Source organism: Exiguobacterium sp. s35, from assembly GCF_018617535.1.
Taxonomy (GTDB): Bacteria; Bacillota; Bacilli; order Exiguobacteriales; family Exiguobacteriaceae; genus Exiguobacterium; species Exiguobacterium aestuarii.
Map to the genome: position 1 here is coordinate 172,897 of NZ_JACSKI010000001.1, position 230,686 is coordinate 403,582.

232 protein-coding genes, 1 other RNA gene, 3 pseudogenes and 4 other annotated features (2 of these 240 running past the window's edge) are annotated in these 230,686 nt (G+C 48.4%); of the genes and pseudogenes, 189 read left to right on the forward strand and 47 right to left on the reverse strand.

The annotated features are described in order from the left end of the window. From KNO75_RS00895 to mnhG, 12 genes are all read left to right on the forward strand, one after another. A protein-coding gene (locus tag KNO75_RS00895) for an AMP-binding protein (protein WP_214819354.1) crosses the window boundary here: on the forward strand, positions 1–40 show its final stretch. 1,634 nt of this gene lie to the left of the window's left edge; 40 of the gene's 1,674 nt are visible here — the last part of the coding sequence; its start codon lies off the left edge, out of view; it ends in the stop codon at positions 38–40. A 79-nt stretch (positions 41–119) separates the two neighbouring features. After that, positions 120–698 (forward strand): fatty acid metabolism transcriptional regulator FadR, encoded by a 579-nt coding sequence (locus tag KNO75_RS00900; protein WP_214695232.1) that lies wholly within the window; start codon positions 120–122, stop codon positions 696–698. An 80-nt stretch (positions 699–778) separates the two neighbouring features. Further along, positions 779–1,552, forward strand: a complete 774-nt coding sequence (locus KNO75_RS00905; protein WP_031421365.1) for an electron transfer flavoprotein subunit beta/FixA family protein — start codon at positions 779–781, stop codon at positions 1,550–1,552. Positions 1,553–1,566: 14 nt separating this feature from the next. Continuing rightward, positions 1,567–2,532, forward strand: a complete 966-nt coding sequence (locus KNO75_RS00910; RefSeq protein ID WP_214695236.1) for an electron transfer flavoprotein subunit alpha/FixB family protein — start codon at positions 1,567–1,569, stop codon at positions 2,530–2,532. A gap of 107 nt (positions 2,533–2,639) precedes the next feature. Next, the gene (gene trxA, locus KNO75_RS00915; protein WP_015881090.1) at positions 2,640–2,954 is read left to right on the forward strand and encodes a thioredoxin; all 315 of its coding nucleotides are present in this window, start codon (positions 2,640–2,642) and stop codon (positions 2,952–2,954) included. 347 nt (positions 2,955–3,301) lie between these two features. After that, positions 3,302–5,743: a Na+/H+ antiporter subunit A gene (locus KNO75_RS00920; protein ID WP_214819356.1), complete on the forward strand. Its 2,442-nt coding sequence runs from the start codon at positions 3,302–3,304 to the stop codon at positions 5,741–5,743. Continuing rightward, positions 5,715–6,152, forward strand: coding sequence for a Na(+)/H(+) antiporter subunit B (locus tag KNO75_RS00925; RefSeq protein WP_214789438.1), 438 nt, complete (start codon positions 5,715–5,717; stop codon positions 6,150–6,152). The genes KNO75_RS00920 and KNO75_RS00925 overlap by 29 nt, the downstream gene beginning before the upstream one ends. Then, positions 6,152–6,493, forward strand: coding sequence for a Na(+)/H(+) antiporter subunit C (locus KNO75_RS00930; protein ID WP_015881093.1), 342 nt, complete (start codon positions 6,152–6,154; stop codon positions 6,491–6,493). The genes KNO75_RS00925 and KNO75_RS00930 overlap by 1 nt, the downstream gene beginning before the upstream one ends. Continuing rightward, on the forward strand, positions 6,486–7,970 hold the full coding sequence (locus tag KNO75_RS00935) for a Na+/H+ antiporter subunit D (RefSeq protein WP_214819358.1): 1,485 nt from the start codon (positions 6,486–6,488) through the stop codon (positions 7,968–7,970). The genes KNO75_RS00930 and KNO75_RS00935 overlap by 8 nt, the downstream gene beginning before the upstream one ends. Positions 7,971–7,977: 7 nt before the next feature. After that, positions 7,978–8,463, forward strand: coding sequence for a Na+/H+ antiporter subunit E (locus tag KNO75_RS00940; protein WP_214819360.1), 486 nt, complete (start codon positions 7,978–7,980; stop codon positions 8,461–8,463). Continuing rightward, entirely contained in the window at positions 8,463–8,759 is a 297-nt protein-coding gene (locus KNO75_RS00945; protein WP_026826530.1) for a Na(+)/H(+) antiporter subunit F1, read from the forward strand. Before KNO75_RS00940 ends, KNO75_RS00945 begins: the two co-directional genes overlap by 1 nt. After that, a complete protein-coding gene (gene mnhG, locus KNO75_RS00950) occupies positions 8,737–9,096 on the forward strand; it encodes a monovalent cation/H(+) antiporter subunit G (protein WP_015881097.1) in 360 nt (119 codons plus the stop codon). Before KNO75_RS00945 ends, mnhG begins: the two co-directional genes overlap by 23 nt. 42 nt (positions 9,097–9,138) lie before the next feature. Here mnhG and KNO75_RS00955 read toward each other — a convergent pair whose 3' ends face one another. Then, a complete protein-coding gene (locus KNO75_RS00955) occupies positions 9,139–10,452 on the reverse strand; it encodes a dihydrolipoyl dehydrogenase family protein (protein WP_214819362.1) in 1,314 nt (437 codons plus the stop codon). A 70-nt stretch (positions 10,453–10,522) separates the two neighbouring features. On the opposite strand from KNO75_RS00955, the gene uvrC reads away from it, so the two are divergent. Further along, positions 10,523–12,313 carry an excinuclease ABC subunit UvrC gene (gene uvrC / locus KNO75_RS00960; RefSeq protein ID WP_214819364.1) on the forward strand — a complete coding sequence of 597 codons (1,791 nt, stop codon included), beginning with the start codon at positions 10,523–10,525 and terminating at the stop codon, positions 12,311–12,313. 208 nt (positions 12,314–12,521) lie between these two features. Here the strand turns inward: uvrC and KNO75_RS00965 are convergent, their stop codons facing one another. Then, on the reverse strand, positions 12,522–12,914 hold the full coding sequence (locus KNO75_RS00965; protein ID WP_243834707.1) for a YslB family protein: 393 nt from the start codon (positions 12,912–12,914) through the stop codon (positions 12,522–12,524). A gap of 222 nt (positions 12,915–13,136) precedes the next feature. Here KNO75_RS00965 and KNO75_RS00970 point away from each other — a divergent pair, with 222 nt between their 5' ends. From KNO75_RS00970 to KNO75_RS01080, 23 genes are all read left to right on the forward strand, one after another. Beyond that, entirely contained in the window at positions 13,137–13,754 is a 618-nt protein-coding gene (locus tag KNO75_RS00970; RefSeq protein ID WP_015881102.1) for a succinate dehydrogenase cytochrome b558 subunit, read from the forward strand. A 16-nt stretch (positions 13,755–13,770) separates the two neighbouring features. Next, positions 13,771–15,528, forward strand: coding sequence for a succinate dehydrogenase flavoprotein subunit (gene sdhA / locus KNO75_RS00975; protein ID WP_074032768.1), 1,758 nt, complete (start codon positions 13,771–13,773; stop codon positions 15,526–15,528). Positions 15,529–15,536: 8 nt separating this feature from the next. After that, complete coding sequence (gene sdhB, locus KNO75_RS00980; protein ID WP_193343274.1) at positions 15,537–16,325, forward strand: succinate dehydrogenase iron-sulfur subunit; 789 nt, start codon at positions 15,537–15,539, stop codon at positions 16,323–16,325. Between the two features lie 8 nt (positions 16,326–16,333). Further along, the gene (locus tag KNO75_RS00985) at positions 16,334–16,774 is read left to right on the forward strand and encodes an acyl-CoA thioesterase (RefSeq protein WP_074032771.1); all 441 of its coding nucleotides are present in this window, start codon (positions 16,334–16,336) and stop codon (positions 16,772–16,774) included. A gap of 74 nt (positions 16,775–16,848) precedes the next feature. Beyond that, positions 16,849–17,112: a phosphocarrier protein HPr gene (locus KNO75_RS00990; RefSeq protein ID WP_015881106.1), complete on the forward strand. Its 264-nt coding sequence runs from the start codon at positions 16,849–16,851 to the stop codon at positions 17,110–17,112. 113 nt (positions 17,113–17,225) lie between these two features. Next, positions 17,226–18,029, forward strand: a complete 804-nt coding sequence (gene racE, locus KNO75_RS00995) for a glutamate racemase (protein WP_214819366.1) — start codon at positions 17,226–17,228, stop codon at positions 18,027–18,029. Then, positions 18,022–18,771 carry a ribonuclease PH gene (gene rph / locus KNO75_RS01000; RefSeq protein ID WP_214819368.1) on the forward strand — a complete coding sequence of 250 codons (750 nt, stop codon included), beginning with the start codon at positions 18,022–18,024 and terminating at the stop codon, positions 18,769–18,771. The genes racE and rph overlap by 8 nt, the downstream gene beginning before the upstream one ends. Further along, the gene (locus tag KNO75_RS01005) at positions 18,768–19,358 is read left to right on the forward strand and encodes an XTP/dITP diphosphatase (RefSeq protein WP_214695264.1); all 591 of its coding nucleotides are present in this window, start codon (positions 18,768–18,770) and stop codon (positions 19,356–19,358) included. The genes rph and KNO75_RS01005 overlap by 4 nt, the downstream gene beginning before the upstream one ends. 5 nt (positions 19,359–19,363) lie before the next feature. Then, entirely contained in the window at positions 19,364–19,876 is a 513-nt protein-coding gene (locus KNO75_RS01010) for a metallophosphoesterase family protein (RefSeq protein ID WP_214819370.1), read from the forward strand. A gap of 542 nt (positions 19,877–20,418) precedes the next feature. Continuing rightward, complete coding sequence (locus KNO75_RS01015) at positions 20,419–21,330, forward strand: hypothetical protein (RefSeq protein WP_214819372.1); 912 nt, start codon at positions 20,419–20,421, stop codon at positions 21,328–21,330. Between the two features lie 89 nt (positions 21,331–21,419). Continuing rightward, entirely contained in the window at positions 21,420–22,712 is a 1,293-nt protein-coding gene (gene tig, locus KNO75_RS01020) for a trigger factor (protein WP_214819374.1), read from the forward strand. Positions 22,713–22,923: 211 nt separating this feature from the next. Continuing rightward, positions 22,924–24,192, forward strand: a complete 1,269-nt coding sequence (clpX, locus tag KNO75_RS01025; RefSeq protein WP_015881113.1) for an ATP-dependent protease ATP-binding subunit ClpX — start codon at positions 22,924–22,926, stop codon at positions 24,190–24,192. A gap of 73 nt (positions 24,193–24,265) precedes the next feature. Beyond that, on the forward strand, positions 24,266–26,566 hold the full coding sequence (gene lon / locus KNO75_RS01030; protein ID WP_214749745.1) for an endopeptidase La: 2,301 nt from the start codon (positions 24,266–24,268) through the stop codon (positions 26,564–26,566). Further along, positions 26,567–27,160: a ribosome biogenesis GTP-binding protein YihA/YsxC gene (gene yihA / locus KNO75_RS01035; RefSeq protein WP_074032795.1), complete on the forward strand. Its 594-nt coding sequence runs from the start codon at positions 26,567–26,569 to the stop codon at positions 27,158–27,160. Between the two features lie 110 nt (positions 27,161–27,270). Further along, the gene (locus tag KNO75_RS01040; RefSeq protein ID WP_214819376.1) at positions 27,271–28,440 is read left to right on the forward strand and encodes an AI-2E family transporter; all 1,170 of its coding nucleotides are present in this window, start codon (positions 27,271–27,273) and stop codon (positions 28,438–28,440) included. A 184-nt stretch (positions 28,441–28,624) separates the two neighbouring features. Continuing rightward, on the forward strand, positions 28,625–29,971 hold the full coding sequence (hemA, locus tag KNO75_RS01045; RefSeq protein ID WP_214794355.1) for a glutamyl-tRNA reductase: 1,347 nt from the start codon (positions 28,625–28,627) through the stop codon (positions 29,969–29,971). Positions 29,972–30,024: 53 nt separating this feature from the next. After that, positions 30,025–30,942 (forward strand): hydroxymethylbilane synthase, encoded by a 918-nt coding sequence (hemC, locus tag KNO75_RS01050; RefSeq protein ID WP_214819378.1) that lies wholly within the window; start codon positions 30,025–30,027, stop codon positions 30,940–30,942. 25 nt (positions 30,943–30,967) lie between these two features. Continuing rightward, on the forward strand, positions 30,968–31,600 hold the full coding sequence (locus KNO75_RS01055; protein WP_214819380.1) for a uroporphyrinogen-III synthase: 633 nt from the start codon (positions 30,968–30,970) through the stop codon (positions 31,598–31,600). After that, positions 31,597–32,577, forward strand: coding sequence for a porphobilinogen synthase (gene hemB / locus KNO75_RS01060; protein WP_015881120.1), 981 nt, complete (start codon positions 31,597–31,599; stop codon positions 32,575–32,577). The genes KNO75_RS01055 and hemB overlap by 4 nt, the downstream gene beginning before the upstream one ends. After that, positions 32,574–33,878 (forward strand): glutamate-1-semialdehyde 2,1-aminomutase, encoded by a 1,305-nt coding sequence (gene hemL / locus KNO75_RS01065; RefSeq protein ID WP_031421390.1) that lies wholly within the window; start codon positions 32,574–32,576, stop codon positions 33,876–33,878. Before hemB ends, hemL begins: the two co-directional genes overlap by 4 nt. A 47-nt stretch (positions 33,879–33,925) precedes the next feature. Next, positions 33,926–34,148, forward strand: a binding site (T-box leader). Positions 34,149–34,205: 57 nt separating this feature from the next. Then, on the forward strand, positions 34,206–36,857 hold the full coding sequence (locus KNO75_RS01070) for a valine--tRNA ligase (protein WP_214819382.1): 2,652 nt from the start codon (positions 34,206–34,208) through the stop codon (positions 36,855–36,857). 94 nt (positions 36,858–36,951) lie between these two features. Further along, entirely contained in the window at positions 36,952–37,707 is a 756-nt protein-coding gene (locus tag KNO75_RS01075) for a hypothetical protein (RefSeq protein WP_214819384.1), read from the forward strand. Positions 37,708–37,789: 82 nt separating this feature from the next. Then, a complete protein-coding gene (locus tag KNO75_RS01080) occupies positions 37,790–38,545 on the forward strand; it encodes a hypothetical protein (protein WP_214819386.1) in 756 nt (251 codons plus the stop codon). Between the two features lie 16 nt (positions 38,546–38,561). Here the strand turns inward: KNO75_RS01080 and KNO75_RS01085 are convergent, their stop codons facing one another. From KNO75_RS01085 to KNO75_RS01100, 4 genes are all read right to left on the reverse strand, one after another. Next, a complete protein-coding gene (locus KNO75_RS01085; protein WP_214819388.1) occupies positions 38,562–38,738 on the reverse strand; it encodes a hypothetical protein in 177 nt (58 codons plus the stop codon). Then, positions 38,735–38,929, reverse strand: coding sequence for a hypothetical protein (locus KNO75_RS01090; RefSeq protein ID WP_214819390.1), 195 nt, complete (start codon positions 38,927–38,929; stop codon positions 38,735–38,737). Before KNO75_RS01090 ends, KNO75_RS01085 begins: the two co-directional genes overlap by 4 nt. Beyond that, positions 38,926–39,102, reverse strand: coding sequence for a hypothetical protein (locus KNO75_RS01095; RefSeq protein ID WP_158024788.1), 177 nt, complete (start codon positions 39,100–39,102; stop codon positions 38,926–38,928). The genes KNO75_RS01090 and KNO75_RS01095 overlap by 4 nt, the downstream gene beginning before the upstream one ends. A 90-nt stretch (positions 39,103–39,192) precedes the next feature. Beyond that, a complete protein-coding gene (locus KNO75_RS01100; protein ID WP_214819393.1) occupies positions 39,193–40,629 on the reverse strand; it encodes a protein adenylyltransferase SelO in 1,437 nt (478 codons plus the stop codon). Positions 40,630–40,738: 109 nt separating this feature from the next. On the opposite strand from KNO75_RS01100, the gene KNO75_RS01105 reads away from it, so the two are divergent. From KNO75_RS01105 to KNO75_RS01115, 3 genes are all read left to right on the forward strand, one after another. Further along, complete coding sequence (locus KNO75_RS01105; protein ID WP_214819395.1) at positions 40,739–41,941, forward strand: bifunctional folylpolyglutamate synthase/dihydrofolate synthase; 1,203 nt, start codon at positions 40,739–40,741, stop codon at positions 41,939–41,941. 92 nt (positions 41,942–42,033) lie between these two features. Further along, entirely contained in the window at positions 42,034–45,801 is a 3,768-nt protein-coding gene (locus KNO75_RS01110) for a DUF5057 domain-containing protein (protein ID WP_214819397.1), read from the forward strand. Positions 45,802–45,827: 26 nt separating this feature from the next. Continuing rightward, positions 45,828–46,469 (forward strand): ankyrin repeat domain-containing protein, encoded by a 642-nt coding sequence (locus tag KNO75_RS01115; RefSeq protein WP_214819399.1) that lies wholly within the window; start codon positions 45,828–45,830, stop codon positions 46,467–46,469. Positions 46,470–46,510: 41 nt separating this feature from the next. Here the strand turns inward: KNO75_RS01115 and KNO75_RS01120 are convergent, their stop codons facing one another. Genes KNO75_RS01120 through KNO75_RS01130 form a run of 3 tightly spaced genes read right to left on the reverse strand, consistent with a single transcriptional unit; the run spans position 46,511 to position 49,150 of the window. Beyond that, complete coding sequence (locus KNO75_RS01120; RefSeq protein ID WP_214819401.1) at positions 46,511–48,166, reverse strand: hypothetical protein; 1,656 nt, start codon at positions 48,164–48,166, stop codon at positions 46,511–46,513. Between the two features lie 17 nt (positions 48,167–48,183). Then, on the reverse strand, positions 48,184–48,747 hold the full coding sequence (locus KNO75_RS01125) for a prepilin-type N-terminal cleavage/methylation domain-containing protein (RefSeq protein WP_214760533.1): 564 nt from the start codon (positions 48,745–48,747) through the stop codon (positions 48,184–48,186). Continuing rightward, on the reverse strand, positions 48,695–49,150 hold the full coding sequence (locus tag KNO75_RS01130; RefSeq protein ID WP_214760535.1) for a prepilin-type N-terminal cleavage/methylation domain-containing protein: 456 nt from the start codon (positions 49,148–49,150) through the stop codon (positions 48,695–48,697). The genes KNO75_RS01125 and KNO75_RS01130 overlap by 53 nt, the downstream gene beginning before the upstream one ends. Positions 49,151–49,308: 158 nt before the next feature. Here KNO75_RS01130 and KNO75_RS01135 point away from each other — a divergent pair, with 158 nt between their 5' ends. From KNO75_RS01135 to radC (KNO75_RS01185), 11 genes are all read left to right on the forward strand, one after another. After that, positions 49,309–50,520, forward strand: a complete 1,212-nt coding sequence (locus KNO75_RS01135; RefSeq protein WP_214819403.1) for a G5 domain-containing protein — start codon at positions 49,309–49,311, stop codon at positions 50,518–50,520. Beyond that, positions 50,517–50,801: a hypothetical protein gene (locus KNO75_RS01140; RefSeq protein WP_214819405.1), complete on the forward strand. Its 285-nt coding sequence runs from the start codon at positions 50,517–50,519 to the stop codon at positions 50,799–50,801. Before KNO75_RS01135 ends, KNO75_RS01140 begins: the two co-directional genes overlap by 4 nt. 1 nt (position 50,802) lies before the next feature. Next, on the forward strand, positions 50,803–52,473 hold the full coding sequence (locus KNO75_RS01145; protein ID WP_214819407.1) for a GspE/PulE family protein: 1,671 nt from the start codon (positions 50,803–50,805) through the stop codon (positions 52,471–52,473). After that, positions 52,466–53,503, forward strand: a complete 1,038-nt coding sequence (locus KNO75_RS01150; protein ID WP_214819409.1) for a type IV pilus twitching motility protein PilT — start codon at positions 52,466–52,468, stop codon at positions 53,501–53,503. Before KNO75_RS01145 ends, KNO75_RS01150 begins: the two co-directional genes overlap by 8 nt. Before the next feature lie 6 nt (positions 53,504–53,509). Beyond that, positions 53,510–54,727 carry a type II secretion system F family protein gene (locus KNO75_RS01155; protein ID WP_214785280.1) on the forward strand — a complete coding sequence of 406 codons (1,218 nt, stop codon included), beginning with the start codon at positions 53,510–53,512 and terminating at the stop codon, positions 54,725–54,727. A 142-nt stretch (positions 54,728–54,869) separates the two neighbouring features. After that, the gene (locus KNO75_RS01160) at positions 54,870–55,343 is read left to right on the forward strand and encodes a prepilin-type N-terminal cleavage/methylation domain-containing protein (protein ID WP_214819411.1); all 474 of its coding nucleotides are present in this window, start codon (positions 54,870–54,872) and stop codon (positions 55,341–55,343) included. Between the two features lie 84 nt (positions 55,344–55,427). Further along, positions 55,428–56,180: a prepilin peptidase gene (locus tag KNO75_RS01165; protein ID WP_214819413.1), complete on the forward strand. Its 753-nt coding sequence runs from the start codon at positions 55,428–55,430 to the stop codon at positions 56,178–56,180. Between the two features lie 13 nt (positions 56,181–56,193). Further along, the gene (gene pilM, locus KNO75_RS01170; protein WP_214819415.1) at positions 56,194–57,759 is read left to right on the forward strand and encodes a pilus assembly protein PilM; all 1,566 of its coding nucleotides are present in this window, start codon (positions 56,194–56,196) and stop codon (positions 57,757–57,759) included. Next, positions 57,756–58,463 (forward strand): hypothetical protein, encoded by a 708-nt coding sequence (locus KNO75_RS01175; RefSeq protein ID WP_214819417.1) that lies wholly within the window; start codon positions 57,756–57,758, stop codon positions 58,461–58,463. The genes pilM and KNO75_RS01175 overlap by 4 nt, the downstream gene beginning before the upstream one ends. Positions 58,464–58,604: 141 nt before the next feature. Beyond that, entirely contained in the window at positions 58,605–59,189 is a 585-nt protein-coding gene (locus KNO75_RS01180; protein ID WP_214819419.1) for a Maf family protein, read from the forward strand. 23 nt (positions 59,190–59,212) lie between these two features. Further along, a complete protein-coding gene (radC, locus tag KNO75_RS01185) occupies positions 59,213–59,842 on the forward strand; it encodes a RadC family protein (RefSeq protein WP_214785274.1) in 630 nt (209 codons plus the stop codon). A gap of 181 nt (positions 59,843–60,023) precedes the next feature. Here the strand turns inward: radC (KNO75_RS01185) and KNO75_RS01190 are convergent. From KNO75_RS01190 to KNO75_RS01200, 3 genes and pseudogenes are all read right to left on the reverse strand, one after another. Further along, positions 60,024–60,715 (reverse strand): annotated as a pseudogene (locus KNO75_RS01190) (IS3 family transposase); the annotation flags it as partial. Between the two features lie 506 nt (positions 60,716–61,221). Continuing rightward, positions 61,222–61,647, reverse strand: coding sequence for a hypothetical protein (locus KNO75_RS01195; RefSeq protein ID WP_214819421.1), 426 nt, complete (start codon positions 61,645–61,647; stop codon positions 61,222–61,224). Beyond that, a complete protein-coding gene (locus KNO75_RS01200; protein ID WP_214819423.1) occupies positions 61,640–62,365 on the reverse strand; it encodes a hypothetical protein in 726 nt (241 codons plus the stop codon). Before KNO75_RS01200 ends, KNO75_RS01195 begins: the two co-directional genes overlap by 8 nt. A 212-nt stretch (positions 62,366–62,577) precedes the next feature. Between KNO75_RS01200 and radC (KNO75_RS01205) the strand changes: the two are divergent. From radC (KNO75_RS01205) to KNO75_RS01270, 14 genes and pseudogenes are all read left to right on the forward strand, one after another. Continuing rightward, positions 62,578–62,889: pseudogene (radC, locus tag KNO75_RS01205) on the forward strand (RadC family protein); the annotation flags it as partial. A 567-nt stretch (positions 62,890–63,456) separates the two neighbouring features. Beyond that, positions 63,457–63,897: a hypothetical protein gene (locus KNO75_RS01210; RefSeq protein ID WP_214819425.1), complete on the forward strand. Its 441-nt coding sequence runs from the start codon at positions 63,457–63,459 to the stop codon at positions 63,895–63,897. A 197-nt stretch (positions 63,898–64,094) separates the two neighbouring features. Continuing rightward, on the forward strand, positions 64,095–65,132 hold the full coding sequence (locus tag KNO75_RS01215) for a rod shape-determining protein (RefSeq protein WP_214695333.1): 1,038 nt from the start codon (positions 64,095–64,097) through the stop codon (positions 65,130–65,132). Between the two features lie 13 nt (positions 65,133–65,145). Next, entirely contained in the window at positions 65,146–66,036 is an 891-nt protein-coding gene (gene mreC / locus KNO75_RS01220) for a rod shape-determining protein MreC (protein ID WP_214819427.1), read from the forward strand. 1 nt (position 66,037) lies between these two features. Beyond that, positions 66,038–66,532, forward strand: coding sequence for a rod shape-determining protein MreD (gene mreD, locus KNO75_RS01225; RefSeq protein WP_083600174.1), 495 nt, complete (start codon positions 66,038–66,040; stop codon positions 66,530–66,532). Positions 66,533–66,537: 5 nt separating this feature from the next. Then, positions 66,538–67,206, forward strand: a complete 669-nt coding sequence (locus KNO75_RS01230; protein WP_243834777.1) for a septum site-determining protein MinC — start codon at positions 66,538–66,540, stop codon at positions 67,204–67,206. A gap of 5 nt (positions 67,207–67,211) precedes the next feature. After that, complete coding sequence (gene minD / locus KNO75_RS01235) at positions 67,212–68,069, forward strand: septum site-determining protein MinD (protein WP_214695335.1); 858 nt, start codon at positions 67,212–67,214, stop codon at positions 68,067–68,069. A 43-nt stretch (positions 68,070–68,112) separates the two neighbouring features. After that, positions 68,113–69,438 carry a ribonuclease E/G gene (locus KNO75_RS01240; RefSeq protein WP_214819429.1) on the forward strand — a complete coding sequence of 442 codons (1,326 nt, stop codon included), beginning with the start codon at positions 68,113–68,115 and terminating at the stop codon, positions 69,436–69,438. A gap of 55 nt (positions 69,439–69,493) precedes the next feature. After that, positions 69,494–69,566 (forward strand) — a sequence feature (ribosomal protein L21 leader region). Positions 69,567–69,581: 15 nt separating this feature from the next. Continuing rightward, the gene (gene rplU / locus KNO75_RS01245) at positions 69,582–69,890 is read left to right on the forward strand and encodes a 50S ribosomal protein L21 (protein WP_015881153.1); all 309 of its coding nucleotides are present in this window, start codon (positions 69,582–69,584) and stop codon (positions 69,888–69,890) included. Positions 69,891–69,893: 3 nt separating this feature from the next. Continuing rightward, entirely contained in the window at positions 69,894–70,229 is a 336-nt protein-coding gene (locus KNO75_RS01250) for a ribosomal-processing cysteine protease Prp (protein WP_214819431.1), read from the forward strand. A gap of 12 nt (positions 70,230–70,241) precedes the next feature. After that, positions 70,242–70,523 carry a 50S ribosomal protein L27 gene (rpmA, locus tag KNO75_RS01255; protein ID WP_015881155.1) on the forward strand — a complete coding sequence of 94 codons (282 nt, stop codon included), beginning with the start codon at positions 70,242–70,244 and terminating at the stop codon, positions 70,521–70,523. A 66-nt stretch (positions 70,524–70,589) separates the two neighbouring features. Continuing rightward, positions 70,590–71,030, forward strand: coding sequence for a Spo0B domain-containing protein (locus KNO75_RS01260; protein WP_214819433.1), 441 nt, complete (start codon positions 70,590–70,592; stop codon positions 71,028–71,030). Then, positions 71,031–72,320 carry a GTPase ObgE gene (gene obgE, locus KNO75_RS01265; RefSeq protein WP_074035227.1) on the forward strand — a complete coding sequence of 430 codons (1,290 nt, stop codon included), beginning with the start codon at positions 71,031–71,033 and terminating at the stop codon, positions 72,318–72,320. Positions 72,321–72,371: 51 nt separating this feature from the next. After that, positions 72,372–73,640, forward strand: a complete 1,269-nt coding sequence (locus KNO75_RS01270) for a hemolysin family protein (RefSeq protein ID WP_353047561.1) — start codon at positions 72,372–72,374, stop codon at positions 73,638–73,640. A gap of 43 nt (positions 73,641–73,683) precedes the next feature. Here the strand turns inward: KNO75_RS01270 and KNO75_RS01275 are convergent, their stop codons facing one another. From KNO75_RS01275 to KNO75_RS01290, 4 genes are all read right to left on the reverse strand, one after another. Then, on the reverse strand, positions 73,684–74,457 hold the full coding sequence (locus tag KNO75_RS01275) for an NUDIX domain-containing protein (RefSeq protein ID WP_214695345.1): 774 nt from the start codon (positions 74,455–74,457) through the stop codon (positions 73,684–73,686). A gap of 119 nt (positions 74,458–74,576) precedes the next feature. Further along, positions 74,577–75,155 carry a DedA family protein gene (locus tag KNO75_RS01280; protein WP_214819437.1) on the reverse strand — a complete coding sequence of 193 codons (579 nt, stop codon included), beginning with the start codon at positions 75,153–75,155 and terminating at the stop codon, positions 74,577–74,579. 107 nt (positions 75,156–75,262) lie between these two features. Then, positions 75,263–75,802, reverse strand: a complete 540-nt coding sequence (locus tag KNO75_RS01285; protein ID WP_214695354.1) for a transcription repressor NadR — start codon at positions 75,800–75,802, stop codon at positions 75,263–75,265. Further along, positions 75,780–76,910, reverse strand: coding sequence for a cysteine desulfurase family protein (locus KNO75_RS01290; RefSeq protein ID WP_214819439.1), 1,131 nt, complete (start codon positions 76,908–76,910; stop codon positions 75,780–75,782). Before KNO75_RS01290 ends, KNO75_RS01285 begins: the two co-directional genes overlap by 23 nt. Positions 76,911–77,005: 95 nt before the next feature. On the opposite strand from KNO75_RS01290, the gene KNO75_RS01295 reads away from it, so the two are divergent. The 9 genes from KNO75_RS01295 to KNO75_RS01335 all read left to right on the forward strand — a co-directional run bounded on the left by KNO75_RS01295 (position 77,006) and on the right by KNO75_RS01335 (position 86,520). Further along, positions 77,006–78,439, forward strand: coding sequence for an L-aspartate oxidase (locus KNO75_RS01295; protein ID WP_214819441.1), 1,434 nt, complete (start codon positions 77,006–77,008; stop codon positions 78,437–78,439). Further along, the gene (gene nadC / locus KNO75_RS01300; protein WP_214819444.1) at positions 78,393–79,262 is read left to right on the forward strand and encodes a carboxylating nicotinate-nucleotide diphosphorylase; all 870 of its coding nucleotides are present in this window, start codon (positions 78,393–78,395) and stop codon (positions 79,260–79,262) included. The genes KNO75_RS01295 and nadC overlap by 47 nt, the downstream gene beginning before the upstream one ends. Continuing rightward, positions 79,225–80,304, forward strand: coding sequence for a quinolinate synthase NadA (gene nadA / locus KNO75_RS01305; protein WP_214819446.1), 1,080 nt, complete (start codon positions 79,225–79,227; stop codon positions 80,302–80,304). The genes nadC and nadA overlap by 38 nt, the downstream gene beginning before the upstream one ends. Before the next feature lie 93 nt (positions 80,305–80,397). Further along, positions 80,398–80,985 (forward strand): Holliday junction branch migration protein RuvA, encoded by a 588-nt coding sequence (gene ruvA, locus KNO75_RS01310; protein ID WP_015881166.1) that lies wholly within the window; start codon positions 80,398–80,400, stop codon positions 80,983–80,985. A 10-nt stretch (positions 80,986–80,995) separates the two neighbouring features. Then, on the forward strand, positions 80,996–81,997 hold the full coding sequence (gene ruvB, locus KNO75_RS01315) for a Holliday junction branch migration DNA helicase RuvB (protein ID WP_214695364.1): 1,002 nt from the start codon (positions 80,996–80,998) through the stop codon (positions 81,995–81,997). A gap of 3 nt (positions 81,998–82,000) precedes the next feature. Continuing rightward, positions 82,001–83,059 carry a tRNA preQ1(34) S-adenosylmethionine ribosyltransferase-isomerase QueA gene (gene queA, locus KNO75_RS01320; protein ID WP_483297996.1) on the forward strand — a complete coding sequence of 353 codons (1,059 nt, stop codon included), beginning with the start codon at positions 82,001–82,003 and terminating at the stop codon, positions 83,057–83,059. Then, positions 83,056–84,201 carry a tRNA guanosine(34) transglycosylase Tgt gene (gene tgt, locus KNO75_RS01325; protein WP_015881169.1) on the forward strand — a complete coding sequence of 382 codons (1,146 nt, stop codon included), beginning with the start codon at positions 83,056–83,058 and terminating at the stop codon, positions 84,199–84,201. Before queA ends, tgt begins: the two co-directional genes overlap by 4 nt. Before the next feature lie 84 nt (positions 84,202–84,285). Then, positions 84,286–84,564 (forward strand): preprotein translocase subunit YajC, encoded by a 279-nt coding sequence (yajC, locus tag KNO75_RS01330; RefSeq protein WP_031421435.1) that lies wholly within the window; start codon positions 84,286–84,288, stop codon positions 84,562–84,564. 183 nt (positions 84,565–84,747) lie between these two features. Continuing rightward, entirely contained in the window at positions 84,748–86,520 is a 1,773-nt protein-coding gene (locus KNO75_RS01335) for a methyl-accepting chemotaxis protein (protein WP_214819448.1), read from the forward strand. Positions 86,521–86,556: 36 nt separating this feature from the next. Here the strand turns inward: KNO75_RS01335 and zupT are convergent, their stop codons facing one another. After that, positions 86,557–87,417 (reverse strand): zinc transporter ZupT, encoded by an 861-nt coding sequence (zupT, locus tag KNO75_RS01340; RefSeq protein ID WP_214819450.1) that lies wholly within the window; start codon positions 87,415–87,417, stop codon positions 86,557–86,559. 211 nt (positions 87,418–87,628) lie between these two features. Between zupT and secD the strand changes: the two are divergent. The 8 genes and pseudogenes from secD (at position 87,629) to KNO75_RS01385 (ending at position 100,263) form a co-directional block, all read left to right on the forward strand. Beyond that, positions 87,629–89,846: pseudogene (gene secD / locus KNO75_RS15165) on the forward strand (protein translocase subunit SecD). 99 nt (positions 89,847–89,945) lie between these two features. Beyond that, the gene (gene recJ, locus KNO75_RS01355; RefSeq protein WP_214819454.1) at positions 89,946–92,240 is read left to right on the forward strand and encodes a single-stranded-DNA-specific exonuclease RecJ; all 2,295 of its coding nucleotides are present in this window, start codon (positions 89,946–89,948) and stop codon (positions 92,238–92,240) included. A 1-nt stretch (position 92,241) separates the two neighbouring features. Beyond that, positions 92,242–92,760 carry an adenine phosphoribosyltransferase gene (locus KNO75_RS01360; protein ID WP_214819456.1) on the forward strand — a complete coding sequence of 173 codons (519 nt, stop codon included), beginning with the start codon at positions 92,242–92,244 and terminating at the stop codon, positions 92,758–92,760. 189 nt (positions 92,761–92,949) lie between these two features. Then, positions 92,950–95,139, forward strand: coding sequence for a RelA/SpoT family protein (locus KNO75_RS01365; RefSeq protein ID WP_074035181.1), 2,190 nt, complete (start codon positions 92,950–92,952; stop codon positions 95,137–95,139). A gap of 16 nt (positions 95,140–95,155) precedes the next feature. Beyond that, positions 95,156–95,599 carry a D-aminoacyl-tRNA deacylase gene (dtd, locus tag KNO75_RS01370; protein WP_031421442.1) on the forward strand — a complete coding sequence of 148 codons (444 nt, stop codon included), beginning with the start codon at positions 95,156–95,158 and terminating at the stop codon, positions 95,597–95,599. Positions 95,600–95,637: 38 nt separating this feature from the next. After that, positions 95,638–95,872: a binding site (T-box leader), on the forward strand. A 44-nt stretch (positions 95,873–95,916) separates the two neighbouring features. Then, positions 95,917–97,197 carry a histidine--tRNA ligase gene (gene hisS / locus KNO75_RS01375; protein ID WP_251126098.1) on the forward strand — a complete coding sequence of 427 codons (1,281 nt, stop codon included), beginning with the start codon at positions 95,917–95,919 and terminating at the stop codon, positions 97,195–97,197. After that, a complete protein-coding gene (aspS, locus tag KNO75_RS01380; protein WP_214819458.1) occupies positions 97,194–98,966 on the forward strand; it encodes an aspartate--tRNA ligase in 1,773 nt (590 codons plus the stop codon). The genes hisS and aspS overlap by 4 nt, the downstream gene beginning before the upstream one ends. Positions 98,967–99,084: 118 nt before the next feature. Then, a complete protein-coding gene (locus KNO75_RS01385) occupies positions 99,085–100,263 on the forward strand; it encodes a hypothetical protein (protein WP_214819460.1) in 1,179 nt (392 codons plus the stop codon). A 114-nt stretch (positions 100,264–100,377) separates the two neighbouring features. Here the strand turns inward: KNO75_RS01385 and KNO75_RS01390 are convergent, their stop codons facing one another. Both KNO75_RS01390 and KNO75_RS01395 read right to left on the reverse strand, forming a co-directional pair. Beyond that, the gene (locus KNO75_RS01390) at positions 100,378–100,599 is read right to left on the reverse strand and encodes a hypothetical protein (RefSeq protein WP_214819463.1); all 222 of its coding nucleotides are present in this window, start codon (positions 100,597–100,599) and stop codon (positions 100,378–100,380) included. Beyond that, entirely contained in the window at positions 100,572–100,922 is a 351-nt protein-coding gene (locus KNO75_RS01395; protein WP_214748512.1) for an iron-sulfur cluster biosynthesis family protein, read from the reverse strand. Before KNO75_RS01395 ends, KNO75_RS01390 begins: the two co-directional genes overlap by 28 nt. Positions 100,923–101,042: 120 nt before the next feature. Between KNO75_RS01395 and KNO75_RS01400 the strand changes: the two genes are divergently transcribed. Continuing rightward, positions 101,043–102,755 (forward strand): ABC transporter ATP-binding protein, encoded by a 1,713-nt coding sequence (locus KNO75_RS01400; RefSeq protein WP_214819465.1) that lies wholly within the window; start codon positions 101,043–101,045, stop codon positions 102,753–102,755. 101 nt (positions 102,756–102,856) lie between these two features. Next, a complete protein-coding gene (locus KNO75_RS01405; RefSeq protein ID WP_214819466.1) occupies positions 102,857–103,897 on the forward strand; it encodes an alcohol dehydrogenase family protein in 1,041 nt (346 codons plus the stop codon). A 28-nt stretch (positions 103,898–103,925) separates the two neighbouring features. On the opposite strand, the gene KNO75_RS01410 is transcribed toward KNO75_RS01405, so the two are convergent. Then, positions 103,926–104,579, reverse strand: coding sequence for a YczE/YyaS/YitT family protein (locus KNO75_RS01410; RefSeq protein ID WP_214785253.1), 654 nt, complete (start codon positions 104,577–104,579; stop codon positions 103,926–103,928). Positions 104,580–104,915: 336 nt separating this feature from the next. Between KNO75_RS01410 and KNO75_RS01415 the strand changes: the two genes are divergently transcribed. The 3 genes from KNO75_RS01415 to KNO75_RS01425 all read left to right on the forward strand — a co-directional run bounded on the left by KNO75_RS01415 (position 104,916) and on the right by KNO75_RS01425 (position 107,254). Beyond that, positions 104,916–106,130: a DASH family cryptochrome gene (locus KNO75_RS01415; protein WP_214819468.1), complete on the forward strand. Its 1,215-nt coding sequence runs from the start codon at positions 104,916–104,918 to the stop codon at positions 106,128–106,130. Between the two features lie 74 nt (positions 106,131–106,204). Beyond that, positions 106,205–106,391: non-coding RNA, 6S RNA (ssrS, locus tag KNO75_RS01420), on the forward strand. 95 nt (positions 106,392–106,486) lie between these two features. Beyond that, positions 106,487–107,254: a tRNA threonylcarbamoyladenosine dehydratase gene (locus KNO75_RS01425; protein WP_214819470.1), complete on the forward strand. Its 768-nt coding sequence runs from the start codon at positions 106,487–106,489 to the stop codon at positions 107,252–107,254. A 12-nt stretch (positions 107,255–107,266) separates the two neighbouring features. On the opposite strand, the gene KNO75_RS01430 is transcribed toward KNO75_RS01425, so the two are convergent. Beyond that, the gene (locus KNO75_RS01430; protein ID WP_214819472.1) at positions 107,267–108,583 is read right to left on the reverse strand and encodes a replication-associated recombination protein A; all 1,317 of its coding nucleotides are present in this window, start codon (positions 108,581–108,583) and stop codon (positions 107,267–107,269) included. Between the two features lie 60 nt (positions 108,584–108,643). On the opposite strand from KNO75_RS01430, the gene cymR reads away from it, so the two are divergent. The 4 genes from cymR to KNO75_RS01450 are packed head-to-tail and all read left to right on the forward strand — an operon-like array spanning position 108,644 to position 111,998. Further along, positions 108,644–109,051, forward strand: coding sequence for a cysteine metabolism transcriptional regulator CymR (gene cymR, locus KNO75_RS01435; protein WP_026826435.1), 408 nt, complete (start codon positions 108,644–108,646; stop codon positions 109,049–109,051). 18 nt (positions 109,052–109,069) lie between these two features. Then, entirely contained in the window at positions 109,070–110,206 is a 1,137-nt protein-coding gene (locus tag KNO75_RS01440) for a cysteine desulfurase family protein (RefSeq protein WP_214819474.1), read from the forward strand. Then, positions 110,207–111,328 carry a tRNA 2-thiouridine(34) synthase MnmA gene (gene mnmA, locus KNO75_RS01445; RefSeq protein WP_214695422.1) on the forward strand — a complete coding sequence of 374 codons (1,122 nt, stop codon included), beginning with the start codon at positions 110,207–110,209 and terminating at the stop codon, positions 111,326–111,328. 10 nt (positions 111,329–111,338) lie between these two features. Next, positions 111,339–111,998, forward strand: coding sequence for a tetratricopeptide repeat protein (locus KNO75_RS01450; protein WP_214819476.1), 660 nt, complete (start codon positions 111,339–111,341; stop codon positions 111,996–111,998). Positions 111,999–112,055: 57 nt separating this feature from the next. Here the strand turns inward: KNO75_RS01450 and KNO75_RS01455 are convergent, their stop codons facing one another. Continuing rightward, positions 112,056–112,604 carry a VOC family protein gene (locus KNO75_RS01455; protein ID WP_214785247.1) on the reverse strand — a complete coding sequence of 183 codons (549 nt, stop codon included), beginning with the start codon at positions 112,602–112,604 and terminating at the stop codon, positions 112,056–112,058. Between the two features lie 115 nt (positions 112,605–112,719). On the opposite strand from KNO75_RS01455, the gene KNO75_RS01460 reads away from it, so the two are divergent. The 15 genes from KNO75_RS01460 to KNO75_RS01530 all read left to right on the forward strand — a co-directional run bounded on the left by KNO75_RS01460 (position 112,720) and on the right by KNO75_RS01530 (position 129,269). After that, positions 112,720–113,406, forward strand: a complete 687-nt coding sequence (locus KNO75_RS01460) for a hypothetical protein (RefSeq protein WP_214819478.1) — start codon at positions 112,720–112,722, stop codon at positions 113,404–113,406. Between the two features lie 70 nt (positions 113,407–113,476). After that, positions 113,477–115,684, forward strand: coding sequence for an SF1B family DNA helicase RecD2 (gene recD2, locus KNO75_RS01465; protein ID WP_251126015.1), 2,208 nt, complete (start codon positions 113,477–113,479; stop codon positions 115,682–115,684). Between the two features lie 308 nt (positions 115,685–115,992). Further along, on the forward strand, positions 115,993–118,635 hold the full coding sequence (gene alaS / locus KNO75_RS01470; protein ID WP_214819481.1) for an alanine--tRNA ligase: 2,643 nt from the start codon (positions 115,993–115,995) through the stop codon (positions 118,633–118,635). Between the two features lie 37 nt (positions 118,636–118,672). Next, a complete protein-coding gene (locus KNO75_RS01475) occupies positions 118,673–118,939 on the forward strand; it encodes an IreB family regulatory phosphoprotein (protein WP_015881196.1) in 267 nt (88 codons plus the stop codon). Position 118,940: 1 nt separating this feature from the next. After that, a complete protein-coding gene (gene ruvX / locus KNO75_RS01480) occupies positions 118,941–119,363 on the forward strand; it encodes a Holliday junction resolvase RuvX (protein WP_015881197.1) in 423 nt (140 codons plus the stop codon). A 13-nt stretch (positions 119,364–119,376) separates the two neighbouring features. Next, positions 119,377–119,673 carry a DUF1292 domain-containing protein gene (locus KNO75_RS01485; protein WP_078146594.1) on the forward strand — a complete coding sequence of 99 codons (297 nt, stop codon included), beginning with the start codon at positions 119,377–119,379 and terminating at the stop codon, positions 119,671–119,673. Positions 119,674–119,740: 67 nt separating this feature from the next. Beyond that, a complete protein-coding gene (gene mltG, locus KNO75_RS01490; RefSeq protein ID WP_214785243.1) occupies positions 119,741–120,883 on the forward strand; it encodes an endolytic transglycosylase MltG in 1,143 nt (380 codons plus the stop codon). A 62-nt stretch (positions 120,884–120,945) separates the two neighbouring features. Beyond that, the gene (locus KNO75_RS01495) at positions 120,946–121,587 is read left to right on the forward strand and encodes an O-methyltransferase (protein WP_214748553.1); all 642 of its coding nucleotides are present in this window, start codon (positions 120,946–120,948) and stop codon (positions 121,585–121,587) included. Positions 121,588–121,603: 16 nt separating this feature from the next. Continuing rightward, positions 121,604–122,239 (forward strand): uridine kinase, encoded by a 636-nt coding sequence (gene udk / locus KNO75_RS01500; protein ID WP_074035132.1) that lies wholly within the window; start codon positions 121,604–121,606, stop codon positions 122,237–122,239. A 66-nt stretch (positions 122,240–122,305) separates the two neighbouring features. Beyond that, positions 122,306–122,779, forward strand: a complete 474-nt coding sequence (gene greA, locus KNO75_RS01505; protein ID WP_074035127.1) for a transcription elongation factor GreA — start codon at positions 122,306–122,308, stop codon at positions 122,777–122,779. Positions 122,780–122,833: 54 nt separating this feature from the next. Continuing rightward, complete coding sequence (mtnN, locus tag KNO75_RS01510) at positions 122,834–123,535, forward strand: 5'-methylthioadenosine/S-adenosylhomocysteine nucleosidase (RefSeq protein ID WP_214819483.1); 702 nt, start codon at positions 122,834–122,836, stop codon at positions 123,533–123,535. 85 nt (positions 123,536–123,620) lie between these two features. Then, positions 123,621–124,580, forward strand: a complete 960-nt coding sequence (locus KNO75_RS01515) for a beta-ketoacyl-ACP synthase III (protein WP_214819485.1) — start codon at positions 123,621–123,623, stop codon at positions 124,578–124,580. Then, positions 124,577–125,809 carry a beta-ketoacyl-ACP synthase II gene (gene fabF, locus KNO75_RS01520; protein WP_214695452.1) on the forward strand — a complete coding sequence of 411 codons (1,233 nt, stop codon included), beginning with the start codon at positions 124,577–124,579 and terminating at the stop codon, positions 125,807–125,809. The genes KNO75_RS01515 and fabF overlap by 4 nt, the downstream gene beginning before the upstream one ends. A 66-nt stretch (positions 125,810–125,875) precedes the next feature. Further along, entirely contained in the window at positions 125,876–127,408 is a 1,533-nt protein-coding gene (locus KNO75_RS01525) for a peptide ABC transporter substrate-binding protein (protein ID WP_214819487.1), read from the forward strand. 202 nt (positions 127,409–127,610) lie between these two features. Beyond that, entirely contained in the window at positions 127,611–129,269 is a 1,659-nt protein-coding gene (locus KNO75_RS01530; RefSeq protein ID WP_214819489.1) for a peptide ABC transporter substrate-binding protein, read from the forward strand. 107 nt (positions 129,270–129,376) lie between these two features. On the opposite strand, the gene trpS is transcribed toward KNO75_RS01530, so the two are convergent. Both trpS and KNO75_RS01540 read right to left on the reverse strand, forming a co-directional pair. Further along, complete coding sequence (gene trpS, locus KNO75_RS01535) at positions 129,377–130,378, reverse strand: tryptophan--tRNA ligase (RefSeq protein ID WP_214819491.1); 1,002 nt, start codon at positions 130,376–130,378, stop codon at positions 129,377–129,379. Positions 130,379–130,429: 51 nt separating this feature from the next. Beyond that, positions 130,430–130,636, reverse strand: a binding site (T-box leader). Positions 130,637–130,678: 42 nt separating this feature from the next. Continuing rightward, positions 130,679–131,047: a DUF3899 domain-containing protein gene (locus KNO75_RS01540; RefSeq protein WP_214819493.1), complete on the reverse strand. Its 369-nt coding sequence runs from the start codon at positions 131,045–131,047 to the stop codon at positions 130,679–130,681. A 268-nt stretch (positions 131,048–131,315) separates the two neighbouring features. On the opposite strand from KNO75_RS01540, the gene KNO75_RS01545 reads away from it, so the two are divergent. From KNO75_RS01545 to KNO75_RS01565, 5 genes are all read left to right on the forward strand, one after another. Further along, positions 131,316–132,935, forward strand: a complete 1,620-nt coding sequence (locus tag KNO75_RS01545; protein WP_214819495.1) for a peptide ABC transporter substrate-binding protein — start codon at positions 131,316–131,318, stop codon at positions 132,933–132,935. Between the two features lie 306 nt (positions 132,936–133,241). Beyond that, the gene (opp3b, locus tag KNO75_RS01550; protein ID WP_214785236.1) at positions 133,242–134,168 is read left to right on the forward strand and encodes an oligopeptide ABC transporter permease; all 927 of its coding nucleotides are present in this window, start codon (positions 133,242–133,244) and stop codon (positions 134,166–134,168) included. Beyond that, entirely contained in the window at positions 134,168–135,193 is a 1,026-nt protein-coding gene (gene opp3C, locus KNO75_RS01555) for an oligopeptide ABC transporter permease (RefSeq protein ID WP_412093968.1), read from the forward strand. The genes opp3b and opp3C overlap by 1 nt, the downstream gene beginning before the upstream one ends. Before the next feature lie 23 nt (positions 135,194–135,216). Further along, complete coding sequence (locus tag KNO75_RS01560) at positions 135,217–136,290, forward strand: ABC transporter ATP-binding protein (RefSeq protein ID WP_214695470.1); 1,074 nt, start codon at positions 135,217–135,219, stop codon at positions 136,288–136,290. Beyond that, the gene (locus KNO75_RS01565; protein ID WP_074035095.1) at positions 136,290–137,240 is read left to right on the forward strand and encodes an ABC transporter ATP-binding protein; all 951 of its coding nucleotides are present in this window, start codon (positions 136,290–136,292) and stop codon (positions 137,238–137,240) included. Before KNO75_RS01560 ends, KNO75_RS01565 begins: the two co-directional genes overlap by 1 nt. 78 nt (positions 137,241–137,318) lie before the next feature. Here KNO75_RS01565 and KNO75_RS01570 read toward each other — a convergent pair whose 3' ends face one another. Continuing rightward, on the reverse strand, positions 137,319–137,852 hold the full coding sequence (locus KNO75_RS01570; protein ID WP_074035089.1) for an HD domain-containing protein: 534 nt from the start codon (positions 137,850–137,852) through the stop codon (positions 137,319–137,321). Between the two features lie 221 nt (positions 137,853–138,073). Between KNO75_RS01570 and KNO75_RS01575 the strand changes: the two genes are divergently transcribed. From KNO75_RS01575 to KNO75_RS01590, 4 genes are all read left to right on the forward strand, one after another. Continuing rightward, positions 138,074–138,211: a hypothetical protein gene (locus tag KNO75_RS01575; protein ID WP_015881216.1), complete on the forward strand. Its 138-nt coding sequence runs from the start codon at positions 138,074–138,076 to the stop codon at positions 138,209–138,211. 177 nt (positions 138,212–138,388) lie between these two features. Then, a complete protein-coding gene (spxA, locus tag KNO75_RS01580) occupies positions 138,389–138,787 on the forward strand; it encodes a transcriptional regulator SpxA (protein ID WP_015881217.1) in 399 nt (132 codons plus the stop codon). Positions 138,788–138,958: 171 nt separating this feature from the next. Further along, the gene (mecA, locus tag KNO75_RS01585) at positions 138,959–139,615 is read left to right on the forward strand and encodes an adaptor protein MecA (RefSeq protein WP_214695474.1); all 657 of its coding nucleotides are present in this window, start codon (positions 138,959–138,961) and stop codon (positions 139,613–139,615) included. A 65-nt stretch (positions 139,616–139,680) separates the two neighbouring features. After that, positions 139,681–140,913 (forward strand): DUF2254 domain-containing protein, encoded by a 1,233-nt coding sequence (locus KNO75_RS01590; protein ID WP_214819497.1) that lies wholly within the window; start codon positions 139,681–139,683, stop codon positions 140,911–140,913. Between the two features lie 38 nt (positions 140,914–140,951). Here KNO75_RS01590 and KNO75_RS01595 read toward each other — a convergent pair whose 3' ends face one another. Then, positions 140,952–141,677, reverse strand: coding sequence for an SDR family NAD(P)-dependent oxidoreductase (locus KNO75_RS01595; protein WP_214819499.1), 726 nt, complete (start codon positions 141,675–141,677; stop codon positions 140,952–140,954). Positions 141,678–141,760: 83 nt separating this feature from the next. On the opposite strand from KNO75_RS01595, the gene cls reads away from it, so the two are divergent. The 3 genes from cls to pepF are packed head-to-tail and all read left to right on the forward strand — an operon-like array spanning position 141,761 to position 146,166. Continuing rightward, on the forward strand, positions 141,761–143,272 hold the full coding sequence (gene cls / locus KNO75_RS01600) for a cardiolipin synthase (protein WP_214819501.1): 1,512 nt from the start codon (positions 141,761–141,763) through the stop codon (positions 143,270–143,272). Positions 143,273–143,284: 12 nt separating this feature from the next. Further along, entirely contained in the window at positions 143,285–144,379 is a 1,095-nt protein-coding gene (locus KNO75_RS01605; RefSeq protein ID WP_214819503.1) for a competence protein CoiA, read from the forward strand. Next, positions 144,364–146,166 carry an oligoendopeptidase F gene (pepF, locus tag KNO75_RS01610; RefSeq protein WP_214819505.1) on the forward strand — a complete coding sequence of 601 codons (1,803 nt, stop codon included), beginning with the start codon at positions 144,364–144,366 and terminating at the stop codon, positions 146,164–146,166. The genes KNO75_RS01605 and pepF overlap by 16 nt, the downstream gene beginning before the upstream one ends. Before the next feature lie 203 nt (positions 146,167–146,369). Here pepF and KNO75_RS01615 read toward each other — a convergent pair whose 3' ends face one another. Together KNO75_RS01615 and KNO75_RS01620 are read right to left on the reverse strand one after the other, a co-directional pair. Continuing rightward, entirely contained in the window at positions 146,370–147,143 is a 774-nt protein-coding gene (locus KNO75_RS01615; RefSeq protein ID WP_214819507.1) for a DsbA family protein, read from the reverse strand. A gap of 86 nt (positions 147,144–147,229) precedes the next feature. After that, positions 147,230–147,811 (reverse strand): CYTH domain-containing protein, encoded by a 582-nt coding sequence (locus tag KNO75_RS01620; RefSeq protein WP_214819509.1) that lies wholly within the window; start codon positions 147,809–147,811, stop codon positions 147,230–147,232. A 109-nt stretch (positions 147,812–147,920) separates the two neighbouring features. On the opposite strand from KNO75_RS01620, the gene yjbM reads away from it, so the two are divergent. Genes yjbM through KNO75_RS01635 form a run of 3 tightly spaced genes read left to right on the forward strand, consistent with a single transcriptional unit; the run spans position 147,921 to position 150,242 of the window. Beyond that, positions 147,921–148,565, forward strand: a complete 645-nt coding sequence (yjbM, locus tag KNO75_RS01625; RefSeq protein ID WP_015881226.1) for a GTP diphosphokinase — start codon at positions 147,921–147,923, stop codon at positions 148,563–148,565. Positions 148,566–148,577: 12 nt separating this feature from the next. Beyond that, positions 148,578–149,375, forward strand: a complete 798-nt coding sequence (locus tag KNO75_RS01630; protein ID WP_214695497.1) for an NAD kinase — start codon at positions 148,578–148,580, stop codon at positions 149,373–149,375. A gap of 3 nt (positions 149,376–149,378) precedes the next feature. Further along, positions 149,379–150,242, forward strand: a complete 864-nt coding sequence (locus tag KNO75_RS01635; protein ID WP_214819511.1) for an RluA family pseudouridine synthase — start codon at positions 149,379–149,381, stop codon at positions 150,240–150,242. A 40-nt stretch (positions 150,243–150,282) separates the two neighbouring features. On the opposite strand, the gene KNO75_RS01640 is transcribed toward KNO75_RS01635, so the two are convergent. Next, entirely contained in the window at positions 150,283–151,449 is a 1,167-nt protein-coding gene (locus tag KNO75_RS01640; protein WP_214695514.1) for an FtsW/RodA/SpoVE family cell cycle protein, read from the reverse strand. A 149-nt stretch (positions 151,450–151,598) separates the two neighbouring features. Between KNO75_RS01640 and fabI the strand changes: the two genes are divergently transcribed. Further along, positions 151,599–152,372, forward strand: coding sequence for an enoyl-ACP reductase FabI (gene fabI / locus KNO75_RS01645; RefSeq protein WP_214819513.1), 774 nt, complete (start codon positions 151,599–151,601; stop codon positions 152,370–152,372). An 83-nt stretch (positions 152,373–152,455) separates the two neighbouring features. After that, positions 152,456–152,644 carry a hypothetical protein gene (locus KNO75_RS01650; protein WP_074035057.1) on the forward strand — a complete coding sequence of 63 codons (189 nt, stop codon included), beginning with the start codon at positions 152,456–152,458 and terminating at the stop codon, positions 152,642–152,644. 2 nt (positions 152,645–152,646) lie between these two features. Here the strand turns inward: KNO75_RS01650 and KNO75_RS01655 are convergent, their stop codons facing one another. Further along, positions 152,647–153,156, reverse strand: coding sequence for a YjcG family protein (locus KNO75_RS01655; RefSeq protein ID WP_214695523.1), 510 nt, complete (start codon positions 153,154–153,156; stop codon positions 152,647–152,649). 175 nt (positions 153,157–153,331) lie between these two features. Here KNO75_RS01655 and KNO75_RS01660 point away from each other — a divergent pair, with 175 nt between their 5' ends. The 7 genes from KNO75_RS01660 (at position 153,332) to KNO75_RS01690 (ending at position 158,922) form a co-directional block, all read left to right on the forward strand. Beyond that, positions 153,332–153,877 (forward strand): phosphatidylglycerophosphatase A family protein, encoded by a 546-nt coding sequence (locus KNO75_RS01660; protein WP_015881233.1) that lies wholly within the window; start codon positions 153,332–153,334, stop codon positions 153,875–153,877. Next, positions 153,877–154,464, forward strand: coding sequence for a phosphatase PAP2 family protein (locus KNO75_RS01665; protein ID WP_214819515.1), 588 nt, complete (start codon positions 153,877–153,879; stop codon positions 154,462–154,464). Before KNO75_RS01660 ends, KNO75_RS01665 begins: the two co-directional genes overlap by 1 nt. Further along, positions 154,461–154,997 carry a hypothetical protein gene (locus tag KNO75_RS01670; RefSeq protein WP_214819517.1) on the forward strand — a complete coding sequence of 179 codons (537 nt, stop codon included), beginning with the start codon at positions 154,461–154,463 and terminating at the stop codon, positions 154,995–154,997. The genes KNO75_RS01665 and KNO75_RS01670 overlap by 4 nt, the downstream gene beginning before the upstream one ends. Beyond that, positions 154,990–155,181: a hypothetical protein gene (locus tag KNO75_RS01675; protein WP_214819519.1), complete on the forward strand. Its 192-nt coding sequence runs from the start codon at positions 154,990–154,992 to the stop codon at positions 155,179–155,181. The genes KNO75_RS01670 and KNO75_RS01675 overlap by 8 nt, the downstream gene beginning before the upstream one ends. Positions 155,182–155,340: 159 nt before the next feature. Further along, positions 155,341–157,365: a BglG family transcription antiterminator gene (locus KNO75_RS01680; protein WP_214819521.1), complete on the forward strand. Its 2,025-nt coding sequence runs from the start codon at positions 155,341–155,343 to the stop codon at positions 157,363–157,365. Then, a complete protein-coding gene (locus KNO75_RS01685; RefSeq protein ID WP_214739852.1) occupies positions 157,362–157,628 on the forward strand; it encodes a PTS sugar transporter subunit IIB in 267 nt (88 codons plus the stop codon). Before KNO75_RS01680 ends, KNO75_RS01685 begins: the two co-directional genes overlap by 4 nt. Before the next feature lie 31 nt (positions 157,629–157,659). Beyond that, complete coding sequence (locus KNO75_RS01690) at positions 157,660–158,922, forward strand: PTS ascorbate transporter subunit IIC (protein WP_214819524.1); 1,263 nt, start codon at positions 157,660–157,662, stop codon at positions 158,920–158,922. A gap of 48 nt (positions 158,923–158,970) precedes the next feature. On the opposite strand, the gene KNO75_RS01695 is transcribed toward KNO75_RS01690, so the two are convergent. Both KNO75_RS01695 and KNO75_RS01700 read right to left on the reverse strand, forming a co-directional pair. Further along, positions 158,971–159,258 (reverse strand): hypothetical protein, encoded by a 288-nt coding sequence (locus KNO75_RS01695; RefSeq protein ID WP_015881237.1) that lies wholly within the window; start codon positions 159,256–159,258, stop codon positions 158,971–158,973. Between the two features lie 273 nt (positions 159,259–159,531). Beyond that, a complete protein-coding gene (locus tag KNO75_RS01700) occupies positions 159,532–160,263 on the reverse strand; it encodes a hypothetical protein (protein WP_214819525.1) in 732 nt (243 codons plus the stop codon). Between the two features lie 149 nt (positions 160,264–160,412). Between KNO75_RS01700 and KNO75_RS01705 the strand changes: the two genes are divergently transcribed. The 8 genes from KNO75_RS01705 to nadE all read left to right on the forward strand — a co-directional run bounded on the left by KNO75_RS01705 (position 160,413) and on the right by nadE (position 165,996). Further along, positions 160,413–160,988: a GNAT family N-acetyltransferase gene (locus KNO75_RS01705; protein WP_214819527.1), complete on the forward strand. Its 576-nt coding sequence runs from the start codon at positions 160,413–160,415 to the stop codon at positions 160,986–160,988. After that, positions 160,985–161,704, forward strand: coding sequence for an alpha/beta fold hydrolase (locus KNO75_RS01710; RefSeq protein ID WP_214819529.1), 720 nt, complete (start codon positions 160,985–160,987; stop codon positions 161,702–161,704). The genes KNO75_RS01705 and KNO75_RS01710 overlap by 4 nt, the downstream gene beginning before the upstream one ends. After that, entirely contained in the window at positions 161,691–162,251 is a 561-nt protein-coding gene (locus tag KNO75_RS01715; RefSeq protein WP_214819531.1) for an NADPH-dependent FMN reductase, read from the forward strand. The genes KNO75_RS01710 and KNO75_RS01715 overlap by 14 nt, the downstream gene beginning before the upstream one ends. A 68-nt stretch (positions 162,252–162,319) precedes the next feature. Further along, the gene (locus KNO75_RS01720) at positions 162,320–162,559 is read left to right on the forward strand and encodes a hypothetical protein (RefSeq protein WP_074035023.1); all 240 of its coding nucleotides are present in this window, start codon (positions 162,320–162,322) and stop codon (positions 162,557–162,559) included. Positions 162,560–162,643: 84 nt separating this feature from the next. Beyond that, on the forward strand, positions 162,644–163,735 hold the full coding sequence (locus tag KNO75_RS01725; protein ID WP_214819534.1) for a virulence factor: 1,092 nt from the start codon (positions 162,644–162,646) through the stop codon (positions 163,733–163,735). Positions 163,736–163,980: 245 nt separating this feature from the next. Continuing rightward, on the forward strand, positions 163,981–164,175 hold the full coding sequence (locus tag KNO75_RS01730) for a hypothetical protein (RefSeq protein ID WP_214695545.1): 195 nt from the start codon (positions 163,981–163,983) through the stop codon (positions 164,173–164,175). Between the two features lie 99 nt (positions 164,176–164,274). Beyond that, a complete protein-coding gene (locus KNO75_RS01735; protein WP_214819536.1) occupies positions 164,275–165,069 on the forward strand; it encodes a BsuPI-related putative proteinase inhibitor in 795 nt (264 codons plus the stop codon). A gap of 111 nt (positions 165,070–165,180) precedes the next feature. Beyond that, on the forward strand, positions 165,181–165,996 hold the full coding sequence (nadE, locus tag KNO75_RS01740; protein WP_214748371.1) for an ammonia-dependent NAD(+) synthetase: 816 nt from the start codon (positions 165,181–165,183) through the stop codon (positions 165,994–165,996). Positions 165,997–166,041: 45 nt separating this feature from the next. Here the strand turns inward: nadE and KNO75_RS01745 are convergent, their stop codons facing one another. Beyond that, complete coding sequence (locus KNO75_RS01745) at positions 166,042–166,428, reverse strand: disulfide bond formation protein B (protein ID WP_214748368.1); 387 nt, start codon at positions 166,426–166,428, stop codon at positions 166,042–166,044. A gap of 108 nt (positions 166,429–166,536) precedes the next feature. Between KNO75_RS01745 and KNO75_RS01750 the strand changes: the two genes are divergently transcribed. The 5 genes from KNO75_RS01750 to KNO75_RS01770 all read left to right on the forward strand — a co-directional run bounded on the left by KNO75_RS01750 (position 166,537) and on the right by KNO75_RS01770 (position 172,022). After that, a complete protein-coding gene (locus tag KNO75_RS01750; RefSeq protein WP_214785219.1) occupies positions 166,537–167,415 on the forward strand; it encodes a transcriptional regulator CcpC in 879 nt (292 codons plus the stop codon). Next, complete coding sequence (locus KNO75_RS01755; RefSeq protein ID WP_074035009.1) at positions 167,412–168,533, forward strand: N-acetyldiaminopimelate deacetylase; 1,122 nt, start codon at positions 167,412–167,414, stop codon at positions 168,531–168,533. Before KNO75_RS01750 ends, KNO75_RS01755 begins: the two co-directional genes overlap by 4 nt. A 259-nt stretch (positions 168,534–168,792) precedes the next feature. Beyond that, complete coding sequence (locus tag KNO75_RS01760) at positions 168,793–170,181, forward strand: cytochrome ubiquinol oxidase subunit I (protein WP_214695568.1); 1,389 nt, start codon at positions 168,793–168,795, stop codon at positions 170,179–170,181. 14 nt (positions 170,182–170,195) lie between these two features. Then, positions 170,196–171,227, forward strand: coding sequence for a cytochrome d ubiquinol oxidase subunit II (locus KNO75_RS01765; protein WP_214819538.1), 1,032 nt, complete (start codon positions 170,196–170,198; stop codon positions 171,225–171,227). Positions 171,228–171,359: 132 nt separating this feature from the next. Beyond that, a complete protein-coding gene (locus KNO75_RS01770; protein WP_214819541.1) occupies positions 171,360–172,022 on the forward strand; it encodes a potassium channel family protein in 663 nt (220 codons plus the stop codon). 79 nt (positions 172,023–172,101) lie between these two features. On the opposite strand, the gene KNO75_RS01775 is transcribed toward KNO75_RS01770, so the two are convergent. Continuing rightward, positions 172,102–172,890, reverse strand: coding sequence for a Cof-type HAD-IIB family hydrolase (locus tag KNO75_RS01775; RefSeq protein ID WP_214819543.1), 789 nt, complete (start codon positions 172,888–172,890; stop codon positions 172,102–172,104). Between the two features lie 200 nt (positions 172,891–173,090). Between KNO75_RS01775 and rnjA the strand changes: the two genes are divergently transcribed. Together rnjA and KNO75_RS01785 are read left to right on the forward strand one after the other, a co-directional pair. Next, positions 173,091–174,758 carry a ribonuclease J1 gene (gene rnjA, locus KNO75_RS01780; protein ID WP_015881254.1) on the forward strand — a complete coding sequence of 556 codons (1,668 nt, stop codon included), beginning with the start codon at positions 173,091–173,093 and terminating at the stop codon, positions 174,756–174,758. 60 nt (positions 174,759–174,818) lie between these two features. After that, positions 174,819–176,276: a phospholipase D family protein gene (locus tag KNO75_RS01785; protein ID WP_214819545.1), complete on the forward strand. Its 1,458-nt coding sequence runs from the start codon at positions 174,819–174,821 to the stop codon at positions 176,274–176,276. Between the two features lie 39 nt (positions 176,277–176,315). Here the strand turns inward: KNO75_RS01785 and KNO75_RS01790 are convergent, their stop codons facing one another. Together KNO75_RS01790 and def are read right to left on the reverse strand one after the other, a co-directional pair. After that, positions 176,316–177,941: an alpha/beta hydrolase gene (locus KNO75_RS01790; RefSeq protein WP_214695573.1), complete on the reverse strand. Its 1,626-nt coding sequence runs from the start codon at positions 177,939–177,941 to the stop codon at positions 176,316–176,318. 1 nt (position 177,942) lies between these two features. After that, positions 177,943–178,482, reverse strand: coding sequence for a peptide deformylase (def, locus tag KNO75_RS01795; protein ID WP_214819547.1), 540 nt, complete (start codon positions 178,480–178,482; stop codon positions 177,943–177,945). A gap of 331 nt (positions 178,483–178,813) precedes the next feature. Between def and pdhA the strand changes: the two genes are divergently transcribed. From pdhA to lpdA, 4 genes are all read left to right on the forward strand, one after another. Beyond that, positions 178,814–179,899 (forward strand): pyruvate dehydrogenase (acetyl-transferring) E1 component subunit alpha, encoded by a 1,086-nt coding sequence (gene pdhA / locus KNO75_RS01800; protein WP_015881258.1) that lies wholly within the window; start codon positions 178,814–178,816, stop codon positions 179,897–179,899. A 3-nt stretch (positions 179,900–179,902) separates the two neighbouring features. Next, positions 179,903–180,880, forward strand: coding sequence for an alpha-ketoacid dehydrogenase subunit beta (locus KNO75_RS01805; protein ID WP_074034993.1), 978 nt, complete (start codon positions 179,903–179,905; stop codon positions 180,878–180,880). Positions 180,881–180,958: 78 nt separating this feature from the next. Next, positions 180,959–182,251, forward strand: a complete 1,293-nt coding sequence (locus KNO75_RS01810; RefSeq protein ID WP_214819549.1) for a dihydrolipoamide acetyltransferase family protein — start codon at positions 180,959–180,961, stop codon at positions 182,249–182,251. Positions 182,252–182,255: 4 nt separating this feature from the next. Next, a complete protein-coding gene (gene lpdA, locus KNO75_RS01815; RefSeq protein WP_074034989.1) occupies positions 182,256–183,668 on the forward strand; it encodes a dihydrolipoyl dehydrogenase in 1,413 nt (470 codons plus the stop codon). 20 nt (positions 183,669–183,688) lie between these two features. Here lpdA and aac(6') read toward each other — a convergent pair whose 3' ends face one another. Continuing rightward, positions 183,689–184,138: an aminoglycoside 6'-N-acetyltransferase gene (gene aac(6'), locus KNO75_RS01820; RefSeq protein ID WP_214819551.1), complete on the reverse strand. Its 450-nt coding sequence runs from the start codon at positions 184,136–184,138 to the stop codon at positions 183,689–183,691. Positions 184,139–184,213: 75 nt separating this feature from the next. Here aac(6') and KNO75_RS01825 point away from each other — a divergent pair, with 75 nt between their 5' ends. Further along, positions 184,214–184,519, forward strand: a complete 306-nt coding sequence (locus tag KNO75_RS01825; RefSeq protein WP_074034985.1) for a DUF3055 domain-containing protein — start codon at positions 184,214–184,216, stop codon at positions 184,517–184,519. 118 nt (positions 184,520–184,637) lie between these two features. Here the strand turns inward: KNO75_RS01825 and KNO75_RS01830 are convergent, their stop codons facing one another. Further along, complete coding sequence (locus KNO75_RS01830) at positions 184,638–186,119, reverse strand: aminotransferase class I/II-fold pyridoxal phosphate-dependent enzyme (RefSeq protein ID WP_214760628.1); 1,482 nt, start codon at positions 186,117–186,119, stop codon at positions 184,638–184,640. A 157-nt stretch (positions 186,120–186,276) separates the two neighbouring features. Between KNO75_RS01830 and KNO75_RS01835 the strand changes: the two genes are divergently transcribed. The 3 genes from KNO75_RS01835 (at position 186,277) to KNO75_RS01845 (ending at position 188,301) form a co-directional block, all read left to right on the forward strand. Continuing rightward, entirely contained in the window at positions 186,277–186,543 is a 267-nt protein-coding gene (locus KNO75_RS01835) for a UPF0223 family protein (protein ID WP_214819554.1), read from the forward strand. Positions 186,544–186,780: 237 nt separating this feature from the next. After that, on the forward strand, positions 186,781–186,969 hold the full coding sequence (locus KNO75_RS01840) for a hypothetical protein (RefSeq protein ID WP_015881266.1): 189 nt from the start codon (positions 186,781–186,783) through the stop codon (positions 186,967–186,969). A 78-nt stretch (positions 186,970–187,047) separates the two neighbouring features. Beyond that, positions 187,048–188,301, forward strand: coding sequence for an inositol monophosphatase family protein (locus KNO75_RS01845; protein ID WP_214819556.1), 1,254 nt, complete (start codon positions 187,048–187,050; stop codon positions 188,299–188,301). 58 nt (positions 188,302–188,359) lie between these two features. Here KNO75_RS01845 and KNO75_RS01850 read toward each other — a convergent pair whose 3' ends face one another. Then, positions 188,360–188,539, reverse strand: coding sequence for a DUF5325 family protein (locus tag KNO75_RS01850; protein WP_214819558.1), 180 nt, complete (start codon positions 188,537–188,539; stop codon positions 188,360–188,362). Between the two features lie 163 nt (positions 188,540–188,702). On the opposite strand from KNO75_RS01850, the gene typA reads away from it, so the two are divergent. Together typA and KNO75_RS01860 are read left to right on the forward strand one after the other, a co-directional pair. After that, positions 188,703–190,547: a translational GTPase TypA gene (gene typA / locus KNO75_RS01855; protein ID WP_214819560.1), complete on the forward strand. Its 1,845-nt coding sequence runs from the start codon at positions 188,703–188,705 to the stop codon at positions 190,545–190,547. An 87-nt stretch (positions 190,548–190,634) separates the two neighbouring features. Continuing rightward, entirely contained in the window at positions 190,635–190,979 is a 345-nt protein-coding gene (locus KNO75_RS01860; protein WP_074034961.1) for a YlaH-like family protein, read from the forward strand. Between the two features lie 36 nt (positions 190,980–191,015). Here the strand turns inward: KNO75_RS01860 and KNO75_RS01865 are convergent, their stop codons facing one another. Next, complete coding sequence (locus KNO75_RS01865) at positions 191,016–191,216, reverse strand: YlaI family protein (RefSeq protein WP_214819563.1); 201 nt, start codon at positions 191,214–191,216, stop codon at positions 191,016–191,018. A 115-nt stretch (positions 191,217–191,331) separates the two neighbouring features. Here KNO75_RS01865 and KNO75_RS01870 point away from each other — a divergent pair, with 115 nt between their 5' ends. After that, positions 191,332–191,781 (forward strand): PNPOx family protein, encoded by a 450-nt coding sequence (locus KNO75_RS01870; protein ID WP_214695585.1) that lies wholly within the window; start codon positions 191,332–191,334, stop codon positions 191,779–191,781. Between the two features lie 33 nt (positions 191,782–191,814). Continuing rightward, positions 191,815–193,131 carry a PhoH family protein gene (locus KNO75_RS01875; protein ID WP_214750046.1) on the forward strand — a complete coding sequence of 439 codons (1,317 nt, stop codon included), beginning with the start codon at positions 191,815–191,817 and terminating at the stop codon, positions 193,129–193,131. A 38-nt stretch (positions 193,132–193,169) separates the two neighbouring features. Here the strand turns inward: KNO75_RS01875 and KNO75_RS01880 are convergent, their stop codons facing one another. Both KNO75_RS01880 and KNO75_RS01885 read right to left on the reverse strand, forming a co-directional pair. Next, positions 193,170–194,366 carry a multidrug efflux MFS transporter gene (locus KNO75_RS01880; protein WP_214819565.1) on the reverse strand — a complete coding sequence of 399 codons (1,197 nt, stop codon included), beginning with the start codon at positions 194,364–194,366 and terminating at the stop codon, positions 193,170–193,172. A 100-nt stretch (positions 194,367–194,466) separates the two neighbouring features. After that, positions 194,467–194,934 carry a hypothetical protein gene (locus KNO75_RS01885; protein WP_214819567.1) on the reverse strand — a complete coding sequence of 156 codons (468 nt, stop codon included), beginning with the start codon at positions 194,932–194,934 and terminating at the stop codon, positions 194,467–194,469. Positions 194,935–195,106: 172 nt separating this feature from the next. Here KNO75_RS01885 and KNO75_RS01890 point away from each other — a divergent pair, with 172 nt between their 5' ends. The 4 genes from KNO75_RS01890 to KNO75_RS01905 all read left to right on the forward strand — a co-directional run bounded on the left by KNO75_RS01890 (position 195,107) and on the right by KNO75_RS01905 (position 201,584). Next, positions 195,107–195,385 carry an Fpa/YlaN family protein gene (locus KNO75_RS01890; RefSeq protein WP_015881276.1) on the forward strand — a complete coding sequence of 93 codons (279 nt, stop codon included), beginning with the start codon at positions 195,107–195,109 and terminating at the stop codon, positions 195,383–195,385. 86 nt (positions 195,386–195,471) lie between these two features. After that, complete coding sequence (locus KNO75_RS01895; RefSeq protein WP_214819568.1) at positions 195,472–196,707, forward strand: FtsW/RodA/SpoVE family cell cycle protein; 1,236 nt, start codon at positions 195,472–195,474, stop codon at positions 196,705–196,707. A gap of 35 nt (positions 196,708–196,742) precedes the next feature. After that, positions 196,743–200,177, forward strand: a complete 3,435-nt coding sequence (locus tag KNO75_RS01900) for a pyruvate carboxylase (RefSeq protein WP_214783958.1) — start codon at positions 196,743–196,745, stop codon at positions 200,175–200,177. 54 nt (positions 200,178–200,231) lie between these two features. Further along, the gene (locus KNO75_RS01905) at positions 200,232–201,584 is read left to right on the forward strand and encodes a cryptochrome/photolyase family protein (RefSeq protein ID WP_214819570.1); all 1,353 of its coding nucleotides are present in this window, start codon (positions 200,232–200,234) and stop codon (positions 201,582–201,584) included. A gap of 32 nt (positions 201,585–201,616) precedes the next feature. Here KNO75_RS01905 and KNO75_RS01910 read toward each other — a convergent pair whose 3' ends face one another. After that, entirely contained in the window at positions 201,617–202,522 is a 906-nt protein-coding gene (locus tag KNO75_RS01910) for a COX15/CtaA family protein (RefSeq protein WP_214819572.1), read from the reverse strand. A gap of 333 nt (positions 202,523–202,855) precedes the next feature. Here KNO75_RS01910 and cyoE point away from each other — a divergent pair, with 333 nt between their 5' ends. The 9 genes from cyoE to KNO75_RS01955 all read left to right on the forward strand — a co-directional run bounded on the left by cyoE (position 202,856) and on the right by KNO75_RS01955 (position 210,179). Continuing rightward, positions 202,856–203,776 (forward strand): heme o synthase, encoded by a 921-nt coding sequence (gene cyoE, locus KNO75_RS01915; protein ID WP_214691742.1) that lies wholly within the window; start codon positions 202,856–202,858, stop codon positions 203,774–203,776. 100 nt (positions 203,777–203,876) lie between these two features. Beyond that, positions 203,877–204,854, forward strand: a complete 978-nt coding sequence (gene coxB, locus KNO75_RS01920; RefSeq protein ID WP_074035327.1) for a cytochrome c oxidase subunit II — start codon at positions 203,877–203,879, stop codon at positions 204,852–204,854. A 38-nt stretch (positions 204,855–204,892) separates the two neighbouring features. Continuing rightward, positions 204,893–206,761 (forward strand): cytochrome c oxidase subunit I, encoded by a 1,869-nt coding sequence (gene ctaD, locus KNO75_RS01925; protein WP_214821659.1) that lies wholly within the window; start codon positions 204,893–204,895, stop codon positions 206,759–206,761. After that, positions 206,762–207,388 (forward strand): cytochrome (ubi)quinol oxidase subunit III, encoded by a 627-nt coding sequence (locus KNO75_RS01930; protein WP_015881284.1) that lies wholly within the window; start codon positions 206,762–206,764, stop codon positions 207,386–207,388. Between the two features lies 1 nt (position 207,389). Beyond that, the gene (locus KNO75_RS01935; RefSeq protein ID WP_214691743.1) at positions 207,390–207,719 is read left to right on the forward strand and encodes a cytochrome C oxidase subunit IV family protein; all 330 of its coding nucleotides are present in this window, start codon (positions 207,390–207,392) and stop codon (positions 207,717–207,719) included. Positions 207,720–207,853: 134 nt separating this feature from the next. Beyond that, entirely contained in the window at positions 207,854–208,777 is a 924-nt protein-coding gene (locus KNO75_RS01940; protein ID WP_214691744.1) for a cytochrome c oxidase assembly protein, read from the forward strand. A 23-nt stretch (positions 208,778–208,800) separates the two neighbouring features. After that, complete coding sequence (locus tag KNO75_RS01945; protein ID WP_214819573.1) at positions 208,801–209,262, forward strand: DUF420 domain-containing protein; 462 nt, start codon at positions 208,801–208,803, stop codon at positions 209,260–209,262. A 21-nt stretch (positions 209,263–209,283) separates the two neighbouring features. Then, the gene (locus KNO75_RS01950; RefSeq protein ID WP_214819576.1) at positions 209,284–209,898 is read left to right on the forward strand and encodes an SCO family protein; all 615 of its coding nucleotides are present in this window, start codon (positions 209,284–209,286) and stop codon (positions 209,896–209,898) included. 5 nt (positions 209,899–209,903) lie between these two features. Then, entirely contained in the window at positions 209,904–210,179 is a 276-nt protein-coding gene (locus KNO75_RS01955) for a hypothetical protein (RefSeq protein ID WP_074034927.1), read from the forward strand. Positions 210,180–210,235: 56 nt separating this feature from the next. On the opposite strand, the gene KNO75_RS01960 is transcribed toward KNO75_RS01955, so the two are convergent. The 3 genes from KNO75_RS01960 to KNO75_RS01970 all read right to left on the reverse strand — a co-directional run bounded on the left by KNO75_RS01960 (position 210,236) and on the right by KNO75_RS01970 (position 211,833). After that, positions 210,236–210,589, reverse strand: coding sequence for a hypothetical protein (locus KNO75_RS01960; RefSeq protein ID WP_214819577.1), 354 nt, complete (start codon positions 210,587–210,589; stop codon positions 210,236–210,238). 42 nt (positions 210,590–210,631) lie between these two features. Further along, positions 210,632–210,994: a YugN family protein gene (locus KNO75_RS01965; protein WP_015881291.1), complete on the reverse strand. Its 363-nt coding sequence runs from the start codon at positions 210,992–210,994 to the stop codon at positions 210,632–210,634. Between the two features lie 104 nt (positions 210,995–211,098). After that, the gene (locus KNO75_RS01970; RefSeq protein ID WP_251126016.1) at positions 211,099–211,833 is read right to left on the reverse strand and encodes an ATP-grasp domain-containing protein; all 735 of its coding nucleotides are present in this window, start codon (positions 211,831–211,833) and stop codon (positions 211,099–211,101) included. 153 nt (positions 211,834–211,986) lie between these two features. Here KNO75_RS01970 and KNO75_RS01975 point away from each other — a divergent pair, with 153 nt between their 5' ends. The 5 genes from KNO75_RS01975 to KNO75_RS01995 are packed head-to-tail and all read left to right on the forward strand — an operon-like array spanning position 211,987 to position 214,782. After that, positions 211,987–212,436 carry a YlbF/YmcA family competence regulator gene (locus KNO75_RS01975; protein ID WP_015881293.1) on the forward strand — a complete coding sequence of 150 codons (450 nt, stop codon included), beginning with the start codon at positions 211,987–211,989 and terminating at the stop codon, positions 212,434–212,436. Then, complete coding sequence (locus tag KNO75_RS01980) at positions 212,390–212,674, forward strand: YlbG family protein (RefSeq protein ID WP_243834772.1); 285 nt, start codon at positions 212,390–212,392, stop codon at positions 212,672–212,674. The genes KNO75_RS01975 and KNO75_RS01980 overlap by 47 nt, the downstream gene beginning before the upstream one ends. 52 nt (positions 212,675–212,726) lie before the next feature. Continuing rightward, positions 212,727–213,302: a 16S rRNA (guanine(966)-N(2))-methyltransferase RsmD gene (gene rsmD, locus KNO75_RS01985; protein WP_214819582.1), complete on the forward strand. Its 576-nt coding sequence runs from the start codon at positions 212,727–212,729 to the stop codon at positions 213,300–213,302. After that, positions 213,299–213,793: a pantetheine-phosphate adenylyltransferase gene (gene coaD / locus KNO75_RS01990; RefSeq protein ID WP_214745622.1), complete on the forward strand. Its 495-nt coding sequence runs from the start codon at positions 213,299–213,301 to the stop codon at positions 213,791–213,793. Before rsmD ends, coaD begins: the two co-directional genes overlap by 4 nt. Then, complete coding sequence (locus KNO75_RS01995; RefSeq protein WP_214819584.1) at positions 213,790–214,782, forward strand: SepM family pheromone-processing serine protease; 993 nt, start codon at positions 213,790–213,792, stop codon at positions 214,780–214,782. The genes coaD and KNO75_RS01995 overlap by 4 nt, the downstream gene beginning before the upstream one ends. Here KNO75_RS01995 and KNO75_RS02000 read toward each other — a convergent pair. Next, positions 214,761–215,891, reverse strand: a complete 1,131-nt coding sequence (locus KNO75_RS02000) for a tRNA(Met) cytidine acetate ligase (RefSeq protein WP_214819587.1) — start codon at positions 215,889–215,891, stop codon at positions 214,761–214,763. The two genes, KNO75_RS01995 and KNO75_RS02000, sit on opposite strands and share 22 nt — an antisense overlap. A gap of 156 nt (positions 215,892–216,047) precedes the next feature. Here KNO75_RS02000 and KNO75_RS02005 point away from each other — a divergent pair, with 156 nt between their 5' ends. The 15 genes from KNO75_RS02005 to ftsZ all read left to right on the forward strand — a co-directional run. After that, the gene (locus tag KNO75_RS02005; protein WP_074034907.1) at positions 216,048–216,575 is read left to right on the forward strand and encodes a YceD family protein; all 528 of its coding nucleotides are present in this window, start codon (positions 216,048–216,050) and stop codon (positions 216,573–216,575) included. A 22-nt stretch (positions 216,576–216,597) separates the two neighbouring features. Then, on the forward strand, positions 216,598–216,771 hold the full coding sequence (gene rpmF, locus KNO75_RS02010; protein ID WP_015881300.1) for a 50S ribosomal protein L32: 174 nt from the start codon (positions 216,598–216,600) through the stop codon (positions 216,769–216,771). A gap of 121 nt (positions 216,772–216,892) precedes the next feature. Beyond that, positions 216,893–217,732 carry a 2-dehydropantoate 2-reductase gene (locus KNO75_RS02015; RefSeq protein ID WP_214819589.1) on the forward strand — a complete coding sequence of 280 codons (840 nt, stop codon included), beginning with the start codon at positions 216,893–216,895 and terminating at the stop codon, positions 217,730–217,732. Further along, positions 217,726–218,085 carry a DUF3397 domain-containing protein gene (locus tag KNO75_RS02020; RefSeq protein WP_214691755.1) on the forward strand — a complete coding sequence of 120 codons (360 nt, stop codon included), beginning with the start codon at positions 217,726–217,728 and terminating at the stop codon, positions 218,083–218,085. Before KNO75_RS02015 ends, KNO75_RS02020 begins: the two co-directional genes overlap by 7 nt. Positions 218,086–218,109: 24 nt before the next feature. After that, positions 218,110–219,666: a bacillithiol biosynthesis cysteine-adding enzyme BshC gene (gene bshC, locus KNO75_RS02025; protein WP_353047545.1), complete on the forward strand. Its 1,557-nt coding sequence runs from the start codon at positions 218,110–218,112 to the stop codon at positions 219,664–219,666. A 159-nt stretch (positions 219,667–219,825) separates the two neighbouring features. Further along, complete coding sequence (rsmH, locus tag KNO75_RS02030; protein ID WP_214745610.1) at positions 219,826–220,758, forward strand: 16S rRNA (cytosine(1402)-N(4))-methyltransferase RsmH; 933 nt, start codon at positions 219,826–219,828, stop codon at positions 220,756–220,758. 23 nt (positions 220,759–220,781) lie between these two features. Next, positions 220,782–221,144 carry a cell division protein FtsL gene (ftsL, locus tag KNO75_RS02035; protein ID WP_214691757.1) on the forward strand — a complete coding sequence of 121 codons (363 nt, stop codon included), beginning with the start codon at positions 220,782–220,784 and terminating at the stop codon, positions 221,142–221,144. Then, on the forward strand, positions 221,144–223,291 hold the full coding sequence (locus KNO75_RS02040) for a penicillin-binding protein (RefSeq protein ID WP_214819591.1): 2,148 nt from the start codon (positions 221,144–221,146) through the stop codon (positions 223,289–223,291). The genes ftsL and KNO75_RS02040 overlap by 1 nt, the downstream gene beginning before the upstream one ends. Before the next feature lie 57 nt (positions 223,292–223,348). Beyond that, entirely contained in the window at positions 223,349–224,653 is a 1,305-nt protein-coding gene (locus KNO75_RS02045; RefSeq protein WP_214819593.1) for a UDP-N-acetylmuramoyl-tripeptide--D-alanyl-D-alanine ligase, read from the forward strand. Between the two features lie 21 nt (positions 224,654–224,674). Then, positions 224,675–225,634 carry a phospho-N-acetylmuramoyl-pentapeptide-transferase gene (gene mraY / locus KNO75_RS02050; protein WP_214691760.1) on the forward strand — a complete coding sequence of 320 codons (960 nt, stop codon included), beginning with the start codon at positions 224,675–224,677 and terminating at the stop codon, positions 225,632–225,634. A gap of 13 nt (positions 225,635–225,647) precedes the next feature. Continuing rightward, on the forward strand, positions 225,648–226,985 hold the full coding sequence (gene murD, locus KNO75_RS02055; RefSeq protein WP_214819595.1) for a UDP-N-acetylmuramoyl-L-alanine--D-glutamate ligase: 1,338 nt from the start codon (positions 225,648–225,650) through the stop codon (positions 226,983–226,985). Further along, positions 226,982–228,058, forward strand: coding sequence for an undecaprenyldiphospho-muramoylpentapeptide beta-N-acetylglucosaminyltransferase (murG, locus tag KNO75_RS02060; RefSeq protein WP_214691762.1), 1,077 nt, complete (start codon positions 226,982–226,984; stop codon positions 228,056–228,058). Before murD ends, murG begins: the two co-directional genes overlap by 4 nt. A gap of 14 nt (positions 228,059–228,072) precedes the next feature. Then, positions 228,073–228,843, forward strand: coding sequence for a cell division protein FtsQ/DivIB (locus KNO75_RS02065; RefSeq protein WP_214819597.1), 771 nt, complete (start codon positions 228,073–228,075; stop codon positions 228,841–228,843). 228 nt (positions 228,844–229,071) lie between these two features. Further along, positions 229,072–230,358, forward strand: a complete 1,287-nt coding sequence (ftsA, locus tag KNO75_RS02070) for a cell division protein FtsA (protein ID WP_214691764.1) — start codon at positions 229,072–229,074, stop codon at positions 230,356–230,358. Positions 230,359–230,404: 46 nt separating this feature from the next. Beyond that, positions 230,405–230,686 carry the 5' portion of a cell division protein FtsZ gene (gene ftsZ / locus KNO75_RS02075; protein ID WP_214691765.1) on the forward strand. 861 nt of this gene lie beyond the right edge of the window, so 282 of the gene's 1,143 nt are visible here — the first part of the coding sequence; its start codon is at positions 230,405–230,407; its stop codon lies off the right edge, out of view.

Consider the following 230,686-nt stretch of genomic DNA (forward strand, 5'->3'; position numbering starts at 1 on the left):
CGACGAAGAGAAGGCGAAACAAGTGAAACAAAGCAGTTGACACCAAGCGTACGCATGATAGAATAATAAATGAATGAACCATCATTCATTTTTCTGCAGCGGTAAGGAGCTTGGGGTTAATGACAAATCATATTTCGAAAAGTGACCGAATCATTGATGCGGCGGTCAAAGTAATTGCCAATCATGGCTATCACGGTGCAAAGGTGACAGCCATCGCCAAAGAGGCGGGTGTCGCGGACGGCACAATCTATTTGTACTTCAAAAACAAGGAGCATCTCTTGATCGAGTTGTTCCAAGCGAAGATGGGGCTGTTCATCGATTACTCGAAACAACAAATCGGGAACGAGACGACAGCCGGAGATCAGTTGTATCAGTTGATCGAATCACATTTAAAACAACTGTCGGCCGATTACGACCTTGCCGTCGTGACACAAATCGAACTGCGACAGTCGAACTTGGTGCTTCGCCAAAAAATCGGAGAAGTGCTCAAACCATACTTGAATTTAATCGATTCGGTCGTCAAACACGGAATCGAGACAGGAGAGTTCGACAAGGATCTAGATTATCGACTCGCCCGTCAGATGATTTTCGGCACAATCGATGAGGTTGTGACGAGCTGGATGGCGAGCGGCTTCAAATATGACTTGATGTCGACGCTTCCGAATGTGCACCATATGTTAAAGAAGGGGCTTACTTAACAGTGAGCCCTATCACTAGCTCAAAAAATGAATGCTGATTCATGAATGATGGGAAAGAATTGACTAAAGGGGGATCAACCATGAATATTTTTGTTTTGCTGAAACGTACGTTTGATACTGAGGAAGCGATTCAGCTCGAGAATGGGGAAATTCAAGAAGACGGCGCTGAGTTCATCATCAACCCGTATGACGAATATGCGGTCGAAGAAGCGATTCAAAAACGTGACGCACTCGGGGGAGAGGTCACGGTCGTCACGGTAGGACCGGAAGACGCGGACAAAGAGCTTCGTACGGCGCTCGCCATGGGAGCGGACAAAGCTGTTCGTATCTCGATCGAGGACGATGTCGAAGATGCGGACCACGTCACGATTTCAAAAGTGCTCGCCACATACTTGAAAGAACAAGACGCAGACCTCATCTTTGCAGGGAACGTTGCAATCGATGGCGGTAGCGGACAAGTCGCACCACGTGTCGCAGAACTTCTCGACATGAACTACGTGACGACGATCACGGCTCTTGAAATCGATGGCACGACGGCTACGGTCACACGTGACGTCGAAGGGGATACTGAAGTCATCGAAGTCGCACTCCCACTTCTCGTGACGGCGCAACAAGGGTTGAACGAACCACGTTACCCGAGCTTGCCTGGGATCATGAAAGCGAAGAAGAAACCACTCGAAGAACTTGAACTCATGGACATCGACCTCGATGAAGATGAAATCGAAGCGAAAATCGAGACGATTGAACGATTCTTACCAGAGGAGAAGAAAGCCGGCCGTATCCTTGAAGGCGACATGTCGACACAAGTGAGCGAGCTCGTACAACTTCTTCGCACGGAAGCGAAAGTCATTTAAGGGGGAGATCATAGATGAAAGCTTTAGTACTCGCAGAAGCGCGTGAAGGCGCGTTACGTAACGTATCATTCGAAGCCATCGCTGCGGCGAAGCAATTGACAGACGATGTGACGGCAGTCGTGATTGGGGATCACGTGCAATCACTCGCGCAAGAACTTGGGGAGTATGGCGCAAGCCGTGTCCTCGTCGTTGAAGACGATCGCCTCAAACACTATACGCCAGACGGCTACGGGCAAGTGCTCCGTCAGCTGATCGAACAAGAAAGTCCGGACATGATCGTCCTCGGTCACACAGCTCTCGGGAAAGACATCGCACCGAAACTCGCGGCACGTCTCGATGCTGGACTCATCAGTGACGTCGTCTCTATCGAAGGAACAGGTCGTGACGCTGAATTCGTTCGCCCAATCTACTCAGGGAAGGCGTTCGAGAAAGTGAAGTTCAAAGACTCGGTCATGTTCTTCACAATTCGTCCGAACAACATCGACGCACTCGCGCGTCAAGCAGGTGCAAGCGTCTCAGTTGAAACGCCAGCAGTCGAACTGAAAGACCTCGCGATGATCGTCAAAGAAGTCGTTCGTAAGGCGACTGGGAAAGTCGACTTGGCGGAAGCGAAAGTCATCGTCGCAGGCGGACGTGGCGTGAAGAGCGAAGACGGCTTCAAACCACTTGAAGAGTTGGCTGAACTTCTCGGAGGAGCGGTTGGTGCTTCACGTGGAGCATGTGACGCCGACTACTGCGACTACGCGCTTCAAATCGGTCAAACGGGTAAAGTCGTCACACCAGACCTTTACATCGCATGCGGAATCTCTGGAGCAATCCAACACTTGGCAGGGATGAGTAACGCGAAGGTCATCGTCGCGATCAACAAGGATCCGGAAGCGAACATCTTCAGCGTGGCAGACTATGGCATCGTTGGTGACCTGTTCGATGTCGTTCCAATGTTGACAGAAGAGTTCCGCAAGCACCTCGTCAATAGCTAATAAGCAAAACGTTTTGGGGTTGTTACCCTCCGTGGTATACTCTGAACATGAATTGCATGAGAGTTCTATATCAGAGCTCTCTCATCTTATTGGGGAGGTTTTTACAAATGGCTATTAAACACGCAACGACTCAATCGTTTGAACAAGATGTAAAAGAGGGCGTAGTCCTCGTTGATTTCTGGGCAACTTGGTGTGGACCATGTCGCATGATCGCGCCAGTTCTCGAAGAACTCGATCAAGAAATGGGTGACCAAGTCCAAATCGTGAAACTCGACGTCGACGAAAACCCTGAAGTCGCAGGTGCTTTCCAAATCCAAAGTATCCCGACACTCATGATGTTCAAAGATGGCGAGCCTGTTTCGAAAACAATGGGCTTCCAACCAAAAGAAGCATTGAAAGAGTTTATCGCAACAGCACAATAATTGCGTAGCAGCCGATTGAAATCGGCTGCTTTTTTGTTTTGTCGAACGGAAAAGAAGGAAAAGGACAGGCAAGTAGGGAATAGGTTGAGTTATTCCACACACCCTCATTTACGGAAAATTCCGATACATATCGTCTGATTTCAAAATTTTTTTTGAAGAAATTCCGTCGGCTTCCTTCATATTTAAAAGATTCGGAATTTTAGTGAGGGCGTGCGCGGACTGGAAGCTTTTATCATGGAAACAGACTGAAAATTTACGCTATACTCATGAGGAAGACATGATGGAGTCAAGTGACCTTACTTTACGGCTCAATCTATTGTACGACTCTGTTCGAAGGAGGAATTTTCTTGTCGGTGTTACATTTAGCTATTTTGTTGCCGCTTCTCGCGGCACCGTTCATCCCGTTCTTGTTTCGGGGGATGAAGCAAATTCATACAGGCTGGTTCGTCTTGATCGTTCCGGTCGTGCTCGTCACCTACTTCGCCGGATTCATTCCGATCACGAGTGCAGGGGACGTCGTGACAGAGACGATTGCGTGGATGCCGTCCCTCGGGATTAACTTCACGGCATACGTTGACGGACTTAGTCTACTGTTCGCCCTCCTCATCACGGGGATTGGCGCACTTGTTGTCTTATATTCAATTTATTATTTGAATAAGGACAAAGAGTCACTCGGGCATTTCTATGTGTATCTCTTGATGTTCATGAGTGCGATGCTCGGGGTCGTTCTCTCGGACAACATGATTGTCATGTATATGTTCTGGGAGCTCACATCGATTTCATCATTCCTGTTGATTGGTTACTGGTATGAGAAAGAGCGTTCACGTTACGGCGCACAGAAGTCGATGCTTCTCACCGTATTCGGAGGATTGTCGATGCTCGGGGGGATTGTCTTACTCGAGTCGATGATTGGTTCGTACAGCATTCGTGATATGGTCGCGAACTCTGGTGTCATCGCCGAGAGCCCGTTCTTCCTTGCCGCGATGATTCTCATCTTGCTCGGGGCGTTCACGAAATCGGCGCAGTTCCCGTTCCACATCTGGTTACCTGACGCGATGGAAGCACCGACTCCGGTCAGTGCGTACCTCCACTCGGCGACGATGGTCAAGGCGGGTCTCTATCTTGTGGCCCGTATGAGCCCGGTGTTCCAAGAATCATCGGTCTGGCTATGGACGATTGCCGGAGTCGGGATGTTTACGATGTTCTGGGGCTCGTTCAACGCCGTGAAGCAGACCGACTTGAAAGGAATCTTAGCATTCTCGACAGTCAGTCAGCTCGGGTTGATCATGTCACTCCTCGGTCTTGGTGCGGCTGCGCTCCACTATGATGGTATGGATGACAACATCTTTATGGTCGCGACGATCGCAGCAATCTTCCATTTGATCAACCATGCGACATTCAAAGGTTCACTCTTCATGATGGCCGGGATTGTCGACCACGAGACGGGCACACGTGACATTCGTAAGCTTGGCGGTCTGATGACGGTCATGCCGATCACGTTCACGATTGCCGTCATCGGTTCGTTATCGATGGCCGGTCTTCCGCCGTTTAACGGTTTCTTGAGTAAAGAGATGTTCTTAAAAGCGACGACGAAAGTCTTCTCGGCCGACTTCTTCGCGCTCGATACGATTGGGATTTTGCTTCCGATCATCGCGTTCGTCGGAAGTGTGTTCACGTTCATCTATAGCATCATGTTGTTCACACGGACGTTCATGGGCAAGGCGAAGTTCGATCAATTGCCGAAGAAACCGCATGAGGCGCCGATCGGCATGTTGATTTCGCCGGCCATTCTCGCGCTTCTCGTTGTCGGTCTCGGGTTCTTCCCGAACGTCTTGTCGAACTCGCTCATCAAACCGGCCGTCGAGTCGATTTATCCGACACTCGTCGCGCAAGGGCAAGAAGTCGATGTTCACATCTATTTCTGGCATGGTTTGACGCCAGAGTTGTTCATGACGATCGGGGTCGTTCTTCTCGGTTCGTTGCTGTTCTGGCAAATGGGCAAATGGATGGGCATCTACAACCGCATCCCACACCGTTTGACGCTCAACGGGATGTACGATGGTACACTCGTCTGGTCAAATAAGGCGGCGTATCGCTTTAAAGACAACTACATGACTGGCTTCATCCGGTCGTATTTGATCTATATTTTCGTCTTCCTCTCAGGCATGATGCTCTTTAGCATTTGGTGGTTCGACATGTACCGATTCTCGTTCGAGAACTTGGCAGAGATCGCACCGTATGAATACGTGCTCGGAGCTGTCGTCATGCTTGCGGCGCTCGCGATTCTATTTATGCGTTCGCGTCTACCGTCCATCATCTTACTCGGGGTTGTCGGTTACGGCGTGGCACTGTTCTTCGTCTTCTTCGGTGCCCCTGACTTGGCACTCACGCAGCTTGTCATCGAGACGGTCTCGGTTGCCTTGTTCTTGCTCGTGTTCTATCACATGCCGGACATCAGCAAGAAGGAAGTACGGATGCGTTTCAAAGTCGGGAATGCCATCGTGGCCATTCTCGTCGGGACGACCGTGACGCTTCTCAGCTTCATGGCGCTCACGAACAAATCGCTCACTTCGATCTCGGAGTATTACAAAGAGAACGTGTATGAGCTTGCAGCAGGTAAAAACATGGTTAACGTCGTCCTCGTCGACTTCCGTGGATTTGATACTTTGTTTGAAATCGTCGTTCTCGGAATTGCGGCTTTCGGGATCTACACGATGATTAAATTTAGAACAACACGACGTACGAAAGGAGAAGGTGCACATGAAGCAAAACAGCAAACGCGTCAATGACGTCATATTGCAGACGGCCGCGATTATCATTTTCTTCATCATCGTCATCTTCTCGATCGATTTGTTCTTTGCCGGTCACTATTCACCAGGTGGAGGGTTCATCGGTGGATTGATGACATCCGCCGCGCTCGTCTTGTTGCTACTCGCATTTGATTCGAAGACACTTGCGAACGTGCTCCCAATTGACTACCGTCTCATGACTGCGACGGGATTATTGATCGCACTTTTAACAGGTCTTCACTCGGTATTCTTGGGTCGTCCGTTCTTGACGCATGCTTATGGGAAGTTTGACTTACCACTTCTCGGTGAACAGACGCTCCATACGGCGATTGCGTTTGACTTAGGGGTCTATCTCGTAGTCATCGGAATCACCCTAACGATTATACAAACGATTGGAGAGAGTGAATAATGGAAATCTTCGTTAGCATCATCATCGGTGTCCTGACGATGTGTGCCGTCTATCTTGTTCTCTCAAGAAGTTTGTTACGCATCATCATCGGCACAGCCTTGTTCAGTCACGCGGCACACCTTCTCGTCTTGACGACGGCAGGTTTGAAGACAGGGGCAGCCCCTGTCCTCGTCGACGGTGTGACTGAATTCACAGACCCGTTACCGCAAGCGCTCGTCTTGACGGCAATCGTCATCAGTTTCGGGGTGACGGCGTTCTTCCTCGTACTTGCATACCGCACGTATCAGGAGCTCAGCACGGACAATATGGAAGAAATGAAAGGAACAGAATCGTATGATTAACTTACCGGTCTTTCCAATCGTCATTCCTGCGCTTGCGGCCATCATCATGATGTTCATGCCAAAACGGGTCCAGCTGCAGCGTGTGATGGCTCTTGGAGCTTTAGCTATTACGGCGATCGTGTCACTCTTCCTTGTGCACACGGTCTCCACGGAGGGGATTCAAACCCTCAACCTCGGGAACTGGCAAGCGCCGTTCGGGATCACACTCGTATCGGATATGTTGTCAGCCCTACTCGTGACGACGTCGACTCTCCTCACGCTCTTCATCGTGTGGTTCGCCGTCCATTACTTCTCAGACTCATATGAAGGCAACTACTTGTACATCTCGATGCTCTTCTTGCTCGTCGGGGTGAACGGTGCCTTCACGACAGGTGATATTTTCAACTTGTTCGTTTTCTTCGAGGTTTTCTTGATGTCTTCATACGTGTTGATTGTGCTTGGTGGACGTGGCGTCCAGTTACGTGAGTCCATCAAATACTTGCTCGTGAACATCATCGCCTCGGCACTCTTCGTCATGTCGGTCGCCTTGCTCTATGGCGTTACAGGTACGCTCAACTTGGCAGACTTGGCGATGAAGATTCCGCTCGTCGATAACCCGGACGTCATTACCGTCATCGGTGTGATGTTTGTCATCGTCTTCGGGATGAAAGGGGCACTCGTCCCACTTCACTACTGGCTCCCTGGAGCGTATGTTGTAGCACCGACACCGATTCTTGCGATGTTCGGGGCACTCTTGACGAAAGTCGGGGTCTACTCTATTTTACGGACGTACACGCTACTCTTTGATGGGAACGGTGAGTTTTTACAGACGTTCCTCATGGTGCTCGCTGTCCTCACGATCTTCATCGGGATGACAGGTGCCATCGCTTATAACGATGTGAAGCTGATCATCATCTACAACATCATGATTGCGGTCGGGGTCATTTTGTACGGGATCTCCGTCAACACACAGACGTCCCTTGAAGGGTCGCTCTACTACTTGATTCACGATATGATCATCAAGGCAGTTCTCTTCATGCTCGTCGGGATGATGATTGGGATCACCAAATCCGGTCAATTGCGCGATATGGGTGGACTCATCACACGCTTCCCACTGTTCGGATGGACGTTCTTCGTCGCAGCGCTCTCGCTTGCAGGGATTCCGCCACTCAGTGGATTCTTCGGGAAGTTATTGATCGTATCAGGTGGGATGGACGAAGGAGAACTGTTCGGACCACTTCTCGTCCTCTTATCAAGTCTCTTTGTCCTCTACTCGGTCATGAAGATCTTCTTGAACGGATTCTGGGGAGAGGCGAAGCGTGAGTATGACGGACCACTCGTCCCATATACGAAACGTTTGATTGTACCGGTCTTCTTGTTGCTCATCATTGCGGTCGCATACGGATTTGGGGCAGAAGCCATCCATCCGTATATCACGCAAGCGATTGAGCCGCTCGTCAATCCAGAAATCTATATCGATGCCGTGATAAAGGAGTGAAACACAGATGGCTTATCAACTTTTGATTAACTTTTTCTTGGCGTTCATCTGGATGTTCCTCACGGGATCGTTCACAACGAGCGGATTCTTCGTCGGATATCTACTCGGATTGCTCATCTTGTTCATGATGCGCCGATTCTTCAAGTCAGGGGGGGGCAACTTTTACTTCACACGCGTTTGGCGTCTGTTTAAATTGCTCCTCATCTTCATCCGGGAACTGTTCCTCGCGAACTTCGAGGTGTTACGTCTCGTCCTTAGTCCGAAGCTGAAGATTCAACCAGGAATCTTCCGATATGAGACGTCTCTCGACAAAGGCTGGAAAATCAGCTTGCTCTCGATGCTGATCACGCTCACACCAGGGACGCTCGTCGTTCAGGTGTCAAAAGACAATTCCGTGCTCTATATCCACGCGCTCAACATGCCGGATAAGGAAGCCTTACGAAAAGACATTTATGATAACTTTGAATCAAGCATTAAGGAGGCGACAGAGTGATGGATTTACTAGACATTCTCATCTACATCTCGCTCGCCATTCTCTTGCTTGCGATGTTGATGATGTTGTATCGCGTCGTCAAAGGACCGACGACGGCAGACCGAGTCATCGCGCTCGACTCAATCGGGATCGCGCTCATCTCGGTCGTTGCGTTACTGTCGATTCTGCTCGATACGACCCTTTATTTTGAAGTCATCTTGCTACTCAGTATTTTGGCCTTCATCGGAACGGTGGCGTTCTCGAAATTCTTAGAGAGGGGAGAGATTATCCAACATGACCGCGACAATGATCTTTGATCTCATTACCGGCATCTTCACGATCATCGGCGTCTTCTTCACGGTCGTCGCCGCGATCGGTCTCATCCGTCTCCCAGATATTTATTCGAGAACACACGCTGCCTCAAAGAGTGCGACACTCGGTGTCATGTTCGTCCTCTTTGCGGCCGTCCTTCACGTATATGTCGATGAACGGGTATTTGATGCAAGACTCTTGCTCGGTCTCTTCTTCGTCCTCTTGACGGCTCCTGTCGGGGGGCACCTCATCTCACGTGCGGCGCACGCAAAAGGGGTCCCTCTTTGGGAGAAGTCGTTACAAGACGCATTGAAAGAAGACAAGGATAAAGGAATCGAATAAGAGAAAGACGGGATTCGCCATGAGGCGAGTCCCGTCTTTTGTTTAGATCAGATAGGTTAGGTCGGAGGCGGCCGTCGGATAGGCGACTTCTAAGTGCTTCACGTGTTGATGCGACAGTTTGTTCTGTATAATGAAAGAGAACAGGTTGATGAGTTCCGGGGCATGGTGTCCAATCAGATGTGCCCCGATAATATGACCTTCCGCACTCAACAATACTTTCGAATAGGCGGTCGCGTCATTGATGCGTGAATAGGTGAGGAAATGGGACATGTCCGTTTCTTTCACGTCGAAGTCGATGCCCTCGGCTTCTGCTTCCTCCACAGTGAGCCCCACTTTGGCAATCGGCGGCGTCGCATAGACGATTGTCGGCGCCGGACGCTCCGGGAGTGGCCGTGTATTCCCGTGAAGCATGTTCAATGCAGCGAGGCGTCCTTCCTGACCAGCGAACGGTGTGAGCGCAGGGTTTGGACTGCTTGCGACGTCTCCGGCGGCGTATATATTCGGATTACTCGTCTGGAGATGCTCGTTCACCTGAACACCATGATGATCGGTATTGACGCCGGCTGAATCGAGATGAAGTCGCTCGATGCTTGGAATTCGCCCGGTGGCGTTAAGGACAACTCCTTCAAGGGTAGAGTCATCTGATAACGTTAAGACGTTCCCATCGATTCGTGTCGGTTCGATGTCATGTCGGACGGTGATGCCGATTCGCTTCGACTCCTCGACGAGCCGATGGACGACGTTCGGGTCGAATGCCTTCAACGCACGTGAACGAATGAGAAGGGTCACGTCACTTCCGAAGCGCCGGAAAATATGGGCGAATTCAAATGCGATATAGCCTGCCCCCACAATGTGAATCGATTCAGGCAACGCGTCGAGGTCGAACACATCATCGCTCGTGATCGCCAGTTCGCCACCTGGGATATCGAGAGGGCGTGGCGTTTGACCCGTCGCGATTAAAAATTGGTTGGCAGAGAGCTCGTGACCATCGATGACGATGGAGTCCTCATCGATAAAGTGAGGCTCTCCCTGATATAAGTCAATGTTCATCTCGTTCCAATGTTGCGTTTTTGACGTAGGAATCGAGAAGCGATATTCATCAATCCGCTTTTTAAAGGACGACCAATCGAGGGATAGGCTTCCTTCGACGCCGAGATCGCGCATACGTTCCGTGCGGGCGAGTAGTTCGGCACCTTCGGCGAGCATTTTTTTCGGGTCACATCCACGTTGAGGACACGTTCCTCCGAACGTCCAGTTTTCAATGATGGCAATTTCTTTACCGGCGTCACGTAAAATCGTGGCGGCTTGACTCGCGGCTGACCCGCTACCGACAATGATGACATCGTATCGTTTCATAATATAAAATCCTCCTCTGACGAGATATCACACTCTTTTTCCCGTCCAGGAGGAAGCTAAACTGAGGTGAATGGAATTGAGTCATACCGACCACATTAAACATAAATTGGCACTGCTCCCGGACGAACCGGGTTGCTATTTGCATAAAAACGAATATGGTGAGGTCATCTATGTAGGGAAAGCAAAAAACCTCAAGAATCGGGTCCGTTCTTACTTCACGGGCGCACACGACATCAAGACGATGCGCCTCGTCGCAGAGATCCGTGACTTCGAGTACATCGTAACGGCGAGCGAACTCGAGGCGTTGCTCCTTGAAATGACGCTCATCAAAAAGCATGACCCGAAGTACAATATTCGCCTGAAAGATGATAAGACGTATCCGTACATTAAAATCACGAATGAACCGTATCCGCGGTTGTTGACGACTCGTAAGCTGAAGAAAGACGGTGGGCATTATTTCGGACCGTACCCGAACGCTTACGCGGCGAACGAGACGAAACGACTTCTCGACAAACTATACCCACTCCGCAAATGTCAGCCGATGCCGAAGAAACTCTGTCTTTATTATCACATCGGGCAGTGCTTAGGACCTTGTGAGCTCGCGGTCGACACGGATTCGCAAAAAGAGATTGTCAACGAGATTCGTCGTTTCTTGAACGGTGAGACGAGTGAGACGCTCGCCAAGCTGAATGTCGAGATGGGGCGTGCCGCTGAAGACATGCAGTTCGAGCGGGCTGCTGAACTACGCGATCAGATTCGAGCGGTCGAATCGATCATGAATAAACAGAATATGATTACGGCCGACCCGACGGCGCGAGACGTCTTCGGTTATACACTTGACCGGGGCTGGATGTGTGTCCAAGTGTTCTACATGCGAGGTGGCAAGATGATCGAGCGAGACGTCTCTCTCTTCCCGATGCACGGGGAACCTTCGGAAGAGCTCGAAAGTTTTATCGTTCAGTTCTATGAACAAAACGTCGTGCCGAAAGAAATTCTTGTACCCGAAACGGTCCGCCTCGATTTATTAAATGACGCCATCGGTACGAAAGTGATGCAACCGAAACGCGGGGCAAAAAAACAATTGCTTGATTTGGCGACGAAGAACGCGACGATCGCCTTGAATGAGAAATTCGAATTGCTCGCTCGGGATGAAGAGCGGACGTTACTCGCGATGCGTGAACTCGGGGAAGCGATCGGCATTTCGAACTTGTCGCGTGTCGACATCATCGATAATGCGAACATTCAAGGGGCGGACGCCGTATCGGCGCTCGTCGTCTTTGAAGATGGGAAGCCACTCAAGAAAGAGTATCGGAAATATAAGATTCGGACCGTCCAAGGGCCCGATGATTATGAGACGATGCGCGAAGTCGTGCGGCGACGGTTCCGCCGCCTGTTGACGGAAGACAAGCGGCTACCGGATCTCCTATTGATTGATGGAGGAATCGGACAATTGAATGCCGTGCTCGACGTCATCCAAAACGAGTTCGGACTCGACTTACCGGTCGGCTCACTCAAAAAGGATGACCGACATCGGACGAGTCAACTGTTGTTTGGAGAACATGGTGCGGTCGTAGAACTCCATCCACGATCGAGTGCGTTTTATCTATTACAGCGGATGCAAGACGAGGTCCACCGTTTCGCCATCACTTTCCACCGTAGCTTGCGGACGAAGAAGATGACGAAGTCGATTTTAGACGAGATTCCAGGAGTCGGTCCGAAACGTCGTCAACAGCTCATCCGTCATTTCGGGTCGATGAAACAGATTCGTCTGGCTTCGCTTGAACAATTGAAAGAAGCGGGACTACCGGAAAAACTGGCGGAGACTGTCCTTCAATATGTGCATGAGGATACGGATGAATGAAAGAGTTGAACATATAAAGCGCTCGATTGGCTGATAGAGAACGGACATTTTCCGGGAAATGTTGTAGTGGTCGTTCGTAAGGCGACTCAGGGCTATGGAGGGGAAGACGTGACGTTTGATCAATACGAACTTAATGGATTCCGTCTCTACATGCGTCAATAACTTCAGCAGAAACAAAAATAAGAGTCGATGCGAAACGCATCGACTCTTATTCGTAATCGTCTTTCCGGTCTAGTTGGACGGTGATTTGGACAGTTTTTCGGGCGGGATCGGCATATCCTTCCGCGACGCACTGGAAACGACCTGCAATCTGTTCGGCTAAAAATCCAGCTTCGAGCTGATAGTAACCGGTCGCCTTGGCTTGGGTCGTGGGCGGTGGGATGAGTTCGTATGTAAATTTACTCCCACGTTCCTTTTTGAGCGTCAACGCTCCCCAACCTGCCTCATCGAAGAATGCAGTCAGTTCATCGTCAGACATCGTCGGGAATTTGCGGGCGACCCGTTTTCCTGACCAATAGATGACTTGGGCGTAATCTTCACCAAGCAAGTCCGTCAACACATAGTCGCGAAGAAGTTCAATCGCGAAAATTGGTTGGCTCATCGTTTCCATTCTATCCCATCACTCCAATCTCTCTATATCATTATAACGACCAATCGGAATTTGGTCATCCTGTATTTTTGAAAAGAATGTGGCACAAATCGGCTAGGTTATCTTGTCATACAATTTTCACAAGAGTAGAATAGGAGTCAGAAAGCTATATCTGCATTTGAAAACGCTTTTATTGACAAAACGAGCCAATGCTCGTGAAAAGGGGGAACTAGAATGGCAGCGCATCGTGACTACTTCAGTCGTAAAGTCCATTCGCTACTTGGGGTCATTCCAATCGGTTTGTTTTTGATCGTTCACTTATCGGTCAACTACTACATCGTCGATGGGGTGGAGTCATTCAACAAAGCAGCAAAATTCATGGAGAACTTACCGTATTTGTACTTCCTTGAAGTGACGATTATCGCATTGCCGATGATCTTCCACGGAGTGTACGGCGTGTACTATGCGTTTCTTGGATCGATTAACTCGAACCGTTATTCATACGCACGCAACTGGTTGTATCTCTTCCAACGCTTCACAGGGGTCTTCCTCGTGATCTTTATCGCATGGCACGTTTGGGAAACGCGCTTAGCGAAATTACGCGGGGTAGAAGTCAATGCGGAGATGATGCAAAACATCGTCGACAACCCGCTCATGTTGATCTTCTACATAGTCGGAATCCTTTCGGCTACGTTCCACTTTGCGAACGGTCTTTGGTCGTTCTCGATCACGTGGGGAATCACACAGTCACCTCGTTCGCAACGTCTCATGAGCTACGTATCAGGTGTCGTGTTCTTGGCACTATCTTTTGTCGGCATCCGTTCGATTTTGACGTTTGCAGGCATCTTGTAATTAGGGGGAATTTTACATGGCAAATCAAAGTTTGATCGTCATCGGTGGCGGTCTAGCTGGACTCATGGCGACTATCAAGTCGGCAGAGATGGGTGTTCCGGTAAAACTATTCTCGCTTGTACCGGTCAAGCGTTCACATTCAGTTTGTGCCCAAGGTGGTATTAACGGGGCCGTCAACACGAAAGGGGAAGGTGATTCTCCTTGGCAACACTTTGACGACACGGTCTACGGAGGCGACTTCCTCGCCAACCAACCACCTGTTCAAAAAATGGCAGAGAATGCACCAAAAATCATCCACATGTTCGACCGGATGGGTGTCATGTTCAACCGTACGCCAGAAGGTCTCTTAGACTTCCGTCGTTTCGGTGGAACGCTTCACCACCGTACGGCATACGCTGGAGCGACAACAGGTCAACAACTTCTCTATGCACTCGATGAGCAGGTTCGTCGCTATGAAGCACAAGGTCTTGTCGAGAAATATGAAGGATGGGAATTCCTTCGTGCCGTCATCGATGAAGAAGGCATCTGCCGCGGTGCGGTCTGTCAGGATTTGCGCTCGATGGAAATTAAAGCGTTCCCATCGGACGCGGTGATCTTGGCGACAGGTGGCCCAGGGGTCATCTTCGGTAAGTCGACAAACTCGGTCATCAACACAGGACAAGCAGCGGCAGCGGTTTACCGCCAAGGTGCTGTCTACGCGAACGGGGAGTTCATCCAAATTCACCCGACTGCGATTCCTGGGGACGACAAACTTCGTCTCATGAGTGAATCGGCTCGTGGGGAAGGTGGACGTGTCTGGACATACAAAGACGGGAAGCCATGGTACTTCCTCGAAGAGAAATATCCAGCATACGGAAACCTCGTACCGCGTGACATCGCGACACGTGAGATCTTTGATGTATGTGTTAACCAAAAACTCGGCGTCAACGGCGAGAACATGGTCTACCTCGACTTGTCGCACAAAGACTCGAAAGAACTCGACATCAAACTTGGTGGGATCCTCGAAATCTACGAGAAATTCGTAGGGGACGACCCGCGTAAAGTACCGATGAAGATCTTCCCGGCAGTCCACTATTCGATGGGCGGACTATGGGTCGACTACGATCAAATGACAAACATCCCTGGACTCTTCGCAGCCGGTGAATGTGACTACTCGATGCACGGTGCGAACCGTCTCGGTGCGAACTCACTCCTCTCAGCCGTTCACGGCGGAATGGAAGCAGGTCCTGCAGCGGTCAACTATATGCGTGGTCTCGACCAAGCGACAGAAAGCGTCTCTGACGCACTCTTCAACTTCAACGAGCGTGAAGAAATCGAACGTTTCAACGACATCCTTGCGATGGACGGGACAGAGAACGCGTATCAAATCCACCGTGAACTCGGTGAACTCATGACGGACAACGTCACAGTCGTTCGTTATAACGACAAGCTCGAAGCGACGGACAAGAAAATCCAAGAATTGCGTGAACGTTTCCATAACATCTCGGCTACGGATACGGCACGCTGGAGCAACCAAGGGGCATCGTTCATTCGACAGCTCGACCACATGCTCGACCTCGCACGCGTCATCACACTCGGCGCACTCAAGCGGGACGAGAGCCGTGGTGCCCATTACAAACCGGAATTCCCGGAACGTAATGACGAGCAGTTCATGAAGACGACGATGGCACGTTACAAAGATGGGGAAGTCGATATCTCGTATGAAGACATCGATGTTTCGTTAATCCCGCCACGTAAACGGGATTACTCGAAGAAAGGGGCGAAGACGAAATGACGACGCCAATGCAATCTGAACAAAAAGACATCCGCTTCATCATTGAACGCCAAGATGGACCGGATCAAGCGACATATACTGAAGAATTCACGGTGCCGTACCGTCCGAACATGAACGTGATCTCGGCATTGATGGAAATCCGCCGTAACCCGGTCAACGCGAACGGCGACAAGACGACACCGATCAACTGGGACATGAACTGTCTCGAGGAAGTATGTGGTGCCTGCTCGATGATCATCAACGGGAAGCCACGCCAATCGTGTACAGCGCTCGTCGATAAACTCGAGCAACCGATCCGCCTCGCTCCGATGAAGACGTTCCCGGTCATCCGTGACCTTCAAGTCGACCGTCAACGCATGTTCGACGCGTTGAAAAAAGTGAAGGCATGGGTTCCAATCGATGGAACGTATGACCTCGGTCCAGGACCGCGTATGCCAGAAAACAAACGTCAATGGGCATACGAGTTATCGAAATGTATGACATGTGGGGTTTGTCTTGAAGCGTGTCCGAACGTCAACGACAAGTCGGACTTCATCGGTCCAGCTGCGATTTCGCAAGTCCGTCTCTTCAACTCGCATCCAACAGGTGCCTTCCACGCGGAAGACCGCCTTGAAGCCCTTATGGAAGACGGCGGCATCATGCAGTGCGGAAACGCACAAAACTGTGTCGAAGTTTGCCCGAAAGGCATCCCGCTCACGACGTCAATCGCTTCGATGAACCGTCAAACGACGCTTCACTCGTTCAAACAGTTCTTCGGTAGTGACAAAGGTCGCACCGGTTCTGCGGTCGAGGCATAAGCGAGCCGATGACCAAGTACTTTCGAGAGCCAGGTTGGGAAACACGTGTCAAAGCAGGGGTCGCCCTCGATGTGAAAGTCCGCTTTTCGGAGTGCGATCCGTACGGTCACATGAACAACACGATCCCGTTCATCTATTTCGAAGATGCGCGAATCGAGTTGTTAGAAGCGACAGGATTCTCCTTGAAGGACGGGTTTGTCGTCGTCGCCGATGCGCAATGTGACTATGTTCGACAAGTCATGCCACGTCAACAGCTGACCGTGCATGCCAATATCTTGACGGTCGGAAACACTTCATGTGATATTCATTACGGGGCATATGACGGAGAACAACTCCTCTTCGCGGGGCGAACTAGCCTCGTTCATTTGACGAAGGAAGGTCGTCCAACGGAATGGACTCCGGAATATAAAAACCGCTTGCAGAATTTTTGCGAATCCGCTATCATTTGATAATGAGTTCACAAACAAAAAATATTCTGCCGGTTCGCCTGTAGAATTGAATTTTGAAGGGAGACCATCATCTCATGGAAAAAACGTTCACAGTCGTTGCTGATTCAGGAATTCACGCTCGTCCAGCTACTCAGTTGGTTAACACAGCTTCTAAGTTCCAATCAGACATCAACCTCGAGTACAATGGTAAAACAGTTAACTTGAAGTCGATCATGGGTGTACTTTCACTCGGTATCGCAAAAGATTCTACAATCAAGATCACTGCTGAAGGTGAAGATGCAGAAGAAGCGATCAACACGCTTTCTGACATGCTCACTAGCGAAGGTCTTGCTCAGTAATTCGGGTAAGGGACGAGGCGCCACTGGCGACCTCGTCTTTTTTTGTCATGGGAACGTTTCTTTTTCCGTCTGATGTTTTTTGGTAAGATAGGTGAGAATGGAAGTGATGCAAAATGAAACGAGCGATTGGAGTCCTCGATTCAGGAGTCGGCGGGTTGACGGTAGTCAAAGAATTGATGCGCCAACTCCCTAAAGAAGAAATCATCTATATCGGCGATACGGAACGCTGTCCATACGGGCCGCGTCCGCACGATGAGATTGAAGCTTATACATGGGAACTCATTGAGTTTCTATTGAAGAAAGACGTCAAAATGATTGTCATCGCCTGTAACACGGCGACGGCGGTTGTTTTGAAAGAGGCGCGGAAACGCCTCGATATCCCGGTCATCGGTGTCATCGACCCAGGTGCCCGCGCGGCTGTCAAAGGGACACGCAACAAACATATCGGTGTCATCGGTACGAAGATGACGATTGAGAGCGCTTCGTATGAAAAGGCGCTTCGTCACGTGGCTGGTGAGGTCGACGTGTACTCACTCGCTTGCCCGCCTTTTGTCCCGCTCGTCGAAGCGGGGGACGTGTCGGGAGACCGCGTCCGTCAAATTGTGGAAGAGACGCTGCGTCCGCTACAATCTTCTGAGATGGATACACTCATTCTCGGTTGTACGCACTATCCGATTCTTGCGCCTGTCATCCAGGACGTGGTCGGACCGAACGTGCACCTCATCTCGTCGGGTGACGAGACGGCGCTTGAAGTCGCAGCGATGCTTGATTATCAAGAGCTTGAGAACGGATTAGATACTGTCCCATCCCATGCCTTTTATGCGACGGGGGATATTGAACTGTTTGACCGACTAGCGAGCGAATGGCTCGGTCGTCCGGTCCATGCGGAGAAAGTCGAGGTGACCGGCATTGCGTGATACGAGACGATTTGATGAATTACGAACAGTCGAAATCGTACCTCATGTGAATAAGCATGCGGAAGGGTCTGTCCTCATTTCGATTGGTGATACGAAAGTGATTTGTACAGCGACTGTCGAAGAACGTGTTCCGAACTTCCTTCGCGGGAAGAAGCAAGGCTGGATCAATGCCGAGTATGCGATGTTGCCACGTGCGACAGGTGACCGGACTGTCCGAGAAGCGGTACGTGGGAAACAATCGGGTCGGACGATGGAGATTCAGCGTCTCATCGCCCGATCACTCCGCTCGGTCGTGGACTTGGAACGTCTAGGCGAACGAACGATTTGGATTGACTGTGACGTCATCCAAGCGGATGGCGGTACACGTACGGCATCCATCACGGGTGGTTTTTGTGCCCTCGTCCTCGCCGTCGACCGGTTAATTCGTCAAGGGAAGCTCGACGATACGCCAATCAAAGAAGGTGTCGCGGCAATCTCGGTCGGACGTACCGATGAACTCGTTCTCGACTTGGACTATATGGAAGACGCGGCGGCTGAAGTCGACATGAACGTCGTCATGACGGCGAGCGGTCGGTTCGTCGAAGTTCAGGGGACAGGTGAAGAGGCGACGTTCACGCTTCAAGAGATGAACGAGATGCTCGCGCTTGCACAACACGGAATCGCATCATTATTCAAGACGGCACAAGAGGCACTCGGTGCTTCTTGGTGGTACGTCGGAGAACGTTCGGAGGAGACATTATGAAGTTGATCATTGCGACACACAATCCTGGAAAAGTGAAAGAACTAGAAGGGATGTTGACACCGCTCGGATTTGAGGTCGAATCACTACTCGACTATCCGGATGCGCCGGAAACAGATGAGACAGGGACGACATTTGAAGAAAATGCGGCGTTAAAAGCGACGGAAGCAGCTGCCTATTTCGGGCATGCCGTTCTGGCGGATGACTCCGGTCTTGAAGTCGACGCGCTCGACGGGGCACCTGGTGTATATTCAGCTCGCTTCGCCGGTCCTGAAAAGTCGGATGAGGCGAACAATGCGCTTCTTCTTGAAAAATTGAACGGCGAAACGAATCGCGTGGCCCGCTTCGTCTGTGCCCTCTGTCTGGCAAAACCGACAGGAGAGACGTTGACCGTTCGCGGAACGATTGAAGGGACAATCGGCTATTCTCCACGTGGCGAGAACGGTTTTGGATACGACCCGCTCTTTATCGTTCCATCGCTCCACAAGACGGCGGCTGAACTAGAACGTGAAGAAAAAGCGGTCGTCAGTCACCGTGGACAGGCATTACGAAAACTGGAGGCAGAAATCATTCCATTCATGAAAGGATGAAGCTTATGCGTTTTCTAATAGTGAGTGATAGTCATGGTCTGACGGAAGAATTGACAACGATTTTTGAACGACACGAGGCAGAGATTGATGACGCGTTCCATTGCGGTGATTCACAACTTGCGCTTGTTGATGAACATCTATTGCCGTATCGAACGGTCCGTGGGAATTGTGATTTTGGTGGAGACCTTCCGCTCGAACGGATCGAGACGACGGATGCCGGCACAATCCTCATCGTCCACGGGCATCATCACGACGTCAAATTCGACTTGAATCGGCTGCGTTACCGGGCGGAGGAAGTCGGCGCGAACGTCGTCTTGTTCGGTCACTCGCATGTGGCGGGTGCTTTGATCGAGGATGGGGTCGTCTACATCAACCCGGGTTCGATTCGTATGCCACGCGGACGTTCGGACAAAACGTATGCGCTTCTTGACTTAGAAAAAGGGAAAGCAGCGGTACGTTTTTATCGCTCGGAAGACGGTTCTCACGTCGAAGATTTGGACATCGCAGGAAAACTATGAGTTTCGAATGGGAAATCGATTGACAGGAAACCATTTTTCTATTATAGTTTTCATGTCAATGTCCCAATAGCTCAGCAGGATAGAGCAACGGCCTTCAAGACAAATAGGAGCCTTTATAGGGAAACAGAAACCTATAAAGTGGACGACACTATATCGGTGAAGCCTTAACAGATTATGCTGATGGTAATACCGAGGAAACTCATTCCCGCTTGGTCGGGTCGAGTTGATTCGAATGTCTATGGAAATAGAGGTAGAATCAATGGAGGAGCATCGTGCTCGTGAGGTTCCGTAGAGACTACACGTGTCGCACCTGAAATGGTGAAGATATAGTCCAGACTACAAACAACACGATGTTGGTGACGAAAGTCATGGTGGTAAGCTAAGCCGTCGGTCGGGGGTTCGAATCCCTCTTGGGACGCTTCCATTAAAATAGAGACGCTCTCTACGGAGAACGTCTCTTTTTTCATTTTCCGGGAAATCGATTGACAAGGAATCGCGTCCTAAAGGAAGATGAAAGGGAATGGAAGAGAGGGTGAGGGAAGATGGAGAAGGAAAAGGACCAGGACTATCCGTTCCCCGGGAATTGGTCGCGTCTGCATAAGATGATTCAAGAAGCAGATGCTTCTGGGGAACGACAGCGGATTGAACCGATTTTATGGGATTGGTATCAGGCGATTCCGGGTGACCCGTTTATTTTCATGGAAATCTTCCAATGTGCGATGGAAAAACCGGACGACCCGGAAACGCTCGAGAAGTTGCAGGAACTCGTCGCCATCCAGATGGCGGAAGCGGAAGAACCGGCTTCGGGCGGATTACAGATCGCGCAGTATTACATCATGCGGGACCAGCCGTTTGAAGCGGCGCACTGGATCAACCAGTACCTCGAATGGCAAGACAAAAAAGATACGGTCAACACACAGGCGCATCAAGTGCTTCAAGTGTTGAAGATGACGGAGTTTCCGGCGGCAATCGCCAAATTGAAACGGACGTTGACGCGCGGCAGTACAGGGGAACAAATCGAGGCGTTGCAACATGTTCATTTCAATATCGATTCGGTGCTCGACAATGTGCTGCATGAGCTACTCGTATCCAAGCGACCGAAGCTCGTCAAATTAATCGTGTTAGAGAAAGCTTTTGCCGAACTGGCGGTCATCAAGTGGTCGGATGGGGATTCGACGAACGAGATGTCGCAAATGGAGGCAACATCGCACATCGAGACGTGGGAGAAGACCGTCCTCTCGCTTCAGAAATCAGTTGAGGGCGATGAGATCGGGACTCAGTTGTTGATGAACTATATGTATACGCATTATCCGTATGTGCCGGCTGAAATGGCGGACGTGGAGCAGGCGCTCGTACAGGCGAAACAAGCGATTTTGCATGACGAGGCAGTCGACGGTTTGGCAGCTGCGATTTTAGAGGCGGATCTGCGCTTCACACAGGCGTTATTAGACTAAATCCTTGTGTGCATACCGAGGATTTATGCTATAATACGGATTGTTGTACATTTTTGTACGGTATAAACGAATTGTTGGAGGGACTTAGCATGACAGCAAAATGGGAAAAAACATCAGGTAGCCAAGGCGTACTCACGTACGAAGCTCCTGCAGAAGCTTTTGATAAAGCAGTTGACGCCGCATTTAAAACAGTCGTCAAAGACTTGAACGTGCCTGGCTTCCGTAAAGGTAAATTGCCACGCCCAATGTTCAACAAAATGTATGGAGAAGAAGCACTCTATCAAGACGCGCTCGACATTCTCTACCGCGACACAATCCAAGGTGCGGTTGAAGAAGCTGGTTTCGAACCAATCGCGCTCGAAAACATCGATGTAGACGGCACGCTCGAGAAAGGCAAACCAGTCGCTTTCAAAGTGACATTCGTGGTTGAGCCAGAAGCTGAGCTTGGCGAATACAAAGGCCTCGAGTACGAAGCTGTTTCAACTGAAGTAACAGAAGACGAAGTAACAGCAGAACTTGAAGCACTTCAACAGCAAGGCGCAGAACTCGCTGTTAAAGAAGGTGCAATCGAAAACGGCGATACAGCTGTATTTGATTTCGCAGGTTTCGCTGACGGTGAGCAGTTCGAAGGCGGCACAGCTGAGAACTACACACTCGAAATCGGTTCTGGTCAATTCATCCCAGGATTCGAAGAGCAAATGGTCGGCATGACTGCTGGTGAAGAAAAAGACGTTGAAGTAACATTCCCTGAAGAGTACCACGCTGAAAACTTAGCGGGTAAACCAGCGACATTCAAAGTCAAACTTCACGAAGTGAAAACAAAACAAGTTCCTGAACTCGACGACGAGTTCGCAAAAGACATCGACGAGTCTGTTTCGACACTCGACGAGTTGAAAGCGAGCATCCGTGAGCGTTTAGAAGCTGGTAAGAAACAAGAAGCTGAAGGTACAATGCGCGACCAACTCGTTGAGCAGGCAACTGCTAACGCAACAATCGACGTACCACAAGTTCTCGTTGACCAAGAAGTAGACCGCATGGTACAAGAGTTCGGTTCACGTGTATCTTCACAAGGAATCGACCTTAGCATGTACTTCGAACTCACTGGTACTTCTGAAGAAGCAATGCGCGAAGAGATGAAAGAGCAGGCTGAAGAGCGCGTTAAAGCTCGTCTCGTCTTGAAAGCAATCGCTGACAAAGAAGCAATCGAAGTATCTGACGAAGATGCTGAGAAAGAGCTTGAAGAAATGTCTAAACTTTACAACATCGCACCGGACCAACTCCGTACGATGCTCGCTCCACAAGGCGGTCTTGAGACACTTAAAGGTGACCTCAAATTCCGTAAAGCGATCGACATCCTCGTTGAAAACGGTAAAGCGAAGTAAGTTGATTTTTAGTGGGACGACTGCCTAGCGGTCGTCCTTTTTTCTGTCACAACACTTTGGATGTGTAATTCTTTGAAGTCGCAATATGTTCATGCTACAATTATTTCAACGCAGAGATGTAAAATGTCTTTTCACGGTGCATCGCACCAGAAAATACAAATCGCGATTTATCGCACTTACATCCATTTTCACCACAGAAGGGGTGTATCGAATGTTCAAATTTAACGAGGAAAAGGGGCAACTCAAGTGCTCGTTTTGCGGAAAATCGCAAGAACAAGTTCGTAAGTTAGTCGCCGGACCAGGCGTATACATTTGCGATGAGTGTATCGAACTTTGCAATGAAATCGTTGAGGAAGAGCTCGGTGTAGAGGAAGAAGTCGAATTCAAAGACATTCCGAAACCACAAGAGATTCGTAACATTCTAGACGATTATGTCATTGGACAAGACCGCGCGAAACGTGCGCTTTCAGTAGCTGTCTATAACCACTATAAACGAATCAACGCCGGCGGCCGTTCAGATGATGTCGAACTTGCGAAGTCGAACATCGTCATGATCGGACCAACTGGTAGCGGGAAGACGCTTCTCGCCCAGACGATGGCTCGCGTCTTGAACGTCCCATTCGCAATCGCGGATGCGACGAGCTTGACGGAAGCGGGTTACGTCGGTGAAGACGTCGAAAATATCTTACTAAAATTGATCCAATCAGCTGACTACGATGTCGAGAAGGCTGAAAAAGGAATCATCTATATTGATGAGATCGATAAGATTGCTCGTAAGTCTGAAAACCCATCGATTACGCGTGACGTATCCGGTGAAGGCGTTCAGCAGGCACTTCTTAAAATTCTTGAAGGCACGACAGCAAGCGTACCGCCACAAGGTGGACGTAAGCATCCGCATCAAGAATTCATCCAAATCGATACGACAAACATTCTCTTCATCGTCGGCGGAGCATTCGCCGGGATTGAATCGGTCGTCAAACGCCGAATCGGGAAGAAAGTCATCGGTTTCGGAAACGATCAAGAGAATCGCGAGTTGACGCAAGAAGACTTGCTCGCCCGCGCACTTCCTGAAGACCTTCAAAAATTCGGTTTGATTCCTGAGTTCATCGGTCGTTTGCCAGTCATGGCGACGCTCACGACACTCGATGAGGAAGCACTCGTTGAAATCTTGACGAAGCCGAAAAATGCCCTCGTTCGTCAGTACGAGAAAATGCTCGAGCTTGACGATGTCGAATTGACGTTCACAGACGAGGCATTGATCGAAATCGCCAAACTTGCGATCAAACGTAAGACTGGCGCGCGCGGTCTCCGCTCGATTATCGAAGAAATGATGCTCGATGTGATGTTCACCGTCCCATCGCGTGACGATATCGAGAAAGTCATCATCACAGATGAAACGATTACGGGTCTTGCCGGTCCGAAATACGTCCTTCGTGATGGTACTGTCGAACAGACAGGGGACAACAAAGAGACAGCATAATTTGTTAACGAAGAAGGCTCAAACACTCGGCACACTCCGAGTTTTGGGCCTTTTTGCACAGGAGGCGTTGTAGATGGAAAAATTACCAATCCTTCCGTTGCGAGGAGTCGTCGTATATCCGCTCATCGGTGTGACAATCGATGTCGGACGCCCGTTATCACTTCGGGCGCTCCTTGCTGCAAAGGAGCATGAAACGGATTTAATTGTCGTCACTCAAAAAGAGACCGGGAACGAGTCACCAGAACCGGAAGACTTGTACACGATTGGAACACGTGTCCATATCGCCAAGATGAGCGAATTGTCGAACGAGACGATTCGGGTTCGCATTGTTGGGAAAGAGCGTGTCCGCGTCGACTCGGTCGAATCGACGGATGAAGGCTGGTTCGCTAACGTCGAACCACTCGAGCTTGCTGAAGGGGAAGAGGTCGAGCGTACGGCGCTCGTCCGTCTGTTGAAAGAGCAGTTCGGTAAACTTGTCGCGAACATTAAAGGTATGTCCCCGGACGAACGTCGTCGTTTCGAGATGTATGAGCGACTTGAGTCGCTCACGGACTATATCACGTCGAAACTTGATGTCGATGTCGAACTTCGCCAAGCGATGCTCGAAGAAGCAGATGCGGTCAAACGAGGGCTTGAACTGCTTGAAATCATCGCACACGAGGTGGAAGTGATCGAACTCGAGCAAGAGATGCGCGAACGGACGAAGAAGTCGATTGAGCAGTCACAGCGCGAGTACTACTTACGGGAACAGATGAAGACGATTCAACAAGAGCTCGGTGACCAGACACAAGAGTCTGAGCCGAATCGCCTCCGCGAGAAGTTAGAAGCGCTCGACTTGCCAGAGACGACTCGGAAGAACGTCATGCGTGAAGCAGAGCGATTGAACGTCGTCCCACAAACGTCGCCGGAGTATGCGGTCATCCGTAACTATCTCGACTGGGTCGCATCCCTTCCATGGGGCATCGAGACGGAAGACAAGCTCGATGTGAAACATGCGGCAGACGTCCTCGACGATGACCATTACGGTTTAGAGTCAGTAAAAGACCGAATCCTCGAATACTTGGCCGTTCGTCAGTTGACGAACTCGCTTCGTGGACCAATCCTTTGTCTCGCCGGACCTCCAGGGGTCGGGAAGACGTCGCTCGCCCGTTCTATCGCGTCGGCGCTTGAACGTCACTTCGTTCGTGTTTCACTCGGTGGGGTACGCGATGAGGCAGAAATCCGTGGTCACCGCCGGACGTATATCGGCGCGATGCCAGGACGTGTCATCCGCGGATTGAAGCAAGCGGAAAGCAAGAACCCGGTCTTCTTACTCGATGAAATCGACAAGATGGCTTCTGACTTCAGAGGAGACCCGGCGTCGGCGATGCTCGAAGTACTCGACCCAGAGCAAAACGTATCGTTCTCGGACCACTACATCGAAGAACCGTTCGATTTGTCGAACGTCCTCTTCATTGCGACAGCGAACGATGTCTCACAAATTCCGGCACCGCTTCTTGACCGGATGGAACTCATTCAAATCGGCGGGTATACGGAGCTCGAAAAAGTCGAAATCGCGAAGCGCCACTTAGTGCCGAAACAGTTGAAAGAGCACGGATTGAAGAAGAGTCAATTGACAATCAAAGAAGATGCGCTCTATGAAGTCGTACGCCGCTACACACGTGAAGCGGGTGTCCGGAACTTAGAACGCGTCATCGGTTCGCTCTGCCGTAAAGCAGCGAAACAAATCGCGATTGGTGAGAAGAAACGGGTCACGATTTCGAAGAAAGCCATCAGCACGTATCTCGGAAAACCGAAGTATCGTTACGGAAAAGGGGAGACCGAGGATTCAATCGGTGCAGTGACAGGTCTTGCCTACACGGCGTTCGGTGGAGACACGCTCACAATCGAAGTGGCGCTCGCGCCAGGGAAAGGCAAACTTCAGTTGACGGGTAAACTCGGTGACGTGATGCAGGAGTCTGCACAGACGGCATATAGCTATGTCCGCGCGAATGCGGAGCGATTCGGGATTGACCCGACGTTCTATGAGCGACAAGACATCCACATCCACGTTCCGGAAGGGGCCGTACCGAAAGATGGACCATCGGCCGGGATCACGATTGCGACAGCACTCATTTCCGCGTTGACCGGGAAGAAAGTCCATCGCGATGTCGGGATGACGGGGGAAATCACACTTCGTGGACGCGTTTTACCAATCGGTGGATTGAAAGAAAAAGCGCTCGCTGCTCATCGGGCCGGGTTGACGACCATCGTCATTCCGAAAGATAATGAGCGAGACATCGATGACATTCAAGAAACGGTACGTGAGAAACTGACGTTCGTTCCCGTGACGACACTCGATGAAGTACTAGATGTAGCATTTGGAGGAAATTAAATGAAGATCAACAAAGCAGAATTCGTGACGAGTGCCGTCGCGCCAGACCATTATCCGGTCCATGAGTTGCCGGAAGTGGCGCTTGCCGGACGGTCGAACGTCGGGAAGTCGTCGTTCATCAATAAGATTTGCCAACGGAAGGCGCTCGCACGGACGTCTTCGAAACCAGGAAAGACTCAGACCCTCAACTTCTTTAACATCAATGATGAAATCATGTTCGTTGACGTTCCAGGATACGGTTACGCGAAAGTATCGAAGACGGAACGTGAGAAGTGGGGCGTCATGATGGAGCAATATTTGACGAGCCAAGAGGCGCTTCGTGGCGTCGTCTTACTCGTCGATATCCGTCATGAACCGACGGGTGACGATGTGACGATGTACAACTTCTTGAAGCACTATGACATTCCTGTCATCGTCGTAGCGACGAAGCTCGATAAGATCAAGAAGAGCCAGCGTCAAAAGCACGAGGCAGCGGTAAAACGTAAGCTTCAGTTCGATCCATCTGACCGTTTCGTCGCTTTCTCAGCCGAAACAGCAGAAGGAAAAGACGATGCGTGGAAAGCAATTTATGCACTCATCACGGAAGGTGAATGAAGTATGGGCGAAGGGATTCCTTCGCCTTTTTGTTTTTCTCATCCCGCAAGCGGGTAATTATCGTATAATCATAGTTAGTACATAGTCATAATCGTAAACGAGGTGGAGAAATGCAGCGCATGTTTGAAAACAAATGGTACCGCGCCCTCTTTTGGACGCTGACCATCTTTTTAGTCATTTGGGTTGGAACACAGATTTCGTTCGTGTTTGAACCGGTTCAAGTCATTTTGGCACTCGTCACGGTCCCACTCATTGTGGCCGGGCTCTTCTTCTATTTCTTGGTCGGCATCGTCGACTTTTTAGAAAAACGGTTGAAAGGGAAACGTGCACTTGCGGTCGCGATGACATTGATCGGTCTCGTGCTCATCTTTACCATTGTCTTCAGTATTCTCGGACCGGTACTTGCTGAACAAGTCACGTCGCTCATCAATGCGATGCCAAGTATCGCAAAAGAGCTTCAACAACAGGCGTTCGCTGTCCGTGACACGTTGCTCCAAAATGAGTTCTTGTCACGCTTCATGGCGCAAAATGATGAGATGTTCCGCAATTTGACGACGAACATCACGTCGTATTTAGGAGATTTGTTCGGAAACATCGCGTCGTCATTCGGGCAAGTCGTCGGATTCGTGACGTCAGCGGTCATCACAATCGTCGTCATCCCATTCATGCTTCTTTACATGTTGCTTGACGGGAAGCGTCTGCCGGACGCTATCGTCAAACTCTTGCCTTCGAGCTATGAGAAAGAGACACGCCACATCTTGCATGACATGCATGAGACGGTGCGAAGCTATGTCAACGCTCAACTTCTCGTCGCGTTCTTCGTCGGGATCACGTCACTCATCGGTCTTTGGATCGTCGGTGTGGATTATGCTATCTTGCTTGCGCTCTTCATGATGGTGACGAACATCATCCCTTACGTCGGACCGTTCTTAGGTGCCGTACCGGCTGTCATCGTGGCGTTCATTCAAGATCCAATCAAAGTCATCTGGGTCATCGTCGTCATCATTATCGTGCAACAGATCGAATCAAACGTTATCTCACCGCTCATTCAAGGGAAGTCCTTGAAAGTCCACCCGCTTACGATCATCATCGTCTTGCTCGTGGCTGGGAATTTGGCCGGGATCATCGGGATGCTCATCGCCGTACCGTTCTATGCGGTCGCCAAAACGGTTGTCCAAAATATCGTTCGCATCTATAAATTACGTGAGCGCGAACAATATTTAGACAAAGAAGATACAGAAAGTTCGATTATCACGGATCCGAATTCACCAAATTCATAAGAATAAGGGTAGAAATGGGGTTTCGCCATTTCTACTTCTTTTTGTCACAAAAAGTTCTTATTTTATTTCAGGAAAATCAAACAGAAGATTATAGTTACCAGATAAGAACTGTTATAATGTACGGTAGAGATTGAAAAAAAGAAGAGACAACCGTCGGTGGATTTTAGATGAGGGGAAGAGATACATGCATATTGTCGTCGTTGGACTAAATAACAAGACAGCCCCTGTCGCGATTCGGGAGCAGTTCTCGTTTGGGGAGCAAGAAATCGTGGATGCGATGATTGCACTTCGCGAAGAGAAGAGCATTTTCGAGTCGGTTATTTTGTCTACGTGTAACCGGACGGAGCTGTACGTCGTGACAGATCAACTCCATACTGGACGTTATTACACGAAACGTTTCTTGGCGAACTGGTTCAACCTAGAGATGGAGCAGTTCACACCATACTTGTCGATTCGAGAAGGGGAAGAGGCGATTCGTCACTTATTCCGTGTCACATCGGGCCTCGACTCGATGATCATCGGGGAAACACAAATTTTAGGTCAGGTGAAGACGAGTTTTTTCCGTGCCCAAGAGCATGGAACGACAGGAACGGTCTTCAACAAATTATTTAAAGAAGCGGTCACACTCGCCAAGCGCGCCCATACGGACACGCAAATTGGGGAAATGTCTGTATCGGTCAGCTCGGCCGCCGTGACGCTCGCGCAAGAAATGTACCAACAGCTCGAAGATAAGCAAGTCGTCGTCGTCGGGGCCGGAGAGACCGGTGAATTGACGACACTCAACTTGTTCGAGGCTGGTGCCAAACAGATCGCCGTCTTCAACCGGACGGAGAGCAAAGCGAAAGCAGTAGCGGATAAGTTCAAAGGTCGAGCCCATTCGATTCGTGAAATCGCATGTGGTTTACTCGATGCGGATATTTTGATCAGTTCGACCGGAGCGAAAGACGCCGTCATCGGATATGACGATGTAGCAGCTGCACAATTGTTGCGCCGTGAACGTCCACTTCTTCTTATTGACATTGCTGTGCCGCGAGATATCGATCCAGCGGTCGCGACACTTCCAGGTGTTCATTTGTTCGATGTCGATGATTTGAATGGAATCGTCAACAAGAATCTCGAAGCTCGTCTCGTCGAGGCCGAGAAGATTGAGATGAAGATCGATGAAGCGATTCAAGAGTTCCAAACATGGCTCGTCACGCTCGGTGTCGTACCGATTATGAACGAGTTACGTGCCCGTGCCCTTGATATTCAAGAAGACACGATGACGAGTCTAGAGCGCAAGCTCGACCACTTGTCAGCGCGCGACAAGAAAGTCATCGGGAAGCACATGAAGTCGATTATCAATCAAATGCTTCGTGACCCGATTGACTACATTAAAGATGCAGCGGCACAGCCGGACGCGAACGTTCGAATCGCCCAGTTTGTCGAGACGTTCGGACTCGATGTCGAGTTACCAGAACAACCGGTAGACGAAGTGGAAGAAACAGATGCCACTTCTGCGAAAGCACCACTTCGCGCATTGATGCGCTAACAAGATATAAAAGGCGACGTGTGTCGCCTTTTTCTATGAAGGAGAGACTCAACATGCGAAAAATCATCGTCGGCTCACGCCGTTCTCAACTCGCCATGACTCAAACGAAATGGGTCATCGAGCAATTGAAACAAGCCGGAGCACAAAACGAGTTCGAGATTAAAGAAATCGTGACGAAAGGGGATCAAATCGTCGACGTACAATTGTCGAAAGTCGGCGGAAAAGGTCTATTCGTCAAAGAGATTCAACAACAGATGCTCGACGGGGACATCGACCTCGCCGTCCACAGCATGAAGGACGTTCCAGCCGAACTTCCGGAAGAACTTTATATCAGCTGCATGCCGAAACGTGTCGACGCGCGTGACGTCCTTATCTGTGAGAACGGCTACACGTTCGAGACGCTTCCGAAAGGTTCGATCGTCGGAACGAGCTCCCTCCGTCGTGGGGCACAGATTTTAGCGGCACGTCCTGACCTTGAGATTCAATGGATCCGCGGAAACATCGACACGCGTTTGAAGAAGTTGGATTCGGAGAACTACAACGCCATCTTGCTCGCGAAAGCCGGGCTCGAACGGATGGGTTGGACGGACCGTGTCGACTTCGAAGCGCTTGACCCGGACGTCATGGTACCTGCTGTCGGACAAGGCGTACTCGCGATCGAGAGCCGTAAAGACGATGCAGAGGTAACGGCAGTGCTTCAATTGTTACACGATGACGTGACGGCAAAAGCCGCGACAGCGGAACGGACTTTCTTAAAAGCCATCGAAGGCAGCTGTCACGTCCCAGTCGGCGGTTACGCAACGGTCGACGGTGACGAAGTGACGCTCACGGGCCTCATCGCGTCAGTGGACGGGAAAGAAGTGCTCCGCGTGACGAAAACGTCAACGGACGGAGTCGCACTCGGAATGGACGTCGCAGAAGAATTGCTCGGACGTGGCGGGCGTGAAATCCTCGCCTCGGTCAATGAGTGACGTCTGGTACACGGGAACGAAACGAATGACCGCTTCGCAACGGGCGCTGCTCGAGGCGAGCGGTCTTTCCGTTCATCATGTCCCGCTCATTCAGACGAGAGAGACGCACGTCCCACCACCCGTGGAACGATTCGACTGGCTCGTCGTCACGAGCCAGAACGCGGTGCCCGCGCTTCGAAATCTGACGCGTGATGTCAAGGTCGCTGCTGTCGGTGAGAAGACGAAGCGGGCGCTTGAAGCGGAAGGGTTTACCGTCTCGCTCATGCCAGAGACGTATACGGGTGAGGCACTCTTTGAGCAGTTACGCGATGTCGTTTCCGCCGATGAGGTCGTCTTGTTCGCGCGTGGCAATTTAGCGAACACGAAGCACATGACGATGCTCTCTCACGTGCAGGACTGGGTCGTCTATGAGACGATTCCGGTGCCACTGACACCGGCGCAACAGCAACAACTCGAGACCGTGAAGGCACTGCTCGTCTTGAGCCCATCGGCCGTCGAGGCGCTCACACCGCACTTGTCCCGCTTCACCGGGACGTGGTACGCCATCGGCGAAGTGACCGAACGTGCCGTCCGACAAGTGTCGACGTTACCGGTACGAGTGCCAGAATGTTATACTATGGATGCATTAATACAGTGTGTAGGGGAGGATTTTTCATGAACCAGTTTGACCGTCACCGTCGTCTTCGCTCATCGAAGTCGATGCGTGCCCTCGTACGTGAAAATCATGTTCGGAAAGAAGATTTGATTTACCCACTCTTCATCATTGAAGGGACTAACATTAAACGTGAAGTCAGCTCGATGCCTGGCGTCTTTAATTATTCACTTGACCGACTCGAAGAAGAGATCAAAGAAATCGTCGACCTCGGTCTCCAATCTGTGCTCTTGTTCGGAGTGCCGGAACATAAAGACCCGGAAGGCAGTGAAGCGTATCACGACCACGGCATCGTCCAAGAAGCGATCCGTAAAGTAAAAGAGTGGGCGCCACAGCTCACGGTCATCGCCGATACGTGCCTGTGTGAATACACGTCTACAGGTCACTGTGGCCTCGTGAAGGATGGGGACGTCGATAACGACGCATCGCTTCCACTTCACGTCCAGACGGCGATCACGCAAGCACAAGCGGGTGCCGATATCATTGCGCCGAGCTCGATGATGGACGGATTCGTCGCAGCCATCCGTGAAGGTCTCGACCAAAACGGATTCAGCCATATTCCGATCATGAGCTATGGCGTGAAATATGCGTCGGCGTATTACGGACCGTTCCGTGACGCTGCCCAATCGGCTCCTGGTGAAGGCGACCGTAAAGGTTATCAGATGGACCCGGCGAACCGTCGTGAGGCGTTCCGCGAGTCACAATCGGACGTCGAACAAGGTGCCGACTTCATGATTGTCAAACCGGCTCTCGCGTTCATGGACATCATCCGTGATATGCGCGACTCACTCGATATGCCAATCGTGGCGTATAACGTGAGCGGAGAGTACGCGATGATCAAAGCCGCATCACTCAACGACTGGGTCGATGAAGAACGCATCGTCATGGAGACGATGGTCGGATTCAAACGTGCCGGTGCAGATCTCATCGTCACGTATTTCGCAAAAGACGTCTGTCGCTATTTGGAAGGAGACTACGCATGACATACAACCAAACGCGCTCACAAGAAGCGTTCGAACAAGCCCGCCCACTCATGCCAGGCGGTGTCAACAGTCCGGTCCGTGCCTACAAATCGGTCGGTATGACGCCAATCTTCGCCGAACGCGGTGAAGGTTCACGCGTCTATGACATCGATGGCAACGAGTATATCGATTACGTCCTCTCATGGGGACCACTCATCCTCGGTCACCGTGATCCTGTCGTCACGAAAGCGATTCAAGAGCAAGCTGAAAAAGGCTGGACGTTCGGAACGCCGACCGAGCTTGAGACGAAGATGGCAGAACTCGTCATCGACCGCGTCCCATCAATCGAGATGGTTCGTATGGTCAACTCGGGTACGGAAGCGACGATGGCGGCACTTCGCCTCGCACGCGGCTATACAGGGAAGACGAAGATTTTGAAGTTCGAAGGATGCTACCACGGACACGGCGACTCGCTTCTCATTAAAGCCGGTTCGGGTGTCGCAACACTCGGTCTTCCGGACTCACCAGGTGTACCGAAAGAACTCGCAAGCCACACGCTCACCGTTCCTTACAACGACTTGGACGCAGTCCGCGTCGCGTTTGAGAAATACGGCGACGATCTCGCTGGTGTCATCGTCGAACCAGCGGCTGGAAACATGGGCTTCGTACCACCACAACCAGGATTCCTCGAAGGACTCCGTGAAATCACGGAACAAAATGGCGCGCTTCTCATCTTTGATGAGGTCATGACGGGCTTCCGTGTCGGGTACAACTGTGCACAAGGATACTTCGGTGTCACACCGGACCTCACATGTCTCGGTAAGGTCATCGGCGGTGGACTTCCGGTCGGTGCTTACGGCGGGAAACGCGAAATCATGGAACAGATTGCGCCGCAAGGTCCAATCTATCAAGCGGGTACGCTCTCAGGTAACCCACTCGCGATGATTGCTGGTTACACGACACTCTCGCAACTAAAACCGGAGCACTATGCGGAGTTCGAGCGTAAAGCAGACCGTCTCGCGGAAGGTTTCACGCAGGCTGGTGAGAAATACAACATCCCGCACGACACGAACCGTGCCGGCTCGATGTTTGGTTTCTTCTTCACGAACGAGAAAGTGACGAACTTCGAGAAAGCGAAATCGGCGAATCTCGAGATGTTCCGTTCGTACTATCAGAAGATGGCAGCGCGCGGCGTATTCTTGCCACCGTCACAGTTCGAAGGATTGTTCCTCTCGACGGCGCATACGGATGAGGATATCGAGAAGACGATTGCAGCGGTCGAGGCGACGTTTAAAGAGCTTCAAGAAGAGTTTTCACTCTAATCTTGACTGCTGACGTTTCTGTCGCTACAATTATTTAACAGATACGATGAAAAGCATTGATGAGGAGTAGTACGCATCATCCATTCCTTTTTAGAGACGCGACCGCTTGGTGAAAGGTTGCGAGGGATGGACGCGGAAGTCGCCTCGGAGCTGACTTTCTGAATGGAGTAAGAAAGTTCGGTCCATCGACCGTTATTCGATTTTGAGTGCGCCACTTGTTGGCGAACTAAGGTGGTACCGCGGAAGATCACGGCTTCTTTCGTCCTTAGCGTATAGGACGAGAGAAGCCGTTTTTGTGTTCATTAAGATATAGAGGAGGCGCCACATATGGCCCATGAGACAAACGAAATCACCATGCCGACGAAGTACGACCCAAGTGCGACGGAGTCAAAATGGTACGACTACTGGTTAGAAAACGATGTATTTAAAGCAGATGAGGACGATTCGAAACAACCGTACACAATCGTCATCCCGCCACCGAACGTTACGGGGAAACTTCACCTCGGTCACGCTTGGGACACGACGCTCCAAGACTTGTTGACACGCCTCAAGCGCATGCAAGGTTATGACGTGCTCTGGCTCCCAGGGATGGACCATGCCGGCATTGCGACACAAGCGAAAGTTGAACAAAAGCTCCGTGAAGAAGGCGTCATGCGTTACGACCTCGGACGTGAGAAATTCCTCGAGAAGACGTGGGAATGGAAAGACGAGTACGCGAAGACGATTCGCGACCAATGGTCTAAACTCGGTCTTGGCCTCGACTATTCACGTGAACGCTTCACACTCGACGAAGGGCTCTCAAAAGCCGTTCAAGAAGTATTCGTTCGCTTGTATGAAAAAGGCTTGATTTACCGTGGCGAATATATCGTCAACTGGGACCCGGCTCAAAAGACAGCCGTTTCGGATATCGAGGTTATTTACCAAGAAGTCGAGGGTGCGTTCTATCACATGAAGTATCCACTCGCTGACGGCTCAGGTCACATCGAAATCGCGACGACACGTCCTGAGACGATGCTCGGGGATACGGCGGTTGCCGTCAACCCGAAAGATGAGCGTTACACACACCTCATCGGTAAGACGATCATGCTTCCGGTCATGAACCGTGAGATCCCAATCGTTGCGGACGACTACGTCGACATGGAGTTCGGTACAGGTTGCGTGAAAATCACGCCAGCCCACGACCCGAACGACTTTGAAATCGGTAACCGTCACGAACTTCCACGTATCCTCGTCATGGACGAAGGCGGAAAGATGAATGAGAACGCTGGCAAGTACGAAGGGCTTGACCGCTTCGAATGCCGCAAGCAACTCGTCAAAGACTTAGAGGCGGACGGCACACTCGTGAAGATTGAGCCGCACACGCACTCGGTCGGTCACTCAGAGCGTTCAGGCGCAGTCATCGAGCCATACCTTTCGAAACAATGGTTCGTTGATATGGAGCCACTCTCAAAAGCGGCACTCGAAGCACAAGGAAACGACGACACGAAAGTCAACTTCGTCCCAGAACGCTTCGAAGGCACATACCTCCGTTGGATGGAGAACATCCGCGACTGGTGTATCAGCCGTCAACTTTGGTGGGGCCACCGCATCCCAGCTTGGTATCATAACGAGACGGGTGAAGTGTATGTAGGAAAAGAAGCACCAGCGGACAGTGAGAACTGGACACAAGACGAAGACGTCCTCGACACATGGTTCTCGTCAGCGCTTTGGCCGTTCTCAACGATGGGCTGGCCGGATACGGACGCATCGGACTTCAACCGTTACTTCCCGACGAGCGCACTCGTTACGGGATACGACATCATCTTCTTCTGGGTATCGCGCATGATCTTCCAATCACTCGAGTTCACAGGGAAACAACCGTTCAACGATGTTCTCATCCATGGTCTCATCCGTGACTCGGAAGGACGCAAGATGTCGAAATCACTCGGTAACGGCGTTGACCCTATGGAAGTCATCGACCAGTACGGAGCGGATTCACTCCGTTGGTTCCTCCTCACAGGTTCGACACCAGGGAACGACCTTCGTTTCTATTGGGAGAAGATCGAGTCGACATGGAATTTCTCGAACAAGATTTGGAACGCGAGCCGTTTCGCTCTCATGAACATGGATGGACTCAAAGTGGAAGAGATCGACCTCACGGGCGAGAAGACGCTTGCTGACAAGTGGATCTTGACACGCTTGAACGATACGATCGACCAAGTGACACGCCTCGTCGACAAGTACGAGTTCGGTGAAGCTGGCCGTTACCTGTACAACTTCATCTGGGAAGAGTTCTGTAACTGGTACATCGAGATGGCGAAACTCACGCTCTATGGTGAGGACGAAGCAGCGAAGCACACGACACGTTCGGTCCTCGCGCATACGCTTGATTCGATCATGCGTCTCATGCACCCGTTCATGCCGTTCCTTACAGAAGAAATTTGGCAGCACTTGCCGCACGAAGGCGATTCAATCGTTCGTGCAAGCTACCCGACGCGTCGTGACGACCTTCACTTCGCCGATTCGGTTCCAGCGTTTGAAGCTGTGATGAACGTCATCCGCTCGGTTCGTAACATCCGTGCCGAAGTGAACGCACCGATGTCGAAACCAATCCAGCTCTTCATCTCGACGAGCGACGATGCGACACAAGGTTACTTGAGCGCGAACGAAATGACGATCGGCAAGTTCACGAACGCGACAGAGCTTGAAATCGGACGTGGCCTCACGGCTCCGGATAAGTCGATGTCAGCGATCATGACAGGAGCGGAGCTCTTCATCCCGCTCGCAGACCTCATCAACTTCGAAGAAGAAATCGCGCGTCTTGAAAAAGAAGTAGCGAAGTATGAGAAAGAAGTCGAGCGCGTACAGAAGAAACTCGGAAACCAAGGTTTCATCGCCAAGGCACCGGCTCACGTCATCGACGAAGAGAAAGCAAAAGAAAAAGACTACCTCGACAAGCGTGACGCGGTCCGCGCCCGTTTGGAAGAGTTGCGTAAGTAAGACATGGACCTTCTTTGGAGATTAATTCTCTGAAGAAGGTTTTTTTGTGTTTTGGTAGAATTTGGAGAGATAGATGTAGAAAAGGGGATACAAGATGAAACGAATCGGGGTATTAGGTGTTCTATTATTATGTTTGACCGGGTGTTCGCCCCCGGAAAAGGCGGAGTCGGTCGAAACAGATATAGAGAAAATTGAAACGAGTGAAGGGTCCCAAGCACCCACGAGTGAATGGGTGGGCACGCTCATTGAAGACGTACCAAAAGGGACCGAATCGTTGGCAGATGCGGTAGTTCATCAAATCACGCTTCAATATAAAGATGGATCGGAAGATCACCTTTCCACAAAGGATGTCATCTATGAGGCGACAGTTGGAGACATTGGATTGATTGCGATGGCTCATCCAAACCAAACGCCTTCTTTCGGCGTCTATCACTATTCATGGGACGGGGAATGGGTCATGCATGGGATGAAGCATTTTGGGATCACTGATGCTTCCGAAAAAAGAAGCCACGGTTTGGTGCTTCCTCAAGATTTGATGTATACGATTGATAGTGAAATCGATGACGTAGAACGACCGGTAAAACTGTGGTCGTTCTATGATGAGTCGCAACTGGTCACCATTTTGATGACTGATGCATTCAGTGTAGGCGACGGTGAGCGAATCAATCGTCAGGCGGATGGAGTGGAGTATTATCGATTGAATCAGCCGAGCGGCAATGGAATCTACTTCATCAGTCAAGACAAACTAATTCTCGTGACGGGAAACATCTTGGAAGAAGAACTGTTGACACTAGCTGATTCTTTACCGGAACCTTCATCTGTGTCGTTTCCTTTTGATGATGCAGAATAAAGATTCTTCATGTACAAAAGAGATGTTGGATCGATGCTTTGGAGAAAGTAAACATTAGGAATCATTGTAGAGGGGATATGAAATGAAACGAATCGGGGTAATCTGTGTTCTTGTGTTGGGACTAGCGGGATGTATGGCACCAAAAGAGACGAAGTTTGTGGAGACGGTTGAGGTGGAAAAAGTAGAGCAAGTGGAAGGAATCGATGAATCACAATTTCCCAACGCAGAAGTGACAGGGACGATGATTGCCGAAGTACCACCAGGGACAGAAACGGTCTCGGACGCGGTCGTGGCACAAATCACTCTTCAATATGAAGATGGCTCAACAAAACAGTTGTCGAAGGATCACATTTTAACGGAGACGATGGTCGGAGGAATCGGTTTAGTTGCGATGACCGTCCCTGACCGTGCGAACCCGTTTGGCGTATTCATTCATGATGAAAAGAAGGGATGGGCGCAACGCGGGATGCAACGCTTCGGGGTACCCGATACGTCCAGTGCGTCTACTCAGGGATTAAATCTTCCAGTCAAAGAGATGGAAGTCATCAGCTCTGACTATTCAGTTAACGATTGGCCGGTGAAGCTTTGGACGTTATACGATGAGACACACCTCATCAGTATCATTGAGACGGACGATTTCACTGAAATCGAAGGAGAGATGTCGGATCAGCCAAAACCATACATACTGGAGCAAGCATATGGGAACGGCTTATATTACTTATCTCAAGGTAAGCTGATCATCGTAACGGGAAATATCTCGGAAGAAGAGTTGTTGACACTAGCTGATTCTTTACCGGAACCTTCATCAGGATCGTTTCCTTTTCGGGATTCAGAATAATATCAAGGTCCGAGCGTCAAGAGCGACGTTCGGGCCTTGTTTGTACGAGCCACCAGACGATGATTCCAATCACCAATAACATCGGGAGTTGAGTATACAGTGGGGTCGTGAAACCGATTCGAAACAGGTGGACGATATACGTGGAATATAGAGTCACACCAATAACTAAGAATGCGATATAGATATGTCTCATGCCTCTTCTTCTTCACTCCAAAACGGCACACGGCCTGTTGTGATGTAGTATGAAGAAGTGAAAAGAAGACCGATTGCCACACCGGTCAACTCTGGCTGAATCGGTTGACCGACTAAAGTTAAATATAGACTATACACGACATATGATGCTGAAGCGGTGATGAGGATCATCAATGGGATCAGTTTTTTCATTTTGTGTCACTCCATTCCGACTCATTCAGATGTTTCATGTACTGGACGAACGACACGCTCAAGAAAAAGACGGGCATCGCCCAGACGATATTGCTTAAGTATGGGGCTTGCCAAAGTTCGAGTGCGAGTAAACAGGCAAATCCTAATGAGACGAGTGAGGTGAGTAAGCGCATATATAAGTACCTCCATTTTGTAATACCTTATCCTACGTTAGAAGATTGGAAAATGATTCAAAAAAAACCATCTCGCGAATGCGAAATGGTTCATGTGCCACAAAACGTTTGGTACGGATACGTCCGAGTTGGACCTGCCGATACGTACTCGGACGGTTGGTCGTAGTTATAAGGGTCACGCAAAATCGTGAGTAGCGCCTCGGTCGGTCCGAAGTCGCCTCGTTCTGCTGCTTGGATTGCTTTCTCGACGTGATGATTACGTGGAATGACGGCCGGGTTGTATTGGCGCATGATTCGACGCACATCTTCATCAGGGAGGCCTTGTTCGCTCAGGCGTTTTCGCCAAGCATCAATCCATGACTTCCCGTCTTCCCGAGTTGCGAATGGGAGCGAATCGATCTCACCGAGCGTCAACGAGCGGAACGTATTCGTATAATCTGCTTCTGTCTCCATCATTAAGCGGAGCAGTTCATCGGTGAGTGCATCGTCACCGTCTTTTCGGACGTATATGCCGATCTTATGCGCGAGTCCGGTAAAGTAGGCTTCTTTATATAGCTCCGTATAGCGGGTGAGCTGTTTGTTCGCCACATCGACTGCTTCTTCTTTCGTCTCCCCAAGGAGCGGCAGCAATGTCTCCGCGAGTCGGGCAAGGTTCCAAGACCCGATGTACGGTTGATTTCCGTAAGCGTATCGTCCTTCCCGGTCGATCGAACTGAAGACCGTCTCCGGATGATACGTATCCATGAACGCACACGGTCCGTAATCGAGACCTTCTCCACTGATGAACATATTGTCCGTATTCATCACGCCGTGAATGAACCCGACGAGTTGCCAGTTAGCGATGAGTCTCGCCTGTCTTTCGACGACGCGTCCGAGGAACTGTTCGTAGCGATCGGGTGCATCGATGAGGTGTGGGTCGTGACGTTTGATCGCAAATTCCGCGAGCGCGATGACGTCATCGATGGAGCCGGCACCTGCCGCGAATTGGAACGTCCCGACACGCAAGTGACTCGAGGCGACCCGGGTCAGGATGGCTCCGTGCTTTGGACCTTGACGCATGATGGCTTCTCCAGTCTGAATGACAGCGAGTGCACGGTTCGTCGGGATGCCGAGAGCATGCATCGCCTCGCTGATGATGAACTCTCGTACCATGGGACCGAGTGCGGCCCGACCGTCACCACCTCTCGAGTATTCCGTCGGTCCGGAACCTTTGAGCTGTACATCGACACGCTTCCCGTCTTGAGTCACGTGTTCCCCGAGCATGAGGGCCCGTCCGTCTCCGAGCATCGTCAAGTTGCCGAATTGATGTCCGGCGTAGGCTTGCGAGAACGACGTCTCGGTTTGACGATTGCCGGCAAGTAATTCGATGTCTTGTTTAAGTGTTTGTGCATTAAGCCCGAGCGAAGCGGCTAATGTATCGTTAAACAAGACGAGTGTCGGATTGTCGACCGGATGGATGGGTCCACGGTCGTAAAAGATGTCACGTAGTTCGAGGTACGTCGCCTCGAAGTTCCAGTCAGTTGTCATGGCGCATGCCTCCTTCTTCGCTTCGAGTATAGCACAGACTGTTTTCCATAACGGCTGTCGTGAATTTTGATAAGATGAAACAGAAGTGTAAACAGTAGGAGTGTGGAAGATGAAGACGAGACAAGATGTATTCGATTGGTTGAGTGGACAGCTTCGCTTCGGGATCAAACCGGGTCTTGAGCGGATGAACTGGATGATTGAGCAGTTAGGATTAGAAGAACGTCCATCCATTCATGTGGCAGGGACAAACGGAAAAGGGTCGACCGTTGCATTTTTACGGGCGATGGCGATGGAGAATGGATTATCCGTCGGAACGTTCACGTCGCCTTATATCATTCAGTTCGAGGAACGGATTATGTTGAACGGGGAACCGATTCAAGAAGACGCGCTCGTCGACGTGGCAAATCGAGTCAAAACGTGTGCGGACACGGCACCGGAGACATTGACGGAATTTGAGCTCTTGACGATGATGGCCTGGTGCTATTTTGATGACACACGTCCTGATGTGATCATTTGGGAAGTCGGTCTCGGGGGACGACTGGACTCGACGAACGTGTTGACACATCCCCTTGCGACCGTCGTGACGTCGATTGGACATGACCATCAAGGAATTCTCGGCGATACGCTTGAAGAGATTGCGCTTGAGAAATTCGGCATCATGAAGCCCGATGTGCCGATGTTTCATAGTGTCGGTGAGGAAAAGTTGATTGAACTGTTGCTTCAAAAAGGAGAAGACGTAGGCGCTTCGATTCATGATGTACGAACACTTGTGACAGAAATCGAGGACGGGGCTGAGACGATTGTGACGTATGAAGGTATGACACCTGTCGTGCTCGGATTGACGGGCCATCATCAAGCCTATAACGGAGCATGTGCCGTAGCGGTAGCGCGTCATCTCGGCTGGGAAGAAGATGCGATTCGTTCTGGTCTTGAGAGGGCACAACATCCAGGTCGCTATGAACTCGTCTCCAAACGACCACGGGTGATTTTGGACGGGGCGCATAACCAGGAAGGCATCGAGGCGTTGGTTGTGCAAGCTAAACAAGAGACAGATGTGACCGTGCTGACGGCGATTTTAGCAGACAAGGACCGAGACACGATGATTCACGCGCTTCAAGAGATTGGCGACGTGTACGAGACGACGTTCGACTTTCCGCGTGCGAGAACGAGAGAGCAGCTTATAAAAGATGGGGCACGCTTCGTTGAATGGAAAGAATGGCTAAACGATTGGATGGAAGCGCCGACGAGTAAGACGTTGATTGTGACCGGCTCTCTTTATTTCATTAGTGAAGTAAGACGTTTCTTAAGCTAAAACACTTACCTGATGTCAAAGAAATAGATGTATATTTTTTCAAGTGGGTGGGATAATTAGTAGTGAAGACTAAAAATAGGGAGGACCATACATTGCGTAAATTTATGCATGTTGCCATTATCTTCATTTTACTACTTTCGTTCGTCCCTCGAGAACATTCTGTAGAGGCAAAAGATTCACCTAAATATAAAGTACTCTTCTTAAGAGACGCTTATTCAGCAAGCAATATTGTATCTCAAAACGCATTTAATACGGCAGTCGAAAATTACAAAAAAACGTTAGCGACCGGACAAAGTACGCTAGCGAACTTAGAGATTGAATTTATGACGGTCAAACAATTTAATGCAGCGCGTTTTCCGATGGATGGAGCTTATGATGCCATTGTATTGGCCAGTAGTCCTCTCGAAGATCAACAAAAATACCAAGATAATTTGAAGGAAGTAAATAGTCTAAAAGGCAAAGATAAGAATAGTCGTTCAACGGCTCACAATACCACATTGGTTTTTAACGACTTAACTGATTTGAAGCTTAGAGAAATAACTGACTTTTATGTAAAGACCGGGTTACCTGTCTTTCTTCATAATGATGTATCGTTCGGTGGAGAACATGTGAAGCAATTGACCACATTTAAAGAGTACGCGAACGTAAAACAATTCGAAACGGATCAAGCGCTGGTTCAGGAATTATCAAACCAACCGAGTATCCGTCCGTTGTTATCCAATGTCGAAGTGGCCTACAATCAAAAACCGCTTGTGAATCAAACGATTGAGATTAAGAATGAAGTGCGTCAACCGCTTCAATTCAACTATCAATTAGTCGCTCCCCCAACATCAAGTACAATCGTTGAGTTGTATATTGATTTTAATCACAATGATCGCTTTGAAGCTGAAGATAAAGTAAGAGAAGTGGTCGCAAGTTCAACAGGGCAGCTCGAATTTTCGTTATCTCGACCGACGTACACCGGACCGAAAAATTGGATGATTGTCGCTAAAGACACGGTGACGGGGCGTAAAGATTATAAAAAAGGAACGTTCCTTTATATCGACAAAAAGGTCGAAGCTAATATTTTGCAGTTGACCGCAGGAACAGCGACTAAAGGTAAGATTTCTGACTATTTGTCTAGTATGCTGAAGGATAGCAATGGACAGTATCAATTTACATTGAACAATGGAACGACGAGTGATTTTCAAAAAGGCGTATTCAATCAGCAATTGAATGCGAACGAGTATGACATGTTGATTTTTGGCTTCGAGGACTCGTACAACAACAATGGAAGTATGAACGTCGCGGCAACGTCTAAAGTCAAAACGTTTTCTGAAACGGGTCAGGGCGTCATGTTGACGCATGATACCATTTATCGTTCTGGTGGTGGGAATTCGGCCACTTCGGAATGGGAGCGTCAATTTGTGAATTCAGATCCCGCTAAAAATATTTCCGGGCAAAAAATCTATACGAACATAGGCTATCAAGCACCACAACTAACGAGAGTGATTGAAAAGGTACAGGATGGTATTTTTACATCTTATCCATATGCGTTGAACGATGCGCCTAAGAGTATCTCTCAAACGCATAACCAATATTTCACGCTCGATTTAAACGACCCTGAAGTTACGCCTTGGTATAACTTGTCTTCGGATAATTCGAGTAAGGATCGATCTTATGGAGATGCCAACAACCATTACTATACGTACACAAAAAACAACTTCACCTATTCAGGAGCGGGTCACACCAATCAGTTTTCGGTTGAAGATGAGAAAAAAATCTTTATTAACACGATGTATCGTGCCTTTATCGGTGCCAACCATAAACCGTACAACGTCATCGAGTCTGTCAGCGATTCAATCAACTCCTATACCTCTTCCGACATAAAAGGGGGAGCGATGGAAGTGACGGCGGGACAAGACATTAAATTGATGTGGCGCCCGAGTGACTACGATTTCCAGGATTTATTCTTGAAATCGACTATTACGTATAATGGGAAGTCGGTCGCATTTGAAGACTTACGAAACTACGAAGTAAAAGAGTTTACGATTCCTGCGGCAGACGTTGTCGCGGACCGACCGATTGAAGTGAAAATTGAGACATCCGATCAACGGAATGCGAAAGTGATCGATACGTTTACGATTGATGTGAAGCGTGCAGAGAACGTATCAGACTTGATTCAAGTATCCCGTTCGATTGATCCGTCGACAATCAATTTGTATGAGACGGGAACGATTAAATATCAGGTTCAATACCCAGAACAATTTGATCGATCAAAGAATCAAAAAGGCGACAAATTCTTAAGAATTGATTCGACGACCTTCACTGAAAAGTTGCCGAAACAACTGGAAGTCGTGGCGATTCGAGATGCGAATGGGAAGGAATATCCAATCTCGAACTCAAATGAAATCAACCTAGAGTTACATCCGAATTTGTATTACGAACGTAAAGGGAACACCAACATCCTTCTACCAGAGGAGAGTGGTGATCGAACGATTCAGTTTGAAGTGGTCGTTCGAGCCATCGAGTCATCGTCTTCGCTCATTCACCTGAAAAAGGAAGATAATCAGTTGTCGACGCTCATCGAATATTCGAAGAAGCAGGGTCATATTTTAGATAAGCACAACGAATGGGATAAAGAACAAACGATCCAATCCTCGTTCGCGGACTTACTGATCAACATCGGATCCCCTTACGCTTACGGGGCAACGATACCGGACGTTACTCTCCAAATTGGTGCTCAACAAGTAATCAGTCCAACGATCACCGATTCAAATGGAGAGGCTTATTCGAGCCCTAAATGGAAAAGTTTGAAATGGGAAATCGTTGATGCTAATGGGATTGCCAAACTAGCTTCTCAAGGGAATAATGCGACTGTGACCGGTCTGAAAACAGGCAGTGCAACGTTGAGATTGACAATTGACCCAGGAGATGGGAAACCGCTCGTAGTGGCGAAGTCGAACCTGAAGGTCATCAGTCCTCCAGAACAACTCACAATTCAATCGAAGGAGCTATATGTCGGTCAAACGACTACGGTCACGCCAAACGTGATGCCGGTGACGGCACAATACAAATCGATTCGTTATGTCGTCGAGTCAGGTGAAAGTGTACGTTTTGAACAAGAGGGAAATAGTTTAAAAATCGTTGGACTAAAACCAGGTATGACCAAGTTCAAAGCCACTGTCGATGTCGGTGATTTCTTCGGCGGGGTGACGATTTCTCCACCAAGTACCGTCTTTACTGTCAACGTCGTTGCGCCGTCGTTGAGTCAGACGCCAAACCAAATCGACTTATGGGTGTGGGATAGTCTGGACGAAGAAAAACGAGTGAATGAAGTCGGAACGATTCAAGTCACTTCGTCACCGATTGTATCCATTCCATTTAAGCAAGTCAGTACAGTCCCGTCTGCATTGACAGTGACGCAAAGCGCGACAGGGTATCAATTACGCGCCAATCATGGATATGGGAACAATGGGGTCGTTACGGACATCCCGTTACAAACAACGTTTGATGACGATGTGTTGCGTAACATTCGTTCCAATCTTTCAATCGTTCGTGTGAATGAATATCCGAACCAACTCATGTCAAAAGATATGACCATCAATATCGGTGAAGGGAAGGCGCCGCGCTCCCCACTACTTGAGTACTGGCCAACAACTTCGACGTGGCGTGATTATCGAATGGAGATTGTATCTGGTGAAGAGTACGTCCAAGTCAGTGGCTCAGGAAAAGAGCTGATTCCTGTAAAACCAGGAGTGGCCAAAGTAGAGGTGTACACGACGCTTCCGGCAGGAAAAGCGTTCGAAGCAGTCAAAGATACCTTTTATGTACGCATCATCCAAACGGACGCAGAAGGACAGGATGATGACCGTTATTAAGTGAATGACAGAAAGTTGGCGAATGCATGAATCGCAAGCGTATCTTGATTGGAATCATCGGATTGGTTCTCGTTTGTGGGGTGGGGGGGCTCCTATATTGGAGTCAATCCCAGCCGGAGATCTCACAGTTATCTGGTGATTCCTTATTAAAAGAACTCGATCAACGCTCCTCCGTTACGGAAGCGGAGTTGACGGATTTACAAACGAGGGAAGAGTGGGATGCGGTCCGACTCGTCCTACAAGATCAGAAAGTAACGCCTACATCCGAACAGTTTGCAACAGCAGTGACCCTTGCTCCGTTAGACGTGATTGAGGCTTATTTTCAACAAGAACTTGATCCGTTCGAAGAAGTGAATGGAATGCCGATCATCACTCCATTGTTCAGTGAAAATGGAAGTCGTGAGCAATGGGAGTTGGCTATGCGTTATGTCGAGGATGAGCGGATGCTCGGAATCGCCGTCGACTCGTTAAATCTCGAGGCGGTCACACACCTTCTGGACGAAGGCTATACAATCGTCGATCCCGAGACCGTTTTAATGCAGCCGGTACGCCATAACCAAGTCGAGTTGACCAAACTCCTCCTCGACAACGGTGCAAGATGGACAAAGACGATGGAACAAACGGCTAAAGACTACAATTCAGACCTCATTCTGAAAATGGGGAACTAAAAAAATCGGCTTCTTCTCGAAATGAGAGGAAGCCGATTTTTTTAGTTCAATTGAACAGGATGACTGACAAAGAACTGGAGCTGGTTCGTGACCGGTAGCGTTTCGAGCTGATTGAACACGGCATCGTTATACGTCAACTTTAATCTCGACTCTTCAGCACCTTGTGAGGGGAAATGATTCAGATTGTCGAAATATTCTTGAGGACTTAATCCTTCTGCATCTACAAATTTCCCGCGGAAGACGTTCACTTCAAGTGGCCCTTTACTGTAGAGCCCCCCGTTGATTTCTAGAATCGAACCGACTGCGTAGACCTTCGTTTCTTCCACAGAATCACTGTACATGAACGCTTGGAGTGTCGTCGGTGTATCATCAAATTCGTTGATCCGATTCAATAAAATCTTACCCTTCGATAAGAGGATGAGTGAGTTCCCTTTCGCTGCATCAATGGGAAGAATGTTGGCACGGTCGATGAACGTATCGCCGAGTGCATACACCGTCGAGTTAAACGATACGTTCCCTCGAATCGTCAAGTTACCTCTGACAATCAATGGTCGTTCGATTGTCAGTTTGTCAATCGATTCAATCACGACGTTCCCGTCAAACAAGAGAGGCGCATTTGATTCCGTGATGGACTCGGTGACGTACATGGGACGGTCGAGGATGAGATCAGGTCGTGTTAAGATGGTCGGCTCCGATAAACGGTTGAACGCATCTGCATTCAAGTATGGCGTCGGTCGCTCGATAATCGATGCGCCATCTTCCGATAAAATTCGTTCGAGCTCGAACACTTCCTCGGTCGAGGCAATTAAACCTTCTTCAAAGATTTTTGATTGAACGTTAGCTGTATACGCGAGCGGCGTATCGAGACGTCGGTTCAAAAACTCGATGATCGAATAGTCATATTGGAACGGTGAGAAACTACTTGGTGAGACTCCTACATCGGCCATCTCGCCAGCTCGCTCGTCTCCGGCGGTGAAATAGTTCTCCTGTTGGCAACTTGCACAACTTCCTTGATCGGATAAATCAATCCGACCATCTAAATGGAACAAACTAGAGTCCAAGTTTTGAATCGTAAGTCGCTCGGGACCAAGTTGATAATTCGCATCTCTTATGAATGTGAGCGGTCCGTTTGAATACAGATTTCCTTTGACCGTCGGCATCCCGTTCACGTCCAACTGTTCGTCAGACCCGAGTACGTAATACAGGAAGGACGGGAGTGCCGTCAAATAGAGGTCTTGAGTATATTCGACCGAAAGTTCGGGTTGCTCCGGGTTTACTTGTCGGGACGCCGTGACGTTCACTTGCAGGATGGTGGTGAACGGTGCCGTCTGCACGGCGGTATCGGTTGCATCTCGCTTCAGTTCAATCGAGTAGCGGACCGCGCTATCTGTCGTCAACGCCGTGAACGGTTCATCGCTGACAAGAAGCGATTGTACTTTGCTTATAAAAGCTGTTTCGGATTCCATATGAGCCGGGACCTCCATATCGCCATGAAGCGGGAACTGGGTCCGAACCTCATCGGCAATGAGTCGAAGCGCACTTTTCGCGTCTTCATTCAGTTGTGTGTCTTCTGTCCGAATGACCGTCAGTTTGTTCGTCGCAAGGTTGACTTGCATAGCAGCGAGCGACAAAACAGCCAGGGCTGCCATCGTTACGAGCACAAGCACGAGGACGTAACCGTCTTCACGTTTTCGCATCAAGATACCTCCTTTCCTTAAAATGGGATCGAACTTTCGAACGTGGTCACCGAATCTGGGTCATTCGTCTGACTCAAGTCCATCTCGATTTCAATCAACCCTCCAGTCATATATGTCGGGCGTCTTGGGTCAAAGATAGGGTCCTTCAATTCAATGGTCATCCGTTCCACAATGATTTGGGGATTAGACGGAGTGAATGAATCGGGTGACAGCACCAACTCGCTCGGGACGTATCCGGCCTCTCTGTAAATCATTCCGGCATCGGAGATACCAGGTGCGGACAAGCGATGAAACTGGAATGTCCCGTCGACCTCCGTCACCGCATCAAATTCGGTCCGGTTCACGTCAGAGAGGACCGATGCGATCAAATAATCCGCCTCACTCCGAAGTTCACTCGTTTCGTTTGTCATCTGAAAGCCGAGCGTTCCCGTAATGAAGGCCGTGATGATGACCCCGCTTAAAATCGATGCGACGACGACCGTGACGAGCAACTCGACGAGCGTGAAGCCGTCTTCACGTTTTGTTTGATCAGTCAGTTGTCGGTACAGCCGTCTCAGGGAACGGTTCGCGTAATGTCGCATTCGATATGACTCCTTTCAAGGTGACAGGCGTTTGAAGCCGGTCGGTCGTCACCGAGATTTCGACCTCGATTGTGTGCCCGGGTACGGTAGACAACGATTGAATCGCTGCGACGTACGTATCCCCATGAATCCGTGTGTCTTCACAAAAATCGCATGTCGAACTGATCCCGTCCCGATTCAGCAATTGGCGTAATTCGAGCGGTTGCTCGATCGTTGCGGCCCGGCGGTTCAACGTATGTAAGGTGTTTTGAGCCACTTGGTTGGCAATCGTTTGATTGAGACTGTCATGGGTCGTCTTCAGACTTTGAGTGAAAATGGTAAGTAGGGAAAATGAGACAATCGAGAGAACGACGATGGAGACGAGTACTTCGACGAGCGTAAAACCTTTTTCGTTATGCGACAAAACGTTGACCTCCTATTCAAAAAAAGTAAAACAATCGGTAAATAACGTATGGAATAATGAATAAATTGTTATTTTTTGTACAATACATATTATACTAAAGTTACACACTGAACGGATACAAAGAATAGTGGACATATAAGACATAGGGGGATTTTTACATGAAGCGGTATGGGATGCATCTTTTTATTCTGATCGGACTAGTCGCACTCGTGACGTTGCCGACAATCGGACTCGTCAATTACTTAGATGCGTCCGCCGAATCAAGTACTACATATACAGAAACAACCGTCGCAGGCGTCGATGTTTCCGGAATGACGAAGGAAGAGGCTGACGTTCGTCTCGATAACGCCATCAAAGATTTCAACACGATGCCGTTTTCGGTCAATCTGATGGACGGGACCGTCATTGAAATCGGAAAAGAAGTCGTGACGTTCGATGTACCGAACACGCTCGATGCCATCACAGATGAGGGTGAATACCCACTGTTGACCGCAATCGATGAATCTAAAGTTGAACCTTATCTCGATGGTCAACCTGTGACGATGACGATGATTGCCCCGGCATTGATGGAAGCGGCATCGATGCTTGAGTCAACGGTCGCATTGGAACAAGTCGCTGCAGAGAGTGAAGTCGTCGCTTCGTTTACCGTGAGCCCGACTCCGGCGATGCAGTCCACGCTCGATCGAATGAACGGATTCGAGATGGCAGCAGGTGATATCTTTAGTCTCAAATCGTTCGGGGAAGACTTTGAGGCGCTCACGACGCTCGGCTCTTCATTTTATCGCATGTTCGCTGCCACACCGTTCGCCATCCTTGAACGTGTGCCTCATGAGACGCTTCCGTCTGGTGTCGAACTCGGATATGACACGAAAGTAGACGCCCGCTCGAACTTTGCGGTGCAAAACCGTGAGAAGTCATCATACGCCATTCTCGTTTTAAGTGAAGGGAATGCGGTGACCGTCCAATTACTCGGGCAACCGTTTGAATCGGCTTACGAGGCGCGAGTGGAAGAAGTGACTTCGGTTCCTTATCAAAAAGTCGTCCGTTTCTCTTCGTCACTTCCGTCAGGCAGCTCATCGATCACACAATCTGGACAATCTGGCCAGTCAGGTAAGTTGTACCGTGTCAAAGTGACGGAAGAAGGAGAAACGATGGAGTTGCTCGGTTTTGATTTTTATGCCCCGACACCAGAAATCGTTACGAAGAGCTCGGTACCACTTCCGCCACCTGAACCGGTGGAACCGGTCATTCCAACATTCCCGGATGAAGAGGTGGAAGAAGACCCGACTTTTGACGATGAAGTAGATGACAACTTCGAAGAACCACCCGTATTAGAGGAAGACCCTGCAGAACAGGAGGCAGTCGGATGATCGGTTATATGATTTTACTAGGCTTTTGGGTATTGGCTACGCTCACGCTGTTTGCCTTGTCCGTCCCATCGATGAAGAAGCGTGAAACCAAATTACTCATCAGTTTATGGACGGCCGTTCTATCTGCTGGGATTTACTTTATGATCACGGAAGACTTGACCCGTTCATGGTGGGCGTGGTTCATACTCGTTGTCATATTGATTGGTGGAGTGACGGCTAGCACTTTCGTCGAAGAGAGGGAAGTCGAGCAAGAGGAGGCTCCTCAAAGGATGGTGAAGTAACGTGAGACGAACGAAACGAAGACTCGGCGAGATGCTCATCGAGGCCGGACTCATTACGACGAGTCAGCTCGATGAAGCGCTCGAACAAAAACGCCCCGGTGAAAAACTGGGGGATACACTCATTCGGTTGAACCACATTACCGAAACGCAATTGATTCAAATGATTCATGAACAACTGCATGTGCCGATTATCGAGCTGTATGCTCAGGATATCAACGTGACGGTCACGAAGCTCGTGCCGAAAGCATTGGCACAAAAACATGACGTCATGCCATATCAGTTAATCGGAAACACGCTTCATATCGCAACGGCCGACCCGCTCGATTTGATTGCGATCGATGATGTCCGTCTGCAGACCGGGATGAATATTGAGATTGGTATTTCGACACGTGAACAGATTCGGAAGACAATCAGTCGTTATTATGAGATGGATCATTCGCTCGTCGAGATTTTAAAAGAAGATGCACCGGAAATGGATCAACAAGAAACGATGAATCGGGACGATGCCCCGATCATTCGTCTCGTGAACCAAATCTTCCTGAGTGCAATCGATCAACGAGCTTCAGATATCCATTTCGACCCACATGAAAAACAACTTCATGTCCGGTTTCGGATTGACGGAGATTTACGTACGGAAACGATTTATCCGAAGAAAATTCAAAGTGTCATGCTGACACGCCTTAAAGTGATGAGTAACCTCGACATCACGGAAAGTCGTCTTCCGCAAGATGGACGGATCAAGTATACGTTGCGAAATCGTGCCTATGACTTCCGTGTGTCGACGCTCCCGACGATGTACGGGGAGAAGATTGTTATTCGAGTGCTTGACTCGTCACAAGGGCTGACAGATTTGACGAAACTAGGGTTCGGGGAACGAAACGAGCAAGCGTATCGCGAAATGCTCAAACGTCCGAACGGAATTATTCTCATTACCGGTCCGACCGGTTCAGGAAAGTCGTCGACTCTCTATGCCTCACTAGTAGAGTTGAATGACGAGACGAAAAACATCATCACGGTAGAAGACCCGGTCGAGTATCAGCTCGATGGCATCAACCAAGTCCAGGTCAACTCGAAAGTCGGTTTGACGTTCGCTTCCGGTCTACGTTCGATTTTACGACAAGACCCGAACATCGTCATGGTCGGAGAGATTCGAGACACGGAAACAGCCGAGATTGCCATTCGGGCCTCACTTACGGGGCACCTCGTTCTGTCGACATTACATACAAACTCGGCCATCAGTTCTATCACCCGTCTCGTCGATATGGGGGTCGAACCCTTCCTCGTCGCCGCTTCGACGACCGGGCTCGTCGCGCAACGTCTCGTACGACGCGTCTGTCGTGACTGTGGTCAGGCAGAGCCGGTCTCGAAAAGTGAGCAACGCCTATTCGAAGCAGAAGGCATTCACATTGACCGAATTGTTCGTGGAAAGGGATGTTCTTCGTGCAACTCGACAGGATACCGAGGGCGTCTCGCCATCCATGAAGTAATTCCAATCAACGAAGGATTACGACGGATGATCATGAACCAGGCGACCGAGTCCGAGATGGTGGAATATGCGAAGTCACAAGGGGCGACGTTCTTATTGGCTGACGGGCTAGAAAAAGTCGCAGCCGGATTGACGACGACGGAAGAAATATTACGAACGGTCATTACGGAGAGTGCTTATGATTAATCAATCGATTGAAGTCATCTTGACGAATGCGGTCGAGCGACGCGCATCAGACATTCATTTGACGGCGGGTTCTCCACCAATCATCCGGGTGGATGGGAGTCTGATCACGATGGGTGAGGAGAAAGTATTGCCTCAACATCTTGAAGGATACTTAAAAGAAATTATGACGGAAGACATGCGGGAACGCCTCGAACATGAGCGTGATCTCGACTTCTCGTTCGGGGTGCCACGTGTCTCACGCTTCCGTGTCAACGCCTATTATCAGCGGGGAACGATTGCGATCGCATTTCGTTCCATTTCCGGGGAAATCCCGACATTAAATGAACTCAACTTGCCGACAGTGTTGAAGCGATTAATTGAGAAGCCGCATGGTCTTATCCTCGTAACGGGGCCGACCGGTTCTGGGAAATCGACGACACTTGCGGCGATGATCCACGAGATCAACCGAACGCAACGTAAGCGAATCATCACGTTAGAAGATCCAATCGAATATTTACATTCACACGATCAAAGCATCGTCGACCAACGTGAAATCGGATCGGACGTCATGAAGTTTGTGAGCGGTCTACGAGCCGCTTTGCGGCAAGACCCAGACGTCATTTTGCTTGGGGAGATGCGTGACTTAGAAACGATTTCGACGGCGATGACAGCAGCTGAGACGGGGCACCTCGTCATGGCGACGCTCCATACTTCGAGTGCGATGTCGACTGTGAGCCGAATCATCGATGCGTTTCCGGCTGAGCAGCAAGACCAAATCCGGACGCAGCTCGCGAACGTTTTGCTCGGCGTCGTCAGTCAACGATTGTTCCCACGGATTGACGTGCCGAAAGGCCGTGTCGCCGCCATGGAGATCATGCTAGGAAATCCGGCGGTCGCCAACTTGATCCGAAATGAAAAAGAGTTCCAGCTTCCGACCGTCATCCAGACGAGTCGCCAGCATGGCATGCAGCCGATGGATGCCGCGATTGAACAGCTCGTACGGCAAGGGATCATCAATCCAAACGCCGTCCCGACAGAAGAGATGAGGTGATGAGTGATGGCGATATTTCAGTATGAAGGAAAGCTCCTGAACGGGAAGCGCAAGAAAGGTCGCATCACGGCCGTCTCGCTTCGGGAGGCAAAAGATAAGTTACGCCAAGAATCGATTCTCGTGACGGACTTGTCCGAACTCGAGTCGACCGGACTAAACAAAGAGGTCAACATCCTACCGGAACGGGTCAAGATCGAACATCTGATCATGTATGTCAGACAGTTCGCGACGCTCATTCGGGCAGGGGTGCCGATTGTCCGCGCGACATCCATCTTGCGGGTACAGACCGAGTCGAAAGTCTTGAAGAAGACACTCAGTCAAGTCGAGGACGATTTGAAAGAGGGGATTGCCTATTCCGAGGCGATCAAAAAGCATCCACGCGTCTTTTCGAACTTCTTCAGTTCAATGGCACTTGCCGGGGAGACGAGCGGGAACTTGGAGGAGGCGCTGGACCAGATTGGGCTCCAACTTCAGAAACAGTATGATGTGAAGCGGAAAGTCATCTCTGCCCTTACGTATCCGTTGGTCGTCTCGATTGTCGCCATTGGCGTTGTCGCCTTCTTGATGGTGAACGTCGTTCCGACGTTTGCGAGCATCTTCGGTCAACTCGGCGGTGAGCTTCCGCTCATCACGAGAATCGTCGTCGCCGTTTCAGACTTTATCGCTGCGTTCTGGTGGCTCTTACTCGCCATCGCCATACTCGGGGTGTTTGTGTTTACTTGGATGCTGAAGCGGGACCGAGAACGATTCGTCATCGACCGCTTGCTGCTCAAGATGCCGATTTTCGGACCGATTGTGACGAAATCGCAAATCGCGCTACTGACGCGAAGTTTAGCCGTCCTGTTACAAGCAGCAGTACCGATTTTAACGGCCATCGAGATCACGGAACGTATCGTGTCGAACCGCGTCATTCGAAAAGGATTGACGGAAGCACGGGAAATGATGGCGCAAGGGATCCCACTCCACGAGCCGCTCATGCGCAACTCGAACTTCCCGCCGCTCATGACGCAAATGATTGCGGTCGGAGAAGAGAGTGGAGATTTGGACTCGATGTTAAACGAAGTCGCCGAGTTTTATGAGACAGAGGTCGAGACGACGACGGACCGACTCAAGTCGATCATCGAACCGCTGTTGATTGTCGTTTTGGCGAGTGTCGTTGGTGTGATTGTCATCTCCATTGTCGTTCCGATGTTCCAAATCTATGGTGATATTCAAAATCAGTAAACTAAATATGCAGAGTTTTGAAAATATACCTTTTCAATACTTTATTTAGAAGGTATAGTAAAATTGTTCTACTTCTAGTTTAGGTATTTTGTAATAAATCTAGCTTACATGCAGCACAACACACAAAAGGGGAGAATGAATCATGGTAGAGAAGTTGAAAATGATTTGGCAAGATGCCAAACAATTAAAAGATGAGCGTGGACTTACACTCGTCGAGCTACTCGTCGTCGTTGTTATTTTAGGAATTATCGCAGCCATCGCGGTTGTTGCGATTGGTGGTATTATTGAGAACTCGAAGAAAGATGCAATGGTTGCTGATGCCAGACAAATGATTTCAGCGGCAAAACTCTACAGTGCGTCTAATCCAGGAAATCATGATTTGGTATTTCTTAAAGCAGGAGCAACAGCTTCTGATGACCCAACTCAAGAAGAAGGATATAAATATATTTCAAAATTAGAAGATCCTTTCAATGATGCTTCTTATAAATCTGGTTCAGTAGCAATTACTGAGTCTGGAGGTAAGTATACGTATACTGTTACTCTTAAAGGCTCAAAATTTAACATCAATGGTGTAGAAGAAGGATCTCTAAGTAAGTCTTCTTTATCAACACCGTAACATTAACTCCGGCTGGCGCTGGGCACTCGCTCAGCCTAGCCGGTTTTCTTTTTTTGGCATATACTGACAAAAGGAGGATCCTGCATGATCGAATTGATTGGATTCTTATATAGCATCGTCCTCGGGGCGGTCATCACGTCGTTCACGAACGTCGTCGGGCTCCGCGTGCCACGTCAACAATCTATCGTGACACCGCGCTCACATTGTCCGTCTTGCGGTCACGAATTGTCACCGTGGGAACTCATCCCGATTTTCGGCTATCTTGCCCTTCGTGGGAGATGCCGTGGGTGTGGCGAGCGGATCGCGCCGACGTACCCGATCTTTGAATTACTCGGAGCCATCGGATATGGCTATAGCTATACACTTTACGGATTTAGTGTGACGACGCTCCTCGCGTTCGCTTTCTTATCGACGTTGTTGGCGCTCGCAGTATCTGATCTATCAACGATGCTCGTACCGAACGTCATCTTGCGGATCACGGCACCGATCTTACTCGTCCTTACCTATGTGGCAGGAGCTACGTGGTGGTCACCGCTTGCTGGGGCGCTCCTCGGATTTTCTCTTTTAGCGACTGTCTTTTTCGTCTCAAAAGGGGGACTTGGGGCAGGGGACGTCAAATTGTTTACTATGATTGGTCTCGTGCTCGGTCCTCGTGATGTACTCGTCGCTCTGTTCTTGTCGAGTTTGATCGGAGCGGTTGTCGGAGTGGGCTTGATCGCCTCAAAGAAAATTGGACGAAAACAACCGATTCCGTTCGTACCATCGATCGCGCTCGGGACGATGTTGACGTTTTGGTTTAGTGAAAGCTTTTTTGATTGGTATTTTGAGTTGATGTAGGGGGAAAACGATCATGAGTCGTGGGATAGAGAAAGGGACGGTCACCTATTTTTCGTTTGATGCTCTCAGCATCCACGGTGCCGTCATCAAACAAGGTGTGTTCAAACGAAGCGCCTCGGTTCAGTTGGCAAAAGATGCGTATGGCGAAGGAAAGATTCTCGATGAGACGGCGTTCAGTCTCGCCTTCGACGAACTCTGTCGCAAATTGAAAGTTCGTCGCGGAATGACGTGCGCGGTCGCATTGGATGAGACGGAAGTGTTGTCACGGAAAGTCGAGATTCCTTCTACGATTCCGAAGGATGAGATTCGTGGCTACTTGTTCATGGAAATCGGCAGTTCCATCATCTTACCGTTCGATGATGTGTCGTTCGATTATGAAGTGTTAGGCGAAGACGGGGTCAAGACGGACGTCATGCTTCATGCCGTATCGATCGAGCTGACGAAGTCGCTGCGCTCGTACATGAAAAAACGTGGTCTCGCTTTGAAGAAAATCACGCCACGCTCTGTCGCGGTCGCGAACGGTGTCATGCGTTTATCGGAGATCGATTCACTTCAGTCGACACTGATTTGGCATGTGACCCCGTTCTCGCATCAATTGTTGGTGTTAGAAGAAGGACAGATTCGCTTCATTCGTTCGATTGAGTCAGACCTCCCGTACCAAGTCGGGACGAAAGACGGCGTCGTGACGTATACATACAACGGGACGGATGAGATGAAAGCGAACCAGATGGATGACTGGTTGAACGAACTCGCCCGATTCCTTGATTTCTATCGTTACTCGCTACGGACGGATGGTCGTGCCATCGACCACTTATACGTCTCAGGAACGGTACCTGAAGTAGACGATCTTGTTCACATGATTCAATCCGAGTCACTCGTCTCCGTCACACGGGTCGAACAACCGCTCGCGATTGCCCATGGGACACCGCTATCGCATCAGATGCTTCCTTTACTCGGAATGGCGACCCTTCAACGTGACCAGGATACGAACTTTATCAACTCGACCGATGTGACGCTCCGTTGGCCAATCGTGACGGGACTTGTCGCACTTCTCCTCGGAGGAGGCGCTGCCGGTTACCTTTACTATGAGGTAGGGCAATTGGAAGCAGAACAAGCACGTATTGAAGAGGAACTCCAACTTGTTGAAATCTATCAAACGGAACAAGTGAACTCGAAAGCACAACAAGTGCTCTCGCTCGACCAGACCGTGACGGCGTTGACGGACATGGAGAAAGATGCGGTGCCGGCACTTCGGGCGCTGACCGAACAATTGCCTCCGACGGGTTACGTGTTGACGTATAACTACGCGGACGGATCGATTATGAGCGTGCGGACACAATTTGAGACGCTTGAAGATTTGAACGCCTTCCAACGTTCGCTCATGACAGATGAACGCTTCCTTGACGTGAAGCTTCTCGGCGTAACGACCGAATTGAAGTCGGCAGAAGAGGAAGAGGAAAATTCATTCGAAGAAGACCCGCTTCCACGCTACATCGGAGAGTTCACGTTCATGTTCCAAGACGTGGAGGAAGAATTGACTGAAGAAGAGGAAGCAGATGCGGAGGTGGTGAGTCAATGAAACGTTCGACAATTTATGCGTTATTTGCGATTTGCCTCCTCGCAGCCATCGTAGCACCGACTTACTTCGGCTATACGTATTTCATCAAACAAGGAGAAGTCGAAGCGCTCGAGCGAGACCTCTCGCTCGAACGGACGAAGCTTGAACTGTTGCGTCAGGAAGGGAAAGCCGTTGACGTGGCAGACTCACAAACGCTCCAGACGCGCGTTCCGACGGCACCTGCACTCGATACGGTCGTCGAGGCATTGTCACAGGCAAGCTTATTAGCTGGCGTCGATGTGACAAGCATCGCCTTCGCGGACGGCTTGGTGGCCGAGTCAGAGGTACCTGAGACAGTCGAACCGTTCAATCCGGCCGACGTCAGTGAGACGAATGAACCGGCTGAACCGACGGACGTCGCACCGGTCAACGCCTCGACAATTCGTTCGACCGTGACCCTTCAGGCTGAGACGTATGATGCCCTCGTCTCGTTCTTAGAATCGATTGAGTCGATGAACCGCATCCATGTGTTGCGGACGATTCAATTCACGGGACCAGCCGAGACAGGACCAAATACGGTCGAAGAAGTACAGGCGCTTGATTTTACGGTCGAGCTGGATGCCTTCTATCGCCCGGACCTCGATCAACTCGTTCCAGATCGTTACATCCCGGAACCGGCCTTCGAACAGAAGGATATCCCGGTTTACGACTATACGACACCATGAATCGACACGTCCCTTCAGAAATTGAAGGGGCGTTTTTTTCGACCCGAGTGATTGTGTTTACGACCCGTGTTGCCTACAATCAACAGAGAAGTATGAAACGGCAAGGAAGCCCATTTTAGAAGAAGAGAAGGAGTCGATACAATGAATTCAACACAGAAGCGTGTCATTCTCGCCTCGATGTCACCACGACGTACGGAGTTACTGCGTAAAGCGGGAATCGAGCATGAGGTCATCCCATCGAACGTGACGGAAGGAACGGACGGCAAGGAGTCCCCGAGCGATTACGTTGCCCGTCTCGCTCGTGAGAAAGCGATGGATGTGGCGCGGGATCATCGAGATGCTATCGTGATTGGTGCGGATACGGTCGTCGTCTTAGACGGAGTCATCCTGGAGAAGCCAGCGGATCGTGAGGATGCGAAACGGATGCTCGAACGCTTGTCCGGCTCGACCCATGAAGTGCTCACAGGCGTGAGCATCATCGGTGCGACGCAGGACTTGTTTGTCACGACGACGCATGTGACATTCGACGTGATTCCGGAGAGTTGGATGAAAGATTACCTTGATTCCACAGAACCGTACGACAAGGCGGGAGCATATGGCATCCAAGGGTCGGGTGGTCTTTTCGTTGAGAAAATCGAAGGTGATTTTTATAACGTCGTCGGTTTACCGATCCATCCGCTCGTCAAGACGCTCGACCGGCATGGGGTGACGCCTCGCTTCCTGTGAATGCCTTGAAAGTAGGTGAAGGAATGACCATGGTGATTGACCGTAGTGTAGAGACCGCCATCGCGAGATTGCTTCAAATCGGAGGACGGGGACCGGACCCGATGGAGACGGCACGTCGTATCTCGGACGTGTATCCGACGTTACGGGCGCTGTCACAGGCGTCTGTCCATGACTTGTGCAAAATCGAAGGGATGACGAAAAAGAAGGCAGAGCAACTCCTGGCCGCATTCACGATTGGGATTCGGTATGTCGAAGAACCGAAAGCGAGTATGCCGACGATTCGGTCGCCGCAAGATGCGTATGAGTTGTTGCGAGATGAATTGCGGCTTTTGAATCAGGAGCATTTCGTTTGTCTGTACCTCAACACGAAGAATCAACTGATTGCCCGGAAGACGCTTTTTGTCGGTGGGCTCAATTCATCGATCGTGCATCCGCGCGACGTGTTCCGTGAAGCGCTCAAACTGTCTGCTGCGTGCTTTATCGCCGTGCATAATCATCCGAGTGGGGACGCGACGCCGAGTCGGGAAGATATCGAAGTGTCCGAACGGTTGGTCGAAGCAGGGAACATCGTCGGCATCGCCTGTCTCGATCACGTCATCATTGGGGAAGACCATTACGTCAGCATGAAGCAGCGAGGATATATGAATGGGTGAGAAGTGGGGAGCAGGCATTGTGATGTCTGCTTTTTACTCGTTTGGTGTTACAATTTATTTTTCTTCGAAGATGAGATTTTGTAGTTGTGCAAAATCTGCTTTGGTCATAATTCTCTCATAAACGCCTTTATAGAGTGAACTGCTCCCCGTCAAGTAGACAGGGCAAATAATGAAAACCGGACTAGACGGCTTGAGACCTATATTCGACAGAGCTCAAGCTGTTTAGGCGTTTCTGGAGACGATTATGGTTATAGAACGATATGTAGTTCTCGATGGCGGATGTGAGTTCACTATAAGCCTGGAACTCATGCAGGTAGTACATCTCGACTTTCAGGGTACCCCAAAATCCCTCGATCGTGGCGTTGTCGAGACAACGTCCGACCCGGGACATGCTGTGGGTCAGCCCCGCGTCTTCTACCATGCGTTTGAACCCTCTCGATGTGTATTGATATCCTCGGTCACTATGGATCATTGGACCCGCGCTCCTGTGCGGAGCCCCGCGATTGCTGGCATCATCGTCTGGAAGACGAGCCGGTTGTTGTTTGATTTCCCGATGCGATAGGCGACGATCGAGCCGTCATAGAGGTCGATGATCGCGCTCAGATACGCCTCCTTCCCGGCTCCATATTTGAACTCGGTGACGTCGGTGCACCATTTCTCGTTCGGTCGGGACGCGCTGAATTCCCGATTCATCAGGTTCTCGGCCACATGCTGCGGTGACGACTTCTTGTACCGTTTTCGCTTCTGGCGGATGACCGAATGAATCCCATGAATACGCATGAGACGATAGATACGCTTCTCGTTGTATGCCGGCAGGCCATTCTGGCGTCGTATGCGGTTGACCGTCATCGTAATCCGGCGATAGCCGTGAGTCCAGCGCAGGCGGAGCACTTGATGTATTCCTGAAAAGTCTTTTAGCCGCCGTGTCGCGAAACTGTGACGTCGGTGACAAGACTGACCACAGTCTGGACAACATGCACCGCCGGAAACGAGACGGGCGGCAAAGTGCCTCACCCCATCGCGTGAGTGAGCACTCGTGATGCGCAGTCGATCATCCAAGAATTCTAACTCGTTCATGAAAATCAATCCTTTTTGATTTTATTCCCATAATGTCAGCATCACTACCTCACCAACATTGCATAAGAACCACTCCTATTTCGCACTACACAAGTGCACGTTCAATCGAATGTCGACTTCTCGCCATAAAAAACACTCCCCAATAGTATAAACAGATTTGTTATTTCATCTGTCTACTTATTGGGGAGCATATCAAAAAAAATGGGTAGCTTTATTGTTATGATGTTTGTTACAAGATTCAATATTTACTTAAGTTACGCGAAATACTATTACATTCGGTTTTAGATTTGGAAACAAAAATATCATTTAAGGGAATTGTGCTTCTTAACTTCACTATTCACTTGGAATAGCCATTGGGTATTAATTGTAGTGACTGAAGGACCGTGCTTTAAACTCTGTTTTAAACGCGAAAAAATATCTGTACTTAATGTGGCAGGATTACATAGAAGAGTATTAGGGAGAATTGCATTCTCAATTTTAAAATAAGTGTCGCAAGAAATCGTGGTAGGTACCTTAAATGGATGACCATTTTCGCTCGAATCTATTTTAAGGATTACTTTTGGTACTCTTTTTAGTGCGTGTTGTGGTTTGAAGGTTTGACAAGAAAGAAGGAACTTGTTGGTCCCTTCTTTTTTTGCACATACGTACATGTGAGTCTTAGTGGCTAATACTGCAGAAGTGTCCGGATGTGGCATCCGTAATTTAACAACATCTGATGGATTAATCAATTCTAAAGCCCTCCTCTTCATCAAAAGTAATATACACAGGATTTTCGATATTTTGCATAGTAGCTTCATTTATTAATTGATTCAAAACTTGTTCATAGTTCTCGGCTTCTAACCTAGCTAAATCATCTTTAGTTATTAAGAAAATTAATTTTCGTTCGTTACCCAGTTGGTTTTCTTTGGAGAATTCTAATATCTCCAGACTCCTAATGTAACTATCGTTGTATACTTCGCGTAAAGTTTCTATTATAGAAAGGTCATTTTGAGAAATATCATCCTCTGATAGTGGAATCTGTGGACTGGTACGAGCTTGTATCTGATTTTCTTTAACTTTCCAAACATCAAATTCATGAGTGAAAGCCGAAAGATCATGATTATCAAATATTGAAACCATAAAAGAAGAAAATCTCGCAATACTCTCGTCAACCAAAAATAGATCTCTCGTTGCAGAAGCTTTATCACTTTCTCGGTAAAATAATTGCTCACGATATTTAGCGTCTCCATAAACTTCAGAAAAAACTGGACCTCTCAGATAACCTCTCATGTAGTCAAATGAATAATCTTTCCCTTCTGAAAACGAAGTGAGTTCATAGAAAAATAAGTATTTTTGTATGAATAGATTATCAAAGTATTTTGGTCGATTATTTGTTAATAGCCACGAAAGAATGCTTAACCTTCTTTGCGATGTAGACAAACGTTCCGGTTCGTATGTGTTAGTCATGATTATCCCCCTAGTGCTAAATGACTTGAATAGTAACAACACTATGATTATCAATAATACATATTTTGAAACTTTAATGGAAGGTAAATCATGTGACATGAGTCGACAAATTAGCCTGTGATTTCGCACTAAATTATTGAATATTACCTCTAAATATTTACAAAGAAACAGAAACTTACACAAATAACTTATAGTTAATACGTATTTACATTTACTTTATATGTCTGTATTTGAACACGAAAAATCAACTCATCGCTCGGAAGACGCTCTTCGTCGGTGGACTGAATTCATCGATCGTGCATCCGCGCGATGTATTCCGTGAAGCGCTCAAGTTGTCTGCGGCGTGCTTTATTGCCGTGCACAATCATCCGAGTGGGGACGCGACCCCGAGTCGGGAAGACATCGAGGTGTCCGAGCGGTTGGTTGAAGCGGGTAATATCGTCGGCATCGCCTGTCTCGATCACGTCATCATCGGGGAAGACCATTACGTCAGCATGAAGCAGCGAGGATATATGAATGGGTGAGAAGTGGGGAGCAGGCATTGTGATGTCTGCTTTTTTTATTTCTTTTAATCATAATCAATCGCTATCGGAAATGGTGCCGTGTATAAAATTTAAACAGTTTAGGAAACAGGTATAACTAACCTCTTAAAAAGAAATATCAGGTAGAAAATATGGTCAAGACAATGATTGAATAATAGTTATGAATCCTTTAATTGAAGAGGAGGAGCTGGATTGTCAAAAAGACATAAGATTAATCTTGTAGGATGGATATTTTTTATATTCCTGAGTCTAAGTAAAGAATTTTATCCTGAACAGTCGTCAATCATAACAACAGGGCTTGGGGGTCTAATTTGTTTGATTATAGGTCTATCAATGGTTTTTTATGGCGTCAATGACAAGGATCAAAATCGTCAAACGAACGAATGAAAAGCGATGGCTATAAGTCCAGTTAAACGAAGACAATCTCCACGTTTCCTTGCAACAAAATACCTTGCATACATTAAAGAAACTATGACTAAGAAAAAGGAATATACAATTTCCTCCAATTGAATCAGAGACTTTGGTAAGATATTAAGTGAGGTGTTCAACATGGAAAAAATCATCTGGTTGTTAATGCTCGGCGTCTCGCTCCTCGTGAGTTACGTCCATCTAGACACAACCATCTTCTCGCTCGTCCTATTCGTCTTATTTATATTTGTGAGTACAGCGCTATTCCTTCGGTTCGACGAGGACCACTGGCTCGATCGCGTCTCACCGCTCGTCGGCGTCGGAGTGGGCGTCCTATCGCTCATCGCCTACCTTGGTCTGATCGTGCTCGCATTCAACGAACTCGACCAACTCGGCATCTGGACGGTACTTGTCCGCTTGCTACTCATGTACGTTGGGATCTACATATTCGTCATGACGACGACGAGCTTTTTAGCCGGAGCGACGCGCTTGAAGCCGTCCCGCTTCTTTCGACCGGTCCTGATCTTCTCAGTCTTCTTTTACGGCGCGATGTTACTGCTTCCGCTCCAACCTGGTTTGTAACCGTTCTCTCTTAGGCAGACGCCCACTCGCGTCTGCTTTTTTGATTTGCCTTTTTCCTTAAAAGAAGGCAAACTAGTAGACGGTGAGACAGGACTGAGATGCAGTTATTGTAAATAACCTGTAATCGAATGAACGTTTTCAAACATGATTTTTCCGTTATAATAAAAAATAGTGTAACGAAGAGAGGAGCAACACCTATGTTTCGTAGTTTTAACCGAGAAATCGGAATCGACCTTGGAACGGCTAACACGCTCGTTTACGTAAAGGGTCAAGGAATTGTTGTTCGTGAACCGTCCGTTGTGGCGTTCCGCACAGATACAGGTAGAATTGAGGCCGTTGGTAACCAGGCCAAAGATATGATTGGACGTACACCAGGGAACGTCTCTGCTCGTCGTCCGATGAAAGACGGCGTTATCGCTGACTTTGAAACGACAGCAACGATGATCAAATACTTCATGGAGCAAGCTCAAAAATCAAAAGGCGGTTTGTTCTCATCGAAGACGAACGTCATGATTTGTGTGCCAAGTGGCATCACGTCTGTTGAAAAACGCGCTGTTGAAGACGCGGCAAAACAAGCAGGCGCTCGTGAAGCTTATACAATCGAAGAACCGTTCGCGGCAGCAATCGGCGCAGGTCTCCCGGTTTGGGAACCGACTGGCTCGATGGTCGTAGATATCGGTGGCGGTACGACCGAAGTCGCAGTGATCTCACTCGGCGGCATCGTGACAAGCCAATCGATTCGTGTCGGTGGTGACGAAATGGATGACGCCATTATTCGTTACATCAAAAACAAGTACAACCTCATGATTGGGGAACGTACGGCCGAGACGCTCAAGATGGAAGTCGGTTCAGCACGTATCGACGCATCGAACGAGGCAGAGAAGATGGAAATCCGTGGTCGAGACCTCGTGACAGGACTTCCGAAACAAATCGAAGTGTCGTCTACAGAAGTGTGCGAAGCACTCTCAGATACAGTCGAAGCGATCTTGGCAGGTGTCAAGCAGACGCTTGAACAAACACCACCAGAACTCGCGGCTGACGTGATGGACCGTGGAATCGTCTTGACTGGCGGCGGCGCGCTCCTCAAAAACTTGGACGACGTCATCTCAGACGAGACGCACATCCCGACACTCGTTGCGGATGAGCCACTCGACTGTGTAGCAGTCGGTACAGGAAAATCTCTTGAAATGATGGACGTCCTCCGTTCGAAATCAGGCATCTCGTCACGTCGATGAGAGGTGAGACACGATGAGCCGATTCGTACGTAATAAAAAGCTCATCATCACGCTAATTGTACTGATCTTGTTTTTCGTCATTTTAGGGGTTTCGATTCGAGGACGATCGGAATCAGCCTGGTACCAAGACGTCACGCGTGATGTGGTCGGCACGTTCCAGCGAGTGTTCGCGGTACCAATCGGATGGATGGACTCGACCGTCTCATCCATCTCGGACGTCCGCGACATCTACGAAGAGAACCGTCAACTGAAAGAACATTTGGCGAAGTACGCCGAGGTATCGGTTGAGGCGGATGATTTGCGCCGTGAGAATGAGGAGCTTCGGAAAATGGTCGAAGCGAAAGACGAGTCGTTACGTGACTTTGACCTCATTCCGGCGGAGGTCATCGGTCGGACACCGAACGATTGGCAACGCTACGTCACCATCAACGTCGGTTCTGAACGCGGCGTTGAGAAGGGCATGGCCGTGACCGCGGCGAGCGGGATGGTCGGTCGTGTCATTCAAACGAGCGCCTATACGTCACAAGTGCAACTGCTCAGCGACAACAACCGGACGAACAACGTCTCGGCTGTCGTCAAAGATGCGGACGGCAAAGCGACGTATGGGACGATTGACGGCTTCGATACGGAGACGAACGAGTTGTTCTTCACGAAAGTATCGAATAGCGTCAAGCTGAAAGAAGGAGAAATCGTATCGACCTCTGGACTCGGGGGACGTTACCCGGCCGGACTCGTCATCGGTACGATCGAGTCGATCGAGACGGACGAATATGGCGTCTCGCAAGTCGCCCGGATCAAACCGGAGGCCGATTTCAATGAGTTCTCACAAATGTACGTGATTGATCGGACACTAGACGAACCGTTTCTAACGGGTCCCGAGGAAGGAGGAGCAGCGGGTGAGTAACATGAAAGTGTTCATCGCCCTGTTCCTCCTTTTTCTTATTGAAGGAACGTGGGCATCAATTTTCTCGTGGCACTATGCCACGCCTTATCTTTTATTGACGCTAATCGGGCTGATGTTCGTCAGTCTGTACGGTCGATGGGAGACGGCGCTCGGGTTCGGTCTTGTATTCGGGTTGCTGTATGATATCGTCTACACCGACTTGCTCGGAATTTATGTATTTACTTTTTCACTCATTCCTCTCTTAGCCAGCTTCGTGTTAAAATATATAGGTGAGAACTTCTTCTCCGTCACCATCACCTTTACGTTCATGATTGTCGTATTCACAGTTGCGATATACGGGATCATGGCAGCGATTGGTGGGACGTTGATGACGATTCAAACACTATTGATTGAACAGATTCCAGGGACCGTGCTCGTCAATGCCATCGCCATCGTGATTCTTTATTATCCGATGATGCGATATGTGACGATCCGACCTGTTGTGAAAAGAGGGTAGCCATGATGGAGCGTAAACGACACATTACGATTAAAGGACATCGCAACGGAATTGCCATTCACTTCAATCCGAAGAGTGGCATCGACGAGGTGCTTACGGACTTTGAAGCGACATTACAAGAAATGGAGCCGCCGTCCGGTAAGATTGCCCTGAAGTTGCACGCGGGAACTCGTTATCTTGACGAGGAGCTGACACGTCAAATTCGTGAGGTCGTCGCTCGTCATGGCGTTTTTTATATTGAAGACCTGTCGAGCGATGTCATGTTGACGGAAGAAGCGAAAGCGACGTACGGCAGAAAGACGTTCCACTATCATAGCGGGACGATTCGTAGTGGACAGGTCCTCGCGTTTGATGGCTCGGTGCTTGTGATTGGGGACATCAACCCCGGTTCTGAGGTTCGGGCGACAGGAAGTATTTATTGTTTGGGCACGATACGAGGAAATGTGCGTGCGGGTGTCGAAGGATGGGAAGAAGCGGTCATTACCGCGAGCCTCCTCCATCCGAAGTTTTTGGCAATCGGCGAACATGTTCTCACGTCCGACGATGAGGAAGAACTTCCTGAGATTGAGATGGGTTGTGCGTATCAGACGAATGACGGGATCGAGATGACACGTCTCCGCCACGTCATGACCGGTCTGAAAGACGCATATGCAATGGAATTACAGAGAGGGTGAGTGGAATGGAGCAAGTAGTGGAGCCTGTACATACAGAAAAAGAAGTGAAAAACGGCAGAGCCATCGTCGTGACATCAGGAAAAGGGGGCGTCGGGAAAACGACGACGACCGCCAACATCGGGACGGGGCTCGCCTTGTCTGGACACTCGGTCTGTCTCGTCGATACGGATATCGGGTTGCGTAACCTCGATATCATTCTCGGACTCGACAACCGGAGCATTTATAACCTCGTCGATGTCATCACGGGACAATGTAAGTTGAATCAGGCGCTCGTTCGCGACAAACGGTTCGAAGAGATGTACTTACTTCCGGCCGCACAGTCGAAAGACAAGACGTCGGTCAATCCTGAGCAAGTGAAAGAGATTGTCGACCAACTGAAGACGGAATATGATTTCGTCTTGATCGACTGTCCTGCTGGGATCGAGCAAGGGTTCATGAACGCAATCGCCGGAGCGGATGAGGCGATTGTCGTCACGACGCCTGAGAAGGCCGCCGTTCAAGACGCGGACCGCATCATCGGGATGCTCGAGCAAGCGAGTCATATCGAAGCACCGAAGCTCGTCGTCAACCGGGTGAAGAATCACCTCGTCGAATCGGGCGATATGCTCGATATCGATGACATTATGCGGATCTTGTCAATCGACCTCCTTGGGGTCGTCATCGATGACGAGGAAGTCATTGCCGCTGCGAACCGCGGGGTGCCGGTCACGATGAACCCGGACAACAATGCCGGACAAGCGTACCGCAACATCACGCGTCGCATCCTCGGCGAATCGGTCCCGCTCATGTCGATTCAGACAGAGACGGCACCGGTCGGCTTCTGGGCACGACTCATGATGAAATTTGGAATGAAAAAAGCGTAAAGGCAACGAAAGTTGCCTTTTTCTGTCGAAAGGAGAGGTGCACATGAAGTTAATCTACGAACGAACACCTTCCATTGAACGGGCGATGCTCGTGGACGGGGAACGGTTACTCGAGGTCGAAGAACGCTTCGTCGACCAATTGTCGGTCGGTACGATTGTCGAGGCTGCGATTGAACGGATCCACCCGTCACTCGGTGCGGCTTTTTTGACGGACGGGGAGACGACGTTCTTTTTACCGATTGCGGAGACGCTTCGCGCACTGGCCTCGTATCCGGACGTGCCTGCCATCGGACAAGCGGCTGTTGTCGGGGAAAAACGACTCGTGCAAGTGACGAAAGAAGGCATCAACGGCAAGCATCATAAAGTGACCGAAAACATTCGGTTCGGTGGACGTTACCTCGTCTACTTCCCATACGGTCGTCGGAAACTGTTCAGTCGCAAGCTCGACCTCGTCACGCAGGACCGCCTCTCGAAGTCGGTTGCCCTTACAGAAGAGGAAGGGGTCCTGTTTCGGACGGAGGCCGGACAAGTGGCGCCAGACGCCTTACAAGAAGAACTCGACCTGCTCCGAGATCGTGCGAAAGCTGTAATCGAACAGCGATACGGACAAGACGAACTACTTTGTGAACATTTCGTACGGCGTCATGCGGTCGAATCGGTCCTCTTGAACGACAAAGAAGGACAGGCGCGTATCGAACGCTTGGACGTTCCCGTGAAACGCCACATCGGCAAAGGTCGAATTCCAGAGGCGAAGCGACTCGACGAGGCGATTGAAAAGCTCGAGAGTCGTGCCGTCTGGTTAGATGGCGGGGCGTTCGTCTTGATCGAACAAGTCGAGACGATGACCGTCATCGACGTCAACAGCGGGAAGAACGTCGCCGTCAAAGACAAGGGACGCGCGGCCGACACAATCAATGAAGCAGCGCTCTATACGATCATGGAGCAGTTGCGTTTACGTAACATCGGCGGCATGATCGTCATCGACTTCCTACGCGGTTCGAAAGATGGTCAGACCCGTCTCCTGAAAAAGATGAAAGAGCTCGGGGCACGTGACCCACGACGCGTCGAAGTGTACGGCTTCACACGGATGGGGTTATTCGAATTGTCACGGGAGCGGACCGGACGCTCGATCCAAGACCGGATGACGCACGGTGGCAAGCCGTCGAAACTGGCCGTCTTCTCGCAGTTTGAACGCGCGCTCCTTGATTTGAGCGGGCAATACGAGGCGGTCGTGCTCTCACTACCGAAAAAGTGGCATGCCGCTTCCTGGCATGAATTTGACATCGACGTACACCTCGTCGAAGGAGAGCCGGAGTTCGCCTTTTACGGGACGTCCGCAGAATGTCAGAATTTCTTATCTCGCCGTTGACAATGAATAATTGAGAGTGGTATTATCTATAACGTTAGTTCGTTTGGAAGCACCCAAATGGCTACAACCGCACAGAACGGGTTTTAAAGGTATTTGCCCTGCCCAGGATGGCGAGTCTGAGTTTAACAAGGAGGTGCACGTATATGTACGCAATCATCAAAACTGGTGGTAAGCAAATCAAAGTTGAAGCAGGTCAAGAGATCTACATCGAAAAACTCGATGCTGATGTCGAAGGTACTGTAGAATTCGGTGAGGTTCTTTTCGTTGGTGGTGACGATGTTAAAGTCGGCGCTCCACTCGTAGAAGGCGCTAAAGTTGTCGGTACTGTGGTAAAACACGGCCGCGCTAAGAAGATCACTGTCTTCAAAATGAAAGCTAAGAAAAACTACCGTCGTAAGCAAGGTCACCGTCAGCCTTACACGAAAGTTCGCATCGAGAAAATCGAAGCGTAAGCTATGATTCGGGTCAAGGTAAGACGAGACGAGGCGAACTCGATTCGCTCCGTCGAAGTGACTGGTCATGCCAACTTTGCAGAACCTGGTTCTGACTTGGTGTGCGCCGGTGTTTCAGCCATCATATTTGGTGCCTATAACGCCGTCGAAACGCTTGCGGGTCAATCGCTTCTTGTAGAAATGGCAGATCAAACAGAGGGTGGTTACTTTTATGTCGAGACGTATCCTGACTTATCACCGCAGGATATGGAACGCACCCAACTGTTATTAGAAGGGATGCTCGTGCAGTTAGACACGGTCGCCCGAAGCTACGGTGAATATATCCAAATTGAACAATAGGAGGTGGACCTCATGTTACAATTGAACCTTCAGTTCTTCGCTTCGAAAAAGGGAGTTGGTTCGACTAAAAACGGTCGTGACTCAATTTCGAAACGTCTCGGTGCAAAACGCGCTGACGGACAAACAGTTTCAGCTGGATCAATCCTTTACCGCCAACGCGGTACAAAGATTCACCCAGGTGAAAACGTTGGCCGTGGTGGCGACGACACTTTGTTTGCGAAAGTTGACGGCGTAGTACGCTATGAGCGTCTTGGTCGCGACAAGAAACAAGTGAGCGTTTACCCAGTCGCGTAAGTTGAACGACGCAGAAGACTCTAGCCACTTTTTTGGTTAGAGTCTTTTTTTCTAGGAGAGGATCAAATGGATTCAGAACAGACACTCGAGCTTTTATCGACCGTCCGTCACGAATGGATGAATCGGCTTCAATTGATCTCGCTCTATGCGGCACTCGATCCGACTAAGCTCGAGGAACTATACGAACGCTATCGGAAACAGGCCGACGAGGAGAGTGCGCTCGTTCGTTTGAACGTGCCACAGACGAGCCTTGTCGTGATTCAAGCGAATTGGGAAGGACGGATGACGTATACGATTTCGACCGACCAACTCGCCATCGATGATGCGCGAGTGGCAGAGATGCTTGTCCGCTTGTTGAAAGACACGGACGGGCCGATTCATGTGACGTTCACGGACGGACTGATGGTTCGCGTCACGGGAAATGTCCCGGAAGACGTGTTCACGTCAGCCGATGTGTACGAACAGAACGTAGAGATGACTACGTTTCACATAAAGGAGGGGAAATAAATGTTTGTCGATCAGGTTAATATTTTTGTAAAAGCTGGAGACGGCGGAAAAGGGATGGTTGCCTTCCGTCGCGAAAAGTATGTCCCAGATGGTGGACCTGCAGGTGGTGACGGTGGTCACGGTGGAGACGTCGTCTTCGAAGTAGAAGAAGGATTGCGCACACTCGTTGATTTCCGTTATTCGAAGAAGTTTATCGCCCATGATGGCGAAAAAGGAATGTCAAAAGGGATGCACGGACGTAAAGCGAAACCGCTCATCGTCAAAGTCCCACCTGGCACAATCGTATTCGACGCAGAGACGGATACAGTCATCGCCGACTTGACGGAGCACGGACAACAAGCGACGATCGCTAAAGGTGGACGTGGTGGACGTGGGAACTGTCGTTTCGCGACACCAGCCAACCCGGCTCCAGAAATCGCGGAGAACGGTGAACCAGGTCAAGAGCGCGAATTGCGTCTTGAATTGAAACTCCTCGCAGACGTTGGACTCGTCGGTTTCCCGTCTGTCGGGAAATCAACATTGCTGTCGGTCGTTTCTTCGGCACGTCCGAAAATCGGGGCGTACCACTTCACAACGATCACACCGAACCTCGGTGTCGTCAAGACAGCGGACGACCGTAGCTTCGTCATGGCCGACCTTCCAGGTTTGATTGAAGGGGCTAGCCAAGGTGTCGGTCTCGGTCACCAATTCCTTCGTCATATCGAACGGACGAAAGTTATTGTTCACATGATCGATATGAGTGGAATGGAAGGACGCGACCCGTTCGAAGACTACACGACGATCAACCGTGAGCTTGAGTCGTACAACCTACGACTTCTCGAACGTCCACAAGTCGTCGTCGCAAATAAAATGGATATGCCGGACGCAGAGGAACATCTTGAAGAGTTCAAGAAGAAGGTAGGAGACGATGTCAAAGTCTTCCCAATCTCTGCCCTCGCACAAGATGGTCTTCGTAACTTGTTGATTGAAGTGGCGAACTTTGTCGATACGACACCTGAATTCCCACTCGATGAGCTTGAAGAGAAGACAGCGACGCCTCGTGTCGTGTATCGTTATGAGAAGGAAGAGAAAGGCTATCAGATCCACATCGATGAATACGATCGCTTCGTCATCACGGGCCCTCGTATCGAGAAGCTCTTCAAGATGACGAACTTTGACCATGATGAGTCAATCAAACGATTCGCTCGTCAAATGCGTCAGATGGGTGTCGATGATGATCTTCGTAAGCTCGGTGCCGAAGATGGCAGCGTCGTTGCGATTCTCGACTTCGAATTCGAGTTCGTGGAGTAAGAAAAAATTATTTGTTAAGAAGAAACGGAGTGTGAAGCTAACGTGGACCCTGTGCCCTCGTCAAGTTTAATTCTATATGTAGTTCTCATCATGTTGTCAGCGTTTTTCTCATCAGCAGAAACGGCGCTTTCAAGTGTAAACCGTGTTCGGATGATTCGGATGGCAGAAGACGGCGATAAAGCCGCCAAACGCGTCCTCAGTCTCGTCGACCGCTTTGACGATACACTCTCGACGATCCTTGTCGGGAACAACATCGTCAACATCGGTTCGGCAACGGTATCGACCGCCATCGCCACATCGATTTTCAGTGGCGGTACGGGTCTTCTCGTGTCGACGTTCGCGACGACGGTCATCATTTTGATCTTTGGTGAGATTTTACCGAAGTCGCTCGCTAAAGAGTTTGCGGAGAAGTACTCGCTTCTCATCAGCGGGATTCTCGTGTTCCTCGTCAAAGTCCTCAAACCGGTGACGATGATTTTCACTGGGTTGAAGAAGTTGACGCTTCGGATGATCGGGATGAAAGACAAGGAGCCGTCAGTCACGGAAGAAGAGTTGAAAGTGCTCGTCGATATGGGGGAAGAGGAAGGTGTGCTTGGTGAGACAGAAGCTGAGCTCGTCCATAGCGCCTTCGCTTTCAACGATATTACCGTCGATGACGTCTTGACGCCGCGAATCGATATTTTGGCTGTCGACATCGACGATTCGCTCGATGAAATCAAAGACACGATTTTCAGTGGTGGACATTCACGTTTGCCGGTCTACAAAGACTCGATCGACAACGTCATCGGTGTCTTGTCAGAACGTGACTTCTTACGTTCGATGATGAAGGATGAAGTGACGGATGTCCGTTCGCTCATCCGACCGCTCACGTACGTGTCACCACAGACGAAATTGATTGAACTACTTCCGATTCTCCAACAGAAGCAATCTCACATGGCTGTCGTCCTCGATGAATTCGGGGGCACGGCGGGTCTCATCACGTTAGAAGACATGCTTGAAGAACTCGTCGGCGACATCTGGGATGAGCACGACGAATCTGTCGTCTATCTCCGACGTCTCCGTGAAGGGGTCTACGAATGTATGGCTGACATGAACGTCGATGAATTCGCCGAAGAGATGGGGATTGCGGAACCAGACGTCGATTCCAACACGATGGGCGGTTGGTTCGTTGAATTACTCGGCGACATTCCGGAGAAAGGTGCACAAGTCACGTATCAAGACATGACGTTCACCGTTCTCCACGTGGAAAAACGCCGTGTCCGGAAACTGTTAGTGGAGACTGGACAATCACAGCAAGAAGACCTACAAGAAGAAGCATAAAGAAAAGGGATGATTCGCGCGTAGCGGATCATCCCTTTTTGCGTTACACCGATTGGCGCTCGATGCGCTCAATCAATTCGTATGGACGTACTTTATAGATGGCGTATGGCATATATACAGGGTCGATCGCATCGAGGAAGCGCATCTGGAAGTGTTCCCGTTTGATATAGTCACCGACGTTACGGGAGTCGACTTTGTAGAATCCGACTTCCTGTGTTTCCCCGGCTTGTGGTCTGAGGTCACCGGATACATATTTCGCACGGAACGTGACGCAGAGGACGCGGGACGACACGTTTTGATAGATTCCCGTGATGCCTTCCACCTCGATTTTCACGCCGGTCTCTTCATCCACTTCACGGTGAATGGCGTCGACGAGCGACTCGTGTTCTTCCACCTGTCCACCCGGCATCTCGAACGAATCGTTCCGGTGCATGTTTTTGACGAGGAGGACCTCACCCGCTTCATTCGTAATATACGCTGTCACACAGACGATCGCACGCGGCGGCGTGTAGTGACCGGTCGGCATCATGAACTCTTCGCTCGACTTGATATACAAGTCTTTTCCGAGGCGGGCCCGCTGCTTCATGGCATCCCGTCGCAACGTGCTGCCGCGGTAGTCCCGCTCGACCTGTTCATAGTGTTCACGGTCCCGATATTCCCATAATGCCATGACCTCCGACTTGTCCTCGGTCACCCAGCGTCCGACGAGTCGGGCGCCATGGGACGCTTGAATCGGATAGATGTATGTATGGAAGAAGTCGGTGAATTCTTGCAGGCGTTCAGGTCGAATCGTATACGTTTTACGGCGATGGAACATGGTGATTCCTCCTTTTTCGTTGTGCGGTGTCCTGTTTGTGTGACCGCGATTCGCTTACATGGTTCTTATTCGACAGGTGTGAGCGTTTCCCTTTCTGACAAAAAAAGAATCAGCGCAAGTTACGCTGATTCTTTCACGTGTTTCGGATGCTGACGAAGATGACGGACAACGAGAAAAATTCCGATGGCGAGCGCCAGGAAGGGCAGGATGTCGTCCATGAAGTGGCCAATCATCCGCCAGTTGTCGCCGAGCATCATCCCGACATGAATGAAGATGAATGACCAGACGGCAAAAATGAGTGTCGTCACCGACAAGAACTTTCGGAACGACAGGCGCATCACGCCGGCACTGACTGCGAACAGCTGGCGCCAGAACAGGCTGAGACAGACAATCCATGCCCCGTACTTCTCAAACCAGCGCTCGGCCCGCAGTTGCTTGTCTTGCCGAATCCGGAAGTAACGATACAGCTTCAAGGCGACGGGACGCCCACCATATCGACCGATCCAGTAAAGACCGATCTGACTGAGCATGAAGGAAACCCACGCCAGTAGGAACATCAGGAAGAAAGACGCGTCATGCGAATCGACGAGAAAGCCGCCATATGCGAGAACGAGTTCGTTCGGGATGAATTGGATGAAGATGCCGAGAGGAATGCTGAAGACACCACATACGGCGAGCATGTGCTCGAGGACGTTCATGACGAGACCTCCTTTCAAGGTGATTGCAGGAAACTTGTTCCATCCATCAGTATAACGGACATGACTGAAAAGAAAAAGAAGAGATGTCACATATTCGTGACATCTCTTCAATCTAATTCGGATACGAGAATACCGAGCCGGTCAAGCTCTTTCACCGCGGCATCAATCGCTTCCTGATGATCGGCTTCAAGAGTATGGACATGTAACCCTCCGGTCAATTGAGAGAGAGGGGAGGCCCCGTGCGCCTTGACCCGTTCGAGGAAGGCGCGGACGTCACGTCGACTCTTCACCATGAGCTGTCCCGTGATGGATCCGTAAACAGGGTGGTCGATGATGACGTCTTTGATGGTGACCCCTTCATCGACGATGGCGTTCATCTCTGCCTCCATCTCCTCTGCCGTATGGCGGCAAGCTACTTTTTTTGAATAGGTAGACGGGGTGAAGTCGCCGTGCAAATAGACGTAACCGCGCGCGGTGGCGACGATTTGGTGACCTTTCGCTTTTAAGAGCGACAAGTCTTGGACGATGACCTGGCGACTGACGGATACGTGCCTTGCCAGTTCAGATCCAGTGATCGGTTCATTGCTCGATTCGATCAGTTGAAGTAAAGTGCGACGGCGTTCTTCACCGGCTAAACGTTTGTTCATGATGTTCGACTCTCCTTGCTAAAGTGACGATGGCATCGGCGAGGGCCGATGTGTCTTCGACGGTCGTTTGCGCGCCGAAGGAAATGCGGACGAGTCCGTGGCAGGCGCTCGTCTCATATCCGAGTGCTTCGAGCATGCGGTTCGGTCCGTTCTGACCGGCGCGACATGCTGACCCGGCGGATACTTGGAACCCGAGGTCGTCGAGCTCGGTCATCCACCATTGTCCGTCGCGTTGATGGGATACGAAGGAAAAGATAGCGGGACTTTGTTCGTCAAACTCGAGCCAATGGACATACGCTGACGTCTTCTCTTTCAAGATAGCACGAAACGCCATGAAATTTCTCTGAAAACGTGTCAGTTGATCCTGACGTTCCCCGAGCGCTTTGACGAAGGCGCTAATTCCGGGAACATCGATCGTACCTGGACGAATCCCGTATTGGTGATGACCTGGGTAGTAAGGTGGGGGAATCAAGCGTTCCATATAGAGGGCTCCGATCCCTTTTGGTCCACCGACCTTATGGGCGCTGAACGAGTAGGCGTCGATTCCTTCAACGGAGATGGGGATTTTCCCGAGTGCCTGTACCCCGTCCACGTGAAAGAGAATCTTTTTATATTTTAGGAGACATTGGATGTGATGGAGCGGCAACACCCATCCCGTGTCGGAATTGACGTGTTGGAGCGTGACGAGTCCGATGTCACGGTCGAGTAAGTGCGTGAACGTCTCTAGATCAAACTTTCCGTCTTTCAGTTTCAAGCGATGGACGATGATCCCTTCGCGTTCCCATTCTTCAAGTAGGAGGGCGACTGAATCATGTTCGTGCCAGGACGTGATCACTTCTTTCCCTTTCATGCGCTTCCGTAAGCTCGTCAGTGCGATGTAGTTACTTTCAGAACCACTTCCGGTAAACAATAACTTCCCACGTAAGACGTCGAGTCCGAGTGCTTGTTTAAGTAGTCGCCGTGCCTCTGTCAAATAATCTTCAGCCATATATCCGTGCGCGTGGAGTGATGATGGGTTCCCATAAACGTTTTTGGCCATAGCCACGTAATGGTCTAATGCTGCATGTGTCATAGGGTGTGTAGCGGCGTAGTCGAAGTAGCGGTTCATCATGGACTCCCCTTTTCTCATGTTGTCTTCTACACAAAATTATGCGAAACTAGTTTACAAGTCAACATTACATATGAAAAACAGGTGATATACAGGTGTCTTTACAGATAGAGAAAACCGACATTTTGATTATTGGAACAGGACTTGCCGCCGTCGCGACGGCGCTACATGTGCCATCCTCATTGTCTGTCCTCCTCGTCTCCAAAGGGGAGGCGACGTCGACGAACTCCGATTTGGCACAAGGGGGGATTGCGAGCTCGTATCTCGAGGAGACGAGTGAGGCACATAAAGAAGACACGATGCTTGCTTCGAATCAGACATCGTGCTCAGAACGTGTCGACATTCTCGTGGAAGAAGGACGTCGAGCGATTGAAGAGATGGAACGGTTCGGTGTCCGCTTCGATCGTGACGAGAAAGGGTATGCCCTCGGACGGGAAGGGGCTCATCGGTTGCATCGCATCTTTCATGCCGGGGGTGACGAGACCGGGCGACATGTCATGCGGCACTTGCGTCAGTCTTTACCGGACAACGTGAACATACTCGAACACGTCCTCGTCCATGACCTTGTGATGAAGGAAGGACGAGTCGTCGGTGCGATGGCGTTTCAGAAAGAAAAATGGCTGCACATCGAGGCAGGTGCCGTCGTTCTCGCGACAGGCGGAATCGGTGGACTTGTTGATTGGACCTCGAACGCGCAGACGGTGACCGGTGACGGTCTCGTTTTGGCAAATCGATGCGGAGCCAAACTGACGAACTTACAGCGAATCCAATTTCACCCGACTTTGTTGGCCGCCGAGGAACCTCATCTCGTCACCGAGGCGCTCCGTGGTGCCGGTGCGAAGCTCGTCGATCCATACGGAAATGATGTGATGGCGCATCACCCGCTTGGGAGTCTCGCCCCTCGAGACGTGGTGGCCCGTGTCCTGACAGACCGAGTTGAACCCATCTTTCTCGATACGACTAGTGTGACGCGACTACGTGAACGGTTCCCGAAACTCGCAACGGCGTGTGACAAGTTAGGCATCGACCTTCGCCAAATCCCCGTTCGCCCAGGCCTCCATTTTCATATGGGCGGAATCGAAGTGGATGACGCGGGTCGAACGGACGTCGACGGTTTGTATGCCGTCGGAGAAGTGGCGGAAGCAGGTGTACACGGGACGAATCGACTGGCCTCGAATTCACTCTTGGAATGCTGGGTGTTCGGAAAACGTGTCGCCGAGGCGATTCAAGTGAAGGACAGAGGCTTTGCGACGAGCGATGTGATGGCGTATGACATCTCACCTGACACGTTCCGTGCGCTCCGTCATCAAATCGGCAAGTGGTTGACGATTTCACCGAATCACGACGAAATAAAATGTTTCTTACAAAATACCCAAACGTTGACCATGACGAAACACGTGACAAGACAATTAAGTGAACAAACTTTACAACTCGATGCGGCGCGTCTCATCGCGCAAAGCATCCTCGAAATGGAGAGGTACGATGAACACGATTTATCTACGCGAACAGCTACGACAGTTTCTGATTGAGGATATCGGATATGGCGATCTATCAAGTGAGCTGATCGATGAACAGGACGAGTCAGTCGCAACCATCATTGCAAAAGAGCAAGGCGTCTTCTGCGGGAAGCCGATTGTTCAAGAACTTGCTAGAATGCAACAACTCGAGTTGGTGGATTGCCAAGATGACGGGAGTCGGATTGCCCCTGGCGATGAACTGATCGTCTTGAAAGGAAAGACTCGTGTCCTGTTAGAGACGGAACGCGTGCTGTTAAATGTGATTCAACGAGTGAGCGGGATTGCGACAATGACACGTCAATGTGTCGATGTGCTCGACGAGGACTCGATTCACGTCACAGATACGCGGAAAACGACACCGGGACTCCGCATGCTTGAGAAGTATGCCGTTCGTGTCGGTGGCGGTTACAACCATCGACTCCGCCTCGACGATGCCGTCATGATCAAAGACAACCATATCGTCGCACTCGGCGGTGTGACAGAAGCCATTCACGCCGCCCGTTCGAGAGTCGGTCATACGACCCCGATTGAGGTCGAGGTCGAATCGTTCGCCCAGCTCTTAGAAGCCGTTCAAGCGAATCCGGATATTGTGATGCTCGATAATCGGACACCGGATGAACTGCGAGAATGGGTCCAGCATATTCCTGACCATATCACGATCGAAGTGTCTGGCGGCATCACGCTCGACACGATTGCCGACTATCGGGGGATTCGCATCGATGTCATCTCACTCGGTCAGTTGACCCACTCGGTACGGGCGCTCGACTGCAGTATGAATTTACAAGGAGGAATGAAACATGCAACTACTCGGAACACTCCCACCGACGTACGCTAATCTGTCAGTGGAGGAAATGGAGACACGGATTCAGGCGGTCAAGGACCGGCTCGGGACACGTCTCTTCTTACCGGCGCATCACTATCAAAAAGACGAGGTCGTCCAATTCGCGGACGCGACAGGGGATTCGCTCCAGCTCGCGCGCCTCGCGGAACAGATGAGCGAAGCGGAATTCATCGTCTTCTGTGGCGTGCATTTCATGGCGGAGACAGCAGACATGTTGACACGCGACGACCAGATTGTCGTCTTGCCTGATATGCGGGCCGGTTGCTCCATGGCAGACATGGCTGATATCGATCAGACAGAGATTGCGTGGGAAGAGTTGACGGAGCAGTTCGGGGAAGGGATTATCCCGATTACATACGTCAATTCAACGGCGGCCATCAAGGCTTTCGTCGGACGTCATGGCGGGGCGACCGTCACATCGTCGAACGCACATGAGATCGTCCGCTGGGCGCTTGAGGCAGGAGAGCGGATTTTGTTCCTTCCCGACCAGCATCTCGGACGGAATACGGCGTATGACCTCGGCATCCCGCTCGAGGCGATGGCCGTCTGGGATCCGCTCCGCGAAGAACTAGTGGCAGAAGGAGACCTCGAACAGATTCGGGTCATTCTTTGGAAAGGACATTGTTCTGTCCATGAGAAGTTCACCGTCTCGCAAATTCAATCGTTCCGTGAGCGCGAACCGGATCGTCGCATCATCGTCCATCCGGAATGTACGTTTGATGTCGTGCAGGCAGCCGACGAGGCCGGATCGACGTCATATATCATCGACAAGATTGATGCGAGCGAACCCGGGACAAAATGGGCGGTCGGGACGGAGATGAACCTCGTGAACCGATTGGCGGCAACGTATCCGCATCTCGATATCGTCTCGTTGAACCCGTTCATGTGTCCATGTCTGACGATGAACCGAATCGACTTGCAACATCTCCTCTGGGCGCTCGAGTCGCTCGAGACGGACCCTGTGAACGTCATTCGCGTCGATACTGAGACGACAGAGTGGTCGAAACGTGCACTTGAACGTATGCTCGCACGATAATCGCTTCAGGACAGGCAAACGCCTGTCCTTTTTTCATATCGCTCGTTATGGTACAATAAATGCAGTTTTTCCGACCGAAAAGGAGATTACACCGTGATTGAATTCGTAAAAGGACCCGTCGCCTATGTGTGTGCGGAATATATAACGTTAGATGTCTCGGGCGTCGGCTACAAAGTACATGTGCCTAACCCGTTTTTTTATCGTGAACAAGACGAACATGTAATCGTGTTTACGCATCATTACGTCCGTGAAGATCAACAGACGCTATACGGTTTCCGGTCACGCCGGGAACGGGAGCTCTTCAATAAACTCCTTAGCGTGAGCGGCATCGGACCGAAGGGGGCACTTGCGATCGTCGCCTCTGGAGATATCGACGCGTTGATCGATGCGATTGAAACCGAGAATGAGAAGTATTTGACAAAGTTCCCGGGAGTCGGGAAGAAGACGGCCAAACAGATGGCACTCGACTTGAAAGGGAAGTTATCCGAACTTGCACCGGATTATGTGCCGAACGAAGGATTGTTCGCACAAGGTGCATCAGAACTCGATGAGGCGTGTGAGGCGCTCGTCGCCCTCGGATATTCTGAACGAGAGATCGCGAAAGTCCGCAAAGCATTGAGCGGCGAGATCTTGACGACCGACGCGTACATAAAACGCGCGCTACAGCTGTTATTGAAATAAGGAGGAAGCTATGGACGAACGATTGTTGTCACAATCTCATCAGCAATATGAAGACTCTGAAGAGTGGAGCTTACGTCCGCAGCGCTTCGAGCAATATATCGGGCAGGAAAAGGCAAAAGGCAATTTATCGGTCTTCATTCAGGCCGCCAAACTTCGCAGTGAGACGCTCGACCACGTCCTATTGTATGGACCACCGGGACTCGGGAAGACGACGCTCGCGCAAATTATCGCCAACGAGATGGGCGTCGGCATCAAGACGACCGCCGGACCGGCGATTGAACGACCGGGTGACCTGGCTGCAATCCTCTCGACACTTGAGCCGGGTGATGTCTTATTTATCGATGAGATTCACCGCTTGAGCCGGACGATTGAAGAGATTCTTTATCCGGCGATGGAAGATTACTGCCTCGACATCGTCTATGGACAAGGCGAGATGGCACGAAGCGTCCGCATCGACTTGCCACCGTTCACGCTCGTCGGGGCGACGACGCGGGCCGGAATGTTATCGGCCCCGCTTCGGGACCGTTTTGGGGTCACGTTGAAGCTTGAATACTATGAGCCACATGAACTAGCGGCTATCGTCAGTCGGACGGCCCAGCTGTTCCGACTTTCAATCTCACCTGAGGCAAGTGGCGCGATTGCGAAGCGCTCGCGAGGGACGCCGCGGATTGCCAATCGTCTCTTGCGTCGAGTCCGTGACTTCGCGCAAGTGGCCGGCACGAAAGAAATCGATCCGGTGCTCGCATCCGATGCGCTCGACCGTCTACACGTCGATGCACTCGGACTCGATGAAGTCGACCACCGATTGCTTCGGGCCATGGTAGAACGGTTCGGAGGTGGACCGGTCGGACTCGAGACGCTCGCCGCAACGATCGGTGAGGATGCTCAGACGATCGAAGACGTCTACGAGCCATATTTATTGCAACAAGGGTTCTTGCAGCGGACGCCGCGAGGACGGATGATCACACAGTTTGCCAAGTCGCATTTTGGTTATGAAGAGGAAGAGGAGTAAGGTATGCAAGACATTCAATTGAACGTAAACGATTATGATTTTGAATTGCCAGAAGAGTTGATTGCCCAGGTCCCGTTGCTTGATCGGACGAGCTCACGCTTGCTCGTATTGGACCGTGAGACAGGAGACATCGAGCATCGTCATTTCCGTGACGTGCTCGACTACTTGAACGAGGGAGATGCGCTCGTCGTCAACGATTCGCGCGTCTTACCGGCTCGTCTCTTCGGAGCGAAACAAGAGACAGGCGGGAAAGTGGAACTGCTCTTATTGAAACAGACGGAAGACGACGTATGGGAAGCGCTTGTCAAACCGGCGAAAAAAGTTCGTGTCGGTTCCATCGTCGAGTTCGGTGACGGACTTCTCCGCGCGGAATGCGTCGAGGAACTCCCGGAAGGAGGACGTCGCTTCAAGTTCGACTACGACGGTATCTTCTACGAGATTTTAGACGAGCTTGGAACGATGCCACTCCCGCCGTACATTCGCGAACAACTCGATGACCAGGATCGTTATCAGACGGTCTATGCGCGGGAACGCGGCAGTGCAGCCGCTCCGACAGCAGGTCTCCATTTCACGGAAGAACTGCTCGAGGCAGCGAAGGCGAAAGGTGTTCGGTTGATCCCGCTCACGCTTCACGTCGGTCTCGGTACGTTCCGTCCGGTGACGGCTGATTCGATTGAAGAACATACGATGCATAGTGAATATTTCGAGTTGTCAGCTGAATCGGCAGCTGCGCTCCGAGATGTCCGGTCGAGTGGTGGTCGCATTTTCGCGGTCGGTACGACATCGACACGAACGCTCGAAACGATCATGCGAGACCATGGGGATTTCGTCGAGTCATCGGGCTGGACGGACATCTTTATCTACCCTGGTGTCGAATTGAAGGCAATCGATGGATTGATCACGAACTTCCACTTGCCTAAATCGACACTCGTCATGCTCGTCTCGGCATTCGCGACGCGCGACATCATCTTACACGCTTATCGGACTGCGGTCGCAGAACGATACCGCTTCTTCAGTTTTGGAGACGCGATGCTCATCACGAGGAAGGAAGTAACAAAATGACAAAACACGCAGTCACATACGAACACATTCACACATGTAAACAGACCGGAGCGCGGCACGGAATCGTCCATACGCCGCACGGGTCGTTCGAGACACCGGTCTTCATGCCGGTCGGGACGCAAGCGAGCGTCAAGACGATGGCACCTGAACAGGTCAAGGCGATGGGTGCGAACATTATCTTGTCGAACACGTACCATCTATGGGTCCGCCCGGGACATGAGGTCATCAAACAAGCTGGCGGGCTTCATAAGTTCATGAACTGGGACGGCGCGATTCTCACGGACTCAGGCGGATTCCAAGTATTCTCGCTTGCCGACCTCCGAAACATTCAAGAAGAAGGCGTTCATTTCCGTAACCACTTGAACGGCGACAAATTGTTCTTGTCACCGGAAAAGGCGATGGAAATTCAAAACGCACTCGGGTCGGATATCATGATGGCATTCGATGAGTGCCCACCTTATCCGGCGACACATGAATACATGAAGAAGTCGGTCGAACGCACGAGCCGCTGGGCAGAACGTTGCCTCGAGGCACACGAGCGTCCAGAAGACCAAGCGCTCTTCGGGATCATTCAAGGTGGGGAATATGAGGACCTTCGTCGTCAAAGTGCACAAGACCTCGTCTCACTCGATTTCCCAGGCTATGCGGTCGGCGGTCTCTCGGTCGGTGAACCGAAAGACGTCATGTATCGTGCCCTCGAGTTCACGACGCCACTCATGCCGGAAAACAAACCACGCTATTTGATGGGCGTCGGTTCGCCGGACGCATTGATTGAAGGGTCGATTCGTGGAATCGATATGTTCGACTGCGTCCTCCCGACACGGATTGCACGAAACGGGACGCTCATGACATCGAAAGGTCGCGTCACGATCAAGCAAGCGAAATATAAGACAGACTTCGGTCCGATCGATGAGAAGTGTGACTGCAACACGTGTAAGAACTACTCACGTGCGTATGTTCATCACTTGATTCGTGCGGACGAGATGTTCGGTCTTCACTTATGTACGACACACAACCTTCACTTCCTCGTGAAGTTGATGGAGCAAGTTCGTCAAGCGATTCGCGAAGACCGTTTGCTCGATTTCAAAGAAGAGTTCTTCGAAGAATACGGCTACAACAAGCCGAACGCGAAGAATTTCTAAGCAAACGTGTCGGACATTGTGTGACAATGCTTCAGTTTCACGGTATAATGAACCTGATATTGAAGGAAAGGGTGAATGTTACTCATGGAAACAATCGTTGCGTTATTACCAATGATCTTGATTTTCGTCGTATTTTACTTCTTGTTGATTCGTCCACAGACGAAACGCCAAAAAGAAGTACAAGCGATGCAAAACGCCCTCGAGCGTGGCGACAGCGTTGTCACAATCGGCGGTTTACACGGCGTCGTTCATCAAATCGAAGACACACATGTCGTTTTGAAATGCGATCAATCGCTTCTCCGTTTCAACCGAAGCGCAGTTGCGGAAGTCGTGAAAAAAGCGAATGCCTCATTTGAGGAATAAGCAAGTAAGCGTCTGACCATTATGGTCGGACGCTTTTTTTAAATAGAAAAGCGACTGTTTTTTGACAAAGTATGTCAATTAGGTGATTCATCCACCTTATTTCGAAAAATCGATTTGATTCATGAAAACGTTTGCATTAATGTCAAGTTGAGAAGAAATTCGAGATGAAGGAGAACGGATGACATGGACGTGAAACGATTGGTACGACCGATAAAGAATTGGAAAGGGTGGACATGGAAGCGGAGTGGTACAAAACAGAAGGGACGCTCTTCTCTCAGAAGACGCATGTCGATTGCGCTAGTACCCACAATTATTGCTCTCGTTCTTGTCGGGGCGCTCGGTTCATATCAACTGAGACAATCGACTGCCGCATATGACCGGGTGTTGAGCGAGGGGACGCAGGAGATGCTGTTGGCTGAAAATCTGTCGCTCGCAGTGACCGATGCGGAACGTTATTTGAACTATTATATGCTCGTTGCCAATCCGAAAACACTCATCAGTCTGCAAAGTGTCCAGGAGCAGCGTGACGAGTTGATGGCTTCACTGAAGGCATCCTCTTCAGATGAGAAAATCTTATCTTGGTTGGGCGATTTGGAGAAATTTAACGAGTTGTTGGACCGTGAGATGAGTCGTGCCATCGAACTTCGCCAGCAACAAGATGAGATTGGGTATAAGACGGTCCTCAATACGAGCGTGACGCCGACGACGGACCGTGTTCGGATGACGGTGACAGACCTTGTCGAATACAAAGGTGAACTCCTCGCGTCCGAGACGAAAGCTGTGCAAGCAGAAGCGGAGAGTTCGATCCTCTGGATGCTTGTCATCAGCGTCGTCGGTGTCGTAATCGGAATCTTGTCCTTGCTTGCCTTACAACGCCTCTTCTTAAAACCGATCAACCGACTCGGTCGTCAAGCACGAATCATGGCGAGCGGCGATTTGACGGGTGAAGATATTGAGGTCGCCTCAAACGATGAACTCGGAGATCTTGTCACGGCTTTCAACGAGATGAAACATAACCTCGTCGGATTGATTCGTCGAGTTGGCGAGGCTTCAGAAAAAGTCACTGCCTATTCAGAAGAACTGTATGCGAGTACGGACCACGTGGCGACAACGACTCAAGGTGTCTCTCGTCTGTTTGAAGACATGAATGTGGCAGCCCAAGGGTCGTCCAAACGAGCGGAAGAAGGGACGATCGGCGTCAATCAAGCGGTCGATGGGTTGAACCAGATTGCCGCAGCGTCACAAGGAGTGAACGAACAGACGATTCATACACTTGAAGCAGCAAACGGTGGACTTGAGACCGTTCAATTAGCTGAGAAACGAATGCAAGAGATTCGTCGCGCCAATGAGCTCACGCAACAGATGGTGACCCGTCTTTCGAATCAGTCGCTTGAGATTGAGAAGATTACGCGTTCGATCACGGCCATCACGGAACAGACGAACTTGCTTGCGCTCAATGCGGCCATCGAGGCGGCACGTGCGGGTGAACATGGGAAAGGGTTCGCGGTCGTCGCGGCAGAAGTGAGAAAGCTTGCCGAGGAGTCGAAGCAATCTGCCATTCAAATTCAGACAGTCGTCCGTGACATCCAGCGTGACACGGAGCAAGTCGAGACGGCGTTCGAAGAATCGAGCGTGCATGTCGAGAGTGGGGTATCACAGATGGGTGAAGTCGCCTCGGCGTTCCGCGAGATTGTATCGGTCATTGAAGAGACGTCGCGTCAGATGAGTGAGATTGCCGCGGCGACAGAAGAAGTCAGTGCCAATACGACAGAAGTTGCCGTTTCGGTCGAGGACATGTCCACGAACGCCGTCTCGACACAACGAAGCGTCGAAGAAGCGGGAGCTAACGTTGAGGAACAACTCGCGGCCATCCAAGAAATCAACAGCATCGCCGAAACGATGAGCCACATGTCGTCTGAATTAAAAGATGTCGTCCATGTGTTTAAGACGACATGACAAATGCCCTGACGCCTCGCGTCAGGGCATTGCTCGTTACATTAATAGGATAAGACTCGTCGCCATGACAATCATCCCGGCGACCATTCCATACATCGAATGATGGGCATGCCCATACTCACGGGCGGCAGGGAGTAATTCGTCGAGCGAGATGAAGACCATGATTCCACCGACTGCTGCAAACAACAGTCCGAAGACCGTGTCGCTCAAGAACGGCATGAGAATTAAAAAGCCGATGGCAGCCCCAGCTGGCTCGGCGAGACCGGATAACATTGAAAGCTTGAATGCCTTCTTCCGTGAACCTGTCGCATAATAAATCGGCACGGAGACGGCAATCCCTTCCGGAATGTTATGCAGTGCGATCGCGATGGCGATGGCCACACCGACGGTTGGGTCATCGAGTGCTGAGATGAACGTCGCAAGTCCTTCCGGGAAGTTGTGAATCCCGATGGCGAGTGCCATAAAGATTCCCATTTTCTTTAGGCGACTTTGTGTCTCAGGATGATTGATTGGAGCCGCTTCATTTGTTGCTGTCGTTGCCAACTCTTGCGTTGACGGGTTGTTCTGCATCGATTCAACGAATTTGACCTCGTGCGGGTTCTCCATTTTCGGGATGAACTTATCGATCATACCAATCAAGAACATTCCACCGAAGAACGCGAGGACGGTGTAAATCGTTCCCGTATACTCCCCGTGTGCACCGACGAGTTCGTCAAGCGCCTTTGGGAAAATCTCGATGAACGATACATAAATCATGACCCCTCCGGAAAATCCGAGAGAGATGGACAAGAAAGCTGTGTTCGTCCGTTTCGCAAAGAAAGCGATCATACTCCCGATTCCCGTCGCAAGTCCTGCAAACAAGGTAAGGAGAAACGCAAAAATAATTGTGCTGTCCATATGGAAAGACTCCTTTGATGTTGTGATGTTAGCTACATCATACATGAAGTTTTGCCCTTGCGCAACATTTAGTCTCATACGCAAATTAACTCAACATTTCCGTGAATAGACGTTACAATTTTAGGAAAATGATTGATAAATGTTTAGAAAATTTGTAATGTTAACGAGAGAAGTTAGATCAAGAACAGTGGTTTAGAAAGGAAATAGTCGTATGTACAAAAAAGGCAATATTGCGATTTTCGCGATCATCATGATTGCGACAATCCTGCTCGCTGTGTTCTCGACACCTTGGGTCGTCAAGAACACGAACCTCGGACTCGACTTAAAAGGTGGATTCGAAGTTTTGTATGAAGTACAACCGCTCGAAGACGGCGACGTCATCGACGAGTCGGCGATGAATGCAACCGTTCGCGCCATCAACAACCGAATCAACGTCCTAGGGGTTTCCGAACCGGACGTTCGAATCGAAGAGAACAATCGAATTCGTGTCCAGCTCGCTGGCGTATCGAACCAAAACGAAGCGCGCGAAGTCATCTCGTCAACAGCACAATTGACGTTCCGTGACGTGAACGACAACGTCTTGCTCGACGGGAAAGATTTGGCTCCACGCGGTGCGGCACTCAGCTACAACCAGCAAGGGCAACCAGTCGTTGAGTTGACACTTCAATCGGCCGATCAGTTTGGCGAAGTGACGTCTGAAATCTCACAACGTCCTGCCCCTGAGAACCGTCTCGTCATCTGGCTTGATTACGAAGAAGGTGACACATACGAAGAAGAGATTCAAAAAGAAAACTCGAAAATCGTTTCGGATGCTTCTGTAAATGGTCCGATCTTGTCAGATAAAGCGATTATCTCTGGTGGTGGGATTGATGCGGAGAGCGGACAACGTCTTGCCGACATCTTGAACGCAGGGGCACTCCCTGTCAAACTCGATGAGATCTACTCGACGTCGGTATCGGCTCAGTTCGGTCAAGACGCATTAGAAGAGACGGTATTTGCCGCTTCAATCGGGATCATTGCCGTGTTTATCTTCATGTTGTTCTTCTATCGTCTACCAGGACTCGTGTCGATCATCACGCTTGTACTGTATATTAACTTGATCATGTTGTTCTTCAATGGAATCAATGCGGTCTTGACGCTCCCAGGGATTGCGGCACTTGTCCTCGGGGTCGGGATGGCGGTCGATGCGAACATCATCACGGCGGAACGAATCAAAGATGAGCTCCGCTCTGGGAAGTCGGTCTTGTCGGCATTCCGTGCCGGTAACCGTCGTTCCCTCAGTACGATCATTGATGCCAACTTGACGACGCTTATCTCGGCTGCGGTCTTGTTCTACTTTGGACAAAGTTCGGTCAAAGGGTTCGCCGTCATGCTCATGATCTCAATCGGGATGACGTTCATCTCGAACGTATTCATCTCACGTTATTTGATGCACCTCCTTGTCTCAAGTCGTCTGTTCGACAAACGTAAAGGATGGTTTGGTGTGAAGGAGAGTGAAATCCGTGAACTTTAAGCTTACTGAATGGAATTACGTCAAACATATGCGCACGATGTTCTTGGTTTCGACGGCAATCGTCGTTCTCGGAATCGGTCTCTTGTTCTTCCGAGGATTGAACCTTGGGATTGACTTCGCCTCAGGAACGCGTGTCGAGGTTTTAACAGAAGAACGTGTCTCGCAAGAAGAGTTCACGCAAGCATTTAATGACGCAGGGATTGACCAAGAGATTTCGAGCGTCCAGTATGCAGATGAAGGACGTTTGGCATATGTCACGTTCGTCGGACAACTAGGTCAAGAAGAAGTCGCGAGCGTCAAGACGGCGTTCACGGAGCAGTTCGGCAATGACCCGAACATCAGCACCGTGTCGGCTCAAGTCGGTCGTGACTTGGCGAAAAACGCCTTGTATGCGGTAGCCGTTGCGTCGATCGGGATCATCCTGTATATCACGGTCCGTTTCCAATTCTCCTATGCGGTTGCGACAGTGGTGGCGATGTTACACGATGCCTTCTTCATGATCGTCGCATTCTCACTCTTTGGGATTGAGGTCAACTTGTACTTCATCGCAGCGATTCTGACGATTATCGGTTATTCCGTCAACGATACGATTGTTACGTTCGACCGCGTGCGGGAGAACATCACGTCGTATGAAAAAGAACGGAAGATTCGTTCGATGGACGTCTATGAGTCGATCATCAACAAATCGATTCAAGGGACGATTGTCCGTTCGGTCAATACCGTCATCACGGTACTCGTGACGGCGATCGCCTTGTACGTGTTCGGTGCCGAGTCGATTCGCAGCTTCTCGCTCGCATTGATTATCGGACTCTTCATGGGGATGTACTCATCCATCTTCATCGCATCGTACTTGTGGCTCCTCATCAAACGCACAACGATCAACAAGAAAAAAGATACGCCGGTCACAGAGGCGTAACGAGTGGGTCTCCCTTCAAACGGGAGACCTTTTTAAATGTCAAGACGGCACATCTTTCACGTGGTCTGCTATAATCTACAATTGATTGGAGTGAAGGACATGTACCATTCGAAGAAACAGTGGCTCTATCCGGAAACGAACCCGGACGACGTCACACGTTTACAAAACGAATTAAATATATCAGCACAACTCGCGACATTGCTCGTTCAGCGTGGACATCAGGATGTAGAAGCGGCCAAGGCATTTTTGTATGCCGAGGAAGAACTCGTCTTTCATGACCCGTATTTGTTTGAACAGATGGAAAAAGTCGTATCCCGGATCAAGCAGGCTGCAGACGAGGGGGAGATGGTACTCATCTATGGCGACTATGATGTCGATGGTGTCAGTGCCTCTTCGGTCATGTGGCACGCCTTGACCGAGATCGGTGTCATGGCCGAGTGCTATATTCCAAACCGTTTCACGGAAGGGTATGGACCGAACAAGGAAGCGTTCCAATGGGCAGCGAACGAAGGGTTCACCTTGGTCATCACAGTGGACTGTGGAATCTCAGGGATTGAAGAAGCGACACTGTTAAAAGACCTTGGTGTCGATTTGATCATCACCGACCACCACGAACCGAAAGAGACATTGCCGGACGCGTATGCCATCATCCACCCGCACATCGACCCGAGATATCCATACGATAAACTCGCCGGTGCGGGGGTCGCCCTCAAAGTGGCGCACGCCGTTTTAGGAAGAATGCCAGAGGAACTCCTTGATTTGGCCGTCCTCGGAACGATTGCTGACCTCGTCCCACTCGACGGTGAGAACCGATTGCTCGCGAAAAAAGGAATCGCGGCACTCGAAGCCTCGAAACGACCTGGCATTTTAGCATTACGTGAAGTGTGTGGTCTCGGTGATAGCGTGTTAAACGAAGAATCGGTTGGTTTCGCTTTCGGTCCACGGATCAATGCGGCGGGACGTCTCGATTCGGCGATGCCGGCGCTGCAAATGCTCTTAGCTGAACATGTCGAAGAAGCGCTCGAACTTGCGAAACAGCTCGATAAGCAGAATAAAGAACGTCAAGACATCGTCAAAACGATTACGGCTGAAGCGAAAGAACTCGTCGAGGCATCGATGACCGAGGACCGTGTGCTCGTCGTCGCGAGTGAAAAGTGGAACCCGGGAGTCGTCGGGATCGTCGCCTCTCGTCTCGTCGAGGCGTACTATCGTCCGGTCATTCTCCTTTGCCACGACCCGGAGACGGGCAAGGCAAAGGGATCGGGTCGCTCGATTGATGGGTTTGACCTATTTAAAGAACTCTCGAAAAATGAAGACATCTTGCCGCACTTCGGGGGGCATCCGGCCGCAGCCGGGATGACGCTTCAGTCCGAGAATGTCGCCGAATTGCGTGAACGACTGAATCGCCAAGCGGAAATAATTCCAGATGACGTATTCGTGCCACGGGTCAACGTCGATTTGAAACTGACGGTCAATGACGTCTCGCTCGATTTGATTTCAGAGATTGCGAAACTGGCGCCGTTCGGCATGGGCAACCCGTCGCCACGCGTCGTCGTCGCAGATGCGAAACTGCGCGATATTCGTCAAATCGGACGCGATGCAACACACTTGAAAGTACAGCTCGCCGGAGACAAGCGAGAACTCGACGGCATCGGCTTCGGGTTCGGACATGTCGTCTCGGAAATCTCACAGATGGCCCACATCTCGGTGATGGGAAGTCTTCAAGTGAATGAATGGAACGGGATGCGAAAGCCGCAGCTCATGATTCAAGACTTACGCGTCGATGACTTCCAAGTGTTCGACTATCGCGGGAAGAAAAAATCGGTACAAGAGCTGAAAGACTTACCGAAAGAACATACGTCGTTCTTGTCGTTCCAAGGGACAACCGAAGACTACCCGCTCCATGAAGGAGACGAACCGCTCAATCGTTTCGTCGTCCTGCTCGATTTGCCTGACGATGAAGACATCCTCGCAGAAAAACTCCATGAAGGCGTCGAGCGGATCTATTGCGCATTCGGTCAAGGGGACTCGTTCTTTGAACGGCTTCCTTCACGTGAGGATTTCCGAACGTATTACGTACACATGGCGACATGCGAACGGAAAAATCTACGTGAAAACCTGATTCGTCTGTCAAAAGAACGAAAATGGTCAAAAAATACGATTCAATTTATGCATCAAGTATTCTCTGAACTCGAATTTCTTGTTACAATGGAAGACGGACTGCCTGGAGTCAATCCAGAAGCACCGAAACGCGATTTGACCGAGGCACCGTGCTATCAACGCCGGATTGGGCGCCAACAACTCGAAGAGCGTTTCGTATACGCGTCATTGGCGGAGCTCAAAGAGCGGTTACAATCGTTGCGATCGAACAAGATGCAGGAGGCATACACATAAAATGGATTTCAAACATCATATTAAAGAAGTAGCGGATTACCCGAAGGAAGGAATCAGCTTCAAAGACATCACGTCACTCATGCAAAATGGCGAAGTCTACAAGAAATCGGTAGATGAGCTCGTCGCTTATGCACGTGAGCGTGGAGCAGAGTTGATTGCTGGACCGGAAGCGCGCGGATTTGTCGTCGGTTGCCCGGCAGCCTATGCACTTGAACTCGGGTTTGTACCAGTACGTAAAGAAGGAAAGTTACCACGTGAGACAGTACGTGTATCATACGGTCTCGAGTACGGAACGGACATCTTAACAATGCACAAAGATTCAATCAAACCTGGACAACAAGTTGTCATCCTTGACGACTTGCTCGCAACAGGTGGTACGATTGAAGCGACAATTAAAATGATTGAACAACTCGGTGGAGTTGTGGCAGGAATCGGGTTCTTGATTGAACTCGACGGACTCGGTGGACGTGAGCGTCTTGAAGGATATGACGTCTTCTCACTCATCCGATACGAAGACTAATGTTTAAACGGGAAGCATATGCTTCCCGTTTTTGAATAGTTTTTGAGGAAAATAACCTACAACCTTTGACAGGTCGTCAGATTTTTTCGATAATGGTTATAAAAATTAGAGAATCTTGAATATAAACTACTACCATGCTGCGACGAATCTGAGTCGATTGGAGCGGTAAGAAAAAGGGTGTCGAATGTTATGACCAAAAAACAAATCGTAAGTATTGAGGATCTTCTCGACGCGCTCGGGGAGTATATGGGTGACGACGATATAGCCGAAGTGAAACGCGCTTACGAATACGCAAAACTTCATCATACCGGTCAGTTCCGACGTTCGGGCGAGCCCTATATCCTCCATCCGGTCCAAGTGGCCGGTATTCTCGTTGATATCGGCTTAGATGCCACGACGATTATCGGAGCGCTTTTACATGATGTTGTCGAAGATACGGACATTTCGTTACAGCAATTGACGGACGACTTTGGTCCGGACGTGGCCATGCTCGTCGATGGCGTCACGAAACTTGGTAAGATTAAATACAAGTCGAAAAAAGAAGAACTCGCCGAGAACCATCGGAAGATGATTATCGCGATGGCGGAAGACGTGCGCGTCATCTTGATCAAACTCGCGGACCGTCTTCACAACATGCGGACACTTCAGCATATGCCGAAAGAAAAGCAAGTCCAAAAGGCCGAAGAGACGCTAGAGATCTTTGCCCCGCTCGCACACCGGATGGGGATCTCGACGATTAAGTGGGAGCTCGAGGATATTTCGTTACGTTATATCAACCCGCAGCAATACTACAAAATCGTCTCGATGATGAAACAAAAACGGACGGAACGAGAAGCACTCGTCACTTCTGTCATCACGGAAGTGAACGGAGTTCTTGAAGAAGTGCATATCGATGCCGATGTAAACGGCCGACCGAAACATATCTATTCCATCTACAATAAGATGGTGAAGCATAAAAAAGAATTCAATGAAATTTATGATTTGATGGCGGTCCGCATTATCGTCGACTCGATTCGCGATTGCTATGCGGTACTTGGGATCATCCACACGCAATATAAGCCGATGCCAGGACGCTTCAAAGATTATATCGCCATGCCGAAGCCGAACATGTACCAGTCGCTCCATACGACCGTGATCGGGCCGAAAGGTGAACCGCTCGAAGTCCAGATTCGGACGAAAGACATGCATTTCATCGCCGAATTCGGGATCGCGGCACACTGGGCGTATAAAGAAGGCAAAAACGTCTCGACGAACGGGTTCGACGAAAAGATTGCGCACCTTCGTGAGATTCTTGAGCTTCAAAAAGATACGACCGATGCCGAGGAATTCATGGAATCGCTCAAAGTCGACTTCTTTAGCGATATGCTCTACGTCTTCACACCGAAAGGGGACGTATTCGAATTGCCGAAAGGCTCTGTCCCGATTGACTACGCCTACCGGATTCATACGGAGATCGGCCATCGGATGACAGGTGCAAAAGTGAACGGACGGATGGTGCCGCTCGACTATAAACTCGAGACGGGTGACATCATTGAAATCATCACGTCGAAGCACAGTTATGGACCGAGTAAGGACTGGTTGAAACTCGCGGTTTCGAGTCAGGCGAAGAACAAGATTCGTCAATGGTTCAAACGTCAACAGCGTGAAGAGAACGTCGAGAAAGGGAAAGATCTCGTCGAGGCAGAAATCAAAAAACTCGGTTTTGAACCGAAAGAAGTGATCGATGAGCCGGCACTCAGTATCGTCGTCGAGAAGTTCAACTTCGGGAACGAGGAAGAGATGTATGCCGCTGTCGGTTATCAAGGCATCACGGCCGCTCAAGTCGCGCATAAGTTGACCGAGAAACAGCGGAAAGAGCCGAAACTCGAACTTTCTGAAGCGATCAGCGAATTGAAAGTCAGTCAGGCGCCGAAGAAGAAAACGACGGAAGCGGGCGTGACGGTCAAAGGGATCGACAATATGCTCGTCCGTATGAGCCGTTGCTGTAACCCGGTCCCGGGAGATGAAATCGTCGGATACATCACGCGTGGACGTGGGGTGTCGATTCACCGGAAAGACTGCTTGAACATCGTCAACGAACAACATCCGGAGCGTCTTCTTGACGTCGAATGGGAAGTCGGACAGGCGAAAGAGAAGAACTATAACGTCGATATCGAAATCACGGGATATGATCGTTCAGGCCTCTTGAACGATGTCCTTCAGGCGGTATCGGCGACGAATACGAATATCGTGGCCGTCAGTGGTCGGGGCGACCAAAACAAACAAGCCCGCATCTCGATGACAATTTCGATTCCGAACGTGAATCACTTGCAGAAAGTCGTCGAGCGCATCAAACAAATCTCAGACGTGTATTCGGTCAGCCGAGTCATGATGACGTGACGAAAGGAAGAGGAACGTGCGTGTACTATTGCAACGAGTGAAAGAAGCATCGGTCACAGTCGAGGAAGAAGTCGTCGGGGCAATCAACGCCGGGTACTTGCTTCTCGTCGGTGTGACACATGAAGATACAGAAGAAGAAGTGAACTGGCTCGCCGACAAGGTGACCGGGCTCCGCGTATTCGAGGACGATCAAGAAAAGATGAACTTATCGATTCAAGATGTGTCCGGTCAAATCTTGTCGGTCTCACAATTCACATTGTATGGAGATACGATGAAAGGACGGCGACCTGCTTTCACAAAGGCCGCAAAACCGGACATGGCCGAGACGCTCTATGAAAAATTCAATGAGCGACTCCGGTCAAACGGGCTCGTCGTCGAGACGGGACGCTTCGGTGCGATGATGGACGTCGCACTCGTCAATGACGGACCGGTCACACTCATGCTCGAAAAAAACGCTTGACAGATGCCGGCTTGATTCGGCATCATGAAGCATATAGTCAAACACCTATGATAAAGAAGAGTACGGTCAACCCACCAGCAAAGAGAGCGATGCCTTGGCTGAAAGCATCGACTGGATGATGACCCGAACGACACTTTGGAGGTGCTCCCTTGAAAACGAGTAGGGGGAGCCGTCTCATCGGGCGTTAACCGATTTCGAGTGGCAGAGTTTCAAGTAATGGCTCTGCAACGAGGGTGGTACCACGGGAAACTTACACAGGCTCTCGTCCCTTTGCGGACGAGGGCCTTTTTGTATTTTTTAAGGAGGGAAATGTGATGATGAAAGCACCACGCGGTACACAAGACCTGCTTCCGGGCACGGTCGAGACGTGGCAATATGTCGAGGAAAAACTTCGCGACATGAGCGCCCGTTACAACTATAAAGAGATCCGCACACCAATCTTTGAAACAACGAACCTGTTCACACGCAGTGTCGGGGAAACGACGGACATCGTACAAAAAGAGATGTTCACGCTCGTGAAGAAAGGGAAAGACGAGTACACACTTCGCCCAGAAGGAACGGCATCTGTCGTCCGTGCGTTCGTGACGAACAAACTGTTCGGAAATCCGGACCAACCGACGAAGCTCTACTACATGGGACCGATGTTCCGCTATGAGCGTCCTCAAAAAGGCCGCTTCCGTCAGCTTCACCAATACGGTGTCGAAGCGATCGGCAGTAGCGACCCTGCCGTTGACGCTGAAGTCATCAGCCTCGCCTACTCGATCTACAAGTCGTTTGGGCTTCAGAAAATCAAAGTCGTCGTCAACTCGCTTGGGGACGCGGAAAGCCGCAACGCCCACCGCGATGCGCTCATCCGTCACTTCGAGCCGGTGGCAGACGAACTTTGCCAAGACTGCCAGTCACGTCTTTACAAGAACCCGCTTCGCATCTTGGATTGTAAGGTTGACCGCGATCACCCATCGATGAAGACGGCACCGTCGATCCTTGAATATTTGAACGAAGAGTCAAAAGCTTATTTCGACCAAGTACTCGCGCAGCTCGACGCACTCGGCGTTGCTTATGAAGTCGACCCGACGCTCGTTCGTGGACTCGATTACTATACGCACACGGCGTTTGAAATCATGTCCGAGGCAGAAGGATTTGGAGCCATCACGACACTTTGTGGTGGTGGACGATATAACGGTCTCGTACAAGATATCGGCGGACCGGACATGCCGGGAATCGGTTTTGGGATCGGATTGGAGCGCCTCATCCTCGCATTGGAGAATGAAGGAGTCTTACCTGAACTCGAGACAGGTCTTGATGTCTTTATCGTCGCCCAAGGCGAGAAAGAAGTCGAATTGACGGCGACACGCCTCTTACAACTCCTTCGCATGGAAGGGTTCAAGGCTGATCGTGATTACCAAGGACGCAAGTTCAAAGGACAATTCAAACAGGCGGACCGCCTGAAAGCCAAGTTCACAGTCATCTTAGGGGATGATGAAGTAGAGCGCGGGGCAGCCGCCTTGAAAGATATGACGACTGGTGAACAAGTTGACGTGCCACTCTCGGCCGTCGCAGACAAAATTCGTGAACTATCGGAAGGAGCAGGACAATGATCGGACGCACACATATGAACGGCCGCGTGACAGAGTCACTCATCGGCCAAGAAGTACAATTAAAAGGATGGGTACAAAAACGTCGTGACCTCGGGGGACTCATCTTCATCGACCTTCGTGACCGCACAGGAATTGTCCAAGTCGTCGTACGCCCAGAAAATGAAGCAGTCCACCAACTCGCGGAAACAATCCGTAGCGAGTATGTCCTCGACGTAAAAGGAACGGTTCTCGAGCGTGAGAACAAGAACCCGAACATGCCGACAGGAAACATCGAAGTCATCGCGACTGAGATCAACATCTTGAACGCGGCGAAGATGACACCAATCCCGATCGGTGACGAAGCGGAAAACGTCTCAGAAGACCTTCGCCTCAAATACCGTTACCTCGACCTTCGTCGTCCAGCGCTTCAAGAGACGTTCCGTCTCCGCTCGAAGACGTCGAACACGATTCGTAACTTCTTGACGGAGCAAGAGTTCCTTGAAGTCGAAACGCCAATTTTGACGAAGTCGACACCAGAAGGCGCACGTGACTACCTCGTACCGAGCCGTGTCCACGGTGGTGAGTTCTACGCACTCCCGCAATCACCACAGCTCTTCAAACAGTTGCTCATGGTTGCAGGATTTGACCGTTACTTCCAAATCGCACGCTGCTTCCGTGACGAAGACCTTCGTGCAGACCGTCAGCCTGAGTTCACGCAAGTCGACATCGAGACGAGCTTCATGGACATCGAAGACTTGATGGCGATGATGGAATCAATGATGGGACAAGTCATGGAATCGACGCTCGGTCGTACAGACACACCAGCGAAGTTCGAACGCATGACACATGAAGAAGCGATGCGTCGTTTCGGTTCAGACAAACCGGACACACGTTTTGGCCTCGAACTCATCGACGTAGCTGACGCCGTGAAAGGTGCGGGCTTCAAAGTATTCGACGCAGCACTCGAATCAAACGGACAAGTCAAAGCAATCAATGTCAAAGGTGAGGCGGACAACTTCTCACGTAAAGACATCGACAAGCTTCAAGAGTTCACAGCGGTCTACGGTGCGAAAGGTCTCGCATGGCTCAAAGTGACAGCGGAAGGCTTGAACGGTCCGATCGCGAAGTTCTTCGACGAAACGTACGCACAGAAGTTGATCGAAGCGACAAATGCAGAAGCAGGAGACCTTCTCCTCTTCGTCGCATCGAAACCAACTGTCGTCGCAGACAGCCTTGGCGCACTCCGAGTCAAACTCGGACACGACCTCGGTCTCATCGACGAGTCGAAATTCAACTTCCTATGGGTGACAGACTTCCCACTCGTGACGTTTGAAGAAGAAGACGGTCGTTTCTATGCGAACCACCACCCGTTCACGATGCCAAACCGTGAAGACCTTCATCTTCTCGAGACAGACCCGGCAAGCGTACGCGCCATCGCCTATGACCTCGTCTTGAACGGTTACGAGCTCGGCGGTGGTTCACAGCGTATTTACGAGCGTGACATCCAGGAGCGCATGTTCAAATTGCTTGGCTTCACACAAGAAGAAGCAGTTGAACAGTTCGGCTTCTTGCTCGAAGCGTTCGAATACGGTACACCACCACACGCGGGAATCGCACTCGGTCTCGACCGTCTCGTCATGATTCTTGCAGGTCGCTCGAACCTTCGCGACACGATTGCCTTCCCGAAAACGGCGTCGGCAAGCGACTTGCTTACACAAGCACCGAGCCCGGTCGCGGACGCACAACTTGAAGAGTTGTCGATTCGTACGGCAGTGAAAGAGAAAAAATAATACGCTTCAGACAGGATTCGTCGTTCTCGGCGAATCCTTTTTTATATTTTTCTGACAACTTTGTATAAGGTTATGATACGATTATGGAATAAAATGTATTTTGAAAGTAGGGGAAATGTTGAAGCGAATCAATATGTTGGCATTAGGGGTATGTCTAGGGGCTGCAACGATGTTATCCGGGTGTACGGATGACACAAAAGCTGCACCAGAAGTGGAAGAGGTTGTTCAAAAGACGGAGTCGACGACAGAATCGACACCGGATGCACCAGCAACATCTGAACCGGAGGAAACATCGGAACCAGCCATCCGTTTACAAAGTGCGGGAGAGAGCGAATCGATTGGGGAAGTGGAATCGTATGACTTATCTTTATTCTTTGCAGATCAAGTACCGATGATCGCACCAGAGCACATCACTGGCAAACGAATCGTCTATACGGAGTTGATTGAAGAAAGCAGCAGTCAAATAAATGTGTACGATACGGAGCGTAATACAAATGATCTTATTCATACGTCCTCAAAAACGATTGGGAATCTTGTCGGGATTCAAGATGAAGTGTTTTGGGTTGAATATGCACAGGCTGAAGGGTATGCATATGAATGGTCGATTTTTACGATGTCGTTGGACGAACAAAAACCTGAACAAATAGCGGAAGGGACTAGTCGATTTGAGACGCCCGTTCCTTATGTAACAGCTTCCGATGATACCGTCACATGGGTCGATTATGAGGCGTCGGCATCGGATACGAAGACGACGGTCATGCAGTTCTCGCCGATGTCTGATTCGATTCAAACGATTGAGGCATTTACGCTACAAGAAGAGGGAGAGCGTAACGGGGAATATATCTTTGATTATCGCTCGGGTGAGGAAGGATTAATCCTACATAAAAGTGTCTTCAAAGAAGGTAACCTGACGAGCCGATTAGTCACGACCGATGGTTCATTTGATGAAGAAGGTGGGGCATTGATTGATTTCGAGCGAGGGAGCAAGTTTGTCTCTCTTGGCAAAGAAGGAAGAGTCGAATTTACATCCGCAACTCCATCGCCTGTGAACTACGTATATAACGGTTCTCAGAAAAACATTACGTTCGATGCGTTTCGCTATTTGCGTGATGATTATATTTTGTTCCGTGAAGGGATGAATCGATTGCTCATCGCGGATTTAAAAGAAGAGACCGTTTCGTATTTACCGAATGACGGTGGAACGGTATCCAAACCGGTCTTTAAAGATGGCAAATTAGCATATGCTGAATTAGATGGTGAGGGATTGGTTCGTTTCTATGTCATTGATGTGAAGTAAAACGATGAATGTCATCGGTAGTACGGTTTTATGAAGAGAGGAGGTTCGCACCTGCGAACTCTTTTCTTTTATATGTAAAAAAGGAAGATTCGTCCCTGAAAAACGATATCTTCCTTAATTTTTTTCCTCCTCGCGCTGCATATACTTTGCTGTTCGCTGCAACGCAAACCCGAATGCAAAGATCGAGGCGATGACTGCGGACATCGTATAGACTGAATCGATGAACGCTAAATAAATTCCAAGCAGACCAAGCCCGAAACTCGCGAAAAAGAGAATGAGCAGTCTCGGATGTTGTTTCAGCGTCTGTTTCATCGGCTCGGGACGTTCAACTGGCAACCCGTGCCGTCCGTGACGAGAAGGTTCGAATTGAATACTTGTCCGTCACTTTTCAAGACGAGCGTACGACGGTCTTCAAGGAAGTCGATTTTCATCTGTTCATCTAAAAATACTTTCGTCCAGTTTTTGATTAAGATCGGACCAAGGTTCGATTCGATTTCGACGTCTTCTGGGGTCTTCTCCGTGACGTATCGAATTTCGAAAATCCCGCTATTTCCACAGCCGCAACCTTCCGTCTCATAGAAAAGGTGCATTTGTCCCTCACGTTCGCCTTTCAATGACTCGATTCGTTCGAGCGCACGTTCTGTAATGTGTACATGCATGTGTATCACTCCTTACTTTCATTATACGCCGATTGAAAAAAGAATGAAAAAGGGATGCATCCTGTTTTCCACCTTTCGGAAAAAAGCGTACACTTAGAGTGTTGAGAAGGGGGAAAGAGAATGATTTCACGTTTTTTTAGTTATTATCGACCACATAAAAAGTTATTCATCCTCGATTTTTCATTCGCGATTCTCGTCGGATTGCTTGAACTCGGGTTTCCGCTCGCCGTTCAATGGTTCATCGATGACTTGTTGCCGGGTGGGGAATGGAACTGGATTATCATTGTCAGCATCGGTCTATTGATTCTTTACATATTGGCCATGATGATGCAGTATGTCGTCAACTACTGGGGGCATAAGCTCGGGATCAACATCGAGACGGACATGCGGGAAGAGTTGTTCACACATATCCATAAACAGTCGTTCCGATTCTTTGATAATCATAAGACCGGACATTTGATGAGCCGGGTCACGAACGACTTGTTCGACATCGGGGAAGTGGCGCACCACGGGCCGGAAGATTTCTTTATCGCCATCATGACGTTACTCGGTGCGTTCGGGATCATGTTCTCGATCGACCCGGAACTTGCACTCGTCACCGTTGTCGCGGTACCGTTCCTGATCATCATGATCACGTATTCGAATAAGAACATGAATAAGGCGTGGCAAAAGATGTACACGAATATCGGGGAAGTGAACGCACGCGTCGAGGACAGTGTGTCCGGAGCACGTGTCGTCCAATCGTTTACGAACGAGGCGTTCGAGATCGGACGTTTCCAAAAAGACAACAACTTCTATCGAGGCTCGAAGATTGAGGCATATCGCGTCATGAGTACGTCGCTCGCGGGCATTTACATCACGACGCGTTTGATGACGTTGCTCGTCCTCGTCTACGGGGCGTACTTAACGTACGAGGGTCAGTTGTCATACGGACAGCTCGTCGGGTTCATCTTGTACATGAACTTACTCATCAAGCCGATTGAGAAGATCACGGCGCTTCTCGAGATGTATCCGAAAGGGATGGCAGGGTTCAAACGATTCACGCAGTTGCTCGATGAAGAGCCAGATATCGAGAACCGTGCGAACGCCATCGAGGTCGAGACGTTGAAGGGTGATATCGTCTTTGACGACGTTTCGTTTGGCTACTCAGACTACCGCCAAGTGTTGACGGATATTGACTTGTCGATCAAGGCAGGGACGACCGTCGCATTAGTTGGGACGAGCGGAGCGGGGAAAACGACCATCTGTTCACTCATCCCTCGCTTTTATGATGTGACGAATGGTGCCATCTCGATCGACGGCATGGATATCCGCGACATGACGAAAGAGAGCTTACGTCGTCAAATCGGAATCGTACAACAGGACGTCTTCTTGTTTGCGGGTACGCTACGTGAGAATATCGCTTACGGGAAGCTCGATGCCACCGATGCGGACATCATGCATGCGGTCGAGAAAGCGCATCTCGGGACGCTCGTCGAGGAACTCGAGCACGGCCTCGACACACAAATCGGGGAACGTGGACTGAAGCTCTCTGGTGGTCAGAAACAACGCATCGCCATTGCGCGCATGTTCTTGAAAAACCCACCGATTTTAATTTTGGACGAGGCGACCTCGGCGCTCGACACGGAAACTGAGGCTATCATTCAAGATTCACTCAATGAATTGGCGGCGAATCGAACGACGCTCATCATCGCCCACCGTTTAGCGACAGTAAAAAATGCCGATCGCATTCTTGTCGTGACGGCAGAAGGAATCGTAGAAGATGGAACGCATGAAGAGCTTAGCCAAAAAGGCGGTGTCTTCACGAACCTATTACAACGTCAGCAACTGTAAACGGAAGGTCACCTCTCTAAAAGGTGACCTTTCTGGCGTGATATGGGTGCTTCGTGGGTAAATACATATGGATGAGCGAAAGAGAAGGAGGAAGATACACCATGAAAGCTGTACAAGTCGTAGGATATGGAGATGTCGATCAACTCCAAGTGGTCGATATCCCAAAACCGTCACCAAAAGCTGGAGAAGTGCTGATCAAGGTACGCGCCTGTGCCATTAACAATACAGAAATATGGATGCGAGAAGGGGCGTACGGAACTGGTGAGAAGTCAGGTTGGCGTCCGGAAGGCGTTCAGTTCCCGCGTATCCCAGGATCGGATATCACAGGAGAAATTGTCGAGCTCGGGGATGGGGTCGACCAAGGGATGATGGGACGACACGTCGTCTTGTTCCCATTCACCTCGAGCGGTCCAGAACGAAAAGAACATTTGTCGGACGATATGTCCTTCATCGGGTCAGAATATGACGGGGGTTATGCAGAATACGTAGCCTGGCCGGCTGACCTTTGTTTTGATATGCCACTCGATGATTTTGTCGAGAGTGCGGTCTTTTCTGTGAGCGGACTCACAGCGTGGCATATGAATGAACAGTTACACATCCGTTCAGGTGAGACGATTGTCGTCACAGGTGCTAGCGGTGGCGTCGGTTCGCTCAACGTTCAAATTGCGGCGAATGTGTTCGGTGCAAAGGTGTTCGCCATCGTCGGTGATTTAAAAAATGAGAAAGAGTTGAAAGCGTTCGGGGCGACGGAAGTCTTTTCTTATCGTTCTGGGACGCTCGCGGATGACATCATCGCTGCGAACGGTGGTCCGGTCGATGCGGTGCTTGATGTTGTCGGGGATGCGTTGTTTGGTGTGTCTCTTCAAGTATTGAAGAAGGGCGGAAAGTTCTGTATATCCGGTTCTGCTGGCGGACAGACGACCCATCTCGACTTCCGGACACTCTACTTGAAGCATATTGCCATGTATGGGTCTGTGCTCGGGACACGCTATGAATTCGCAGAAATGTTGCGGTCGATTGCAGAAGGGAAGCTGAAACCGGTCATCGATCGGACGTTCCCACTCGAAGAAGCGCGTGAGGCACAAACCTATTTCAAACAATCCGGTAAGTTCGGAAAGATCGTCTTGATTCCGAACACATAAAAAGAGAGGGGGGTGATCCCTCTCTTTTTCATGCAAATTTGACTTTCAGGCGATCGACGTAGGCGATGAACAGACGGAAGCGTTCCAACCAGAACTGGAAGAACGGACCGATGAGGAAGATGGATAGGACGGTACCGAAGAAGAGCGGTCCACCGAGCGCCCAACCAATGAGACAGGCGATCAGCTCCATCCAGGTCCGCATGGAACGGACAGACGTGTTAAACCGGTCTGCTAAGGCGAGTGTCAGTCCGTCGCGTGGACCGGCTCCATACCCGACGGCGACGTACAAGCCGGCTCCCATCCCCATGACGAATATCCCGAACGTGAGCCAAACGACGTTTACAAATAAGCCATCGAATGTCGGGAGCCATTGCTCGTTTAAGATCAGGTTCATAAATACTCCGACAAAGACCGCGTTGACGAGAGTTCCAAATTGAGGGCGGATTCGGTCGAGTATGTATTTGAACAAGACGAGTAGAAGTCCCACGCATAAGATGACAGTTCCGATTGAAATCGGAAGGTGATGGGCAATCCCGATATGGAGGACGTCCCAGGTGGAGACACCGAGATCTGCCGTGATCATGATGGATGACCCGAGTGCGAGTAAGAACAGCCCGGTCATGAAAAGACCCCATTTGAAGAGAATACGTAAAAAGTGGATGGATCGGACTTGCACGAACATCGCCTCGTTTCAATAAAATCATTGATTTATCTTAGCACATTCGATTTGAAAACATGAAAAAAACGCCTCAGCTTGTTGGCTGAGACGTGAGTGTTATTTCTTCGGTGATTTTTTTGCTTTGTTCTTTTTATAGTAATCGTAGACGAACGGAGCAACCGCCGTCGCGATTTTGATCAATGTTCCCATTTTGCCTTTCTTAGCCATAATGCTGCACCCCTTTCTCTTCTAGAACAATATATTCCACACAAATTGATTTTAAAAACATATCTCTAGCACATTCTATTCTTATGAACTGCATATAAACCCATCATACTAAGGAGTGGAGGAGGTTTATTCATGAAAACAATCATTTGGTACCAAAACGATTTACGTGTCGATGATCATTTACCCCTCGAGGAGGCACTACGTCATGATGATCCGATTGAAGGTCATTATTTTATCAGTCCGAAACAACTTGTCGAAAATCGTTATGGCGTGATTCCGCTCGGGAGCGAACGACTTCATTTCTTGAAAGAGTCGTTAGAAGATGTGGCTGGTTCGTTAGACGCACTCGGAATCCCATTTTTTGTCCATGTCGGTCATCCGCTTGAAACACTCGACCCGACCGACCGTCTCTTGTTTCAACGGGCCATCGGGTATAATGAGCGCCGACGTGAAGACGAGGTGATGAAAAAGTGGAAAGGAGAGTACGAGGCGTTCGATGGATTCACGTTATTTGAAGAGGATGACATCCCGTTTGAGAAAATGCCGTTTCTCTTTACGGAGTTCCGAAAAAAGGTCGAATACGATGTCCGTCCTCGTGAATTGATCTCCCGAAAGGCGACTGCTGCCACGCGCGAGGTGACGTTCCCGTTTCCGGTTCAAGAAGTCGAGCAAGACCCAAGGACGGCATTTCCGTTTAAAGGTGGCGAACTGGCTGCGAAGCGTCGATTGAATGACTATTTGTCCGTACCGATTCGGACATATAAAGAGACGAGGAATGGGTTTGGAGTCGATGACTCGACGAAGCTGTCTGCGTATTTGGCGAACGGGTCATTATCGCCACGGAGAGTGTTCTTTGAACTTGAAGCGCATGAACGAACGCATGGGGTGAACGAATCGACCTACTGGCTTTACTTTGAACTGTTGTGGCGTGAATTTTTCCAATGGGTTGCACTCGAACAAGGGAAAAAATTATTTCGGTCACAAGGCATCCGCTCGAAACGAAAAGACTGGCGAGTCGATCCGGATGTCATCGGAAAATGGCGACGGGGAGAGACGGGTGTCGATTTCGTTGATGCGTTCATGCGTGAACTGAATGCGACGGGCTGGATGTCCAATCGGGGACGACAAATCGTGGCCAATTATTTCGCCAAAGATTTAGAGCAAGACTGGCGTTACGGGGCTGCCTACTTTGAATCGAAACTGATCGATTACGATGTCGCGAGTAATTGGGGGAATTGGGCGTACCAGGCGGGTGTCGGAAACGACTCACGCGACCGACGTTTCAACATCGATCGTCAGCAGTTCACATATGATCCAGATCGTGCGTTTCGTAACAAATGGTTGTGACCAAACTGTCACGAGAAGTCGGTGTTTCTCATTGACTTCTTTTTACAGAAGCGCTATAGTTAAATCAACAGATGGGATACCTGAGGTGTACGAGAGCCGCCTTCGTTATTTTGAGCCAACACTTTGAATACGGGAGACCGAACTGCTAACCAGATCAACTGCCTCATCACGTGCAGGAGGACTTGTGAAGGAAACGCTAGGTCACCCACCTGCATACGCAGGTTCAAAAGCAGGGCATCGTCACGGCACTCCGGGCCCCATCGATTTTTTTGTAAATACGTCGCGAGACGTCTTTTTTTTGATTATAATTCCGAGTAAAATAGTATGAGAAAATAGAATTAGTTGGAGGAAGAAATATGTTACACCAGTTTTCACGAAATGAATTGGCCATCGGCTCTGAAGGCCTTGATGCTTTAAAGAATAAAACGGTCGCGATTTTAGGAATTGGTGGCGTCGGCTCGTTTGCGGCAGAGGCACTTGCGCGCAGTGGCGTCGGGCGCATCGTCCTCGTCGACAAAGATGACATCGACATCACGAACGTCAACCGTCAAATCCACGCTTTATTGTCGACGGTCGGTCAACCGAAAGTCGAAGCGATGGGGAAACGTCTCCTCGACATCAACCCGGACTTAGACCTCGTCCAATTGAAAATGTTTTATACAGAAGAGACATATGAGGAGTTCTTCGCTCAAAATATCGATTACGTCATCGACGCCTCAGATACGATCATTTATAAGATCCATTTAATCGTGGAATGTAAGCGTCGCGGCATCCCGGTCATCTCGAGCATGGGGATGGCAAACAAGATGGACCCGACACGTATCAAAGTCGTCGACATTAAAGACACGTCATACGACCCGATCGCGAAGATGGTCCGTACCCGTCTGCGTAAAGAAAAAATCTACAAAGGTGTTCCGGTCGTCTTCTCTGACGAGTCTCCGATCGTGACACGCGAAGACGTGAACGAAGTCGTCGGGAAGAAAGACGCTCCGATCCGCAAAGCGAAAATGCCACCGAGTTCGAACGCGTTCGTCCCATCGGTTGCAGGACTTGTGGCTGCCGGTTACGTCATTAACGATTTGCTCGAAAAAGCGGGCGTCGAAATCAACCGCATCCAAAAATAAAACGACGCTGGCTCATTTCGAGTCGCGTCGTTTTTCCCAATAATCGAGCCGTTTTTGAATCTGTTGCTCGAATCCACGTGGTGTCGGTTTATAGTAGGTTGGTCGTTTACGGGCTAAGTTTTCTGGCCAGTAGTTTTGAGGGACGAACCCATCTTTTTCATCGTGTGGGTATTTGTATCCGACCCCGTTTCCGAGTTCGCGAGCCCCTGGACTATGAGCGTCACGGAGATGTACGGGGACAGGTCCACCCTCGACTGTCCGGACGTGATGGAGTGCCTTATCGATGGCGGTGATGATCGCATTTGATTTTGGTGCGGTCGCCAAATAGAGAACGGCTTCTGCAATCGGGATGCGGGCTTCCGGGAAGCCGATGTATTCGCTCGCTCGAGCCGCCGCATCCACGATGAGTAGTGCGTTCGGATCACTCATTCCGATATCTTCGGCGGCATGGACGTAAAGGCGACGCATGATGAAGCGCGGCGATTCGCCAGCCTCGATCATGACGGCTAACCAGTATAGCGCCGCATCGGGGTCCGACCCACGAATCGATTTGATAAACGCCGAGATGACGTCGTAATGTCGGTCACCCGTCTTATCGTATTTGATCGACTTCTGTTGAATCGATTCTTCCGCGACCTCGAGCGTGATGTGAATTTGTTCATCCACTTCTGGTGTTGTCAAGACGGCGAGTTCGAGTGCATTCAATAGGACACGGTAGTCACCATCCGCCATTTTGATATAATGGTCAGCGGCAGCTTCATCCATCTTCACCTGGTAATTTCCGAGCCCACGTGAGTCGTGTAGCGCACGCTCAAGGACGATACGTAACTCCTCGGCACCAGGTGGCTCAAGCCGAAATACGGTTGCCCGTGACAAGAGGGCGGCGTTCACTTCAAAGCTTGGGTTTTCGGTCGTCGCTCCGATGAGGACGAGCTTTCCGGACTCAAGGGCAGGGAGGAGCGCATCCTGCTGAAGCTTGTTGAATCGATGGATCTCATCTAAAAAGAGAATCGTGCGCTCGTCCTCATAGTCAAACCGGGACTCCGCTTCACGAATGACGTTCCGCAATTCATCGAGTTTGGCTGTGACGGCGTTCAATTGGACAAATGTCGCTTTCGTGTAATTTGAAATGACACGGGCGAGTGTCGTCTTCCCGGTGCCAGGTGGACCGTATAGGATAATCGTGCCGAGTCGGTCGGCTTCGATGGCACGGCGAAGTAGCTTGCCCTCACCGATGATATGGCGCTGTCCGATGACGTCATCTAACGTTTCGGGGCGCATGCGATTGGCGAGCGGTCCGCCATTCGATTGATGAAACAAATCAGGCATACGTAACCATTCCTTTCGACAAACGTTTGTTCGATTAGTATAACAGAAGGAGACTTGAAGATGAAAATATCTACAAAAGGCCGTTATGGCTTAACCATCATGATTGCGTTGGCGCGAGAGACAGACAACAAACCGCTCAGCTTAAAGAAGATTGCGGCACGCCATGAGTTGCCGGAGCATTATTTAGAGCAATTGATCGGTCCACTCCGCAATGGAGGACTCGTCAAGAGCGTACGCGGCGCGTACGGAGGCTATCAACTCGTCAAACCGGCGGAAGAAGTGACGGCGGGTGAAATCATTCGCTTACTCGAAGGACCATTAGCCGTGGTCGAAGATTCTGAAGCAGATGATGCGGTGAAACGGAAACTTTGGGATAAAATCAAAGAAGCCATCGATACCGTCCTTGACGAAACGACACTCGCCGATCTTGCCGAGGAAGAGTCAGACGGCTATATGTTTTATATTTAAGAACGAGGTGACCCTTACATGAACTATTTTGATCACGCTGCGACGACACCGATGCGACCAGAAGTCCTCGAGGCGATGACCCCTTACTTTTTAGAGACATACGGTAACGCGTCGAGCATTCACGGGATTGGGCGTAACGCCCGAGCGGCGCTCGACTCGTCACGTCGCGTCCTCGCGAAATGGATCGGTGCGTCACCGAACGAGATCGTCTTTACGTCAGGTGGGACGGAGTCGGATAACTATGCCTTGTTCGGTGCGGCATATGCCCATCAGGAAAAAGGAAAACACATCATCACGACAAAAGTCGAGCACCATGCCGTCCTTCATGCGATGGAACAGCTCGAACGCGATGGCTTCGACGTCACGTATCTCGATGTCGATGCGTCGGGAGCGGTCGATATAGAAGCGTTCCGGGCCGCGTTACGAGATGACACGATTCTCGTATCGATCATGTACGGAAACAATGAGGTCGGGACACGCCAGCCGATTCAAGAAATCGGGGAGTTGTTACAAGACCATCACGCTATTTTTCATACCGATGCGGTACAAGCGCTCGGGACAGAAATGATTGATGTAAAGGCGATTCATGTCGATTTATTGTCGGCGTCCGCACATAAAGTGAATGGACCAAAAGGTATCGGTTTTCTTTTCATGAAAACAGGTGTAAAATTAGCGTCACGTTCTTTTGGTGGACAACAAGAACGTAAACGTCGAGCCGGCACGGAAAATGTTCCGGGTGCCGTCGGATTCCAAAAAGCAGCTGAACTCGTCATGGCAGAGCGTGAAGACCGAGTGGCTCTCTATGAGTCGCTCGATCTGGCACTACGTCAGCGCCTTGACGAACTAGGCGTATCTTATGAGGTGAACGGATCAAATCGTTTACCTCACATCGTGAACCTATACCTTCCTGGAATTGACCTTGAACCCTTCCTCATCATGATGGATATGCGGGGCATGGCGATTTCAAGCGGAAGTGCCTGCACGGCAGGGTCGGTCGAACCGTCCCATGTATTGTCGGCGATGTACGGGGATTCAGAGCGGACGCGTCAGTCTGTTCGAATCAGTTTTGGCCACGGCAACTCGGTCGAGGACGCGAAACGGCTCGCGGAGCGACTACAAGAAGTCGTCTCGACATTTATGAACGGAGTGAGATAGATGAATTTACGCACGAAAGCCCCTGAAGAGACGACGGTCGTCGTCGGGATGTCAGGTGGCGTCGATTCATCGGTGACGGCCCATGTATTGAAAGAACAAGGGTATAACGTCATCGGGATCTTTATGAAAAACTGGGACGACACGGACGAGAACGGTGTGTGTACGGCGACAGAGGACTATGAAGACGTCATCGCCGTCGCGAACCAAATCGGGATCCCATATTATGCGGTCAACTTTGAAAAAGAATATTGGGACCGTGTCTTTGAGTATTTCTTGGCAGAATATCGTCTCGGTCGTACACCGAACCCTGACGTCATGTGTAACAAAGAAATCAAATTCAAGGCGTTCCTTGATCATGCGCTTCGACTCGGTGCAGACTTTGTCGCAACCGGTCATTATGCACAAGTGGAATACGTTGACGGCGAACACCGCTTGTTGCGTGGGAAAGACGACAACAAGGACCAAACGTATTTCTTGAACCAATTGTCTCAAGACCAGCTCGCGCGGACGATGTTCCCGATCGGTCATATGGACAAGAAAGATGTACGTGTCATTGCTGAAGAAGCAGGACTCGCGACAGCGAAGAAAAAAGATTCGACCGGAATCTGCTTTATCGGTGAGCGGAACTTCAAAGAGTTCTTGTCGGAATACCTTCCGTCACAGCCAGGTGAAATGCGGACGCTCGACGGTGTCGTCAAAGGACGTCATGACGGGTTGATGTATTATACACTCGGACAGCGTCACGGTCTCGGAATCGGTGGCGATGGGGACCCTTGGTTTGTCGTCGGGAAAGATGTCGAGAACAACGTCTTGTTCGTCGGACAAGGCTTCCATCACGACGCGCTCTATTCAGATGCGCTCCTCGCTTCGAAACTTTCGTGGACAGGGGCTGCTCCTACAGGAGAATTCCGGGCGACGGCGAAGTTTCGCTATCGTCAACAAGACGTGCCGGTCACGGTCGCTCCACTTGAGGGCGGCGAAGTACTCGTCAAGTTCGATGAGCCACAACGTGCCATCACTCCTGGACAAGCGGTCGTTTTTTATGACGGCGACATCTGTCTCGGTGGGGCAACGATTGACGAAGCGTACCGAAACGGAAAACGACTCGACTATATCGGATGAGGTGATTGATATGAACGCAAACGAACAAGGCATCCAAGCGATGCAGCAAGGTGAATTTGAACAGGCAGCCAAACATTTCAATGAGGCGATTGAAGCGAACCCGACAGACCCGACTGGTTTCGTCAACATGGGGACGTTGCTTCAGGCAATCAACGATTACGATCGTGCCGTCATCTTTTATGACAAAGCGATTGAACTAGATGGCTCGTTCGGTGCCGCGCATTATGCGAAAGGTGCCCTTGCCTATGAACTCGAGCAATTGGAGACGGCAGAAGCGTCGCTTCGCCAAGCGCTCCTCTCGGGGATGGATGATGCCGATCTTCATTTCATGCTCGGCTTGACGTACAAAGCGATGGGTGACTTCGTTCGTGCGATGCCGCGCCTGCATGAAGCGAAGAAACAATCGCCGGAAGACGTGGAAATCACGTTCCAATACGGACTTGCACTCGCACAAAGTGAACAGCTTGAAGAAGCGGTCGTCGCGCTAGAAGAGACGCTCGACCTCGATGCGAGCCATACGGATGCCCGTTACAACTTGGCAATCGCGTATGCGTTCTTGGGTGACCAGGAACGGACGTATGCCGAACTTCAACGCGTCTTGGAGATGCAACCGGATCACGAACTCGCACGTGATGCCATCGCGAAGATGGACGCACTGCTCGGGAACTGATCTCTTGAATAGGAAAGTGCCATCGCAATGGAGCGATGGCACTTTTTTTGGTGGCAATTAAAGTTGTTTCGTCGTGATTTTGACGGGTTCCCCGGCGAAGTCGCCGTAGGCCTCGTCCATATTTTTCGTATACAGTTCGATGATGTTGTGGCTCGGGTCTTTAAAGTACGCCGAGCGTTCTTTCCCATTCTTTGTCTCGTCCTCGTCCCATGTCCGTAGTTTTACAGGCACATCGGTCTCATCTAGGATCTCGAGTGCCTTTTCAAACGACTCCATCGGAACGAAGAACGCACAGTGGACGTGGACCCCACCTTCATCATAGAGCGTGTCCCACTCGGTCACGTCCTGTTTTCGGTTCGCATCCTCTTCTTCCGTAAAGTTACGTTTCAACCAAAGCCCTAGTCGCGTATTCCCTCCGATGTAGAGCCACGTTGCCCATGGCTCATTCGCTTGTTCTTGCGATTCACTTGGCTCGGCATCGTCTCCGACCCATTGTTCGACGACCGGGAGACCTAATTTTTCATGCCAAAAGGATACGGCTTCTTCCATATCTGTCACTTCTAATACAAGTTCACATAATCCGCTGACTGGAATTCGTTTACCCATGTATGACTCCTCCTTCAATGTGTCATTCGAACAGTTCCCGCTTTCTTCAAATCAAAAACGCGACTAGCTGTCTTGAAGTGAGGGAATGACACTTTATAGAAGGAGGTCGAATCGTTTGCGAAAATATAGCATGGTCAGTGTCATTTTATTTTTTATTATTGAGTATGTGTGGTTCACGCAATTATTTGAAACGGTGAACCAGCGACTTGCGGATGGGAAGTGGACGAACACGATTTTATATCAAGTGGTCGTCGAACCGCAGGGGCTTTTAACGCTGTTGCTCATTCTATTCGTGGCGCTCCTCATTGTCGGATGGATTGTTCATTATGTGTACGCGGAACAGAAGTCCTGGCAACTCACGTCTGAACATGTCGGGGTCGGATGGATCGTTCCGTTGATTCTTGCGATTTTAGGCTTGTTGATTCCGAATGTATACGTTCAGGTCGGGATGTTGCTCCTGCAATTGACGTTCATCCCGCTCATCCCATTCATCGGGCAGACCGTCCCATTCTGGAAAGTCGTGACGAATTGGTTGATTCAATTGGCGGTCATCGGTCTCGTCTTATTTGGTGCTCGGGGGATGTTGGAGGATTCGATTCGAGTCGAGAAGACAGAACTCTTCACGAGACTCGAGGCGTACGAGGCGTCGGGGGACTTGGACCGAATCCAGCGGTTGATTGAAGAAGTGGACCTCGAACAAGTCGAGCGCATCTTGGACAGAGTCGACCTCGAACAACTCATTCGCATTTTGGAAGTTGTTGACCTCGACCGAATCGAGCAAATCTTGAGTCTGTTCGACTAGGTCATTTGTTCAATCGATTCATCTCGGGCTATAATGAATGATGGAAAAATAGCTGGAGGTGTCGGATATGATGGCAGCACCTTACGAGTTGACTGGAAAAGTCATTCGAGTCCTGTTTCATTCAGAAGAAGAAGCGCATACGATTGCGCTCGTACGAATAAAAGAAAAAAATTTTGAGACGGACGAGACCGAGATGGTCATCGCTGGCGTCGGGGTCGGCATCGAAAAAGGGGAGACGTATAAGGCGCACGGTCGTCTCGTCGAACATCCCCGATTCGGAAAACAGATGAAGGCCGATTGGATTCGTCGCGTCGTTCCGATGACGAAACGAGCAGCCGTCCGCTTTTTGACGAACGGCTCCTTCCCCGGAATCGGACAAAAGACCGCTCAGAAGATTGCAGATACGCTCGGGGATGATTGCATCGACCAAATCGTGAAACATCCGAGCATCTTGTCAGAAGTCGAGGGGTTAAAAGAAAAGCAGGCACGTGTGATCACGGAACGTCTGAACGTCTTATACGGGGTCGACCAACTGCTCTTGTTTCTCGCTCCGTTTGACGTGACACCGCGTCTCGCCTCAAAAATTCATAAAGAATATGAAGGACGGGCGATGGAAACGATTGAGAAGAATCCGTATGCGCTCATGTACGATGTACAAGGCATCGGATTCAAGACAGCGGATGCCATCGCCGCGCATTTCGGGATTCAAGGCATTCATCCTGAACGCATCGCGGCAGCGGTACTTTACGTGTTAGAGCTCGAACAGGGGAACGGACATCTCTATGTGACGGCGGAACAACTCGAAGCGGAGATGCCTCGGATCATCGGGGCAGACCCGGGTGATGCGCTCGTCACGGCATTAGAGTCGCTTGCAAAAGACGAGCGGGTCGTCATCGATGACGGAGTCGTTTATCATCCTCGCGTGTTCCGCGCTGAACGGAAGGCGGCAGAAGAGTTGGCGCGTATTATGGCGACCTCGACAACGGAAGACGTGGACATGACGACAATCTTTGACGCGGTCGGACGTGTCGAGGAAATGTTTTCGATTGAATACGCGACCCAACAGCGAGAAGCGATTGAGCTCGCGCTCAAATCACCGCTCATGGTACTCACCGGTGGTCCGGGTACGGGGAAGACGACGGTCGTTCGAGGCATCATTCATGCACTGAGTGACGTCTTCGACTGGAAGTTAGAGCCTGTCCCGAACCAACCGTTTCCGTTCGTCTTGGCCGCACCGACGGGTCGGGCCGCAAAACGGCTTAGTGAATCGACGGGTCTTCCGGCATCAACGATTCACCGTCTGTTAAAGTTTGACGGAAGTTCGTTCCAAGTCGATGAGACGAACCCACTTGCGGGGAAAGTGCTCATCGTCGACGAGGCGTCGATGATTGATATCTTCTTGTTCAGAAGCTTACTTAAAGCGGTACCGAACGGCATGAAGATCTTGTTCGTCGGCGACCGCGATCAGCTCCCGTCAGTCGGACCGGGACAAGTACTCGCCGATTTGATGGCGACGGATGGAATTCCGGTCGTCCGCCTCGACGTCGTCCACCGTCAAGCGTCGGAGTCGAGTATTTTACGGCTCGCCCATTCCTTGAACGCCAAAAAGATGCCAGAAGATTTATTGGCGGCGCTTCCGGACCGTCGTTTCTATACGGCGAACCAAGAGACGGCGCTTCAAGCGATTTGTCAGATGGCAGGAGCGGCCCTCCGGAAAGGGTATTCACCATTTGATATCCAAGTGCTTGCACCGACGTATCGAGGTGTGTGCGGAATCGATGGGCTGAACGAAGCGCTTCAACACGTGTTCAATCCCAAATCGAGTGCCCGTGAAGTGAAGCATGGGACGCGCATTTACCGAAATGGCGACAAAGTGCTACAACTCGTCAACAACGCCGAGGAGAACGTCTATAACGGGGACATCGGTGAGATCACGAATATTTTCTACGCGAAAGAGAACGTTGATAAAGTCGATAAAATTTATATCCGATTCGATCAGACGGAAGTCGAATATAACCGTAGTGAATGGGATCAGTTCACCCACGCCTACGCCATTACGATTCATAAGTCACAAGGGTCCGAGTTCCCAATCGTACTTATGCCGGTCTTCTTTAACGGTGGCTTCCGTTCATCGCGAAACTTGATTTATACGGCCGTGACACGGGCGAAGAAAAGCTTGCTGTTGTTCGGGGACGTACGGGCACTCGAGGCGGCAACGCGAGAAGAAGAACCCGTACGGCGGACAAAATTGGTCGAACGCTTAGGCGGGAAGTCTTGACGTCTTCATAAGCGCATGTGATAATGACGAATAGACAACTGAAACGATACAGACGATGAAGGAAATGAGTACGTCGTCACCGCCTCTACAGAGACATCTTCCTAGGCTGCGAGAAGATGGAGGTCGGCCGACCGAAGCTATTCTGGAGTCCCCACTCAACCTGGGCGCCTCATCCACGTTAACGGATGTTCGAGGCACGGTGTTTACCGTGCGAACGAGGGTGGTACCACGAAGCGATGCTTTCGTCCCTTTCCACAGGGGCAGGCATCGCTTTTTTCGTTTCGTTCAGAAATAAGGAGGAATTGTTCATGAAACCGCTCAAATCATTGACTGGCGCACAGATTCGCCAAATGTACTTAGATTTCTTCAAATCAAAAGGTCACAGCGTTGAGCCGAGTGCGTCGCTCGTACCGGTCGAAGATCCGACTCTTTTATGGATCAACTCAGGTGTAGCAACATTGAAGAAATACTTTGATGGACGTGTCATCCCAGCGAACCCACGAATTGTCAACGCACAAAAATCGATTCGTACGAACGATATCGAGAACGTCGGGAAGACAGCACGTCACCATACGTTCTTCGAAATGCTCGGAAACTTCTCGGTCGGAGAATACTTCCGTGAAGAAGCGATCACATGGGGCTGGGAACTCTTGACGAGTGACGAATGGTACGGTCTCGACCCAGATCGCCTCTCGGTCACGATTCACCCAGACGATGAAGAATCAAAACAAATCTGGTTGAACCTCGGCATGCCGGCTGATCGCATCATCCCACTTGAAGATAACTTCTGGGAAATCGGCGAAGGCCCATCTGGTCCGAACACCGAAATCTTCTTCGACCGTGGACCAGCGTTCGGAGACGACCCGACAGACCCTGAACTCTATCCGGGTGGAGAAAACGAGCGTTACCTTGAAATCTGGAACATCGTGTTCAGCCAGTATAACCATGACGGGCACGGGAACTATACAGAGCTTCCACGTAAAAACATTGATACAGGGATGGGACTCGAACGGATGGCGAGCGTCCTTCAAGACGTACCGACAAACTTCGATACTGACCTCTTCATGCCAATCATTCGTGAAACAGAAAAAATCAGTGGCGACGTATATCGTCAAGACAGCAGCAAAGACGTTGCCTTCAAGGTCATCGCTGACCACATCCGTACCGTATCGTTCGCAATCGGGGACGGTGCACTCCCATCGAACGAAGGACGTGGATATGTCCTCCGTCGTCTGCTCCGCCGTGCGGTCCGCTATGCGAAGATGCTTGGCATCGAGCGTCCGTTCATGCATGAACTCGTTGACGTTGTCGGTGACATCATGGTCGACTTCTATCCACAAGTGAACGAGAAGAAAGACTTCATCAAGAAAGTCATCAAGAACGAAGAGGAGCGTTTCCATGAAACGTTGAACGACGGACTTGCAATCTTGAACGAAGTCGCGAAAGCACAAAAAGCAGCAGGAGCAAACGTGATCAGCGGTCAAGACGCGTTCCGTCTTTACGACACGTACGGTTTCCCGCTCGAATTGACAATCGAATACGCTGAAGACCATCAGATGACGGTCGATGAGGACGGCTTCAAGGAAGCGATGAATGAACAACGTGAACGTGCACGTCAAGCGCGCGCTGACGTCGAATCGATGCAAATCCAGTCTGGCGTACTCGCAGACATCACGATGCCATCGACATTCCTCGGATATAACAACCTTGAGACGAACGCGAAAATCGTCAGCTTGATTCACGACGGTGAACTCGTTGACGTCGTCGCTGCAGGGGAAGAAGCGCAAGTGATCCTCGATCAAACGCCATTCTACGCTGAGAGCGGCGGTCAAATCGGTGACAAAGGTCAAATCGTCGGCGAAGACTTCCTTCTTCGCGTAAAGGATGTGTCGAAAGCACCGAACGGGCAAAACTTGCACACGGTCACAGTCGAGTCAGGCGTCGCGAAAGCGGAAGTGGCAGTGACGGCGACCGTTGACCAAGACTCACGTCAAGCAATCGTGAAAAACCATACGGCGACGCACCTCCTTCATCGTGCTTTGAAAGACACGCTCGGCGAGCACGTCAATCAAGCTGGGTCACTCGTGACACCAGATCGTCTTCGTTTCGACTTCTCTCACTTCGGTCAAGTGACAGCTGAAGAGCTTCAATCGATTGAGCGTCAAGTGAACGAGAAGATTTGGGCATCAATCGGTGTCGACATCGAAGAAATGAATATCGCGGATGCGAAAGCAAAAGGTGCGATGGCACTCTTTGGTGAGAAGTACGGCGATGTCGTTCGTGTCGTATCGGCTGGGGACTACTCGGTTGAGCTTTGTGGTGGATGCCACGTATCTAACACGGCTGAAATTGGACTCTTCAAGATCTTGTCTGAATCAGGAATCGGTGCAGGAACGCGTCGAATCGAAGCGGTCACAGGTGCTGGCGCATACGAAGTAATGAACCAGCAAATCGAGACGCTCGAAGCGGCAGCGAAACTGTTGAAGACGAAACCACTCGAGGTTCCAGCACGTGTTCAAGCACTCCAGGCTGAAATCAAAGACGTGGAGCGTGCTTCAGAATCGCTCAAAGCAAAACTTGCGAACATCGAAGCTTCTTCATTGACGGATGCAATCGAAACGATTGGTGACGTTCAATTGATTGCGAAGCGTGTCGATGGACAAGACATGGATGCTCTCCGTAGCATGGTCGACGACTTGAAAGGGAAGCTCGGTTCTGCCGTGATTATTCTCGGGTCGGCGAATGGTGAGAAAGTTAACCTCGTCGCAGGTGTGACGAAAGACTTGAACGATCGTGGCTTCCATGCCGGAAAACTCATTAAAGAAGTCGCAACACGCTGTGGCGGCGGTGGTGGCGGTCGTCCAGACATGGCACAAGCAGGTGGCCGTGATGCAACAAAACTGGACGAAGCATTGAAGTTTGCTTCACATTACGTCCAATCACTGGCATAATAGAGTGTGAAGTGCAAACGGAAAGAGGTGGATTCTTGTGAGCCAAATGGATCGCACGATGCAATTCAATTTTCCAGAAGATGATCAACGTGCTAACACACGTGAGACGCTGATTACGGTATATCAAGCACTCGAGGAAAAAGGTTATCAACCGATCAATCAAATCGTGGGATACTTATTGTCAGGTGACCCCGCCTACATCCCACGTCATAATGATGCGCGAAACTTGATTCGCAAAATTGAGCGGGATGAACTTCTCGAAGAGTTGGTCAAATCGTATTTGAACGATCGTAGAGAGGATTAATATGAAGCGAGTCATGGGACTCGATGTCGGATCGAAGACAATTGGTGTCGCTGTGAGTGACCTGATGGGATGGACGGCACAAGGTGTGGAGACGGTCTATTGGACCGAACCCGACTTTGACGAAGCCGTCCGTCTCCTTCGTCCGTTTATCGAGCAGTACGATGTGAAAGAAGTCGTCGTCGGTCACCCGAAAAACATGAATGGGACAGTCGGTCCACGCGGTGAGGCGTCAGAGGCGTTTGCCGAGGCGTTCACAGAACAGACAGGCTTACCTTGCGTGTTGGTGGATGAGCGATTAACGACGATGCAAGCGGAACGGATGCTCATTTCAGCAGATGTCAGCCGCAAAAAGAGAAAAGCGGTCATCGACAAAATGGCGGCCGTGATGATTTTACAAAACTACCTGGACCGTTCCGGGAAATAAGGAGGAATCTCTCATGGCAGAAATCCGTCGTGAAGAAGAAATGTACCGTATTCCAGATGAAAATGGAGACGAGCATTTATTTGCAGAAATTTTCCGTATGACAAGCGACCGTTCGAAGAAAACATTCGTTGTACTCGAACCAGTCGGCGCTCCGGAAACAGAAGATGAAGACACAATCGAAGTATACGCATTTGAAATTGAAGAACTTGAAGATGGCGAATTCATCTTGAAGCTCGTCGAAGACGATGAAGACTTCGAAGAGGTCATGGAAGCATTCGATATCGTCAATGACGAAGTCGGTCTAGACTAAATAGGGGACGGGCGGCTAGGGATTTCCCTCGTCGCCTCTCTTTATAAAATGAACAGGGGAGAAATGCATGAATCATCCATCTATGTCAGATGAGAAACGTGCCCGCAACCGGATTGTTCGTCGCATCACGGTTGTCATCCTTGCCATCTTCCTTCTCGTCATCGCCACAGGCTCGGCACTCGCTTACGTCTTCGTGAAGCGCTCCGTCGAACCGATTGATCCGACATCGACGGAAACAGTTGAAGTCGAAGTCCCACTCGGTGCTGGTTCGGGATACATTGGTGAATTACTAGAAGAGAATGGGCTTGTAAGGAGTAGCACGATTTTCCGTTTCTATACACGCTTTAAAAACGAGTCATCGTTCCAAGCGGGGACGTATACGTTGTCACCATCTCAATCAATCGATGAGTTGATTGAAACGTTGCAAACAGGTAAAGTCATTGTGGTTCCTGATATCAAGCTCGTCATTCCGGAAGGGTTCACAATCGACCAGGTCATCGCGCGACTTGCGAAAGAGGCCGATATTCCGAAAGAAGAGATTTCCGAACAATTGAGTGACCGTGAATATATCAGTTCGCTCGTGAACGAGCATGAGATGTTGACGGAGGAAGTATTGCAGGAAGGTATTTACCATCCACTTGAAGGATACCTGTTCCCGGCAACATATGAATTCAATAAAGGGGTAACACTCACTGAAATCATCGATGAGATGCTACTTCCTACTGAAAGTATGTATCAAGAGTACAAAGGTCGTTTGGCTGATTCAGGACGCACCTTCCATGAGACGCTCGCGCTCGCATCAGTTGTCGAGAAAGAAGCTGTATCGACGGAAGACCGGAAAGAGATTGCCGGTGTTTTTGAAAATCGCCTAAACGACGGCATGAAATTACAGTCTGACCCGACCGTCTGGTACGGTACGGGGGAGACATCGATTTTCACTTCATTCGCAGATTTGGAGAACGATTCCTTATATAACACATATCGTTATGAAGGGATTCCGATCGGTCCAATCGCGGCTGTCAGTCGCGACGCGTTTGAGGCGGTACTCAACCCGAACGACACAGAGAACATTTACTTCTATGCACGCCCTCCACGTGAAGGGTTCCCGAATGGGGAGGTCTTGTTCGAAGTCAATTATGAGGACCATCAACAAAACGTCAATAAGTACCGTTCCGAATGGGAAGCGTTTGAAGAAGCGAACAGTAATTGATGGGACGACCGGAAGCGGATGCTTCCGGTCGTTTGAATGAAGAGAGTTAAGAGGTGGAACGAGTGGACCATGCATCCTATGAGGGATATGTAGAACAATTGATCAACGACCGCTCTCCGCTGTTGACGGAGATGGAGGCATTTGCGCGAGAACATCACGTCCCAATCATGGACTTGACGGGCTCTGAAGTGCTTCTCTCTTTGTTGGCGATGCAGCGACCGACCCGCATCCTTGAGGTGGGGACGGCAATTGGCTACAGTGCAATCCGTATGGCAGAGTTGTTACCAGATGCCGAAATCGTCACGATTGAACGAAATGCTCGTCGATTCGAAGAGGCGACTGGTTTTATCGGACGTTCTGATGTTCGCGATCGCATCACATTGATTCACGGTGACGCCGTTGAATTGATTGGTTCGATTGAAGGTGAGTTCGATGCCGTGTTTATTGATGCGGCAAAAGGACAATATCAAAAATTTTTTGATGGGTATGGCGCTTTAGTACCAATTGGTGGTACGATTTACAGCGATAATTTGTTTTTACGAGGGGACGTCTTGCTCGAGGACGTGTCAGTATTGGACCGACGTCGACGCCGACTTGTCCGTCTCGTGAAGCAGTTTACTGAGCAATTGATGGCACGGACCGATTATCATACTGCAATTTTGCCCCTTGGTGATGGCCTAGCAATCAGTCGTAAATTACGATGAGGAGGACTTAACTTTGATGCAACATAAACCCGTCATTATTGGCGTGGCCGGGGGTACCGGATCTGGAAAAACGACCGTGGCCCGTGCGCTCGTCGATGCGTTTAAAGGTCAATCGGTCGTCATGATTGAACAAGACGCGTATTATAAAGATCAATCTGAAATGACGATGGAGGAGCGGTACAAGACAAACTACGACCACCCCTTCGCCTTTGATAACGATTTGCTAATTGAACATATCCAACAATTGCAACAACATCAGGCTGTCGAGAAGCCGGTATATGACTACGCGGCCCATACGCGCTCTGATGAGACGATTTTGATCGAACCGGTCGATGTCGTCATCGTTGAGGGGATTTTAGCACTTGAAGATGCCCGTTTGCGTGAATTGATGGATATTAAGGTGTTCGTGGATACAGATGCTGACGTTCGCATCCTGCGCCGCATGCAGCGGGATATCAATGAACGTGGACGTTCGATTGATTCGGTCGTGGCACAGTACACGAATGTCGTTCGTCCGATGCATTTACAGTTCTGCGAGCCGACGAAGCGGTATGCGGACATCATCGTTCCTGAAGGCGGAGAAAACTTTGTCGCAATCGATTTACTCGTGACAAAGATCCGTTGGGTGCTCACTGAGCGTAATCGCGCGTGAGGAAATAAATCGTTTTCAATTTACCCTAGCTGTAATATACTAGGAGACAATGAAGGAGTGACAGAAATGGCTGAAAAACAACACTATATGACGTTAGACGGAAAAGCGAAGATCGAGAATGAATTAAACGAACTGAAAACGGTCCGCCGTAAAGAAGTCGTTGAAAATATTAAGATTGCTCGTGATTTCGGTGACTTATCAGAAAACGCGGAATACGACGCGGCGAAAGAAGAACAAGCGATGGTCGAAGGACGAATCGCACAATTAGAAGAAATGCTCCGCAACGCAGTCATCATTCAAGATGATGCAGGCGATAACTCGGTTGTCTCAATCGGGAAAACTGTAACGTTCTTCATCCAAGAAGACAACGAAGACGAGACATACACAATCGTCGGTGGTGCCGAGGCAGACCCGTTCACAGGGAAAATCTCGAACGAATCACCAATCGCGAAAGCGCTTCTTGGCCGTACGATCGGAGATGTGGTCACGGTTCAAACACCAGGTGGCGACATGATCGTCGAAATCAAAGAAATCAAATAAGTTGTTGAGCGACCTCCATCTTGGAAGTCGCTCTCTTTCTGAGGAGGAATCGGAATGAAAGTTGGAATCATCGGTGCGATGGAAGAAGAAGTGAATTTACTTCGGAACGAACTAACTGAACGTAAAGATACAGAAATCGCAAGCTATCATTTTTATGAAGGATATCTTGGAAACATGCAAGTCGTCATCTTGAAGTCAGGCATCGGGAAAGTCAATGCCGCCATCGGGACGACACTCTTAATTGATAAGTTTAAACCGGACGTCGTGATCAATACGGGTTCTGCCGGCGGATTTAAAAAAGGGATGAAAGTCGGTGACGTCGTCGTCTCAACAGAAGTACGTCACCACGATGTCGACGTGACAGCATTCGGTTATGAGTACGGACAAGTACCAGGGATGCCACCAGCATATGAAGCCGATTCAAAGCTCGTCAGCGTCTGTAAAGATGTGATTGAAAGCTTACCGGACGTGAACGTGCATCAAGGATTGATCGTAACGGGAGATTCGTTCATCAACGACTCAAAACGTGTAGCGGACATCCTTGGCCATTTCGATGGCGTCGCTGCCGTCGAGATGGAAGCTGCTCCAATCGCGCAAACGTGTTACCAGTTCGGTGTTCCCTTCGTCGTCACACGCTCGATTTCAGACAGCGCGGACGAAGAGGCGAACTTATCGTTTGATGAATTTTTAGAGACGGCATCGATCAACTCTGCGAAGATGGTCATGGCTGTCACGAAACGCCTCGAACAAGCTTAAACGATAGATCGTGAGGAGGATGCATTGACATCCTCTTTTTATTCCCTTATATTAGTACCAGATACTAAGAATAGGGGTCGACGATATGAATATTGGAATCATCGGCATCGGATCGTTCTTACCGGACAATCGGGTGACAAATATCGATTTAGAAAAACGAATGGATACGAGCGATGAGTGGATTCGTACGCGTACAGGCATCGAGGCACGACATTTAGCAGGAAGTGACGTATCAGTCTCGGATATGGCAACACGTGCCGCAGAACGGGCGTTACAGAGCGCTGGGGTCACCATCGATGAGATTGAAGCGATTGTTTGTGCGACAGCAACTGCTCCAGCCTTCCCGGCAACCGCGTGCGTAGTTCAGGCGAATCTTGGTGCGAAAGCCGCTGTGGCATTCGACGTCAGTGCAGCATGTAGTGGATTTATCTTCGCCATGGATACAGCGAAAAGCTTGATGGACTCGAAAGGCTTCAAGAAAACGCTCGTCATCGGAGCAGAGAAGATGGGAAGTTTGATTGACTGGGATGACCGGTCGACAGCTGTCCTATTCGGAGACGGAGCTGGAGCTGTCGTACTCGGGGAAGACGAGATTGCTTCAATCGACTCCATCATACTTGGAAGTGACGGGACAGGTGGCAAGCACTTGTATGAAAACGATGAAGGAAAGATCGTCATGAACGGTCGCGAAGTGTTTAAATTCGCCGTGCGGAAAATGCCGGAAATCGTGCTCGAATCGTTAAACAAGGCCGACAAGTCGTTAAACGACCTCGACGTCCTTGTGCCGCACCAAGCGAATCGTCGAATCATCGATGCGGCGATGGAACGTTTAGATTTAGAAGAAGAGAAAGTCGTCATGACCATTCAAGACCATGCGAATACATCAGCGGCATCGATCCCGCTCGCCTTAGCGGAAGCCGTCAAGTCTGGTAAAATCCAAGACGGACAAACGGTCGTCATCGCAGGGTTTGGAGCCGGACTCACGTGGGGTGCAAGCTGTCTGACATGGAATCATGCAACAATTACGGAGGGGAATCATCTATGAAACGAGTAGTAGTGACAGGATTAGGAGTCGTATCACCGTTAGGAAACGACGTGTCGACAATGTGGGACCGTCTTTTAAAAGGGGACAACGCAATCGATACGTTGACGAAAATCGACATCAGCCAATATCCGGCGAAAGTCGGAGCGGAAGTAAAAGAGTGGAACATCGAACACTTAGTCGAACCAAAAGAAGCGCGTAAAATGGATTCGTTCATCCAATATTCACTGTTGGCGGCAGACGCTGCCCATAAAGACAGCGGACTCGATGTCAAAGCCATTGCCGATGAAGTCGGAACGTGGATCGGAAGCGGAATCGGCGGCGTCGAAACAATCGACAAGCAGTCAGCCATCCTTCATGACCGTGGACCACGTCGTGTAAGCCCGTTCTTTATTCCAATGATGATTCCGAACATGGCGAGCGGACAAGTGTCGATCTACCTCGGGGCTAAAGGACCAAGTAACTGTTCCGTGACTGCATGTGCATCAGGGACGAACTCAATCGGAGAAGCGTTCCGCGTCATTCAACGGGGAGATGCGATTGCCATGTTCGCCGGTGGAGCGGAAGCGCCGATTACACCACTTTCGTTCGCAGGCTTTTGTTCGAACAAAGCACTTTCGACGAATCCGGACCCGAATACAGCGTGCCGTCCATTCGACGAGAACCGCGATGGGTTTGTCATGGGTGAAGGCGCTGGCGTACTCGTATTAGAAGAGTACGAACATGCGAAGGCACGTGGAGCGAAAATGTATGCAGAAGTCGTCGGATACGGGATGAGTTCAGATGCGTATCATATCACAGCGCCGTCACCAGAAGCAGAAGGCGGGTCAAAAGCGATGAGTGAGGCGATTCGTGACGCAGGGATTAAACCGGAAGACGTTCAATACATCAACGCACACGGCACGAGCACACCGCTCAACGATATGCTTGAGACGAAAGCGATTCGTCGTGTGTTCGGGGAACACGCCGACAAACTCGCGGTCAACTCGTCGAAATCGATGATTGGTCATCTTCTCGGAGGAGCAGGTGGCGTCGAGGCAGTCATCACAGCTCTTTCGATTCATGAAGGGAAGATTCATCCGACGATCAACTGTGAATCACCTGCAGCAGATTGCGACCTTGATTATGTACGTGAAGGAAATCGGGAACTTGACATTCAGTATGCACTCAGTAACTCACTTGGCTTCGGGGGCCACAATGCAACACTCGCATTTGCAAAAGTGACGAACTGACGGTAGAAAAATCATTCAAAAAAGGTTAGGGTATAAGGGTTGGTCTAACAGAAAGGAGTGCAACGAATGAACAAGAAATCATTCATCGTGGCCGCCTTGTTAGGTTCAGTCCTTATCCTTTTTTTATTTATTTGGAACGAACAACGAGAGCAGTCACGTGAACTACTACCACCAGAAGAACAAACACTTACGATTCATGGAGAATCTCTTCCGACTCAACCGGACGTCATGCTCGCGATTGACCCGGCATCCCAAACCGTATTGTCACATCTATATGAGGGACTCTACCGATTCGGTGCAGATGGGGCGATTGAACCGGGACTCGTCGAGAAGTTAGAACGATCTGAAGACGGAACGGTCTATACGTTCACATTGAAAGAAAGTGTGACGACAGAAGGGAATGCAGTTACCGCGCAGACTTTCGTCGACCATTTCCGTAAACTCGTCGATGACGAGACGAACTCACCATTTAGTTTTTTACTCGCGGATGTCCAATCTGCGAAAGAAATCGGGCTCGGGCAACAAGAACCGGATACGTTAGGTGTTCAAGCAAACGATGAGCGAACGCTCGAAATCACACTCATCCGACCTATGGAAGGATTCGAAAGAATTTTTGCAATGCCAGCGTTTTTACCACAGCCATCCGTGACAACATGGGATGAGTTAGAAACGAACGGTCCGTTTGAATTAAATCAGATAGACGATACAAGCATCTCGTTACATAAAAACGAAACGTATCGTGAAGCCGACAACGTTACGCTTGAAACGATCACCATCCAAAGTGAATCAAATTTGACTGAGACGTCAGGGATGCATCCGATTCCTTATGACTTCGACACGTCTACCATTGATAAGGAAGTCATGAACATTGAGGACGTTCCGAGAAGTGGCGTGTTTTATTTAAAACCGAACGTTGAAAAAGCGCCATTCGACGATATTGCGTTTCGACAAGCCCTCGCACTGACACTTGAGCGAACGACGCTCGAAGAATCGCTCGCACAAGCGGAACAAACGACAGAACGACTTCTCGTCATGGATGAGGAGGCTTCGGTTGCAGAGTTGGAAGGCGATGCCAACCAATTATTTGAAACCGTGAAAAAACGCTTAAAAACAGAAACAATTGAGATTGAATTGCTTAGCTTTGTCGATGAAGAAGCACGTGAAATTTCGACCAGAATAAAAGAAAATTTGGAACAATTGGACGGGTTGAGCGTCAAGATTATAGAGTTACCACTTGGAGATAAAGTTAGGAAAGAAGTCTCAGGAAATTATTCCTTTTCGTTATCTGGATGGCAACCTGACTATCCAATGCTATCTGCCTATTTGACGCAATTCGAGTCTAATGATGTGCTAAACTCAAGTCGATACGCAAATGAGTCATACGATCAATTGATGGATCAGGCTCGCTCCACTGAGAGTTTGGACAAACGTAATATCATTTTACGAAACGCGGAAGCGAAGCTGTTAGAAGAGGCGGTTGTTATGCCAATCTACCAAGCAGGACGTTCTTATTTGGTTGAAAAAGGATACGATCAGATTGGTTATCCGGTCATCGGTCCTTCATATGTCCTAACCTTTTCGAAAAAATATGAAAATTGAGCTAAAGGCCCGCCGCTCTAGGCGGGCTTTTTGACTATAGAGAAAATTTTTTAGAAAAATCAAAATAAACACTTTGCAAAATTATCAGAATATTGTATTATTGCATCAACGGGATTTTGGTAACAAATACTGTCAGAAGAAATGACTGAATTTTCTACCATCATTCACTTCGTTAAAACGAAAAAATCAGGGGGTCATCGCAATGAATAAGAAAAAAGGTTTTGCTTTAGCATCTTCGGTTACACTTCTTTCAAGTGCTTTCCTAGCTGCATGTTCGACAGGGGATGAAGACACAGGGTCTTCAAACGGATCAGGTTCAGAAGGTTCTGCAGATGAAGCACAAGTCCTCAACTTGCTCGACAGCTCAGATATTCCTTCACTTAACCCAACACTCGCAACAGACGCTGTTTCGTTCAACGTTTTAAACAACGTCAACGAAGGTCTCTACCGCATGGATGAGGATGACAACCCGACTCCAGGTATGGCTGAAGACCACGACGTTTCAGAAGACGGAAAAACGTACACGTTCAAAATCCGTGAAGGCGCTACTTGGTCAAACGGGGAGCCTGTCACAGCGAACGACTTCGAATACGCTTGGAAAGAAGTACTCAACCCAGATAACGCTTCACAATATGCATACGTTATGTCAGTCATCGAAGGCGCAGAAGCGTACAACACTGGCGAAGGCGAGCGTGATGCAGTAGGCGTTAAAGCACTCGACGATCAAACGCTTGAAGTTAAATTGACAGCACCAGCTGACTACTTCCTCGGATTGACAAGCTTCGGCGTGTTCATGCCAAAACTTGAGTCATTCGATACAGAGCAAGGCGAAAACTTCGGTACATCTGCAGAGACAACTCTCTATAACGGACCGTTCAAACTCGACAGCTGGGAGCGCGAGCAAGGCTGGAAAATGGTCAAGAACGAAGACTATTGGGATGCTGACACAGTTAAACTTGAAGAGATCAACGTTAAAGTCGTTAAAGAAGTTTCAACAGGTGTTAACTTGTATGAAAACGGTGACGTTGACCGCACAGGCTTGACTTCTGAGCTCGTTGCTCAATATCAAGATAACGAAGACTTCTCAACTGTCGTTGAGCCAACACTCTTCTACCTTCAGTTCAACACTGCTGTGGAAGCGCTTGACAACCAAAAAATCCGTAACGCGATTGATCGCGCATACGATAAAGCTGCAATCTCAGAAACACTTCTTGCGAACGGTTCAATCCCTGCAAACTACTTCGTACCAAAAGATTTCGTAACAGGTCCAGACGGAAAAGACTTCCGTGAAGGAAATGGCGACATCGGCGGATACAACGTGGAAGAAGCTCAAAAGCTTTGGGAAGAAGGTCTTTCTGAGCTTGGAACGGATACAGTTGAGCTTGAACTTCTCAACTATGACTCAGAGTCTGCGAAGCAAATCGGTGAGTTCATCAAAGGTGAACTTGAGAAGAACCTTCCAGGTATGAGCGTTTCAATCAAGCAACAACCGTTCAACAACAAACTTGACCTTGAGAACAAAGGAGAGTTTGAGTTCACATTCGCTGGTTGGGGTCCTGACTACCAAGATCCAATGACATTCATTGACCTCTTCGTCACAGACGGACCATACAACCGTGGTAAGTGGTCGAACGAAGAGTTCGATAAACTCATCGCTGATGCGAAAGCAAGCACAGATCCAGCTGAGCGTTGGAAGCAAATGCAAGATGCTGAGAAGATCGTTCTTGAAGAGAGCGTAATCTCACCAGTTTACCAACGTGGATCAGCTCGTCTCACGAAGCCATATGTTAAAGGTATCGTTGAGCACGCATTCGGTGCGGACTACTCTTACAAGTGGGCTTCAATCGAAGGCAAAGAATAATTTCATTTCACACCTACAAGAGAGACAGGGACGCCTGTCTCTCTTTTTTATGCCATTTTTTTATACAAAAAAAGAACTCTCGCATGGAGAGTTCTGTTGATATAGGCTTATTTTTTCATTTTGGCACGTTTACGACTGAGACCCATCGCTTTTTCAATCTTCGCGAGATTTTTATTCGCGACAGCTTCAGCCTTGGCACGTCCTGCATCGAGAATCTCATCGAGTTCTGGAGAATCGATCAATTCATGATAACGAGCTTGAATCGGTTCGAGCAAGGCGACGACCGCTTCTGCCACATCTTGTTTAAATGTACCGTAATTTGAATTCTCGTATTGCTTGACGAGGTCATCGATTGAGGCACCTGTCGAAAGTGAGTAAATTTCTAACAAGTTCGAAATCCCTGGTTTGTTCTCACGGTCAAACGAGATGACGCCACTCGAATCGGTTACGGCACTCTTGATCTTCTTGCGGATGACATTCGGCTCGTCGAGCATTGAAATGTATCCTTTGGCGTTTGTGTCGGATTTTGACATTTTTTTCACGGGATTTGTGAGAGACATGATGCGTGCGCCTTCTTTTTGAATGAGTGGTTCAGGCATCGTGAACGTCTCGTAGTAACGTTTATTGAACCGTTCCGCCAAATCACGAGTCAATTCGATATGTTGTTTTTGGTCATCTCCGACAGGAACGAGTTCCGTATTGTATAACAAAATGTCAGATGCCATTAGTGTTGGATAAACGAACAATCCGGCTCCAACATTTTCATTTCCCTGCGATTTATCTTTATATTGTGTCATGCGACCGAGCTCACCCATTCCCGCGATGCATGTTAACATCCAGCCGAGTTGAGCGTGCGCTTTCACTTCAGATTGAACGAAGATTGTCGCTTTCTCTGGGTCGAGACCAGAAGCGAGATAAAGTGCCGCTAGTTTTCGCGTGTTGTTCATTAACTCGACACGGTCGAGTTGTACGGTGATGGAATGCAAATCAACGATACAATAATATGCATTGTTGTCATCTTGAAGATCGACGAATTGTTTCATCGCGCCTAAGTAGTTCCCGAGCGTCACGACGCCGGTCGGTTTGATTCCTGAAAAAATCGTTGCCATGTGTATACACCTCCGAAGAATATAAAAAAACCGCAGTCGTCCGCCCGAATAAATCGGGACGAATAACCGCGGTGCCACCCAAATTTGCATAAACTATGCCACTTGAACGCTGTAACGGGCGTGAACCGTCTCGCCATACTCATGTTCAGGCGAGCCACTCCGAAGTCCATTCATTCAAGTCTTTTCATCTACTCGCAGCACCGTAGACTCTCTGAGGAAAAGGGGAATTGAATTACTTGTCTTCATCCAAGTGTTCTTATTCTGCATTAAGTTTAGCATAGGATCATGCTCTCGAAAAGATTAAATCAACGCGACGAGAAACGAAAGAGCGATACTTCCCACACCGACAAACACCCAGTTCCAAGCCAATTGCTTACGGAGTTGCCGATCTTCGGGATCTTCTTCTTCATCCTCTTCATAATCCGCATCAATTTCTTTGAGTTTTGCACGTCGACTTCGCTTGAATCCGTACATGATCCCATCGAACAATCCTGTCGCACTCATATGTGAGAACATCCCGATCGCAAAAGTGAGAATTCCGGAAACGAATAGACCGCCGCTCAAATGAAACAGGAAAGATTCGCTTCGGAAATATGAAAAAATCGACCAAACGGTGTACAGGATTGTGACAATCCCCCAAACAATCAATATATTTCGAAACTTTTTCAACGATGTAATCTCCTTTCACGCCATAAAGGGAACGAGCAACCGTTCCGCGTTTCTTCTATGATACTAGGAAGGTGGGGGAGAATGCGAGTATGAAATTCGAGTGGTATGGTAGCGTTTTATTATGTAGTTGACAGTTTGATTAAAAATTTCTTACAATAGCCCTAACGTTCTTTCGTCGAATACTTTATGAAATATTCAGAAAATTAAAGAAAAAGTAAGATGTTCATTCGACGAATGGCTAGCTTTTAAAACGAAAGGGGAAATCGCAATGAAGAAAAAATCGATTTTGCTCATGATGACGATCATCTTGGCACTCGGTTCAGTACTCGCGGCTTGTTCGACAGGCGGAGACTCTGATGGCGGCGGTTCTTCTTCAAACGGAGAAAAAGTTCTTCGTTTGACGGATACGTCAGACATCACAACAGCCGATCCGGCTCTTGCTACAGATGCGGTCGCATTCAACTTGATCGCCAACACAATGGAAGGTCTTTACCGTCTTGATAAAGATGGAAATGCCGTTCCAGCTCTCGCTGAAGGCGAACCAGAAGTAAACGAAGATGAGACTGTTTACACATTCACACTTCGTGATGCTGAATGGTCAAACGGAGAGCCAGTAACAGCCAATGATTTCGTTTATGCATGGCAACGTGCCGTCGACCCTGCAACAGGTTCACAGTATGCTTACATCATGAACACAATTAAAAACGCAGAAGCGATCAACACAGGTGACACACCAAAAGAAGAACTTGGCGTTAAAGCAATCGATGAGAAAACACTCGAAGTCACACTCGAGCGTCCAGACCCATCATTCCTTTCACTTACTTCATTCGGTACATTCACACCGATCAATGAAGCATTCGCAACAGAAAAAGGCGAAGATTTCTCAACGAACCCTGAAAACCTTCTCTACAACGGGCCATTCACATGGTCAGAGTGGGATCGTGAACAAGGCTATGTCTTAACGAAAAACGAATCATATTGGGATGCTGAGAATGTTGCTCTTGACGCGGTTGACGTGAAAGTCGTTAAAGAGACATCTACAGTCGTAAACTTGTACGAAGCTGGTGACGTTGACTATGCAGGTCTCGCATCAGAACAAGTTGCTGCTTTCCAAGAAGATGAGGACTATAACACAGGACTTCGTTCTTCAATCGGATACTTCAAGTTCAACCACGAAGATGAAATCTTCAAAAATGTTGATGCTCGTAAAGCAATCGCTCGTGCGGTTGACCCATCAGGCATCATTGACCAACTTTTGAACAACGGTTCGATGGCAACAACTTCATTCATCCCGAAAGAATTCATCAAGTATGAAGACGGAACGGATTACACAGAAGGCGTTGAATATTTCAAAACTGATGCTACTGAAGCTTCTTCACTTTGGGAAAAAGCAACAGGCGGAGAAGCGACTACCATCGAACTCCTCTCGTTCGATAGCGAAGTTTCAAAACAAATCTCTGAGTACATGAAAGGTCAAATTGAGTCGAACTTGCCGAACGTAACGGTTGAAATCGCTCAACAACCTTTCAACAACAAACTTGAGCGTGAAGCAAACGGTGACTACCAAATGTCATTCGCACTTTGGGGACCTGACTACCAAGATCCACTTACGAACCTTGGTATCTTCACATCAGAGAATGGACAAAACGACATCAACTATGCGTCATCTGAATATGACCAGTTGATTGACGAAGCGTCTGCTGAAACAAACATCGATGCACGTTATGACTTGTTCAAAGAAGCTGAGGCTCTCTTAATCGAACAAGACCAAGCGATCATGCCAATTTATCAAGCTGGTGTGGCGTACTTGATTCGTCCAAACATCGAAAACTTTAACCGTCAACTATTCGGTGCTGATTACCAGTACAAATACGTTGATATCAAGTAATGGGATGAGGGGGCATGCGAACCGCATGTCCCCGATTTTCTAAAAAATTCTATCGACTTAAGAGAAAATACTGTTCAAATGTTTTGTTGGTAAAGTATAATGTAGTAACAGTGAAAATTCAGAATAATCTCTGAAAAGAATATTCTTTGTTTTCAGCCGCTGTGCTAAGAGCCTTGAGATGACGTATACGCTATTCTTTCAGAATATTCCTTTCATTTTGTGAATTTGAAAAATAGGTCATATGTCATAGTGAAGCTGTTGGTGCAAGTAGTAGAAAGAATTAGAAAAAACAGGGGGTTTTTATTCATGGGACGTTATATCCTACAACGGCTGACTTACGGCCTCATCACGTTCTTCTTGATTGCCACGTTCACGTTCTTCCTGATGGACCTGCTCCCAGGTTCACCGTATCAAAACCAGGAAAAACTGACAGAATCACAAATTCAATTATTGAATGATCGCTACGGACTCAACGATCCGCTTCCGGTCCGCTATGCGACGTACATTGGAAACATGCTCCAAGGTGACCTTGGCGTTTCATTCCGTACGGCGAACCGTCCAGTAACTGAATTGATTATGGAACGAATTGGTCCTTCGGCACAATTGGGGCTCCAGGCATTAGTTCTCGGAACTCTTGTAGGCGTATTGTTAGGTGTTGTTGCGGCGATTCGCCACAATACGGTCATTGACTATGGTTCAATGTTCGTATCGGTAATCGGGATTTCTGTCCCATCGTTCGTTTTTGCAGCCCTCCTTCAGTACTATGTCGGAGTTAAATTGCAGTTGCTCCCAGTCGCATTTTGGGAAACACCAGCTCATACAATATTACCAACAATCTCATTATCGCTCGGTGTCACGGCAGCGATTGCCCGTTTCGTCCGAACCGAGATGTTAGAGGTTACCGGACAAGATTACGTCACTCTCGCGAAAGCGAAAGGGTTGACGGGTAACGCCATCGTATGGAAACACATGGTTCGTAATGCGATGATTCCTGCCATCACAATTCTTGGACCGATGACAGCTGGACTCTTAACGGGTACGTTCGTTATCGAGAAAATCTTCGCGGTACCAGGCCTAGGAGAATTGTTCGTCACGTCAATCACATTGAATGACTATTCAGTCATCATGGGAACGACATTGTTCTTCTCAGGATTGTTCATTATTATCATTTTGCTTGTCGACTTGCTCTATGGGGTTGTTGACCCACGTATTCGTCTTGGGGGGAATAACTGATGATTGAAAACAAAAAGAATTACGAACAGTTCGACCAAGACATGTTCACACCTGTTGAGATGAATGAACAGCTTGGTGAACGAATCGCTGGGAAAAGTTTAAACTTCTGGCAAGATGCATGGATGCGCCTAAAGAAAAACAAAGCGGCCATCATCTCGCTATCAATTATTTTAATTCTCGTTGCACTTGCATTGTTTGGACCGATGTTATCGGCTCGTGATGCGTATGAACAAAACATTTCACAAGCGAAACTTCCGCCAAAAGTCACAGGTCTTGAATGGGCTGGATTTGATGGGATGGCGACACTCGGTGGACGCGATATCGACTTCTACGAACAAAAGAATGTAGAAGAGAACTTCTGGTTCGGTACGGATTATCTCGGACGTGATCTCTGGTCACGTATTTGGGAAGGGACTCGTATTTCCCTCTTCATCGGTTTCGTTGCGGCCATCATCGATACATTGATTGGTGTCGCATACGGTGGTGTCTCAGCTTACTTCGGTGGACGTACGGATAACATCATGCAACGTATTGTTGAGATTTTGACAGGTGTACCTAACTTGATCTTAATCATCTTGTTCATCTTGATTTTTGACCCTGGTGTATTCACCATCATCCTCGCCATGGCCATTACTGGTTGGATCGGGATGAGTCGACTCGTTCGTGGTCAGATTTTGAAACTTAAAAACCAAGAGTTTGTCTTGGCAGCTCGCACACTTGGTGCATCTAGTACGCGTTTAATTTTCAAACACTTGATTCCAAACACATTGGGTGCGATTATCATCACGCTCATGTTCACGATTCCATCTGCCATCTTCTTCGAGGCATTCCTCAGCTTTATCGGGATCGGGCTTCAACCGCCACAGGCATCACTCGGTACGTTGATCAACGATGGATACAAAGAACTACGGACATTCCCGTTCCTTCTTATCATCCCGTCGGTCATCATCGTCTTGCTCATGGTCAGCTTCAACTTGCTTGCCGATGGCTTGCGTGATGCGTTCGATCCGAAAATGCGTAAATAAAAAAGAAAGAGGGGGACTCGTGCATGGAAACGATTTTATCAGTCCGAGACTTAGAGGTCTCGTTCCACACATATGCAGGAACGGTTCAAGCCGTTCGTGGCGTATCGTTTGATTTGAAAAAAGGCGAGACGCTCGCCATCGTAGGAGAATCGGGTTCAGGTAAATCCGTCACTTCGAAGGCAATCATGCGTCTCATTCCGAACCCTCCAGGTGAAATCACGAACGGAGAAATCATGTTCGAAGGGAAAGACTTGGCGAAACTCTCGGAAAAAGAAATGCTCAAAATTCGTGGTCGCGATATCGCAATGATTTTCCAAGACCCGATGACATCACTCAACCCGACAATGACGATTTACAAACAAATCGCAGAAGGGTTGAAACAGCACCAAGGATTGACGGGGGAGGATGCGAAAAAACGTACTCTCGAATTGTTGACACTTGTAGGGATTCCAAACCCAGAAGCGCGTTTGAAACAATATCCACACCAACTCTCTGGTGGGATGCGTCAGCGTATCGTTATCGCGATTGCACTCGCATGTAACCCGAAAGTGTTGATTGCCGATGAACCGACAACTGCACTTGATGTTACGATTCAAGCGCAAATTCTTGAATTGTTAAAAGATATTCAACAAAAAACAGGCACAGCGATCATTTTCATCACGCACGACCTTGGCGTTGTTGCGAACATGGCTGACCGTGTTGCTGTTATGTATGCAGGTCGTCTCGTTGAAAAAGGAACGGTTGATGAAATTTTCTACGAGCCACGTCACCCATATACATGGGGACTTCTTGGATCGATGCCGCGTCCGACAGATGACCGTAACGAAGCGTTACCTGCAATACCGGGTACGCCTCCGAACTTACTCGATCCTCCAAAAGGGGATGCATTCGCACCGCGTAACCCATACGCGATGAAGATTGATTTTGAGAAAGAGCCACCGATGTTCCAAGTGAGTGATACACACTTTGCATCTAGTTGGTTATTACACCCACAAGCACCAGCGGTTAGTCCGCCACGTGCGATTCGTGAACTCGCTCTCAAGTATCGTCCGGACAGTGCGTTCGCAAAATCGTTTACGAAAGGTGGTGCTGAATAATGGAACGCGAGAAATTACTCGAAGTAAAAAACCTGAAGCAGCACTTTAAAATTGGCCGTGGCCGCGTCGTCAAAGCGGTCGACGGAATCTCGTTTGATATTTTCAAAGGTGAAGTGCTCGGACTCGTAGGAGAGTCTGGTTGTGGGAAGTCTACGACAGGACGTACGATCATCGGTCTTTATGACGCGACTGACGGCGACGTTGTGTTCAAAGGCGAAAACGTCCACGGTAAAAAATCAAAAGCAGACAAGTTGAAATTCAACCGTGCTATGCAGATGATTTTCCAAGATCCATACGCATCGCTTAACCCGCGTATGACGGTTGCGGATATCATCGCAGAAGGGATTGATATTCACGGTCTTGCGAAGACGAAAGAAGATCGTATGAACCGTGTGTATGACCTTCTTGAAACGGTTGGTTTGACGAAAGAGCACGCGAGTCGTTACCCACACGAATTCTCGGGTGGACAACGTCAGCGTATCGGGATTGCCCGTGCCCTTGCGGTTGAGCCAGACTTCATCATCGCCGATGAACCGATTTCTGCACTTGACGTTTCGATTCAAGCGCAGGTCGTCAACTTGATGAAAGAATTGCAACGCGATCGCGATTTGACGTATTTGTTCATCGCTCACGACTTGTCGATGGTTAAATACATCTCTGACCGTATCGGTGTTATGTATCAAGGTCACCTCGTAGAGCTTGCGACAGCAGATCGCCTTTATGAGAACCCAATTCATGCGTACACGAAATCGCTTCTATCAGCGATTCCGCTTCCGGACCCGGAGCATGAACGTACACGTAAACGGATCGTATACGAGTCAACTTCGAAAGGTCCAGTCGGACGTTCGGATGAAGATTCAAGTATCCCACCACTTCGTGAAGTCGAGCCAGGACACTACGTCTCACTCACGGACGAAGAGTACGAAGCATACAAAGCACAACTGGTTTAATGTGAAAACCCTGACTTCTAAATGAAGTCAGGGTTTTTTAGCGCAAAAAAAAAGTCACCTAATGGAATAGGTGACGGGTTATCCGTTTGAAATGCGTGGCAAATTCGAGAGACGTTCGACAATCGCGTCGATTTGACGGACACGAGCTAACGCATCTTCGATTTCCATTGTCTCATAATGGTGAAGACCGCCCGGCTGCTCCACGAACGTATCTGCGTCGTGAACGAGCTGTTGAAGCGGGGTCCGTTGAATTCGGCTTGGTGGTAAATAGGAATCGGTATGCAAGAGAATCATAACAGAAATCTCTTTGGCACGGGCGGGGTCTTCCCCGAGACGAATGAGTAGCTTGTGCGCCCGTTCGGCACCTTTAATCGCATGAATATCGTTCTGGCGATATAAGTCATAATTCCACTTACCTTCTGTATACCATTCATAGTGACCGATATCATGAAGTAGCGCAGCTTTCGTCGCTAAATCTGTATCGAGACCACGTTTTGTTGCCATTTCGAGAGCGCGTTCACAAACGTCTACAGCATGTTTTAAGCCTGATCGAGTTAAATATTTTTGGGTAACCGGATGTCCCATAATGGTTTCTAATGTGATTCTCATCATCGCTCTCCTCCTTAAATAGAAAAAGGTTATTTCTATAAACTATACAGGTTTTCTCTACGTAATGCAAACGATATCTATGTAAAGAAATGTTGAATTCGTAAGAATGATTCACATTTCACAAACTAATGTGCTATAATTTACTTGTAGATTAGTGCAAGTTCAAGATTTTCAGAATCGGTAATGCTCGGTCGGTTGCTTACGCTGTACGGGGGTGAGAGGCCATGAAAGAACGTGACAAAGTTCTACGAGAGAAAAAACGACTTTTGAAAGAAGTGTTGAAGAAAAAGTTGAAAGACTTGCAAGTCAAGCCAGGGAAAGAGACGGTATCTCAACCAGTGTCTCGAATCCCAGCATCTTGAGAGGAGTCATTCAAGGTCGCATTCAACGAATGCGCCCTCTTTTCATATCTGAATGATAAAGAATATCATTGAAGTTTTAATAATTAAGAATTATTATAATTAAGTGGATGCAAATTTGGGTATACAAATAGAGTCACTTAAAAAGATGGACGCATACTCGATCAGGGAGGAAGAAAAATGGTCACACTTTATACGTCTCCAAGCTGTACATCTTGCCGAAAGGCACGGGCTTGGCTCGAAGAACACGATATCCCGTTTACAGAACGAAACATATTTTCAGAACCGCTCTCACTGAATGAGATTAAACAAATCTTACGTATGACAGAAGATGGAACGGATGAGATTATTTCGACCCGTTCTAAAGTCTTTTCTAAAATCGATGTATCCGTTGATGCGTTATCGCTTCAACAATTATATGATCTGATTCAAGAATATCCGGGCTTACTACGTCGTCCGATTTTGATTGATGAGAAACGTCTACAGGTCGGATACAACGAAGATGAGATTCGCCGATTCTTGCCACGGAAGGTTCGAACGTTCCAATTGCAGGAAGCACAGCGACTTGTGAATGAATGAGAGCATACTGTTTAAGCAGTGTGCTTTTTATTATTGATTATTTCCTATAAAATATAGTTATAACCCGTCATCAAGATTGAACGATGTCAAAAAGGGTACAAAGATAACAAGACAATTTCCCCTCTCCTCCTTATGTGAATTGGGAGCGAGGTGAGAAGGGAGTGGACAATCGTGAAAATTGAGCGCATCAATGACAATACCGTCAAATTTTTCATCACATATGTGGACATCGAAAAACGTGGTTTCGCACGTGATGAAATTTGGTACAACCGAGAACGTGGCGAGCAGCTGTTCTGGCAAATGATGGACGAGGCTCACGAACGTGAAGACATCTCGTTTGATGGTCCACTGTGGATTCAAGTCCAAGCTTTTGAAAAAGGTCTAGAAGTGACCGTGACAATTGCGAAAAATGTGATGGATACGGAAGACGATTCTGAACTCGGTTCGCTTCTTCGCTCTGCGATTGATGAAGCACGAGATCAACAATCGGTACTCGATCAATTGAGTGAGTTGGATGAACTCGAAGCGGAAGCAGATGCTTGGGCGCCACTCGCAATGGAAACAGATGATTTCGAGGCGATCATTTCACTGAGTAAGCGTGCAGGTGACACGTTCAGTGATCTTGATTTGAAACTATATCATTATCAAGACCGTTACTATTTGTGGATTGATTTCCCGGATGAAATGGAACCTGAAGACGAAGAGAATGCACTCAGTCTTTTGGCAGAATATTTAACATTTAGTACACAGACGCAACCGATGCTTGAAGAGTATGGTAAACTCATTCTCGATGGCGATGTCTTTGCGAAAGTGCGTCACTACTTCTAAATGATCAATCGCCTGTTCAGACGGACAGGCGATTTTTTTCAAATCAATGGTAAAGAGGTGTTGGTATGGTGAGACGGATTCGACTACTGCTCGATGATAGTGCATGGTTCGTTCCATTCCTATATGGGATGGGGGGCATCGTGTTAACAGCGTTGACACAACTGTTCGGTGAATTTTTCCGAGATTTACTACCAGATTTTATTTATTTGGACTTGGACTCGGCAGCATCCGTACTGTCTTCGACGTTCACGAGTCTTATGACGATGATGACGTTTAGTTTTTCGACAATCCTTGTCGTGTTGACGACGTATTCTTCTCAGTTTTCTCCACGGACAATCAATAACTTTTTGACGAACACGTCGGCTAAGCATACGCTTGGTCTCTTCATTATGACGACCGTGTACGGGATTTCGAATTTATTCCTCGTCCGAACGGCAGATGATGGCGTCGTATTGTCTTCAGGGATCAGTGTGCTCTTGGTCATTGGATCGATTTGGGCGTTCGTCAAGTTCATTCAGACGATCAGTGTCTCGATTCAGGCAGAACGTTTGTTATCCGCGTTACATAAAGAAGCACTTTCGGTAATCAGTGAGCAAAAAGACGCCATCGAGTCAGATGACGTGAATCTCGTATTACCACGTTCTGTTCATTCATTCGAAGGTCAGGCGATGCGGGCAAAGCAGACGGGGTATATCCGCTTATTTTTAAGAGAGAAGCAGGGAGATCATGAAACGGACTTTGAATCGGTCGTAGCCGTAGGTGAATTTGTCGCTAAAGGGGATTTACTCGGATTTTGGAAAGGCGAGGACGCCCCGGACATCGAACTATTTGAGATCGGCGAAGTCCGGTCTTCGATGCAAGATCCGTCATTTGCGATTGAAAAGTTGAGTGAGATTGCGTTACGTGGAATCTCTCCAGGAATCAATGACCCGAATACGGCGATTCACGCAATTCATTACATCGGAGATATTTTACGGGAACTTTGTGAACTACCGGATGGAGATTTTCTATACTCGAACGGGAAATCTGATTGGCATGTGAAGCGAAAGACGCTTGAGACAATTCTTTTTGAATCACTATCGCCGATGCAAACTTACGCCAGTAAAGACATCTTTGTGATGGGGTCCGTGTTCGAAGCGATTCGAATGGCGCGTCTTCAGGCGCATGAGACATTGGATTCGACGTTTGATGAGATGATTGATTATTTTGAAGATGTGATTGATTGGGAACGTCTTCATTCAAAAGAACAGAACTATTTACGCAATAAAATAGGGCGAGCTAAAAAGATGACGGCATGACAGGAGACCACCTTTTCAAAAGAAGAGGTGGTCTCTGTTCAAGAGAGCGTATATCCGCCATCGACCGTAATGGCTTGCCCATTTATATAGGTTGAGGCATCGGTTAACAAAAACTCGACGACAGGCGCCACTTCTTCCGGTAGGGCGGCATGTCCCCGGAAATGATGGGTCATTGCCTCTTTAAATTTTGCTTCTCCACCATATAGTTTATGACTGAGCGGTGTATCGACCGGACCGAAACAGACGGCATTGAATCGAACCTTTCCTTTCATCCGATGTGCGAACGTTTTCGTCAAGGCAACCACGGCGGCTTTCGAGGCGGCATAATGAGCCAGCATAGGTGGGAATTTGACGTGTCCGACGATGGCGGCGTTATTGACGACACTCGCGCCTTGAGCAAACAAAGGGATGGCACGTTGTGTGACGGTGTTCAGTGCATAGAGGTTGACGTCAAACACTTCATTGTATGAGTCTTGAGTCAAACGCTCCGGTGTACCGGGTCTACCAAATGTTGCGGCGTTGTTGAAAAGACCATGTAACGTCACCCCTTGTTCCTTTAAGTGTCCAAAGAGATGATCGATGTCTTCCGCTGAATGAAGGTCGCATCGGATGAACGTGGCCAATCCGTTCGAATCTGATTCGAGAGAAGCCCCCCGTGTCTCATCACGACCGATTCCCATGACACGATGCCCATTCTCGGTTAACTGTAAGGCGACGGCGCGCCCAATCCCGCTTGTTGCGCCTGTTATTAGAAAAGTCCCCATAATTCATTCGCTCCCCTCAAAAAATTGGCGTTACGATGTATAATTAATGATAATACATGACAGAAACGAGGTCAGGTTATAATATGTTGCGACGCATACAAGTACTCTTTTCCCTTATTTTGCTCGCAGGACTCATTGCGATATTATCGTATTACTGGAGCTCACAAGTGATCGGGCTTTTCTCGATTCTCGTCTTTTTGACAACGTTCAGTATTTTGCTTGTGATTTTGCTTGAAAATCGCAACCCGCAACGCACGTTGATCTGGGCGATTGTCATGATTGGCTTTCCTGTCATTGGACTATTTGCGTACTTTGTGTTCGGTCAGAACTATCGTCGTAAACGGATGTTTAAAGAGAAGGCGATGCTCGACGAAGAGACGTACTTGGCTTATCGGCAAAAAGCGATGACGCTATCTCCGTCACTGATGTTTGCGCATGATGATTATGAGAAGTTGATGCATCTCACCTCTTCGTTAAACCAATTGCCCGTCTCCTCGAATACGTATACGCAAATCTTGACGAACGGTCGTGAAAAATTCTCGAAGTTATTACCCGCTCTGAAAGGGGCGACACGACACATTCATCTCGAGTATTACATTTTTCGGGAAGATCGTATTTCTCGGGAAATTCAGCGAATATTAATCGAGAAAGCCAAAAAAGGGGTCGAAGTTCGATTTTTATATGATGCTGTTGGTTCCATCCATACGAGCAGTACGTTTTTCGAAGAGATGAAGCAAGCCGGCGTTCAAGTGCAGGCGTTCTTTCCGGTCGTCCTTCCGCTCGTGTCGAGTAAGACGAACTATCGAAACCATCGGAAAATTGTCGTTATCGACGGGACTGAGGCGTTCACTGGAGGTTTGAACGTAGGGGATGAGTATTTAGGCGAACATTCAAAATTTGGTTTTTGGCGCGACACCCACCTGTATGTAAGAGGGGAAGGGGTGTCCGAGTTACAGTTGATCTTTTTACAAGACTGGTATTACATGACGGGGGAACGGCTGTTCACGCCATTCTATTTAGAACCGCTCGAAACGGTACGAAGCGCGAGTGGAGGCGTCCAAATCGTTGCCAGCGGACCCGATGAACCGTATGAGACGATGAAATCGATTTATTTCTCGTTGATCAATGCTGCGAAAAAGTCCGTCTATATTTCCTCCCCGTATCTGATTCCTGATGAGGACATTATGAGCGCTTTGAAGACAGCATCTCTATCGGGCATCGATGTTCGGATCGTCTTACCGAGCTATCCGGACCATAAAATCGTCTTTTATGCGAGTCGTTCCTATTATGAGGAGTTACTGTTGGCCGGGGTAAAGATTTATTTGTACGAAGAAGGATTCATGCATTCAAAAGTCATCGTCGTCGATGACGGACTTGCCACGATCGGGACTGCGAACATGGATTTTCGTAGCTTCCATTTGAACTTCGAAGTGAATGCTCTTTTGTACAACACGAACTCGGTCCATCAGTTGAAACAAGACTTATATCATGATTTCGAAGGGTCTCACGAACTAGTATTAGAAGAGTTTGAAAAGCGCTCATTCTTTATAAAACTCGTAGAATCATTGGCCAGAATGTTTTCACCACTACTATAAGGGGGGAGCAAGATGCGGTTTGCGATCGGTCGAGAAGGGGATATCGTTGATTCCTTTACTCTAAATCGGATGCAGGCGGAGCAGCTTGCTCCTTTTCGATGTCCGACGTGCCAGGAGGTGTTGATTCTAAAGCAAGGAGCGAAACGTCGGCTACATTTCGCCCACATCCATACATGTGGGAGAGCAGAATCCGTTACGCACCATCAGGATAAATGGGCAGTGTGCCAATGGCTTCAAGAAAGAGGGTACCCTGTCGACCAAGAAGTGACGATTGGGAATCGTCGGGCTGACATTCTTACAAACGTGGATGAGAATCCAACCGTGTTTGAGATTCAGGCATCTCCATTGGTAGCGGAAGAATATGTCGCACGAACGAATGATTATAAACGAGCAGGTCTGGATGTAATTTGGCTCGCGAGCGGTCTCGACTTAAAAATGAACCAATCGTTTCAACCGTGGATGCGCCTTGAACTGTTTCGGCGACATCGGTTGATGACAGTGAGAAATGGACAGTTGGTGCGTTTCAATGGGTTTCCCATTTCGATCAAGTATGGAATCGGAAGTTGGGAAGTCTCGTCCTCAGTGACTACTTCCCCTTATGAAGCTTATTATCGGTTCAATGCATTGGAATGGACGGAGATGATACGACGAAAGCGAATGTCGCCGATTTATCCATCTCCAAAGAATCGACGTCTCATATTAAATCGTCTGTATCCTTTAGGATTGATCCCCGCCTTGTTACCGACTGCCTGCTATCTTCCGCTCACGTCACTTTGGGGAATACACATCCATCCGATTGAGTTTCAAATCGTTCTCTATTTAAATCGCTATGAGTCCCCGGATGATTCAGTGGAATGGAGCGTTCAAAAGACGTGCCGCCAGTTCGGAGTGACACCGACAAGCGACTTTTCTCAGTCATTTCATGTACAATGGAAACAACTCTTGAATGCATGTCGTCTATCGTGTGATGTCACGACTTGGGTGCTTCCAACCACCTATGAAGATGCGAGACGTCACGATACACGATTGTTTCAAGGACTTCAGCGATTGATGTTACAATCGACGAACCAATCAGAAAAGGGAGTGAACGTATGTCAGAAGTATTGACACGACAACAAGTTCCAGTCGAAGAGACGTGGAACTTAGAGACGATCTACAGTAACGACCAAGCATGGGAAGCAGATTTTGAAGCATTAAAAGAGCAGGTACCGGCATTGATCGGATTTAAAGGAAAACTCGGTGAATCGGCAGAAACGTTATACGAAGCGTTACAACTCCGTGATGAGCTTTCTCGTAAGTTACATAAGCTGTACACCTACGCGCACATGCGTTACGACGAAGATACGGCGAACAGTCATTATCAGGCGTTGAATGACCGTGCAGGCTCACTCGCCTCGCAAATTTCAGCCCAACTCGCTTTCATGACGCCAGAGCTTCTTTCAATCGATGAAGCTCAAATTGAAGCCTTTATGGAGCAACACGAGTCACTTCGCGTGTATCGTCATGCGTTCGATGAGTTGGCTCAAGAACGTCCACACGTATTGACGGAAGCGGAAGAAGCAATTCTTGCGCAGGCTGGAGACGTGCTCGGACAATCGAGTTCGACGTTTGGTATGCTCAATAACGCGGATTTGAAATTCCCGAAAGTGAAGAACGAAAAAGGAGAAGAGGTCGAATTGACGCACGGACGTTACATCACGTTCCTCGAATCGAGTGATCGAAGTGTCCGCGAGAACGCCTTTAAAGCGATGTACGGGACGTACGGGCAGTATTTGAACACGTTTGCCTCTACGCTCTCAGGCAGTGTGAAAAAAGACAACTTCTATGCAAGTGTCCGTAAGTTTGAGAGTGCGCGACAGGCAGCCCTTCACCACAATGCGATTCCAGAGTCTGTGTATGACGGTCTGGTCGAAGCGGTCAACGAGCGTCTTGATTTACTACATCGATATGTCGCGTTGCGGAAACGTGCGCTCGGATTGGATGAGTTGCATATGTATGATTTATACACACCACTCGTCAAAGATGTAGAGATGAAGGTGTCGTACGAGGAAGCGAAACAGTTGATGGTTGATGGTTTGGCACCACTCGGAGAAGAGTACGTTCAAATCGTCAAAGACGGTCTCGATTCACGTTGGGTCGACGTACGAGAGACACGCGGGAAACGTAGCGGTGCATATTCATCAGGAGCATATGATACACAACCGTTCATCCTTATGAACTGGCAGGACAACGTCAACAACTTGTTCACGCTCGCGCACGAGTTCGGTCACTCGGTGCATAGCCATTACACGCGTACGTCACAGCCGTATCCGTATGGTGACTATTCAATCTTTGTAGCGGAAGTCGCATCGACGACAAACGAAGCTTTATTAAACGACCATCTTTTGAAAACGCGGACGGCAAAAGAAGAACGTCTCTACTTGTTGAACAATCAACTTGAAACGTTCCGTGGGACATTATTCCGTCAAACGATGTTTGCTGAGTTTGAACATATGATTCACAAGGCTGCTCAAGAAGGTGTCTCACTCACACCGGAATATTTGAATGAGACGTACTTAGAGTTGAACAAGCGCTACTTCGGAGAAGAAATCGTTATCGATGAAGAGATTTCGTATGAATGGGCACGTATCCCGCACTTCTATTACAACTACTATGTCTATCAATATGCGACTGGTATCTCAGCATCGGCAGCATTGTCGCAACAGATCATGGAAGAGGGAGAGCCGGCCGTACGTCGTTACATCGATAACTTCCTTAAGGCTGGGTCTAGCGACTATTCAATTGAGGTCTTGAAAGCGGCAGGTGTCGATATGACGACGAAAGAACCGGTTCTCAAAGCGCTTGATCAGTTCGAAGCGGTGCTTGATGAAATGGAATCATTATTGTTCTCGTGAACAATATGTGACAATGTGCACAAACTAGTTGTCAGATGAAGCGGGACTAGGTATATTATAAGTGTGAAATCAATCACAAACCCCTTTATTGACCGTAAACTTTCTCCCATCTTGTAGGCCTTCCCCGGGCCTCAAGGTTCGACGGCTCTTGTCCCCGCTTGAGACGTCAAAAACCCCACGGCTCCCCGGCCGTGGGGTTTTTTTTATTTCGTTTGCGCCCATGCTTCACCGCTACATCCCGGGACAGGGCGGCAGCGTTGCTGCAAGGAGAGCTTCTTCAGTTCCCGTTCAATCACAGCTTTATCTAAGTCTAGAATATACGATAGTTCAGTAATCGTCGACGTGTCATAACGAGCCAAGACTTTGGCTACATCCCAGTCAGTCGAACGGCTCGGAGCATAACCGAGCAACTCGGTCATGACCGATTGATACACGTCATACGGATAGACACCTTCAATCTTCAATGCTTCATCGCGCGTCACGAACGTAAGAGCAGGCAATGACTCAATCTCCCAATCTTTCAGCACTTGATGATCGACTGCTAAAGCATTCAAGAGCTGGTTCGATTGAAGATCGGCCTCAAGTTCACTCAAATCAAGACCGTACTCTTCGAAAGACCGTGCGATTTCCCATAAATCGATTGAGCCCAGTTGTTCACCAGAGAATAAATCATTTACATGCAAATGACGTAAAAAACGCATCGCATGACGTTTCCCTTGTAATTCTAGCGCTTTGATCATTGTGAGAAGGCGAACTTCTTCCTGACATCCGCCAACACAGCTAGGAACGGTAGAGACCATTCGGAAACGAATCACATGTCCGTATTCAATCTCTAACTTTTTGATCAGTGTCATCACGTGAAAATTTTCAGGACTCGAGATGTCCATGAAATAGAATAACTCCAATGGCTTATACGTTACTTGAATAGGAGTTTCTTCCAGTGAACAGGATGACCCATTACATTGTTCAAGTTCCATTTGTGTCGCCTCCTCTCGGCAAAAAACTCATTTAATGTTGTAAACTCATTGTAGCAACGAAAAAAAAAGGTTGGCAATGTATCTGCTCAACCTTCAGACCGACTCATTTTTAATTCCATGAATCGAACGATTTTATTTTTGGCGGGACGGTACGGGAGACCGTGTTCTGCTAACAGTCGTTCGAATGCACGTTTGCCCGCTTCTTCATTCGTGACTTCAAATTCTATTTCATAGTCGGTCGTCTCCAAATAATGGCTTTCGTCTAAAACGAGAAGACCATCTTCCGTTTGATGTTCGGCTCGATTCGTCTCGAGGCGTCCGAGGTGTTCGAGTGCAGCATTCAGTTGAAATGGTGCGAGGGCTTGCTTCATTTGATCATCGTGAATGATTCCATACTTGAATAAGTCTTCCGCTTCTTCTTCAGTGATCGAGGAATGTGTTTCAAGCAATCCGACTTCGTTCGGTTGTTTTAATGTCAATACCTGGCCATGTTTCTTCTCACGAATACGAAGGGCTGCGCCTTGTTTCTTTAGCTGGAAGCTAGGCGTGTCGAAATAATCGTTCGCTTGCCAGCGGACTTGATTTTCTAGTTTGTAAGCCCGAATTAGTTTTTCATACTCATCTTTTGTCAACATCGATTTAAATTCAATTTCCACTTCTTGGGTCATAAATCATCGCTCCATTCTATGAACAATTGTTCGTTTATGATACCATACAAACGGATACATACGGAAAGGACGCGTTTTTTCCGGAAAAGAACGAAAGTGGTGACAGCGTATGCAATCAGTGAACTGGGATCAGTTTTTAGTACCGTATCAAATCGCGGTAGACGAGTTGAAAGTAAAGTTAAAAGCCGTTCGTAAGCAATTCAAGTCGCAAAATGACCATTCTCCGATTGAATTTGTCACAGGTCGGGTCAAACCGGTCGGGAGCATTCTTGAAAAAGCGAAGCGAAAAAATATTGCGGATCATGAGCTGGCGACCGACATGCAAGATATTGCTGGATTACGAATCATGTGCCAGTTTGTCGATGATATCGTTCACGTCTTGGATTTGCTTCATCGTCGAACAGATTTTAAAATAGTGGAAGAACGCAATTATATTACACATCAAAAAGATTCGGGCTATCGGTCGTATCATGTCATTATCGAATATCCGGTCCAAACGATTCATGGGGAGATTCCGACACTTGTCGAAGTACAAATTCGTACTCTTGCGATGAACTTTTGGGCAACGATCGAGCATTCTTTAAATTATAAATATGATGGCGATATGCCTCTTGAAGTACAAGAACGATTGAGACGTGCGGCTGAGGCGGCATTTCTTCTCGATGCAGAGATGAGCCAACTCCGTGTCGAGATTCAAGACGCGCAGCAAGTGTTTCGGGATAAAGAGATGAATGTGAAAACAGACGAGGACTAGGGGGAAATCGATATGCAGTTTGCGATTGTATCGAGGGGAGATGCGCGATCAGCGGAAATCGCCCAGGAACTGACTGAAAAACTTGAAGCCGCTGGGCATACGTTATCGGAAGAGCCACGCATCGTCGTATCAGTCGGTGGAGATGGGACGATGTTACAGGCATTCCATAAGTATATTGACCGTCTCGATGAAACGCTTCTCGTCGGCATTCACACCGGACACCTCGGATTTTACGCGGATTGGCAACCGGATGAATTGGATGAGCTGACGGAAATGATTACGAGTGAGTCGTTCGAACCGGTCTCGTATCCGCTCGTCGAAGTACTGATTGATTATGAGAACGGAAAGACCGATCGCCAATTGGCGATGAACGATTGTACGATTAAAAACTATAAGCGGACACTCGTCTGTGATTTGTCGATTCGCGATGATTATTTTGAAACGTTCCGTGGTGACGGGCTTTGTATCTCAACCCCGTCTGGTTCGACTGCCTACAACAAAGCGCTCGGTGGTGCAATTGTCCACCCGTCGATTGAAGCAATTCAAGTGACGGAAATGGCTTCTATCAATAATCTGGTCTATCGGACGATTGGGGCGCCGTTGCTTTTGCCGAAACATCATCAAGTGAAAATCAAGCCGCATACGAAAACGGAATTCGAATTGGCGTTTGACCATCAAGAAGCGTTGTCTTGGTCAGACGTCGTGTCGATTCGTTGCGCGGTCGCAAAAGAAAAAGTGACGTTCGCCCGTTTCCGCCCGTTCCCGTTTTGGCGCCGTGTACGCGAATCGTTCATTGAGGAAGGAAAGTAACGAATGCAAGGGTTTATGATTCGTCGCGTTGTGGAGAAGGCTATTCCACTGCGCGACTTTTTAATGCAAGACCTAGGGATCTCTCGGAAGATGCTCACGCTCGTAAAACATGAAGGAAAAATCGAAGTGAACGGAATTCATCGTACGGTTCGACACGTTCTCGAACCAGGAGATGAAGTAGTGGTACGATTCCCACCTGAGTCTCCTTCGACAGATATGGTCATCTCAAATAGACCGATTCACATTTTGTATGAGGATGAGACAGTGCTGGCGGTCGATAAACCAGCAGGAATCGCGACGATTCCATCACGATTGCATCCGACTGACACACTTGCAAACGCTGTACTCGGTTACTATCGACAAATCGGTTTGACATCTGCGGTTCATGTGATCAATCGACTCGATCGCGATACGAGCGGCGTCGTTTTGTTTGCGAAGTATGGATTCATTCACCATCGGTTTAGTGAACTCCAGAAAGCCAATGCGCTCACGCGCTCTTATGTGGCACTTGTGGAAGGGGAAGTCCCCATCCAAACGATTGATGCACCGATTGGGCGTGCTGAGAATTCAATCATGGAACGAATCGTGACAGAAGACGGACAGCGAGCCGTCACACACATACTCGATTGTCAGCAGTTTGGTGGCGACTCATTGTTGACGATTCGACTCGAGACGGGACGTACCCATCAAATTCGCGTTCATTTGCGTCATATCGGTTATCCACTGATTGGGGACTCGATGTATGGAGGAGCGGCTCGAATGTCACGTCACGCCCTTCACAGCGCCTCTGCGCGCTTTATTCATCCGATAACAGGAGAAGAAGTGATGATTGAAGCACCAATCCCGGAAGACTTTCAATATCTATAACAAAATCCCTTCAAGGTCATTATAGCCTTGAAGGGATTTTTCAATCGTCGTCAAACATATAGGTTTTTGATTTAGAGGCTACGTTCATGACAAGACCGATGGCAATCATGTTCATGATAATCCCCGTCCCTCCGTAACTTACGAATGGAAGGGTGAGTCCGGTAATCGGCAACACACCAATCGTCATCCCGATGTTTTGGAAGACTTGGAACGTGAACATAGCGATGACGCCGGTGACGATGTAACTTCCGAACGCACTACTTGACTCAAGCGCGATATGAATCATGCGATAGAGGAACAAGAAGAAGACGATGATCACGAGCGCCGCGCCGATGAACCCGTAATGCTCGGCGATGACAGCGAAGATGAAGTCCGTCTGTGATTCCGGTAGATAGACGAGTCCTTGTCCATATCCGGCTCCGAACATTTGGCCAGACCCGATCGCCTGTAATGATTTGATCAGCTGGAACGCCAAGTCGTCCGAATACTCATAAGGATAGATCCATGCCTGGAATCGGTTCAGGGCGTGACCTGGTACGAACGCCTGTAGCACTTCAAAATGAGAGAAGAATAGATACATGAACGTTCCGATGGTCAAAGCGGCTGCGCTGAACAGACCGAGTAACCATTTCCAGCCGATACCGGAGACGATGATGATCGCGCCGAGCATCGTCATCAAGACAAGTCCAGTCCCTAAGTCCGGTTGCGTCACAATCAGACCGAGCGGTGGAATGGCGACTAACACCAATTTGACTAACAGCCACGTGTCGAGTTGAGAAGAGCCATATCGCTTGTTGTGGTCATATACAATCGTTGACATTGAAATGAGAAGGAACAACTTCATGAACTCTGCCGGTTGGAAACTGAATCCCGGTACGTTATACCATCCATACGCTCCATTAATGTTCGGGACGAGTGTCGTATCGCGGAGCGGGATGAGTCCGACGAGCAAAAGGAGACCGAATGCATATAAGTACCAATGGATTTTTCGGAGCTGCTCGTACTCGATTGTCATGATGGCAAACATCGCGAAAAAGCCGATGACGTACCGAATACCCTGTTCGAGAGCGAAGTTGATATGTTGAAGTCGGGTCGGCAACATCGGTTGTGCCGTATAGATTGCACCGAGGCTGATGATCATCAATAGGAAGACGATGGTCAACAGCGTCGTGTCTAAACTTTTAAAATATGATTGAATACGGTTCATAATGGAGTCGAGTCACCCTTTCTATACGTATTTTATCTTACCGCAACTTAAAAAAATCGCAATACGAAACGAGCCGGTTGACAAAACAGAAACCTTTCTGTAATCTGATAACAGATATTATCACCAGGTACTAAAAAGGGGAGTTTATGATGTCAATTTTTCCAACGTTAACGAATAAAACTTATGTCGTCATGGGGATTGCCAACAAGCGTTCGATCGCATGGGCAATTGCTAAAACGCTTGATGAAGCGGGAGCGAAGCTCGTATTAACGTATGCGGCAGAACGTTTCAAATCAAGTCTTGAATCACTTGCGGGTGAGTTGAAACAAGAAGCGATTTTGCTCGAGTGTGACGTAACAAATGACGAAGCGATTGAAACGACATTCCGTTCAATCCATGAACAAGCAGGGGAGATTCAAGGGATTGCCCACTCGATCGCGTTTGCGGATAAAGAAGCGCTTCGCGGTGAATTCTCGGAAATGACACGTGGACAATTCGCGCAGGCGTTAGACATCTCGGCGTACAGTTTGACGGCTGTCGTGAAAGCGGCGAAACCATATTTCGCATCTGATGCCTCGGTGATCACGTTGACATACCTCGGTGGAGAGCGCGTCGTTCCAAACTATAACTTGATGGGTGTCGCAAAAGCGGCGCTTGACTCAAGTGTCAAATACTTGGCAAACGAGTACGGTCCGCACGGTGTTCGCGTCAATGCAATCTCGGCTGGTCCGATTCGCACCTTGTCGGCTAAAGGGGTAGGCGACTTTAACAGTATCCTCTCGGAACTTGAACAAAAAGCGCCGTTACGTCGAAACGTCTCTGCCGAAGAAGTTGCATCGACAGGACTCTTCCTTCTATCGGGAATGGGAAGTGGCGTCACGGGTGAAGTGATTCACGTCGATAGCGGATACCATATTTTATAAGTTTGGGAAATGGCGCAGTGATGCGCCATTTTTGTATTATCTAGCGGTTGAATGGGGTAAGGACCTATGAAGGAGGTCAGATCATGGGTCCTTATCAGATTGATTTTACTGTCGTTCAGTACGTCAACCGCCAAGTCCAGCCTTCAGGTCGAGCCAGCATCGAACCAGTGACGCGCATCAAACGCGTTCAACGTATCCGTCCTCGGCGGGAAGAATGGTTAGAAGAAGAGCAAGAAAAAAACCCCGGTCGTTTTGTCGACCGGAGCATATAAGATTAGCCTCGGAAACGGAACGTCTCATAGACGTTCCATGTTTCATTTTCGAGTTCGTACATGACAGCCATCCGAGTGATCGTCTCTTCGAAATGAACTTGCTCCATCCGCATCCGTTCGAGGACATCGAACAGTTCGGCATCGGTCAAATCTTGACCGATTGTGATATGTGGCAAGAATTCATATTTTGGTGCCTGACCGAGCACGTCTTCGTGAAGTCGCTGCTGCAGAGCAGAAAGTTCACGTGTCGGCAACACTTTCAAATACAGCACGTTGTTCGTCGGCGCAAAAGAGCGGACACCATCCACTTTTAACTGAATCGGTTTAGTTGAATCCGCGACTTGTTGCAAGTACTCCAGTACTTTTGGCAAGTCCTCTTCTGACACCTCCGTCCGTTCCTTGATGGTCACGTGAGGTGAAATCAACGCATATTTTGTGTCATAACGTTTTCGATAAGAGTTCGCAAAATCTTGCACTTGTTTAGACGGAAATAAGACTACCCCAATCTTCATTCCTCTTCCCCCTTTAATCGTTTAACCTACATGTTTATGATGAACGATTTAATGAGGGAAGTCAAAGCAGGGTTCGTCTTTTTTCGATTTTTCAGTATAATGGTTATATTAACTAGAGAGATGATGACTCTCTGAACGAAGGGATGTGAAGCGGGATTTTAATCCTGCGCCTATTATGAAACACGTACCACACTCACGAGACGTCCGAGAAGCAGCTCGTGCTCGTTTGCTCGAGCGCGGCGTCACGATTGAATCGATTGCCGAAATCGTCTATCAGATGCAAGCGCCTTACTCGCCGCATCTTTCGTTAAAAGATTGTATGGATTCCGTCGAGGCGGTTCTCGACAAACGCGAATTGCAACACGCCATTCTCGTCGGATCGGAGCTCGATATGTTGGCGGAGAAGGGTCAACTGTCTGAACCGCTCTTATCCATCATTGCATCTGACGAAGGCTTATTTGGAGTAGATGAAACGATAGCAATTGGTGCCGTGAACACATATGGTTCGATTGCCGTAACGACGTTCGGGTACTTAGACAAGGCCAAAATCGGCATTATCAAACAACTTGATACGAAAATGGATGACGGGCAAGTGCATACGTTCATGGACGACCTCGTCGGCGCGATTGCAGCGAACGCGTCTGGGCGATTGGCACACCGTCTTCGCGACATGGTCGACTTCGGAGAAGAAGAGATGCGTGAACGAAAAGGGTTGTATTGATGAAGTTGACACCGATGCAGGTGGTCATCACCGGGACGATTGCTTATGTGATCGTGTCGGTGTTTGTCGTTTTGGGAGCAGTCGGTCCTATGAATACGTTCGTGTATGAGTTGTTACAGCCGTTACCCGTTCGTGTATTTGCGTACGTCACGGAACTAGGGAGCGCTCAAGTCATAGTCGGGCTCTCGATTTTAGGTTTATTGTTTTGGTTTTGGCGCGGTGATCGCGTCGAGGCATGGCGACTCGCGCTCGTTGGGATTGGGACACTTCTTTTCACACAAGTGCTAAAGCTTGTTTACGGGATTGATCGCCCGCTTATTGATGCGTCCCTCGATGCGACGACATATAGCTTTCCGAGTGGACATGCATCTGGGTCACTTGCGTTATATGGATTGACGGCTTATGTGCTATATCGCAAGAGACAGTCACCATTCGCCATCTTCGTACTGTTGTGCCTCGTCCTTGCGGTGTCACTCAGTCGAGTCATCTTGAACGTCCATTACTTTAGTGACGTGATTGGGGGCTGGCTCGTCGCGCTGACTATGATTGCCTTATCTGAATGGGTTATAAGGAGGAAATCGGTTTGATCGTCGTTGTAGATGTAGAGAAGTGGTTATTTGTTCAAAAGAAAGAAGCGGATGAAGCGTCGGTCCCTACGATCTTAGTAGAGAAGAAAATTGAAGGAGCCACGTGGTTCACTTCAATGAAAATTTTATTTCAACTGAAAAAATGGACGGGACAACGTCAGTTCATCCCTTTGTTAGCTTATGATGAGGAGACGTATCGCTCATATGAAGTTTTCCACGTTGATGCCGTCCCGCCGATGGCGCTACTTGACGGGGGACGAACGTTACTCGTGAATAATCAACGAGAAGAGTCGTACGATTCCGCCTTACAAGAAAGTGGACATGTCTCAGAGACGTCAATCATATCGTTTGCGCTCGACTATATCGAAAAGATGACGAATGAGCGTGTCGTATTTGCTGGAGATGAGACCATCGATGTTGCTCATGTCGTTCCGAATGAGTTATGGGATGCGACAGACCGATTGAATTCGGGGTATCGTTTGTTCGAATGGATTCGAGAAGAAGACGCACGTAAGGAGAATGGACATGAATGATTGGGAAATGACGTTTCAGCAATTACTCGATAAAGAAGTGGATGAAGTCCAAGTGCCCCGAGAAGATTTTTTGAACGTTCGAACGATCTTGATTGAGAAAGGTTGGCTCTTTCAAGTTGTAGGAGAAGCCAAGCACGGCGGGATCACGATTTATCGTCGCAATCCGTTTGCGCCGACTTCATAACCGAAAAAGAGATGAGCGAATGGAAACGATCGCTCATCTCTTTTCTTTGTGTTCATGTACAGACAGAAGTTTGTGGAAGTGTCCCCGAAAAGTCTGTCGTAACCGCTTACATTTTTGGGGCAGATTCGTTTTATACTACAGGTGTAGGAGGCCTCTACCATGCAATTGAATGAAAAAAGTAAACGAATATTAAATGTCATCCTGCATGAAAAGCAGATGACCATCGAAACGTTAACGATGATGCTCCCATATTCTCGTCGAACAATCGAATATGAGCTGGAGCGTATTCAGGAATGGCTTAATGATTCTGGTCTATCCAATATGAAAATGGATGGAGCAAGAATTGAATTGACAGTGACAGAAGCATTAATTGAGCAAGTGGAACGTGCGGAATTAGTTTGGTCAGAAGAAGAACGTGAGCTTGTCATCACGCTTTATGCCATGACGCAAGATGAGTTTCTCTCAAGTTTTCACTTTCAACACTTGTTAGATGTGTCCAAATATACCGTTCAAGAAAGTTTAAATGCAATCAAGAAAAAGGCTGCACGATTCGGTCTCGACTTCTCTTATACGAGAAAAGAGGGCTATCGATTTAACGGTCATTTCCAAACGATCACGTTATATGTGTATCGGACGATTGAACAATTACTCGATAAGTCGACGTTCTCACAATTACTCGACCTATGTTTTGACGATTGGCAAGAGGAGTTCAAAGAGCGAGTCTATCAGATTGAACAGTTTGAAACACTCAAACAGTTTCAATTTGTCGAAAGTCATCGCGAAAAAATGGCGTATTTTCTTCTGATTGGTTCGAGATTATCGCCGGATACATTCGTTCGTGATGAGGACTCTTGGTTGGTAGAAAAAGTTGAACAGTCTGTAAGGACGCACTTTCAAGATGTGCCACAACTGTGGGATATGTTGATGATGCTCATCCAAAGTGGTCCGAAAGTGTCGGAAGAGATGGATGAAACGGTTCAGCAAAATCTTGCCGCTACGATGATTCAGGTGATCGAGCGATTCGAGGGATTGAGTTGTACACGTGTCATTGAACGGGAGGCATTATGTGAGAAGTTAGTGCTTCACGCCAAAGCGACACTTAAACGTGTTCATACGGAAGTCATGCCGCCAGAAGAGTTAGAAAGATATGTGTTGAAAGAACACCGGGTATTGAATGTGATTGTCGATCGTTCACTCGACCCAATCCGAAAAGAAATTCAGGCAGATCTTCCGAAAACGGAAGTCATGTATTTCACGTTGCATTTTGCAGCACATCTTCATCAACAAGGGCAACATCTTGATGAGAAAATGAAGGCGATTGTCGTATGTCCGAGCGGGATTAGTGTGTCGCATATGCTCGACCACATTTTGAAGAATCAATTTCCGGACTTTGTATTTTTACCACCGATCTCGCAACGTGACGTATCAGAATTTGCTCCACTTGTCGATTTGATTTTCACAACGGTCCCATTACCGTTGGCCGTTCAACAACAGGCACATGTGACACTTGTTCCGACACTTCCGACAAGGCTCGAGCAACTTGCCTTGAAGCGACAAATTCATCAGCGCTTTATTGCGAATGGGGGACTTGCTCGATTTGATGTGTCCGACCTTCTTGAAGTGGTGAAAAAATATGCGACGGTCCATCAAGAATCGCAATTGAGAAAAGAATTAAATCATCTCATCCAAGATGAAACGACGACAGATGAATGGAAAGGGGGACAACCCGTGCTAAATCAACTCGTAACAAAAGATGAAATTCTAATTCGTGATCATGTGTCGAATTGGCAGGAGTCCATTCGTCTCGCGGCCGAACCACTTGTCCATAACGGAGCAATCGATACACGTTATGTTGAAACGATGATTGAGAACGTAGTAGAACATGGGCCATATATCGTTCTTATGCCTCAGGTTGCCATCCCGCATGCGCGACCAGAAGATGGTGTGAATCAATTGGGGATGAGCGTCCTAAAGCTAACAGAACCTGTCCTCTTCCCAGGGGATAAACCAGTCCGTGCATTCTTTGTGCTCGCGGCCATCGATCAAACCACACATTTAAAAGCACTTGCACAGTTGACGGAGCTACTAGGAAATGAACAAGACGTGTCTCTCATATTGGAAGCAGACACGGTAGAGAAAATTGTGGAGATACTCAATCGATATTCAGAGGAGGAAGAAAAATGAAAAAGATTTTAGTAGTATGTGGGAACGGATTAGGGTCAAGTTTCATTATGGAGTTGAACGTGAAGAAAGCGCTTGAACAAATGGGGAAAGAGGCGGATGTTTCACATACGGACATTGCGACAGCGCGAACTGAACCTGCAGACATTTACCTTGGGGCACAAGATATCATCGGCACACTTGATGATGGGGCGAAAGAAATTGTTGCACTTGAGAATGTCATGAATATTGAGGAAATCAAATCAAAACTTGAAGGAAAAGTATAACTAAAGAATTCATCGTAAAGGGGGGGCGCTTATGCTTGATTTGATTATGCGAGATATATTGGGGACACCAGCCATACTGGTCGGTTTGTTCGCACTCATCGGGCTCGTTTTACAGAAGAAAGACATTGCTTCCATCGTTTCTGGTACGCTGAAGACAATTATGGGGTTCGTCATTATCGGAGCGGGGGCCGGCGTCATCATTGCGGCTCTCGATATTTTCGGACAGATGTTTGACGAGGCGTTCAGTATCCGGGGAGTCATCCCGAACAACGAAGCGATTGTCGCAGTTGCACAAGACGCATTCGGTGTCGAAACAGCTATGATTATGGTCTTCGGGATGGTCATGAATATCGTACTAGCTCGTATCACACCATTTAAATACATTTTCTTGACGGGTCATCATACGTTATTCATGGCGAGCTTACTCGCAGCCATTCTTTCCGTATCTGGTCTTGATGGTACGCTTTTGATTATCATTGGATCAGTATTGCTTGGACTTTGTATGGTCTTATTCCCAGCTCTTCTTCAACCGTTCGTTCGACAAATTACGGGATCGGATGATTTTGCGGTCGGACACTTCGGCTCACTCGGTTACTTTATATCTGGAACAATCGGAAAATATGCCGGAAATAAAGAGCATTCAACAGAGCAAATTCAAGTACCAAAGCAACTTGGCTTTCTACGAGACACGTCTGTCGCCGTCTCGTTGACGATGACGTTATTATTTGTGGTCGTCGCCATCTTTGCGGGACCAGCATTTGTGGAAACGGAATTATCTGATGGGTCGAACTACATCGTCTTCTCCATCATCCAAGCGATTACATTCGCTGCAGGGGTGTATATCGTTCTTGCCGGTGTACGGATGTTGATTGCAGAAATCGTACCGGCCTTCAAAGGAATTGCCGATAAAATGGTACCGAACGCAAAACCTGCGCTAGATTGCCCGACCGTTTTCCCATTTGCACCAAACGCGGTCATCATCGGGTTTTTAGCGAGCTTTGCAGCTGGACTGTTCTCAATGTTCCTTCTACCTTTATTCGGTTTGGCAGTCATTGTACCAGGACTTGTTCCACATTTCTTCACTGGAGCGACAGCAGGAGTATTCGGGAACGCTACCGGCGGGCGACGCGGGGCGATTCTTGGATCAATCGCCAACGGGGTATTAATCAGTTTCTTACCAGCGCTCCTCTTGCCGCTTTTGGGGAATCTCGGGTTTGAAAGTACGACATTTGGAGATTCAGACTTTGCCCTCGTCGGTATTTTGGTTAGTTGGCTCGTTTCATTGTTCTCATAATATAAAAAATGAGGTCTTTCTCCCACATGGAGACAAGACCTCATTTTTTTACGCGTTCGATGCGAGTTTAATTTTTTGTCGTTTCATCTTGTGGAGTAACCATGCATAGAGGACTTCACAAGAGTTGTGAGGAAGGGTCAGCTCCACAAGTGGGTGGGCATGACCAAATATAGTGAAGCGCGAATGGTCCTCGTCGAGCAGAGAGACTTGAATGTCAGTCGCATCCTGAAGTGAAATGCGTTGTTCCCCTGCGTGAGCATCTTTAAGTTTCAGCATTTTTCCATTCGTCGCAAACTTGGTGAACGAAGAGACTCCTTGTACTTTCAGTTGTTCCATTTCGTGTATCTATCCATCCGCGTGATGAATAGATTTTCACCTCGCTTTCTCTATATTGCCTTCCATTCCTCCAGAAGGTTATTCCTAGTATAACGCCTCGTTCGAAAAAGAAAAGTGTTAATTTAACAAAAAATTAAGACAATTTGTTATCAATTTTTAAGAATAACGTTCACACCCGCTCGTGAAGGGAATTGACTTGAAACAATCGGTCTGAAAATAACAAAAAAGAACCCCGTTTTCAGAGGTTCGATTGCATTTCTTACATCCATGACCTTATAACCGTTCAATGTGCCATGTGCGACGACGATACACCAACTGTCCTTTCAGCGCGATTGATTCCTTTTTGGCATCAAAGTCTTCTTCGAGGACGGACATGTCTTCATAGCGACCGGCCACATAGAAAGAAATCACGATTTGACGATTGAACAGACTTCGTTTCGTGTGATCAAAATCGATAATGAGCCCTTGAGGTGCCAAATCGAGCAATTCATCGATGACAGGGAGCGGAATCGGCACGAAGCTAATATTTCGGATGTCTCGGTCCAATTTGCTTTGCAACATGTTTTGAACGAAACGATTGATTGTCGACCAATCACGGATGTAGAGACTACTGTGACGATCGTTTGCTTCGTTGAAGAACGCAATCTCATTATCAAGTGAATCCAGAAAAGGTTTCTTAATCCCGCGCTCCATATGACTTAAAAACAGGATCTCTGCGATTTCGTGATCCGACAGCGTCTCAAGTGTATTGTAGTCTGGGAAATCGATTGCAGTGAATGTCGTTTGGTTATTTAAATACTTAGACGAGAATGAAGAGAGCTCATGCGCTTCGATATATCGGAAACGCGACCTAGAAGATTGCCTCATTCCTTTGATATCGGTTCGACAAATGATCATCGGTCTCGTGACGGAAAGGGCCTCTGTAATGTCGGCCAATGTCACGCCATGTAACGTAAAGCGCTGGACATCTCGGTCTTGTTTTAAATAAAAGAGTTGTTTTGACATATGGTATCCCCTCAGTTTGACATACTACATTTATAGTAGCAAAAACACATGAGTTCCGCTATCTTGAGACGGTTCAAGAGGGTTGAGTTCGATACATTTGGGAAAAGAGAAGTATACTTGAGGAAATGAATAGGAAAGGCGGGTTCCACATGTGGGGATTGAAACGTAGTTTTCCTGAGCTCGCTACGCCCCGGTTTATCCTGCGAGAGCTAGAACCGCGTGATGCTAGAGCACTTTATACCATCTTATCCACTGAAGAAGTGATGCGTTATTATGGATCGGACCCGTTGCTTGCTGTTTATGAGGCGAAAAATGTCATCGCCTATTTCAAAGACCAGTTCCAACAAGGCAAGGCGATTCGTTGGGCCATCTGCGATCGATTGACAAACGAGTTGGTCGGCACAATCGGTTTTCATAATTGGACGCCCCAATATTACCGGGCTGAAATCGGATTCGAAGTCTCGCCCCATTATTGGAGACAAGGGGTGGCTTTTGAGGCGGCGACTGCCGTCATCCAACATGGATTCGAAGAGTTCAAGTTTCACCGAATCTCCGCCTTGGTGGCACCAGGGAATGAGGGGTCGAATCGCCTCGTACAAAAGCTCGGATTTATAGAAGAAGGCCTCTTACATGATTATGCATACAGCCATGGTCGATTCATGGATTTGACGATGTATCGGCTACTCAAAACAGAATGGGAAGAAAAGGAGCACTCGATGATATGAAAGCACTCGTATTGTTACATGGATTGTGCGGTTCGCCAACATACTTTGAACAGTTAGAACCGTTATTGAACGCCGAAGTTCATGCACTCACACTTCCGGGTCATGCGGGAACGGAAGTCGGGCCGGAAACGATGGACCAGTTCGCAGATTGGGTCATAGAAGAGATTCGACTTCGAAATCTTGAACAACCACTCGTTATCGGACATTCATTCGGAGGATATGTGACGACCAACCTTGTTCGTCGCTATGCTGAAGAATTGTCCGGCTTTGGATTGATGCATTCGACCGCTGCCTCTGATTCAGAAGAAGCAAAAGAAAAACGGAACGGTGCAATCAACAAGGTCATTGAAGAAGGGGTAAAGTCGTTTATCGACGGGATGATCCCGAATGTCTTTTCGAAGGAATCGAATCCTATACTCATTCAACAAGCAATCGAGATTGGATACGAGATGTCTGTTGAAGGGGTTGTGAACGCGCAACGGGCGATTCGGGATTGTGAAGACGAAGTGAGGACCGTCGAAACAACGGACCTTCCCGGCTTATTCATTTATGGATCTAAAGACCCGAATATGAATGAGGAACGGGCGTTTTTAGGTGCAGAACGTCATATGACAGCGATTGTCCCATACAGTCATATGGGGATGATGGAAGACCCGATGGAAGAAGCAGAGATCGTGAATAAGTGGATTCAGGAGGTAGAGCATGGGAAAATATAAATTAATTGCCATGTCGGGGAGTCTTCGAAAGAAGTCTTTTAATACCGCTCTTTTGCATTCGATTATTGAACTGGCTCAAGATGATTTTGATATTGAAGTCGTCTCCATCGAGCTCCCGCTGTTCAACGACGACTTGATTGATCCGGATGAACCAGAAGCTGTGGCCGCTTTGAAGCAGTCCGTTCGAGAAGCCGACGGGTTATTGATTGTCACACCTGAATATAACCATAGCATTCCAGGCGTTTTAAAAAATGCAATCGACTGGCTCTCTCTCGAGCCGGGGACGCCGCTTCGAGATAAACCGGTTATGATTGCTGGTGCCTCTCCGGGCATCCTCGGAACGGCCAGATGTCAAATTCATCTCCGACAAGTATTTGCCACAAATCGTGCAAATGTTTTACCGGGAAATGAAATTTTCATCACACATTGTAAAGAGAAGATAGATGATACTGGATTGCATGATGAGAAATCGATTCATCAAATCAATAAAACATTATTGGAGTATCGTAAATGGATTGAATTTTGGAAGCGTAACGCAAAAAATTAACTTGAAGTCGCTCTTTTTGTTTGATAGAAAGGAATTGTGAAAACAAACACAAGAGGAGCGACACCAAAATGGAAACTTACATCGAACTGTACAATGGCGGCGAATTAGGTGATCGGGCGGTAATGAACGATGGAATGACGTTTGGACGGATGACGATTGTTGAATTGTTCTATCAATCTAATCATATTTTTGGTTACGTAAAAGAGAATGGTGAAAAACGTTTCTTCCTTGAACCGATTTCAGAGGACGACACGTTTACTGTGGACGGCACGACGTATTCACTCCAACAGTTTATCGCGTTGTTCTAAATAGAATAGATGGTTGGTTGAACGCAAGCGACTCGCTTGCGTTTTTTTGGCATTTTCGTCACGATTGAGAGTGAGGTGATGAGAATGAAACTAGTAGCAATTGAACCGACACCAAGTCCGAATAACCTAAAGATTATTGTGGACCCTCCGTTTGAGGGGAGAGGCACCACATACGACAAAGCGAGTACCGATGCCCCGACGATTATTCAAGAAATCGTTGGTCTTCGAGGCGTCAAATCGGTATATGCGGTATCTGATTTTCTTGCCGTTGAGCGTCATCCGAAACATGACTGGCACGACGTCATGAATGAAATCCGACGGGCGTTCGGGGAACAGGTCGAGGAAGTCGAATCTACACAAATGGATACGGATTATGAGCCGGTCCATGTATCCGTCCAGTTCGTGCTTGATGTCCCGATGCAGTTGAAGCTCGTCAAAGGGGACGAGGAAAAACGAATCGGGCTGTCGAAACGATTCGTCGACGCGGCCATGGAAGTTCAAGCACAGGTGAAGAACGTCATTCAAGACCGTCGTTGGGTAGAACAAGCCCCACGCTATGGTGAATTGGATGAGGTCAGTGTCGTCGCTCAGGAAGAATTAGAAGCTGCGTATCCACAAGAACGAGTGGAGCGCATCGTGGCTCGAGCGTTTGGGCGCGAGGCTGACTTTGAAGCAAATGCGAACCACTTGCAATCTGACAATTGGAAAGACCGGATGGCTTTCTTAGACGAATTAGACATTCAAGACGAGAATATGGTGTATTTCCGCCGTGCACTCGAAGATTCCGTGATGGCGATTCGCCGACAAGCTGTCGTCATGATCGGGATGTTTGAAGAACGTCGTGAGGAATATGTCACATATATCGAACAAGCTCTTGTGGACGCTTCTCCGATTGTGCGACGTACGGCTGGGGACACTGTCTCAGATTGGGCATTACCTCAATCTCAACCTTCGATGATCGAGGCGCTGAAAGACAAAAATAAACTTGTCCGTTGGCGTGCGGCTCGTTTCTTGTTCGATTGTGGAGACGAACGCGCTGTTTCGGCTTTGACAGTTGCCGAACAAGACCGCGAATTTGAAGTTTCGTTGCAGGCACGACTCGCGAAAGAACGCATTACAAGCGGAGAAACGGCTCTCGGAACAGTATGGCAACAAATTTCAAACCGTACGAAGTGATGTTTCGTTCGACATGTGATGAATCAATTTCATTTACATTTTCAGGAAAGGAGAGGGGTCCGCAAGGCGGATTTCCTCTCTTTTTCGATCTCTTATATGCACATTTCACCATTTGACTAACATTTGATGTAAGCGTTTCGACAATAGGTAAAATGTCACTGTTCCCCTGTCGAACGATAGGACCTACATCTTGGTTTCATATTGGTACACTAGGTTTATCACAGATGAACAAAGGAGCCATACTTATGATGTTGTTTGCAGAAACGCCTGAACTTGTAGCTTATAAAGAAGTGGTAGGAGAGACGATGGTCGTCACGTTTGAATCGATGCATAGTGAGACGTTCTCCATTTCGGCTCAAGTCCGGTCTGATCTCGATATCGCTGATTCGTTGTTCATGACCGGTTGGCAACAGTACATGGAACAAGCTAAAGTTTCGTAAAAAAGGTAAATAATATAAGGAAAATCATTACAAACGTCTGCACTTTGTATACACTAGTGCTATAGACGTTTTTTTATTTTGTTGAGGAGAGTGGGATCCATGAAAAAAACTTGGTTACTCGCCGTCGTGACGGCAATCATACTAGTCGTAGCAGCATGTGGAAAAGAAGAGGCGAAACCGAGTCAAGTGAATAGCGATTCGTCTGAACCACCAGCTCCATTAACACTTGATACGGAAATGGCATATGATGCGTCAGCCAATACATTATCGGCAACTGTCAAGATGACAAACCCGAATGAAGAGGCGGCGAAAGTGACGTTCAACTCTTCACAACGCTTCCAATTGATTATCAAACAAGGTGACGAAACCGTATTTGACTATGGTAGCAAATATATGTTCACGGAATCGATTATCGAAGAGACGTGGGAAGCGGATGAACAAAAGATCTTTGATGAGGTATTTCCATTAGAATTGGCAGCTGGTGAATACTCGGTCGAAGTGATCGGACTCGGTCAAGTCGATGGAGCACCAGAAATCGCTGTGACGGATGAGACGTCCTTCACTGTTGAACGAGCTGTAGAAGAGCCAGACGAGGACACAACTGAAACGCCAGAAGAAACGCCTGCATCTGAACCGCAAACAGACGGTGCGTTCCGCGATGTGACAATCGATGTGAATGATACGATGATTCAAGTCAGTGGCTTCACGGAAGAAGTAGAGTTTGAATGGTCTGTGTCAGACGGGCATAACTTATATGCACAAGGTGCGGCAGAAGTGACGGGTGGAAGCTTCACATTTGGTGTGTTACTCGATGAAGCGCCAGCGGAAGGTCAAAAATTATTCCTCGAATTGACACCGATTGGTGGAGAAGTTACGTCATTCCAAATTCAATAATCATGAGACGGAAACGAATGTTTCCGTCTTTCTTTTGTATATCGCTAGTTGACGGGGTTTGTGAATTATCAGACAATAAAACGAAATGAGAGAATTATGGGAGGGTCATTCATGCAACAACATATTATCGAATCAACACATGTCAAACCGACCATCGATCCGCAGGCAGAGATTCGTCAACGAATCGATTTCTTGAAAGCGTATGTGAAACGTGCCGGTGCAAAAGGACTTGTCCTCGGAATTTCAGGGGGACAAGACTCGAGTTTGGCAGGGAAGTTATGTCAGCTCGCCATGGAAGAACTACGAGCAGAAGATGCGGGGGACTACACGTTTTATGCGGTAAGATTACCGTATGGCGAACAACATGATGAAGATGATGCCCAACTCGCCCTCGAGTTCATCCGTCCGGACAAGTCCCTCACTGTCAATATCAAGCCTGCCGTCGACGCATCGGTAGAAGCGTTCCGACAAGCGACGGGTCTTGAGTTGAGTGACTTCCATAAAGGGAACACGAAAGCGCGTGAACGGATGAAGGCGCAATATGACATCGCGGCAACGTTTGGTGCCCTTGTCGTCGGTACGGACCATGCAGCGGAATATGTGACGGGATTCTACACGAAACATGGAGACGGGGCGTGTGACCTCACACCGTTGACTGGTTTGAACAAACGTCAAGGGAAGGCGTTGCTTCACGAACTAGAGGCGCATGAACGAGTCATTTATAAAGTGCCGACAGCAGATCTTGAAGACGGTCGTCCTGGCCTGCCTGACGAAGTGGCGCTTGGCATGACATATGACCAATTAGATGATTATTTAGAAGGTAAATCCATCGATCCGGTGATTGCAGAGCGGATTGAGACGATTTTCAAACGTTCACGTCATAAGCATCATATGCCTGCTTCACTGTACGACGAGTGGTGGCAATAAGAGAAAGGAGAAGCCGTCTTGATGACGGCTTCTCCTTTGTATGTCTTACGCTTTTTTGAACGGGACGAATTGGATGATGAGAATACATGTAAAGGCGATAAAACTGAGAAGTGGGATGGTAACAAAGCCGAAATAATTCACCCAGCGAATGAGACAGTCGTTCGTGCAGAAGGCTTCTCCGTTCGGAATACGTTCTAGGATGACGTGATAGAGACTGATACACCAGCCGGCACCGGCCATGATTCCGACGAACAATCGATTCACATCACGGGCGGTCAACATGATTGTCAAGTAATAGATGGCGAGTGGATACATAAAGATGCGTTGGAACCAACACAGTTTACATGGTAAGAAAAGCATGACTTCAGAGAAGTAAAGGCTGCCAAGCGTCGCGACGGTCGCAACGATAAAGGCGAAATGATGACGTTGCATCAGATTTCCTCCTAACAATCAAATTGATGAATAAACATGATATGATACATTGAAACAAATACTTATTCAGTATACAATCTTTCAAACGATAGAGAAACAGGTGACGTCATGCAAGTATCGGAAGTAGAAGTGTTAATTATCCTTGCAGAAGAATTGAATATGCGCAAAGCGGCGGAGCGGTTATTCGTCTCTCAACCGGCGCTCAGTCAACGGCTCGTGACGATTGAACATCAATGGGGAAAAAAGATTTTTGTCCGTTCGACACGCGGTCTTGCCTTGACGCCAGATGGGGAGAAAATCATCGAGTTCGCCAAGAAGATGTACAGTGAAGAACAAGAGTTGCGAAGCGAGCTCACAGCAAATCCTGGAGAAGTATACGGGACGTTAAAGATTGCTGTTGCTTCCATCATGGGTCAGTATTGGCTCCCGAAAGTGTTAAAGACGTTCGTGGAGCGATATCCGTCTGTCCGTGTCAAGTTAGTCACCGGATGGTCGAGTGAAATGATGCGTTACATGCTTGAGGAGAATTTTCATATCGGCATCATTCGAGGAAATCCGGATTGGCGCGGGGAGCGGATGAAGCTGTTCTCTGACTCCTTACACTTGGTCGATTTAAAAATGACAGACCTGTCCCAACTAAAAAATAACGAACGATCATTTATTCAATTTAAGAGCGACTCGACATATTACCAGGAAATATTAGAATGGTGGCAGGAACGATTTTCGAGCCCGCCGCTCACCACACTCGTCGTAGACCAGATTGAAACGTGTAAACAGATGGCGTTACATGGAATCGGCTTCGCCATTTTACCGGAGTCGACCATTAAAGATGTCAATGAAATGAACAAGATTCCGTTGACGTCCTCGAGTGGTGTCCCGCTCGTTCGGGACACGTGGATGCTGTCGACAGAATCGATGTTGGAATTGGCACAAGTACAAGCATTTTGGAACATTGTTGAAGAAGTTACGAAGGAGACTGAATCATGAATTGGGCAATCGAAGCAAGAAGACAACTGCATTTAATCCCGGAAGCTGGATATGAAGAATTCAAAACACAGGCGACTCTCGAACAACTGATCCGTTCGCTCGATTCGCCGCGTGTTCATATCACGCACTGGCGGACGGGTCTTTTCGTTCGCGTGGATGGTCTCGTCGGGGAGAAGACAATCGGGTACCGAGCCGACATGGATGGGTTGCCGATTACCGAGGAGACCGGATTGGAGTTTGCATCGATTCACGAGGGTATGATGCATGCGTGCGGTCATGATGTCCATATGTCTATCGCGCTCGGATTAATCAAACGAGCGGTCGAAGTCCCGTTCAACCACCATCTTGTTGTCTTCTTCCAACCAGCTGAAGAAGGGCCAGGCGGGGCAGAACCGATGGCGAAATCCGAATTATTCTATCACTTCCGTCCGGACGCGCTATTTGGATTACATGTCGCGCCTGAATATCCGGTCGGGATGGTAGCTTCTAGACCAGGTGTATTATTCGCAAGTGCACGTGAACTCCATATTACGATTCATGGAAAGGGAGGGCACGGTGCATTCCCTCACGCAGGAATTGATGCCGTTATCGTCCAAGCCGCCCTCATCATGCAACTGCAAACCATCGTTTCACGGAACATTGATCCGATGGGAAGTGCGGTCGTCAGCATCGGGAAAGTCGCAGCGGGAACAAAAGAGAACATCATCGCCGATACAGCCAAGTTAGATGGAACGGTACGAGCGTTATCTGACAAGGAGATGGTTGTACTCGAGAGCCGAATTCGTCAAATCATCGCCGGTGTCGAAATGACGTATAATGTTCAGATCGACCTTGAATTCGGCAATCGTTATCATGAGGTCGTCAACGATGAGCGCTATCTTTATCAGTTCGAAGAAGCGGTCGAAGAGGTAGGGTATTCGTATAAGACATGTGTTCCTGCCATGACAGGGGAAGACTTCGGATATATGCTGAAACAAGTTCCTGGATTCATGGTTTGGCTAGGTGTGAACGATATGGGGTCGGGTCTCCATCAATCGACACTCAACCCGGACGAACGAGCGATTGAAGTAGCCATCGAATTGTTTGACCACTATTTCCGCACGGTCATGATTCAATAACACGAAGCGGTCTCCATTGAGACCGCTTTTAGTGTGCCCCAAAAAGAGTGAAGTGTGAGCAAAAAGGGAATCAAATATGAATGTAAAGCGACAATTCTGTGGCGATTGCTCAAATGTGAACATTTTGCAAACTCGAGCATTGAGACATTACAGCGCAATATAAAATCATTATGATGGAAGTATCGAAGGGTATTCATCTGTGATTGTCGTTTCATACATGGGTTCGAAGCGATAGAGAGAGATAGGAGGTAATCAATAGATGTTTCAAGATCCTGTCCTGATGAGCCGAGCATTGACGGCACTCACATTAGGTTTTCATGTGATTTTTGCCACACTCGGCGTCGGGGTTCCACTTTTAATCTTATTGGCAGAATTTTTAGGAATTCGTAAAAAAGACCCGAAATATACCCTTATGGCTCGCCGGTGGTCACGCGGGTATGTCGTGACAGTAGCTGTCGGGGTTGTAACGGGTACAGCAATCGGTCTACAGCTTTCGCTATTATGGCCGAACTTGATGCGCGTCGCGGGTCAAACGATTGCACTTCCACTATTCATGGAGACGTTCGCTTTCTTCTTCGAAGCGATTTTCCTTGGGATTTACTTGTATACGTGGGATCGGTTTAAAAACCCGTGGCATCACATGCTACTCGGGATTCCAGTCGCAGTCGGTGCATTATTCTCTGGGTTCTTTATCACAACGGTAAACAGCTTTATGAACCAACCAGTAGGGTTCGATATTGTCGATGGTCGTTTAGCGAACGTCAGTCCGCTTGAAGCGATGTTTAGTCCAGCTATGCCGACGAAGATGGCACACGTACTGACGTCTGCGATTTTAACGTCTGCGTTCATCCTAGCAGCGATTGCAGCTGTACAGTTGTTACGTCAACGTCGTAATCAACTCGACAAGATGTCGATTGAATATCACAAAAAAGGTCTTCGCTTGACGATGACAGTCGCTTTGATTTTTGCGATTGCGACAGCACTTGTCGGAGACTTCTCAGGTAAGTATTTGGCACAATATCAGCCGGATAAATTAGCAGCAGCGGAATGGCATTTTGAAACCTCCTCCGAGGCTGAGTTGATTCTTGGTGGTTGGTTAGAAGATGACGGTGAAGGCGGATATGAAGTTCGAGGCGCCTTAAAAATTCCTTACGCGCTTTCAATTCTTGCTGGTGGTGTTCCGAACTATGAAGTGACAGGTCTCGATGAATTTGCGAAAGAAGACCAGCCACCGCTCTTTGTTCACTACTTGTTTGATGCGATGGTCGGAATCGGGATGCTTTTAGCGCTCATCTCCTTCCTATTTGTATTAGGGCGTTATATTAAACGTTTGAACCAGTTCAGTAAACCGATGCTCTTTGCGATTGCAGCCGGTGGACCGCTTGCGATGGCAGCGATTGAATTCGGTTGGTTCTTCGCTGAATTTGGTCGCCAACCGTGGGCACTTTATGAGTTGATGCGTACGAGTGAAGCAGCTACGACGTCGGCAAATGTTGGTTGGATGCTTGTCGCTTTCGCGATCCTCTATGCGGTACTCGGAACAGTCACAGTGGTCGTTCTATCACGTCTGTTCAAAGAGAACCCAGTAGGGAAAGAACTAAAACAATCCGAACATCGTGGTGAAGCGATGTTTGCGGATGAAGTGTGATCGGAGGGTATGACATGCAAATTCAAGAGTTGGGGATTGCCGTCCTATGGACATTCCTATACGGCTATCTCATCGTCGCATCGATTGACTTCGGTGCTGGCTTCTTCGCATTCTATAGCCGTTATACAAAACGAGATCACTTAGTGAACCGTCTCGTTAAACGGTATTTGTCACCGACGTGGGAAGTGACGAACGTGTTTTTCGTCTTCTTTTTCGTCGGGATTGTCGGATTCTTTCCGGATACAGCTTATTACTATGGGACGGCATTGCTCGTTCCGGCATCCGTCGTGTTGATTTTACTTGCGATACGTGGTAGTTTTTACGCATTCGCGAACTACGGGTCAAAAGAAAGCACGTTGTATATGTTCCTTTACGGAGCCACAGGATTACTCATCCCGGCTTCGATGTCGACGGTGTTGACGGTCAGTCAAGGTGGGTTCATCACTGAGACGGAAAACGGCGTCATCTTTGACGGCGCGAAGTTATTCACTAACTTCTATTCATGGACTGTCGTCATCTTGGCGATTGTTTCGGTACTCTATATCAGCGCGATGTTCCTTTTGTTCTATGCGGATAAGGCACGCGATCAAAATGCGGTCGAACTCGTCAGAAAATGGGCGCTCTTCTGGAGCGTTCCGACGATTATCGCTTCTGGGCTCGTCTTCTTCGGTTTGAAGTCTCAAGCTGCTTGGCACTATGAGAGCATTCTCGGAGGTAATTGGTGGTGGTTCGCAATGAGCTTCCTCTTCTTCGTGATTGCCGTCTCATTCGTCTATATGAAGCGAAACTACGGGATTGCCTTCTTGATGGTCATGGGACAATTCTTCATGGCGTGGTTCGGCTACGGATATTCACACTTACCGTATATCTTGTATCCGTACATCGATATCAACGGAAGTGTCGTCAACGAGTCGATGGCGGTGGCACTCGTCGTCGTATTCATCTTAGGATTGCTCCTGCTCGTTCCGGCGCTCTACTTGTTGCTCCGTTTGTTCCTGTTTGATAACGATTATGTACGTGGGAAACGTTCAAGTGGAAAAGCATGATTTTAAAAGATGGGATTTCCTTCACACGGAGGAAATCCCATCTTGTTTTTTTATATAGAGTTTTCAAGTGGAATCAGTTACACTGAACGAAGAATCAAGAAGAGAACATGTGTAGGAAAGGGATGTAATATCATGACAGGTGAATTTGCAGTCATTGGATTAGGGCGGTTTGGTGGGTCAATCGTCCGTGAGTTGTCTTCAAACGGATATGACGTCCTTGCCATCGATTTAGATGAAGAACGCGTCAATGAGTTCATGGGTTTGGCCACTCATGCCGTGATCGCGGATACGACAGATGAAAACGTGTTGAAGAGTTTGGGGATTCGTAACTTTGAACACGTCATCGTTGCCATCGGTGAAAACATTCAAGCTTCGATTTTAACGACGTTGATCTTAAAAGAACTTGGCGTCCAAATCATCACTGTCAAAGCGACAAACGATTACCATGAAAAAGTTCTCCGTCGCATCGGTGCAGATAATATCGTCCACCCAGAACGTGACATGGGTGTTCGAATCGCAAACGGTTTGATGAGCCAGAGCATTTTAGATTATCTTGAATTATCAAATGAACATTCGATTGTTGAAATTAAAGCGTCAGATAAGTTATCGAACAAATCGCTCATCGATTTGGACTTCCGTGCGAAGTATGGGGTCAACATTGTCGCCATTCGTCGTGATGATGATGTCATCATTTCGCCGCAGGCGGATGAGATGATCTTATCGGAAGATATTTTGATTATCATCGGAAAAGATACTGATTTAGACAGGCTTGAACGGACGTTACGTTCGAAATAAAAAAAGACCTCTTGAGCGATACCGTGATCGTTGAATCGATTGATCCAACTCGGCGGTTTGACGCAAGAGGTCTCTTTTTCTAAATTAATTTCATCGCTTTCAATCCATATTCGATGCCATCTTCAAGAATCGATTTTGTTACAAAGTCCGCAACGTCTTTCGCTTCAGAACGAGCATTTCCCATGGCAATCCCTGTCCCTACATATTGGAGCATGGCCAAGTCGTTCAAAGCGTCTCCAAACGCGTACGTATTCTCGAGTCGATAACCGTTCGCTTCGATAAAGTGACGAATGCCGTCGGCTTTACTTGCACCTTTATTGATGACGTCCATCGCATGTGGATGCCAGCGGATGAAGTCGAACTCATGATAGGCGTCGAGATAGTGATGCTCATCTTCAGGTGTACAGTAAAGGAGCGTTTGATAGACGTCTTCTTCTGTGTGGAAGTTTGGTTCGTAGCGCGGAATCGGCATGTCGAGTTCTCCAAGAGATTGCTTGACGATGGCGTCATCCGGTTTTGAAGCGCCGCCGCGATCTTGTCCTAGATAGACGAGGGTATGGTTGTTCGAAGTGGCATGAGTCGTCAAACGACCGAGTGCATCTTTAGATAGCGTGTTACGATATACGATTTCACCTTTATGCACGACGATTTGACCGTTGTAACAAACAAGGCTATCGATTCCGACACGTTCCGGGATATCTGATAACATCGCTGGTCCTCGTCCCGTCGCGATAAATGTCTCGACGCCGTTTTCACGAAGCGCTTGAATCGCTGAAATCGTTGAAGGTGGAATATAGCTACCTTCATGCAAGAGTGTGCCGTCAATGTCGAAAAAAACAACTTTTTGATCTTCCATTTGATTCACCATTCTTTCTCTTTGTCTAAAAAATATGTTTTTCGATCCCACTAAAAGGATAACACGAAATAGGGAAACTACCACGAATATCACATCGTTAGTGAAATATTGCCATGATATGAGCTATAATGAAAAAAGAATCTTACGGACATATTCGAGAATCACTTATGTTTCACATAGATGTATTAATAATTGAAGTAAGGAGAGATTAAATGAAGTTTGTTAAGAACCACCAAACAGCCGTGTTCGCATTAGGCGGACTAGGAGAAATCGGGAAGAACACATACGTTGTTCAATTCCAAGATGAAATCATCGTCATCGATGCGGGAATCATGTTCCCAGAGGATGACTTGCTTGGGATTGACTATGTGATTCCGGATTACTCGTATTTGATTAAGAACAAGGACAAAGTAAAAGGGGTATTCATCACGCACGGTCACGAAGACCATATCGGGGGAATTCCATTCTTACTCAAGCAAGTTCAGTTACCGATTTACGCTACGAAACTTGCGCTTGGTTTGATTAAAGTAAAACTCGAGGAGCATGGATTGTTGCGTGAGGCGGAACTCCACGAAATCGATGAGGATTCACTCATCAAGTTCCGTAAAACGAGCATTTCGTTCTTCCGAACGACGCACTCGATTCCGAACTCGCTCGGCGTTGTCGTCAAAACACCACAAGGGAACATCGTCCATACGGGTGACTTCAAGTTCGACTTTACTCCAGTCGGTGAACCGGCCGACCTCGCCAAGATGGCGGAGATTGGAAAAGAAGGCGTGCTCTGTCTCTTGTCTGACTCGACAAATGCGGAAGTCGAAGGCTTCACGATGAGTGAGAGCGTCGTCGGGGGGACGATTAGCGAGACGTTCCGTAAAGCGGACGGTCGAATCATCTTCGCCACATTTGCATCGAACATTTATCGATTACAACAAGTCGTCGATGCGTGTGCTGAGACAGGTCGTCACCTCATGATTTTCGGTCGCTCCATGGAGAAAGTCATGACGATCGGGCAAGAGCTCGGATTCATCAACGTTCCGAAAGGGATGATCATTGAAGCGAATCAAATGCGTCACTATGACCCGAACGAGATTGCCATTCTTTGTACCGGTTCACAAGGTGAACCGATGGCCGCGCTTAGTCGGATCGCGAACGGGACACACCGTCAAGTGTCGATCATCCCAGGGGATACGGTCATCTTCTCATCTTCTCCGATTCCGGGGAACGCCATTTCGGTCGGCAAGACGATTGACCAGTTGTATAAAGCAGGGGCTGACGTCGTTTACGGGAAGTTAACGAACATTCATACGTCTGGACACGGTTCACAACAAGAACAGTTGTTGATGATTCGTCTTCTCAATCCAAAATTCTTTATGCCGATTCACGGAGAGTATCGCATGTTGAAGAAACATGCGGAGCTTGCTGAATCAGTCGGGATTCCGAAAGAAAATAGCTTCGTCATGGATAACGGGGAAGTGCTCGCTGTCGATTCTGAGTCGGCTGCGGTCACTGGTAAAATTTCTGCGAACGCCGTTTACATTGATGGGAATGGAATCGGCGATATCGGGAATATTGTATTAAGGGATCGTCGTATCCTTTCTGAAGATGGACTTGTCGTCGTTGTCATCAGTATCGATGGCAAGACACGTAAACTCGTTTCAGGACCGGATATCATCTCGCGTGGTTTCGTCTATATGCGTGAATCGGGTAGCTTGATTCGTGACGGCGAACGTCTGTTGAAGAAAACCGTCGAGCAAGGGCTGTCAAATAAACAGATGAAGTGGTCGGAGATGAAGCAACTCGTATCCGATACGCTCACACCGTATTTGGCACAAAAGACGCGGAGACACCCGATGGTCCTGCCGATTATTATGGAAGTATGATCTAACGGGCTGTAGGTGACTACAGTCCTTTTTTTGAACCGTAAAGAAGGAGGGGAACTCATGGCTAAAGAAAAAAAGAAAAAAGGCTGGCTCAAGTGGGGATTAGCCATCATCGCTGTCATTTTTCTCATCACACTTGTGTATCACCAAGTAAAACCGTTACCGGATGGGGTGTCACGACAATCTGAACCTTATCTCATTTCGGATGATCAAATCGACTTTCTTCATGATTTGACATATCAAGGAGAGGATACGGAGATTGTCGAGCAAGAAATTTTTAAGGAAGTCGAGCGAGCGATTCAGGAAGCCGAGGAATATATCGTCATGGACTTTTTCTTATTCAATCCATATTCCAATGAAGACCGGCAATATCCGGATATCACGGCGCGATTATCATCAGCGCTGCTGGAGCAAATGGAGCGATACCCGGACTTGAAAGTCGTCTTTATTACAGACGATATCAATACGACGTATAACGGGCACGTCTCCGACCACTTCGATGTGCTCGAAGAGGCGGGGGTGGAAGTTGTGTACACGAATCTCGACGCACTTCGTGACCCAAACATTTTGTACTCCACGTTTTATCGGATGGCGCTTCAATGGTTTGGGGATAGTCAGGACGGATGGTTGCCGAATCCGATGGCCTCGTCGGCACCGGATATTACCGTTCGGGCGTATTTAAGATTGCTGAACATTAAAGCGAACCACCGAAAAGTGATGGTGACAGAAAATGAAGGGTTCGTATTATCGGCGAACCCGCATGATGCGAGTGGGTATCACTCAAATGTCGGTGTTCATTTAAAAGGACCCATTTTAAAAGAGATAGCTAAAGGGGAACAAGCAGTCGCGACGTTCTCAAAAGGCGATGCACGACGTTTCCCGGACGATGACGCATTATCGAAGATCGAGAGCGCGCCGAACGATGCGCCGATGGAGATTCGTTACGTAACGGAAGGAAAGATTCAGGAGTCGGTGCTCGATGCGATGAATGGAGCGGAAGACGGAGATACGATTTGGATCGGCATGTTCTACTTGGCTGACCGAAATATTATTCAAGCGATTGAGGATGCCGCTGGCCGAGGTGTGACCGTGAACATGATTCTCGACCCCAATACGAACGCTTTTGGTCGCTCAAAATCGGGATTGCCGAACTTACCTGTAACGGCAGAACTGAATACCGTCAATCCTGAACAGATCGAAATTCGTTGGTATGATGTCGGCAAGGAACAATATCATCCAAAAATCCTATATGTGGATGGAGAAGAGAAGACAGTCGTCTTAGGTTCCGGAAATTATACGACACGAAATATGAACGATTACAACCTTGAGGCAGACGTCGAGGTAAAAGGAGAAGAGGATACAGTTTTCTTTGATGAAGTAGACGATTATTTCAATCGCTTATGGAATAACGAGAATGGAACGTACACAGTGGCATATGACGAGATTCAAACCGACATCCCGCTTGGAAAGTATGTGATGTATTGGCTTCAAAAAGTGACATGGACGATGACGTACTAAAAAACAGCTATCCTCAAATTGGGGATAGCTGTTTTGACGTTAATTCGTCTCGATTGGATTAAACTCATTCGTATACTCATATAAGAATTTTCCGGTCTCTTTCAAGACGTCACTCTTACGGTGAAGCGAGAAATGATCGTACGGTACGGTCTCTGTTTGAATGTTATTCGTATATTCTTCTAGTAACAGAGAACTCTCCGGCTCAATCAGATTGAACTCGCCGCCTCGTCCAGAGAAGGATAGCACTTGTACGGATCGTGGCCATGTCTCCAGTTTTGACTGGAACGCTTGTAGCCCGTCCGAGTTGGGTGATAAGTCACGGATAGCTGGGCTACCTGTGTTGATTCCAAAGTTACTAGCCGATAGGCCAAAGTTTGCGAGTCGAGTGCCGCCGAATGGACTATCAAACGTGACGAACTTGTCGACGATGTATGTCTCCTGGTTCAAAATGTAGTTGGCTGCTGCAACGCCACCCATACTATGACCGAGGATATACATGCGATCGAATGAGCGGTTTCTCGTTTTCTTATACGTTTCAATGGCTGAATTTAACCATTTCGTTTGATTGTTCAAAGAAGCTTCTGCATCCTCGAACTCGATTCGAACGATTGGACGATTCGAGCTATAGTCATAAATTTCGCAATCGGTTTTTCCTTTGACAGTTACCGTACAAAGGGCGCCGTCGGTAGCCTGACCACTCTCTTCCATCGCTTGCGAGAAGCGGAGGAACGTTCGGTCAGTCCCGAGTAGACCATGCACCGCGAAAGTGGGGATAAACTCGTTCGTCTGCGACGCTTGGCGAATCGCCTCGGATTGTCGCTCATTCGCCAATTCTTGTCGGAATGTCCCGACAATCAATACGAGTGAAAGGGAGACAATCAATAACCCTAACAGGCGCGAACGAATCGATGTTTCCCTAGGGTTACCGACGTTTTTTCGATACTTGCGCCAAATGAAATACCCTAAAATAATCGCTCCCACAAATACGATGATGGTGATCACCCATGCTTTAACGTTTGGCACATGGGCGACGAGTGTTAAATTATTTTGGCGACCACCGTACACTTGCCACTCGACATGCTTCATGGAGCGAAGGTCAAGGCCAGTCCCGTCTTCCACGAACACACCGGTCGGAACAGTCAGATTAAACCGGATATCGGCTTGACGGATATATCGCTCCGCTAATTTCTTCGGGGAGCCCGATAGTTCGACACCCGGTAAGTCAACCTGATCAAGTCGAAGATCGAGGTTCGTCTGCATCGTGTAAGAGTCGAACCAGATGCCTTCTCGTTGCTCGATATCGAATTGAATGTCAGGTGGGACGAGAATTCCGGCTGGACCGGTTTTCCATTCTTCTTTAATCTGTTGTAACTCATCCACATTGCGGAACGTCTTCTTCAAGACCATCCCTTCATAATCATCGGCGCTCGAATAATCTTCAGTCTCGTACCCATTATCCTCGGCCTGCTCCTTCCACGTATCCCAGTCGAGCCTGAGATTGAGCAACTTCATCACTGGGTGGTCGCGGAAAGCATAAGTGGTTTCGAGTGAAACGGATTGATCGTAATGCACGGTCGCATCGTAATTAATGCGCACACATCCGCCGATTAAAAGAAATAAAAATGGGAATAGTAACAACAGTGCCCTTTTTCTCGAGCTAAACATGTTAGATCGGTTCGCCGTATGTGTCTAGCGGATTCGACGTATTGATTCGGTCATAGAATAAAATACCGTCCAAATGGTCGAGCTCGTGCTGACACACGATCGCGCGCATACCCCGAAGACGAAGCTTAATTGGTTGTCCGTCTCGGTCAAACCCTTCTAATGTGATTCGACGAAAACGAGGTACATTTCCTTTGACCACGCGGTCGACCGACAAACATCCTTCCCCACCATTTAAAAATGTCTGTTCGACGGAGTGGCTTGTGATTTTAGGATTGAAAATCGAGAGTTTGAACGTTTCTTCCTCTTCTTTTAGCAAGACTGTGAAGAAACGACGGGTTACACCGAGTTGTGGCGCGGCGATTCCGACACCACCTCGTAACTCGTATTTTTCGCTCATCTCTGGGTCTTGACTATTGACGAGGAACGTCTCCATCTCGTCAAGTAGCGCCAAGTCCTCTTCGGTTGGCGGAATCGGTACTTCAATTGAACGTGTGCGGAGTCGTTCGTCTCCTTCGCGAATGACGTCTTTCATCGTTAACATGTGCAACTTCCTTTCTATAAAACATATATGATTGATTATATCATATTTAAAAGGAGAAGAATGTGGATGGTACAGAAGGTGAAACGAAAATGATACAGAGGCAAAATGAATGTCATATCCCTTGAATGTAAGCGTTTTATTTCAGTAAGCATATTTTTTGCGTTATTATAACAACCCGTTTTATACTAACTAGGAAACGGCAGGAGAGCATAACTTTCCTGAATTACGTTAATACAGATTGCTTTTTTGGACAGATACACGTAAGATTTGAGATAGTGTTTGATCACAAAAAAGACAATTGTCTCATAGTTGAAAGGATGAGGTGAAACGAATGAACAACGTTCAGGTACTTCAAAACGTGGAAGAAAACTTCCAAACGTTCCGTATTCTCGACGAGAAGGGTGAGGTCGTCAACCAAGACGCAATGCCTGACCTAACGGACGAGCAACTTCAGGAACTCATGCGCCGCATGGTCTATACTCGAATCTGGGACCAACGCGCCATCTCACTTAACCGTCAAGGACGCCTAGGATTCTACGCGCCAGTGGCAGGTCAAGAAGCGACGATGATCGGGACGCAATACGCGCTCGACAAAGAGGACTGGATCCTTCCAGGATACCGTGATATTCCACAACTCGTATTCCACGGACTTCCGCTTTATCAAGCGTTCTTGTTCTCACGTGGACACGTGGCAGGAAACCGCATCCCTGAAGGTGTCAACGTATTGATGCCGCAAATCATCATCGGTGCACAAATCATTCAAACTGCGGGTGTGGCTATGGGCCTCAAACGCAACGGCAACAAAAATGTCGCTATTACTTACACAGGTGACGGTGGCTCATCACAAGGTGACTTCTACGAAGGATTGAACTTTGCAGGTGCATTCAAATCACCAGCAATCTTCGTCGTTCAAAACAACCGCTTCGCTATTTCGACGCCAGTTGAAAAGCAAACAGCAGCTAAAACGATCGCGCAAAAAGCTGTTGCAGCTGGAATCAACGGGATCCAAGTAGACGGAATGGACGTTCTTGCAGTGCTTGCAGCGACACAACAAGCTCGCGTAGATGCACTCGAAGGAACGCCAACACTCATCGAGTCACTCACTTACCGTTACGGACCACACACGCTCGCTGGGGATGACCCAACACGTTACCGTACAAAAGAACTCGACACAGAGTATCAAGAAAAAGATCCACTCGTGCGTTTCCGTCTCTTCCTTGAGAACAAGAAACTCTGGAACGAAGACATGGAGAACGAAGTGATCGAGCAAGCGAAAGCTGATGTGAAAGAAGCAATCAGCCAAGCTGACAAAGAACCAAAACAAAAAGTTTCGGACTTCATCAACAACATGTTCGAAGAACTTCCTTCAAACTTGAAAGAACAGCTTGAAGAATATACTGCAAAGGAGTCGAAGTAAGTTATGGCTCAAATGACAATGATCCAAGCGATTACTGATGCGATGCGCGTTGAAATGAAACGCGACGAGAAAGTACTTCTCTTCGGAGAAGACGTTGGTAAAAACGGTGGGGTATTCCGTGCGACGGAAGGTCTCCAAGACGAGCTCGGCGAAGACCGTGTCTTCGACACGCCACTCGCTGAATCAGGGATTGGTGGTCTTGCAATCGGTCTAGGTCTTACTGGATTCCGTCCAATCATGGAAGTCCAGTTCTTCGGATTCGTATTCGAAGTGTTTGACTCAATCGCAGCTCAAATGGCACGTATGCGTTACCGTTCAGGCGGCGCTTACAGCCAACCAATCACAATCCGTTCACCATTCGGTGGTGGAGTTAAGACACCTGAGCTTCACGCGGATAGCCTTGAAGGTTTGATGGCTCAGACACCTGGTCTTAAAGTCGTTATTCCATCGACTCCTTACGATGCAAAAGGTTTGTTGATCGCGTCAATCCGTGACAACGACCCAGTTGTGTTCCTCGAGCACATGAAATTGTATCGTTCATTCCGTGGCGAAGTACCTGAAGGTGATTACACAATCGAACTCGGTAAAGCAGATGTGAAACGTGAAGGTACAGACGTTTCAATCATCACTTACGGTGCGATGGTGCATACTTCACTTAAAGCAGCGGAAGAACTCGAAAAAGAAAACATCAACGTTGAAGTCATCGACCTCATGACAGTGAGCCCGCTTGATATCGACACAATCGTAGAATCTGTTAAGAAAACAGGTCGTGCGATCGTCGTTCAAGAGGCACAACGTCAAGCAGGTATCGCAGCGAACGTTGTAACTGAAATTCAAGAACGCGCAATTCTTCACCTCGAAGCACCAGTTCTTCGAGTAACTGCACCAGACACAGTCTTTGCATTTGCACAAGGTGAAGACATGTGGTTACCAGACCATAAAGATGTCGTTGCAAAAGTTAAGGAAGTTGTGAACTTCTAAGATCGTGTTGAATAAACGATGAGGGAGAATGTTCTCCCTTGTCGTGTTTACATGATGAATTGATGGGAGGAAAAACCAGTGGCAGTATTTGAATTTAAATTACCAGATATCGGTGAAGGTATTCACGAAGGTGAAATCGTCAAGTGGTTCGTAAAAGCAGGGGATACGGTCAAAGAGGACGATGTTCTTTTAGAAGTACAAAACGACAAAGCAGTCGTTGAAATCCCAGCTCCAGTCGACGGTACAGTCAAAGAAGTTAAAGTTTCTGAAGGTACAGTTGCCGTAGTCGGCGACGTCCTCATTTCGTTTGACATCGAAGGCGACGCACCAGCAGGTGAAGAAGAAGAAGCACCTGAACAACCGAAAGCAGAAGAGAAGACAGAAGACGTGAAAGAAGATGTGAAAGAAGACGCGCCACGCGACGTTCAACTTCACAAATCTGAGCGTGTCATCGCAATGCCATCTGTCCGTAAATATGCACGTGAAAAAGGTGTCGACATCCGTGAAGTAAACGGTTCTGGCGACAACGGTCGCGTCTTGAAAGAAGACATTGATGCATTCGCGAACGGTGAAGCACCGTCTGCAGAAGCTACAACAGAGAAAACAGATTCTGTAGCACCAGCAGCAGCTGCGAAAACGGAAATCAAGCCTTACGAGTCAGCGACTCCAGAACTTGAAACACGTGAGAAAATCCGTGGAATCCGTAAAGCCATCTCGAAAGCTATGGTTAACTCGAAACACACTGCACCACACGTTACGCTCATGGACGAAGTCGACGTTACAAAACTCGTCGCACTCCGCAAAGACTTCAAACAAGTCGCGGCTGACCAAGGCGTGAAACTCACGTACTTGCCATTCGTCGTGAAAGCATTGACTGCTGCAGCGAAAGCATTCCCAACAATCAACGCTTCAATCGATGATGTGAACGAAGAAATCGTTTACAAAAACTATTACAACATCGGTATCGCAGCTGACACGGACAACGGACTCGTTGTACCAGTCGTAAAAGATGCAGACCGTAAATCAATCTATGCACTTGCTACAAACATTAACGAACTTGCAGGTAAAGCTCGTGAAGGTAAGCTCGCTGGGGAAGACATGAAAGGCGGATCGATCACAATCACAAACATCGGTTCTGCTGGTGGACAATGGTTCACACCTGTCATCAACCACCCAGAAGTTGCAATTCTCGGTATCGGCCGTATCGCTGAGAAAGCTGTCGTGAAGAACGGTGAAATCGTTGCTGCGCCAGTACTTGCACTTTCATTCAGCTTTGACCACCGCCTCATCGACGGTGCGACTGCACAGAACGCTCTTAACATGGTGAAACGCTTGCTCGAAGACCCAGCACTTCTAATGATGGAGGGATAAGAACATGGTAGTAGGAGAATTCGCACAAGAAACTGATTTGCTTGTCATCGGTGCCGGTCCTGGTGGATACGTTGCCGCAATCCGTGGCGCACAGCTCGGAATGAAAGTAACAATCGTTGAGAAAGGCAACTTCGGTGGTGTCTGCCTAAACGTCGGATGTATCCCATCGAAAGCGTTGATCACAGCTGGACACAACTTCCAACACGCTAAAGGACATGATTCAATGGGAATCTCGTCTGACAACGTGTCAGTGGACTTCACAAAAGTTCAAGACTGGAAACAGTCAGTTGTTAACAAATTGACTGGCGGTGTCAAAGGTCTCCTTAAAGGGAACAAGATTGAAATCGTTCAAGGTGAAGCTTTCTTCGCTTCTGAAGACACAGTTCGTGTCATCACAGAAGACAGCTCAACTCCTTACAAATTCAAAAAAGCGATCGTTGCGACTGGTTCTACACCAATCGAGATTCCATCGTTCAAATGGTCAAAACGCGTCCTTTCTTCAACTGGCGCATTGGCACTTCCTGAAGTACCGAAGAAACTCGTCGTCATCGGCGGTGGATACATCGGTATGGAGCTCGGTACTGCATACGCTAACTTCGATACAGAAGTAGTTGTTGTAGAAGGCGCTAGCGACATCTTGTCTGGTTTCGAACCACAAATGACGCAAATCGTTAAGAAGAAACTCAAACAAAAAGGGAACGTCACAATCCACACAAACGCACTTGCTAAAGGTGTCGAAGAAACGGAAGACGGCGTAACTGTTAAGTTTGAAGTAAACGGTGAAGAGCAATCTGTTGAAGCGGACTATGTCCTCGTCACAGTTGGTCGTCGTCCAAACACAGGCGACATCGGCCTTGAGAACGCGGACGTTAAAATCAGCGACCGTGGAATCATCGAAATCGATGACCAGTGTAAGACTTCGAACGAAAACATCTATGCAATCGGTGATATCGTTCCTGGACCACCACTTGCACACAAAGCATCTTACGAAGCGAAAATCGCAGCGGAAGCAGCAGCAGGTAAGCCAGCTTACCTCGACTACTCTGCAATCCCTGCAGTCGTCTTCACAGATCCTGAACTTGCAACGGTTGGTTACACTGAACCACTCGCAAAAGAAGAAGGACTCGAAATCACAGTTTCGAAATTCCCATTCGCAGCGAACGGTCGTGCACTTGCACTTGACGAGCCAGACGGCTTCATGAAGCTCATCACTCGCAAAGAGGACGGTCTCTTGATCGGTGCTCAAATCGCGGGTACTGGCGCATCAGATATGATTGCTGAGCTTGGTCTCGCAATCGAAGCTGGTATGACTGCTGAAGATATCGCACTTACAATCCACGCTCACCCATCACTCGGTGAGATGGCAATGGAAGCTGCTGAAATCGCAATGGGTATGCCAATCCACGTCGTTAAATAAGAACGTCAATAAAAACTCTCTCACTTTTCGTGAGAGAGTTTTTTGATATAGGTGACGACGCGTTCGACTTCTTGGAATCCGATTTTCTCGTGGAACTGTTGGCTGCTCTCGTTTTCAAGTTCGGTATCTGATGCCAGTTCGATACAACCATGACGTGCCGCGAATGTTGAGGCAGCATCAATCAGACGGGCGGCGACACCTCTTTGACGCTCTGCTTCAATGACATAGATTCCTTCCACATAGGCTGTCGGAGACATGCTTGAACCTGGCACGTAGTCATGCCGGAAGCTGAGCTGGCAAAATCCAATCGCTTTTGTGTCATAGGATGCGATGAAATAATGCATTTTTTTTGAAGCAAGACCGAGTTTGACTTCCATCCGCAATTCCTCAATCGGGGCGTCGGGCCATAGCTCATGCATCAATTGCGCGAGTGCTTCTTGGTTTGACGGTTTGGCATACTCAATTTTCATGATGACTCTCTCCTTAGGTTTCATACTTGTAGTATAAAGGAAAATACTTGTGAAGAGAGAAGGGAGGGAATCCTGATGGCATTCGATGAGGAGTTATTATATACCGTATCCGAGACGAGTCGTGTACGTTTCACCGGGATTGAGACAGAAGCTGCCCGCTATGACTTTGGTTTCGTCTATACACATCAATTCATGGGCAAGGTATTAGTTGTCTGTATGCAAACGGGTCAATCGGCCCTTCTCGATCTGCATGCGCTAGAAGAGCCCCGTCAATTGTATCCGATGCTCGGCATTAACTTGAATGATACAGAACACGTCGCTGAATTTTTACGACTCTGCCTAGTTGAAAAAACAGAAGCATCTGAAGAAATTGACACTTGAAAACATGTAAGCGTTTTCTTATAATAGGCAATAGGGGAAGCAATTCGATCATCTACAGCCACCTTTTCTGAGATGACATAAAAAATGAGCCGGTCACCATGACCGGCTCATTTTTTATTTAGCGAATCGCTTTTGTTTGTTGGATGACTTTAATCATTTGAAGAGACTCATCTTCAAGACCTTGAACCGGGAGACCGGCTTCGATGTTGGCCATGATGTATTCGAGTGTCGACGTTGTGATCAATTCACCTGGAATGATGATTGGAATTCCTGGTGGGTACACCATAATGAATTCAGCTGAAATGCGTCCGACGGCGTTCTCAAGAGGGATCGTCTCCGTCTCTTCATAAAATGCATCACGCGGGCTAAGAGCCAATGGCGGGATTTCAGGAAGCATGATTGAGAGTGAGTCATTCCCAGACTTCTGATAAACGGACACGACGTCACGCATCGCTTCAATCAATGCTTGAATCGTCGACTCATCGTCTGCTGACGTAACAATGAAGAGCACGTTCAATAAATCTGACATTTCGACTTCGATGCGGTGTTTCTCACGAAGGTACTTCTCGACTTCAAATCCTGTCACACCGAGCTCGCGAACAGATACGAGAACTTTTGTCTCATCGAGTGCATAAGTCGATTCTGAGTGAAGCTCCGCGTGTCCGTAAACCGACAAGTTTGGCATTTGACCGATTGCTGTCCGTGCTGCTCGAGCAAGGTCAAGCGCACGTTCGTTCATCATATGACCTTTCGTAGCAAGCTGTCGACGCGCCGCATCAAGAGAAGCAAGGAGCAAGTATGATGTTGAAGTCGTCGTGATCATCGAAAGCATCGCATGTATCCGCTCTGGTGAAACGAGACCACGGCGCACGTTCAAGATGGAACTTCCTGTCATCGATCCGCCAAGTTTATGCACGCTCGTTGCCGCCACGTCCGCTCCCGCTTGCATTGCCGAGAGTGGGAGTTCATCGTGAAACGGAAGATGGACACCGTGTGCCTCATCGACAAGTACGGGTACATCTTGTGCATGAGCGACATCAACGATGCGCTCCAAATCACCCGCGACACCGAAATAAGTCGGGTTGATGACGAGTACGGCTTTTGTATCAGGGTGAAGCTCGAGTGCACGTTCTACGGCACTTGCTGTAATCCCGTGCGCGATGCCGTACGTCTCATCGAATTCTGGGTGGATGAAGACCGGGTGTGCACCCGTCAAGACGAGCGCGGACATGACCGATTTGTGCACGTTACGTGGAACGATGATTTTCTCATTCGGTCCGACGACGCCCATGATCATCGCCATGATGGCACTCGACGTTCCTTGAACGGAGAAAAAGGTCTCATCAGCACGGAACGCCTCTGCCGCCAAGCGTTCCGCTTCAGCGATTGCCGCTTTTGGATGATGAAGGTCATCGAGTGGGGCAATGTTAATCAAATCAATTTTTAGGGCGTTTTCGCCAATAAAGTCACGAAACTCCGGATCCATCCCTTTCCCGCTCTTGTGACCAGGAATATGGAACGCAATCGGATTTGAGTCGACATGTTCAAGTAACGTGTCAAATAGTGGCGTTTCGAGCTGAGTAGCACCTTTTAATTTCAATCGTAAATCCCCCTTGGAATCAGTTTATTTATTAGATGAATGATATCGTTACGTTATATGTTGATTTAAAAAAGAAGCAACAAAAAAACTATAGAGATTTCTGACGTAACTTGCAATAGTTTTTTTTGTTGATACAATGAGTGTCGAGGTGAACAATATGCAAATCAATTATCCGATTAATCCGGATTGGACGACCGATGAATTGATCGAGGTCGTCGAGTTTTATAATGTCGTCGCACAAGCGAACGAAGGTGGAGTCGAGCGTGAGGTTTTCCTAGACGCGTATCGAGCTTTCAAGCAAATCGTAACATCTAAGTCAGAAGAGAAACAACTGAACGCGGTTCACGATGAACAGACTGGATATTCTACGTATCGTACCATTCAAGTAGCGATGAAGTCATCGAGCAAAATGATTAAATTGTAAGTCCGAGCATGCCCGTGCAAATTCAGGCATGCTTTTTTGTTATTTCTTCTTAAAAGTCGGGTACAGTTACCTAACACTTATTCAGGTTTAAGGGGATTAAAATTGGGAATATATCCATTAAGATAAAAAATTCAAAATAGTCAGACAATTCTCTTTCTTTTTCGAATTTTATCTGATATACTCAATTCAACTCACTAAACCGTAACTTGTAGCCCAACAAAAGGAGTGTGGCATCTTATGAAACAAGTGATTGAGGCATTCAAAAGAAAAGACGCAGAAAAACGGATTCCGGTGCTGCGCTTGGAGATTGATTATGAATTGGCAACCCTTTTCGATGCGATGGCGTCACAGGATGATGCTACAGTTCAGGCTAGCAAGCATCGGTTGGAGAAGTACCGCCAAGAATTATTGCGTCTCGAAGCCTGACCATTACACACACATTCAACCAGTATTCCGAGCGGATACTGGTTTTTGTTTGGTACAATACAGTTGAGGTGATCACAGATGATAGAATGGTTTGCAGTCGATTTAATCAAACAGGCGGGAGAACTGATTCGTCGCGAGATTGATCAACATTATGAAGTGGAACGGAAGACCGGAAAAGGAGACTTGGTCACTGAAATTGACCGAGCGGTGGAACAGTTGATTGTCCGCCGTATTCAAAACCAATTCCCGGACCATCAAATCATGGGGGAAGAAGGGACGACGGATACGCCGGACACGTTATCAGGAACGGTATGGTTCGTCGATCCAATTGATGGGACGTTAAACTTTATTCATCAGAAGCGTATGTTCGCCATCTCGGTGGCCGTGATGGTCGATGGGGTCGTAGAGTACGGATTTGTCTATGATGTGATGGCAGATGAGATGTTCATGGCAAGAAGAGGGTATGGTGCGACATTAAACGGACGGACGTTGACGAATCTACATGAACATCATGTACGAGATGCATTTTTGAGTATGAATGCGACGTGGGTCACCCCGAACCATCAAATTGCCCCGGAAATCCTTGCCCCGATTGTTCGGGACTCGATTGGGACACGGGCACACGGCGCTGCATCGCTTGAGCTTGCTTGGCTCGCCGCAGGACGAGTGGACGGATACATTACGATGCGCAACATGCCGTGGGATTATGCTGCAGGGAAATTGCTCGTAGAAGAAGTGGGTGGACGGGTCGTTTCCTTATATGGGGAACCGATTCGATACGATGGGAGAACATCTGTATTGGCAGGAAGCGAGACATTCGTCAATGACGTCATCAAACACTATGTCATCGCAAAAGGGGTGACCCCGGAAGCGAAGCCGGATCTTCAAATCGTGAAACATGAATCATATGAAGAAATTCGTGATTTGCTTGTTTTAGCGAATCCGAATGAAGCGATGGTGCGAGAACAGTTTCAAACAGGACGAACGTTTAAAGCGTTACTCGGAGGAGAAATCGTCGGTGCCTATATGCTTGTATCGCATGGGGCAGGACGAATCGAGCTTGTCAATATCGCGGTGAAACCGGAGAGGCAAAATCAAACGATTGGTCAGCGGATGCTACAAGACGCGGTAAAACGGGCGACGGCACTCGGCGGTCAAGAACTCCTCGTTTGTACCGGGAATTCAAGCATCATGCAATTGCGCTTTTATCAACAAGCCGGATTCCGATTTGATTCTGTGGAACGTGATTACTTCATGAATCATGGGTACGATGCGATTGAGGAGGATGGTTTGGTCTTACGTGACCGCATCTGTTTGACACGTCCGATTTGAATCATCAAATAAAAGGAAAGAGGGTTGCTCTGACAAAAGTCGGGCAACCCTCTTGTGTTTATGAAGATTGACGATCAGAAAGAATGCGACGGCGTAATTGAATACCAAAGAATGTCGCGACACCACTAAGTACGAGACTGCCTAAAATGATGGCGACGCTTCCTTCGGCCACCCCAATGCCGATGCCGACAAATCCGGCGACGACGGCCATGGCAATCAATAGAAACATAAGCTGCATGGAGACTCCTCCTTATTTTCTCTTCTCCCCCCCATTGTATGATAAAAAACGTCCAATGAAAACGTTCACAGTCGATTCCACTCGACAAAGGTACTGTGACGTGTGCTATACTCTTAAAGTTGAAGAAAAGCTGAAACTTTTTAAATAAGAGAGGAATAACTACATGAACGTAAGAACAAACCTTCGTAACGTAGCCATCATCGCTCACGTTGACCACGGTAAAACAACGTTAGTCGATGAATTATTGAAACAGTCTGGTACTTTCCGGACGAACGAGGCAGTCGCAGAACGCGCGATGGACTCGAACGATATCGAACGTGAGCGCGGAATCACAATTCTCGCGAAAAACACGGCAATCGATTACAAAGACACACGCATCAACATCGTAGATACGCCAGGTCACGCAGACTTTGGTGGGGAAGTTGAGCGAATCATGCGTATGGTTGATGGCGTTATTCTCGTCGTCGATGCGCGTGAAGGCTGTATGCCACAGACTCGCTTCGTATTGAAAAAAGCACTCGACCAAGGACTTCGTCCGATCGTCGTTGTTAACAAAATCGATAAGCCGATGGTTCGCCCACTCGACGTTGTCGATGAAGTCGTCGATCTCTTGATCGATCTTGGCGCAGATGAAGATCAACTTGAATTCCCTGTCGTCTATACATCGGCTGTCAGCGGTTCAAGTTCGTTCGATCCTGATCCAGCAAACCAAGAAGACACGATCACACACGTGCTCGATACAATTCTTGAAAACACACCAGCTCCAGTGGATAACTCAGATGAGCCACTTCAATTCCAAGTGACGATGCTCGACTACGATAACTACCTCGGTCGTATCGGTGTAGGTCGCGTCTTCCGTGGGAAAATCAAAGTCGGTGAGCAAGTATCGCTCTGTAAGACAGACGGTACAGTGAAGCAACTCCGTGTCACGAAATTGTTCGGTTACTTCGGCCTCAAGCGCGTTGAAATCGAAGAAGCTAAAGCAGGTGACTTGATCGCTATCGCCGGGATGGAAGACATCAACGTTGGTGAGACAGTTACGCCAGTCGGTAAAGAAGAGCCACTTCCGCTCCTTCGTATCGATGAGCCAACACTTCAAATGCGCTTCATGACGAACAACTCGCCGTTCGCAGGACGTGAAGGGGACTTCGTCACTGCACGTAAGATCGAAGAGCGTTTGATGAAACAACTTGAGACAGACGTGTCACTTCGTGTGGAAAACACGGATTCTCCTGACCAATGGATCGTATCAGGACGCGGTGAGCTTCACCTCGGTATCTTGATCGAGAACATGCGTCGTGAAGGCTACGAGCTTCAAGTATCGAAGCCACAAGTTATCATCCGTGAAGACGAAAACGGTACGAAAGTTGAGCCGTTTGAGCGCGTGATCATCGACGTACCAGAAGAGTACACAGGTTCAGTCATGGAGTCGATCGGTCTCCGTAAAGGTGAACTTGCCAACATGAACACGAACGATAACGGTCAGACACGTATGGAATTCATCGTTCCATCACGCGGACTCATCGGTTACCGTAACGAATTCTTGTCGGCGACACGTGGATACGGAATCTTGAACCACACGTTCGAAGAGTACCGTCCGTATATCGCAGCTGATATCGGTGGTCGTCGCAGTGGTGTTATGGTTTGTATCGAAAACGGGAAGTCAACGGCTTACTCAATCGGTGCACTCGAAGACCGTGGAACGATCTTCATCGAGCCAGGTACGGATGTATACGAAGGAATGATCATCGGTGAATGTAACCGTGACGTCGACCTTGCGATTAACGCCGTTAAAGGGAAGCAGTTGACAAACATGCGTGCTTCAGCAAAAGACTCGACACAAGTCTTGAAACGTCCGCGCGTCTTCTCACTTGAAGAGTCGCTCACGTTCTTGAACGATGACGAGTACTGTGAAATCACGCCAGAGTCAATCCGTCTTCGTAAGAAAATCTTGAACAAGAACGAACGCGAGAAAGCTGACAAGCGTCGTAAACTTGGTAAAGAATAAGTAGTAGAAAAGGGAACGCTTCGGCGTTCCCTTTTGCATGGAATAGTGTAGAATGGATGTGTATGAAATAAAGGGGGACTCTTTGTCTTGAAAGCTTCTCAAACAATCGATATCACACAAATTGATGTTCCGTGGATTGCCTCGATGCTAGGTGTCGGGAGCGACCCGAACGATTTTTCGGTCGGATTCAACGCACTCGTTGTCACGGTCATCTTACTGACGATTCTCGTCTTTAAGCTTGGTTTTGCAAAACAATTGGCATGGTGGAAATCACTGATCGTCTATATTCTACTTGCACTTGGCGCAGGGACGATGGCGCTCGTCTTTTTCACATGGCCGATTCCAGAAGTACTTGCTGTCATGGCCATCGTGTTGGCCATCTATCGCGGTCGTCTTTGGTGGAACCGTCGTCAGGATGCAGTCGAGTCATAAAAAATACGGGCGTCTCTTCGGAGGCGCCCGTTTTCATTACCAATTTCGCTTTTGTCGAAATGTAGGATATAACTTGAATTGTCCAGATGCGGCGCGTTCAGCCGTACGTTCGCTGATTCGCTCCTGACAGTCTTGACACATATACGTTTTAGCCGGCTTGTTGCGCAATCGTTTTGCTTCAAACGACCATGAGTCGATTGTTTCGATTTTATCGCAAAGAGAACATTTTACACGCATCTTCTCACCTTCCTCTATAGGATGAGTATAGCATGATTTCATTCGTTGAAAGCAGGGAATTGAATCGATAAGGGAGAATGGTACAACCATACCCGGTTAAAAGGAGGGGAGTTGAATGGCGAGTAAGGCAACGTTTGAATTGACAGCCGCTCAACAGCGATTGTTGAATGACATGCCGTTAACATTTCTCGTCGGTTTTGATGAGGCAAAGCGTTGGCCAATCAGCCACGCCATCAGTTGGGTGCAAGCACTCGACAAGGACACGATGCGGTTCGCTTTAACCAAGAATTCGCATATCGTGACGATTTTATCAACCGAAAAGACAGCAGGTCTCATCTTTATCGAAGATGGTCAGTCCTATCATGTTTTACTTTCATCCATTCGAGAATTTGAACCAGCGGTAAAACCGAGCCTTCATCTTCGTTTTTTTGAAGGACATGTCGAAGAAGTGAGAAATATCTCATTTTATGGTGCAGCATACGCTCAGCCCGAAATTACGAAAACGTATGATATCCGAGCGGCGGAAAAATTAGACCGTGAAGTGAAAGAAAGTCTTCATTCTTGATTACCATCCTATAGTCGAGGGGCGGCAAAGTCTATGAAAAAAACGTATGTACTCGATACGAACGTACTCCTACATGATCCGCTATCCTTATTTCAATTTGAAGAACATGACGTGGTCATCCCGGCCATTGTCTTAGAAGAACTTGATGGTAAAAAACGAAACATGGATGAGGTCGGGCGGAACGCCCGTGAAACGTCGCGTGTTCTAGACCAGCTCCGAACTTCGGGGAAACTTCATGACGGCGTCCCACTTGAAAACGGTGGACGTCTCTTTGTCGAGATTGGACACGAACACGAAGTCGATATTCCATTCGACGTGATGACGAACGATAACCGCATCCTACTCGTTGCCTTAAAATTAATGAAACAATACGAGCATGACACGAACCATAAAGTCGTCGTCGTCTCAAAAGATATATTGGTCCGTGTGAAGGCGGACGCGATCGGAATTGATGCCGAAGACTATCTGACCGACCATATCGTCGATACGACGAATTTGTATGCCGGCTATCGTGAAATCGAGGTCGATCAGGCACTCATCGATGAATTTTATAAAGTACGCCAACTTCCGACATCCGCATTGACGAAACAAACGTTATATCCGAATTCGTTCGTCGTGTTAAAAAGTAACGTGTCGAAAGCGAGTGCGCTCGCGGTGGTCGACACGCTCCAACCGATTGTTCGTCCGCTAGCGCTCGACGCTGACCACATCTGGGGAATTCATCCACGAAACGTCCAGCAACGCATGGCGCTCGACTTATTGTTGCGAGATGACATTCCGTTCGTCACGTTACTCGGGAAAGCGGGAACCGGAAAGACGCTCCTTGCCCTAGCGGCAGGACTCTCACTCGTTGAGGACGAGCAACGATACAATAAGCTCGTCGTCGCCCGACCGGTCGTCCCGATGGGGAACGATATCGGCTACTTGCCAGGAGAGATGGAAGAAAAACTACGTCCATGGATGCAACCGATCTATGATAATCTAGAATTTCTCTTCAGTGCCAATTCAAAAGATGAGCTAGGGAATATTCTGGCCGGCATGAAATCGATTCAACTCGAAGCGCTCACTTATATTCGAGGAAGAAGCATGCCCGACCAGTTCATCATCATCGACGAAGCTCAAAACTTAACGAAACATGAAATCAAGACGATTCTCACCCGAGTCGGGGAGAACTCGAAAATTGTTCTCGTCGGTGACCCGTACCAAATCGACCATCCGTATTTAGATGAATATTCGAACGGATTGACATACGCCGTTGAACGATTCAAAGGACAAAATGTCTTCGGTCACGTCCAATTGGTAAAAGGGGAGCGTTCGTCTCTCGCAAGATTGGCGGCCGACTTGTTATAAGCGAGATACACAAATAACGCCGAGCTAAGCGCTCGGCGTTATTTTGTATCGAGTTGTAGCGATTGGACGTTCGTCCGTTCTAAAAAGGCGTTTGAAATCATGATCAATCCTGTGACGATGAACAGTGCGGAAAATCCGAAGTGTGCTACGATTTGGGATCCAAATAGCGGTCCGAGTAGATTTCCCATGAACTGAGCGGACTGATTATAGGAAAAGATTCTTCCGGTTGCAGCGGTTGGTGTATGCTGCCGCAGCAACGACTGAACGGATGGCATCAATGCAGCGGTCGCAAATCCAATCCCGAAGCGTAACAGAATGAGTTGGGTCGTCGATGTGACGAATGCTTGCGGGATTAAGAATAAACTGTAGAGTAGCAGTGCCCAAAATAAGATCCGTTCTGCCCCGTATCGGTCCGATAATCGTCCGAGACGTTGCGCCGAAAAGAGAGCGGCGAGCCCAGGGGCAGATGCGACAATCCCTGCCATGAAGGCAAGTGCGGTCGTATGCGGATTTAATTCACGTACATATAACGTCAAGAGTGGTCCGATTGATTGTGTTGAGAACTGGATGAGGAACGTTGTCACAAACAACCCGACAATCAATTGCGGATGCCGCAGTGAGGCGAAAATGGACTTCACTGAAGCGAGTTCATCACGTTTCACTGGGACAAAGTCTTCTTTTACGAACCAGAGCGTGATGAGGAATGTGAGGAAGAGTGCACTTCCGGTAAAGAGAAAAACGGATCGAAGCCCAATCCAGTCTGCAAGTAGTCCGCCGATGAGCGGGCCGAGTAGACCACCAGTGATTCCACCGGTCGACAAGGTACCGAGCGCCCAGCCACTTTTCTCTTTTGGGGTTTGGGAAGCGACTAAGGTGATACCGGCTGAGATAAATCCAGAAACGGCACCCATGAGTAAACGCAACCCGACCAGTTGATACACGTCTTGCACAAAACTAATGAGAAACATCACGATGGCCATTCCGAGGCTTGCTCGGATAAGCATCAACTTTCTCCCTTTTTGGTCAGCCAGACGTCCCCACATCGGGGAAACGATGGCGGCCACGAGGAACGTCGCGCCGAACGCGATCGCCGACCAAGTGACGACATGGTCAGGGTCCTTTACACCGAGTTGTTCAATAAACAACGGCAGGAAGGGGAGGACGAGACTCATTGAAGCGGCGGTCAAGAAGCTACCGATCCAAACAACTATTAAATTTCGTTTCCAAAGAGGCATCGTAAGCGTCACGACCTTTCATATTCAATTTGTAGTCAATACACTACATATTACACTTTGTGAAGTAAAAAGTCCAAAAAATGAGAAGGAAAGTTCCTTCTCATTGATTGCTCAGTACGGTTATGTGATTCACTTGGCGAATGACCTGATCTTCATATAATACATAGACCGGTCCGTCAGCGAGTACTTTCCCGTCTTTTGAAAATTGTAAGTACACGCGTGATGCTTCGCTAAGCGACAGCGTCAACACCGTTTCTCCGTAAAAACGGACGTGTGTGGCCATATCAATTGGTTCGGCATTGTTCAAAAATGGTGCGAGCGGCATCGCGAACGAATCGCGCAAAGCTGCGTCTTTATCTTGACGAGACATCGGCTTATTGTGGTCGATTCTTGTTCCTTGTGATAGACCATCGTCCCATGCTTTCCCCATTTTCGCATAGTAAGCCTCACGGTCATTCTCGGTCACCGAGTCCAATTCTTCAATCTTTCGTTTTCGGTCGTCAAAAATCCATACGGTCGGATCGATCGTCAAACTGTGACGAACCGCTCCGTCTAGTGGAAAAATCATGCTTACATCCCCCTTTATACACATTACACGTTTCATTATAGCGCTCTTTCTCGTAAAATGGAAAAGAGGAAGAATGTCGCAATCATCCATACTGTACATTGAATTATGATGAAAGATAATGTACAGTTGAGTTATGACAAACAGTCTGTCATCGTACGGAGGAGGGGTCGTAGTGGCGACAAATTTGGCTGCAATCCAACGGGAGCAAGCGCTTCAGTTACTCGAGGCGGATGCTGAAAAAATCCGTTGTCTGATTGAAGTGCAGTTAGAAAACCTAAAAATGCCGAAGTGCCCGCTTTATGAAGAGGTGCTTGATACACATATGTTTGGACTATCGCGCCAAATTGATTTTGCGGTTCGTCTTGGACTCATTTCAGACATTGAAGGTAAAGGACTGCTCGATTCATTGGAACAAAAGTTGTCTGCCTTGGCAGAAGCTTCAGAATTATGAACCTTATACTCAAACTGTGCAAGTGGCGCTGTTTGAGTATTTTTTTATAAAGGTTGTCGGATTGTTTTACATAAGGAAGTGAATACATGAAAACACGGTTTCGGTATTTTGATTTTGCGTTGTTTTTGTCAGTGCTCTTACTCGTCGGGATCAGTTCGATCATGATTTACAGTGCGAGCGTTTGGAATCGTGGGGACTATGCGAATAGCAGCTTGTTCTATCGCCAGCTCGTCTACGTAGGAATCGGGATCTTTGTCTACTTGATTGCGACGCTGTTCCGCTATGAGATGTTTCGGAAGAAAAGCATTCGTCTCAGTCTCTATGCGGTCTCTGTCATCTTGCTATTTGTTACATGGGCGATGCCACCATTGAACGGGGCACGGGCTTGGCTCATCATCGGCGGATTTACTATTCAACCGGTCGAGATTGCCAAATTCGTTCTCATCATACTGCTTGCGAACTATTACCACGAGCTATGGAATAATGAGTTAAAAGGACTACCGGGACGTCTCGCTCGGGCTGCCATCGTGAAAAAAGGGTGGCGCGCTCAAATTGGTGCCTTCTTCTTAGTACCTGTTCTCTTTTACTTCTCATTCTACGCCATCGCCATCAATGGGCAACCAGACATGGGAGGATTATTCGTCCTCGGATCAATCATGCTTCTCATGTGGTTCGGAGTCGGGGCGCCACTTCGAATCATGATTCCAGGGATTTTAGCCGGTGTCGGTGCTGTGTTCTTATTGTTCACGACAATCTTCTCAGAGAATCAACGGAGCCGGATTGAGGTCGTGTTCAACCCGTTCATGGACCCGGAAGGATACGGTCATCAGTTGCTCATGTCGATCATCTCGATCGTACATGGTGGATTGACCGGTGTCGGACTCGGGAACAGTTTTCAAAAGTATGGGTATTTACCAGAACCTGAAACCGACTATATTATGTCAATCATTGCTGAAGAGTTAGGGTTCTTCGGTGTGCTGACGGTTTTGGTACTACTCTTCTTCATCGCGTTTCGCGCGATTCATATTGCCAATCATGCAGATAGTCATTTTGCGATGTTCGTCTCGTTTGGCATTGCATCACAAATCATCATTCAAACAGCCATCAATATCGGTGCGATGTCTGGTTGGTTCCCAGGGACAGGGGTGACCTTGCCGCTGGTCAGTTATGGGGGAACATCGCTGATTATGATGATGGGTGTTCTCGGGGTACTTAGTAGTATCTCGATGCGTAACCGTCATCGAGAAGCGACACGACGAGAAGAAATTCGGGTGAAGTCCGAAGAGAACGTTCAACGTTCATCGCTTCATGTGGTCAGGTAAGAAACATTTAAATTAATTTAACGGGGGGATTTCATTTGAAACCAATTAAAAAGTTACTTGTTGCAAACCGTGGGGAGATTGCCATTCGCGTATTTCGAGCGGCAACTGAGTTAGGCATTCGGACTGTAGCCGTCTATTCGCAAGAAGATAGCGGTTCATTACATCGCTTTAAAGCCGATGAAGCCTACTTGGTAGGACTCGATAAGAAGCCGATTGATGCGTACCTCGATATCGAAGGTGTCATTCGTATCGCCAAGGAATCAGGTAGTGACGCGATTCACCCGGGATATGGTTTCCTTTCAGAAAACATTGACCTCGCACGACGTTGCCGTGAAGAGGGCATCATCTTTGTGGGTCCACACGAGTCGCACTTGCATGCGTTCGGGGACAAAGTGCGGGCACGTCAGAGTGCGATTGCTGCAGGTCTTCCTGTCATCCCAGGCTCGAACGGTCCGCTCACATCGTATGAAGATGCAGAAGCGTTTGCGAACGAACACGGCTTCCCACTCATGGTCAAAGCATCAATGGGTGGCGGAGGACGCGGGATGCGTGTCATCCGTACAGAAGCGGAAATGAAAGATCTCATCGAGCGCGCGAAATCGGAAGCGAAACAAGCGTTTGGTTCTGATGAAGTGTACATAGAGAAATTAGTCGAACGTCCAAAGCACATCGAGGTTCAAATTCTCGGAGATGAGCACGGTCACATCGTTCACTTGTTCGAGCGTGACTGTTCAGTGCAGCGCCGACATCAAAAGGTCGTCGAAGTGGCACCGTGTGTGACATTATCCGAAGAATCACGTCAAGCGATTTGTGATGCGGCGGTTCAACTTATGCGTCACGTCGGATACGTCAACGCCGGTACGGTTGAATTTTTAGTGACGGAAGACGAATCATTCTACTTCATCGAAGTAAACCCACGCGTCCAAGTTGAGCATACAATCACAGAGATGGTCACAGGGTTTGACATCGTTCAAACGCAATTGATGATTGCACAAGGAGAATCGCTTCACGGTGATATGATTCAAATGCCGAAGCAAGAGGACATTAAACTTCTCGGTTATGCGATTCAATCACGTGTTACGTCAGAAGACCCAGGGAACAACTTCATGCCGGATACTGGGAAAATCATGGCATACCGTTCTCCAGGTGGTTTTGGTGTCCGTCTTGACGGCGGAAACGCGTACGTCGGTGCAGAAATTTCACCGTACTACGATTCACTTCTCGTGAAACTGTCGACGCATGGTATGACATTCGAACAAGCCGCTTCGAAAATGGTGCGAAACTTGAACGAGTTCCGAATTCGTGGAATCAAGACGAACATCCCATTCTTGATTAACGTCATGAAGCATCCGAACTTCATCAATGGGGACTACAACACGTCATTCATCGATGAGACGCCAGAACTTTTCGTCTTCCCGAAACGAAAAGACCGTGGTACGAAGTTGTTGAACTATATCGGCGATGTGACAGTGAACGGATTCCCAGGAGTCGGTCTGAAAGACAAACCGATCAGCCGCTCGGTACGTATCCCGCAAGACCTACCGACAGAAGCAAAACCGGGAACGAAACAAATCTTGACGGAACTCGGTCCAGACGGCCTGGCTGACTGGATCAAACGTCAACCGGAACTGTTATTGACGGATACGACGATGCGTGACGCGCACCAGTCATTGCTTGCGACGCGCATGCGGACGCAAGACATTCTCAATATCGCAGAGCCGACAAGCAAACTGATGCCAGAATTGTTCTCAGTCGAAGCATGGGGTGGAGCGACGTTCGATGTCGCATACCGCTTCTTGTCAGAAGACCCATGGGTACGTCTCATGAAGCTTCGTGAGAAGATGCCGAACGTCTTGATTCAAATGTTGCTTCGCGGCGCGAACGCGGTCGGGTATAAAAACTATGCGGACAACGTCATTGAGAAGTTCGTGCATGAAGCGGCGTATGCAGGAGTCGACGTATTCCGAATCTTCGACAGTCTTAACAACCTAGAGTCGATTCAATTAGCAATTGATGCGACGTTACCGACAGGAAAAGTAGCGGAGGCGGCGATTTGTTATACAGGTGACTTGTATGACGGAAACCGTCCGAAATATCATCTTCCGTACTACATTGACCTTGCGAAGAAACTTGAGGCGAGTGGTGCGCATATTCTAGCCATTAAAGATATGGCCGGCTTATTGAAGCCGGAATCAGCCTATGCGCTCGTGTCAGCATTGAAAGATGCGGTCGATTTGCCGATTCACTTGCATACACACGATGCTTCAGGGAACGGGATCTTCACTTACGCACGTGCGACGGATGCTGGTGTCGACATCGTCGACGTTGCCGCAAGCTCGATGTCAGGGATGACATCGCAACCTTCAGGTGGAAGTTTAGTCTACGCGCTCAACCACCACGAACGTCAGCCGAAGATTGATCCGAAACAATATGAAGTGATCAGTGATTACTGGCAAGACGTGCGCCACAACTACGAACCGTTCGAAAGTGATATGCGCGCACCGCATCCGTCTGTATACGAACACGAGATGCCAGGTGGTCAATATTCGAACCTTCAGCAACAAGCGAAAGCAGTCGGGCTTGGAGACCGTTGGGGAGAAGTGAAAGCGATGTATGCCCGTGTCAACATGTTGTTCGGAGATATCGTCAAGGTTACCCCTTCTTCAAAAGTCGTCGGTGACATGGCGCTCTTCATGGTGCAGCACAACTTGACAGAAGAGGATGTGATGACGCGTGGCCATCAACTCGACTTCCCGGACTCGGTCGTCGAGATGATGCGCGGCGAGTTAGGTACACCTCCTGGCGGTTTCCCGAAAGATGTCCAACAAGTCATCTTAAAAGGGGAGGAGCCACTGAACGTTCGTCCAGGTAAACTGATCAAGCCATATGACTTTGAATCAGCACGCCAAGAGTTGTTCGAGAAGTTTGAGCGACCGGTCACAGACTTTGAGCTTCTTGCCCACGCGCTCTATCCGAAAGTATACGAAGACTATGTCAAACATACGACGACGTACGGTGACGTATCCGTCCTCGACACGTTGACATTCTTCTACGGATTAAACGTTGGTGAGACGATTCAAGTTGAGATCGAGACAGGGAAGACGTTGATCATCAAGCTCGTACAAGTGAGTGCGGCAAACGAAGATGGCATTCGTCTCGTCTCTTATGAGATGAACGGCGTACCACGTGAGATCGAGATTAAAGACGTGAACGTCAAATCAGCGACAACGAGTCGTCCGAAAGTGGATCGTTCGAACCCGAAACAAGTCGGTGCCTCAATGCCGGGCTCTGTTTTGAAAGTGTTAGTCGAGCCAGGAAGCCGTGTTCATCGTGGAGAGCAACTGCTCGTCACGGAAGCGATGAAGATGGAAACGACGATTCAGGCAGCACAAGATGGCGAGATCAAAGCCATCCATATTAAAGAAGGCGACACAATACAAAGTGACGACTTGTTGATTGAATTTGTATAATCAAAAGAAGCATAGTTCGCTATGCTTCTTTTTTTGTAGATGGGAGTGGAAATGATGAAACGAGTATGTTGGTTTAGATCTGATTTTAGATTGACCGATAATCATATGCTTCACCGTGCGCTGAACGATATGGAAGAGGGGGATGACCTCGCTTTCGTCTTTTGGCTAAACCCGAAATACTGTGATCCGTTTGAAGTCCGTCACGATTATTTCTTCTCGACGATGCGAACGTTTATGGATGACTTGGAGACAAAAGGTTTGGGGCTTCGAGTGCTCGTTGCGGAAACGGAGAAGGATTTCGTGGAACAGCTCGGGGAGATAGATGCGCTATACTTCAATGCGGAGTATGTAGAACCGTTTAAACAGCGAGACGACAGTGTCATCGAGGCACTTGGTGAAGAAGTCAAAGTCGTCCGACTCCTTGATCGGCATCTGTTTCATCCCGATGCGTTCAGTACGAAGAGTGGAGACCCGTATAAAGTGTTCACCCCGTTCAAAAAAGCGGCTTATGCCGAGCAACCGCCGAAACCGTACGATGTCGATATCGATCGTTTAACGGATTTCATCAGCTCGAAAAACGAGCAGCCGAGTGAACTGAAAGACTTGTTCAAACGCTGTGAGCGAGAGTGGAAAGGGCTAGGGGAGACCGAGGCGAAGAAGCGGTTGACGCGCTTCGTCAATGATCGGATGGTCGATTATGAAGAAAAACGTGACATCCCGAGTATTGCCGGGACGAGCCGGTTATCCCCATACTTACGGACCGGTGTATTATCGATTCGTACGATTACCGAGCAGGTGCTGGCCGCCAGAAAATCTAAAGGACGCGACACGTATTACGACGAACTGTTGTGGCGCGAATTTTATTATATGGTGATGGCGAAGTTCAAAGGATTGAAAGATCAACCGTTCAATGACAAATACAAATCGCTCGAATGGGAAGACAATGAGGAGCAGTTCGAAAAGTGGTGTAACGGGGAGACGGGTTATCCGATTGTCGATGCAGCGATGCGTCAATTGAATGAGACCGGATGGATGCACAACCGTCTACGCATGATTGTCGCATCTTTCTTGACGAAACACCTTCTTCTCGATTGGCGGAAAGGGGAACGGTATTTCGAGAGGAAGTTGATTGATTACGAGGCCTCTTCGAATATCGGGGGTTGGCAATGGGCCGCCTCGGTCGGGACGGACGCTGTTCCGTATTTCCGTATTTTTAATCCGACGACGCAATCTGAACGGTTCGACCCAGATGGGACGTTCATCCGGAAGTATGTGCCGGAGCTGAAACATGTGACAGACAAATCGATTCATTTTCCGGACCCGTCAGAGCGAGACAATTATGCGATGCCGCTCGTCGACCATAAAGAAGCGAGAGAGCGTGCCCTCGAACGATTTAAAGAATTGTAAGTAAAAAAGCGCCGCGGCGCTTTTTTACTTACTTATCCGTTCATGTCTTTCAATTGTGAATCACTTTGTCGGTCCGTCGAACGGTACGCGTGGTAAGCGAGATAGGACAGGATGCCGAAGTAACAAGTGATCAAGAAGGCATGGAGGAGCGGCACATATGTGGCATGCCCGCCGAGTACGATCCATGCGCCAGTCCCGACTTGAAGAAGAATGAAGAAAAGGGACGCCATCATGCCGCGTTCGATTAATCGATTCGTCTCTTTTCGAGTAAGGTAGAGGACATACAACGTGTACAAGACAAGTAGTCCAGCCATCACACGGTGACCCATTTGAACATAAGACTCAAACGTCCACACTTCTTGTTCACAAATCGGCCAACCGACACAAGCGTATGTAGCACCGAGGTGACGGACATAGGCTCCTGTGTACACGACGATCATCGTGTAAATCGAAAGACCGTAAAGATGAGATCTCAACCGTCTCGATACGACTTTATGCTCTCGGTCACCTTCGAATAATAGAATCGTCAAAATGAGTAGCGATGCAAACGAGACGAGAGAAATCCCGAAGTGAAGGGCCAAGATGGCATCTGATTGTTGCCAAATAACCGCCCCTGCTCCAATGATTGATTGGATGAGCATAAAGATAAATGCAAGAAACGCAAAGATTTTTACATCGACACGATGTTTGACCGCGATGAACGTCCAAATGGCGAGTGCGATGATCAAGAGACCTTCGATTCCCGAGACGACGCGGTGACTGTACTCGATCATCGTCTCAACACTTGGATTGGTCGGAATCAACTTACCGTGACAGAGTGGCCAGTCTGTTCCACAACCATCCCCTGAGTCTGTCTTCGTCACGGTTCCACCCATGATGAGGACAAGCATCATTCCGAGGGTGACAAACCCTGAGAAAAACGCGAGTTTTTTATGCATGCAATACCACCTGCTTCTAATCAAAATCCGTTAAAAATGTACCTTGTTTATTTATATTTTTTTCGCCATACTTATTATACGGCTTTCCGTTCAAAAAACGAAATGGAAAAGCTTGCAATCGTTATCAAAAACGTTATTCTAATATTAGTAAGGCACATAAGGTGTGACAAATATCACACTATTGACACAAAAAACTCGCTATTTTACAAGCATAAAGGGCGTATTTTATAAAAAAATATGGTATCTTTGTAGAGAGTTAAGTGTATTTTGTTCATATTGTGTTTTTTCTGTGAAGAGAATGCGAGGATTTCGTGATTATGTGGGGGGGTCAGTATGACAAAAGTCAACCCAGGAATGACTGTAGATGTAGAATATACAGAGTCAACGTCATTCCGAGATTACGTCGCCTTAGCGAAAATGGGAATCGTTCGTGCCAACTTGATGTTGGTGTTTGCAGGTTTCTTCGTGGCAGCGACGTATCAGAGCGATACGCCAGTCCTTTATTTGTTTGAAGTTTGGCCACAGCTCTTATTAACGATGTTAGGAAGCGCACTCGTGATTTCGGGGAGTTGTTACCTAAACAACTTTGTGGACCGAGATATCGATTACTTAATGGATCGTACGGACAATCGACCGAGTGTAAACGGCAAGATTTCAGGGGAGAAGATTTTACTCCTCGGATTGACACAACTTGCGTTAGGAACTCTGTTATTGCTCCTTGTATCGTACGTCGCCGCTGTATTCGGTTTAATCGGGGCATTTTTTTATGTCGTGATTTATACGATGTGGCTGAAGCGTACGAGTACGCTCAATACGGTCGTCGGTAGTATTTCAGGAGCCGTTCCACCGCTCATCGGTTGGGCAGCGCTCGACCCGGCACTTCATATCGATGCGTGGCTCATGTTTCTTGTCATGTTCTTATGGCAACCACCTCACTTCCTAGCGCTCGCTATGCGACGCACAGAAGAGTATCGAGCGGCAGGCATTCCGATGCTTCCGGTCGTGAACGGATTTGCCATCACAAAACGGCAAATCATCTGGTGGATTGCGACGCTGATTCCGGCATCGCTCTTATTTATGCACTATGGTCTTGTTTACTTGACAGTCGCAGCCGGTTTAGGGGGCTACTGGTTGTATCTCGGATTGAAAGGATTCAATGCCGAGGATGAAATTAAGTGGGCAAACAAAATGTTCTTCTATTCATTAATTTATTTAGTCGTGTGGATTATCGCGCTGATTTTGACAGCACTCTGATGATTGCACTCACTATATAGAAAACCATTACACATCATTTTGGGAGAAAGTGGGGATTGTTGTGAAATCATTTAAGAAGCTTCTGTTTGGCATCGTCCCGATGATGATGTTCGCAGTCCTGTTGTCAGGTTGCGGTCAAGAGGGATTGTCTGCATTGAAGCCGATGGGAGAAGGCGCTGAGCTTCAGCTCCGCATCATTCTCATCAGTTTGGCAATCATGCTCTTCGTACTCATCATCGTATCGGTCATTTACGTGTACGTGCTCATGAAGTTCCGTCGGAAAGATGAATCGATTCCGAAGCAAGTTGAAGGTAGCAGTACACTTGAGATGATTTGGACAGTCGTTCCGATTATCCTTCTCATCATTCTCGCTGTTCCGACAATCACAACGACTGTCGAACTCGCGAAAGCGAAAGAAGCAAAAAAAGAAGAAGAAATCAACGTTACAGCAAACTTGTACTGGTGGGAATTTGAATATCCAGAAGCAGGTGTTGTGACAGGTCAAGAACTCGTCATCCCAGTTGGAAAACGAGTCGGCATCAACTTGACATCAAAAGATGTCATTCACTCATTCTGGGTACCAGCTTTATCTGGTAAAACAGATACGAACCCAGGACTTGATAACGAAATGTGGTTACATGCAAATGAACCAGGTACTTACTACGGGAAATGTGCAGAGCTTTGCGGTCCGTCACATGCCCTTATGGACTTTAAAGTCATCGCGCTCGAGCAAGAAGAATACGATCAATGGCTCGCTGACATGAAAGCCAAGCAAGACGAGAACGGTGAGAAACTCGTCGCAGACAACACGAACTTGACGACAGGTGAAGAAGTGTATGTTCAAAGCTGCTTGAGCTGTCACGGCGGCGGTAAAGTTGCACCAAGTTTAACGAACTTCGGCGATCGCGAATGGCTCGCAGGTTACCTCGAAAACAACGAGGACAACTTGAAAGAGTGGATTCGTAACCCGCAAGATAAGAAACAAGGGGCTCTCATGCCAGGTTTCAATGAAGGTCAAATCAGCAACGAAGAATTAGACGCACTCGTTGACTTCTTGTATGAGCAGAAGATTGACTAACGGGAAAAGGGGGATTTCACGTGGCACAGACCACTGCAATGCAGCAATCGCGTAAATACAATGGCATCATGGATTGGATTACGACGGTTGACCACAAAAAAATCGGTATTTTGTATTTGTTCTCAGGAATCTTCTTCCTCCTTCTCGGTGGAATTGAAGCATTACTGATTCGTTGGCAACTTGTTAAACCAATGAACGATTTCGTCAGCGGTGAAACGTTTAACCAATTAATTACGATGCACGGGACGACAATGATCTTCCTAGCGGCGATGCCGATGCTATTCGGTTTCATGAACGCCGTCGTACCACTTCAAATCGGGGCACGCGACGTTGCGTTCCCATTCATTAACTCATTAGGTTTTTGGTTGTTCTTCTTCGGTGGAGTCATGCTTAACTTGAGCTGGTTCTTCGGAGCAGCACCGAACGCAGGGTGGACAGCTTACGCTCCACTTTCGACACAACCGGAAGCAACAGGGGTAGACTTCTACGCCCTCGGTCTTCAGATTTCAGGTTTCGGTTCATTGATGGCCGGGATTAACTTCCTCGTCACCATCTTGAACATGCGTGCGCCAGGTATGAAGCTCATGCGCATGCCGCTCTTCACATGGACGACTTTCGTTGCATCGGCATTGATCGTCTTCGCATTCCCGCCACTTACGGTCGGATTGTTCATGTTGATGTTCGAGCGACTCTTTGGAGCCGCATACTTCGACCCAGCACTTGGTGGGAACGTTGTCATCTGGGAACACCTTTTCTGGATCTTCGGTCACCCGGAAGTATACATTTTGATCTTACCGGCATTCGGTATTTTCTCGGAAATCATTCCAACATTTGCGCGTAAACGCCTCTTCGGTTACACGACGATGGTCTTCGCGACAATGCTCATCGGTTTCCTTGGATTCATGGTTTGGGTTCACCATATGTTCACAGTCGGTCTTGGTCCAGTTGCGAACTCGATCTTCGCTGTTGCGACGATGGCGATCGCCGTACCGACCGGTGTTAAAATCTTTAACTGGCTCTTCACACTGTGGGGCGGTCAAATTAAATTCAACGTGGCGATGCTTTACTCAGTCGCGTTCATTCCTTCATTCCTCGTTGGTGGGATGACAGGGGTTATGCTTTCAGTCGCACCGGCCGACTATCAGTACCACGACAGCTATTTCGTTGTCGCTCACTTCCACTACGTTATCGTAGGTGGGGTTGTATACGGTCTCTTCGCAGGTCTTTACTACTGGTTCCCACTCATGTTCGGAAAAGCCCTTTCTGAAAAGCTTGGATACTGGCAGTTCTGGTTGTTCTTTATCGGGTTCCACTTGACGTTCTTCCCGCAACACTTCCTCGGATTGTTCGGTATGCCACGTCGAGTCTTCACGTACCTTGGTGGTCAAGGTTGGGACACACTTAACATGCTTTCGACAGCCGGAGCATTCTTCATGGGTGTATCAACGATTATCTTGCTCATCGCTGTTGTGAAAGCTTTCTTGTCAAAAGAACGCGTCAAACCAGACTACTGGGGAGACGGACGTACGCTTGAGTGGACACTTCCTGTTCCGACTCCAGAGTACAACTTTGCACAAACGCCACTCGTTAAAGGACTTGATACGTTCTGGCTCGAGAAAATGGCAGGAAACAAACGCGTGTCAGTCGCTGAAGAAGTTTCGGACATCCACATGCCGAACAACTCGCTCATTCCGTTCTTCATGTCACTCGGCCTCTTTATCGCAGGACTTGGAGCAATCTTCCACTTGGATAACGCAGTCGTCGGTTGGTCATTGATCGGATTTGGATTAGCGATGACGTTCGTCTCGATGTTCCTACGTTCTTGGATTGACGATCACGGCTACTACATTCCGAAGTCACAAGTCGAAGCAGACTTGAAAGCGATTCGTGAGAAAGGAGAACAATAAATGGCACATGCAGTAGAAAAACACCCAGTGACCGGTATCCCGGCCAATCCAGAGAAAGCAACGCTGGAAGGGAAAAATAAATATGTGGCCTTCTGGTTCTTCCTTGGTGGAGAGACAGTCCTCTTCGCCTCGCTCTTTGGAACGTACGTTGGTCTCTTGAACTCTGGTGCGCCAGAGGAGTTACGCTCGTATAACATTTTTGAAATGGAGCTCGTCTTCATTATGACGATGCTCCTCCTCACAAGTTCACTGACAAGTGTCCTTGCGATGATGAACATGAAAGCAAACAATCCAGGGCGTATGAAGCTTTGGTTGATTGTGACGCTCCTTCTTGGTGCAGGATTCCTCGGTGCTGAGATTTACGAGTTCATTCACTACTACCACATCGGTCACACGTTCACGTCGAGCGCATTCGGTTCAGCCTTCTACACGTTGGTCGGCTTCCACGGCGCGCACGTTACGTTCGGTCTCCTTTGGATCACGACACTTTTGATTCGCAACTGGAACCGTCCAATCGATGTGTACAACGCACCGAAGTTTTATGTATCAAGTCTTTACTGGCACTTCATCGATGTTGTTTGGGTCTTCATCTTCTCAATCGTCTACCTCTTAGGGATGGTGAACTAATATGGAAAAACGAGCAATGAACGAATCGCACAAACAATTAGAGCTTGAAGTAAAAGCAGAATCGAAGCGCGAGTATCAACTTCAGTTGATCAGCTTCGCCATGATGATTTTACTCACGTTCGTGGCATTCGGTGCCGTTTATGCGGAACTGATGCCAGTCTGGGCAGCAGGTGGTTTCTTAATCATCTTGGCAGTCATCCAAGTTTTCCTACAGTTGTATATTTTCATGCATATGAATAACCGTGGGAACACATGGATTGTCGGCATGATGTGGTTAGGCATCTTCGTCGCCATCATCACGGTCGCGGCACTACGCTTACTCATTTGGTAATTGTGACAAAGGATTGAACATCTGTGGAAACACGGATGATTCGGTCCTTTTTCCTTTACTTCAAAAATGAATGAATAGTAATCTTGAAGTGAACGGTTTCAAAGGTTAGGGAGAGAAAGAAAAGGGGTGAACGGATGCTCTGGAATACGTCGGAGCTGCTCAATCAATTTGATTGGCTCACGTTATGGAGTCCGCTGTTCGGATTGCTCATGGTCGGGATTTATGTGTTATACGCCGTCGTGACAGAGAGAATGGCGAAGCGAGGATATGCCTCGACCACGTTATTACAAAAGTTTAGTATGTTGTTTGCGATTGTCTTGTATTATATCGGTTTCGGAAGTCCAATCGATGTGTTGGCACATATCATTTTATCGGTGCATATGTTCCAAATGGTGCTCGTCTATATTTTGGCACCGGCACTCGTCGTTTATGGTCTACCGTACTGGGTGTTTGAAAAAGTACTTAGCTTCAAATTCATTGGGCCAACGTTTAAGTTTTTAACAAAGCCACTCATCGCGCTCATTTTATTCAACGCATTGTTCTCGATTTATCACATGCCGGTCGTATTTGACTATGTCTTGACGAACTATGGCGTACACCGCATCTTCCACGGTGCATTAGTCGTCTTTAGTTTGACGATGTGGTACCCGGTCATCGTTCCGCTCGTGACGGACGAAGAGGAAGGCATGTCCGACTTAAAACGTATGGTGTATATCATCGCCAACGGAGTGTTGTTAACACCAGCCTGTGCGCTCATCATCTTCAGTCAAACGACGCTATATAATGCGTATACGGACCCGGAGACGTTCGCTAGGGTACTTGGATACTGTCTACCGAATGGTGACGTGTCGGGGATTAACTTAGAGGCGCTCATGGGAGCGACGAACAGTGCGCTCGAAGATCAACGATTCGGTGGCGTCTTGATGAAACTCGGTCAAGAAATCGTCTACGGCTTCTTCTTCGGCTGGACGTTCTTCGGTTGGGTCCGCCGTACAAAATCTCTTGCGCTGGATGAAGGCATGTCATTCACTCCGCAAGAAACAAACGAGAAAAATTAAACAGAACAAAAGGGGAAACATTGATGAACTATCTTGCCTTAATTAGTGTGTCATTCATCGTCATCAGTGCGATTCTTGTCGCCATCGGATGGGTGATCATCGCAAAAGACCGTAGCAACATCGAAAAACATAAGAAAGTGATGACGGCGGCCGCGGTTGCAGCGACGACTTTCTTCATCCTTTACGTCTCACGTACCATCTTTGTCGGGAACACGGCATTCGGGGGACCGGATTCTGTCAAACCGTTCTATCTCGGCTTTATGATCTTCCATATCCTACTCGCGACTACAGGTGGTGTCCTCGGTTTGATCACCTTGTATCTCGGTTATAAAAACAAGATTGAGAAACACCGTAAAATCGGACCGAAAGCATCAGTGATTTGGTTCTTCACAGCGATCACAGGTGTGACGGTTTATATTCTTCTCTATGTGGCATATGACCCGGGTGAAACGACGAACGTATTCCGCGCGATAATTGGAGGATGATCCATAGAGAGGGAGAGTTGTATGAAACGGAATAGCTATATGACGGTCGGTTTGACCGTCCTGACGCTCGTTGTCATCGGAGTAGCCGTGTATTTTGTATTCTTCAACCAAGACGACTTGCCGGTCATCCAAGAGCCAACCCCGTTCACATTGACGAACGCATTGAATGAAGAAACATACAATTCCGATAATGGAAAAGTAAAAATTGTCACATTCTTTTATACGAACTGCCCTGATATTTGTCCGCTCACGCTACGTGATTTTATGAAGCTTGAGAAAGAGTTGAAGGCAGAGAATCTATACGGTTCAGACGTAGAGCTCGTCGCCATCACGGTCGACCCGAAAGTGGACACGGTCCCCGTACTCAAAAACTACGGGGAGGCATTCCAGGTGGAGCCAAACGGATGGAAGATGTTGACGGGTGACCAGGTCGACATTGACCGAATCACACGACAGCTGCAATTTTATTATTCAAAGGCAAACAGCGGGCTTGTGACGCATGCGACGACGATGTACGTCATCGACCGTCATCATGATGTTCGTGCCGTCGCTCAGATGGCGACAGCAGGGGATGAACCCGTTGATATCGAATCTATCATGGAGGACGTTAAAGTACTCGCGAATGAAAAGGAGTGATCACCATGAACGATACGATGGCTGTGATTGGGAATGACTATTCATACGGAGACGTGACGATTGCAGAACGGGCGATTGAAGATTTAATCGCATGTAGCGCCATTGAGTTCGGCTTAAAAGAAGTGAAAGTCGTATCTCAATCGAAAGACCATTATGATTATCGAATCATTGCATCTTTACCACTCGTCGAGGCGGAGCGATTGTATCGCTACGTTCGAGACCAATTTGATTTATTGCTCGGTCAGGTCGATGTGACGTTGACCATCATTGCGACCAATTAATATAAGCCCACAGAAGCGAATTTGCTTCTGTGGGCTTTGTTTTATCATCGTATTTATTAGTGAGCTTGATAAAGGATTAATATCATATTTTTTTGTGGGTCATGAAAAAGTTCTGCGAATAAGCAATATCCATTTTCAAAGTCATCTAAATCTGCTTCATCGGAAAGTACGATGTGTGTCCTGAATGACTCGTTCCATTGGGATCGGATATTGCTGATTGCTTGAGGCTCTAATAGATCTCTATCTTTCATTTGATAAGTTGAGATATAAAGAGTCTGTATTTGATCAGAAAAAATCATTCGTTCCAATTCACGAATTGAATCAGGAAGATGAATCATTTTTAACTGGATGCGTGATGCTTCGGCGCATAAGAGGTTACTCTCTTTTTCAAGATAGATTGAATTCTTCAAGGCTGTGAACCTCCGATATAGCCCAAAAAGAAACCCCTTTGCTTATGCAAGGGGTTTGACTTCTAGTGTTTCTGCGAGTGCTTTTAGGCGACGTTCGCAGTCGCGGACGATTTCTTCTGGGAAGACTTCATCGTATTCAACACCGTGTGGATAATAATGCTTCCCTAAAATCGGTGTAAGCATTTTAACAACAGCGTGACGATCTTCGATTTGACCTTCAATGGCGTATACAGGTAAGCGAAGATAGAATGTTTCGCCAGTCGATTGTTTCTCATATTTCATATCATACGTGGCACGCTCATAATCCCAAGCACCTTCACGGATGAAATGATGATGATCCATGATCGTCTCGAGCAAACCAAAACGGATTTCTTTTCCTTCGATGTGGAACTGCTCAAATTTCATCATAATCCCCCTTTTCGAATAAACCTCATATGTCATCATACCATATTCAAAAACGTTCTTGGAATAACGTGTGTTCAAATTGTGAAAAAAAGATGAACGATTGATTAGCTTAGTGTAGTTAGATATTCTTCGATTTTTTGAGGGAGTTTTACCCCGAGTGGGAGCAGTCCTTCCGAACCGAAAAAGACGTTGAATTCCAAAATATAGAATCCTTCTTCCGTCACGATAACGTCAAACGCTGCGTGGTTGATGTGCAACGTATTCGCAATCGATTGAACTTCTTTGACGACGTCTTCAGGAATGTCTTCGTACGAGAAGTTAGCTCCTTGGGCGACGTTATTCAAAAACGCCTCACTGACGCGCCAATACGCACCGACGACTTCTTCACCAATAATGATGACTCGTAAATCACGATCATTTGGGATGAACTCTTGGACATAGAACGTATCATGGTTCTCGACATACTCTAACCAGTCTTGGTCGTTCTTAATCAACCATACCCCTTGTCCCATCGAGGATTTGGCTTTTTTGGCAACGAACGGATAGTGGAACTCTTCCAACACGCGTTCAATCGTGTATGGATTTTTTCCGTAAATGAGCGTCTTCGGAATACGGTGAGGATACGTCGCTTTAAAGGCACGTGTCATCTCGATTTTGTCGTGCCCGAGATGATATGTCGCCGGAGATGGGAAAATGGCTTTGTTCATTCCGTAAATGATGGAGTTGACCATCCAGTACTCGGGGAACAAAACGAGGTCAGCTTCGCGTACTTTATCGAGTTGATCATAATAATATTCAGGCTTCGCATAATCCGTCTTGATTCCGGCTGATCGAATCATATTAAAAGAAACTTTTTTCATATACAGACGCACTGGGTACGTCTATTCACTTCCTTTCTACATTGAACGCCTTGCGGTCAACTTCAATTATAGTGTGGATTGCTTACATAGGGAAACAATTGTGGTAAAATCATGGCAGAAAGGGTGAGGGGTATGATAATCACTGAACAGACGATTGCCCTGCTCGATCAAACTGAAGAATTGACCGATTTGATTGAAGCAAGCGAATCGTTTCAAACATATATTCAAACGAAAGCGGCACGTCTCGCATCACAAGAAGCGAAGGAAATCGAGCGCGAGTTCCTAAAGATGAAAGAGGACTATGAGTACGTCCAGCGGTTTGGGAAGCACCATCCGGACCACGACCGTATCAAAAAAGAGATGCATCTCATCAAACGTCGTCTTGACGTTCAGCCGGAAATCGCTGCGTTCAAAAAAGCAGAACGAAGCTTGGATAAGTTGTTAGGGGAAGTGAGTGAACTATTAGCTCATTCAGTCTCTCCTAAAATCAAGGTCCCGACTGGTAATCCATTCTTTGACGAAGGTGGATGTTCCGGTGGTGGCAGTTGCGGAGGAGGCGGAAGTTGTGGATGCGCCGTCTAAGTTGAATGAACGGATCGGTTTCGTCGTATACGTGAATTCCTTGAAACAAGTGAAAGCGTTAAGACGTTATGCGAATCTGTACTTTGTCTCAAAACGAGAGAAGTATGCGTTTCTTTATACAGACCTCGAAGGTCATGAAGCTGTACTCGAACAAGTAAAGGCATTGCCGTTCGTGGAAGCGGTCGTTCGGAGCGAGCGTCCATTCATTTCCGAAACGTACGAGACAAAATCGAAATAAACAAAAAGATGAAGGTGGCATCACCTTCATCTTTTCTGCTGGAGGGAAAGACATGCGTGTCATATCTGGAGAACGAAAAGGGACCCGTTTAAAGGCGGTCCCAGGAACGGCTACGCGGCCGACAACAGATAAAGTAAAGGAATCGTTATTCAACATCATTGGACCCTATTTTTCTGGTGGGAAAGCGTTAGACCTCTATGCGGGCAGTGGTGGACTTGGCATCGAGGCGTTGTCGAGAGGGTGTGACGAAGCGGTGTTTGTCGACCGTCAACCGAAAGCCGTGCAAACGATTCAAGAAAACTTGCGGGCGACCCACTACGAAAAGAAGGCGAACGTGTATCGTCAAGACGCCAAGTCGGTGCTCGAACAGCTTCGCGCACAGAAGGAACAGTTTAAGCTGATCTTTATGGATCCCCCGTATCATGCGGAAGAGCACGAGGCTTTCTTACGACTGATTGATGAAGCTGACATGTTGATCGATGTTGGCGTCATCGTCTGTGAACACGGGAGCGACGTGACATTACCGGAACGTATCGGACGACTTGAACGAATTAAAGAACAGCGATACTCAGAGGTGATCACCATCAGCTTTTATGAGTATGCATCGATTGAGGAGCGAAACAAATGAAGCGGATTGCGATTTGCCCAGGGAGCTTTGACCCGATCACTAATGGACATTTAGACATTATCGAACGAGCGGCGGCCATCTTTGACGAAGTCATTGTCGCCGTCCTTGAAAATTCCAGCAAGGCCCCACTATTTGATGTGGAAGAACGATTAGCACTCATCCGAGAGGTGACGACACATCTTCCGAACGTGTCGGCTGACGCGTTCGGTGGACTTCTCGTCGAGTACGCTGCGGAGCGAGAAGCGGCAACAATTGTGCGTGGATTACGAGCCGTATCTGATTTTGAATATGAACTTCAAATCGCATCAATCAACAAGAAATTGAATGAGAACGTAGAAACATTATTCATGATGACGAACAGTCAATACTCATTCCTCAGTTCGTCCATCGTGAAAGAAGTAGCGAAATATGGCGCATCAGTTAATGAACTCGTCCCAGAGCAAGTCGAAGTCGCGTTACGTAAAAAGTATCAAGTGAGTTCGGGACAATGAAATCACTAAAAATCGGGCTTGGTCTGCTTGTCACTGTTCTTCTATTTCTCTTCGTTCCGCTCCCTTATTACATCTCTTCACCTGGTGCGGCTACCTCGATCGAAGAGTTCCTGACCGTCGAAGGTGGCGAAAAGGATGAAGGGGAATTGATGATGGTGACCATCTCGCAACGGAGAGCGACACCGTTTTGGTTAGTGGAGAGTTGGGTCACACCGTTCACAGAAGCCAATTTATCTAGTCGTTATTTATACGATGGAGAAAGCGAGGCGGACTACGACAGACGTCAACAACTTTTGATGGACTCCTCTCAACAAGCGGCAATCCAATATGCTTATGAGCTCGCTGACGAAGAAGTGACGGTCGATTTTGAAGGAATTTACGTCTCTGCGCCGATTCCGGGCTCTCTCGCAGCCAACGTCTTAAAGCCGGGCGATGTCATTACGGCAATCAACGGCATGTCATTTGCGACACGTATGGACTTTTTAAATCGGGTGATGGAATCGGATGCCGGTGATGAAGTCGAGCTGACAATCGAGCGAGACGGGGAGGAGCGTGTCGTGCAGACGCTTATTCAACCGATTGACCAAAGTGGTGACCGCGTCGGGATTGGTATTTATGAGCCACTACCTGTCCAAGAGATCACAGCAGACCCTAAAGTCGATGTCGCTTTGACGAATGTCGGGGGACCGTCCGCAGGATTGATGTTCACGTTAGAAATTTATGATCAGCTGACGCCGGGCGATTTGGCGAACGGAAAGCGAATCGCTGGCACGGGAACCGTCGATGAGGAAGGAAATGTCGGACCAATCGGAGGCGCGTGGCAAAAGATTGTCGCAGCGGACGAGGAAGGGGCCGAAGTCTTTTTCGTCCCGGCCGGTTCCAATTATGAGGAAGCGCTTGAATCGCGCGACCGTCTCGACAGTGACATAGAAGTCGTCCCTGTCAAGACGGTCGAAGATGCAATCCGTTATTTAGAAGAGATGAACTGAGGTCGCTGGCGGTATTCAATCAATGTGTCGTTATGAAGCGGCAGTCGATACGCCTCGGTGACACGCGCTTCAAAATCGAGCCGTTCATCGTATTTACCGATGAGCGGCAACTCTTGTTTCACATCACGTAACGCCAAGCGACCGATGTCGTTAAACGCGAGCGGTCTCACATAAGGGACATCGTCAAAACGTGTCGGTGCTTCTTCTTTTAACCAGTGCAGAAGAACGGACACGAACGCCCGTTGAATTGATGTGCGTGTATAGCGACGTGTCGAAACGGATGTGAGGGCTTGTTCAAACGACGTTTCGAATCCGGCTCGTTTAAGGCGAGGTGCGAGGGAAGTGTCAATGCCGACGAGCTCAGTCAATGTGTGAAGCGGTAGCGTCCTAAGTTTGTATTGTAAGACGGGCCAATACACTTCCCAATGCGTCATCGATTGCGACTGGAACATCGCTTCTGTCGATGCCGGGACGGCACGAACTTCACCCGTTTCTAGGTAATGGGCCCGGATGCCGGTGGCCGACATGACGTCCGTGAGTGAGGTGTCGTGATACTCTGCCCCGAGACGCTTCACCGTATGTAACTGAATCGTCTTTGCTGCTTTGGCGTAATGATACGCCAAAATATTGTTAGGGCGTGTCAAATCAAACGACGGATAGACGGTACGGAAAGCCCGACTCGAAGCTTGCGCCGACGAATGACCTTCTTGTAGTGCTTGGTGGAGTGCCTCTTTATATAGAGGTGTCTCTTCGACATTTGACTGCGCTGCATGAAGGATGGCGTCGACATCTCCGCTTTCGCTTCCGAACGATAGCGTTTGGCATCGGAGTTGTTCGGCGATTGAGACGGCAGACATGGCGAAGCGATCCGCCCGTTGTACCCCATACTTGGTCGGTAGTTCGACGACGAGGTCGATTGCCCCGCTCTCGACGGCCGCTCTTGCCCGTTTCCACTTATCGAATGAGGCTGGTTCTCCTCGTTGAGTGAACTGGGCACTCATGATGGCAATCATGGCATCAGCCCCGGTTTCTTGACGTGCGGTTTGCGCTTGATAATAGTGTCCGTTGTGAAACGGATTGTACTCTGCGATAATGGCCGTCTTTTGCATGATTTACTCCTTTGCATTGTCGTTTGGATTGGTGTAAGATGAGTAAGTACGCTTTGGCAAAGCGCCGTCGTCAACTGATTTTAGTGTAAAGAAAAAACATTGACAAAACAAGTTGGCCTATCTATAATTCATATTGTTGCAATTGAGGTGATTCGGATGAAATGGTCTATTGCACAGCTACTTAAGCTCCGAAACCAGGGTGACGGTTTTACGATCGATGAGATGGTAGAACTACCAGAGCTAACTCAGCTCCATCCGGATATCCGTTCGATTCGCCCGGTGCATGTGCACGGGGATGCATCGTTCACATCTAATCAAGTTACATTCAATCTGAAGATTCAAGGTGATCTGACGTTGCCAGATGCGCGAACGTTAGAAGACGTCACTTATGAATTTGATATTGAATCGCTCGAGCCTTTCTTTTTGGAGAATGGGCGTTATACGGAGCAATTCGATGACGTGAATTTGCCAGAAGGAAATACAATCAGTCTTGTACCGATTGTAAAAGAGCTCATCATGTTAGACGTCCCGATGCAAGTTTATGGGAACGAAACAGACAAAACTCAGGTTGAAGGGGAAGGCTGGACGCTCACTGACGAACAGCCGGATGCCCAACCAAAAATTGACCCGCGATTCGCGGGACTGGCCGACCTGTTCTCGAAAAAAGAGAACGAGGAAGGTTAACTTTTCAAGGAGGTGGACAACGATGGCAGTACCATTCCGTAGAACGTCGAAAACTCGCAAACGTCTTCGTCGTACTCACTTCAAACTCAACGTACCTGGTATGAACGAGTGCCCGAACTGTGGCGAAATGAAACTTTCACACCGTGTTTGCAAATCTTGCGGACATTACAACGGTAAAGAAGTAACAAGCAAATAATGCGAGAAGAAGTGATCTGATATCAGGTCACTTCTTTTTTTGTTTGTCATTTTTGGGTCATGGCGAGAAGATGTGGTAAACTTTTTGTGCGAAAATAGTTCTATTCAGGAGGAAAGCATGTATGAACTCCATTAAACGGATTGGCATCATCGGGAACGGGGCGGTCGGACTATTGATGGCATCCTTGCTCGCTGATGATTATGAGGTGACGGTATATGGACGAAGTGGATCACCTGAAAAGATTTTAATCACACGAACGGGTATGACGAATGGGTCAGCATATGTATCGCTACAATCTAGTGCCACATTAGAAGAAACTGACCAAGATCTCTTTTTTGTCACGACGAAAGCCCATCAAGTCGAACAGGCTACGGCACGACTCTCTGGAGCGGTTCCTGTCTTCATTTGCTCGAACGGGATTTCCCATCTAGATTATGCGAAACAACATGGTTTTCATATAGGTGTCGTCGAACACGGGGTGACGAAACAAGGAAACACCATCGAGCATCGTGGACTCGGGCGTATTCGAATCGGGAGCATGACAGGTCTCCTTCCAATCACACTTCAAGATAGTCCCCTTCAGGTCATCTGGGAAGAAGACATCGAACAAGTCGTGGTCGAAAAGCTATTTGCGAATGCGATCATCAATCCCATCACAGCATTATGCCGTGTTCCGAATGGGTCGCTCGTAAACGCTCCATATCGTGAGATTGCGCATTCCATCTACGAAGAACTAACGCCGCTATTTTCAAAGCGTGTCTCGTATACTTATATCGAGTCGATCATCGAACGCACTGCCGAGAATCGTTCTTCCATGTTACGTGATCTTGAAGAAGGTCGACCGACAGAAGTGGATGCGATTCTAAAACCAGTGATTGAGAAAGCCGAACAAATGAAGATTTCACTTACAGTCATCCCATTGCTACATAAACTGATTATAGGAGCGAGCGCATCGTGCTAGTGTATATCGTTTCATTTCCACTCATCTTATGGTTTATGGTGTATATGATACTTAGAAAAATTATGCCGAAATCAATCAACTCATTCAAACTCGCCTGCGATGCCGGGGTCGTACTCTGGTTCTATGCATGCGGCGTTTTACTTGAGGCCATCTTCGGGACGGAAGTGTTTCTTCTATTGCTTGCGGCATGTTGCGCCATCTTTCCGATCAATGCGATCTGGCAGCGGATTCGTTATGAGGAAGTGTTATTCACGAAGATGTTCGTCCACGGCTGGCGCTTGCTCTTTTTACTCCTAGTCCCGACGCATGCGATTTTGTTTGCGATCGGCGTGGCCCAAGAAATGATTCGTTGATTGATTGAAAGGAAGTTGTTATACGTGAAGGTAGAAGCATTTGGTGCCCTATATGCACCCACATCCCCGATGATACAAATTGAAGAAGGATACGGGCGCTGGCTCGATTATCGAGGCATGGATGAAGTCGAGAAGCGCGCAACGGAGATTGCAGGACGCTCATACGACCATCTCCATGAACTCGTCCACATTTTAAAACAGCAGCAACGGCAGTTCGGGGACCTATCGGAACGTCTATCAGCGAATCTTGATTTGCTCGAACAGCGTGAAGCATATGTTATGGTGACCGGTCAACAAGTCGGCGTGTACGGAGGCCCTCTGTTCGCTGTATATAAATTGCTAGCGGTCATCAAACGAGCGAAAGAGGCGGAAGCGAAGCTCGGCAAACCGGTCCTTCCGATTTTCTGGATGGCGACGGAAGATCATGACTTCGCGGAAATCAATCATGTCTTCACGACCCAGACGTTTTCGAGAACGTTAAAAAAAGATGCACTATCCACGCTTCCGCTAGCAGGGAAAGCATCTGTAGGGGAACTTGAGTTCGACCGAGTGAAACTTGAACTGGTACAAATGGCGCAACGGATGTTGTTGAACGAGACGGAGACACCTCATACATTACGTCTGTATCAGGAGTTGATTGAACTCATTCAAGGAAGTCATTCGTTCGCGCAGTTCTTTGGAGGAATGATGCGCCGTTTCGTAGGGAACGACTTTTTGTTGTTTGACCCGCACGCGAGAGACGTACGCGAACTTGAACGTCCAATGTTCCGTCGACTGATTGAGCAACATGACGCATTGCAACAAGCGCTTGTACATGCCTTCGAAGACGGAATGCCAGCCGTCGAGTTAAATAAAGAGGCGGCGCATCTTTTTTACCATGACGGGACGCGTGAGTTGCTCACAAAAACCGACTCGGTGTACACGACAAAACGTGGACATCGATTCACGGAGATCGAATTGCTCGATGAAATCGAGGCACACCCGGAACGCTTTTCAAACAACGTCGTCTCTCGACCGCTCATGCAAGACTATTTATTTCCGACGCTCGGCTATGTCGCCGGTCCAGGAGAAATCGCCTACTGGCTACAACTCCGTCCGTTATTCCACGAGCTTGGATGGAAAATGCCGCTCCTATTACCTCGCCTCGGTGGGTTAATCGTCTCGAGTAACGATGAAAAGAAATTACGACAAGAAGGCGTCACACTTGAGGAATATATGAAGCAACCACTACCTGATCATCCGTTTGATGATGAGGCGTTCGAAGCGAAGTTATATGCGTATCGGACACTCACGGAGGCGGTCAGCCAGGAAGCCCGCAGTCACGGCAGACGATTTGAGTCGAAGTCGAGACACGTTCTTGAACGGTTGGCAGATGAGATGCGTGCCGAGGCAAAACGTGATCAATATCGATTGAACGCACGCCGCATTCATCTTTCGACTCGACTTTTCCCAATGAATGCGCCTCAGGAGCGTATTTTATCGATGGTCCCGATGTTGAATCGACATGGTTTGGATATTTTTGAGCGGATGAAGCACGCTTATGAGCAATCGGAAGCGGAGCGATGTTTGTTCAAGGTATAACCTTTTTTTGAACAGCTCTTGACATTTGTCAGGAGCTTTTTTTTGTTGTTACCTTTTTGTTTCCTCTTTTCGCTAAAAACCTGTACGGACCTTGACATTTTTATGATAAAGTAAGTGTAATAAAACAGTTGAAATATGTAGGTTGAGAGGGTTTTTTGAATGTTTGAGCATGAAACGGTTTTAAAAATGGAGTCCATTGAAGGATTGAACATCAAACCAGATGGTATATATGTGGACTGTACGTTAGGTGGAGCGGGTCATAGTGAAGAAATCGCCAAGCGTCTAACGACGGGACAACTATATGCGTTCGACCAAGATGACGTCGCGCTCGCGCATGCGAAAGAGCGATTGGCTCCTTATGAAGGCCGTGTGACGTTTATAAAGAGCAACTTCGTTCACTTGAAAGAAGAACTCGCCCAACATGGCGTGACAAAAGTGGACGGCGTACTATTCGACCTAGGCGTTTCTTCGCCACAGCTTGATGAGGCAGAACGTGGATTCAGTTACAATTACGACGCGCCGCTCGATATGAGAATGGATCGCTCGCGAGAGTTTTCAGCTTATCATGTTGTGAATGAATGGTCGTTTGGAGAACTTGCTCGTATTTTCTTTACATACGGGGAGGAAAAGTTTTCAAAACAAATCGCACGAAAGATTGAGCAAGCCCGTGCCGATAAACCGATTGAGACGACGTTTGAGCTTGTCGACTTGATTAAAGAAGCGATTCCTGCACCAGCAAGACGTAAAGGCGGTCATCCAGCGAAACGAACGTTCCAAGCGATTCGAATCGCCGTCAATGACGAGTTGAACGTATTTGACCGTGCCGTACAAGATGCGATTGATTTACTCGCAGTGAACGGACGCATCTGTGTCATTACATTCCATTCGTTAGAAGACCGAATTTGTAAACAAGTGTTTAAAGAACGGAGCCAACACCCGCCGTTACCACCAGGATTGCCGGTCATCCCGAAAGAGTTCGAACCAGAACTCAAGTTGATCACACGCAAACCAATCGTGGCGAGTGAAGGAGAACTCGAAGATAACCGTCGTTCACGCTCGGCAAAACTGAGAGTGGCCGAAAAACAAAAATAATCACTTTGTAGGAGGGATACCTGATGCCAGAAGCTGCCCGTAAGGCGTTGCAGCCTCAAGTTACACCGAATCGAAATCCGATTCCGCAAGAACGACCAATACCTGCTCCAAAACGACGCACGTTGACCTTGTTTGAATCGATCCTGTATCCAGTGATGATTGGTTCAGTGGTCATGTTCGGTGGCATCACGGTGTCAAAACACAACGAAGCGTATAACATTATGCGTGATACGGCAGCCGTCAACCAGCAGGTAAATGGGGTTGCAAAAGAAAACGAAGAACTAAAGTATGAAATCGCCCAACTAAGCTCGCCAGAACGAATTTACGCGATTGCCGAGAAACTCGGAATGAAATTCAATGAGAAGAACGTCAAGGTGATTGATTGATGAATTCTCTACAACAGAGTAAAAAAAGAGTGGCGTGGGTAGCGATTGTCTGCTTCACCCCGCTCTTTTTATTTTTTGTCGGATGGTTTCTTTACTTGTCTGTCACGCATACATATAAAGGCGAGAATATGTTGGCGTTCGCTGAAGAGCAGCGGTGGAAGGCAGTCAGTACGTTAGAAGCCGAACGAGGCGAAGTGTACGACCGTTTTGGTCAACCGATTGCCATCAACATTCCATCGTATCGACTTGTCGCCGTGTTAAAACTTGGTGGCGAGCGGGTCGAAGGGAAGACGCTCATGCCAAACGAGTTCGAAGAAGCCGCGAAACAACTCGCGACCGTGCTTCCGATGACAGAGGCCGACATCTTAAAGCGACTTGAGCAAAATGTCGACCGCGGCCAAATCGAGTTCGGTGTTCCGGGACGTGATTTGACCGTTGAACAAAAAGAAGAGATCGAAGCGTTCGAACTTCCGGGTATCACGTTCGTCGAAGAACCGAAACGTTACTACCCGAATAAAGTATTCGCATCTTCGGTCATCGGCTATGCGCAAAAGATTGACCAAAACGGTCGAATCGAGCTCGTCGGTGAACTCGGGATCGAAAAATCGCTCAACGATATTTTAAGTGAGTCGTATGGCTTGTATCGATTCGAAAAAGATTTGGCAGGACGTGAGCTCGTCTCGAGCGACGAACAATTAAAAATCGAGCCAGAAGACGGCGCGGATGTCCAACTGACGATTGATCATCGGATTCAACAGCTGCTCGAGACGAAGATGAATGAGTTATATGAGGAGTATGAACCGAAAAATGCGACGGCCATCATCATGGATCCGAAAACAGGGGAGATCATCGCCTTATCGGACCGTCCATCTTTCGACCCGAATACTCGTGAGATTTCCTCATACAGTAACTTCTCGGTATCGTCTCGCTTTGAGCCAGGGTCAACGATGAAAATTTTCACGTTGGCGGCTGCGATCAACGAGGGCGTATATAACCCAAACGAGTTGTACAAGTCAGGATCATACAAGTACGGCAAGACGGTATTCAATGATTACAACATTACTGGATGGGGTACCATTCCTATGGTAGAAGGCGTCTGGCACTCGTCGAACGTCGCGTTCTCGATCTTAGCGAACGAACGACTCGGTCTCAGTCGCTATGAAGATTACTTTAAAGCGTTCAAGTTCGATCAACGGACCGGAATTGATTTACCTGGTGAGGTAAACAGTCAATTCGACTTCGAGAGTCCGATGAACGTCTTGATCACAGCTTGGGGACAATCGACCGCGGTGACACCGATGCAAATCTTGCAGGCGACATCTGCGATTGCAACGGACGGCACGATGAAACAACCGCACGTCATTAAGAAGATTGTCAACAGCGAGACGGGCGAAACGATTCGGACGACGAACCCGAAAGAGGTCGGTCAACCGATCACTGCAGAGACTGCGAAAAAGACGCGTGAAGCACTCGACGGTGTCGTCAACAGCGATGTGGGAACAGGACAATTGTATGCGTTAGATAACTATCAAGTGGTCGGGAAGACGGGTACTGCCCAAATCGCTGAGAACGGAAAGTATTTGAGCGGACAGTACATTCACTCATTCGTCGGGATGGCACCGGAAGACGATCCGGAACTCGTCATGTATATCGCGGTCGATCGTCCGAACAGTGACTCGTCAACAACGGGTCCACGCATCATGGCACCACTCTTCAAAGATGTGATGGATGTCGCGTTACGTTACCGGAGTGTCGAGCCTGAAAAGCAAGAAAAAGCGGTTGAGGCCTCGACAAAGACGGTGACATCGTATATTGGTAAAAATCGTGAAGATGTCGTAAAAGAGGCGACTGACAGTTCGTTCAATCCAATCGTTTTAGGTGACGGGGATGAAGTGACGGCTCAAAGTCCTGTAAAGGGACAATCTTATGTCGTCGGTGAACGACTGTTGCTAAAAACGAGTAATTCGTTTACGATGCCAACATTAAAAGGGTGGTCGTTACGTGATGTGAAACGTCTAGCGACGCTCTATCAATTAAATTTAGAAATCGATGGTACCGGATTTGTCACATCGCAATCGATTGGCAAAGGGAAACCTGTCAAAACGGGTGCCTCCTTGAAAGTGAAATTGGAGACACCATCGAATTAACGCACGAGATGAAGAGGGCTGCGGCTCTCTTTTCCTATGTATGAGGAGGAAGTTTGTATGGAACAATTGACAGTTCAAAAATTGGCGTCTTGGTTTGGGATTGACGTGGAAGACGATCGTCTCGTCGAACGCGTCGCCACAGATTCGAGAGATGAGAATGGGGCAGGACTATTTGTCCCAATCGTCGGTGCACGTGTTGACGGTCATGACTTCATCAAAGCAGCGATTGAGAAAGGTGCCATCGTTACGTTTTGGGAAGAAGGTCGCCCTCAACCGGACAATGTGTTTGTCATCCCCGTCAAATCGACGATCGATGCCTTGCAGACGGCAGCGGCACGCTATTTAGAGGAAATCAATCCACTCGTGGTCGCCATTACCGGTTCAAACGGAAAAACGTCTACGAAAGATATGATTGCCGTCGTACTCGAAGAAAAATTCAAGACGCATAAGACAGCTGGAAATTTCAATTCGGACGTTGGCTTACCGCTTACCGTTCTCAGAATGCCGCGCGATACGGAAGTGGCCGTGTTAGAGATGGGCATGAACGGCTTCGGTCAAATCGAGCAATTGTCGAAAATTGCCAAACCGGACGTGGCATTTGTCACGAACATTGGGGAGTCACATGGTGAACAAGTCGGCGGACGCACAGGGATCGCGAAAGCGAAGCTTGAAATCAAAGCTGGTCTGAAACCGGACGGACGATTGATCGTCGATGCGGATGAGCCGCTTCTTGCCGGTCAAGGCTATCGAGTCGGATACGATGAGACGGCGGACGGGAAAATCGAAGTGGTCGAAACGACGTTCGATGCATCCATCTTTAAATACAATGGTGACCTGTACGAGCTGAAGGTGCTCGGTGCCCATCAAATCCGAAACGCAGCTTATGCGATTGCATGCGGTCTCGAGTTCGGGCTTGATCATACGATGATCCAACGTGGTCTTGACCGCATCAAACTGACGACGATGCGAATGGAAAAGCAAATGTTCGGTGAAGCGCATCTCATCAACGATGCATATAATGCGAGCCCGACATCGATGATTGCGGCGATTGAAACGGTCAAATCGCTCGAAGGCTTTTCGAAGCGTGTTCTCGTCCTTGGCGATATGTATGAGCTAGGATCTGACGAACAAGCCCAGCACACACAAGTGGGGGGCGTCGTGACATCTCCCGTGACGGATTGTATTCTCGTCGGTGAAAAAGCGAAATGGATTGCTGATGGTATTGAAGACACACGAGTGAACGTCACATCTGTCCCGACCGTAGAGGAAGCGAAGGCGCTCCTTCATCGTTATCAACGACCGGATACTGTGGTATTGTTAAAGGCATCTCGAGGACTGGCGCTTGAGCGTCTCGTTCAATAAATAGAGTAGTGAGGTAGCAATATGTTAATTAGTTTAATCGTCTTAATCAGTGCATTATTAAGTGTATTAATCGTCATGCCGCGAGCTATTCCGGCATTGCGTCAGTTGAAATTTGGACAAGAGATTCGTGATGAAGGTCCGGGCTGGCACCAGAAGAAATCGGGAACGCCGACGATGGGCGGAATCGTCATCTTGCTAGCTATCTTAGTCGGCTTCATCGTATCCGTCATTTTTGGGGAAGCGGTCGCAGGATTCGGGACACTTCTATTCGTGACGATGGCGTTTGGGGTAATCGGATTTTTAGATGACTATATTAAAGTCGTCAATAAACGAAACCTCGGGTTGACGTCACTTCAGAAGTTGATTGGTCAAATTGTCGTATCCGTTCTGTTCGCCTGGTTCCTTTCACTTGGTGGAGAGCTCGATACATCGATCTCGATTCCATTCACATCGATTTCATTTGATACAGGTTGGTTCTATATCGCGATCGTCATCTTCTGGCTCGTCGGCTTCTCAAATGCCGTCAACTTGACGGACGGTCTTGACGGTCTCGTTTCGTTCTCAGCGATTCCGACGTTCACGTTCTTCGGAATTTATGCGCTCGCACAAGATGAGCTTGGGATTGCCTGGTTCGCATTCGCCGTCGTCGGAGCATTGATTGGGTTCCTCGTTTTCAATAAATATCCGGCGAAGATTTTTATGGGCGATACAGGCTCGCTCGCGTTAGGTGGAGCTGTCGCTGGACTAGCGCTCATGTTGAAACTTGAGTTACTCCTCGTATTCGTCGGGATCATCTTTGTCATCGAGACATTGAGCGTAATCTTGCAAGTTCTTTCATTCAAAACGACAGGGAAGCGCATCTTTAAAATGAGCCCGATTCATCACCACTTCGAAATGGTCGGTTGGTCGGAATGGCGAATCGTCCTTACGTTCGGTGGAATCAGTTTAATTACAGCAGGTTTATCATTACTACTCATGTAAAAGGGTGAGACAGATGGAAAAGCAATGGCACGGTAAAAAAGTTCTCGTCCTCGGCGCCGCTAAGAGCGGAATCGCAGCGGCGACGTATCTGCATCATGCGGGAGCGGATGTGACGATCAATACGGGGAATATCCCTCCCGAAGACGAGCAGGAAAAAATTCAGTCACTTGGGATTCAATCGGTGTTTAATGAACATCCTCTCGCTTTGTTGAATGAGACAGAGTTGATTGTCAAAAATCCAGGGATTCCGTATCACATCCCGTTGCTTCAAGAAGCGATGTCGCGTGAGATTCCAATCTACACGGAAGTGGAGCTGGCCTATATGGCAACGGACGCAGAATTTGTCGCCATTACAGGTTCGAATGGAAAAACGACGACAACGACACTCGTCTATGAGTTACTCAAAGGTGGAGAGCGCCCGGTTCATCTCGCGGGAAACATCGGATTCCCAGCTATAGAGGTCGCGACAAACGCGAAAGCGGGCGAATTGATTGTCATTGAATTATCGAGCTTTCAGTTGATGGGGGTTGAGTCCTTCCATCCGCGTTCGGCAGCGTTGCTGAATCTATCAGAAGCCCATCTCGATTATCACGGCGACTTCGACTCGTATGCAGATGCAAAAGGAAATTTGTTCCGTCAGATGACACGAGACGACCAAATCGTCGTCAAAGTGACAGACTCCGAAGTGATGAAACGTGTCCCGGCCCATCTTGAACCGAATACGTTCAGCTTTGAGCGAGGAGATGCTTCCGTTGTGGACGGTTGGGTCACAGTACGCGGAGAGCGAATCATTCGTGTGAATGAATTGGCATTAGGTGGTGCCCATAACGTCGAGAACGTACTAGCGGCTCTTCTGTTGGTCGAACCGTTTGCACTTCCAAAAGCACACGTCGAGCGAGTATTACGAAACTTTGGCGGTGTCGCACATCGAACTGAAAGTTTAGGTGATGTTCTCGGACGTGCCGTCTACAATGATTCGAAGGCGACGAACAACGTCGCGGCGGAAGCGGCGCTACGAGGATTTGATGCTCCGATTGTGTGGCTATGTGGAGGACTCGAACGTGGAGCGGACTTATCTTCGCTCGCGCCAGCTCTCTCAAACGTAAAAGCTGTCGTCGCGTATGGTGAGACAAAAGAGCGTTTTAAAGAGCTTGGAGAGTCCCAACAGATTCCGTCTTTCACGGTCGAGACGTTAGCAGACGCCGTTCCACTCGCGTTTGAACAATCTGAGACGGGAGATGTCATTCTCTTATCTCCTGCTTGTGCGAGTTGGGACCAATTCAAGACTTTTGAAGAACGAGGCGAACAGTTCGTCCATCTCGTTCGCGCATATGAGGAGGCGAACCGATGAAAGTCATGATTTCTGGTGGAGGTACTGGTGGTCATATTTATCCGGCCCTCGCATTGATTGAGACGTTACAAAAACGTCACCCGAATTTACAGGTACAATACGTGGGAACGGAGAATGGATTAGAAGCCGATCTCGTTCCTCGAGCAGGTGTCCCGTTCAAATCGATTCAAATCGCTGGATTGAAACGGTCCCTCTCTCTTGAGAACTTAAAGACGGCGTACTGGTTCTTGAAAGCTGTCCGCTCTCTTAAAAAAGATATGGCAGCATTCAAACCAGACGTCGTCATTGGAACAGGTGGATTCGTGTCAGGACCGGTCGTCTATACGGCGCAACAACTCGGTATCCCGACTATTTTGCATGAACAAAACAGCATCCCAGGGTTAACGAATAAGTTTTTATCGAAAAAGGCGGATCGGGTCGCCCTTTCCTTTAAAGGGTCAGATGTTCATTTCCCTGGGGCAAACGTACGCTTGATTGGAAATCCGCGTGGAAGTGAAGTGCTACAAACGAAAGTCGACGATGCAGCTGTACGAGAACAGTACAATCTGGATGAACGACCAATCGTACTGATTTACGGAGGGAGCCGTGGCGCCGAAGCAATCAACCGTGCCGTCACTGAGGCCATCCCGGCGCTTTCAGACTTACCGATCAACGTGCTCTACGTCACAGGGAAAGTTCATTACGAATCTGTATCGAAAGAAGCGCCATCGTCTGAAAACGTACATGTTCATCCGTACGTCTATGACATGCCGGCCTTACTCGCTTGTACGTCAATCGTCGTCTCGCGTGCGGGAGCTTCGACCATTTCTGAATTGACTGCCCTCGGCTTACCGAGCGTATTGATTCCGAGCCCATACGTGACAGCAGACCATCAGACGAAGAACGCCTCTGCCCTTGTTGAAAACGGTGCGGCGTTACTCGTGAAAGAGGAGTCGTTGACAGGGGAAACGCTCGTCGAAGCGATTCGCCAAGTGCTCGACAAACAAGAAGAGATGGCGAACGCATCCCGTGCCCTCGGATTCCCGGACGCGTCGGATGCATTAGCCGACTTAGTAGAAGAAGTCATTCGATAAAGGAGTAGAATCCGATGGAACCTAGCCAACAAACGGTACGCAGTCTAGAAGACCGTATTCCGTACATGAAAAAGCAGCGACGGAAAAAAGCGAACCGTCGGATGTTCTCCGTGCTTTCCTTGTTTGGGATTCTCATCCTACTCGTGGTCTATATGCAAACTTCGATGTCGAACGTGAAAGAAGTGAATGTATCTGGGCTATACTGGCTTGATAAATCCTACGTGTTTCAAGACATGGAACTCGACACATCGACAAAATTTGTCAGTCTATCACCGAGCAAGATGAGTGACCAAATGGAAAAGTTGCCGGGTGTCAAACGGGTAGACATGGACCGATCTTGGTATAACGTCGTTCACGTCAATGTGACAGAAGAGAAGATGATTGCTTATGCTCGTGCGGAGACGGGAGATGTCGTCGTGTTAGCAGACGGCTCACTTCATCCGACGGGCACCATCACCGACCCTCAGAAGTTAAAAGATGGTCCACTGCTAAGAGAATTCAATTCGGAAAAAGAACTCGAAAAGATTGCCAGTGAGTTGGAACAAGTCGATGACGCGACGCGAGCCCGAATGTCGGAAGTCATCTTGTCTAAACAAGAGGGAGAGCCGACACGTTACGAGATTTTTATGAATGACGGAAATACGCTTCTTACCCCGACGCTGAAATTAAGTGAGACCGTTTCGAAATATGGAGAAATCTATGAAAACATTCCGAAAGGTCAGCAAGGAACAGTCGTCATGGATGGTGGTTTTTACTTTGTTCCATACAAGAAAACGAATGAATAATCAGTTATATTACAGTCCTTAGACACATAAGGGCTGTTTTTTTGTCGTTTGTAAACGAATTGATAACGCGAAACCGCTTAAATTGTAGGATTCTACCTTTTCTCACTATCTTATTTGTTGTAAACTTAGACGTGAGATATCTTGTCGAAACCAACAATTTTTTTGGATATCTGTCATATTTGTCATGTAATTTGTACAGGAAAATTATAGAGCGGAGGTGTTTCCCTTTTGGAAGCGAATGGTTATGTGGCCGCATTAGATATTGGAACGTCAGAGATTAAGCTCGTCGTCGGTGAATTGCTCGGCGGAACGCTTAATATTTTGGCAGAAGGGTGTGCCCCGTCTGCAGGGGTGAAACGTGGTGCTGTCGTAGACATCGATAAAACAGTCCAAGCGATCAAACAGGCCGTTGAACACGCGGAGACATCGTTAGGTGATCAAATTCGATCTGTATACGTTGCCATTGAAGGGGAACATATCCAAATTGCCCCATGTCATGGAATCGCATCCGTGAAGCGGGAAGATCAGGAAATTACAGATGCAGACGTGATGGAAGTCATCAATTCAGCACAAGTGATGCGATTACCGGATGAGATGAGTGTCATCGATGTAATCCCATCATCATTCACAGTGGATCAACAAACGGGTGTCGTCGATCCTCGTGGAATGCTTGGTTATCGACTAGAAATGCATGGGAAAATGGTTACTGGATCGAAGACAATTTTACATAGTATTCGTCGTTCGATTGAACGTGCCGGATTACACTTAGAAGGATTTATTTTAGGGAACCTCGCGCTCGGTATGAGTGCAGCTTCTGTAGATGAAATCGACCTCGGCATTGGTCTTGTCGATGTCGGGCACGAAAAGACGACGGTCTCGGTATTTTATCGTGGAGATCTCGTTTACTCGTATATCCTTCCAGTCGGTGGAGACCATATGACAAGAGACTTGGTCTATAAGCTAAACTGCAAATATCAAGACGCCAAAGTGGCGAAAGAAGAATACGGTCTCGCACTCGAAGAAATGGCCGATGGAACAGAAGGTTTCTCCTACACGAACATCAATGGGGAAGTGGCGTTCGAACCACAGTCAGAAATTAGCTATGTTTTAGAGGCGAGAATAGAGGAAATGTTTACTCTTATGTTGAATAAGGTTCAAAAAGTAGGTGTTCCGATGCTGAATGGCGGATATCTACTTTGTGGTGGAGCTGCTGCTCTACCAGGTATTCAAGAGTTAGCGACTCGTGTCATGGGTCAAAAGACGAGATTGTATCAACCGTCGTCGATTGGCGTCAGACATCCAAAATACGCGACAGCAGTCGGTGTTTTGAAATATGTCTTAATGAGTGATCATCACGTTTCAAAATCTCAACTCGAAAAACCGGAAGTTCGCTACGAAACGCTTCACAATAAGCAGGAACCGACCGATACTCATGTTGGAGAGAACGAATACGAGACCGATCAAGAGTCGAAAAAAGGTTTTAGTCGTTTGATGGAAAAATTATTTGGCGTTTAAGCTGACGTTGTAATACAACTTGGAAAATAAGTAGGGGGATACCTGAATGATGTACTTTGATGAGGCGATTGACGCCGTAGCAAAAATTAAAGTAATTGGAGTCGGAGGCGGCGGTTCAAACGCCGTTAACCGTATGATTGAACACGGGGTACAAGGAGTTGAGTTCATCGCTGTCAACACGGATGCTCAAGCCTTGAATATGTCGAAAGCCGATGTGAAGCTTCAACTTGGTGCCAAATTGACACGTGGTCTCGGTGCTGGTGCGAATCCTGATATCGGTAAAAAAGCGGCAGAAGAAAGCCGCGAACAATTGATTGAAGCACTCGAC

Coding starts and splice junctions, on each gene's coding strand:
- KNO75_RS00925 (WP_214789438.1), top strand. CDS start 5,715: ATGAAGCAAAACAGCAAACGCGTCAATGACGTCATATTGCAGACGGCC.
- KNO75_RS01425 (WP_214819470.1), top strand. CDS start 106,487: ATGTTACACCAGTTTTCACGAAATGAATTGGCCATCGGCTCTGAAGGC.
- KNO75_RS01760 (WP_214695568.1), top strand. CDS start 168,793: ATGTTTCAAGATCCTGTCCTGATGAGCCGAGCATTGACGGCACTCACA.
- lpdA (WP_074034989.1), top strand. CDS start 182,256: ATGGTAGTAGGAGAATTCGCACAAGAAACTGATTTGCTTGTCATCGGT.
- KNO75_RS01695 (WP_015881237.1), bottom strand. CDS start 159,258: ATGGAACAACTGAAAGTACAAGGAGTCTCTTCGTTCACCAAGTTTGCG.
- KNO75_RS01775 (WP_214819543.1), bottom strand. CDS start 172,890: ATGGTGAATCAAATGGAAGATCAAAAAGTTGTTTTTTTCGACATTGAC.
- KNO75_RS01940 (WP_214691744.1), top strand. CDS start 207,854: ATGCTCTGGAATACGTCGGAGCTGCTCAATCAATTTGATTGGCTCACG.
- KNO75_RS01155 (WP_214785280.1), top strand. CDS start 53,510: ATGGCGATATTTCAGTATGAAGGAAAGCTCCTGAACGGGAAGCGCAAG.
- KNO75_RS00910 (WP_214695236.1), top strand. CDS start 1,567: ATGAAAGCTTTAGTACTCGCAGAAGCGCGTGAAGGCGCGTTACGTAAC.
- ruvX (WP_015881197.1), top strand. CDS start 118,941: ATGAAGCGAGTCATGGGACTCGATGTCGGATCGAAGACAATTGGTGTC.
- KNO75_RS01140 (WP_214819405.1), top strand. CDS start 50,517: ATGATCGGTTATATGATTTTACTAGGCTTTTGGGTATTGGCTACGCTC.
- KNO75_RS01545 (WP_214819495.1), top strand. CDS start 131,316: ATGAAGAAAAAATCGATTTTGCTCATGATGACGATCATCTTGGCACTC.
- radC (WP_214785274.1), top strand. CDS start 59,213: ATGACCATGGTGATTGACCGTAGTGTAGAGACCGCCATCGCGAGATTG.
- KNO75_RS01660 (WP_015881233.1), top strand. CDS start 153,332: ATGAAACACGTACCACACTCACGAGACGTCCGAGAAGCAGCTCGTGCT.
- KNO75_RS01440 (WP_214819474.1), top strand. CDS start 109,070: ATGAACTATTTTGATCACGCTGCGACGACACCGATGCGACCAGAAGTC.
- yajC (WP_031421435.1), top strand. CDS start 84,286: ATGGAAACAATCGTTGCGTTATTACCAATGATCTTGATTTTCGTCGTA.
- typA (WP_214819560.1), top strand. CDS start 188,703: ATGAACGTAAGAACAAACCTTCGTAACGTAGCCATCATCGCTCACGTT.
- KNO75_RS01415 (WP_214819468.1), top strand. CDS start 104,916: ATGAAAACAATCATTTGGTACCAAAACGATTTACGTGTCGATGATCAT.
- KNO75_RS01885 (WP_214819567.1), bottom strand. CDS start 194,934: ATGATTTTTCCACTAGACGGAGCGGTTCGTCACAGTTTGACGATCGAT.
- ruvB (WP_214695364.1), top strand. CDS start 80,996: ATGGACGAACGATTGTTGTCACAATCTCATCAGCAATATGAAGACTCT.
- KNO75_RS01825 (WP_074034985.1), top strand. CDS start 184,214: ATGGCATTCGATGAGGAGTTATTATATACCGTATCCGAGACGAGTCGT.
- nadA (WP_214819446.1), top strand. CDS start 79,225: ATGCAACTACTCGGAACACTCCCACCGACGTACGCTAATCTGTCAGTG.
- KNO75_RS01745 (WP_214748368.1), bottom strand. CDS start 166,428: ATGCAACGTCATCATTTCGCCTTTATCGTTGCGACCGTCGCGACGCTT.
- rsmH (WP_214745610.1), top strand. CDS start 219,826: ATGTTTGAGCATGAAACGGTTTTAAAAATGGAGTCCATTGAAGGATTG.
- KNO75_RS01215 (WP_214695333.1), top strand. CDS start 64,095: ATGTTTCGTAGTTTTAACCGAGAAATCGGAATCGACCTTGGAACGGCT.
- KNO75_RS01730 (WP_214695545.1), top strand. CDS start 163,981: ATGATGTTGTTTGCAGAAACGCCTGAACTTGTAGCTTATAAAGAAGTG.
- rsmD (WP_214819582.1), top strand. CDS start 212,727: ATGCGTGTCATATCTGGAGAACGAAAAGGGACCCGTTTAAAGGCGGTC.
- nadE (WP_214748371.1), top strand. CDS start 165,181: ATGCAACAACATATTATCGAATCAACACATGTCAAACCGACCATCGAT.
- KNO75_RS01395 (WP_214748512.1), bottom strand. CDS start 100,922: ATGCATGTACACATTACAGAACGTGCGCTCGAACGAATCGAGTCATTG.
- KNO75_RS01690 (WP_214819524.1), top strand. CDS start 157,660: ATGCTTGATTTGATTATGCGAGATATATTGGGGACACCAGCCATACTG.
- mtnN (WP_214819483.1), top strand. CDS start 122,834: ATGAAAGTTGGAATCATCGGTGCGATGGAAGAAGAAGTGAATTTACTT.
- KNO75_RS01615 (WP_214819507.1), bottom strand. CDS start 147,143: ATGGAACTTGAACAATGTAATGGGTCATCCTGTTCACTGGAAGAAACT.
- KNO75_RS01335 (WP_214819448.1), top strand. CDS start 84,748: ATGGACGTGAAACGATTGGTACGACCGATAAAGAATTGGAAAGGGTGG.
- KNO75_RS01950 (WP_214819576.1), top strand. CDS start 209,284: ATGAAACGGAATAGCTATATGACGGTCGGTTTGACCGTCCTGACGCTC.
- ctaD (WP_214821659.1), top strand. CDS start 204,893: ATGCAGCAATCGCGTAAATACAATGGCATCATGGATTGGATTACGACG.
- KNO75_RS00905 (WP_031421365.1), top strand. CDS start 779: ATGAATATTTTTGTTTTGCTGAAACGTACGTTTGATACTGAGGAAGCG.
- KNO75_RS01120 (WP_214819401.1), bottom strand. CDS start 48,166: ATGCGAAAACGTGAAGACGGTTACGTCCTCGTGCTTGTGCTCGTAACG.
- KNO75_RS01770 (WP_214819541.1), top strand. CDS start 171,360: ATGACAGGTGAATTTGCAGTCATTGGATTAGGGCGGTTTGGTGGGTCA.
- KNO75_RS01055 (WP_214819380.1), top strand. CDS start 30,968: ATGACCGCTTCGCAACGGGCGCTGCTCGAGGCGAGCGGTCTTTCCGTT.
- trxA (WP_015881090.1), top strand. CDS start 2,640: ATGGCTATTAAACACGCAACGACTCAATCGTTTGAACAAGATGTAAAA.
- uvrC (WP_214819364.1), top strand. CDS start 10,523: ATGGAATTGAGTCATACCGACCACATTAAACATAAATTGGCACTGCTC.
- KNO75_RS01835 (WP_214819554.1), top strand. CDS start 186,277: ATGCAAATCAATTATCCGATTAATCCGGATTGGACGACCGATGAATTG.
- KNO75_RS01100 (WP_214819393.1), bottom strand. CDS start 40,629: ATGACAACTGACTGGAACTTCGAGGCGACGTACCTCGAACTACGTGAC.
- KNO75_RS01165 (WP_214819413.1), top strand. CDS start 55,428: ATGATCGAATTGATTGGATTCTTATATAGCATCGTCCTCGGGGCGGTC.
- KNO75_RS01450 (WP_214819476.1), top strand. CDS start 111,339: ATGAACGCAAACGAACAAGGCATCCAAGCGATGCAGCAAGGTGAATTT.
- fabI (WP_214819513.1), top strand. CDS start 151,599: ATGTCAATTTTTCCAACGTTAACGAATAAAACTTATGTCGTCATGGGG.
- KNO75_RS01955 (WP_074034927.1), top strand. CDS start 209,904: ATGAACGATACGATGGCTGTGATTGGGAATGACTATTCATACGGAGAC.
- KNO75_RS01570 (WP_074035089.1), bottom strand. CDS start 137,852: ATGATGAGAATCACATTAGAAACCATTATGGGACATCCGGTTACCCAA.
- KNO75_RS01230 (WP_243834777.1), top strand. CDS start 66,538: ATGGAGCGTAAACGACACATTACGATTAAAGGACATCGCAACGGAATT.
- KNO75_RS01655 (WP_214695523.1), bottom strand. CDS start 153,156: ATGAAGATTGGGGTAGTCTTATTTCCGTCTAAACAAGTGCAAGATTTT.
- KNO75_RS01085 (WP_214819388.1), bottom strand. CDS start 38,738: ATGAGACATATCTATATCGCATTCTTAGTTATTGGTGTGACTCTATAT.
- KNO75_RS01400 (WP_214819465.1), top strand. CDS start 101,043: ATGATTTCACGTTTTTTTAGTTATTATCGACCACATAAAAAGTTATTC.
- KNO75_RS01895 (WP_214819568.1), top strand. CDS start 195,472: ATGAAAACACGGTTTCGGTATTTTGATTTTGCGTTGTTTTTGTCAGTG.
- KNO75_RS01525 (WP_214819487.1), top strand. CDS start 125,876: ATGAACAAGAAATCATTCATCGTGGCCGCCTTGTTAGGTTCAGTCCTT.
- KNO75_RS01620 (WP_214819509.1), bottom strand. CDS start 147,811: ATGACCCAAGAAGTGGAAATTGAATTTAAATCGATGTTGACAAAAGAT.
- KNO75_RS01430 (WP_214819472.1), bottom strand. CDS start 108,583: ATGCCTGATTTGTTTCATCAATCGAATGGCGGACCGCTCGCCAATCGC.
- KNO75_RS01595 (WP_214819499.1), bottom strand. CDS start 141,677: ATGGGGACTTTTCTAATAACAGGCGCAACAAGCGGGATTGGGCGCGCC.
- KNO75_RS01280 (WP_214819437.1), bottom strand. CDS start 75,155: ATGAACGTCCTCGAGCACATGCTCGCCGTATGTGGTGTCTTCAGCATT.
- KNO75_RS01590 (WP_214819497.1), top strand. CDS start 139,681: ATGGTGAGACGGATTCGACTACTGCTCGATGATAGTGCATGGTTCGTT.
- fabF (WP_214695452.1), top strand. CDS start 124,577: ATGAAACGAGTAGTAGTGACAGGATTAGGAGTCGTATCACCGTTAGGA.
- KNO75_RS01125 (WP_214760533.1), bottom strand. CDS start 48,747: ATGCGACATTACGCGAACCGTTCCCTGAGACGGCTGTACCGACAACTG.
- rpmF (WP_015881300.1), top strand. CDS start 216,598: ATGGCAGTACCATTCCGTAGAACGTCGAAAACTCGCAAACGTCTTCGT.
- KNO75_RS01700 (WP_214819525.1), bottom strand. CDS start 160,263: ATGTCAAAACAACTCTTTTATTTAAAACAAGACCGAGATGTCCAGCGC.
- KNO75_RS01095 (WP_158024788.1), bottom strand. CDS start 39,102: ATGCGCTTACTCACCTCACTCGTCTCATTAGGATTTGCCTGTTTACTC.
- hemB (WP_015881120.1), top strand. CDS start 31,597: ATGAACCAGTTTGACCGTCACCGTCGTCTTCGCTCATCGAAGTCGATG.
- KNO75_RS01180 (WP_214819419.1), top strand. CDS start 58,605: ATGAATTCAACACAGAAGCGTGTCATTCTCGCCTCGATGTCACCACGA.
- racE (WP_214819366.1), top strand. CDS start 17,226: ATGAAACGAGCGATTGGAGTCCTCGATTCAGGAGTCGGCGGGTTGACG.
- KNO75_RS01150 (WP_214819409.1), top strand. CDS start 52,466: ATGATTAATCAATCGATTGAAGTCATCTTGACGAATGCGGTCGAGCGA.
- KNO75_RS01635 (WP_214819511.1), top strand. CDS start 149,379: ATGCAAGGGTTTATGATTCGTCGCGTTGTGGAGAAGGCTATTCCACTG.
- KNO75_RS01365 (WP_074035181.1), top strand. CDS start 92,950: ATGACCAAAAAACAAATCGTAAGTATTGAGGATCTTCTCGACGCGCTC.
- KNO75_RS01175 (WP_214819417.1), top strand. CDS start 57,756: ATGAAACGTTCGACAATTTATGCGTTATTTGCGATTTGCCTCCTCGCA.
- KNO75_RS01785 (WP_214819545.1), top strand. CDS start 174,819: ATGGCTAAAGAAAAAAAGAAAAAAGGCTGGCTCAAGTGGGGATTAGCC.
- ftsL (WP_214691757.1), top strand. CDS start 220,782: ATGCCAGAAGCTGCCCGTAAGGCGTTGCAGCCTCAAGTTACACCGAAT.
- KNO75_RS01975 (WP_015881293.1), top strand. CDS start 211,987: ATGATAATCACTGAACAGACGATTGCCCTGCTCGATCAAACTGAAGAA.
- spxA (WP_015881217.1), top strand. CDS start 138,389: ATGGTCACACTTTATACGTCTCCAAGCTGTACATCTTGCCGAAAGGCA.
- KNO75_RS01405 (WP_214819466.1), top strand. CDS start 102,857: ATGAAAGCTGTACAAGTCGTAGGATATGGAGATGTCGATCAACTCCAA.
- KNO75_RS01455 (WP_214785247.1), bottom strand. CDS start 112,604: ATGGGTAAACGAATTCCAGTCAGCGGATTATGTGAACTTGTATTAGAA.
- KNO75_RS01485 (WP_078146594.1), top strand. CDS start 119,377: ATGGCAGAAATCCGTCGTGAAGAAGAAATGTACCGTATTCCAGATGAA.
- KNO75_RS01290 (WP_214819439.1), bottom strand. CDS start 76,910: ATGAACCGCTACTTCGACTACGCCGCTACACACCCTATGACACATGCA.
- KNO75_RS01725 (WP_214819534.1), top strand. CDS start 162,644: ATGAAACTAGTAGCAATTGAACCGACACCAAGTCCGAATAACCTAAAG.
- coxB (WP_074035327.1), top strand. CDS start 203,877: ATGATGATGTTCGCAGTCCTGTTGTCAGGTTGCGGTCAAGAGGGATTG.
- KNO75_RS01560 (WP_214695470.1), top strand. CDS start 135,217: ATGGAAACGATTTTATCAGTCCGAGACTTAGAGGTCTCGTTCCACACA.
- KNO75_RS00990 (WP_015881106.1), top strand. CDS start 16,849: ATGGAAAAAACGTTCACAGTCGTTGCTGATTCAGGAATTCACGCTCGT.
- KNO75_RS01735 (WP_214819536.1), top strand. CDS start 164,275: ATGAAAAAAACTTGGTTACTCGCCGTCGTGACGGCAATCATACTAGTC.
- KNO75_RS01605 (WP_214819503.1), top strand. CDS start 143,285: ATGCGGTTTGCGATCGGTCGAGAAGGGGATATCGTTGATTCCTTTACT.
- KNO75_RS02000 (WP_214819587.1), bottom strand. CDS start 215,891: ATGCAAAAGACGGCCATTATCGCAGAGTACAATCCGTTTCACAACGGA.
- tig (WP_214819374.1), top strand. CDS start 21,420: ATGACAGCAAAATGGGAAAAAACATCAGGTAGCCAAGGCGTACTCACG.
- yjbM (WP_015881226.1), top strand. CDS start 147,921: ATGCAATCAGTGAACTGGGATCAGTTTTTAGTACCGTATCAAATCGCG.
- KNO75_RS01630 (WP_214695497.1), top strand. CDS start 148,578: ATGCAGTTTGCGATTGTATCGAGGGGAGATGCGCGATCAGCGGAAATC.
- KNO75_RS01755 (WP_074035009.1), top strand. CDS start 167,412: ATGAATTGGGCAATCGAAGCAAGAAGACAACTGCATTTAATCCCGGAA.
- KNO75_RS01515 (WP_214819485.1), top strand. CDS start 123,621: ATGAATATTGGAATCATCGGCATCGGATCGTTCTTACCGGACAATCGG.
- KNO75_RS02045 (WP_214819593.1), top strand. CDS start 223,349: ATGGAACAATTGACAGTTCAAAAATTGGCGTCTTGGTTTGGGATTGAC.
- KNO75_RS01840 (WP_015881266.1), top strand. CDS start 186,781: ATGAAACAAGTGATTGAGGCATTCAAAAGAAAAGACGCAGAAAAACGG.
- KNO75_RS02040 (WP_214819591.1), top strand. CDS start 221,144: ATGAATTCTCTACAACAGAGTAAAAAAAGAGTGGCGTGGGTAGCGATT.
- aspS (WP_214819458.1), top strand. CDS start 97,194: ATGATCGGACGCACACATATGAACGGCCGCGTGACAGAGTCACTCATC.
- KNO75_RS01005 (WP_214695264.1), top strand. CDS start 18,768: ATGAAGTTGATCATTGCGACACACAATCCTGGAAAAGTGAAAGAACTA.
- cymR (WP_026826435.1), top strand. CDS start 108,644: ATGAAAATATCTACAAAAGGCCGTTATGGCTTAACCATCATGATTGCG.
- KNO75_RS01650 (WP_074035057.1), top strand. CDS start 152,456: ATGGGTCCTTATCAGATTGATTTTACTGTCGTTCAGTACGTCAACCGC.
- KNO75_RS01965 (WP_015881291.1), bottom strand. CDS start 210,994: ATGAAATTTGAGCAGTTCCACATCGAAGGAAAAGAAATCCGTTTTGGT.
- KNO75_RS01040 (WP_214819376.1), top strand. CDS start 27,271: ATGCAGCGCATGTTTGAAAACAAATGGTACCGCGCCCTCTTTTGGACG.
- murD (WP_214819595.1), top strand. CDS start 225,648: ATGGAAAAGCAATGGCACGGTAAAAAAGTTCTCGTCCTCGGCGCCGCT.
- KNO75_RS01640 (WP_214695514.1), bottom strand. CDS start 151,449: ATGAACCGTATTCAATCATATTTTAAAAGTTTAGACACGACGCTGTTG.
- sdhA (WP_074032768.1), top strand. CDS start 13,771: ATGGCAAATCAAAGTTTGATCGTCATCGGTGGCGGTCTAGCTGGACTC.
- KNO75_RS01260 (WP_214819433.1), top strand. CDS start 70,590: ATGGATTCAGAACAGACACTCGAGCTTTTATCGACCGTCCGTCACGAA.
- KNO75_RS01090 (WP_214819390.1), bottom strand. CDS start 38,929: ATGAAAAAACTGATCCCATTGATGATCCTCATCACCGCTTCAGCATCA.
- KNO75_RS01105 (WP_214819395.1), top strand. CDS start 40,739: ATGAAGACGAGACAAGATGTATTCGATTGGTTGAGTGGACAGCTTCGC.
- KNO75_RS01870 (WP_214695585.1), top strand. CDS start 191,332: ATGGCGAGTAAGGCAACGTTTGAATTGACAGCCGCTCAACAGCGATTG.
- KNO75_RS01250 (WP_214819431.1), top strand. CDS start 69,894: ATGATTCGGGTCAAGGTAAGACGAGACGAGGCGAACTCGATTCGCTCC.
- rplU (WP_015881153.1), top strand. CDS start 69,582: ATGTACGCAATCATCAAAACTGGTGGTAAGCAAATCAAAGTTGAAGCA.
- KNO75_RS01930 (WP_015881284.1), top strand. CDS start 206,762: ATGGCACATGCAGTAGAAAAACACCCAGTGACCGGTATCCCGGCCAAT.
- KNO75_RS01360 (WP_214819456.1), top strand. CDS start 92,242: ATGGATTTCAAACATCATATTAAAGAAGTAGCGGATTACCCGAAGGAA.
- KNO75_RS01115 (WP_214819399.1), top strand. CDS start 45,828: ATGAATCGCAAGCGTATCTTGATTGGAATCATCGGATTGGTTCTCGTT.
- KNO75_RS01845 (WP_214819556.1), top strand. CDS start 187,048: ATGATAGAATGGTTTGCAGTCGATTTAATCAAACAGGCGGGAGAACTG.
- KNO75_RS01880 (WP_214819565.1), bottom strand. CDS start 194,366: ATGCCTCTTTGGAAACGAAATTTAATAGTTGTTTGGATCGGTAGCTTC.
- KNO75_RS01765 (WP_214819538.1), top strand. CDS start 170,196: ATGCAAATTCAAGAGTTGGGGATTGCCGTCCTATGGACATTCCTATAC.
- greA (WP_074035127.1), top strand. CDS start 122,306: ATGGCTGAAAAACAACACTATATGACGTTAGACGGAAAAGCGAAGATC.
- KNO75_RS01995 (WP_214819584.1), top strand. CDS start 213,790: ATGAAATCACTAAAAATCGGGCTTGGTCTGCTTGTCACTGTTCTTCTA.
- KNO75_RS01850 (WP_214819558.1), bottom strand. CDS start 188,539: ATGCAGCTTATGTTTCTATTGATTGCCATGGCCGTCGTCGCCGGATTT.
- KNO75_RS00965 (WP_243834707.1), bottom strand. CDS start 12,914: ATGAGCCAACCAATTTTCGCGATTGAACTTCTTCGCGACTATGTGTTG.
- KNO75_RS01565 (WP_074035095.1), top strand. CDS start 136,290: ATGGAACGCGAGAAATTACTCGAAGTAAAAAACCTGAAGCAGCACTTT.
- cls (WP_214819501.1), top strand. CDS start 141,761: ATGTTGCGACGCATACAAGTACTCTTTTCCCTTATTTTGCTCGCAGGA.
- KNO75_RS01685 (WP_214739852.1), top strand. CDS start 157,362: ATGAAAAAGATTTTAGTAGTATGTGGGAACGGATTAGGGTCAAGTTTC.
- KNO75_RS02065 (WP_214819597.1), top strand. CDS start 228,073: ATGGAACCTAGCCAACAAACGGTACGCAGTCTAGAAGACCGTATTCCG.
- KNO75_RS01200 (WP_214819423.1), bottom strand. CDS start 62,365: ATGACTAACACATACGAACCGGAACGTTTGTCTACATCGCAAAGAAGG.
- KNO75_RS01070 (WP_214819382.1), top strand. CDS start 34,206: ATGGCCCATGAGACAAACGAAATCACCATGCCGACGAAGTACGACCCA.
- KNO75_RS00985 (WP_074032771.1), top strand. CDS start 16,334: ATGACCAAGTACTTTCGAGAGCCAGGTTGGGAAACACGTGTCAAAGCA.
- rpmA (WP_015881155.1), top strand. CDS start 70,242: ATGTTACAATTGAACCTTCAGTTCTTCGCTTCGAAAAAGGGAGTTGGT.
- udk (WP_074035132.1), top strand. CDS start 121,604: ATGCAACATAAACCCGTCATTATTGGCGTGGCCGGGGGTACCGGATCT.
- KNO75_RS01160 (WP_214819411.1), top strand. CDS start 54,870: ATGGTAGAGAAGTTGAAAATGATTTGGCAAGATGCCAAACAATTAAAA.
- KNO75_RS01575 (WP_015881216.1), top strand. CDS start 138,074: ATGAAAGAACGTGACAAAGTTCTACGAGAGAAAAAACGACTTTTGAAA.
- pepF (WP_214819505.1), top strand. CDS start 144,364: ATGTCAGAAGTATTGACACGACAACAAGTTCCAGTCGAAGAGACGTGG.
- KNO75_RS01275 (WP_214695345.1), bottom strand. CDS start 74,457: ATGTTCCATCGCCGTAAAACGTATACGATTCGACCTGAACGCCTGCAA.
- KNO75_RS00940 (WP_214819360.1), top strand. CDS start 7,978: ATGGCTTATCAACTTTTGATTAACTTTTTCTTGGCGTTCATCTGGATG.
- opp3b (WP_214785236.1), top strand. CDS start 133,242: ATGGGACGTTATATCCTACAACGGCTGACTTACGGCCTCATCACGTTC.
- KNO75_RS01285 (WP_214695354.1), bottom strand. CDS start 75,802: ATGAACAAACGTTTAGCCGGTGAAGAACGCCGTCGCACTTTACTTCAA.
- trpS (WP_214819491.1), bottom strand. CDS start 130,378: ATGGCAACGATTTTTTCAGGAATCAAACCGACCGGCGTCGTGACGCTC.
- KNO75_RS01970 (WP_251126016.1), bottom strand. CDS start 211,833: ATGATTCGATCAGCCGGAATCAAGACGGATTATGCGAAGCCTGAATAT.
- hemA (WP_214794355.1), top strand. CDS start 28,625: ATGCATATTGTCGTCGTTGGACTAAATAACAAGACAGCCCCTGTCGCG.
- KNO75_RS00955 (WP_214819362.1), bottom strand. CDS start 10,452: ATGAAACGATACGATGTCATCATTGTCGGTAGCGGGTCAGCCGCGAGT.
- KNO75_RS00930 (WP_015881093.1), top strand. CDS start 6,152: ATGGAAATCTTCGTTAGCATCATCATCGGTGTCCTGACGATGTGTGCC.
- KNO75_RS00945 (WP_026826530.1), top strand. CDS start 8,463: ATGGATTTACTAGACATTCTCATCTACATCTCGCTCGCCATTCTCTTG.
- KNO75_RS02005 (WP_074034907.1), top strand. CDS start 216,048: ATGAAATGGTCTATTGCACAGCTACTTAAGCTCCGAAACCAGGGTGAC.
- KNO75_RS01805 (WP_074034993.1), top strand. CDS start 179,903: ATGGCTCAAATGACAATGATCCAAGCGATTACTGATGCGATGCGCGTT.
- KNO75_RS00970 (WP_015881102.1), top strand. CDS start 13,137: ATGGCAGCGCATCGTGACTACTTCAGTCGTAAAGTCCATTCGCTACTT.
- cyoE (WP_214691742.1), top strand. CDS start 202,856: ATGACAAAAGTCAACCCAGGAATGACTGTAGATGTAGAATATACAGAG.
- KNO75_RS01075 (WP_214819384.1), top strand. CDS start 36,952: ATGAAACGAATCGGGGTATTAGGTGTTCTATTATTATGTTTGACCGGG.
- KNO75_RS01010 (WP_214819370.1), top strand. CDS start 19,364: ATGCGTTTTCTAATAGTGAGTGATAGTCATGGTCTGACGGAAGAATTG.
- alaS (WP_214819481.1), top strand. CDS start 115,993: ATGAAACCGCTCAAATCATTGACTGGCGCACAGATTCGCCAAATGTAC.
- obgE (WP_074035227.1), top strand. CDS start 71,031: ATGTTTGTCGATCAGGTTAATATTTTTGTAAAAGCTGGAGACGGCGGA.
- mraY (WP_214691760.1), top strand. CDS start 224,675: ATGTTAATTAGTTTAATCGTCTTAATCAGTGCATTATTAAGTGTATTA.
- opp3C (WP_412093968.1), top strand. CDS start 134,168: ATGATTGAAAACAAAAAGAATTACGAACAGTTCGACCAAGACATGTTC.
- KNO75_RS01015 (WP_214819372.1), top strand. CDS start 20,419: ATGGAGAAGGAAAAGGACCAGGACTATCCGTTCCCCGGGAATTGGTCG.
- KNO75_RS00935 (WP_214819358.1), top strand. CDS start 6,486: ATGATTAACTTACCGGTCTTTCCAATCGTCATTCCTGCGCTTGCGGCC.
- KNO75_RS01240 (WP_214819429.1), top strand. CDS start 68,113: ATGAAGTTAATCTACGAACGAACACCTTCCATTGAACGGGCGATGCTC.
- pilM (WP_214819415.1), top strand. CDS start 56,194: ATGAGTCGTGGGATAGAGAAAGGGACGGTCACCTATTTTTCGTTTGAT.
- clpX (WP_015881113.1), top strand. CDS start 22,924: ATGTTCAAATTTAACGAGGAAAAGGGGCAACTCAAGTGCTCGTTTTGC.
- murG (WP_214691762.1), top strand. CDS start 226,982: ATGAAAGTCATGATTTCTGGTGGAGGTACTGGTGGTCATATTTATCCG.
- KNO75_RS01865 (WP_214819563.1), bottom strand. CDS start 191,216: ATGCGTGTAAAATGTTCTCTTTGCGATAAAATCGAAACAATCGACTCA.
- KNO75_RS01410 (WP_214785253.1), bottom strand. CDS start 104,579: ATGTTCGTGCAAGTCCGATCCATCCACTTTTTACGTATTCTCTTCAAA.
- KNO75_RS01705 (WP_214819527.1), top strand. CDS start 160,413: ATGTGGGGATTGAAACGTAGTTTTCCTGAGCTCGCTACGCCCCGGTTT.
- KNO75_RS01680 (WP_214819521.1), top strand. CDS start 155,341: ATGCAATTGAATGAAAAAAGTAAACGAATATTAAATGTCATCCTGCAT.
- KNO75_RS01665 (WP_214819515.1), top strand. CDS start 153,877: ATGAAGTTGACACCGATGCAGGTGGTCATCACCGGGACGATTGCTTAT.
- hemL (WP_031421390.1), top strand. CDS start 32,574: ATGACATACAACCAAACGCGCTCACAAGAAGCGTTCGAACAAGCCCGC.
- KNO75_RS01945 (WP_214819573.1), top strand. CDS start 208,801: ATGAACTATCTTGCCTTAATTAGTGTGTCATTCATCGTCATCAGTGCG.
- KNO75_RS01790 (WP_214695573.1), bottom strand. CDS start 177,941: ATGTTTAGCTCGAGAAAAAGGGCACTGTTGTTACTATTCCCATTTTTA.
- lon (WP_214749745.1), top strand. CDS start 24,266: ATGGAAAAATTACCAATCCTTCCGTTGCGAGGAGTCGTCGTATATCCG.
- hisS (WP_251126098.1), top strand. CDS start 95,917: ATGAAAGCACCACGCGGTACACAAGACCTGCTTCCGGGCACGGTCGAG.
- tgt (WP_015881169.1), top strand. CDS start 83,056: ATGACAAAACACGCAGTCACATACGAACACATTCACACATGTAAACAG.
- KNO75_RS01080 (WP_214819386.1), top strand. CDS start 37,790: ATGAAACGAATCGGGGTAATCTGTGTTCTTGTGTTGGGACTAGCGGGA.
- coaD (WP_214745622.1), top strand. CDS start 213,299: ATGAAGCGGATTGCGATTTGCCCAGGGAGCTTTGACCCGATCACTAAT.
- mreC (WP_214819427.1), top strand. CDS start 65,146: ATGAGCCGATTCGTACGTAATAAAAAGCTCATCATCACGCTAATTGTA.
- mreD (WP_083600174.1), top strand. CDS start 66,038: ATGAAAGTGTTCATCGCCCTGTTCCTCCTTTTTCTTATTGAAGGAACG.
- KNO75_RS00900 (WP_214695232.1), top strand. CDS start 120: ATGACAAATCATATTTCGAAAAGTGACCGAATCATTGATGCGGCGGTC.
- recD2 (WP_251126015.1), top strand. CDS start 113,477: ATGGCAGCACCTTACGAGTTGACTGGAAAAGTCATTCGAGTCCTGTTT.
- minD (WP_214695335.1), top strand. CDS start 67,212: ATGGAGCAAGTAGTGGAGCCTGTACATACAGAAAAAGAAGTGAAAAAC.
- recJ (WP_214819454.1), top strand. CDS start 89,946: ATGTACCATTCGAAGAAACAGTGGCTCTATCCGGAAACGAACCCGGAC.
- KNO75_RS01135 (WP_214819403.1), top strand. CDS start 49,309: ATGAAGCGGTATGGGATGCATCTTTTTATTCTGATCGGACTAGTCGCA.
- hemC (WP_214819378.1), top strand. CDS start 30,025: ATGCGAAAAATCATCGTCGGCTCACGCCGTTCTCAACTCGCCATGACT.
- KNO75_RS01710 (WP_214819529.1), top strand. CDS start 160,985: ATGAAAGCACTCGTATTGTTACATGGATTGTGCGGTTCGCCAACATAC.
- KNO75_RS01750 (WP_214785219.1), top strand. CDS start 166,537: ATGCAAGTATCGGAAGTAGAAGTGTTAATTATCCTTGCAGAAGAATTG.
- sdhB (WP_193343274.1), top strand. CDS start 15,537: ATGCAATCTGAACAAAAAGACATCCGCTTCATCATTGAACGCCAAGAT.
- rnjA (WP_015881254.1), top strand. CDS start 173,091: ATGAAGTTTGTTAAGAACCACCAAACAGCCGTGTTCGCATTAGGCGGA.
- mnmA (WP_214695422.1), top strand. CDS start 110,207: ATGAATTTACGCACGAAAGCCCCTGAAGAGACGACGGTCGTCGTCGGG.
- KNO75_RS01875 (WP_214750046.1), top strand. CDS start 191,815: ATGAAAAAAACGTATGTACTCGATACGAACGTACTCCTACATGATCCG.
- queA (WP_483297996.1), top strand. CDS start 82,001: ATGCAAGACATTCAATTGAACGTAAACGATTATGATTTTGAATTGCCA.
- KNO75_RS01905 (WP_214819570.1), top strand. CDS start 200,232: ATGAAACGAGTATGTTGGTTTAGATCTGATTTTAGATTGACCGATAAT.
- KNO75_RS01210 (WP_214819425.1), top strand. CDS start 63,457: ATGGAAAAAATCATCTGGTTGTTAATGCTCGGCGTCTCGCTCCTCGTG.
- yihA (WP_074032795.1), top strand. CDS start 26,567: ATGAAGATCAACAAAGCAGAATTCGTGACGAGTGCCGTCGCGCCAGAC.
- KNO75_RS01910 (WP_214819572.1), bottom strand. CDS start 202,522: ATGCATAAAAAACTCGCGTTTTTCTCAGGGTTTGTCACCCTCGGAATG.
- mltG (WP_214785243.1), top strand. CDS start 119,741: ATGAATCATCCATCTATGTCAGATGAGAAACGTGCCCGCAACCGGATT.
- mnhG (WP_015881097.1), top strand. CDS start 8,737: ATGACCGCGACAATGATCTTTGATCTCATTACCGGCATCTTCACGATC.
- pdhA (WP_015881258.1), top strand. CDS start 178,814: ATGAACAACGTTCAGGTACTTCAAAACGTGGAAGAAAACTTCCAAACG.
- KNO75_RS01715 (WP_214819531.1), top strand. CDS start 161,691: ATGGGAAAATATAAATTAATTGCCATGTCGGGGAGTCTTCGAAAGAAG.
- KNO75_RS01720 (WP_074035023.1), top strand. CDS start 162,320: ATGGAAACTTACATCGAACTGTACAATGGCGGCGAATTAGGTGATCGG.
- nadC (WP_214819444.1), top strand. CDS start 78,393: ATGAACACGATTTATCTACGCGAACAGCTACGACAGTTTCTGATTGAG.
- KNO75_RS02015 (WP_214819589.1), top strand. CDS start 216,893: ATGAACTCCATTAAACGGATTGGCATCATCGGGAACGGGGCGGTCGGA.
- KNO75_RS01530 (WP_214819489.1), top strand. CDS start 127,611: ATGAATAAGAAAAAAGGTTTTGCTTTAGCATCTTCGGTTACACTTCTT.
- KNO75_RS01675 (WP_214819519.1), top strand. CDS start 154,990: ATGAATGATTGGGAAATGACGTTTCAGCAATTACTCGATAAAGAAGTG.
- def (WP_214819547.1), bottom strand. CDS start 178,482: ATGTTAACGATGAAAGACGTCATTCGCGAAGGAGACGAACGACTCCGC.
- zupT (WP_214819450.1), bottom strand. CDS start 87,417: ATGGACAGCACAATTATTTTTGCGTTTCTCCTTACCTTGTTTGCAGGA.
- KNO75_RS01935 (WP_214691743.1), top strand. CDS start 207,390: ATGGAAAAACGAGCAATGAACGAATCGCACAAACAATTAGAGCTTGAA.